Here is a 230,686-nt window from a genome sequence, read left to right as displayed (position 1 = left end):
GGATTTTCTTTTATAGTGACATTTATAGGAGAAACTTTTTTTTCTCGTGTTGAAGTAACTTTCTTCCCTTCTTGTTGTTCACTTTCATGCTGCTCGCTTTCATACTGGGAAACTGGCTCTTGATCTATAAATACAGCACCCTTTAAACGTGCGATATTAATACCATGCTGATTTATCATAGCGCTCTCTTCATCGTCGACTATGCACGCTTCCATGTCATTTGGCTCATTATCAAGACTAGCAATTTTTTTCTCTTTTAATTTTTTGATTAGATCTTCTTTATTTATAGCTCGATCTTGTGACTTTTTTTTCTTGAGCAATTCCCTACGCTTCTCATACAGTTTATATGACTCAGCAAAATCCTCATCTGTATGAAAGTTTGCACCACCAGGGTTACCAGGAGGTATGTATCTCTTACTGAGCTTAGATTTAGCTTCAGCACTATGCACAGTAAAAAAGCTAGAAACCAAAAACATTAATATAAACAAAACTTTAGAAAAAACCCTAAGCATATGGTGCTATAGTAAATATCGTGTTTTAAAAGATAGCAATTAACAAACTTTAAGTAAACCAGAATCTTTACTAACTTTACAATACAAATATTTTTCTAAAAAGTGATATACTTACTATCAAAAACCTACATATGCTAAGAGAAGAGTAAGGTGCTACAAGTTGCGTAACACCTTCTCAAGAAGAGTGTTATGCAACTTAGTCTGGCATTTGCATATGCTTCTTTTCATTGCCATCGATAGCATCTACATTATTAAGTTTTGCGTCTGGTGTATCTTTAGACAAGTTCTTTTCTTTCTCCCTTTCACACTTAACTCCCTGATAGATACAGAATGCAACAAAAGAAGTTATCGCTATTGCGGCAACAGCACTGACTATGGCACAAATTAGTAGTGTTTTTTCTTGATCTGCTACTGCTTCTGTGAGTGTTTCCACTTTTTCTTCTAAACCTGTGAAGTTTTCTTGCAAGCCTGTAAACTTTTCTTGCAAACCATTGAATTTATCTGATAGATCTGTTGACAAACCGTCAAATTTACCTGACAACTCTGTAAATCTTTCTGATAAACCACCGAATTTATCTGACAGTTCTGTTACTTGTTCTGGCAAACCTTTGAAGTTTCCTAATAGCTTCTCTAGTTCTTCTACTTGTTCCTGCAATTTTGTTATGTCTGTTATGTCATTGCCAGACAAACTATACCAAGCATTACTCAAAATATTTGACATTTTTACCCCCTAATTAATTAATATATTACTATTGTACGTTCTCAGTACTTAAATTAGTATTAAATCAATTGTCATTATGTATTGATCTTTTAATAATTTTGTTTTACTTGCTTTTTGAAAGTGCAAAAACTTAAGTTAATGTATTACAAGGTTGCTATTCAACCAATATCTCTCTCTTTCCTGAGTAATTTGGAGAGCTGACAATTCCTTCTTTTTCCATTCTTTCAACAATATTTGCAGCTCTGTTATAGCCTATTCTAAGTTGTCGCTGAATGTAACTGGTTGAAACTTTTTGATCTCTTTGAATGATGGCCACTGCTTGATTGTAGAGGTCGTTTTCTTCATCCTCTGTTTCACCTTCTGATTCCACAGAAGAATTTTCATCTTCTTTGGTGATTTCCTCCATATAATTTGGCTCACCTTGCATTTTTAGATGATCAACTATATCTTGCACCTCATTATCACTTACAAATGGGCCGTGAACTCGAATGATCTTACCACCAGAGGCCATATAGAGCATATCACCCATACCGAGCAATTGTTCAGCTCCTTGTTCGCCAAGTATTGTACGGCTATCTATCTTAGAAGTAACAGCAAAACTGATTCTCGTTGGAAAGTTCGCCTTTATCACACCTGTGATCACATCCACAGATGGGCGTTGTGTTGCCATTATGATGTGTATTCCTGCAGCACGAGCCATCTGAGCTAAACGTTGAATAGAGCACTCTATCTCTTTGCCAGCAACAAGCATCAAATCTGCCATTTCATCCACGATCACTACAATATACGGAAATGTCTCCATCTTGATTGGTATTTTTTCAAACAAAGGTTTGCCTGTTGTTGAGTTAAAGCCAATCTGCACAACGCGCTCCAATTCTATTCCACTATTCATCGCTTCTGTGATTTTTTGGTTATAGTTTATTACATTGCGTACATTTAAATACGACATCATGCGATAGCGATTTTCCATTTCTTTCACTATCCACTTAAGAGCGATAACAGCCTTTTTTGGCTCTGTTACTACTGGCGCCATTAGGTGCGGTATTGCATCATATATTGAAAGCTCAAGCATTTTTGGGTCGATCATTATCATCTTACATTCATCAGGACTTAATCGATAAACGAGCGAAAGAATCATAGTGTTAATCGCAACTGATTTACCCGACCCTGTGGTTCCAGCAACGAGCAAGTGGGGCATTTTAGTCAGATCTGCAATAACTGGTTTTCCACTTATTTCTTTGCCAAGGGCAATTGGGAGATTTAAGTTTGCATTCTGGTATTCTTGTGATTCAAGCAAATCACGCAGCATTACAATTTCTCGTTCCTTGTTCGGCAACTCTATTCCCATAGCATTTTGCCCACGAATTATTGAAATACGTGCAGAGAGTGCACTCATCGAACGTGCAATGTCATCTGCAAGGCCAATTACTCTTGCAGATTTCGTACCAGCTTGTGGTTCAAGTTTGTATAAAGTCACAACCGGCCCATAGCATACACTGATAATTTTTCCTTGCACGCCAAAATCACTCAGGACTTGTTCCAGCAGAGATAAATTTTTATTGCTCTCCATTTCATTCAGCTGCTTTCTCTGCAAAGACTCCTCTGCTTTAGAAAGTAAATGAATGCTTGGAAACTCGAACTCACTGGAAGGTTTAAAAATTTCTTCGGTAGCTTTTTTCTGTCTTTCTTTTGGTTGTTGTTTAGTAGTGATTTTAGTTCTATGTTTTTCTTCTACTACTAATGGTGCAACTGAATATTCAGCAGTTTTATGTGATCTGAAGAATGGAACATTTACAAATAAGCAAGCTATTTTTTTACATAAGAAGAATAGAGAGTAAATTGCTCTCTTCCAACCAACCGATCCTACAAGACCTATTGATGTTACTATCACAAATACATAAAATGGGCAGTTATTAACGAGTGCATTCCCTATTATTCCACTGTGTCTGTACCTTGCAGTGATGCCTAGCGAAAGTTGTGGTAATATAGCACATACCCCTAAATTGATTAATATTAAATAGAGAATTTTCAGCAGTATTTTTGCTGGCCTGAAGATCAACAAGTAAACTATGGTTGTAGCTATTGTAACACTAGTTAATCCAAGAAATTGAACCAATATATCAGCTAAATATGAACCTACTATTCCACCTAAATTTGTCACTTCCTTATTTGTAGCCGTGTTTAAGGAAGGATCTTTATAGTTGTAGCTAAAAACTGATATATATACATATATTAAAAGTGATAGATATATTGCTGATTTTAGATATTTTTTTAACATCTACCTAAAGTAGTAAGCTACTGTATATTTTACAAAGTGAATTGTTATTAGCAATATCATTATAGATAAATCTAATCCATTGAACGGTGGTATATATCTTCTAATAATCTTTAGTGGTGGATATGTCAATTGGTTCAAGATGTGCATTATGCTACTGACAGTTTCATTATATATGTTCACCATATTAAGTTTAACCAGCCAGTTTAAGACAACCCAACATATTAGAATGAAGCTATAAAGATCAAGTAACGTGTTGAGTAGATATATAATTGGATGCATGCATATCTATTACACGAAAGTTATAATAAAGACAAGTATTTAGCCTTTTCAAACTCAAAATGTTGTTTTTGCTGAACCAAAAAAAACTTCATTTTTTGAGCTGCACCTAAGGTAGGAGGAAGGAGGGCTGTATAAAATATATTTAATGTTTCAGTAGGTCCAATATTGCCTGCTTGTAAATATTGTCCCTGTGTCCTATTGAAACAATAATTACTATACGTTTTGCAGTATTTACACGATAGACAATACGGTAATCATCAGCAACTTTTATTCTTCTATGTCCCTTTAATCTCTTGCGTAGCAACACACCGTTACCAATAGGATCAATCTCAAGATACTTTTTTATTGCGTCTTTAATACTTGGCTTTACATCTTTCGGCAAGAAAGGCAAATTTCTTTTAAGAACATGCTTTAGATATTTAATGGTGTATCGCTTATTTCCAGATGTCTTCACTATCCTCTACTTCTTCTGCATCATCAACATTTAACTCCCTAATAATTTTGGAAAATGCAATATCTTCCGCTTCAAGTTCGATTGCTTCCTTGACTAGCTTTTCTGTTAATTTTTGAACAGACTGCTTAGTGGCTCTAGCTAGTTCAACAAGATGCTGCGAAGTTTTTGGGTCAAAAGTTATACTAATTCCTGAATCTGCCATAAGTTTTACCGAAGCCTACTACCACAACTATTTTACAACATTTTTCTGAATTTTTCAATAAAGAAAGTTGATGATATGTAAGAAAAATTTTGCCACCTGCGTTAATAAACAATTAAAGATTTAGCATATTTGTCTACGATAGTATTCCTCTATTCTATTACTTAAGTTAGACCACTTTTTTCTATTAATATTTTTTGTTTACAAAGATGAGCAATTACTCACCACGCAGTTGATCTATGGATATAATACTACCGTTTGATAATTTTTCAGTACATTTTTCACTTTTGTATTCTTTATCAGAATCGATACTGATTTTGTCAAATATTAAAACATCTCCTGAAATTTTATCACGAAACTCACTAATAGCAAAAAACGGTATAGTAATTCGCTCTTGTTTTCCTTGAAAACTCAAACTGACGCTAAATTTATCCTCAGAAACTTTTAAATCATAGAATTGATGCTGTAATATAATAAGCATTTGAGTGGGGTATGACTTTTTCAAATGATCTGGCATGGTTACACCATTAAAATATGTGAAAAATAATATTTCTAAATGAGGGATAAAACCATTACCTGATATAACATCTAAAGTCTTTTTGATAACTTGAAACTTAGCAGAATTAAGCAATTTTTTGTAATCTGTTTGCTCCATATAACTTTCACATACATAAATTTTTGGGGAACTTCTGTTACCCGGCGTTCCCTGAACCGTGCTTATAGCAATGAAGTTATAGTGCTTAAATTAAGCAGCTATTGCAACATTGTCTTCAGCAGCAAAATTATCGTTTGCATTTAAATTATGAACTCTTAGCGGTGGTGTCTAACCGAGCAAAACTACCATCTTTACTATGCATGTCGATCCTTATTCGCCCCCATATAAATTAAAAATATGGTGGAGGCGCCGAGTACTGCCCTCGGGTCCAATACACCTATTACAGGGTGATTTTATTGCTATAGTACACAAAATGTACATAGCTATTATATAGCAACATTAAATAAATGTCAAGATATTATGACCTTAAGTTGATTTATTGCTAAGACAAAATTAAGATTTCCAGTAAAAAATTCTGTGACCTTACCCAGAAAAAGTGGAGAGAAAGTTAAGAAAATTTTTTACAAAAAGAATAATGAATCACAATGTTCAGGAATGCAATAATTAATAGCAGAATGCCTACGCTGTTTTTTGTAAAAATTTCTATGTATTCAAATATAGCAGTTCTAGCTTGTTGAACAGAGTGCTTAGGTCCAAAGTGTGATGGTATGATACATAAGAAATTGCCATCGAAGGAGGAATTATGGTTACACCTTTACAACTTTGTTATATTACGCAAAAAGACTCAAAACTCTCAAAACCTTATGAATTTATATGTAACCAGTGGACACAAGCATCCTGAATTATTTATACTAAATCCATACCATCACACTTTGGACCTAGTTCCTTATTCATTCTCACAATCCGTGAACGGTTACAAATACTGGAGTTTACCCTTTTTCTTGTTATTTTTTTAATCTATAGTTAGCATTCAAAACCATATTCGAAAAGTATCTCATATATTTCCAGATTTTTTCAATGCTGTTTATTTCATCCTCAACATTGTCTCTACCTTTATGAACTAAGTTACAATTTAGCAGCATTAAAAATTATAACGTATTCCTACCTCCAGAGTTGCATCTGGTATTTGTAATGCTTTTATACCACTTAGTTGCCCGCCTGCAGCAATACCAACTGCACCAACTATCTGTGGAGCAATTTCATAATCAACACCGACCTTCAGTTTATAGGAAATAGAACCCAGTATTTTATCTACTACAGATGCCTCCTCTGCAGCAGCTCCAGTAACCTCACCTGCACTCGAAGTAGTGGTAGCTCCTGGATCTTGAGGTTTTGAATCTTTGCTTTTACCACCTTCACCAAAGCCAAAAGGTATTACTTGTAAGTATCCTCCTAAACCTCCACTGACATATAGTTTAACGGGATCAATATCAAGGTCAGGGTAATAACGATAATTTGCCAATAAGCTAGCCCCTATTTTCCTTGTATCCTTATTAGCAATATCACTCATGTTAGCAAGAACCTCAAGTTCAAACTTAGAGTTTTTGTCATGATGATAACCAAAAACAACGCTAGGTTTCATTACAAAGCCACCACCCCATCCAGCACCAAAGTTTAAACCTGCATAGTACTGATCTTCTGACTTACTTGCACTATTATTAGCTGCACCTGCTAGAGATGAAGTAAGCAACACAGCCAAAACGCATAATCTCTTCATTTTCATATAACTCCTCATACAAAAAAATATATAATGCATAAGTATATATCCTTTATATTAAAAAAGATATAACCGCATGTCAAAAAAAGTATACCTACAAAGTAAAGGATGTGCTACTCGGATGTATCCGTTCAGCAGAATGGCAAAATAGGTAGACAAGCTAACGTATTTGTTAAGTTATGTGTAAACAGGAGGTTATGAGAAACTTGTAATAAAGTTGTATAACATAGCTGTTCATAGAGCTCACCCAAATCGGGCATATGCATTTGCAAAAGCCTGCAATCACTTTGCAAAAACCGATAAATTAGATGCAAAACTGTTGGAAAAATATGCTGAATTCATCGCAAAAAACGATGGGGTAAAAGACTTACTATTACCCACAAATAAAAACATAGTATTGTATTTACTCAAATAATTTAATTTTATTAACCTGAAAGCTTATTGGATTAAAATTATTAAACTAAGAGTTATAATTTTAGCAACTAAAAGCTGTAAATTGCACCATATAAACAGTTATTTCAAGCAAAAGTTATGCCATTAAGAGCTATGCAACAAACATTTATATTTGTGGGTAATAGTAAGATCTAAATCCGATAGAGCATTGTTGGCACACCATCAAAAGTCGCCTCAGACCTCTAATGCATCAATGTACAGACTTACACCTTTTAGTTGGTAATACCATTTTAGACGTTTATCATTCGTTTTAGAAAATACTATAGAATCCAGAAAAAAAACATGCCTAGACGAGCTATTTGAATGACATTAGTTGTTAGTTATGCAGCTAACAGCTTCACTATTACAACATTTGTTTACTGTTATGTCTGTAAGATACCCTACTATACCACCTAATGCTGCACCTGCAATTCCTAATAATACAGCAGTTGCAACTACTCCAATAGCAACAATCTCAGGTATAATTCCTATTGCAGCTAGTGTGGCTCCTACAGCACCAAATAATAATGCTAAGCCTATAACTCTTGGGGAAATTCCTGAAGCTTGTTTTTGTGGAGAATGATGATTCTTATTATCTGTTATAGGTGGCTGAGCACTTTGCTTTTCCACTGTATGTAAGTTATTGTTAGTTGCTTTTTCTTTGTGTTCATTAAATAATTTTACAAGCTTACTTTTCTTTTTAAAGTCGGCCCAACATGATGCACTGGCGTTTGACTCCCCCTTTTCTTTTTGACCACAAAATTTAGGGTCAGCGTCTGCCTTCAATAGTAATTTTGCAATTTCAATATCATGATCAGTTTCCACACTATCACTGTAAGCAATACATTGTAACATCTTACTTTTTTGCCTATTAGATGCATACGGTAAAAGCATTTCTACTGTACTCTGACTATATTTTGTAATATTGCCGATAATTAACTTTTCTTCTACAGAACCTACACCAATTTCAGCACCGTGTTCAAACAGTACCTTAACAACATCATTTTTGCTTTTTTCTAGAGCATAATACAGCGGTGTAAATTCAGATACACTACATGTATTAGGATCTGCTCCATGCTTTAGAAGCATACTTATGACATCAAGATTACCTAGATCACATGCAATATATAAAGGGGTGCCAATACCTTCCATCAAAATATTAACATCTATTGCGTTAAGTTGTGAGCATAGCTCGACACTGCTATTATGAGCTGATATTGAATTGTTAGCGCTATACTTTGATAAAACTTCTTCAAGTAGCTCTATCCAACCTGATTCAAAATTGCTGCAGGAATTTTTTACAATGTAGTGCAATATTGACTCCCCAGTCCATGAATCAAAAGGTCTGGTTTGTGAATTGATATTTTTGACTTTTTCTAACAAAATTTTTGTCTTGGCTAGATCTTTATCATCAAGAGCCTTAAATAAATCAACCTCTTCTTCACTTAGATGTGAGCCGTAGCGCTCTCTAAGAAATTCTTTTGCCCAGTTTTCAAAATATTCAGCCAAGTTGTCAATCCAATCATCATTAGGCTGTTTGCTAATGAATTCTTCAGTCATCTCGCCTATTGATATTTTATATGCTACTGATATTTCTTTAAACTTTTCTGTTGCTGTCTTTTGCTCTTCTTGGCTTTTATCTGACCATTTGTCGGGATGCCATTTCAATGCAAGCTTGCAATATGCCTTCCTAATCTCTTTTGTGCTTGCACTCTCTGACAATCCTAATACTTTGAATGCCTCTTTACGTATTTTTGGAATCATACTCACTCCCCCAATCAAATTAATTTAGTATAATACTATACCAGTTTAATCCACAAAAATCAAACGAATATTTTCAAAACAGTGCTAAACTTAGGCTGCTATGACAAGAACAGTTGATGTATTACTACCACTTCCAATTGATCAGTTATTTTCGTATGCAATTGAGGAAAATACTGAGATTTTACTTGGAGATTACGTAGTGGTGCCATTTGGCAAAAAACGCTTGATCGGAATAGTTTGGAAATATAGTGACAAGAGTGGTCGAGCATTAAAATTTATTGAGCAAAAAATCGATTTACCAAATATTAGACCAAAATTGATTACATTTGCAGAGTGGGTTGCGCAATACAACTTAATACCTATTGGTATGCTTGCCAAAGTGATAATGGGAGGAGTGTTAAAAGTAAACCAAATAGATAAATTGGTTTGTGCTAAGCAGAAGCAGGAAATAAGTGAAATAAGTTGCCAATTAAACCCTGAACAGCAGATAGCTAGCGATAAAATAATAAGCAGTTTGAATGAGTATTCAGTGACTTTGCTTGACGGTGAGACAGGATCTGGAAAAACGGAAGTTTACTTATCCGCAATTGCAAAATTGGTAGAAACTGTAAACAGTGCACAAATTTTAATCCTCTTGCCTGAAATTGTTTTAACTTCACAATTGGTAAATCGTGTTCGCGGTCAGATATCAAAAAACTTAGCTGAATGGCACTCAGGTCTCACTCCAAAAACTCGCCGGAATAATTGGCTCAATATAGCAAGTGGAAATGCGCAGATAATTATTGGTGCACGGTCAGCGCTTTTTTTGCCTTATAAAAACCTAAAATTGATTATCATTGATGAAGAGCACGACTCATCTTTTAAACAAGAACAGGGAATTATATATAATGCTCGAGATATGGCGATAATCTTAGCCAAATTTGAAAATATTCCGATTATTTTATCATCAGCAACTCCACTGCTTGAAACGATTCATCATGTTAAAAGCGGGAATTATAATCATGTAAAGCTAACCAAGCGATTCGGTGGTGCAGAATTGCCACTCATTAAAGTAGTAGATATGAGGAACAACAAGCAATGGATCTCCTCTGAGCTTTTTGAAAGCATCAAACAAACCATAGAGAAAAAACAGCAGGTTATGCTCTTTTTAAACCGCCGAGGGTATGCACAACTGGCAGTTTGTAAAAAGTGTGGATATAAAATTTCCTGCTTAAATTGTGCTGTTTGGCTTACATATCACAAGAAAAAAAATGCTCTTTTGTGCCATCATTGCTCTTATCAATTAAAACTCCCAGAAAAATGCTCTGATTGCCAGAGTGAACAGTCATTTTCCCTTTATGGCGTAGGAATTGAAAGGTTACTTGAAGAAATGGTGAAATTAATACCAAACGCAAAAACTGCGATGATAAGCAGCGATCAGAAGTCGGTTAGTAACGTAATTGACTTGGTACTGAAAGAAGAGGTGAACATTATAATCGGCACACAAATAATTGCTAAGGGGCACAATTTTCCTAAATTAACTTTGGTTGGAGTAATGAATGCAGATTTGAGTCTCGAAAATTCTGATTTAAGAGCAGCAGAAAAGACGTATCAATTGTTGCACCAAGTTGCAGGCAGGTCAGGAAGGTTCAATGAAAAAGGAATGGTAATAGTGCAAACCAATAATCCTGAAAGTTCAATAATAAAAGCATTGCTACATCAAAAAAGGGACTCATTTTATGAAATTGAACTTAAGTCAAGACGCGAAGCCAAAATGCCACCATTTAGCAGATTAATAGCGCTTATAATTTGTGGTAAGAATCAGATTGCGACACAAAAAGCAGCGAATGAAATAGTAAAATCTCTTCTCTGTCATACAAGTAGCTCAACTACTTGTATTCAGGAAAAAAATGTAAGTGCAGACAAAAAGGAATTTGAAATTCTTGGTACATCACCAGCAGCAATAAATTTCTTAAATAATAAGTATCGGTATAGGGTGTTGCTAAAAATACACAATAAGCACAGTCTATCTATACAAAAGAAGCTGAAATGTTGGATTAAAAATTGTAACTTGAATTCGAGTATTGCAGTGATAATAGATGTTGATCCTGTGAGTTTTTTTTAACGAGTTCCGTTAAGCCTTCTTGCCAATTACCACAACATTCTCACTGGGAAAAAAATAATCAGGTACAACCATATTTTTTGGTGCAGGTCCCCCAATTACTCGGCCTGATGTGTCATAATATGAACCGTGGCAAGGGCAGAACCAACCGTTACCATCTTTTGTAGCGTGATCAATCGGCACACACCCAAGATGTGTACATATTCCGATCATGATTAACCATTCATCTTTTTCTTCGTATACTCTCTGCTCATCTAATTGAGGATCCCTCAAGCTCTTCACATTCACAGCTCTTGCAGCCTCAATTTCTTGCTTTGTGCGTCTACGAATGAATACTGGTTTACCTTGCCACTTTACTTTTACTCCGTGTCCTTCCTGAATTCCAGACAAATTCACCTCCACTGTGGAAGTTGCTAAAACTTCAGCAGAAGGATTCATAGACTTAACCAGTGGCCAAAGTCCACTTGCAGCTCCTATACCTGCCATAGCGCATGTAGTTAATGTTATAAAATCTCTCCTACTCTTATTTTTAGTAAGATCTTTAACAGGAGGTGTTTTTTTATCCTCTTTATTTGCCAGTGGTTTTTTATTTTTAGTTAAATTTTTGTCCATTGATCTCTACTTAGCCATAAGTATATATTTTAAATTAAATACTGCGTATTAATCAACAAAAACTTGCGCTTTTTGTTTAACCTGTACTACAGTTGAGAAGAGATAGAGTTTTCAACTTCAGAAATACTATCTTCAGTGGAATCAGGATCTTCAATTTTCGCTACTGACACCACCTTTTCTCTACTCTCTGTTTTAAACAGAGTGACTCCTTGAGTGCTACGTCCTGCAATTCTGATATCATTTACTGAAATACGAATTAACTTTCCTTTATCTGTAATAAGCATGATATTATCACCCTGCTCAACTGGAAAACTAGCAACAACATTACCGTTTCTGTTGGTAGTAAGAATATTGGTGATACCAACACCACCCCTGTTAGTTATTCTATACTCATACGCAGAAGTTCTTTTACCAAAGCCATTTTCGGTAATAGTTAATATAAACTCCTCATTCACTGCAAGTTTTAAGAACAATTCGTTATCTATTCCTAAATCATTCAAAGTCTTTTCCAATTTAGAATCAATGGAGTTATTAATTGCAGTCCCCAGTCTTTTTGCAAGTGGAACTTTTAAGTAAAGTTCTTTTGTTTCTGTTGCTACACCTATCCCATTTAATATGGTCATGGATATCACGCTGTCATTCTTTGCAAGTTTGATACCTCTTACGCCATCTGAATTGCGACTTTTAAATTGACGCACATCACTTACAACAAATCTGATACTTTTGCCGAATCTTGTTGAAAGAAAAACATGATCAATTTCATTGCATACTTTAACTGATATTAACTTATCTCCTTCATCGAGCTTGATTGCTATTTTTCCATTGCTTGGAATATAGTGAAAATCCGCTAAAGAGTTGCGCCTTATGTTCCCATGAGCAGTAGCAAAAACTATGTTTTGATTTTCGTCATTTTCACTTGGTAATGGCATTATATTAGTTATAGTTTCACCATCGCTAAGCGGGAATATATTAACAAGTGCTCTTCCACGTGCAGTTGGCTCTGCAAGAGGTAACTTATAAACTTTTAATCTATAAACTCGGCCAATATTAGAAAAGAATAAAAGGCTAGTGTGGGTATTCCCAACAAATAATTTTGTGGTTACATCCTCTTCTTTTAATCCTTGTCCTAGCTTTCCTTTTCCACCACGACGCTGAGTTCTATAATGAGAAAGCTTCACACGCTTGATATAACCATTCATAGTTACGGTTATCACCATATCCTCTTGTGGAATTAGATCTTCAGCTTCAATGTCCGTATCTGATTCCTCTATTGAAGTTTTTCGCGGCACAGCAAATCTGTTCTTTATTTCTTGTAGATTGTTTTTTATTTCTTTCATCAACTTCTCTCCTGAGCCAAGAAAAGCGATATATTCTTTTATCAGGTTGATCATTGAACTTAGCTCAGCTTCTAATTTGTCTTTTTCAAGGCCTGTTAAACGTTGCAATTTCATGTCAAGAATAGCTTTCGTTTGCAGCTCAGTTAATCTATACACTCCGTCTTTCAAAAAGCTTGTGCTGTCTGAGATTAATCCAATAATTGTGTTTATCTCAGCTGAAGTTTTCCATTCTTTATTTAAAAGTTCTCTACTTGCTTCCGCAGGATCTTTTGCACCACGGATGATTTTTATCACTTCATCTATGCTCAAGACCGCAATGTAGAGCCCTATATATATATGAGCTTTTTCCCTCGTTTTTCTTAGACGAAATTCTGTTCTCCTGATTAATACTTCTTTTCTAAAATCAACAAAAGCAGCTATGATTTCTTTTAATGACATCAAAGCAGGCCTGTTGTTGAGGACTAAAGTGTTAACACTAAAACTACTTCTTAGTGGAGTTAGTCCCAATATTTGATTAAGTATAAAACTTGCTTCAGCATTTCTTCTGAGGTCAATTACTACTCTAATACCAGACTTATCAGACTCATCCCTAATTTCTGTTATGCCATCAATTCTTTTTTCTTTTACAAGCTCACCTATCTTCTCAATTAATTTTACTTTATTTACCTGGTAAGGTATTTCATCAATCACTATTGCTTGCCTATCTTGTGGCAGGTCTTCCATGTGAGTCTTGCCTTGCACAACAATTGATCCACGACCCGTTGCAAATGCTGATCTTATTCCAGACCTTCCAAGAATCGTTCCCCCAGTTGGGAAATCCGGCCCTGGCATCACTTCAAGTAACTCATCCAAAGTAACTTCAGGATTATCTATATATAACATACAAGCATCTATTATTTCTCCAAGGTTATGAGAAGGAATATTGGTTGCCATACCAACTGCAACACCGCTTGCACCATTTACCAATAGATTCGGAAATTCTGCAGGCAGTACAACAGGCTCTGTTTCATTTCCATCATAGTTTGGCCTAAAATCAACTGTATCTTCGTCAATATCATTTAGTAAGAAGTGCGACACTTTGTGAAGCCTTGCTTCTGTATATCGCATCGAAGCGGGTGGATCTCCGTCTATCGAACCAAAGTTACCTTGTCCATCAACAAGTGGTAAAAGAAGAGAGAAATCTTGGGCCATTCTAACCAAGGAATCGTAAATAGCTGCATCACCATGTGGGTGATATTTCCCCATTACATCCCCTACTATACGAGCCGCCTTTTTATATGGCTTACCAGCATCGTATCCAGCCCTTGACATTGCATATAATATGCGCCTATGAACAGGTTTAAATCCATCTCGCACGTCAGGTATAGCCCGGCTTATGATAACGCTCATTGCGTAGGAGAGATAAGAATCTTCCAGCTCTTTTACTATTGAGATTGGTACTATATTATCCTGCATTTTCTATATTTTGATTGAAGTAATTAATAATATTAACATTCAGTTAAGCAAATGGGCAATGACAGACTTGAACTGCCGACCTCCTCGGTGTAAACGAGATGCTCTACCAGCTGAGCTAATTGCCCCTTTAGATGTAATTCTATAGCTCAATATTATTATTGTAAACAAAAATAGCGATAAATTAGATTTAGGTAAGCTATAAGCTTTTATGAAATCTTTGGGTGCGTGCTGTGGAGTTTTATAAATTTTAGTCTTGCTGTCACTTTGTATAAAGATATTTTTTCACTCACATCTTTCGAAGTTGTAGCCATGTTCAACAACTTTAAGTAGAATATTGTAGCATTTTTAAAATCTGAAAGTTTATCTAGAATAACAGCTAAATTATAGGTATAAAAAATATTGTTTTCATCAAGGGAAATAGCAGTTGTCATATACTCTTTACCTTTTACATAATCCTCCTTTTTCATATAAATCAGACCTAAATTTGCTAATAAAGGAGCATAATTTTTATGTATATCATACAATTTCAACATTTCACTCAACGCCAGATCAGGATCATATTGTGAGATTATCGTCAGAAAATTTTTTAATATGTAAGGGTTACTAGGGTATTCTTTTAACAGTCTTGTGTAAATCTCTACAGCTTTTTTGTATTCTTTATTAGCGTAATAAATATTTCCCAATCCAATTAAAGCATTTTTATGATAAGGAAACTTTGTGATGATCTGATTAAGGAGAGAAATAGCTGTTTCATTATCTCCTGACTCAAAGGAATCTTTTGCTTTTTTTAAAGTAGAGTATATGTCAAAACTCTTGCCAGAATTCTGCGCAATTTTGATATTAAATTTGTCACTTTTTCTCTCAATAATATCAAGATCTTTATACTTTTTATCAGCTTTTATATGCTTGACAACACTATCAAAGGCCTTCTGTATCTCCAAATTTTCACTAGCATAGGTAACAGAAGACCTCCATAAAATCACAACGCAAATTAACATGCAGACAAACATAGATCCTAGTGTTGTGGCATTGGCTGCAGCGTGTAACCAGTAAACCTTATTTCTTTGAGCTATGCGTAACACATTACAAATTCATAAATGCTAAATTACCTATCTCATACAATAATAAAGATATTATTAATTAGCGATGCTGCGTAGAATGCACTTATCTTTTGTCTTCCATATTTCGCTCTATTAGACTTCTTGCATAACCCAAACTTAAGTAGAAAAAAGGCAAATAGTTATTATGGCTCTAAGTTTACCGACGATAAGAACCGTCATTCAAGTAGCTCCTCCCTGCCATCTAAGTAGCCTTCTACTTGTATCTTGTCAAAAGCATCTAATGTTTTAAGCTTAAGCATTAGGTGGAGAAGGGAGGAACTCTGTGCTTCTTCTTAGATATAAAATCTGTAGAGGAGATAAGAATTCCCTTCTCAAAAGTATAGGCTGGACGGTATCGTAGAAAGACCTGAATGGTTCTAATTCTGTATTCACAAGACTAGCCTTACTTTTCATTTTTAATGGTAACGTATGGGGTTATATATGATCAACAACTTTTTGGGCATAGATATATCAAAAGATCGCTTTGATGTTTTTCTCTCATTTATAAGCAAAAAAGGAAAGCGTGAAACTAGAAAAAGAAGCTTTAAGAACGATGGTTTCAAAGTCTACTGAATTTTCTACACAAACATAATGTAGAAAAAGTAAAAACCTGCATGGAATCTAATGGTTGTTATAGCGAAGCACTGGCTGAATTTCTACACAATGCTGGACATTTTGTAAGTGTTGTAAATCCTTATTGCATAAAATCTTATGCAAGGAGTAAGCTGATACGACAAAAGAATGATCAGACCGATGCAGAAGTTATTGCTGATTATTGCCAAAGACAGGAACCTTCTAGTTGGACACCACCTTCTCCTGAAATGAAAAAATTAAAACATCTTTATCGTTGCTCAGTTGCGTTAAAAGATGAGTTAACATTAGTAAATAACCACTTAGAAAAAAAAGAGAGACTGCCTAAAGAAGTTGCAAATGCTTGGGAAGACCTTGCAATGAATATAGCTCAAAAAATAGAAACAATAAAAAACTCCGTACGTGAACTATTAAATCAACACAAAGAATTGTTGGAAAATTTTCAACTTCTATTGACTATTCCAGGCATAGGAGAAGAATCAGCAATAGCTATTTTAGCTGAAGTTTCTGATATAGAGGTTTTTAGAGATGCCAGGCAATTGGCAGCATATACAGGAGTTATACCACGAAATATGACGTCAGGTTCCTCTGTATATGCCAAACCCAGATTAAGTAAATCCGGTTCACAAACATTACGTAAGGCACTTTTCTTTCCTGCCATAGTAGCTAAGAATCACAATCCTATCATTATGAGCTTTTGCCAAAGATTAAAGGAAAAGGGTAAGCATAATATGGCCATCGTTGGTGCTGCAATGCGTAAGCTACTCCATATCATTTTCGGTATTCTGACATCCAAAAGTGCTTTTGATCCTAACCATATCAAAAACTACAGGGCTAGGAGGTTGACTGAAGGTTTAGTACTTTAAAATCAAAAATGCTTCCTATCTATCTTATGTAAAGTGGTATCTTACACAAATTTATTGAATGTTGTTGGTTAGTGGATATGTTGATAAGTAAACTTCATCTGTTTTGTGCGTATAAAACTAATTTACTTATCAACATATCCACTAACTATAATCTGTGTACTGTTACACAATTGGAAGTATTTTTTGATTTTATGATGCAACTTGGGAAATTTTATAATTTTTTTGTTGACTAACAAGACGGTATCTCCTGTCATTCCAGCACCTTCTTCCTGTTATCTGAGTAGCTGACACTGTACGAACATTGTCTATCAGGAAGGTGTCATGCAAGTAGCTGACACTGGTTCTTTTATGACGGTGTCATTCTAGTCTGGAATCCAGGAAACTTAATTGCAAGTAATGCATTGGGTTTGGTGAGTATAAAAGTGTTGTGTTATGGCTAACGCTGGCTAGGTTTTCCTGCATCATACCGCCGCGGTATCTCTAGATCCCTCTAACAAGTAGCGGGATGACGATTGTCAGGGTGTCATTCCAGCGCCCCTATAATGTCATCCCAGTACTCCTATAATGTCATCCCAGTGCTCCTATAATGTCATCCCAGTGCGTGACACTGGGATCTCATTTCACTCTATAATAGCAGTGCTCCTTTCTTGTCATCCCAGTACTGATTAGCTATAAAATTTAAGAAGATATTTAAGAAATTTACCAAGCGGAAAAAAAGGCAAAAGAAGCCCCGTGGTGCGAGTTTTGACTCTATATTACTGTAAGTGGCGCTGTAATAATGTGCTAACGCTTAAAATAAGCGCGATTTGGCTGAATGTAGAAAAAATAAAAAAGACATGCAGCCGCTATAATTTTATGTAATCCGCCAATAAATACCCTGAGTTTTTACTGAATTTTGTCATTGAGCCTGCAGGTCAAAAACAAGTTTTGAGTCATGAATACCCTTATTATTATAATAAGGGGGCTGGCGGAGTTTGTCAAGCAAGTTTTTTTTCTACTGAATGACAGTTGTGGCTTGGGAGGTAGTGCAAGAAGTCTATTTCCACAAAAATGCTTCAATTTATCTTAACATTTTGTCAACTACCTTTATAGGAACGACAATTTAAAAGGGCATTTTTACATATTCCATATGGCTGCCAGTTGCACCCCTCACATGCGTAATCAAATTTCTTTAAAGACATTTTCTCTCTAATCTTTTTTACCGCCTCATTCCAAGTTAAAGTCTCGCCAATTTTTATTCCTAAAATTCCCATATGCCCTCTATCTAGCTCTAAAACTTTAGCTTGTTCGGTGCATTTACCTTGTTTAGTCTGGTTTGGGCAAGCACTACAAATACTATCAAGATTGCCAACTACTTTGATTTGAGTGTTAGGATCACTCATTACTTTGCTTGCTATCTTTTTATAATTTTCTACAAAACCCTGAGAATACCCATATCCCCGAAACGCGAGGGTGCACATGAAATGATGAGGACGAAACCTTATCACTTTTTCAAATACTGCAAAACCGCTACGAGTAGAAAAATTTTTACCAAACCAGGAAGGATAAATGGTAAAACACCCACCATTATTGCTTGTCCCAGACCCAAGTAAACAGCAAGCCAACTAACACCACAAATAAAGATTACAACTGTACCAGCCAGACAACTTAAAGAATTGCGCGCGAGTAATTCACATTTAAGGCTTAAGAGTTCATTTACTTCACCCATCACTATGACAGCAGCTAAAAAGCCAATTAAATATCCACCTGTTGGTCCGAGAAAAATGTGATAACCACCAGAAAAATTCGCAAAAACAGGAAATCCTGCTGCACCAAGTGATAGATATGTAAGCACAGAATAGAATGCTGTTCTGCGGTTAAATTTAAGCCCAATAAGCATTACTCCTAAAGTTTGCAATGTGATAGGCACAGGCTGCAATGGTACGCTTATTTGAGCCATCAAGAATAAAAGTAAAACGCAAGACAATATTTCAGCCAGTGTTGATCTACTGCTAGATTGTGTTATAAACATACCTTCCCAATAAAAATAACTTATAAAATATAATATATATAAGAGGTTTTGCAATTTAAATTTTGCTTATATTGTGCTACAATGAATTATTTATGCACTATTAAATTAAAAATGATAAGTAAACAAGATCTATTATCGTTGATGAAAGCAAGACACAGCGGACGTTCATACGATACTACAAGAGCAATATCTCAGGAAGACATGGATATTTTAATGGAAGCTGTAAGGCTGACTCCCTCATGTTTTGGTGATGAACCTTGGAGATATGTGATATGCAACAAACAGAACAATCAAAGCGCATGGGAAAAGCTGCTAAATTGTCTTGATGAATCTAATCAAAAATGGGCAAAAGATGCACAAGTGTTAATCATATCTTTCAGTGCTAAAAACTTCCGTAAACGAGGTAAAGGAGAAAATCTTTGGGCTAGTCATGATACTGGTGCAGCAAATTATGCACTTATGCTACAGGCTGCATCTGTGAACTTAATGGCTCATCAAATGGGTGGATTTGATAGAGATAAAATAGTAGAAAGATTCAACATATCCGATGATTTTAATGTAATGTCAGTGATAGCGGTTGGTTACGAAGAAGAGGGTGCTGAAACAAGTAAGAAAAAAAGAAGACCAATAGAAGAAATATTTTTTTATGATGAGTGGCCAAGGTCCTAAAAATTTTATCAAGATGCACGGTACTGGCAATAATTTTGTTATCATAGACTCACGTTCAACAAACAATTTAGACTGGAACTATAGACAAATTGCTGATCAAAGCAGTTGTGATCAAGTGATAATTATAACAATGTCTAATGCTGCAGACTGCTTTATACATATCTATAATGCTGATGGTAGTCGAGCTGAAATGTGCGGAAACGCAGCACGCTGTGTTGGATATTTGATAATGTCAGAAAAAGGTACTGAGTATATCACTATTGAGCTGGTAAACAAACGCATTTTAGAGTGTTTTAAAGTTGGTGATAAATCCATAAAGGTTAACATGGGTAAACCTTTGCTAAAATGGCATGAAATTCCCTTGTCTACTGAGTGTGACACTCTTCACTTACCTATAGAGCTTGAAATGCTAAAAGATCCTGTTGCAGTAAATATTGGTAACCCTCATATAGTTTTTTTTGTTGATAACATAAGTGAAATACCATTGCGAAATTTAGGACCAAAGCTAGAAAATCACGTACTATTTCCTCAGAAAATTAATATTAGTATTGCACAAGTTGAAAAGTCTGGAGAAATAGCTTTAAGAGTTTGGGAAAGAGGTACAGGCATTACTGCATCATGCGGTAGTGCAGCCTGTGCAGCACTTGTTGCATCCACACTACGTGGATATCTGACTGCCCAACAGACTTCAGTAGATTTACCAGGAGGTAAGTTATTAATCGAATGGGCAAATAACGTATTCATGACCGGTGATATAGGATTTTTGTGATCGTTGTTTTCACAATGCAAAACTACTTGATAAACTCCGCCAGCCCCCTTATTATGATAGTGAAGGTATTCAGTTATCTTCATCTGTGCAGATTAAACAGCAAGAAAACAACGTAGTTGGCGTCTTATTTTTAATTTTTTGCACTATGTGCACCTTATGTCTTCACAACATTTCTGGGTTTTTACCTATATAAGCTGAAACGCGCTTATAAGTCGTTTAAGACAGTATAGTACGCCAATTTGCAGGATTAGAGAGTGACAACTAGCTAACACGGGATTTCTTTTGCCTTTTTTTCTGCTTAGTAAATTTCTTAAACATTTGAACTAAGGTGAGCTGCACTTAAAAGCAGCTAAATTGCAGTGTTTAAGACTTAAAAAAACGCCAATACAGAAAATAGACAATGACCAGGGCTTCTTTTGCCTTTTTTTTCGTTTGGTAAATTTCTTAACGTTTGTAGCTAAAAGAGCCCAAGAGAGGTGTCATCCCGCTGCTTGTTAGCGGGATCTATGTTAAGAGATACCGCGAATGAATCGCGGTATGACGTAGGAATGAATCGCGGTATGACGTAGGAATGAATCGCGGTATGACGTAGGACTGCTGTCATCCCAGTGCCCAGACACTGGGATCCAGCTAAGTTAGTGAGTGTAAACAGTAGCCAACCTTACGTTAAAACACAACGTTCTTGATGAGATTGCATAAAAACTGGATTCCTTACATCATAGAGGCACTGCCATTATAGAGTGAACCAGTTTCTGGGCACTGGGATGACAAAAAAAGGGGCTACTTGGATGACAAAAAAGAGGCACTGGGATGACACCCTGACAATCGTCATCCCGCTGCTTGTTAGCGGGATCTGCTGAGATACCGTGGCGGCATGACGCAGAGCTCACGTTAGCTATACTTTTATACTCACCAACTCAGTATCCAATCTGGATCCCAGTGGGCTTTGTTGCATAGCAGCAGAAAAGCTAGTGATTACTGACTAAATTCATTATAAAATGACGATTTAAGGATAAATATGCCACAAAAAATGAGAGTCAGTAACCATAGAGAATATAACAAATTTCTAGAAAGAAGAGGAAATATTTTTCATTATATCAACGAAGCCATAGAAAATTGGTATGAAATTGGGCCAAAAATGTAGGGTGGCAACAATATTTACAGCAACAAAGTGGTAATTTTGATACATATAATAACCCATCTATTCAGAATAGGTTTGAGTGGGATTTTTAGAGGGATACATTGAACAAATAGGAAAAAATTTGCAGCTATTCACAAGCATCAAAAGAAACTTGATATTAAGATCAATGATTGCAGAGTTGATAAAAATAACATGGAAGATATCGAAATTGCTATAGACAGTACAGGAATTAGTATATACAACAACACACAGCAAAGAGAATAGCAAAGATAGAGAGTACCGCGGCTATAAACAAGTAAGAAAATTGCACATAATGTTGAGCAAACAAGTCATAGCTACAAAATACAGTAATGGCGTTTACTCTGATCACTATGGAGCATTGGGGAAATTTGATGTTAAATATGCTATAAAAGCTCTATAAGCTGTGTAATCAATATGGCATAAAAACGAAAATTCCTCCGAAAAACAACGCAGCAGAGCATCCAAAATTGGATTATATGCTTGATAGAAATGCCGCTATTCAGTTAATGAAATTACATGGTGAGAATGGTATAAAAAGATGGAAAGAAGAAGTAAATTACGGAAAAAGATCGTATATTGAAGGATTTTTCTCAAGGTTGAAGCGAATATTTGGGTTTAGTTTTAAGAATAAATCTGAGACAAATAGAGAGAAGAAACTGCTTATTAAATGCTACTTAATGAACAAATTTACTGCAATTGGTATGCCTAAATTTGAAATAGTCGCATAAAATTATTTACTCTGGAAAAAACTTACGTTGCTATGCAACAAAGCCCACTGGGATCTAGAAAAAAGAAATGTGGATTCCAGTGTCAAGGCACTGGAATAACACCACTTACTAAGTATTTAAACTATAATGTTCATCATTACACGCTGGCAGGATGTCATATATAGTGTTACCCAGGTAGCTGTGCTGGGGCTTATCGTCTTTAAGATCCCAATTAGATAGAAGGTTTATACTTTTTTCAAATCAAAGCTTGAATTTTTGCTTGAAAATCAATATATTATATATATGAAGTTTTAATTTAAGTTGTTATGTTGACCCCAATGGCAAGCTTATGTGTTGATAGCAGAACCAATCTCATGCAATATATTGCTAGAGTGCAAAAATTTCCTATGCTGTCTCAAGAGGAAGAGGTACGATTAGCAAAAAATTGGAACCAATATAAGGATATTTCTTCTGCTCATAAATTGATTACCAGCCATTTGAATTTGGTAGTGAAAATTGCAATGAAATTCAAAAATTATGGACTATTGTTGATGGACCTGGTCATGGAAGGGAATATGGGTTTAATGCATGCAGTAAAAAAGTTTAATCCTGATTTAGGGTTTCGTTTTTCAACTTATGCAGTGTGGTGGATTGAAGCTTCAATAAAAGACTTTATATTGAAATCTTGGTCGTTCGTGAAAATAGGCACAACGCAAGCACAAAGAAGATTATTTTTTAGTTTACGTAAAATAAAAAAAAGAATTTTACAGTATACAAACAGAGAGACTTTAAGCAATGAAGAAATAAAAGCAATATCTAATGAGCTTTCTGTATCCGAAGGAGATGTTCTGCAGATGAATTACCGTTTGGCTTGTAAGGATCAGTCGCTAAACGATTGCATAAAAATAGGTGATGACTCTAAAAGGGAGTTGCAAGATATGATCCCATGTAACTTGGTCAGTCAAGAAGTAACCTATCAGAATCATGAAGAAAAAGAATTAAAAGAAACAATTTTAAACAATGCACTAGCAAGCCTTAACGAAAGGGCAAGAGACATTTTTATCAGTAGATATTTGTCTGAAAACACTCAAACTCTAGATGAACTTAGTAAAAAATATTGTGTTTCAAGAGAAAGAATAAGACAGTTGGCTGAGCAGGCGATGGCTAAGGTAAAACAATATATACAATCAGAAAGTTTGAAATTTGGTTTGCATGCGTAGTTTTTTTATATTTCTAATATTTTTTTCAATAGGCGCTTTTGCATCGGTTAGTGATGTGCAATTGAAGGAAAAATACAAAGACTGGCTTGTATATACTGCATCAGAAGATGGAGAGAAAGTGTGTTACATTGTATCTTACCCTAAGACAAAAAGCGAGCATTATACAACCAATCGCAAGCCGTATGTAATGGTCAGTTATGTTGATAAAAAAGCAGATGAGGTAAGCGTTACCTCTGGTTTTCAGTATGATAAGGAGCCTGTAGCTCTCAATATCGACAAAAAAATTAAATATACACTGCCTATAATACAGGGAAGTTTTGCGTGGGCAGAGCATACAAAAATAGATCAAGATCTCATTCTAAAAATGAAGCAGGGATTATCAATGGTAGTTAATGGAAAAACAAAAACAGTGACCATTGATGATACTTATTCCCTACTTGGTTTTCAAAAAGCGTATCAAAAAATGCATGATTTATGTCATACAAAGTAAATCATTGTAACAAAATACCCAGCTATAGTATAAACTGGACTACTCTTTCAATGGAAATATAAATAGCACTTTACTTTATATAGGATGTGGATATCATTTAAAATATATTTTTGAGAGTTAGCAATGTCAGAGGTTGCAGGTGTAGATACAGAAATCAAAAAGCAAAATTCTGTGTGCGAGCAGATGCGTTTTAGCGTGAGCCGTACAAGTCTTTTAAATACATTATCCAGAGTAAGTGGAGTGGTTGAAAGGCGCAATGCAATAGATGTTTTGGCATGTATAAATATCAAAGCACAACACGGCAGCATAAAATTAATGGCAACTGATCTTGACATTTCAATGTTTGCCTCACTTGCTGCAACCGTATTAACAGAAGGAGAAGTAAAAATTTCAGCGCATACTTTACATGACATAGTGAAGAAGTTACCCGCTGATTTGGATGTCAATTTTGAAGTAAACAACCAAAGAAAATTATTGATGTCTTGCGGAAATGCAAACTTTTCTTTACCGAATGTAGTTTCAAGCAGCTTTCCTGCTCTTGAAGAAGACAATTATAAACATGATTTTATCCTACTAAATACGGACCTGATAGACTTATTAACTAAAACAAAATTTGCTGTATCACTAGATGATACAAGGTATAATTTAAATGGAATATATCTACATACAGACGAGCAGTTTCTGTACTGCGTTGCAACTGATGGTCACCGTTTATCATGTATAAAGAGACCAAAGCCTGGGAACATCAATGGCGAATTTAGTGTGATCATTCCACGTAAAACTGTTATGGAGCTGTTAAAAATATTGGACGACTGTAATGAAATTAATGTAAAACTCTCAGACAGAAAAATCAAGTTTACATGCGGTGAATATATTCTAATATCAAAATTAATAGATGGGACTTTTCCAAATTATAAAGCAGTTATTCCAGCATCTCAAGATAAGCATATGATTATTGAAAGTAAAAAACTTTCAGATGTTATAGATCGAGTTTCCGTTGTTGTATCTGATAAAGTAAAATCCATTAAATTCTCACTACAAGAAAAGCTGCTGACTCTGCATTCAAACTCTCAAGAGTGCAATGATGCAACTGAATCCATAGAAGTGGACTACAATGAAGCCCCTATAGAAATAGGGTTTAACTCGCGTTATTTACTTGATGTTCTATCCTGCATAAAAAATAAATGTAAGTTTAGCTTAGCCGATGGTAATAGTGCTACAATTATCACTGATGAAGACGATTCAAGTGTATTATATGTAGTGATGCCAATGAGAACTTAAACTTGTCATCCCGCTTCTTGTTAGCAGGATCTGGAGATACCGTGGCGGTATGACACTTATTTCACTAAGAACGTTACTTTTTATTAAATTAGTAATCTATCTTTACCAAATATAAGCCAAAAGGTGGTGCAGTAACTCCAGCTGCATTTCTTTTGCATTGGTTTAATATATTTAGCATTTCTTGTGGATTAGTTCTATTTTTTCCAAATTCAACTAAAGTACCCACAATGATCCTCACTTGGTTATGTAAAAAGGAAATAGCAGATATTTTGATGTGTATATGATTCCCATTTTGTATTATATCGATATCATCAATTGTTCTCATCGGATTTGCGGCTTGACAATCTTTTGAACGAAAACTTGAAAAGTCATGTTTTCCAAGTAGATGTTTAGCAGCTTCACGCATAATATTTACATCAAGTGGGTTAAACACTTGCCATACATAACCTGTCTCCAGAGCGGCAGGAGCATAGCGATTAACTATTCTGTATTCGTAATATCTTTTTTTTGCTGAAAACCGTGCGTGAAACGCATCATCTACAACTTCTGCATTCAGTACAACTATGGGAATTGATTTTAAATGATAATTTATTGCGTTTCTTATTCTATAAAGCTCAAATTCCTTTTCCATATCAAAATGAGCAATTTGTCCTAAAGCATGAACCCCTGCATCAGTCCTGCCACCGCAGTACAAAGTAACTTTCTCACCACTAAAATTAAATATAGCATTTTCTATGGCTTCCTGGATTGAATTAGCAGAATGTTGCTGCTTCTGCCAGCCAGAGAAACTACTACCATTGTATTCTATCGTTATTTTGTATCGCACTGCAGAGTCTATCTAACTTTCTATCTTAATATAATTTAGGTAGCTAATTTTTCTACGATAACGTTCTTCGTTATTAAAAAACCCTTGGCAGGTTGTTCACGTTTGATTATCATGGAAGTTATACAAGTTAATAAATGATCCATGGCAAACAACTCAGAAGAAAGAAATAATGATAAGCAAAAAGCATTAGATAACGCAATAAGCCAGATTGAAAAAGCATTTGGTAAAGGTGCAATAATGAAGTTGAAGCAAAACCCTGTAGAGAAAATAGACACAATATCCACAGGATCAATTGCGCTTGATTCGGCTCTAGGTGTTGGAGGTCTGCCAAAAGGACGTATAATTGAAATATTTGGTCCCGAGAGTTCTGGTAAAACCACTCTTGCCTTGCACGTGATTGCTGAAGCACAAAAAAAAGGAGGATCATGCGCATTTATCGATGCAGAACATGCATTGGATGTCTTATATGCTCGTAAACTTGGGGTAAGCACTGATGATTTAGTAATTTCGCAACCAGACACTGGGGAACAAGCATTACACATTGTTGAGTACTTAGTGTGTTCTGGTGCGGTTGATGTGATAGTTATTGACTCTGTTGCAGCGTTAACTCCAAGAGCTGAAATTGAAGGTGATATGGGTGATCAACATATGGGGCTGCAAGCAAGGCTTCTAAGTCACGGGCTACGAAAGCTAACCTCTGCCGTTTCAAAAGCGAACTGTATATTGATATTTATTAATCAAATTCGTATGAAAATAGGAGTAGTGTATGGAAATCCTGAAACTACCACGGGTGGAAATGCATTAAAATTCTATACTTCTGTAAGGCTTGACATAAGAAAAGTTGGTGTAATAAAAGACAAAGAAAATATTACAGGCAATGAAACAAGAGTTAAAGTTGTAAAAAATAAAGTTGCTCCTCCATTTAGAGAAGCGAAATTTGATATAATGTACAATGAAGGTATATCAAAACTCGGAGAAATAATAGATATGGGAGCAAAGCTTGGTGTGCTTGAAAAAGCAGGTGCTTACTATTCATATAACAATACACGTCTTGGACAAGGAAGAGAGAATGTAAAAACTTACCTAAAAACAAACAAAGAAGTCGCAAATGAAATAGAAATGAAAATCAGAGATTTACTCAGAAATCATGATAATTCTATTATAATAGACGAGGATAGTGAGCAACTTTTAGAAGAATCAGTGTTCTGATCTAAACTTAGTTTGTGTTGGATGGGTTGTTACAGTATGACGGTGTGTGCTAATCTGTAATGTTACCTTGTATCAAGAGGACTTTGCTGAAGCAGTTAAAAAAAGCTTTTCATGAGAAATTATAAATGATAAATTGTTAACAATAGGTTATTGTGAATAAGATTATGTGTTTTAGTTTACCTAATATAAACAGGGAAGGTTATTTATTTATAGTCGTTGCATTTATAGTAACGTGTATAGCATTCTCTATATCTTGGGGGTTTGGTGTTACGTGCTTGTTTCCGACATTATTGTGTACTTATTTCTTTCGCGATCCAACAAGAGCTGTGCCAAACAACAAGGATCTTATATTAAGTCCTGCTGATGGTGTGATTTCAAAAATTGAAGAAGTTAATTATCCTTTATCGGCAGAAAATGGAGAAGAGAAGAAGTTCACGCTTGTTAGCATATTTTTAAGTGTTTTGAACGTCCATGTGAACCGTATACCAATATCTGGTACGATAAAGGAAATGAATTATAAAAAAGGCAAGTTTGTATCCGCAATGAGCAATAGGTCTAGTAATGAAAATGAAAAGCAGGTTATTGTGATTGAATACGAAAAGGGAAAAGAAATTATTGTGGAGCAAATAGCTGGATTAATTGCACGTCGTATCGTTTGTAATTTAGGAGTATCCCAGAATGTGAAAGCAGGTGAAAGGTTTGGAATTATAAGATTTGGTAGTAGAGTGAATATTTATGTTCCTGCTGATATAGAAGTCAGAGTTTCAGAAGGGCAAACTGTTATTGGTGGTGAAACAATTATAGCAAACTTAAATAAGGAAAACGTTCAAGAGAAGCTTACTTTTGACGTTATATGAATAACGATGGAAGTAACAGTAGATTCTTACCTATTACTAAATTATTCCCAAACTTTATAACTTTATTGGGTTTATGTTCTGGTCTCACTTCACTTAAATTTACATTTAATGAACAATGGGAATTCTCAGTAATTTTTATCATCATTGCAGCAATAATAGATGGAATGGATGGCAGAATAGCTAGAATTCTAAAATCAACTAGCGATTTTGGAGCCCAGCTTGATTCTTTTGCAGATTTTCTAAATTTTGGTGCAGCGCCTGCATTTCTTTTGTATTTTTGGAAGCTAAACGAAATCAAAGTCATAGGTTGGATTTTAGTAATGATATACGTAATCTGCATATCAATAAGACTTGCAAGATTTAATGTTTCGCTACACTCAGAACAATCACACTGGGAAAAATTTTTCTTTTCTGGTGTTCCAGCTCCAGTGTGTGCTTTACTTTCTTTGTTACCAATAATTATTACCTTTCAATCTCATGAGAGTGAATACTTACTTCTCATAGAGCGATTTTTTAACACAAGAAACGTAGCTTGTTACTTTCTGGCCATTTCATTTTTTTCGATAAGTCACATTCCAACCTTCTCTGCAAAATATATTTATGTTCCCAAAAGCCTATCCTATATATTTGTGTCATTTTTTGGAGTACTTATTATATTTTTCATCAGTAAGCCCTGGATGACGCTACCAATTTTAGGTGTAGTGTATGTACTTACTATTCCAGTAAGCACTGGGCTTTATATATATTACTCGTATAAAGCTCGTTAGCTATAAGTTGTAATAAAAAGTAGTGAGCAGCATGATTGTAAAAATAAGTGAACTGTTAAATTCATTTCTGTACATAAAGATATTCAACATTCCATTTATAATTATTTGGGTAATTGCAACTGGGGTTTTTTGTACCATCCAATTCAAATTCACTAACTTTAGATTGTTCAAGCATGGAATACAGACGCTATTCAATCTAAAGTGTAATAACAATAACAATGGCATAATCACTCATATTCAAGCGTTTGCAACAGTAATTTCAGGAACAGTTGGTCTTGGAACAATATCAGGAGTTGCAATAGCTATCACAATAGGGGGCCCAAGTGCAGTTTTTTGGATGGTAATTACCGGAATACTTGGTATGTCGATAAAGTTTGCCGAGGTGGTGCTTGCATTCACCTATCGCTCTGAAAATGCAACTGGCGGGGCTTTTTATTACATGAAGTACGGGCTTGCAAAAATTGGATTTGCAAAAACTGGTAGATTTCTTGCCTTTACTTATGCGATTATGCTACTTATTGCAATGATTTTGGGCGGTATACCATTTCAAGCGAATCAGATAGCAGCATTGTCAAATAACCTCTTCGAATACAACGCATCTATTATTATATCCCTGCTTGTCTTTATTGTAATATTGGGAGGAATAAAGCGCATTGCTTTCGTTTCAACGAGCTTAGCACCAATTATGATAGTGCTATATATGGGTATGTGTATATATTTAATTTATGTAAACAGAAGTAATTTGCTGAATGCTCTATCCATAATATTCCAAGACATCTTCAATAAATCAGCTATAGGAGGCGGAGTATTGAGCGGATTAATAGCAGGAGTGAGAAGATCAGTGTTTGCTAACGAAGCAGGTACCGGAACAGCAGCTATAGCACATTCAGCTGTAAAAGAAGAAGATCCAATTAAAGTTGGATGCGTTGCAATGATTGCACCACTTATAGACACAATACTAATCTCATTTTTGACTGGTATCGTGATAATTATTACTGGTATGCATAGCACTGATAACGTGGGTGATATTACACTAATTAGTTCGGTATTTTCAACAGTTTTGCCCTTGTTCAGCAAGTTAGTTTTTCCGCTAATGATGTTTTCCTTTGCATTTTCTACAATAATAGCTTATTGTTACTACTGTGAAGTTGCTCTGCTGTATTTATTTGGTAATAAAAAAATACTGATACCGTTCCAAATTCTTATAGTGGTTTCAGTATATATCAGTTGTATGTCAAAAAATATAGAATTTATATTTTACCTAGGCGACAGTTTGTTCATGTGCCTTATGATTCCAAATGCTGTTGCAATATATCTACTAAGAAGGGAAGTTTTGAATACAATAGATTCTTATTACAATTCTAAAGGGTATTAACATGATTTATAGATTACTTTGTATGGTGTTATTTTGCCTATTGTTTAATGATGTGTACGCTGCTTCAGGTTTTTATGAAAGTTATGATGCTGTGTTGAATGGAATAAATAACTTCATGAATGAAGTGCTGTTTTTCAAAATCCTTTACGTGCCATTTATAATCTTTCTACTAGCTTTTGGTTATGTGTTTCTAACATTACGTTTTGGATTTCTCAACATAAGAATGTTTAAGCATGCGTTTGCTATTTTATGTGGAAAATATGACACGAATCACCATGATGGTCATATTACGCATTTTCAGGCATTTATGACTGCACTTTCAAGCACAGTAGGCCTTGGAACTGTTGCTGGAGTCGCAATTGCAGTTTCAATGGGAGGGCCAGGAGCGGTGCCTTGGATGATGATTACAGGTTTTTTTGGTATGTCAGCAAAATTTGCCGAAGTGACTTTAGCATTTAGACATAGAACAGAAGATCAGGAGCAATTGTTTAGTGGTCCCTTTCAGTATATAAGGAATGGTCTGGAGGAATTTGGATTTAAAAAACTTGGTATTGTTTTAGCTGCAATATATGCAGTATTCTTTGTATTATCAGGTCTTGGTGGAAGTGTAGCGTTTCAAACCAACCAAATGGTTTCAATATTATCTGGCTATTCAAGTTGGGTAGATGGTCACTCTTGGTTTCTTTCTTCCATAATCTCTGCGCTGCTTGCTCTAGTGATTATTGGCGGAATTAAAAGGATAGCTAGAGTATCTTCTGCACTAGTGCCTATTATGTCACTCATATATATATGTAGCTGCCTTATTATTATTGGATTTAATATCCACAATCTTGGTCACACATTTAAGATATTATTTTCCAGCATGATAGATTTTAATGCTGTTGGCGGAGGGATGGTAGGAGCATTTGTTGCTGGAATTCAAAGAGCAATTTTTGCCAGCGAAGCTGGTGTCGGCTCTGCTGCAATTACTCATGCAACAACTAAAGATGAAGAACCAGTAAGAACTGGGCTTGTTGCTATGATAGAACCGTGTTTTGATACAATGCTCACTTGCTGTTTAACTGGAATAACGATAGTAATAACAGGTGCATACCAGACTAGTGTTGGTGAAGGGATATTAATCACTCAAAAGGCATTTGAAACTGTTTCTTCATGGTTTCCTATACTTTTAACCATAGCTGCACCTTTGTTTGCATTTTCTTCAGTAATTTCGTTTGTATATTGTTGTGAAATGGGGTGGCTATATTTATTCGGTGCAAAAAGTATAGTGATATATCGCATAGCAGTAATAATTGTAGCGTTTTTTTCTGCTCTTTCTAAAGATATAATGGCTATTGCCAATATCGGTGGAACTTTGTTCTCTTGTTTAGCTCTCATCAATATGACAGCGCTTATACTGTTTAGTAATCAGATTAACGATGAAGTTCAGTGCTACCTAAAAAGGCTGAGGAATAATAAAATTAATTAGGTTCTTGGTATAATGGAAAAGCATGTAGTCCTTATACTATCCTACATATTAGGTTCAATACCGTTTAGCTTAATCATTACAAAAATAAAAGGGATAAACTTAAGAGAAGTAGGTTCAGGAAACATTGGCGCTACAAACGTTGCAAGAACAGGAAATAAATGTCTTGCTGCTCTGGCATTACTTCTGGATTCCTTAAAAGGATTCATCGCAGTTTATATAGCACAACAATTTTGTGATAATAACGATTTTTATATATATGTATCTGCAATTTTAGCAGTTTTAGGGCACATGTTTCCTATTTGGCTAAAATTTAAAGGAGGTAAAGGAGTTGCAACAACTCTGGGAGTGTTGATAGCGTTTAACATACCTGTGGCATTAGTGTTTATATTTGCCTGGATAGTGGTATTTTTTATCTTTAGATACTCTTCTCTTGCTTCTTTGACTGCTACTTCAACGGTTGTAGCATGGTCCTTTTTTTTTCAGAGGAATTTGTTCTTAACATTACTAGTTATAGGAACACTAGTTTTTCTCAAGCACTACAAGAATATTATGAATCTTCTGCAAGGCAAGGAACATAAATTTTTATAATTCATGTGCTGACCCTGTTGCTTCTTATATTATCGATGTTTGGGTCGGTTAATTTTCCTGGATTAATATATTCAAGATTTTCTATTGTATCTACTACATTCTGTTCACTACAATCCAAGCTAAACAAATTTCTCATTAAAGGTATCTTGATTTCTTGAATAAAATTAGAAGTTATTTGGTTACTGCTATCATCTGACTTATCCCAGGCATTGAGGATTTCTTTATGATTCTTCTTTTTTTGCAGCTCTTTCTTAATAAACTCACATGCCTCATCTTCTGCACATATTCCAATTCTATCTTCTACAAGGTATTCTACTCTAATACCAGGGTGTATTCCTTCTAATGACTTTAACATTGCACCAATAATACCAGTAAAGCAGGTTTCAGGAACAATTGTTCCTTTAGCATAGTTCATGGCATACATTAAAGACTTTACTAACTCTTGCCTTTTTACTGCTACTGATTCACTATCTCCACTATTACAAGCCTTTAGAACCAAATATAAAATTTGCCCCCCCATGAGTCCAGAAACATGAACTTGTTCATCATTATTGCACCATTCATTAAGAAAGTTAATAAATTCTTTTTTATTATTGTTTCCAAGCTCTTTTTCCCCTTCTACGAACTTAATAAACTTAACAAATTCATCATTATGTATAACACCATTAGGTTCTGGTATCTTCTCACCATATTTATCTTTTAGTGTATTAATACTGTCAATAATGCTATCATTTGCCATATGAGGCATCATATGTTCTTTCATAGCATTTATTACATTTTTTGTACCAACTAAATTCTCATACAAACCATCGGAAAGTAGCTTTAATGAAGCTTTAAGTAAGGCTATAGGGTTAAGTGTTGCTGGCCTTGTTTCGGGCTGCAATAGGATTATTCCAATTGCCAATGGTATCGGCGCCAGCAGCCAAGCTAATATTAAAGACTTAGAGAAAAAATAATAAATTGTTAGCCCAGCAATACATGAAACTGCGATTGACTTGATTATGTTACCTTGACCAAATATTTTCCAATATTCTTTATTACTTATTTTTTCCCCCCCTTTTATTTTTTTATATCCAAGAAATGTTTTAATTTCTGTATCATATAGAGTAGATACTAAGCTAGCTATTATCGAAGTAGGAATGGTTACTATAGTTAACGCATAATAAAAAGATAAATAGAGAGCAATTCTAACTTTACTGGAACCACTGCGAGGAAATTGTATTTGAGAGATACCTATCATAGCTTACCTTCAACATCATTACGCTCTAGTAATAGCATAGTAATTTAAAACGTCAATGTTTAAGTATCTTATTATCCGCACACTCATCGTATTCGATCTCGACTGTAGAGTGTGCTATCTCGAACCTATTTAGTAGTATTTTTTTTATCTCATACAAAATATCAGTGTGTTGTGCATCTTGCTTTACTTTGGCATGCATGGTAATTATAAAATAATTATCAGACAGTGACCATGCATGTATGTGGTGCACATCTATCACTTCAGATAATTCTGATGTGATCTTACTTTTTATTTCCTCAGTAGATATCCCTTCAGGTGTGCCTTCAAGAAGTATGTGGCAAGAATTCTTTAGAATTTTGTAGCCACTATTCAAAATGATTATACTGACAAATACCGATAAAATCGGATCCACCATTTGCCATCCAGTAAACATGATAATTATGGATGCAAGTATAGCAGCTACAGAACCTAAAATATCTCCTATAACGTGTAGTACAGCACTTTTTATGTTTATATTGCTCTCGCATTTACTATGTAATATAAAAAAGACTATAATATTAGAGATCAGGCCAAGTGTAGCAATTACTAACATTACTTTCCACTCAACATTTACCGGAAAAATAAATCTTTTTATTGACTCAATTATAATGATTACTGCAATGAAGAATAAAGTTAAACCATTAACAAATGCTGCAATTATCTGCAACCGATGATACCCGTATGATCTTTGCAAATCAGATTTCTTAGCTGAAAATTTGTGTGCTAACCAGCTTAAAACTAAGGCAAAGAGGTCAGTGAGCATATGCCCTGCATCTGATAGTAGAGCAAGCGAATGTGAAATTATTCCACCTACTATTTCCATAAACATTGTTATCGCAACTATTATTATGGAATAGATTAAGCGCTTGGACTGTGCTGCTGAGTGTTTGCCGTTATGCACTGCTGTCATATAAAATCTTTTCATGAACAAAAACGTGGGTAACACTGGGTTCGAACCAGCGACCGCTTGCACGTCAAGCAAGTGCTCTACCAACTGAGCTAATTACCCATCGTGGTTTTAGTATAGTGCTTTGGTGGAATGAAAGTCAATTTGCTTTTAAATTCTTACCCTATCCTAATGTAACGTTAGAATTTAGATTTTTTTTGTGGTCAAGCTATAGAGCCTATAGCTAGTGCAGGTCAGGTTTTCCTACGTCATACCGCGATTCATTCGCGGTATCTCAGCATAGATTCCGCTAACACGTAGCGGAATGACGAGTTCATAGCTTACCAAATTATCGGTAAATCTAAATTGCTTTAGTTATAGCTATATCTTATATTGTTCATATTAAATTAATTACTTATATTTCTTCACTAAGATATAGATTATACCAATATGAAAATTCACACTTTTTTAGTAGAGATCACCTTATATTTGAAGAGTTAATAAATTAGAGGTTAGAATTATGACAATCAATCAACAAATAAATAAAAATATAACTAAAGAAGAATACTTTAACAATAACGGCAAAGGGTTTAATTCGCCACATGTTGTAGAAGTTAAAGATTTAAATATTAAAGTAGAAGTTTATTCTCATAATTTAAGAGCAAGTAAAATTGCAACAATTGAAAGTGAGATAAAAGAAACAGCTACTAGTTTTAAAGATACATTCAAGTTAGAACACAGCAACTCAGAACAAACATTTAAAATTTATATGTTTGATGACAAGGATGATTACACTCACCTTGGCGGAAGCGAGCGTTTCGGTTCTTACCTTGGAGATGAGGGTGGTAAATGTTACTACAAAGGGGAAGCTGATGTTTTTGCTGAAATGTATGTCTATCAGCAAGGTGGCGTTCATAACCTTCAGCATGAATTTGCACATGGTTTAACTTACTTGGCTACAGGAGGTAAGCACCTACCTACAGTATTAATGGAAGGAATTGCAGATTACTTTGAGCATCATTCAGATCATAAATTCAATTCTCAAGGATCAAGTATCGATAAAACTGAAGCTGCAAATTTGGATTTAGATAAAATTTTAAGTTTAGAATATTCAAAGGACAGCGAAGCAAATAGCCTGGTTTATAAAACAGGTCATGCGTTGATAATGTACTTACAGGAAAAAGATCCTAGTTTATTAAGAGACTACCTAGATGCTTTACGTCAAGGTAACTCAGATGAGTCAAAAAGTTTCTTGAAAGACATAAAAGGACATGATGCTGACTTCAAAAGTTGGCTTGCTGAGAATGATACAGAAACTGCTATGGAAGAAATTAATGCCCTACAAGTTACAAAAGGAGATTTTATAGCAACTGGTCAAGAAATAGTTGGTGGAGAAATTAAAAACATATCCTACTATAAAGCAAATATAGAAAAAATAGATGGAGAAAACGTTGGAAGTTTTTCTCCTGTAGAACATGTGTCGTTTTATGATTATGCTCGTGCTGTTAATAGGGCAACAAATGATAACCTCGATATATCAAAGGAATATCATTTCTTAAAGGCAGTAAAAACTGCTGATGGGCAGGTTAAGCTGACTTACTCTGACCAACAAGGTAATGAATATCAAAACAGTCAAGAGTATAAAATGCAAGCTTTAAGGATGCTATCAAAATATGGTGAAGATCTAAGAAAATCTTACTCTAATGGGAAAGAAGACTTAGAAAAAATACGTGCGAGCGAGCTAGAAGACTTAGATAAGCAGAAGGATATAGAATATGATGATGTGTTGAAAGGCCTGCGTGAACAGGAAGAAACACAGCATCATGATGCATACGAGCAACACAAAAGAGGAGAGATCTCTTATGAGAAATTTGTAGAAAAATGCAATTCAGCCAGCACTAATTATTGTAATGAAGATAAGAGATTATATAGTGCTACACAAGACAAATATACACAACTGAAAGATGCAATACTAGATAAGTATGAAAATTTAAAAAGTACCTTGCTTGATAAAACCATAAACACTGGCTTAGAACAAGTAAAAGCGACTAAGAACATCGATGTAGAAAAGATGTTAGAAGAGATGATCAATATCGATCCAAACTTAATCAGAGGTACTCACATTAATCTACAAGAAGGTAAGATTTTTTCTATGCAAGCTCATGGTCAAGGAGATATGGGTGCACTGTCTATATATGACGGAAATACAAAGCTTGGAGAATTATTGAGCGAATCAGGATTTTTTAAGCAAGTTGAAGGCCAAACTAAAGAAACTTTTGTTTTTGAGGACATATTGCACAACTTAAATGTTCAATATGATGGTGGTGCTTATATGGCGGTTACAAAAGAAAATGGTCATTATAAAGCTTCTCTGATAGATGGCAGAACAGTTGAACGCGATGAATACTTTGATGAAGCACATTTACATGAAAATGAATTGTTGCATCCTAGCACTGGACACATCCAAAAAGATTTAGATTCTCTGCTCCTTAGAGGTACCAAAATTTTGAATCATCAGGATTCAAAGCATGCACAATATTCTGATGAGCAAAAGGCAAATGGAGTAATCGTGGAAAAAGGAAAATTACTGGATAATAAGGGAACAGATAGGACAGACGACGATGTATACGAAGCGGTTGTAAAGCAAGGAGACGAGCGCTTACATGAATTCAAAAATATGGGCTTTTATATTACCGAAGAGGTGAAAAATGAAAGAGGTGAAATTACAAATGGAAGTAACTTGTTCATTCATGATCACGGAAAAAATGTGCGCTATGAGTTACCTGAAAAAGTTACTCATCTAAAGTTAGTGCAAAAGGATGGACAATATAAGTTAGCACCATCTGATTCTGAAGGGAGAGAGTATAATGGCATACCAGATGAATATAGATATATAGATCCAATATTTGCACATGAATATGAGAAGAGAGATTATTCCCATAAACATGTAAATGTGGGCCTTATAAACTTAGAGAAATATGGCTCTGGCAAACTTTTTGCTATAAAGTACGATCCAAATGATTACCAAATACAAAGAAACTCTAGCGGTGAAATAGTTAGAATAAAAGATCAAGCATATTTCACTAAAGTAAAACTATTTGATGGTGATACTGATGAAGAAATTGGAATGTTATCTAATAATTTCCATAACTTCAAAGGGAAAATATTCTTTTCTGCTGATTATAACTACAGTTATAACGACTTCCTCGCATCTGTTTCTCCTCAAGTTGAAATTGAGGACATGGGGAATGGAAGTAAAAAAATAACTTTCGATCAAGGTGATGGTGATATCGGTGACACTAATAGAGGCTACACGGACTATCAGAGAATATTCACAAAAGAGAAACAAACCGAAAGTCCAAAAGGGCAAGTAAGTGAAACTAAGACAGAAGTTGATACATCACACATAAGTCACAATACTACTAATGTTGTTGCACAAGCTGCTGAAGAGAGAACTTTATCAAACGACAATAGTGAAATGCAGTCTGATCAGCCAATTCCATCACAAAGTTTAACAAGAACGAAAAGAACAGCTTCAGTGGAGGAGAAAGAGCAAGAACAGGTAGTATTAAAAGACACAATTCTCAAAATAGAAAAGAGTCGCGAGCAGGACTCAGAAGGGAAGCACAAGGCAAATGTAACCATAGATTATAATGATGTGAAAGCCTTGTATGATAGAGCGGAAGGAGCAGAAAAGCAATCTGTGTTAAAGTTTTGGCACAAATTGGCTGAATCAGGATATAAGGTTGGTGCTTTGCCGGAAGACAAATACTATTTTGAAAAAGGCAAATTCGTAATCCACGATAGTGGCACAAAGAAGCTTATAGTGTTACCTGAAGATAAGGTGTCCATCAAAATAATGAAGGATGGTGATAGTTATAGTTTAGCTATATCAAGTGGTAATGGCAAAGTAATAAGCAGCATTAGTAAAATAGATAATCCAAATTACGAATTGCTGTCAGATTCAAGTCATTTCAATTTAGGGGAGCAAGATAATATTGTATTATCAGATCAACATCACGAATATAATCTTTATCTAGAGAATGGCTTTGTGAAAATGTTTGATTACACAAGCGACCACATTTATCACGACCACAACTCAGCCTACATCTAATACATACAAGGAGGCAAGTATAGCTGACCCAAGCAACACGTCATACCGCGATTCATTCGCGGTATCTCTTAGCCGCTAACAAGTAGCGGGATGACAGCAGTCCTAAGTCATACCACCGCGAACCGTCATACCGCAGCAGTATCTCTAGATCCCGCTAACAAGTAGCGGGATGACGGTTGTCAGGCTAGCTGTCATCCAAGTAGCCCCTTCGGTGTCATCCCAGTGCCCAGACACTGGGATCTAGTTAAGTTGATGAGCATAAAAGTAGCCGTTTTATATTAAAGTACAACGTTTCTGATGATGGAAAAATGGATCCCAGTGTCATGCACTGGGATGACAGGAGAGGGGAGTGGGATGACAAGAGAAGAATTCTAAAATGAAAAGTTTCAAGGAAATCTTATGTAAAATCTAGCATTAACGAAAATTATACTATTTTCATGCATGCTATGGTTTTTGTAATTAATGGAGGGTGATATGTCGGCTAGTTTAAAATTTGAAAGGGCTGTAGGAACAGCAGCAACAGATCTCAGTCATGTTAAAATTATAACTTTAGCAGATAAGAAGGGTAATAAATATACTTTAGACTTAACAGGAGGTGATCTTAAATTGGAATATACACCAGATAAAAAACCTGCAGTAGAGTACAAGGTAGATGGTTTAGCAACAGCTCTTGGAAGTTTACTTAGTACAAAAGATAATAATAAATCAGTTCTAGTGGGTACATTAGGAGAATTTCTTGATAGCTTAGACAAAGCAAATTATGATGGTACAAATAACCAAACAGCAAAGGCGTTCTTAGGAGGTAAAGGGCTACAAGGAGCAGATGGAGCTCAAGGCCCAAAAGGAGAGAAAGGAGAGAAAGGAGAGAAAGGAGAGAAAGGAGAGAAAGGGGATCCAGGAAAAGATGGTAAAGATGGAACAAGTCCATCAGCTGCTGAAATAGCTGCTGATCAAGCCTTACAAAAGCATATAGCAGCGATAAATATAAAAAGTCCAGAATTTAAAGAAGCTGTGCAAGAGGAAATGTCACAACTGTCCTTTGACATTCCACCAAGTGATGATGCTGCACTTAATTGGACTTGGTAATACAGCAAGTAGTCACGCTACTTGGATAACACCTAACACCCCACAATGTCATTCCAGCGCGTGACGCTGGAATCTAGGAAAGTTTGCTTGTAAGCAAGCAAACTTATTTGGTGAGTATAAAAGCATAGCTAACGCGAGCTCTACGCCATACCGCCACGGTATCTCTAGATCCCGCTAACAAGCAGCGGGATGACGATTGTCAGGGTGTCATCCCAGCGCCTCTCTATAATGTCATCCCAGTGCCCATACACTGGGATCCAGATTGGACACTAAGTTGGTGAGTATAAAAGCATAGCTAATGCGAGCTCTACGTCATACCGCCGCGGTATCTCTAGATCCCGCTAACAAGCAGCGGGATGACGATTGTCAGGGTGTCATCCCAGCGCCTCTATGATGTCATCCCAGTGCCCAGACACTGGGATCCAGATTGGACACTAAGTTGGTGAGTATAAAAGCATAGCTAACGCGAGCTCTACGTCATACCGCCGCGGTATCTCTAGATCCCGCTAACAAGCAGCGGGATGACGATTGTCAGGGTGTCATCCCAGTGCGTGACACTGGGATCTCATTTTACTTTATGATGATGTCATGAAAGTAACTGACACTGGGATCCAGAAGACTTAATTTCAACCAAATAATAAAGGCTAGATCCCAGACTGGAATGACATCATAGGGGCACTGGGATGACAGCAGTCCTACGTCATACCGCGATTCATTCGCGGTATCTCTTAACATAGATCCCGCTAACAAGCAGCGGGATGACACCTCTCTTGGGCTCTTTTAGCTACAAACATTAAGAAATTTACCAAACGAAAAAAAGGCAAAAGAAGCCCCGTGGTGCGAGTTTTGACTCTATATTACTGTAAGTGGCGCTGTAATAATGTGCTAACGCTTAAAATAAGCGCGATTTGGCTGAATGTAGAAAAAATTTAAAAGACATGCAGCCGCTATAATTTTATGTAATCCGCCAAAAAATACCCTAAGTTTTTTACTGAATTTTGTCATTGAGCCTGCAGGTCAAAAACAAGTTTTGAGTCAGAAATACCCTTAATACTACAATAAGGGGGTTGGCGGAGTTTGTCAAGGAAGTTTTGCATTTAATCCGTTTATGGCTTAGGTGCCGGCCAGCTACTTGACTCCCGGCTGGGTCGAATTTGTATAGCTACATTGTCGGTAAATCTAAATTGCTTTAATAATTTTGATTGAAAAATAGTTTTTCTATTATATAAATGCTACTTTAGGGTAATCAAAATGGAAGACGATAAATATAGCCTAGGTTTAAGAGTTATCCATTGGTTGATGGCTGTTTTTATTATTGGTATGCTTTGCTCTGGACTTTATATGAAAAGCTTACCACTTAGCAATGAGATTAAGTTCAACATATACGCTATTCATAAGGCTTGCGGTATCACTATTCTTGGACTAATCATAGTACGCATATTTTTTCGCGTCTTTACTTATGTTCCACGACTTCCAGCAAATTTTTCTCGATTTGTAATCAATGCAAGTAAAACAGTACACTTTGGTTTATATTCTTTAATGGTGCTAATGCCACTATCTGGCTATGTTATGTCTTCTGCTTCTGGCAAAAAGATCAAGTATTTTTTTCATATCCCTTTGTTGATTAATCAAAACAAAGATCTAGCTAACACGGCTAATCAGCTACATTCGATGCTTGCATGTTTTATGGTACTCTTTATAATCTTGCATATACTTGGCGCTTTGAAACACACATTTATAGATAAGCAAAACATTTTTAAACGTATGATATAGGTTATATGTTAAGTAGCCTCTGGAAAAAAGGAACAGATTTTCTTGGTAGTGAGTTTGCGATAATGGGTGGTGCTATGAGCTGGGTTTCAGAGAGAAACTTGGTTTCGGCAATCTCAAACGCTGGTGGTTTTGGTGTAATTGCATGTGGTGCAATGTTTCCAGACCTATTGAAAAAAGAAATCATAGAGACACAGAAATTAACTAACAAATCATTTGGTGTAAACCTAATTACTATGCACCCAAAGTTGAGTGAGTTGATAGATGTGTGCATTGAAACGAAAGTGAGCCATATAGTGCTTGCTGGCGGATTACCAACGAAGCCTAATATAGAAAAAATCAAGAGTGCAGGCATTAAAGTTATGTGCTTTGCACCAGCATTAAGCCTTGCGAAAAGGTTAGTAAAAATGGGAGTAGATGCGTTAATAATAGAGGGAATGGAAGCAGGCGGGCACATAGGGCCAGTTAGCACTTCTGTTCTCGCACAAGAGATATTGCCTCATTTTAAAAATGAACAAATACCAGTGTTTGTTGCAGGTGGAATAGGAAGAGGTGAAATGATAGTTAATTACTTAGAAATGGGGGCAAGTGGCTGTCAAATAGGTACATTATTTGTCTGCACTAATGAGTCAATTGCCCACAAAAATTTTAAGAAAGTGTTTATTAAATCAGCCGCACGTAATGCAATACCTTCTGTACAGATAAGTGCTGATTTTCCTGTAATTCCAGTAAGAGCTATAGCCAACAAAGCAAGTGATGATTTTATGAAGCATCAAAAAAAAGTTATTGATGAATACCAAAAGGGACAGATCTCAAAAGAAGATGGGCAGCTTGAAATAGAAAAGTTCTGGGCTGGAGCTTTAAGAAGAGCAGTAATTGATGGAGATGTTGAAACGGGATCTTTAATGGCCGGTCAAAGTGTTGGCATGGTTGATAGGGAAAAGCCTGTAAAAGAAGTGATAGACATATTAATTCAACAGGCAAACAATTATATTGAAATGTAGAAGTAGAAGAGCAAATAATTATCCATAATACGGCATAATTGCCCAGTTTTAATGTAAAATTAACGCTAAAAAGGTATCTATACATTTTATTATGTATGGAGAAGTCTATGCCAAGTTCTAAAAAAGATATTAACCAACAATTGCGCGACACTATATACAAAAAGGTAACAAAAAAAACACATAGTAATCAAAGTCCAAAAAAAAATGGAGATGGAACTATCGCAAAATGCATAGAGTTGTTCAACAAAGGAGCTGACCCTAACGTATTAATTCAATTAGAAAAATCACTGAGAGAGCAAGAAAAATATCAAAAATACTATAATTATTACACCGAGAAATTTCTTCCAGCATTGGAAGTAGAAATAACAAACTCAAAAAAACTAACTACAGCAAAAAGAACGGAAATAGAAAAAATAATTATGGAACTAATAACTTTAGATGTTGTTAGCAAGAGCAGCAGTGTAAGCTCAATACCAAGTGCTGTTAAAGAAAATATTGAAGATCAAATGCAGCTAGGACATATTGAAGAGCAAAACAACACACAAGAAACACCCTTGAATATAGCTGAGAAAAAAAGTGGTGATAATAAAATACTTAGTAATTTAGGTATTACAGAAGAAATACTTGAAAAAGATAGCAAGGTTGTGGAAGAAATAAAGGAGCATAAGCAGACTTCTGAACTCAGTAATGATAATGATTCAGATAGTAGAATAGATTCACCTAGAAAGAGTGAAGAAAGTTTGGAATTACCAGTAAGGAGCAGTATAAGCTCTACTGAAGAAGATAGTAATCCACAAAAAGCAGAAACTGAAAATAAAGTGCTGCTAGAACAGACCACAGAAAAAAAGCCAGCTCAGGTGTCATACCAGTGCGTGACACTGGGATCCAAAAAAAAAGAAAATATGGACCCAAGTGGTCAGGCTACTCAGAGGACAGGTAGTCAGCCAGTGAAATCTGAAGAACAAAAGGACAAAAAAAATACCATTACAACCATGCAGAAACCTCCTGTGAATGAGAAAAAGGGTGAAGATACTCCACTTAAACAACCCAATAACAGAAATCTTCACGTTGCACTTGTAGCAGGTTGTGCTCTCTCTACAATAGGGTGCATTGTTGCAGGAGCAATGACATCAGGACTGGTAGGAGCAGGACTACTTGCTATGGCTGCAGTGTTTGCTATAGCAGCAGTAGCTGAATTGCATTCAAACTTCCTATCAAGTAAATTAACATCCATTAATGTGGAACCTCTTGTTGATGATAAAAAGCTTACAGCATGTTCACATCTGTAAAAATTAAATATGTGTTACTTGTAGTGGATAAGTGAATTCAGTTCTTGCCTATTGATATAAAAGTTGTTATATTTGAGGAATATTTAAAGGGTATTTAGTTGATGCGCATTCAATTGAATAAAGTTTTGGTTTTTATAGCCTTATTAAGTTTCATTTTTGCATCATATTCTAGCGAAGCTTCGGTGAGTGATGAATTAAAGGATGTACAAGAAACAGTAAAAGATTTTATTTCTTCATTTTCAATTAAAGATACTGTAGAAAATATGAGTCCTTCAACAATCATAGGGTTGTGTATAGCTGCGGTGATACTTGCAGTAGTGTTCAGAGGTCTAATCTTTTTTATGATAATGTTTGGTGTACTGATCATGATGTTTGGTAGTACAGAAAAGGCAAAAGACTACTTAAAAGAAAAATTTAATTTTGCAAAAGATATAAAATTACAATCCGATAGCGAAAAAAAAGATAAAAATTAAGATAGTATTTTTATCTTTTTTAATTATCTTTATTGAATACGCATATGCAGCTAAAAGTACAAGCAATTAACTCTAAGTTTGAAAAAAAGAACAACTTAGCATTACTAGAGAGCATTGATTTAGATTTCATTCCTTATGCTTGTCATTACAATGAAGAAACTATACTAACAAAACAGGGAGAGTTGTTAAAAATAATCAAGTTAGAAGATTATTCTTCTGTTGATAATTACAGCGACCTTAGAACTGAAATTAGAAAAAGCATATCAAAAAATATTAATAGCCTATATTTTACCGTTTGGATTCATACTGTCCGAAAGCGCAATAAATTGAGCTTAAAATGGAATAAAACTGAAGACTTCTCTGATAAGCTACATTCAGCGCGGTTTGATAAACTCACTGATAGTAAATTACAGTATATAAATGAATTATATATTGTAATATTGTTTAGCGATTTTGGTAAGCATACTAATAATTCATTTTTTTTTAATAGAATAAAGAATAAGCATAAGCTGTCTTTACAAGAAAGCCACCAGGAGTTGCAAAAGATAACTGACTTAATTCACGATGATTTAGGACCTTTTGGAGCTAAAAAACTGGGTCTAAGATTTAGTGAAGGTAAAATATATTCTGAAATGATAGAATTTCTCCACTATATTGTTACATTAACGCACAAAGATTATCCAATACATGAAAGGGACCTGTCGCAATATATTAGAAATTTTAAAATAGCTTTTGGTTTCAATACGTTTCAGACAATCTTTGAAAATCAACAGAAATTTGGCTCTGTTTTCAGCATAAAGGAATACCGAGAAATCTCCTTAGGCAATATAGATAGGTGCTTGCAGCTTGAATCTGAATTTATCATTACAGAAATAATGATATTTACTAGTAATAGTAAGGCAATAAAAGAATTTAATAAACAAATTAACATGCTGCAAATTAGTGAGGATAATACCTTACTTAAAAGCTCAGGAATTGAAGAAATAATAGAGCTTGAAAAGACCTCTAGTCTAGACTTCTGCCAACAGAAAATTATTTTTACAATATTTGCAGACGATAGGAATAAGTTAGCCGAAAATATTAGTGATTTATCTTCTATAATGTCATTAATTGGCTTCATGATATTTAGAACTGATCTACATATGGAAAGTCATTTTTGGGCACAACTTCCGGGCAATTTTACCTTTATTACACAACCGAAAAATATATTAGCAAAATATGCTTGCAGTTTTGCTATGCTGCATGATTTTACGTCAGGTACATTAAAAGGAGGAAGGTGGAAAGAAGCGGTAACAGTTTTTTTCTCAAAAGAAGGAAATCCTTACTTCTTTAATTTCTATGGAAAAAGAAATAATGGCCATACTACGATACTTGGAGCTCCAAATTCAGGCAGAACTTCACTCATTAATTTCCTATTATCAGAATCAAGAAAGTTTAACCCAAGAATTGTCATATTGGATAACACTGGAAAGTCGATAATTTTTACTAAAGCAGTGAGTGGTAAATATTATATAATCGATCCGAAGTATAAGGACAAAAGCCTAAAATTTAATCCACTAAACATTGAAGATAGTGCTTCCAATCGCAATATGTTGGTTGAACTGATCAAAAGAATGGTAGCCGATACGAGCTTGGTGGACGTAGAAGAAAAGATAAGAAAAATTGTGGATTCTATATTTGCTATACCCAAGGAGTCACGTTCTATTGCGCAAATTTCTGAGGTGCTTTTGCTCCTCGGGGGTAAAATAAGTAGATGGTGTGACGGTGGTGAGTTTGCTTACTTATTTCAAGATGGTAATGAATCAGATATTGACTGGGAAACAAAAATTATATCTCTCAACACCGCAAACCTCACAAAACGAAAAGAATGTATGTCCGTGATACTTTACTATTTTTTATATTCTTTTGAGGCAAAATGTGATGGCTCGCCTGCAATACTTGTTTTGGATGAAGCATGGGAGATAAGTAATATCTTTCCTACAGAGAAAGAGTTTGATAACTGGATGCAAAGAATGACGGAACTAAATGTTGTAGTAATCCTAAGTACTGAAAACTTAAACCTCGCATTTGCTAGCAAATTTACTCAATATTTAGATAAACATGTTGATACAAGGATCTTGATGCCAAACGTCAATGCAAATAGGTTATACATGAAAGCATTTTCTTTATCGAAAGAGGAGCTGAATATAATTCTGCAGACGCCAACACAGGAAGGTTTATTTTTGATAAAGCAGTATAAAGGGTTAGTAACTTTAAATTTAGATTTAAAGAATATGCAAGAAATACATGTACTTTCAGCTAACAAAGAGACGATAAAGTATATGTACGAGGCAATAAAGGAAAAAGGAGAAGAAGTTAATGAGTGGTTACCGGTGTTTTATGAGAAGTGTAAAGCTTAATTTCTTATTGATGTTCTTTTTGATACTTGGTCTTTCGTATCAAGGATATGCTGATTGTCCGAATTTTGTAACGAGTAATACTTGGTTCGAAGCAATAGTTAGCGGAGATTGGGTAAAAGAAATTAAAGTACAAGCAATAAAAGATCAAGGAGTTGATGGCTATTTTAATCCTAAAATTAGAGTATGTGCTTATGATGGAAAAAGTTATTGTTATAACTTACAAAGCGGGGAATCCTGCCGCCAAATATATGGAACACAAAGTACAGGTGGGGGTGTTTCTGCTGCAGCTTTTATTGACTGGGGAGGGGATAAAATGCTGAATGGTGGAAAAATTCATGGACAGGTGACACGGGGTCTTGAGTGGGAATGGGCAGATGGTGTTACTGATGAGGAAAAAAGAAGATTCGCTAACTCTCCTAAAATATGCGCTTGCAGTCAAAAGGGTGCTTGTATATCAGGTATTTCTCCATGGGGTTCTAGAGTTTTTTCAGGGGAAAATATCTTTCGCCCTGGAGAAATGGAAAATGTTTGTGATACTTGCTATCAGGAAAAAGTAAAATGTGCCCCTGTGCCACTTGCACCTGGCCCCCCTCCGTTCTGTGAGCAACTTGCGATGTCACCTCCACAAGTTAGAATTGTTCCTATAACAGATGAAGACAATGATTACTTTAACCCTAAAGTTAAGGTAATCATTGGTGATCTGAAAGGAGGAGACGGAGAGATTGGAGAAAAATTAGATTTCCCTAAAGGGTATGGAGAAGATAAAGCTGAGTGGCGCTCTATTTTAGACAAAGATGGCATCACGTACTACTTCAAAACTTATAGAGAAAAAGATAAGCTCTGCGCTGAATACCTTGGAACTCAAAGTATAGATGAAAAAAATCCACAGTTCGTCCGCTGTTTCCCGGCACCACCTACTCCAGAGCCTGAAGTAGTAGAGATAGTAAAAAGTAACACGCCTGGAAAACAGAGTAACACGTTAAAGATAAGAATGAAGATGAGTGAGAACACTTGTACTTATGAAGCACGTGGAACCTACAGCAATGGTTTATGTACTTTTAATGTTAATGCTGGTTCTTCTACAAACATTGGCCCTCTATCTTTAAAGGTAGTAAGACCGAGAATAGTTAAAAAAACAACTGATAGTAATAACGAAAAAAGTTATATTGATAATATTATAAAAGGTATATTAGAAAGTAATCCGCAACAATTTAAAGTTCTGAAAGAATATGACTATGTTCCTGATATTGAAACAGAATGTAAAGAGTTTCAAGGAAATAAATGCAAATTGAACAGCTTAGGACAACCAGAAGTAGAAATAAAATATAAAGAAAATTCTAACAGTAGAATGCTTTGTCTTTCTGGATGGCAGCCAGAACCAGAAGAGTTTGTTCTTGAAAGAGAAAATAAAATAATACCACTAAAATTAATGGGAACAAAATATATTAAATACAATGCTGTTTATTCAAAGGAATCAAATCGGTTCTATTATCTTCCAAGCAAGGAAAGGGAAACAGTCGACCTCTTAAAAATAAAAAGACTTCAAGATCAGTTGGATAAAATAATATTTAATAAGCAAGGGTATGTTTTCTTCCCTGACGACAATAAACAGGAAAAGGGGAAATGCAGTTACTGTGTAAAAAGAAATGATGAGATAGACAAGGCATTTAAATCTGGTAAAGGACTGAAAGTAGTATACAAATTGACGGATGTAGAGCATAGAGAAAAATGTAATCAAGGTGATGATGGTTGCATCTGCTCTGATGGAAAATGCAGCCGTTCAAAACAATATTTGAATAAAAATGAAAATGATAAGCCATTCTACTTAAGGTATGAGGAAGTGGATTGTAAAGATAAGGATGGTAAAGTATTAAGAGATGAAAAAAATGAAGTACAAAAGTGTACACAATTAAAAGATCAACTGATTAAAGCAGATAGAACAGAGGTCTTTTACGCTGATAAATTGTGTAGGTTCGATTTAGAAGGTCTCAAAAAGAAATTAAAAGAAAAATTAAAAGAGATAATCAAGGAACAGCTGAAAAATAAGAAACCAGATCTTGAAAAAAATAATGAAAAATCCTATGATCATGAAAATAAAGATGTTTATACAGATGACTTATCAATAAAATTTGATCGTGTTGAAATAGAAGCGTGGGGAAGTGGTGAAGCAGGTCATATAAAAGATACACCTATTAACTGCGAATCTTCTGTATGTTCCACTGAAAGTAGAGCAGGAATGCCAGGCGATTATATTAAAGCTAAACTGAAAATTGACCCTAATTATCCTGTAATTAAGGTGAAAGTTACAGAGGGAGGGGGTAACCAGGAAAATAACTCCTCAGATAAGGACGGAGGACCTATTTTTATAAAAATGTGTCGTTCAGACAAACAAGATTGCAAGCCATTAATCACTGTTGCAGGTGGAGGTATGTATAGAACATATGGTCCTGAACGTACAAGTTATCGGGACACAATAATTCATGAACCGAGTTTAGAGTTAGAAAAAACAGTTATACCAGCAAGTGCATTGAAGTCTACTGAAGATAATAAAATAACATATATAGAAGATGGTCAAGTCAAGTATGAAATAATAGAGTGTGGAAGTGGTTTGAGAAGCAGTAAACCTGGTGCAGGTGGTTGCATTTATAAAAGCAAAGAAATTTATGGTAAAGGCTCTCCAGGGTATGTGAAGATTAGACCTATTATAAAGGAATTTGACAAAGAAGAAATAAATGATGCTATTGAAAAAGTGACAAGAGATCTATATGATCTTGAAGCTATGACTGATTTTTCGACGAAGGACCTTAATGTGAATATAAGAGAGAAAGTTGAAGAGGAAATCAAAAAAGAATTGTTAAGGTAAAAAGATATAACTCTGAAAATTATGCTCTAGTTTTAATAATTAATTAAAGTAAAGCATGTAGTAAATGGTGTATCTTAACAAAAAGGTATAACGAATGTAGGAGGGTGCTTTATGTCTCTAAAGAATAAAATTTCTGAGCTAATAGAACAATAATTTAGCATTAAATACCATGACAATTATTTGGCTACCACTATACATAAGTGGGCTGCAAATGAAATATCTAATTCTATTGCTTTTTGCATAATTGGTTGTGGAAATTGCAAGATTGGATATTAAGATGTTGCAAATTCATTCAACATAACAAAAGAAGAAATTGATCAAGGTAATATTGCAAGCATAGAAAGCAAAATAAAAAGTGAAGCTGAAAAATCAGGTAGTGAGTTTCTTAAGTTGATTTCTAGAATGGATCAATCGCTAAGAGAACAAAGTGAAAAGTCTATTGTACAAATTTTAAACTCATCTGCTGAGGAGATGTTACAGAGTTTTTGTGACAGCACTATATGGCAAAATAATTCTCCAGAACCTCAAGAAGTTAGTGCAACTCCTGCTTCATCTGAAGAGTCTGCTACAGAAGGTCCGGAAACTAGTGTTAATCCAGATCCTTTATCAACCTAATCAACCCCATATATATGTTTTTTTTGTACCCATGCTTTACGTTTTGGGGTGGAAAGAAAGCACCATTCTTCGTTGCATTTTTCTATTTTCATTACAACGAACTTGTCTATTTTCATAGTAATCTTGCTGTCTACACTCTGTTTTTGATATCCATAAGTATCTTCTTTTATCATTGCGTGGTGCTTATCACTAAGCAGATTGCCTTTTATCCATCCGCAGTCTTCATCTATATCGCAGACCTTTTTCCAACTCTCAAACTCTTCTATCACTTTCAGGGGCAGATTTTTGCAAGTGTATATCCATTTTACAGGATAGTGAAACCCTGGCCCTGTTCTCATGTTGATTTTGTTTGACTTTGTTGAAACAAAGTTATTAGCAAACAAGCTATGACTAAATAATAAAAACAATAGGATAATAGTACTGAACCAAGATCCCAGTGTCACGCACTGGGATGACGTGAGGGATAGTGTAACAGACTTATTCATCATAATTCACGATTAGATTGACATAAGATAAAGAGTAAATTAAAAATTGAATAGATCTTTAAATGCAAAATCAATGCCTATAGAAATATTAATGCCTGCTCTTTCACCGACAATGAGCAAAACTGGAGGAAAAATTGTCAAGTGGCATAAAAAAGAACAAGACAAAGTTGAAGTAGGCGACGTAATTGCTGAGATAGAGACTGATAAAGCCATAATGGAGTTTGAATCTATAGATGAAGGAGTTTTAGCAAAAATTTTAGTAACAGAAGGAACAAGTGGCGTGCCTGTAAATCAACCAATAGCTTTAATGCTGGAAGAAGGAGAAGATGAAAGTGCACTTAACAACTATACTTCAACTTCCATCAATAGTGCAGTTAAAAAGGAAGTGACAAAAAGTGCTGTTGATAATCAAAAATCAGAACACCAAGATTTAAACGGAAAGCCAACAAGTCATTCTTCGGTGTCATTCCAGCGCGTGACGCTGGAATCCAGAAGAAAAGAACCAGTGTCAGCTACTCAGATGACAGAGGGTTATGTAGAAGGTAGAATAAAAATAAGCCCATTAGCTAAGAAAATAGCTCAAAATGAAGGGGTTAATGTGCAGCAATTAAAAGGTACAGGACCATATGGTCGCATAATTAAGGCTGATGTGTTGGAGTCTTTAGGTAGTGGTACACGCATTGAAAGTCGTGAAAGGCCCGAGGAAGATACCATGGTTGAAGTAAGCAATATGCGCCAAGTGATAGCACAGCGCTTAACTGAATCCAAACAGAATGTTCCACATTTTTATTTAACTGTAGACTGCCAGGTTGATAAGTTAATATCGTTAAAAAACGAGATTAGCTCAGCAGATGAAAATAACAAAGTAACAATTAATGACCTAATCATAAAAGCTGCAGCTTTCAGCATGAAAAAATTTCCTGATATAAATTCTTCGTGGATAGATAATAAAATACTTAAATACTCGAATGTAGACATTTCAATCGCTGTGGCACTTGAAGATGGGCTAATTACTCCTATAGTAAAAAATGCTGATAAAAAGGGTATTTTATCTATATCAAAAGAAGTGAAAGATTTAGTAAGCAGAGCAAGATCTGGAAAATTAAGGCCAGAAGAATTTCAAGGAGGTGGGTTTACTATTTCCAATTTAGGAATGTTTGGTATAAAAGCCTTCAGTGCTATAATCAATCCGCCGCAATCTTGCATTATGGCAGTTGGTGCATCCAAAAAACAACCAATTGTTATGAATGAGAAAATAGAGATAGCAGAAATAATGACAGTAACACTTTCTGTTGACCATAGAGCAGTTGATGGAGCATTAGGAGCAAAATTTTTAAATGCCTTTAAGCATTATATAGAGAGTCCTCTGGCGATGCTTATTTGAAACCTATTAGCATCGTTATTACAAAATTAATACCTCTAAGTTTATAATTCTACTAGTTAATAGGCTTAGAGGTAAAAAAATGAATACTACAGTAGAAAAAAATAATCCAAAAATTTTTCCTAAAAATGAAGGAAAGATTAACTCAAAAGGCATGGTTGCCCCACCGCTACCACCAAGAGCACCAGAGACCAAGTTATCGTCGCAGAATGAGTTAGAAAAAATAGTAAAGCTTAAGAAAGTTGCTCCACCTGTTCCTCCGAAATCTTCCCAAGCTAAATTTGCTGGAATAAAAGCGATTTTTGAGCGAAATGCATCTCATTCCCAAGCAAATGATAGTAATAAAACAGTAAGTAGCAATCTTGGAAGAACATTTGGCCCAACAATGCAAAAACTCATGAAAGACAATATTCATAGCACTTCTAACAAACAACGCCGTGATTCAGGGGATAGTGGTATCAGTGATGTTAGTAGCAGTACTCTTGATAAAAAAGCTAAAGCTTACAATCCACTTGATTGGAATCCAATCTATCAAGGTAAAAAGCGCTTTAGCTTAGACAATATTTCGAGTAATTCGTCTTCATGTAGTGAAAAAAGCAATATTTCAGATATAAGCGATAAGTCTAATAATTCAAACATTGTCAGATGTAATATTACTAGGAGTAACAGTAAGGAAGACCTTCGTAAACCTGATGCTTCACATAATGACAAATCTGCAGGTAAAAAATTATCTAATGTCAACGTAAGCGAATTAATCAGAAAGTTTGAACAAGGTAATAACATAGTAAAGGGGCGTTAATCAAATATTACCCTATCTTTGTATATGCAAAGGTAGGGTATCTTTTCAAAATATTATATCCTTTATAGCTTTGTTAATTTTTGATTCCTTCTCTGCAAAAGCAGCTTCTAGAGAGGTTTTAAGTTTTTCCCATTCCTCTTGACCATTTAGAATTAAAGATTTATATTCATTTTCAATTTTTTCCAATGCTCTTTGACATGAGGAATCTAACTCCTCATACAAATCAGTATTTACTGATTGCAGTATTACCAAAAACGAAAACAAATTTGGAGCAGGTAATTCTTCTCTTGTGTAATTCAGAAGACACAGCTTTATTTTTTTTACGCAGTATTCTATTGTTTTTAACGATAGTAAAAGGCTTTCTGCATAAAATATAAAACTATCTACAATCAAATTTTTTGACTTTTTCGGTAATTTAATATTTTCAAATAGTTCTTTTGTAAATTTTTCTATCGGTTGCTTCGGTAAATGTAAAGAGAGATCAGTAAAAGATTTTAGGTCAAAATTTGGTCCAAGTATCGTGCTAATGGCTTTATGCACATTGCTCTTATCTTTACTTACAGAAATAATGAAAACCAGCCCCTCCACATCAAGCATATACTTTATAGATTCCAAAAAATCGACAACGAATTTAGGGCGGCACACATCAAGATTATCCACCATTATATAAATGTTTTTGTCTTTTCTAATTCTATTAACTACTTTTGCCAATTGTGTTTTAAAATCCTTAATGTTTTCTTCTCTTCTTTGAAGAGTATTCAACTCTCTCAGTACAGAACCAATATCTTTCCTATCAGCCTCTTTTGTAGCGTCAAGCAATACGGAAAGCATAGCAAGTGGAGATTTACTGATCAGCTTTCCTAGTGTGTTTAGAGAAAATAGTTCTTGGTTTATGTTCTTGAACTGTTGTATAACGCTTCTTTTTACTTCATACGATGCAAATAAATCTTCAAATAGAAAATTTAAAAAAGAAGGAAGTGGTTGATCCAGTGCATTGATATCCCATGCGTTATAGTAAGCTGCAATTTCATTTTGCTGTTTTAACTCTTTTACCCACTCTTTCAGAAAAAACGTCTTACCCCATCCGTCATATCCTTCTAAAGATATTATTGTAAAAAACTGATCAATCGTTTTAATTATAGTGTTGAATTTGCCTGAAAATTGCTTATAGTTTAGACGGTCATTTTCCCAAGCCGCCACTTGAAGTGGTGGCGCTGTTTCTTTCTTCTTGAACGTTATTAACGATGCAAGTTTTTTTAAGCACATACCTTATTTTATATTTAACTCATATTCTTGTCTTGAAGTGAGGGCTGCTTTTAACGTTCCTTCATCTAGATAGTCAATTTCTCCGCCCATTGGTATGCCGCAAGCAAGACGTGATATTTTCACATCCAAATTTTTTAGCAATTCAATTATATATTGTGCAGTAACTTGACCCTCTAATGTCGGATTAATTGCAATAATTATCTCTTCAACTTTAGATTTTGTCACTCTTTCCAGAATAGTATCAAGGTTAAGTTCTTTTGGACCTATGCCGTTTATTGCAGACAATCTGCCCCCCAAAACATGGTATAAACCTGAATATATATTTCCTTTTTCAAACGCCCATAGATCACCCAATTCTTCTACTACACACAGTAACTTAGTGTCACGTTTTGGGTTAGTACAAATAGAACAAGGTGATTTAGTATCTAGATTTCCGCAAATCTCACATTCTACTATAAGATCTGCTAGCTCTTTAATCAAAGATACAAGTGGTAGCATAACTTTCTCTTTGTTTTGGAGTAAATGTATAACCAACCTGCGTGATGATGATGGTCCTAAACTTGGCAATTTAGAAAAAGCATGAACTAGATTCTTTATGTTAATGTTCATTCAATAAATTCAGAATAGTTCATCAAATGGTAACATCAAACCCTTTGTAAAGAAAGTGGTAAGTTTCTCTTGATCCCACTTTGATTAGCTATAGAAAAAATTTTTTACTCTAATGCAAAAAATTACTTCCGCACACTTAAAGCCTGATTATAATAGACTTCTTGCATAACCCAAACTAAGTAGAAAAAAGGTATAGCTGACCCAAGCGAGACGTCATACCGCCGCAGTATCTCTAGATCCCGCTAACAAGTAGCGGGATGACTACCCCTACAACAACATTGCAAGTATTGATTTTTCTCCCCATGAGAAGAGTCTGGAAGCTCTTTCACTCTAAACACGATGTTCACATCCTCAAAATTAATCTCAATTCGCTTAACTAACGTTCTAATAATATCACGTTTAGTTAGCCAGTCTGCATTATCAAGACTTGAGTTAATACTAGAGGAAAATCCCTCTAAATTTGTTACTACTAGAGTGAACTCTTGTGTGAGTTTTTTCTGATCAAATGTTTTTTTCTTTTGTTCTTCAACCATTTTTAAGTTTTGTTTCATTGCTTTAATTCTTGGCTCAAATTCTTCTTGATCAATATATTCTTGAGCATCACTATCAATTAACCTTGCAATACCACGTTTTAATTTATCTTCTTGTGCTTCAAGCAAAGCGCTTTTTTGATCTAGTGGTAAGTTCTGAAAGTCTTCGTTTATACTCCTCTAATATTCTATTCGGATTTTTTAATAGATGCTTTACTTCTTCCCACACAGCTATGTCTAATGTATCTGTACGAATTAATTTGTTGTTACACATTTTATTACCACCAAAACGGCGTGCCAATACAACGATAATACACCTGATTATTAGTTTTTTTCCCTCCTTATTCCTTGCAGTGCTAGTACCATAATATGCATAATTACAAAGCTTACATACTACTAAACCTTGCAATAAATATCTTGCTCCTCTTTGTCTTGTTCTTGCTATTTTTCTATTCTCTGCTAATTGTTCTTGAACTATATCAAATAAATCTTCGTTTACTATACTAGGTACTTTAATATAAATCCAATCCTCTTTTGGAACAGGATAAGTAGAATAATTATCTTTTGGTTGCTCGCAGGAGTTTTTTTTGGTCTTATATGTTTTAATTTTACGCCTAACCTTGTTTTACCAAAAGCTGCTTGTCCTCTATAAGCAGAGTTTTTTAACATACTCAAAACTACAGCCCTATCCCAATATTCTTTTCCTGTTCGCGTCATAACGGACATAGCACTTAGCCCACGACATACTTCTCCTATACTCGCTCTTTCTCTTCCTACCCAAAAAAATACTTTACGCACAACTTCAGCTTCTTCTTCATAAATTTCAAATAAGGCTTGTCCTGTCTCTGTATTTTTATTTATATAATGATAGCCATAAGGAGCAGCTCTCATTACACTTATATAACCCTTATTGGCTGCATAAATCTTTCCTCGGCAGCTTCCTTCCATGATTTTTGCACGTTCATATTCTGCTATCATACCTTGCATTTGTAATAGTAATTGAGATTCTGGATTATCGCTAATTAAAAAAAATGACTTCTACTCCTAGTTTCTTGAACTCTTCAAGTAATACCATCTGATATGCATACTTGCGAGATAAACGATCAGGAGAATGAATATAAACCTTATCAATGCTACCTTCTGCTATTTTATCACGTAATTTTTCTAAACCAGGACGGATTATATTAGAACCATTATCAATAAATTTATATTCATTTAATAATTTATGTCCGTCCATACTAATTTGATTCTCTATAGCAGCAATTTGACTTGCTATTGTACCTTCTTGTGCTTGTCTCCCTGAAGAAACTCTTGCATATAATCTAACTGTTACCATTTAACCCTCCTCAAATCTACTTTCTTACATTCAGAGTTTTCTTCCTTTTTGCTCACTTTTATTGGTTTACTTAACACTAATTTTTCATATGCATCTAATAGATACAACTCTGCTAATCTATTCACTTCATAACTACAACGAATACAAACTATTAATTTCTTGTTGCCCATTAGCTCTCCCATTTATTATTCATCGAGACATATGGTTATTTGATCACTAGCTCTATAAATAAATTCAACTCTCTGTTCTTTTTGTAGAAGCTTTCGGGAAATAGTTTTCTCAAGTTTCAGATTTCTTCCAATATTGTTGGCGGAGTCCCTACGTCATACCGCCGCGGTATCTCTTAGCCGCTAACAAGTAGCGGGATGACGATTCTTCAAATCGTCAAGGTGTCATCCCAGTGCCCTGACTACTTGGATCCAGAAAACTTAACTTTAAATAAGTGGCTGCATAATAAAGACTAGATTCCATCGTCACGCGCTGGAATGACACCATTTTCGGTCTCTTAAGTTGCTTTAGCTACAAACATTAAGAAATTTACCAAATAAAAAAAAGGCAAAGAACTCCCGTGGTGCGAGTTTTGACTCTATATTACTGTAAGTGGCGCTGTAATAATGTGCTAACGCTTAAAATAAGCGCGATTTGGCTGAATGTAGAAAAAACAAAAAAGACATGCAGCCGCTATAATTTTATGTAATCCGCCAATAAATACCCTGAGTTTTTTACTGAATTTTGTCATTGAGCCTGCAGGTCAAAAACAAGTTTTGAGTCATAAATACCCTTATTATCATAATAAGGGGACTGGCGAAACTTGTAAAGTAATTTTTTGCAATATCAGGGGATAATTTCGACCATAAACCCCTACCAATAAATTTTAACAAAAATACTTTAGTGCATTTTCAAATATAAGCATTCCATCACCATATTTTGGCACAGCAATACCTAAACGCTTGCTCTTTTCTTTTTCAAGAGGCCAATTATCTTGCTGAGTAAAAAATATTCCCCTCTCTGGATGGGGCATTAAAGCTAGCACTCTTCCACTTTTATCTGATAAAGCTGCTAGGTCGTATGTAGATCCGTTCGGATTGTAAGGAAATTGTAGGTTAGCATAGTTGCCATTTTCATCAATGTAACGTAATGCGGTGGAATTGCTCTCAATCAATTGGTTCAAAATATCTTGATCCATAAAAAATTTGCCTTCCCCATGAGCAATAGGGAGATATAGTTCACTCAGGCCCCGTAGCCAAACAGAATTACTCTGCGGATTAACTCCCACTCTAATCCAACGGCATTGATAATTGCCTATATCATTATGGATTAAAGCTAGACTAGAGAACTCTGGAATTAATTTTACTAATATCTGACAACCATTACATATTCCTATAATCAGCTTGTCCTGAGATAAAAACTCTTGAAACTCATCCAACAAGTTGTTTTTAATACGTAAAGCAAACGCATTACCAGCACCAGTGTTATCACCATAGGAAAAACCTCCTGGAATTGCAAGTATATTGCTTAATTTCAGTTCACTTGGATTATCTATGATATCATTAATGTGAACGATTTTTACTTCAATATTACTAATACCAAGTTTTCTGCTGCATTCCATAAATGCAAATGCGGTTTCTTTTTCGCAATTTAAGCCATAACCAGATAGGACTGTGATTTTCATGAATTGCTAAAAATTAAAAAATTCGAATTTCTTTTTTACAAAATTTGCTACTAAATTTAACGCAAATAACACCAATAATAAAGCTATAATTGCAATAGCAGCAAGTTCAATAAATGCAATTTCAGGACTACTTGACCATATGTATATTTGCACAGGCAGAACAGTCGCCGGATCGAAAAAGGACGTAGGTGTATCAGCAATAAATGCCACCATACCTATCATAAGTAAAGGGGAAGATTCACCTAAAATCCTTGCAATTGCAAGCACAGTACCATGTATTATTCTTGGTAACGCAATCGGTAAAGAGTGATCTAATATCACCTTGATGTGAGGCGCACCGAGCGCAAACGCTGCATCTTTTATCGTAATAGGAACATTCGCAAAGGCATTTTTTGTTGCAATTATAATATTAGGTAACATCATAAATGAAAGAGTCATTCCACCAACAAGTGGTGAAGAGCGCGGTAGCCCAAATATGCCAAGATAGAGAGTTAAGCCCACTACACCAAATATTATTGAAGGCACTGCAGCAAGATTATTCATGCTAATTTCTACAATATTAGTCATTAGCCTATTTTTAGGCATAAATTCGTAAAGACAGATGCCCGACATAATTCCTATTGGTAATGCTAATGCTAGGCACACTATAATTGTCATTAATGAACCGATAAATGCCCCTAAAATCCCTGCATTCTCAGGTTCACGAGAGTCAGATTTAAGGAATAAAGACTTATTAAAAAATTTTTTCACTCTCCTCTTTTCTTTTAGCCAATCAAGTAATTTAGCATAACGATCATTCAAATGTTTATCTTTATTTATTGAATTAATTATACTTGACGCGGTAAACCAGATCTCATATTCACCACTATCTTTTACTTTCTTACGAAAAAATTTCTCTAGTTCTTTGTAAGAATTACGACTTAAAATTTCGTCACTGTCTTTAAAATCAGTTCCTTTAAACACCTTACGTAAAGAATCGTTGAGTAAGCCAATGGACTTATACCGCAAATCACTAGGATTATTTGTTAAAGTAAGATCAGCACTTATTTCAATTGGCAATAAAATTTTCGTTACTGTTAAGGCACTGTAAGAGTTAACTAATATACTCAACAATATACACACAGGACAGCCAAGTGAGATAACTAGTGCCGTGAAAGAGCAAAAGCGTAACGCTCTGTTCTTTTTATTTTTCCTTTTTATACGAGCATGTACACGCCTTGACTGAAGTAATTTAAGGAATTTTTTCTTTATACTCATTTATTTTCCCTGGATCCTATCGTCAAGCCCACAGCTGTACAAACGTCCAGTTTAATAAACGTTGATGTCATTCCAGTGCTTGACACTGGAATCCAGTTATAAAAATATTTACAAATCAGGCAATTGGTAACAGACTCCATGCTAAAAATAACATCCATAATATAGAATAAGGTAGATCCCAGTATCAGCTACTTGGATGACACTGGGGAAGTGCTGGGATGACACAATTGACATCACTCCCTATTGTATCTACTTAGATTTCTTTTTAACATAAGTAGTACGCTCTTTGATCCTTGCAGCTTTTCCAAATAGTTTGCATAGATAATACAGTTTTGCTCTACGAACCTTTCCTTTTCTTGTCACTTGCACTGAAACCAGTGCAGGAGAATAAACAAAAAATTGAGACACTATACTTTCTCCATGGCTCACTTTTCTGACTGCAAAAGAAGAATGCAACCCGCGGTTCCTTTTTGATATACATACACCTCCAAATATCTGTATACGTTCACTTGCACCGTCAACTACTTTAAAAGTGACCTTCAAATCATCACCAGGACGAAATTCTGGTATTTCTTTAGCTAACACTTGCATTTGCTGTTCGTTAAATTTTTTAAGTAAATTTGTCATTTATCTCTCCATTCAATAATTCAGGCCTACGCTTTTTTGTTATAACATGAGACTGCTTCTGCCTCCAATCACTTATTTTTTTGTGATTGCCAGATAACAAAACCTCAGGTACTTTATATCCCTTCCACTGCTCAGGTCTAGTATATTGAGGATATTCAAGCATACCACCATCATAACTAAAACTTTCTTCAATAATACTATCGGAATTATTTACTACACCTGGAAGAAGTCTAATGCATGCATCGAGAACCACCATCGCAGATGGCTCACCTCCTGAAAGTATATAATCTCCGATACTTAATTCATAAGGAGTATACGCATCAATTATCCTTTGGTCAATACCTTCAAATCGACCACACAATATTGTTATATGAGGAAACTCTAATAATTCTCTGGCAATATTCTGATTAAACTTAGTTCCAGATGGAGTCATGTAAATAAACTTAGTGTTTTTATGAACAGAGAGCATACTATCTACTGCATCACCAACTACATCAGAACGCATAACCATTCCTGCTCCACCTCCATATGGAACATCATCCACAGTTGAATGTTTATCTTTCGCAAAAGAACGAATATTTATTACTTCAAGGTTCCATATTTTTTTTTCTAACGCTTTTCCGGCAAGAGAATAGTTCAAAAACCCGGGGAACATTTCTGGAAATATGGTTAATATTGTAACATTGAATGCCATTAAGGTTTATTTTAAGTTATTTGGAGCTATACTCTAAGAACAGTAAATTGATATAATATATAGTTAAATTAAGCATGTCACTGAATAAAACAATATACGAAGGTAAAGCGAAAGCCATTATTGAAACTGAAGACTCATCAACTGTTATACAGCACTTTAAAGATGATGTTACAGCATTCAATAAGAAAAAATATGAAATTATTGAGGGCAAAGGAATAATTAATAATCATGTTAGTGCTTTTATCATGGAAAAGCTTGAAGAAGCAGGAACTAGCACGCACTTTATAAAAACTCTAAACGAAAGAGAACAGCTAGTCAAAAAGCTCAAGATAATACCTCTTGAGGTGGTAGTTAGAAATGTTGCAGCTGGCAGCTTTTGCAAACGTTTTAATATCAAAGAAGGTGAGGCACTTACATCTCCTATAATCGAGTTTTTTTACAAAAATGATGACCTAGCCGACCCAATGGTGAATGAAAATCACATACTGTATTTTGATTGGCTGTCTAGCAAAGAAATGGATGAAGTTAAAACTACAACTTTAAAAATCAACGAAATCTTAGTCCACCTATTTTCAAATGCAAGTATATATTTAGTTGATCTCAAGTTAGAATTTGGCAGATTAATAAATGACAGTACTAAAATCATTTTAGCCGATGAAATCAGCCCTGATAACTGCAGGTTATGGGATAAAAATACTTATAAAAAGCTAGATAAAGACGTCTTTCGTTTGAATTTAGGAGATTTAAAGGAAGCGTACCTAGAAGTTGCAAAAAGACTGTCAGTAAAGTTAGACTAACTAAATACTACTCTATCAAGTGGAGGGTTACATGCCTCATCAAGTTTTCCAATAATTTCAATTTTTTCTCCACGTTTTTGGAAATGATTTTTCACGTTTTGCATATTCTCAGGACTTACGATCAATACCATGCCAATACCACAATTAAATGTTTTTAGCATTTCTTTCTTCTCTATTTTACCCTCCTTTGTTAGCCATAAAAATATATCTGGCCATTTCCAGGAATTAATGTCTATGTTTGCAAATAAGTTTTTTGGAAGAATCCGCGGAATATTATCTATCAAGCCACCACCTGTTATATGTGCAATGCCTTTTACCTTTGGCATAATAGGCAACAAAGAATCAACATATATTTTTGTTGGTTCGAGCAACACTTCTTTCCAAAGCTGATTATTCCATGGAGATGAGTCGTTATAATTTATACCTAAGCCTTTGAAAATATGGCGCACCAAAGAAAACCCATTTGAGTGAATTCCACTTGACTCTAAGCCAACTATATAATCACCTACTTTCATCATGCTACAGTTTGGAAGAATTTGCTTTCGATCAACTACACCAACCACAAACCCTGCAAGGTCATAGTGATTATTATCATACATTCCAGGCATTTCTGCAGTTTCCCCACCAACCAATGCTATTTTAGCTTGCTTGCACCCCTTTGCAATGCCTTGGACCACAGATAATAAAACGTCCTTGCTCAAAACACCTGTTGCAAAGTAATCAAGGAAAAATAAAGGCGTTGCTCCTTGTGCAAGTAAGTCATTTACACACATTGCAACTAAATCTATACCTATAGTATCATGCCTATTCACTTCTTGAGCTATCAATAGTTTCGTACCTACTCCATCAGTTGAGGAAACAAGTACTGGATGGTCATATTTCTTACTTAGTGCAGCAAAATCAAACAACGCAGAAAATGAACCTATTTCGCTGATTACTTCTTCTCTAGTAGTTTCTTGAGCAATAGGCTTGACTTCTTTTATTAACTTATTATATAGTTCAAGATCTATTCCTGATCTGATATAAGTATTCATAATCCTTCTATAAATTTTAAAATTGTTAATACTATATTAATGCCTTGATATAAAAAGTGCAACGAAACTTTCTCTTAATTGACTATTATATGTTTACCAATATAGGGTAACTTAAATCATTTATAATTATCCAATGAACAAAAACATCAAAAACATACTGTTAATAACGGAGCTGCTATCAGGACGGCTGCTTCATGACTTTGCTAACTCTATGAATGGAATAATGTTTGGCTTAGAAGAGCTTGAAGTAATAGATAAGAACGATGCTGATGCGCAGAAGGAAGCGTTGTCGTTTCTTAAAGAAAGCTCCGATGATTTAATATATAAACATAAAGTTATGAAGCAGGCATATTCTTCTTCAGCAGATAATTACAGCTTTGATCAGACCAAATCTAATATCGAAAATTATTTATTAAAAAAAAAAGTAAAGCTTACGTGGAAAATAGACGCATACTCTGCAAAAAATAAGGAAGATTTAATTGAAAAGATAAATAAGATAATTTCTAATATGGTGCTAACTATAGCCAGCGCAGTGGCGGAAGTTGAACTAGTGTCTGTTTTACTGAGTCAAACAGAAGATAAAATGCTATTAACTATAAAAATTCTAAATGAACACAAACCAATAAGCAAATCATTAGTAGACAAATTAATCAAAAAAAATGACACTAATTTAAATACAAAAGATATTAATATCTATATGACCTCTTTATTATTAGAGTACTATAAAACTGAAATGCATTGTACTTGCGAAAATAATTTGCTGGAGATAGGTTTAACTATACCTTGAGTTGCATATTTGGTTATTACAACTTTTTCTTCGTTTCAAGGCAAGACATTCCCCGACAAGGGGTACCAAATCTAATTTTTGTAATCACTTAAGTCTAGTACTATTTTATTAATGTAGCGCTCATTTGCATCTTTGATGATAAACTTCATACCATTTTTATATTTAATGACTTCATCTACAGAAGGCACTTTACCAGCAATCGAAAGAATCAAACCACCAAGTGTAACATAGTCTTCTTCAGGGTCACGTAATTCTATTTTTAGATCCTCTTCTATATCCTTTATAAGAACCCTTGCTGACACTTCAAACTTATTTTGAGACAATTCAGTAATGGTATATTCTGAATTTATTTCGTTCTCACTATCAATGTTTGGTATTAGCTCCTCTATAAGATCGGTCATTGAAATTAAACCATCAGTTCCACCATATTCATCCAATACAATAGCTAAGTATGACTTAGAAGATTTCATCCTAACAAAAAGATTAGTTGTCTTCATCGAGGGCGGAACAAATATTACGCTTTGTATAATATTTCTCAGATTAAAATTTTTATCCCTATTAAAAATAACATCTTTTACATAAAAAAAGCCTATTACGTTATCAAAGTTATTTCTATAAATTGGTATTTTAGTGTGGCAAGTGTTTTTTATCTTCTTTATTATTTCACGCTCGCTTGACTCAATGTCTACTGCGCATATCTCTGTACGTGGAGTCATTATATCCATTATACCACAATCGCGGAATTTTAATAGATCATTAAATATATTAAGGTCTGGCAGATCTTTCATTAATGCTTCAGTCGCACACTTTTTCAACACAGAAGCTTTTTTGAAAAGGAAGAGAAAAATTCTATATGCTATTTTTTCTACTAAGGTTCCTTTTTTACTCAATTTATTCCCTGTAATGGCAAAAACGTTTTCAGATCAGATTTATCAAGAAAACTGTTATTAAATGTTTAATAAGCATGTGAATAATGTCAAATTAATTTGTGAATTATTTGTTGATATAAAATACCAACAATTGATCAACAGTTTTTTCAACGACATATACATAGTTATGTAACAATGCATGATGGTAAAATGTTTTCCATAAAAGAAAATTACTAACACTCTGAACATCTTACTTATACACATAAATCATAACAGAAAATCAATAGCATATAGAAGTTGTTAACATATTTATCCACAAATTAAACAACACCAATTTTTACTGAATTTTAAGTTAGTAACAAGTTGTTGATAGAACTATTATTACTACTATACTTTAGTATACAGAAAAATAGATAAAATAGATTGGAAAGCAGCAAAACAACAATAGTAGAAGTTATCAAACAAAATGAGCCAGGTGAAAGAGTGCCTATTTGGCTAATGCGTCAGGCTGGCAGGTCTCTTCCTGAGTACCGCAAAGCAGTGGAAAATATGAATAATTTTATGGAGATATGCTACAACACAGATTTAGTGACAGAATTGACGTTACAGCCAGTGACAAGATTTGACGTGGATGCGGCGATAATTTTTTCAGACATTTTAATAATAGCTGATGTTTTGGGTTGTGACGTGAATTTCCTGCGCAATGTGGGCCCGAGAATAAAACCTATAAAGAATCCTAAAGAATTGAAAAGTCCACAAGACATTGAAGCTAAAATTTTACCAATTCTAAACGCTATAAAGAAAGTCAGAAGTCAGCTATCAAAAAAAAAGTCTCTTATAGGATTTGCTGGTGGCCCATGGACAGTAGCTTCATATATCATAGAAGGTGGAAGCAGCAAAACTTTTTCCAAAGTATTAAATTTTTACCCTTCGTATTTGAAGGAAATAATTGAACGAATAACGGAAGCAACGATTATTTATCTAATTAAACAGATAGAATTTGGAGCAGATGTTATTCAGCTATTTGACAGTAATGCTGGTGCATTATCGGAACCATTGTTTAAAGAATATGTTATCGAACCAACAAAGAGAATTACCTTGGCAATAAAGGATAGATTTTCTGATTTTCCAATAATAGGATTTCCAAGGTCTGCTGGAAATCTTTATAAGGATTACTGCGAACAAACAGGTGTATCTGCAGTAAGTATAGATTATAATGTCCCAATAGAATGGGCGAAAGCGAATCTAAAAATCCCTCTACAAGGAAATCTTGATCCTAATCTTTTAGCCTATAATAAAACGGAAGCAATAAAAGAAGCAAAACGTATAATAGATTGCTTTAGAGATTCACCCTTCATATTTAATCTCGGACATGGAGTACTCCCTGATACTCCAGTTGAAAATATCACTGCGTTGGTGAATTTGGTAAAAAGCTACTAATACAATACACAAAATTCCTAGCTTTTTTGCTGTACAGGGTTTATCATTTGAATTTAGCTTCAGTAAGATATGTCAGACCTTGCAAAAAGAATGTCCCTAATAAAACCATCACCTACGATTGCTGTAACTGATAAGGCAAATAAGTTGAAAAATAAAGGAAAAAAGATCTGTGTTTTAGCTGCAGGAGAACCGGATTTTGATACTCCAGATCATATAAAAAAAGCAGCTATTCAAGCAATAAGTGAAGGTAAAACTAAGTATACTGCTGTTGATGGAACGCGTGAGCTGAAAGAAGCAATAATTAATAAGTTAAGAAGGGATAATAACCTCGAGTACACGTTTAACCAAATCTGTGTTGGTACTGGCGCTAAGCAGGTGTTATTCAATTTGTTTATGGCAACAATTAACTCTGGAGATGAAGTTATTATTCCAGCTCCTTATTGGGTTTCATATGTTGATATGGTAAATCTTTTTGGGGGCTTACCAGTTGTAGTGGAATGCAAACAAAATTTTAAACTGACAGCGGAATTATTGAAAAGCAGGATAACTAAAAAAACTAAATGGTTAATTCTTAACTCACCGAACAATCCTGCAGGAGTTGTGTACACATATGATGAATTGAAAGACATAGCACAAATATTGCTTGAATATCCACATGTGAATGTCGTTACAGATGATATTTATGAGCATATAATATACGACGAAAAGTTTTTTACTATCACTCAGGTTGAGCCAAAGCTTTACAACAGAGTTTTTGTAGTCAATGGAGTGTCAAAAGCCTATGCAATGACAGGCTGGAGAATAGGGTATATTGCAGGTAGAAGTGATGTAGTAAAAGCTATCTCTACGCTGCAGTCTCAGAGCACTTCTAACCCAAATTCGATAGCACAAGCAGCAGCAGCAGCAGCATTAAACGGTGACCATAGTTTTTTGAAAGAAAGAACAAGGATTTTTAAGAGTCGTAGAGATTTTATGGTGAAAAAGCTAAATTCTGCTCCGGGATTATCAGCATCCATTCCGCAAGGCGCATTTTATTTATTTGTCTCGTGTGAAGGATTGCTCAGTAAGAGTACAAAAAGTGGTAAAGTAATAAATAATGATCTTGATTTCACTGAATACCTGCTAGAGGATCATTTAGTTGCTGTGGTTCCAGGAATTGCGTTTGGTCTAGAAAATTTTATCAGAATTTCTTATGCAACCTCTCAGGAACAATTAGAAATTGGATGTGATAGTATTACTAAAGCGTGCCAGGAGTTAAAATGAAATAGACTATCCATAAATTACCCATTTCACCGCGTCAAAAATATTCACTAAGGGAGTGTTAAATAAACTGTGTCAAACCGCATTTTTAGTTCAACTCAATTTTCAATCTGCCAGGAAAGAAAACATCAAGTTGAGAGATAGTTAATGCCCAATCATGTACAGGCATCGTCCACTTTTCCTCTGCCTTCTTTATAGCACAATATACCTGCTTATACAAGGCATTTATGCTGGTAAATGAGCCTTTGGTCTTAGTGAATTTCCTAATTTGCCTATGTAGCCCCTCTATGGGATTGGTGGTGTAGATTATCCTCCTAACTGGACCAGAATACTTAAAATAACCAGACAAGTTTTCCCAATTATTCTGCCAAGATTTTATAACCATAGGGTACTTTGTGCCCCATTTTTCATCCAATTCCAACAGATAATTCTCGGCAATTTCCTTGCTTGAAGCTTGATATACCTTCTTTAAATCGCTCAAAAAACTCTTCGCATCTTTACTGGCCACATACTTCAGTGAGTTGCGTATCTGATGCACTATACACATCTGCACTTCCGCATTAGGAAAGACACTGTTTATAGCTGCAGGAAAGCTTTTCAGCCCATCAACGCAGGCAATAAGGATATCTTCTACTTGTATCTTGTCAAAAGCATCTAATGTTTTAAGCTTAAGCATTAGGTGGAGAAGGGAGGAACTCTGTGCTTCTTCTTAGATATAAAATCTGTAGAGGAGATAAGAATTCCCTTCTCAAAAGTATAGGCTGGACGGTATCGTAGAAAGACCTGAATGGTTCTAATTCTGTATTCACAAGACTAGCCTTACTTTTCATTTTTAATGGTAACGTATGGGGTTATATATGATCAACAACTTTTTGGGCATAGATATATCAAAAGATCGCTTTGATGTTTTTCTCTCATTTATAAGCAAAAAAGGAAAGCGTGAAACTAGAAAAAGAAGCTTTAAGAACGATGGTTTCAAAGTCTACTGAATTTTCTACACAAACATAATGTAGAAAAAGTAAAAACCTGCATGGAATCTAATGGTTGTTATAGCGAAGCACTGGCTGAATTTCTACACAATGCTGGACATTTTGTAAGTGTTGTAAATCCTTATTGCATAAAATCTTATGCAAGGAGTAAGCTGATACGACAAAAGAATGATCAGACCGATGCAGAAGTTATTGCTGATTATTGCCAAAGACAGGAACCTTCTAGTTGGACACCACCTTCTCCTGAAATGAAAAAATTAAAACATCTTTATCGTTGCTCAGTTGCGTTAAAAGATGAGTTAACATTAGTAAATAACCACTTAGAAAAAAAAGAGAGACTGCCTAAAGAAGTTGCAAATGCTTGGGAAGACCTTGCAATGAATATAGCTCAAAAAATAGAAACAATAAAAAACTCCGTACGTGAACTATTAAATCAACACAAAGAATTGTTGGAAAATTTTCAACTTCTATTGACTATTCCAGGCATAGGAGATACCGTCTTGTTAGTCAACAAAAAAATTATAAAATTTCCCAAGTTGCATCATAAAATCAAAAAATACTTCCAATTGTGTAACAGTACACAGATTATAGTTAGTGGATATGTTGATAAGTAAATTAGTTTTATACGCACAAAACAGATGAAGTTTACTTATCAACATATCCACTAACCAACAACATTCAATAAATTTGTGTAAGATACCACTTTACATAAGATAGATAGGAAGCATTTTTGATTTTAAAGTACTAAACCTTCAGTCAACCTCCTAGCCCTGTAGTTTTTGATATGGTTAGGATCAAAAGCACTTTTGGATGTCAGAATACCGAAAATGATATGGAGTAGCTTACGCATTGCAGCACCAACGATGGCCATATTATGCTTACCCTTTTCCTTTAATCTTTGGCAAAAGCTCATAATGATAGGATTGTGATTCTTAGCTACTATGGCAGGAAAGAAAAGTGCCTTACGTAATGTTTGTGAACCGGATTTACTTAATCTGGGTTTGGCATATACAGAGGAACCTGACGTCATATTTCGTGGTATAACTCCTGTATATGCTGCCAATTGCCTGGCATCTCTAAAAACCTCTATATCAGAAACTTCAGCTAAAATAGCTATTGCTGATTCTTCTCCTATGCCTGGAATAGTCAATAGAAGTTGAAAATTTTCCAACAATTCTTTGTGTTGATTTAATAGTTCACGTACGGAGTTTTTTATTGTTTCTATTTTTTGAGCTATATTCATTGCAAGGTCTTCCCAAGCATTTGCAACTTCTTTAGGCAGTCTCTCTTTTTTTTCTAAGTGGTTATTTACTAATGTTAACTCATCTTTTAACGCAACTGAGCAACGATAAAGATGTTTTAATTTTTTCATTTCAGGAGAAGGTGGTGTCCAACTAGAAGGTTCCTGTCTTTGGCAATAATCAGCAATAACTTCTGCATCGGTCTGATCATTCTTTTGTCGTATCAGCTTACTCCTTGCATAAGATTTTATGCAATAAGGATTTACAACACTTACAAAATGTCCAGCATTGTGTAGAAATTCAGCCAGTGCTTCGCTATAACAACCATTAGATTCCATGCAGGTTTTTACTTTTTCTACATTATGTTTGTGTAGAAAATTCAGTAGACTTTGAAACCATCGTTCTTAAAGCTTCTTTTTCTAGTTTCACGCTTTCCTTTTTTGCTTATAAATGAGAGAAAAACATCAAAGCGATCTTTTGATATATCTATGCCCAAAAAGTTGTTGATCATATATAACCCCATACGTTACCATTAAAAATGAAAAGTAAGGCTAGTCTTGTGAATACAGAATTAGAACCATTCAGGTCTTTCTACGATACCGTCCAGCCTATACTTTTGAGAAGGGAATTCTTATCTCCTCTACAGATTTTATATCTAAGAAGAAGCACAGAGTTCCTCCCTTCTCCACCTAATGCTTAAGCTTAAAACATTAGATGCTTTTGACAAGATACAAGAAGGGGCTACTCGGATAACAAGAAAGAGGCTACTCGGATGACACCCTGACAACCGTCATCCCGCTGCTTGTTAGCGGGATCTATGTTAAGAGATACCGCGAATGAATCGCGGTATGACGTAGGACTGCTGTCATCCCAGTGCCCAGACACTGGGATCCAGTTTTCCATATAACCTCATCGAAAACGTTGTATTTTAACGTAAAACATCTATTTTTATGCTTACCAACTTAATAAAATTCCTGGATCCCAGTGTCGGGGCACTGGGATGACAAAAAAAGAGCACTGGGATGACAGGAGAAGGGGCTACTCGGATAACAAGAAAGAGGCTACTCGGATGACACCCTGACAACCGTCATCCCGCTGCTTGTTAGCGGGATCTATGTTAAGAGATACCGCGAATGAATCGCGGTATGACGTAGGACTGCTGTCATCCCAGTGCCCAGACACTGGGATCCAGTTTTCCATATAATCTCATCGAAAATGTTGTAACCACTTTCTATGCTAGTTTGCTTGCTTACAAGCAAACTTTTCTGGATCCCAGTGTCGGGGCACTGGGATGACATCATAGGGGCACTGGGATGACAGGAGAAGGAGGCTACTTGCATGACACCATTCTTTTTCCTGAATCCAAGTAGTCAAGCTACTCGGATGACACCATTTACAACCACTCCCCTACCCTTTCTAGCTGTTTATAGCTATTAAATCTCAGGAATTTATCAAAATATGGAGAGGCAATAAAGGGTGTGGAATTACTTAAATAATTAGATAAAAAACCAGGCAGATCATTTTTTAATTCTTGCATTTTGTATCTATAATTTTGTATAGAAATAACTTTTATTTTATCATAATCAAGTTTCCAATAAGCAAGTTCTGAAACTTCTCTTTTTGTTATATGTTCTACCGCTAAGGCTTGCAAAATTAACTGTGGAAAAAACCCCGACATCACTTCTTCGTTGGAAGGTGGTGAACCAAGTTTATAGTCTATAATTGCTACTTGCCCACTTGGTAGATACTCAACTCTATCACATCTTGCTGTCAGTAAAATTTCTTGTGGGATCAGATCTCTATTTGTCATCCAAGCAGTTTCATACTGGGATACATCATCACAAGAAATATAGATTCCAGCGTCACGCGCTGGAATATGAAATATCGGACAGGTAAAACTCTTTTCCAACTCAACATAATTGCTTCGAGTTTCATCAAATTCGACAAAAGATTGAATTATCCTTTGCAGTCTTACCCACCACATATTTGAAAAATTAAACTGACTAGTCGAGAATGCTTTTCGTGCAATGCTCATTGGCGACTTTTTGTTGCGTAAATATCTTGCAAGAATGTTGTGCACCATAGTGCCAAATTCCAATATCGATGGCTTAAAATTCAAGTCTCTTAATTGTTTAAGGCCCAGTATATATTCAACGTAAAATGAATAAGGATTACGAATTAGCTTTTCTATTGCACTGCAAGACATCACCTGCATTTTTTCTTTTCTAACTTCGGTTTGAGGTTTTGGCATAGGCTGAGTACATGGAACAGTACATTCAGGCGTATTTAATATCCTCAGCCAATCGCGATACGGCTGTTTCCCCTCCTTGAGCAGAATTTCCAAACGCTGCAATAGAATTGGTTTTCTATGGCTTAGCGATCTTGTAATATAAACCTTACTTGCACAAAACAAATTGTGTAAAGTATAAAAAAAATACCCCTGCTCTTCTTGCGCAGAAGGAAGGTTAAATTTTTCTCTCGTAAGTGCATTCAAAAGCGGACTTTGAAAGCTTGGCGCTTCATTAAATCCAGCGAGTATTACAACTTTGTTGTGATATAAGCTGAATTTATTCAAGTCATTTGCTACAGAGAAAAACTCTTTCTCTAAAAATAAGGTCAGAATTTGGCTATATAACTCTAAGGAGCACTTAATTTCTATACCCTCACATGCATTCAAGAAATTACAGGTGAAATTACCTATTTCACTATTTAGCTCTGAAAAATTTATACCAGATAGCACATTAATACACTGCAAATGAGTTGCCACCACATCAGAAATAGGGCAATTTATAGAGTTAAGTAAAAGATTAAGTATAGCCTCTAACCTATTGATAATAAGCAATATATCCTCTTTATGTTTTAGCTTTTTATAGGTATTAATAGCATCTATAATATCTTTAAGGCCATTTGTACTAAAGTTGCGTAATATCTCTATTTCAAATTCAGATAAAATCCGAGTGTACTCTTCTTGAGTGTAACCAAAAGTCACTAGCCTATGTTTAAGGAGCGAAAGTAATGACACACTGCTCCAATTTGAGGTCAAAACTTCGATACTATAAAGTAGGAGTGTTATATAAGGATAATTTTCCGGTATGGCACTGTGTTGCCTTGATAAACAGGCTATACGAGCTGCAAGTAATTTATCAAAGACAACCAAAGAAACGTTTTCATAACCTTCATTCTCTATAATTAATGATGTCACTTGTGCTTCTTCCTCTCTGGAATCACAAGTGATGACTTCAATATTGCCAATATGTCCATTACTAACTTTGCTTAGATCGGCAGTTGTATCAAAAATGTAATCTAGATATTCCTCAGGACTTCCTGTTATCCCAGCCCTTTCTTCTGTCATCCCAGTGCTTGACACTGGGATCCAGTTTTCATTATACAGCCACCTGGTGCGCTCATTTAAAGTTAAGTTTTCTGGATCCCAGTGTCTGGGCACTGGAGAACACGCTTCTGGCAGAAAACTCACATCTCTTCTATCTACATTTAAATAATCGAGTAGATCTTTCAGGCAATATTGATAATGTTTTTTATCAAGTGATTGCCAATCTTTCTCTTTAATTTTCAAATTCAGATTAGGAAAAATTATTTTTCCAAACGGCAGGTCATATATAGCCTTAATTAACGACTTATCCTTTCCAATTCCAACAAAGATTATATGTTGGTCTTTTTGTAAAGAGATTATCATATTGTTTATGTAATCACTCTTATGTTCTAATATATCTACTACTCCTAAATCTTTTAAAATTTTATTCCAACTCTCAATGAGTAAGCTTATGAAATTCTCTATTTTTTTTGAATGTTCATCGAATTGATAACAATCCGTTGTTTGGGTAGATTGAATTTTATCAAGCAATGATGGCAGGCTATAAGCTAAATCAATGGGGAAATTATCATTATTTTTTCTATTCCACTCCAATATGAATTGAATGAGTAGCAGCGTCCTCTTTGTTGGATTGATAACTTTAACTCTATCAAGATTTAATATTAAATCCTCTTCATCAATGTTTTCCAGTGAAACTATCTCTGGCAAAATTATGCATTTTTTAGCGTTATAATTCTTGAACGCACTCAGCAGCGCTATTACATCCCTTTTGCAGGGAAGTATGATCTTTATCTCGGGAATTTTTTCTCTTTCATATTCAGAAAATATGTGCTGAACCAATACATTGAAAAAGGACTCATCCACATTAACGGTAAAAACTCTTCCCACTAACAGTAACAATTAATACAATATTTTATTATATAGAAATCACTCAAAATATAAATGTGCTCGCAGTTTCTTATGCTATGATATATTAAAGTCTTTCACAATATTACATGGCAAACATCAGAATAGAAGTTTTAAATAAATGTGAACAAGTTGGCCGCAGAAGGGTAGTTAATGTTTACTTGATTTGCATAAGAAAAGAATTACCATCAAAATTACATGAAGAAATTTGTGGGCTATTTTATAATAAAGTCATACAAGACTGCCGTTATTATTCCTACAATGAAAACCTTCAATATGACTTCATAGAACCACAAGCAAAGTGGGGCTTGGAAATAAGCTTTTTACCTGGCATGACTGACAATGTGGGCAACACAGCGAAACAAATTGTTAGAGAGTATTTAATTAGCAAGGGCCACATTGATGAAGGCGTTCATATCAAAGCAAGAAGTTCAAAGCTGATTTTGGGTAAAGGAAGCATGCCAACCGAAGATGATATAAAGCAAGAATTCAACCCTATCACTGAATATTGCACACTTATCTGTAAGAACTATAGCTGGAAATATTATGGTAAATCGAATACAACACCTGGTGTCATCCCAGTGCCCCGACACTGGGATCCAGAAAATTTCAAGCAATTGTATAATGCAAACTGGATTCCAGTGTCAAGCACTGGAATGACAGAAGGTAGGGTTGGGATGACAGAGGATAGTACTAAGTCTGTTGACCTCAATGTGAGTGACCAAGAGCTTGAAAAAATCAGCAGAGATGGAATCGATGGTAATGGCACTTTAGGGCTCTCGCTGGCAGCAATGAAAGCTATAAAGGATTACTTTAAAAAACTCGGTAGAAATCCATATGATATTGAACTTGAGTCTCTGGCACAGACTTGGTCTGAACATTGTAAACACAATATTTTTTGCTCCCCTATTGATGAAATAAAAGACGGTCTATATGCTCATTATATTAAGCGTGCAACGCGTGAGATAAATTCTGACATATGCGTGTCAGTTTTCTCCGACAACGCAGGAGGAATAATTTTTGATGACGATTACTTGATTGTCGATAAAGTTGAAACTCACAATAGCCCTTCAGCTCTTGATCCATTTGGTGGAGCAATGACCGGAGTGCTTGGAGTTAATCGTGATATAGTGGGTTTCGGGAAAGGCGCGGAGCCTATAATGAATACCTATTACTTTTGCTTTGCCAAAGAAGCAAAAGGCAAATTTTATAGGGACAAGGAGCGCACTGATGAGATCTTACCGCCAAAATATATAATGAAAGAAGTGATTCATGGCGTTAATGTTGCTGGTAACTGTTCTGGCATTCCAACGCAACTTGGATCGGTATATTTTGACGATAGATTTTGTGGCAAGCCATTAGTCTTTGTTGGAAGTGTCGGAATTATTCCACGCAATATAAATAATGCACCTTCACACATTAAAGGACCAAAAAATGGCGATAAAATCGTAATTATTGGTGGAAGAGTTGGAAGAGATGGAATTCACGGTGCAACGTTTTCTTCAGAGGCTTTGTCGGGAAACAGCCCTTCAACGATTGTGCAAATTGGTGACCCCATAACACAAAAAAAACTATCCAATGCCGTCATAAAAGCAAGAGATCTTGGTCTTTATAATGCAATAACGGATAATGGAGCAGGCGGTCTATCATCGTCTATTGGTGAAATGGGAAAAGACGGATTTGAAGTTGATTTGAGCAAGGTTCTCCTTAAAAACGATGGTATGGCTCCGTGGGAAATATGGATATCAGAATCACAAGAGAGAATGACTTTAGCAGTGCCAGAAGAAAATTTTCCTGCGTTTAAGCAAATCATGAAAAAACATGATGTGGAGGTTTGTGTGATTGGAGAGTTTAATGAGAGTGGTAAAGCTGTTGTTAAATGTCCTGAAGGGACAGTAATAATGGATATGGAAACTGAATTTTTGCATGACGGTAATCCCAAAGTGCATTTACAAACAAAGCCATGGTCTAAGGAGCCTGCTGTCATTCCGGAACCCTCTCCTGTCATCCCAACACTCTTCCCTGTCATCCCAGTGCTTGACACTGGGATCCAGCAGGCTGAGCCTGCAAACATTTTATGCAAAAACCCATCCAACGGTGGAATTGAATGTGAAATGGATTCCAGTGTCAAGCACTGGAATGACACCTTTGCATTAAAAAAAATGCTAAGCAGACCAAACATATGCAGCAAAGAGTTCATAGTGGTGCAATATGACCATGAGGTTCAGGGGTCGTCAATACTGAAACCACTGCAAGGCAAGGGAAGAGTATGCAGTGAAGCTGTTGTCTCGAGGCCAGTCCTTTCTTCAAACAAAGGTGTTGTAAAATCGCAGGGATTTGGCTCAAGTTATGGAGAAATTGACACTTATCACATGGCAGCATGTGCGATTGACACTGCAATACGCAACTACGTAGCTGCAGGAGGAAATATAAATCATCTAGCGTTGCTCGACAATTTTTGCTGGTGCGATGCTTATAATCCAGAAAGGCTATGGCAGCTAAAGAGAGCTGCAGAGGCTTGTTACGACTTTGCAACTGCATTTAAAACGCCATTCATATCCGGAAAAGACAGTATGTTCAATGACTTCAAGGGATATGACGAAAATGGCGAGAAAGTGATGATATCTGCACCACCTTCATTACTCATTTCAGCAATTGGAGTTATAGAAAATATTGAAAATGCGGTATCGCTTGATGTGAAAATGCCAGGGGACTTGATATATGTGCTTGGTACAACCCACGATGAGCTTGGTAGATCTGAATATCAGTTATATAGTGGAATAGATAATAACAACGTGCCAAAAGTTGATGCAAAGAGCGCTAGGAAGTTGTATGAGCGTTACAACCAGGCAATAAAAGATGGCATAATTGCCTCTGCAATTGCACCAAACTTAGGCGGCTTAATTATTGCTCTGGCAAAATCGCTAATTGCAGGAGACCTTGGTGCTGAAATCGATCTTTCACTAGTACCAATAGGAAAAACACAAAATACAGACATAATAAACAAGATAATAATGTTTTCTGAATCGCAAAGTAGAATTTTGGTTACTATTGCACCACAAAATCAGCAGAGGTTTGAAGCGTTGTTTGAAGATGCGGCTTATTCATGTATTGGCAAAGTAACAGAGAAAAAGTTGCTAAACATAAAGGATGTTTTAAAAGTAAATCTGAAAGATTTGGGAAATAGTTATTATATAGCTAAAGTAACTTAGGTTTACAGACGATTTGATAAACGACAAACTCGTCATCCCGCTGCTTGTTAGCGGCCGCGGCGGTATGACGTAGGAAAACCTTTCTTGGGTAGCTATAGCATGTCAGTTTAAAATGTTTTTTTTCCATTAGGTTAAATAACTCTTTCACTATGTGCAATATTTACTTAAAATAAATGTATGTCATTAAATTTGGGTAGGTAGTTATGTCTATTTTACTGACACTCTTATTTATCAGTCTTTCTTTACTCAACGCTTCAAATAAATTGATGATATGTCCTGCTTTATTTATAGGAGCTGCTTTAGTTGTAAATTCAATGGTTGAATTTTATGGCAAAGAAAAAGCTACGTATAGCTTAATAGTGTGTACAGCGCTATGCTGTATTTTAAAATGGCAAAGTTTTAGTTTGATGATATTGACTTCATATGCTGCAATTTTAGTATCTCTTCTCTCGAGCATAATTGTTTTTGAAAAATTGAAGTCCAAGTTGAATTTTCATATGGCAAATTTCATTACTTTAATTATGGCATCAGTAATTGATAGTGCCGTTGTATGTGTTGGATTACTATACAAATTTTCTGCAGGTAAATGCTTAGCAATATATATTAGAGATTTAATTTTTAAGTTTTCTTATGCGTCAGTATTAAGCATCTGCTTGTTTGTAGGAATGTATTTATTTTGCTTGGCAAACAAGAAGTATTTTAAGATTTCCACATAACCTGTTTTCTGATATAGCTAAACTGACTTTGGGTCCTGGGGATGTATTTGGTGCGTAACAACAGTTTAGAATTTATAGGTAGTAGATTTGCCCTAAGACTCTAACACAAGTTGTACAGCCCTACGTCATACCGCCCTACGTCATACCGCCCGGTATCTCAGCATAGATTCCGCTAACAAGTAGCGGAATGACGATTTACCAAACGCTGCCTAATTTTCCGTAACAGTTGAAAAAATCAATAGAAAATCAACATATCACTGTAAATTCATGTATTTTAAGGCTATAATGGTTAAAATACGTTATATAGTATAATATGGACGATTTTATAAGAGTTAAGGGTGCAAGGGAACATAATCTGCAAGGTATAGATGTCAATATACCGAAAAATAAGCTAGTTGTTATAACTGGGCTAAGTGGTTCTGGTAAATCTAGTCTCGCATTTGATACGATTTATGCAGAAGGCCAACGCCGATACGTTGAAAGCCTATCAGCTTACGCGCGTCAATTTCTCAACATTCAGGATAAACCAGATGTTGAGTCGATTACAGGTCTTTCCCCTGCAATATCTATCAACCAGAAATCGATCTCAAAAAATCCAAGGTCAACAGTTGGAACTGTTACCGAAATTTACGATTACTTGCGCTTAGTATATGCACGAATAGGGGTTCCTTATTCACCTGCAACTGGATTACCGATAACAAAGCAAACTGTATCTCAAATTGTAGATACTATAATTGCGTTACCTTTAGAAACTAAAATATATATACTTGCCCCTGTTGTGCGTGGTAGAAAGGGAGAACATCTCAAAGAGATATTGGAAATTAAAAGACAAGGTTACGTAAGGTTCAAAATAGATGGTGAAGTGTACAATGTAGATGACTTGCCTAAACTTGATAAGAACAAGAAACACGACATTTTTGTGGTTGCAGATAGAATATCAATATTGGGCGATATAGGAAATCGACTGCCAAGTAGTATAGAATCCGCACTAAAACTTGGTAATGGTCTAATGTATGTAGAAGTAGTAAACCTACCTGACAACCATAATTCCGAGTATAAAAATGGTCAAATTCTGACTTTTTCAGAGAATTTTGCATGCCCCGAGTCTGGTTTCACTCTTGAGGAAATAGAACCAAGATTATTTTCTTTTAACAGCCCTTACGGTGCATGTGGTTCGTGTAATGGGCTTGGTAAAAAGCTGGCTGTTGATGTAAAGCTGATAGTGCCAGATGAAACTCTTTCAATATCTGAGGGTGCTTTAAAGCCAGTAGGACCAATGTTCCGTCAAGTGCACACAAGTTATGGATTTCTAAAAAGTGCAATTCTATCACTGGCTGAAAATTGTAAATTTAGCCTTGATGTTCCGTGGAAGAACATAGATCAAGAAGTAAAAGATATGATACTCTTTGGCTCTAATAAATTTCAAGGTTTGATCAGTATCTTGGAGAACCAGATGGATTATGATGAAACGCTTGTTGAGCGATACTGCTCTGTTATTCATTGTAAGGAATGTACTGGCCATAGATTGAGAAAAGAAGCACTCACAGTGAAAATTGATAGCAGACATATAGGTGAAATATCAGGGCTCAGCATCGATAAATCCCTTAAGTGGTTTGAAAATTTGCCAGACAAGCTCACAGAACAACAGAAGCAAATCTCAAGTAAAATATTAAATGAAATAATCAAGAGGCTAGCATTTCTAAAGAATGTAGGGTTGAATTACCTAACGCTCGATCGAGAATCTAGCACTCTCTCTGGCGGTGAGAGTCAGAGGATCAGACTTGCTTCGCAAATTGGCTCTGGTTTAACAGGAGTGCTGTATGTGCTTGATGAACCCTCGATAGGCCTTCATCAATGCGATAATGATCGGTTAATTGCTACACTGAAAGACTTGAGAGACATGGGTAACACTGTAATCGTTGTTGAGCATGATGAAGATACAATAATGGCTGCTGATTATGCGATTGATATTGGTCCTGGAGCTGGCGTAAATGGTGGAAAAGTTATTGCAGAAGGAACACCAGACCAGGTGCAAAGAAATTCAGGGAGCATAACAGGGCAATATTTGAGTGGAGAGAAAGAAATTTTAATTCCAAGGAGAAGAAAGCAAGCAACTCAGTTCATAAAAGTAATAAATGCATGTGAAAATAACTTAAAAAATGTGAACGTTAAATTTCCTATAGGGAATCTTATTTGTGTTACTGGAATATCAGGAGGGGGAAAATCAAGTTTAGTCATAGAAACATTATATAAATATTCAGCACATAAGATATATCATTCGTCTGCACGGTATGGTCGGTGTGATAGAATAGAAGGCCTTGAATATATAGATAAAGTTATAGAAGTTGATCAGTCGCCAATTGGTAGAACTCCTGCGTCAAATCCAGCAACATATGTCGGTATGTTTACTCATATAAGAAATTGGTTTGCAGGTCTTTCGGAGTCAAAAGCAAGGGGATATAATATAGGCCGGTTTTCATTTAATACCAGAGGGGGAAGGTGTGAGGCTTGTAAAGGTGATGGGCACTTAAAGATAGAGATGCATTTTCTACCGGACGTTTATGTGAAGTGTGAGCAGTGTAAAGGGCGAAGGTATAATCGTGAAACATTGGAAGTTACTTATAAAGGAAAATCAATCTCTGATGTGCTTGATATGACGATAGATCAGGCTTGTGATTTTTTTGAAAACCTTCCAATGGTAAAAGAAAAGTTGGTTTCTTTGCAGGAAGTGGGGCTTGGCTATATAAAACTCGGACAGTCGTCAACAACGTTGTCTGGGGGTGAAGCACAACGAATAAAGCTGTCCAAAGAGCTATCAAAACGATTTACCGGAAGAACATTGTATATTCTTGATGAGCCAACAACTGGATTACACTTTGAAGATATAAATAACTTACTAAAAATACTCCATAGATTAGTCGATCTGGGAAACACTGTTATAGTTATCGAGCACAATTTGCACGTTATAAAAACTGCAGATTATATAATAGACATCGGACCAGAGGGCGGAATAAAAGGCGGAGAAGTGATTGCCACTGGAACTCCAGAAGAAGTGGTAAAAATTCCAGAAAGTGTTACAGGCAGGTATCTTAAAACGTATTTATTATAAACTATTTCTTAATTATATTAGGCTAGGTTGCATATTTATGATTTGGAGAGGGTAATGTCAATATATCAATATTTTAAAAGGTATGCTAAACATGGAATTGTACCTGCTAAGAGAGCAGAAGATTGCACACTAGTTCCAGAAAATAGTTTCTATAAGTCCGTACATTACGTTGATAATGTGCTAGGACCTGTGAAAGATGTAATTTGTGGAGTTGAGAGTAAAGACAATTATAACAAGTATTATAAAAACAATGATAAATGTGAATACGTGGGTTACAGGGCAGAGGAAGTGTTTCCACTTTGTGAACGGGGTGCTTTTCTAGTAGCTAGCATAATATTGCAACCTTTATGTTTGATACTAGCATATTTGTCATACTTCCCAATTAAGTTATTATCAAAAATAACAGGGGACTATTGTTTAAAAGCAAGTACAAAGTCATTAGTTGATCATTCAAATGCATTTTTAAGTGCTGGGCAAGATTGTGCTAGTGCAGTAGCTGAAGTATTTAACAAGATTGTAAGTTATGCTTGCGCTGCTATCATTTGGGCTGCCGCGTCAATGATAACGCCACTTGTGTGGGCTTGCAACAAAGTGCAAAGTAAGTTAAGTGAAATACAGGAGCCAGAAAAACATCAGCTTTTATCTAATAAGTTATAAGTTCTGCTTTTTCAGCAGTGGCTCAGTTTGAATTACATTGAAATGAAATAAAAAGTGAAAGAGTGTAAGCACAAGTTACTTTAGCTATACTATATAAATTTTATAATATATTTAATGAATTGTGAACCTTCTCTTACTAAAAAAAGCTACAAATCTTATATTTCCGAACGTATGCGTAAGTTGCGAATATATCATTGATGAAAATCTTAATCTATGTAGTGAATGCAACAAAAAAATCAATTTTCTAACTAAGCATTACTGCAATGTTTGTGGCGTAGTAATCTCAGACAATATTCATACGTGTGGTAAGTGCATCATCAATCCTCCAACGTTTAAAGTATTAAGATCAGTTTTTGCTTATGATCAACATAGTAAAAACATGATTATAAATTTCAAATTTTTTGATAATTTGAATTACGTAAAAATCTATGCAAAGTGGATACACCAAGCTAATCAGGATACGTTTCAGAACGCAGAGGTCATAATTCCTATACCGTTACATAAAATGCGCTTGTTTAAACGTAAATATAATCAAGCAGCATTGCTTGCAAAAGAGTTGAGTAAGTTGTCCAATTTATCCTATACGCCATTTGCAATAAAACGTCTTCGCCATACTGCGCCTCAAGCTGGTCTTTCACTTAAACAGCGTGAAAAAAATTTGAAAAAGGCTTTTAGCATAACCAACAAGAAAATTATCGAAAATAAAATCGTGATATTAGTTGATGATGTGGTAACAACCGGAGCAACTGTAAGATCTTGCTCTCAAGAAATTTTAAACTCCGGTGCAAGAGAAGTGAGAGTGCTATCACTTGCAAGAACGGTGAATGATTGGACCTCTTGCATAAAAAATTAGCAGTCAGTGTCATCCAAGTAGCTTGACTACTTGGATCTATTTTTTTCTAGATTCCAGTGCCAGCGTTACGCACATAGCTGTACGAACATTGTCTACCAGGAGGATGTCATCCCAGTGTCAAGCACTGGGATGACATCACTTTTGCTTCAATATTCGCACATTAGCCACGTCCCTGAACAGATACGGAGGTAAGCCCATTGTGAAAATCAGTATGTTAAGGCATGATTTTTAATAACCTCAACATCACTGAACTCAAAAGTTTGGCTTCCTACAATTTGGAATTTCTCATGTCCTTTTCCTGCAACTAGCAGAATCATACCCTCGTTATAGGCAATATCTACTCCTTTCTCTATAGCTTCTCTTCTATCTTCTATCTCTAGCGCATTAGGGCAATGTAGTAAAATACCACGACGAATTTCTGCAGGATTCCCATCACGCGGATTGTCATCCGTGATTATCACTTTGTCTGCATATATTTGTGCTACTTTACCCATTTCTGCGCGTTTTGTTTGATCACGATTGCCACCACAACCAAAAACTAGAATTATTTTTTTATTGAAGTGCCATTTTAAAGACAATAGGGCTTGTTTAAGCGCACTTGGAGTATGAGCGTAATCCACAAATGCAAAAGGTTTCACTTTTTCCATTCTTCCTGGTGGAGAAACGAGTTTTTCTACGCATATTTCTCTGTAATTCAGTCCAGACGAGGTAACTATACCCATTGCACACAACAGATTATATGCTTGAAATTGCCCCAGAACCGGAAAAAACGTATCATAAATTTCACCACCAATTTTTATTGTAAGGTGTTGACCATTAGGGGTTGGTGTTTGCTCCAATAAAGTAATATCAGAGCCTGTTTTTCCATAGGTGATAATTTTGTTGCTGCGTTTTTCAGCTATCTTAAGCAACGCGTAGTATTCATCTATATCCGCATTTAAAATCGCTGTTTTTCCTTCTGGTAATACCTCGTAAAATAACCTTTTTTTAGTTTCTAAATATTCACCAAGATTTTTATGGTAATCTAAATGATCTTGCGAGAAATTAGTAAAAGCTGCAGCACTCAACTTTAATCCATGGATTCTATATTGATCAATCCCATGACTTGATGCTTCTAACACTAAGTGTTCTACATTTATACCACGCAATGTTGCGTAAAGGTCATCTGCATCTGGAGTGGTAAGACTGTTGCTATTACCTTTTCTACCATTATTGATGCATGTTCCAAGTGTTCCAATAGACGCAGCATTATAGCCAGAGTTTTGCCAGATCTGGCGGCAAAATTCTACTACTGAAGTTTTACCATTCGTACCCGTTACAGCAGCAACATATTTGGGCTGTTTGAATTGATAAAACCTGCTGACTATTTCGCTGTATATTTCTTGAGGATTTGGGTGTTCAAGCACTGCAAAGCTCGAAGTATCTGTCATTCCAGTGCGTGACACTGGAATCCAGTTTTTATTATACAATTGCCTAGTGTGCTCATTTGCAATTAAATTTTCTGGATCCAAGTAGTCAAGCACTGGGATGACATCTTTTTTGGTTCCTTGTATGACAACGTCTACACAGTCGTGTGCGTGATACTGGGATTCAGTAGGAAAAATCTGGATACATGCTGGTTTTCTAGATTCCAGCGTCACGCGCTGGAATGACACCGCAGACACACAAACGAAAAGATAACCTTCCTTGACTCTCTTGGGATTATATGTAACGCCCTTGATTTCAACGTCAAAGTTAACATCAACAATATCATGCAGTAATTCTCTCAGTTTCATGTCCTACTTCATCGTTTTGAAAGTCTAAACATGGTAACCTTTTTAGTGCGTCATTAAGGTCAAAGATTAAATCTTCAGGATCTTCCAGTCCACAAAATATTCGCACGAAACTTCCACCACAATCTGAATTCATTACAGATCTTGACATAGATCTACGATCTACTGGTAATATCAAACTGTCGCACCCTCCCCAAGAAGCACCAATACTAAAAATTTTCATATGATCAACCATGCAGCTTAGTTCTTCACATGAATATTCTCTATCCAGTGCTATACTGAATGTGCCGCTTGCTCCTTTGAAGTAACTTTTCCATAATTCGTGTTGAGGATGGGAGGGAAGTGCTGGATATAAAACCTTTCTAACTTTTTGCTGTGCTTCTAGCCACTTTGCCACTTCCATTGCTGTATTTTGGTGCCTTTTCATACGTGTGTGCAGTGTTCTTAGTCCCCTGTGTGCAAGGTAGCAGTCGTGCGATTGAATGGTTACTCCATAATTTTTATAGCTCTCATAAAGCAATTTAAAAATTTCACCTTCAGCAATAATAGCTCCCATAACTAAATCTGAGTGACCGGCTAGATACTTTGTCACTGAATATAGTGCAACATCAATTCCATAATCAAGCGGCTTAAATAACAAAGGAGTGGCCCATGAATTGTCGCAAACGGTTACGATTCCATGTTCTTTAGCAACTTTTACTATATGCTCTATATTCGAAATCTCAAACATTATAGAACCAGGAGTCTCGATCATTATCAATGAAGTATTACTCTGAATTAAATCAGTTATATCCTGCGTTGGATCATAAAAAGTTACTTCTGTTCCTCTTTTTGGTAGCTCATTTTCTGCAAACCTCCTAAGCCTATAATAACTATTATCTTGAATTAAAACGTGCGAGCCTGCTTTAGTGAAAGTCAAAATAGCAAAAGTAAGTGCAAATAGTCCGGAAGGATAAATAAGCGCTTGTCCACTCCCTTCAATTTCAGCCAGTGCATTTGAAAGATAATGGACAGTAGGAGTACCAACATTACTGTAGCTATAATCCCTTGCAACACCATCGTTGATTACATCGTATATACTTTCTCCATTTGCTGCATTTAAGTAGTCCTTGTAAGTAGGAAATAATATGGTAGAAGAATGATAAACTGGCGGGTTCATAGAACCTTTATAGTCATTAAATTTTCTTCCTGCTTTAACTAATATAGACTCTTCCTTCACATTTTTATTATTTATTTTTTAAATTGTACTCGTTTTGCGTATACAAGTGAAGAGAAATTGCATGTATTAGCTCTATCTCACCCTTCAATAACTCATAAATCAACTTATGTCTTTTTAGAATACTCATTCCAATAAAGCCGTCAGATATTAATATTAATTTAATGTGCGAAGGTAATGTTGAAGATGAAGCAAAATAATGATCAGCATGCTTTGCTGATTCATCGAAAATGTTGATATCAATTACATCTATCGAATCGCGTATCTTTTCTTCTATTGTTTTAATAATATCCATAATGGTTTCTTTAAGCAACAACATGCTCCTCTTGTCATCCAAGTAGCTGACACTGGGATGACAGGAAAAGTGATATAACAATACACCCTTATTTATTCTCTTCCTTATTATCTATGTCTTGATAATCAGAATCTACTACTTTTTCTTCTTTATCATTTGGATTCCCTTCTGATGAAAAGCCATTTCCAGCACTATTTTGTTGTGAGGCATTATACATAGCTTCTCCAAGTTTCATAGATAATTGAGAAAGATTAGTAACTTTCTGCTGGATTGAATCAGCGTCATCAATGTTATCAGATTTACTAACTTCTTTTAATTCGTTAACTGCATTTTCAATAGCAGATTTATCTTCTGGTGAAACTTTATCACCATACTCTGTCAGAGACTTTTCTGTAGAATGAACTAAACTATCCGCTTGATTCTTCACTTCAATAAACTTTTTGCGCTTTTCATCTTCTTGCGCTTTTTCTTCAGCTTCTTTTACCATGCGATTTATTTCATCATCAGATAGACCACCTGAAGATTGAATGCGTATTTTTTGCTCTTTTCCAGTAGCTTTATCTTTTGCAGAAACGTGTGCTATTCCATTTGCATCTATGTCAAATGTTACTTCGATCTGAGGAACTCCACGAGGAGCAGTAGGTATCCCTTCCAAACTAAACTGACCAAGTAGCTTGTTATCAACCGCCAATTTTCTTTCACCTTGATGTACCTTAATTGTAACGGCTGTTTGGTTATCTTCTGCAGTTGAAAACACCTGAGATTTTTTAGTAGGAATAGTAGTATTACGTTCAATAAGTGGAGTGAATACTCCTCCTAGAGTCTCAATACCAAGAGAAAGTGGAGTCACGTCAAGTAGTAACACATCTCTTACATCACCTTGAATGATTCCCGCCTGTATTGCAGCTCCAATTGCTACAACTTCATCAGGATTTACTCCTCTATGTGGATCTTTGCCAAAGAATTCTTTAACTTTCTCTATGACTTTTGGCATACGAGTCATGCCACCAACGAGAACCACTTCGCCAATTTGACTAGCAGACAAACCAGCATCCTCAAGAGCTTTTTTACAAGGAGCCATAGTTCTTTCGATTAAACCATTCACTAAGCTTTCAAGTTTTGCTCTCGTTAATTTCATATTTAAGTGTTTTGGACCACTTGCATCAGCTGTAATAAACGGTAGATTTATTTCCGTTTCCATTGCACTTGATAATTCAATTTTCGCTTTTTCAGCAGCTTCTTTGATTCTTTGCATAGCCATTGGATCATTTTTCAAATCAATGCCATTACTTTTCTTGAATTCATCTAGTAAATAACTCACTATTGCGTTATCAAAGTCTTCACCTCCAAGATGAGTGTCACCATTTGTAGCCTTTACTTCAAAAACCCCTTCACCTATTTCAAGTATTGAGACATCAAATGTACCACCACCAAGGTCATATACCACTATTGTGTGCCCATGTTTCTTATCAAGACCATAAGCAAGCGCTGCAGCAGTCGGTTCATTTACTATTCTGAGCACATTTAATCCGGCGATTTTTCCTGCATCTTTTGTTGCTTGACGTTGAGAGTCGTTGAAGTATGCTGGCACTGTTATCACAGCATCTTTTACTTCCTCTCCAAGATAAGCTTCTGCTGCTTCTTTCATGTTTTGTAGTATGAATGCACCAATTTGACTAGGAGAGTATTCTTTATTATCAGTGGTTTTAACCCATGCGTCACCATTTTTTGCTGCAAACACTTTATACGGCACGTTTAGATTTTTCATTTCAGAATCACCGTATTGACGGCCTATTAATCTCTTAGTAGCAAAAAAAGTATTACTTGCATTGGTGGTTGCTTGTCTTTTTGCAGGAGCGCCAATCAACCTTTCTCCTGACGAAGTAAATGCAACTATAGATGGAGTAGTTCTTGCCCCTTCTTTATTTTCTATTACCTTTGTATCCTTGCCCTGCATTATTGCAACACAAGAATTTGTTGTTCCGAGATCTATGCCTATTGCTCTTCCCATAATGAGTACCCCATTGTAAATATTATCTGATATAAGAATATATAAGTATAGGACTTATTAATTACAAGCCCAATTTAGGGTTTCTAATTAGTTATTAGAACTTAAAAAGCGCGAAAGCCATTTAGTCAGCCAAAAATTGCCTCGTAGTTTATTTGAATTATCAACTTCTTCATTGCTGCTATCCTCAATTTGGTATCCAGAGTTCTGTAATGGCTTATAACCGTTTGAATTAACATCATCTCCTTGTTTTAAAACAAATGTATTTACATCTAAACTGTTATCAATACTAATGTTCAATGTAATATTAAACTCTTTTTCGATTGTAGAAACTGTATTCCTTTTATTATTAAAAATATGCGCTATAACCGCACTATGCGCTACTAAATCAAAAGACTTATTTTGGTTACTATGAGCAATGTGTTGTAAATCCCTTAGTATCGATGCAACAATTACTTCGTTCGATTTTACTCTTCCAATACCCTTGCAGTGTAAACACTCTGTAGTATTAATTTCTTGTATGTTTGGTTTAATTCTTTGTCTTGAAAATACCATTAAACCAAAGTCATTTATGTAGCTAAATTGAACTTTAGCTTTATCGTCTTTAAACGCTTGCTTTATAGCAGACTCAACAGCTCTGCAATACTGATATTTCAACATGTCAATAAAATCGACTACTATTAATCCTGATAGGCCCCTAAGATTCACCTGTCTTGATATTTCAGGTACTGCTTCCATATTGGTTCTATAAGCTGTTTCTTCTATGCTATCTTCTCCTGTCATCTTTCCTGAATTTACGTCTATTGAAACAAACGCCTCAGTTAAAGTTATTACCAAAGACCCACCAGATGGCAACTCTACCCTATTGCTATATAACTCAGAAATTTGATCTTCGATTCCATAGTAAGTAAAGATTGGGATAGAACCTCTATACAATCTGTAACGCAACTTACTACCTTTTAATGCATTTTTAGTATATTGTCTCACTGCTTCAAAAGCTTCCTTCCCAGATACTATGACTTCTATACCATCGCTACAAAAATCACGAACAGATCTCATAATTACATCTGCTTCGTTGTAAATTAATGATGGAGCATTTACAGAGAAGGCATTTTTTTGAATGCTCTGCCATAATGAGGATAAGTAATTGTAATCCTGCTCAATTTCTTTCTTATCTTTTCCTGAACCAACAGTTCTTACTATTAAACCTGATCTTTTTGGCAAGTTTATTGAACTCAGTATATCCTTTAACTGCTTTCTGACATTAGCATCTTCAATTCTGCGAGACACTCCACCTTTACTCATGGAATTTGGCATGAAAACACAGTATCTACCCACTAAAGTTATGTATGTTGTAAATGAAGCTCCTTTATTGCCTCGTTCCTCTTTAGTTAGCTGGACCAATACTTTTTGATTTACTGAAATAACATCTTGTAATTTGTATTTTTTATATAAAGGTACCTCTCTTACAAAACCACTACCTAACTCGTTGACATTCTTACTAGCTGCAGAATCTGAAGAAACATTTGCTGAAGCTTCTTCTGTACAATCGTCATTTGAGTAGCCCTCAAAGATAATTTCCTTTTCTTTTTCTGGAATATTGAAGTAATCTAGAGATATCTCGGAAAAAGATAAAAAACCTTGCTTGTTTTTTCCATATTCAATAAATACGGCTTGCAAAGAAGGCTCTATACGCTTTACATAAGCAACGTATATATTACCTCTTAATTGTTTTTTTTCCTTGAATTCTTGTTCAAATTCTACAACCTTATTATTAACTGATAAGGCAACTCTTACCTCATTAGAACAGGCAGAATTTTCTATCAATAATAACCTTTTGCCACTATTTGCCACTTATTTACCGTTTGCTTTTCATTCTGAAGTTAACTTCATGCTACTTAATGCACTGTTGATTGTCAAGAATTTTACGATCTGCACTATTCGGTTGACTTTTAGTGTTTTGCGTAATAAACTCGCATAGAATTTATTATATCATTATAAGTATGGCGAAAAAAAATGCTTCTTTGCTCGTTAAGTTAGTCAGCACTGCAATCAAGATAACAAAAACTGGTGAAGAAAAATCAACTGGCTATTTTTATGTAAAAAAGCGTAATCCAAAAAAGCTCACCAGAAAACTGGAGTTTAGGAAGTATGACCCAGTAGTCAGAAGGCACGTATTATTTAAAGAAGAAAAATTAAAGTAGTTTTTTTATAAGGAATTTTATTATTATGCAAAATTTACAATTAAGTTATCCTATAATAGTAGAGTTGGGGGATGTAAAAGATACAAAACTGAAATTAATAAAGGTCATTGCACAATTAATAAGTAAGAGGTACAAAACACAGAAAAAAGCAGCAAGCGCTCTAAAGATTGATCAACCTAAAGTATCTCAAATCAATAGGTCAAAAATCGAAGGGTTTTCCTTAGAATACTTGCTTAACTTATTGATTGCATTGGACCAAGACATAAACGTAAGAATAAAGCATAATTCTAAACCTGTATAATATGTAAAGGACAAATGGTGATTTAAATGCAGAACAATAAAACAGTAAGTCAGAGGCATTTTAAAAAGAACTTGTTACTCAACAAAACAAGATTTGAAATTTTGTGCAATGCTATTGATTATAGCTAGATATGCATCTTTTCCAGGCTCTATGTCTGATCCAATAGGATCAAGAACTACCATTTTTGCGTCATTAGAAAGAGCATTAGGCTTTATGCTATCTTCTTGTGAATGAGCAAATATACATTTAACGTTTTCTTCCTTCATTATCTTTTTTAGCTTCATTAAACTCTTCATACCTATGTACGAATCCTCTTCTATAGAAAGAATGGCGCTTGGGTGATTTAAACCAAAATATTTTTCAAAATATTGATAAGCATCGTGAGTGACGATGTATTTTTGATTTTTAAAATCATTCAGTTCTTTCACGATTTCTTTTACTTCTTGGTCTATTTTTTTTATGGCTTTTGTTGCATTAGAGTTGTATCGATGGAAATTTTCTTTATCTATGTTAGACAATGTTGCACTTATAAAAAGTACCATGCTCTTTGCATTTTCGGGACTCAGCCAAATGTGTAGGTCTTTTTCATCTTGAGTATTGGTAATTTTTCTAGAAAATGAATGTGGCCGAGCAGGAAGTAGGTTGATTACCTTTGACAATTGCACTAGTTCTTTATTATTTTTGGCGAAAGTTTGAACAAACGTCTCTAAGTTATCGTCAGTGTAAAATATGACATCACTTGATTCCAAATTACTCGCATCAGACGGCTTTAATATATAATTATGCGCAGATGTTGCATAGCCAAGCAATTCCGGTTCTAAAATTCCTTCTGTCACAGAAGCTACAAGTGAGTGGATAGGTTTGATTGTAGCTACAACTTTTAAATTGGATGAAAAGGCAATATTATAGTATAGTGTAAATGAAAGTAATAGAAAAAAAGGCAGTAAATGTCTCATATAAACGTTGAGAAGAAGTTAAATTTTGCCAAAAAGTTAAATAATGTCAATAATCGTGTTCTAAAAATAGAAAATCTTGCTCTCACATATGATGGTAAAAGAATCCTTGACAATATCAATATGTTCATGGAAAGAGGAGACGTAATTACAATACTTGGTCCAAATGGTGGAGGTAAAACCTCTTTAGTGAAAGCAATTGCTGGCATAAATAAAAGCTGTACCGGTAGTATCGTATTTGCTGACAACATAAAAATTGGCTATATGCCGCAAAATTTTAATATTAGTAATTTGATGCCAATAACAGTTGAATATTTCCTTTTAAATAGCTCCTTGAAAAGACTAAAGAAAAATCAATCCATTATTACAGAAGCGATAGAGTTGGTTGGTATCGGTAACATTTTGAAGAATCAAGTGTTAGAAATTTCTGCAGGGCAAACACAATTATTGCTGCTTGCACGTTGTTTAATTGCAGAACCTGACTTGATCATTCTAGATGAACCAGTCAGTGCAATGGATATTAACGCGCGGGCTAAATTTTATGATATTATAAATAAAATAGCAAAAAAACGATTGGTATCGATTCTTATAACTTCTCATGATCTTAACTCTGCTCTACCATCCTCAGATTACGTAATTTGTATAAATAATACTATCTATTGCCAAGGCAAGCCTGATGAGATTATGAAAAATAGAACCCTAAATGAAATATTTAGCAGTTACGCAGCAAAATGATTCAAAATATTTTGCGTCTTCTGCACATAACTACAGTGCTGACACGTTACAATATATTACCTTATTTACTTCCACCATCAAAGAAATCAATAAATAAAATACAAGGCCATAAGCTAAAGTGTGCTCTTGAAAAATTAGGTCCGGTGTTCATTAAGTTTGGGCAGTCTATCTCATCACGTACTGATGTTTTAAATGAGGATATAACAAATAACTTGTTATTGATATGTGATAGATTGCCATCATTTTCACATAAAATAGCAGTTAAAACTATAGAAAGTGAGTTTAATTGTAAATTGAGCGACATTTTTTCAAGCTTTTCTGAAAAGCCAATTGCAGCAGCATCGATTTCTCAGGTGCATAGAGCGGTTACAACTGAGGGTAAGGAAGTTGCTGTGAAGGTTTTAAGGCCAAATATTGAGAAAACATTCTCAAGGGATATAAAAATGCTTTCTTGGCTTGCAGAAATTGCAGAAAAATTTAGCGAACAATCAAAAAGGCTGAGGCCAATTGAATTAGTCAAAACTTTTGCTGAAATTTGCCGATTAGAGTTAGATCTACGTTTTGAAGCTGCTCACTCTTCAGAACTAAAGGAAAACACAAAAAATGACAGAGGTTTTTATGTACCTGAAATAGATTGGAATAGAACTGCAAAAAAGGTTTTAACATTAGAATGGATAGAAGCAACACCAATATACGAAGTTGAAAAACTGAATAATCGTAAGCAAATAGCTATCAATCTTATAGAATCGTTTTGTAGTCAGGTATACAGGGATTGTTTTTTTCATGCTGATATGCATCCTGGAAATCTAATGGTTGATAGTAATAACAATATTATTGCCCTGGATTGTGGAATCATGGGTAGAATAGATCGTGAGACATGCTATTACGTTATAGAGATACTCAAAGGCTTTTTAAATCGGGATTATGACCACGTTGCAAAAATGCACTTTAAAGCTGGTTACGTTTCATCACAGCATAGAAATTTTGTCACAGCTTGCAGGGCAATAGGTGAACCCATTATTGGGCAGCCTATACAGAAGATTTCATTTGCTAGTTTACTTGCTCAGCTATTAAAAATAACTGGTGATTTTGATATGAAAGTTCAAACACAATTGTTATTGCTGCAGAAAACTATGATTTTACTGGAAGGGACATGTAGAAAGATCTACCCAGAAATCAATATGTGGAAAGTAGTTGAAGCGTGGATAAGCAGTCAACATGAAAGTAAAATAGGGTATAGGGAAAAAATTAGAAATTCTTATCCTGTAAAAACAATCCAAGGGATATTTAGCCTTATAGAAAAATTAAACCTAATAGCTGATAAAAAATTAGAAAACATCCAAGTTAAAAATAAATCAAATGGAAAAGTCTATTTTTTACTGTGGTTTGTAATTATAATTCTAATCGTTAAATTTTTAGGGAGTGTTAAATAAACTGTGTCAAACCCAATTTTTAATTCAACTTAATTTTTAATCTGCAGGAGTCGAGTTGAGAATGTCCAATTTTCCACTTTCTTTATAGCATAACATACTTCAGTACTGATCCGCCTCTTGCTCCTCTTGAAGCCCAATGGCTCACCACTTATGTGTAAATTAATCGTTAATGTTGTACACGTTCTTTTCTTTTTCTACTCTCTCTTGCTCTTCAATACAATATATAGCAAGCGGATTAGCTTTAAGTCTTTCGACTCCTATTTCTTCTCCTGTTCCATCGCAGTAACCATAAGTGCCTAATTTTATTTTTTCTAACGCCTCCTTAATCTTTTCTTTTCTATCTTTTCGGCGCTTGATTAATTCCTCATTTCCACTATCTCCATCAGAATAGTATGTATCAATACTATTATCTTCTAGTTCTTGTTTCTCCAACTCAGCGAGTATTGATTGTAACTTTAAGCTGAAGTATTCCAGTTGTTTTACGCTCATATATTCTTCATCTTCTGAAGGAGTATAATCCTCTGGTGACTTTATTTTCGGTAACTTTTCCATAATTGCATTATCAAAAAAATAATAAAACCTATATAACTTATGAACAAAAAATTATACTACCCTCAAAGTAAACACTATAATTTATAATAAACATTTAAAAGCCTAGTATGATCGACTTAGTAAAAAAATTAGTAATAGATGGTAAGAACCTTACCTATACAGTATGTATTTTTATTATAATGTTAAGTTTATCTTCATTTACACTTGAAAACAACAATAAACAAGAAGTTATGTTAACATTAACATGGATATGTGCTACATTTGTTTTGCAGATCTCTACAAATAATTTGTTTACATCTGATTATCATGATGGAATATTAGAGCAAATCTTTGTACAGCCACTCTCTTCTAGGCTTATAGTTGCTTATAAAATTTTCGCTCACTGGTTATTATTTGGGCTACCGATTTCAGTGGTTTCTTCCATATTCAGCTTTGCAGTTCTAGGCAATAGTATTGAACACTCAATAGCAGTTGGAGTGTCTTTATTATTTAATACGCTGATAATCATTAATATTTCAGCTACTGGAAATGCATTGATGATTGGTCGAAACAACTTAGCATCAGGAGTATCGCAAATTCTTGTTTTGCCAATGATAATGCCAACCTTTGTGTATTTTAAAATGCTAACTCAATTTGAAAATTTGTCCTTGAATATTTATACACTACTAATCACCATGTTAATTTTTGTCGTTTTGATTGTTAACAGCACTATAACTACTCACATGGCACTAAAATTTGCTGTGGAACAGGATTGAAAAATCTTACTGTTATTCAGTAGGTATCCGTTTAGCAGAGTGGCAAAATAGGTAGACAAGATAAACCAAAAAATCAAGAAAAAGTGAGTTTACAACAAATGGTGTCATGCAAGTAGCTGACAACATAGAAACGAAAAAACTTACTTGACAAACTCCGCCAGCCCCTTATTATGAAACTGAAGCTATTTATTTATCTTCTCTGTACAGATTAAATGACAAAAAAACTCAACGTATTTGGCGTCTCATGTTTAATTTTTTGCACTATGTGCACTCTATGTCTTTATCAAATTTCTAGGTTTTTACCTATACAAGCTGAAATACGCTTATAAAGCATTTAAAACATCAAAAAACGCCAACTTAAAAAATGGATAGTGAATAACTAGCTACCCTAGGGTTTCTTTTGCCTTTTTTTCTGTTTAGTAAATTTCTTAAACATTTATGACTAAAGGTTAGTTGCATTAAAAAGCAGCTAAATCGCGGTTATTAAGCGTTTAGAATAAAAAAACGCCATACTTGAAAGTATAATGTAAGTAATTAGCCAACCACGGGGCTTCTTTTGCCTTTTTTTTTATTTGGTAAATTTCTTAAATTTTATAGCTAATCAGTACTGGGATGACAAGAAAGGAGCACTGCTATTATAGAGTGAAATGAGATCCCAGTGTCAGCTACTCGGATGACATTATAGGGGCTACTGGGATGACATTATAGGGGCTACTGGGATGACATTATAGAGAGGCACTGGGATGACACCCTGACAATCGTCATCCCGCTACTTGTTAGCGGGATCTGCTGTGGCGACATAAACTCAAATCATTTCAAATTTCAATCCAAAGAGGTATCATTATGTCAAACAACTTCAATTTTAAAGAATTTTTTAACCACTATGAAACAAATAGTACGTCAGATGATATACAAAGGTATTATTTGCTGTGGAAATCAGTAATAGCGCAGGCAATGACTGATGCAGCAAGTCACTGTAAAAAAACAGAAAGCTTGGTAGAGAAACGTAAGGCGATTTCTTGGTTATCGGACTTTAGTCAAGATTTTGCACACACATGTATATTGGCTGATTGTGATCCGGTATACGTAAAAAACAAAATACAGCCAATCTTAAAAAGCCTTACTAGATAAAGCCTTTTTAATGAGGTTTACTCCTTTTACCGAAAAAAATATCATTCAATCTCCTATCTATAGTTGCCTCTATATCTTTGATTAATAGCTGCTTTATTATGTTTACTTTCCACTTTGCATCTTGAGCGTGATGCTCACTGTTATTGCTGTAATTATTCTTATCACTATAACTACTGCCACTTGGTTTACTACTGTTACTGAACTCACTACCCTTTTTTCTTCTTGTGCTGAGTATCTGCACTATCTTTTCTTTAAAAAAGACTTCCAGCCTGTGCTAAGGAACAACTTATAGAGAAAATGCGGAGTAAGGAATGCTACTAATATTCGAATAGAAATTCCGTAACCGAGGTCTTCCCTATTTTCATAATACCACTTGCAATATTGAAATAAATGGTAAAACGCATTTTTGAAAGAGCCAAATTCTACAGCATACCAAAAACCATTGCTGAGAAACATGAACACAATGCTGGATGTGTAAAGATACATTGTGAAGAGAAACAGTTTCACAATTATATCTTTTAGACTACCTAATATATAATTCAATAATCTTAATTTATAGAAAAGTGATATCATTTCACACCCACTTCAATATGGCTGGGGTGGAAGGATTCGAACCTTCGCGTGACGGTATCAAAAACCGCTACCTTACCACTTGGCTACACCCCAATACTACTTACATCAATAACACTATTAGCCCAATTAGTAAAAGATTTATTTGCTTTTTCTATGGACATCACAGCAATAGCTGGCTGATCATAAGAATGCATTGCTTCGATTTTTTCTACAATTTTATCAACTTGATCATTTTTGCTCTTCATAATTGCTACTACTTCACAACTATTACTAATTTTACCTTCCCATAAATACAGAGAATTCACTTCAGGAAATATATTTACACATACAATTAATTTCTCGTTTAACAATTCCTCAGAAACAGTTTTAGCCTCCTTCAAACTTGAAAAAGTTGTATAAATCAAAACTAAATTATTCATTAGAATCTACGTAAATGCATTTCTACTATACTCCACTTAGGTTTATTCATCAAGAGAAAATAGATTAGATTTTTCTGTCATTCCAGCACTCTCTTCTGTCATTCCAGTGCCTCCTTCCCCTGTCATCCGAGTGCTCTCTTCTGTCATTCCAGTGCTTCCTTCCCCTGTCATCCCAGTGCGTGACACTGGGATCTAGGAATTTTGATTGAGCACTAAGTTGGTAAACATGAAAGTGGCTAACATTTTTTAAAACACAGCGTTTTCGATGGGATTGCGTGAAATGGCTAGATCCCAGTGTCACGCACTGGGATGACAAGAGAGGGCGCTGGGATGACAAAAAAAGGAGGCTACTGGGATGGCAAGAAAGGAGCCTACTGGGATGGCAAGAAAGGAGCAGCAGGATGACGCCTCACCATGTCATTCCAGCGCTTGACGCTGGAATCCAGCCTTTTCATAATCATCAAAATGTTGTATTTTAACATAAAACGGCTACTTTTATGCTTCCCAACTTAACAAAATTCCTGGATCCAAGTAGTCAAGGCACTGGGATGACACCTTCCCTAGTGGAGAAATCACAATGTTCATACGTTTGTGCTCATAACGCTGGGATTTTTCTATAGTTTAAAAACAAAAAAAGGATGTTACTCAATGAGTAACATCCTTTGGAGAAAGTGAGTGGTTTTGTTTATGCTACTTACCAGATGTAACTCCTGGCTGCTGTGGTTCAATGTAAACTTCAGACTTACACGTAGAAGGCTGTTCCACCATTTTGCCCAGATAACCTGTTTTTTTCAGTTCTGCACGAGCTTTACTTAAGTCTTCTAGAGAAGGACTTTTTGGCGTAGAAGAACCAGAACCCATTCTACTATCAGTAGAAGAGCTTCTTGATACCTTTGGTGGAGTAACTGGAATAGGCTGCTTACCAGAAAGTCTTCCTCCTGCTGTTGCAGTTTTACCAGTATTTTCAATGGGAATAGGAGTATCAACGTAAAAAGTGCTCTTTCCTACTTGTCTAGACAACGTGTCTGATTCAGAAAGAACTTGATATTTAACATTAGTAGTTTCTTCTGGTGCTTTTTTACCCCCCAACCATAATGGCACTTTAAATGGAGCAGTTGTTTTCACTTCTTTATGCTTCGCAGGATTGAACAATTCCGCTTCGCTGCTAATAGTACTGTCAGTCCTTACAGAATCTAGTGAACTCATTGAACTGCTTTCTGATAAACTGCTAGTTGATTGTGTAGAGTCTTTTCTTCCTAGTGAAGACAATGATGACGATATAGACCTAGTTAAACTTTTGAAAGAAGTCCTGTTAGCTCTTTTCTCAGCTTTGTTGAACATATTGCTTACGCTTGAATACAAATGACTTTCTTTACATTCTTTAATAACCTCCTTAATTTCATCATAATGGTCAGAGAAAACACTGTCGATGAAATACCTATACTTAGGCAATGACCTTTTTGTTAACAAGCTATACAAACTTTTTTCATTTAAATTATGAATGAATTCTTTCTGTACTTGCCACTTAGGAGTATACTCTTTCCATCCTAATTTTGCTTCCTCTGCCATTTTTAAATCAATTTTTGACGATATTCCAGAAAGTATATTTTTTACTAACCCAGAATTATTTCCTTTGTCAGCAAAAATTGCCTTGAGATCCCCTTTTATTTCTTGAATTTTCTTCTTTTGTGATGAATCAGGAACAAGCTCATCATTTATTCTGTCTGAATAATTCTCGCTACCAGCCGCATTATATAACTTATTTGCCGCTGCCTCAGTCACACGACTTGCTCCTTTCTTTACTTTTTCACCTACGAAGCTAACACCTCTTTCTAGTGAAGCTGCCGAATATTCATAACCCTCTTTTACCTTGTTTTTGGAATATACAGCACCATCTCTAATTTTTCCGCCAATATACTTCGCCCCATCAACTGTCTTTTCTGCAGCATATTTGAAGCCTTCTTTTATTTGTGCTCTATATTTCCACATTGCATAAGAAGCACCAACCAAAACAATAGCTCCTACTACTGCTCCAATTACAATTCCAGCTATTGGTACAGCAGCTGTTCCTGCAGCGACTGTAGCTGTTCCTGTAGTTGAAAAAGCAGAAGCAATTGCTGACCAGTTGGTTGCAACAAGATAAGATATGAAGCCAATTGCTCCCAACCTAAAAATACCACGGTCCAATCGACCCTGCTTTTGTAATGATTTTATTTCTTTCCCCAATGATTCTATTTTTTGTTTTAATAAATCCTCTGAAGAAGGCGTAGAATTATTTTGTTGTTGAAGTTGTTGTATTTCAACAACATTTGAATTTGTTTCATTATTAGGTAACATTTTAAACCTCACTATTAATTAAATATATTCATATTGTACACCCTCGATTCTTAAGTTAGTGTTAATTTGGCTGTTAATGTTCATTTGTCTTTGAATAATTCTGCTTGACGTGTTTTTTGGAAGCGTAGAAAATTAGGTCAAGAAGCCGGAGTATTTATGAGGTGCATAAAAAGGGCACTCATCTTTTTGGCTGTTATAACTTTAATAATAATAGCTTTACTATTTAGGTATAATTCCCATTTTCACGAAGACGTAGTGCACTTAAAGAGTGACAACAAAGAATTCAAAAAAAAGCCAGAAAATTCTATAGAGTCGACCATACTACATAGAGAAAAGGAAGTGTACGATCATGTTTTCCATCCTGATGATTAATTTGTAAATAAAATAGCAATTTATGTTTGCATTTTCTTATTAAAGAAGTAATATTAGCGTATTAATTATAGAATCAATCATTATGTTTGATGAGAATAATCCTTGGAATCTGGGAAAGAAACCGGTAGGGAACAAAACTCCTAATAATGAAGATATTTTAAGTAAAGCTGTATCTGATGTAAGGTTCTTTCTTAATGGATTAACCAGAAACAGGGGCAAAAAACCTTATTTCATCATTTTCATTATTTTACTGTTCTATGCTTGCACTGGCTTTTATATTGTCCATCCTAGTGAGGAAAGTATAGAACTTACCTTTGGTAAATATTCTAATACAGAAACACCTGGTTTGCGTTATCACTTCCCCTACCCTATTGGCAAGGTTTTTAAAGTGAATGTTAAGGAAGTAAATCGTGAAGAAATTGGGGTAAGTAATTCTTATGGGCGAGACACAGATCGCGGTGAAGGTGTGATGCTAACTGGAGATGAAAATATAGTCAACGTTAACTTCGAGGTTCAGTGGCGCGTTAGAGATGCTAAGGACTATTTATTCAAAGTGCGGGATTACAAACCCGGTTTCAGTGTTAAAAATGCTGCTGAAAGTGCCATGAGAGAAATAATAGGTAAAAACACGATCTCTTTTGCACTTGGTCAAGGCAGACCAGAAATTTCTAGAGATACTAGAATTCTATTGCAGCAGATTCTTGATGGATACCAAATGGGCATAGAGATTTTATCTGTTCAAATGAAAAAAATTGATCCACCAGAAAAAGTAATCAGTTCGTTTAGAGATGTACAAAGTGCTCGTGCAGACAAAGAGCGTACTATAAACGAAGCATACGCTTATAATAATGATATTATACCTCGAGCAAAGGGTGAAGCGATAAAGATAAAATTAGATGCAGAGGCATATGAGAATGAAGTAATAAATGAAGCAAAAGGTAATGCAAATCGCTTTTTATCTCTTTATGAGGAATATAGACAGAATCCTTCTCTCGTTAAGAATCGTATTTATCTTGAAACTATGGAAAATATTTTCAGTAAGGTAGACAAAGTTGTTGTAACTGATGATCTGAAAGGTATGTTTTCTTATTTACCTCTTACAAATTTAGGGAAATAACCATGAGTAGTAATATTAAAATTGTTTTTGTTTCTGTATTTGTTGTTTTATTGATTGTTTTATTTAATTCAATATTTGTTGTGCAAGAAACAAAGCAAGCGATAGTTATACAACTCGGTAAAGTTGTAAGAGATGTTAGGGAAAGTGGCTTATATTTTAAGTTACCATTCATAAACAGTGTAGAGTTTCTTGATAAAAGAGTTTTAGATTTAAGTCCTGATAAGATCCCAAGGGAAGTGATAACAGCGGATCAAAAACGTATTATAGTAGATGCGTATGCAAAATATAAAATAACAAATCCTGTTACTTTTTACCAGGCTGTGAGGAATGAATCAGGGCTGGTTAGAAGATTGTATCCGGTTATAGAAGCACACATAAGAGAAAATATAGGCAGATTTTCGTTGATTAGTTTGTTGAACGAAAAAAGATCAGAGGTTATGCAATTGATTCAGCGTGGAGTTTATTCTGAAGCTGAAAAATTTGGCATAGAAATAATAGACGTAAGAATTAAGAGAGCAGATTTACCAGAAGAAAATAGTTCTGCAATATTTCGCCGTATGCAAACTGAAAGGGAAAAAGAAGCAAAAGAAATTAGAGCAGAAGGAGAGCAAGCTGGGCAGGAAGTTAGATCAAAAGCTGATAAATTAAAAAGGGAAATTATCTCCAGTGCAGTAAAAGAATCATATGAAATAAGGGGCCGTGGTTATGCTGAAGCAACTAGAATTTATAATGAGGCATTTAAGGTTGATGAAGAGTTTTTTAACTTTTATCGCTCTATGAGCGCTTACAGTAAATCATTTGCCGAAAATAATACTAAATTTGTACTTTCACCAAACAATAACTTTTTAGATATTTTAAACAAAGGGTGGAAATAATTTATGAAAAGTAAGGCATTTATTTTATCTATATTTGCATATTTTCTAATTGCGTTTTCTTCATACGCTAATATGTTTGATTGGAATGCAAAAAAGGTCGTTGATGCTAGCACTACTGCATGTAACTGTAATCAAGGACTTGCCGATTTAGTGGAAGAACTCATTCCTGCGGTTGTAAATATTTCAAGCGAACAAATAATCAAACAAGAAAGTAACAATAGAACTAAAATCCCTTTTATGCCAAGAAATAATTTCTTTGATGATTTTAGAGAATTTTTTGAGCATTTTGATCAGTTTTTTATGGATAGGGGCCCTAGTGTTAACAGAGAGGTGGTGCTGCTTGGTTCTGGGTTTATTATAGATAAAGGTGGAACTATAGTAACCAATTATCACGTTATTAAAAACGCCCAAGATATCACAGTTACTATGAACGATAATACTTATTTCAAAGCAGAAGTTTTAGGCTATGATGCAAGAACTGATCTTGCTGTGCTTAAGGTTCATTCTAATAAAGATCTTCCTTTTGTTGCATTTAGTAATTCTGATACAGCAAGGGTTGGCGATACAGTTATTGCAATAGGTAACCCATTTGGTTTGGGTAGCTCTGTAAGCACAGGAATTATATCTGCAAGGTCCAGAGACATTAGTATCGGCACTATGAATGAATTTATTCAAACTGATGCTGCAATTAATAGAGGCAACTCTGGAGGGCCATTATTTGATTTAAATGGAAAAGTTATAGGCATTAACACCGCTATCTATTCCCCATCTGAGTCTGGCGGTAACGTGGGTATAGGCTTTGCTATACCATCTAATTTAGCTATGTCAATTATTGACACATTAAAAAGTGGCAAAAAAATAAAACATGGTTGGCTTGGTGTGCAAGTTCAGCCTATAACGAAAGAATTTGCTGAGTCTTTGGGTTTAAAAGATACAAAAGGTGCACTGGTTGCAAGTATAGTAAAGGATAGCCCTGCAGAAAAAGGTGGAATTAAGGTGGGTGACATATTATTAGAATTTGATGATAAAAAAATTGATAGAATGACACAACTGCCTCAAATGGTTTCAAGAACTGAACCTGGAAAAAAAGTACAAATTAAGTTACTTAGAAAGGGCAAAGAGGTCAATATTAAGGTTGTGATTGAAGAATCTGCAAATGATGGTCAAGGTAATAATCAAGAAGAAAATAAATCAACATCCGATTACATAACTGGTTTAACTGTTTCAAACCTGCCAAAAGAATCAAAAGAAAGTAATCCTACAAAAGGTGTGATAGTTATTAATGTAGATAGTAACAGTAATGCCACGCTGCGTGGTATTAAAAAAGGAGACATTATTATCCAATTAGATGGAACCGATATAGAAAATACTAATGATTTTCAAAAACAAGTTGATTCAGCAGTAAAGAAAAACGGTAAAGATTCAATAATGTTGCTCATTTACCGCAATGGAAATCAGTTTTTTACTTCAATAAAGTTAAAGAAATAGCACTTTTCGTAGGTTATTTACTAAATTCACAAAGCAGTAGCGTTTGCCATTATAGCTACTTCAATCTTATCAAATAAATCAAATCTACATTAGATTTATTGCATAACCATATATAAAAACCAAAGGATGTCATTCCAGTGTCAGCTACTTGTAAGAACATTTACTAAAATATACACATGAACAAAATCAACTTCCTAAAATTCATTGAACTGTGCTTTCAAACGGTGGTGCCGGGATGTGAGTATAATGATTATCAGTACATAAAAGTCATAGAAGACAGGCTGAAAGCAGCGAATGCTGGCGAAGTAAGGCGCATAATATTCAATATGCCTCCGCGTTCAATGAAGTCCATGTGCATAAGCGTTGCGTGGCCCGCATGGATACTGGGAAATCAGCCAACCGCAAGAATAATAGTTGCAAGTTGTTATTCTCGGCTGCTCAGCGAAAAGCACTCGCTTGACACCAGGTGCGTAATGCAATCGGATTGGTATAAAGAGCTGTTTCCAGAGGTAAAATTATCCAAAGACCAGAACACTAAATATAAATTCCAAACAGTGCAGAGAGGATACAGAATCGCAACATCAGTTGGAGGGACGTTAACAGGTGAAGGTGGTGATCTTATTATTGTGGATGATCCGCTTAACCCTGCTCAAGCTTTGAGTGAAACGTTTAGAAAGCGTGTTACAAACTGGTTCGATCAGACTTTAGTAACGAGACTCAACGATAGAAAAAAAGGAGTAATTGTGCTTGTGATGCATAGGCTCCACCTGGAAGACTTAACTGGGCACCTCTTATCCAAGCCAAAAAACATATGGCATCACATTTGTTTGCCAATGATTTCTGAAAATAAGGAGGTTATTTATTCAATTAATAACCATACTGGTGTCATTCCAACCCCCCCTGTCATCCCAGTGCCCAGACACTGGGATCCAGAAAATTCAACCGCAAAAGACTGGATTCCAGCATCAAGTGCTGGAATGACACTACCTGCAAGAGTATTATACTCAAGAGAAGAGAATGAGTTATTATATCCCCTGGAGGGAGGAAGAGAAGAAGTTGAGATGATAAAAGTTGAACTCGGGAGTTACGCTTTTGCTGCTCAATATCAACAAAACCCCCTGCCGCTTTCAAGCGGTATAATTAAACAAGAGTGGCTAAAGCGCTATAAAAATTTCCCTGATAATCTCTCACATGTAACACAAAGCTGGGACACTGCAGTTTCAACAAACGATTCCAGCGACTTTAGCGTCTGCACCACCTGGGCAAAAATAGATAATAAATTCTATTTACTTGATGTATATCGAGCAAAGCTTGAGTATCCAAAGCTTAAAGAGCAAGTTCTGTCACTAGCTGCAAGATGGGCACCACATGCAATTTTGATCGAAGCAAAAACAAGTGGTCAGCAATTAACACAAGAGCTAAAGGCAAATAGCGATCTACCGATTATTGAAATAGTGCCACACAATGACAAACTCACTCGATTTTATCAAATTGTTCCGACTATAGAGTCTGGCAGGATTTTTCTGCCGCATCAAGCAGTATGGCTCAGCGATTTCGAGTACGAAATTTTAATGTTCCCAGAAGCCCGTTATGATGATCAGGTGGACAGTACGGTACAATATTTACAATGGATGAGAAAAATTAACACCAGTGCTTTCAGGGTCAGGCCCAACCCTAATAAAACGCTTAGATGGTTAAGGTATATCTAAAAACCTAAATTTATTTCCCCAAAGCTTCTGACATATGCTTTACCTGTTGCGGATGTTTAAGCTCTGAAGAGACACTTCCCTTATGTGGCACAGCAGGAGAAGCCGATCCAATAGAACAAAAGCCACTATCTCTATTAACTTTTTCAGAACTAAGATTATCAGATGACGGTAATTGTGCGTTTACACATCGCATTAAGTTCTCTTCTGGACTCTCGAAAGATTTTGTTATCTCGCATTTCCCCGAAGGAGTATGCGTCAAATATAAATGCTGCTCCTCCCCAGGGGAGAAAGAGTTGGAGTCTAGCTTCTTCTGCAGCTCAGGAGAAAGAAATGGGCGTAGTTCCTTCCTCTCGTCACTAGTAAGAGGTTTTAGTCCACCTGACGCACCTTCATGCGTAGGAGAAGTCACCCCTGAGGGTGGATTACTTTTTGCTTTTATTCTAGTTGGGAATGAAAAAAATGGCTTAGACACAGATGATTTTTCAGTTACATGATACACAAGATCACTTTTACTTGAACACATCGTATCACGCTCTACGCTACGTCGCTTAAAAGGTGATAACTTTGCTAGTATCGGCATTCCTTTTTTACAGAACAAACCACCCCCATGTTTCTTCGGAGATTCACTCTCTTGTGACTGTGCTTCAGAACACTCATCACTACTTTCTCGATCACTTTTATCAGTAACTTGCTGTTTTTCAGGTTCCACACTAAAAATGCTCTCCTTACCTTTAACACTTGGAGAATCTGCAAAAACCCCAAGACTTGAGGACATTGAATCATTCCTTGTCGTAAGAAAAGAAGTCGATGATGGCAACCACCAAGTACTATTCCCTATTGACGTGCTTTCATTAGCACCTTTCCATGATAAACCACTAAATCCTGGTTCAATAAATTGCATTGACGATATCCATTTATTTTCGGACGTGCCTTGTGATAAACAAGGGTTCGTTTGCTGAGTCCAAGCACTAGTCCCTGCTGATCCACTTTCAGCAGCACCTACCTCAGCAGCGCCTACGTTAAGCGGCAGCACCCCTCGCCTGGGAAAACACGACTGTGGCTCCTGTATCTCTTCAAAGGATGATCTTGGATCGCTACTTGAAGAATGTGCAACAGAATCCTTAGGTTTCGGAGGTGAATTACTATCATAACCACTGTCTGTATCTTTTTTCCTTTGGTTGGGAGGTGTTCTTAGTCCACTCGGTCCTGCATGTATAGGAGAATTTACTGTTGAGGAGAATCGACTCGAGCCACGTCTCTTAAAATTTTCAGGATCCACTGCAAATTCAAAACGTCCGTTTCTTTCACTATATGCAATTGGAGACTGCATAATTTCAGGAAGTAACTGAGCAATTCTTTCATTAGAGATAGCATAAATTGGGTTTTCAGAATTAGTAATATCTGGATCTGCAGTCTTGCCTCTGATGTCACTTATAAGATTTTGATATTTTATATTAATTTTGTACACATCCTTATGCTTTAAAAATTCAAGCTGACCACTATATCTTTCTGTTAAAGGTACAAGGACAAAATCATTACCATTCTCTATTTTCTTTTTGTCTGTAAAAATATCATAATCATAAGCGTTAATTGATTTCCCTGTCAATTTAAAAATAAAATCGCCAAGAACATCTTTAAAATTTTCGACTTTAGAATCTTCTGTGCCTGGAGTTCTAAAATCAAATGCTACTTCCTTTTTAACATATTCTGTTACACTCTTGATTACCTTATCGCTAACGTTTTTGACGTATAACATATCATCTTTATATTCGTAAAAGTCCGAGCTCTTCAGGCCACAGTTTTCTAACCTTGAGTTAAATTCTTTAATATATGCCTGCTTAAAAAATTCAAAAGTCTCTAAATCATATTCCCTCTCAAGGTATTCATCGCTAAAAGCTATACAGTACAGATAAGGCTTACCTATTGCTCCTGTTTTAACAGTTCCTTCCATCCATTCATATGCTTCTTCCTTAGTTATCCCTACTTCTTTTTGTAGACATGCAACCACTTTCGCTCCCACAGCCCTCTCAAACTCATTAGCAAAATGAACCTTCAAGTTACGAATCACTTCATTATTTGTAGAGCCTGCAAGCTTCACTTTCACTATGCCATTACCTAAATCCTCTTTATCAGGATTAGCACCTAGAACAAATGGGAAACAGTTTAAGTTGTAATATCTACTTGCTACCTCAGTTCCACCAAGATAGTGCCGCTTTATTATCTCCTCTCCTATTCCTCGCAGATATTCTTTTGTATCAGTATTACTAGCAAATAAACCAACAATCTTTTTACCTTCTACAGTAAAATTAGTATTGATCTTATTACAAGTATAATTATTTAAATTAAACGCTTTAACCAGCTCTTTTATATCCATAACTACCTCTATTAAAAATTGTTAAGAAACAACACTAATTGCTTTTGCCTTTATCTTTACTACTACCGGCACTAGTAGCACTGCTACTACCCAGTTGTGTGTTAGGCTTACTGCTTTCACGTTGCCGCTCGTAGTTTTTATACTTATCAGGACCAATCCATTCTAACCTTTCACTTGGAATCCACGAACCATCAGGTTGAGGTCCTGATTTGCTTTTTTTATCATTTGGCATATTACCCTCCAGTAAAAATATTATGTAACTAATATACTAAAAATAAATTGTAGTGCAAGTACTTTTTTTATATTTTTTAGTATAAATTTTATTCACTCTTTTTTCATAAAACTTAAGTTTTCGAGATTCCGCTAACACGTAGCGGAATGACGAGCTGTCGACATCTATCTATATACCCCTGGATTCCAGTGTCACGCACTGGAATGACAAGTCATTGGCAACCCTAAGTTCCCTACGTCATACCGCGATTCATTCGCGGTATCTCAAGCATAGATTCCGCTAACACGTAGCGGAATGACGAACTGTCGACATCTATCTATATGCCCCTGGATTCCAGTGTCACGCGCTGGAATGACAAAAAGGAAGCACTGGCTCCTGGATTCCAGTGTCACGCACTGGAATGACATGGTGAGGCGTCATCCAAGTAGCTGATGCTGGTTCCATCCAAGAGGGTGTCATCCCAGTGCCCAGACACTGGGATCCAGTTTTTTTTCCATCAAAAACACTCCCTTCTAACATAAAACCATACACTTATCAAACCTAATGTACATCCTGGATTCCAGCGTCACGGGCTACCCTCCTTTGTCATCACAAATAACCCATAGGTGTCATCCAGTACTGGGATCCGGTGTTCTTTATCACATAAGTAGCTAGCACTAGCTATCTCGATAGTGTATTACCATTTCCTCTTGCTGCACGTTCATTCAATACATCAGTAACTTTTGACTTAGGATTTTCTTTAGCATCACTTGCAGAACTACGCTGAGCAGCACTAGATTTTCCATTATCAGTAGTTCCTGATGGAGCTTGCCAAGTATCAATTGGATAATCGTGTTTAATAGTGGCAGATTCTTTTCTTTGAGTGTTCCTTTCAGCAACTTTTTTTGCAAGCTTAGCGTAAGGGTCATACGTTTCCTGCTTATTAGTAGATTTGATTCCTTCCTTGTTAACACTATTAACATTACCATTTAGACGGCTTTCTGCGCAACTAGCAGACCCGCTTTTCTTCTCTTTATTATTGTTTCCTTGTTCATCAGCGGGCCGTCTAGCAGACTTGTTTTCCTTTCCATTATCAAGCTTGTTTCCTTGTCCATTAGTGGGCGGCGTGGTTCCTCTTCCATTAACACTAGTATTTGGACGCCTTTCTTCAAAATTAACATACTCGCTTGGCTTAGAATCAAGTTTTATCCCACTTGCCACAGGCTTCTTCTCTGGAACTTTCGGTGGACACACCTCTTTCTTCGGTTCCGCTTTTTCCTTTTCTTTGTCCACTTTTTCTGGTTTTTGTGAATTTTCATGAGATTTTCTTTCAAGCTCAGTAATACGCAATAGATGTTTCAAAGGATCTGACACAATTTCAAGTTCTGGCTTGCTCAGAACAACCGGCCTTACAAATCCGGGTGAAACTTCAAAAAGGGAAACTGGCACTTTAGGTTTTTCTCTTTCATTCACTTTTATTTCTTCACGAACTTCTTTATTTTCTTCCTTTAATGATGTTTTTTCTGCTTTTTTATCTTCTGCTTTAGTTGTTTCTTCTGTAGATGCCTCTACTATAGCTGCTAGCTCAACTCCAAAAATCTCTGCGAACATTGTAATAATCCATCCGGTAACGGCGAGCTGTAACTTGAGTTTCAGATCCTGCAAAAATTGTAGACGTTCGAGCACCCTTGCAAGCTCCTCTTCTGATAACTCACCACTGCCCAATTTCTCCTGCAATTCTTTTATCTCTTTGTCCAACCTCTGATCGAAACTTAAATCGCGTGCAAAAATCTTCTTGATTAACTCCTTAAGCTTCTCACGCAAAAACTTCATTATCGCAGCAATCAGGTTTTTTTCTTTCTTCTCCTTGAGCATTTGGTAGATTTTCGGATCATCTACATCTACTTCAAAGAGGTTGAAGAGAGGTTCAAAGAAACTCCAGAAATCTACGAGTGGTTTTTCACAATCGAAGTAGCCCCCGTCATCATCTTCGATATGTAGCTCTGCTTGAGATGATATTTCATCGATACAACTAGAAGCCTGACGCTCACACTCGAGCCTTCTGAGCAAATCTTGTCTGTCAAGCTTCTCTATGGCTGCTTTCAGTTCATTTAACTTCTGCTCCGCAGAGAAATCTTGCTCCCTGATTTTTCCTTGGAAGATTGAGCTACCGTTTTCGTTATTATCTGAAAAATTTTCCATTATTTTTGTCCCCTCAATAAAATTACTGTCTTTATTGTTACCTGAAAAGCTTTCCATCATTTTTACTCCCTTCATAAAACTTAATAATTTAATTCTACAGTACTAAACATTTAAGAAGTGTTAACGTAAAGATGTCAATAAAATTATTTATATTTTTACACTATGTATATTATATCATACGCCATTTAACCTTTCAATAATATTTTTTATTCTTGCTGCTTTTTCAAGCTCTAGCATGCGCTTTCCTTCTTATTAATGTTCACTTTTGCCTCTACCACCACTTTTTCTTGTAAAGTATTTGATATAAGTTTTATTATACTCTCTAGCATAACTTGTGCAACATATTGTATTCAGAGTGTATTGAACGAGCCTGAAAGGCTGATAAACGAGTATCAACAAAGACTGTCAGAAAGCAAAGATAAAGCTACGTTAGATATATCTTAGCCACTTAAGTAGGGTTGGGCCTGACCCTGAAAGCACTGGTGTTAGTTTTTCTCATCCATTGTAAATATTGTACCGTACTGTCCACCTGATCATCATAACGGGCTTCTGGGAACATTAAAATTTCGTACTCAAAGCCATACCGCTTGGTGCGGCAAAATAACCCTGCCAAATCGGAACAATTTTGAGTGAGCTTATTATTGTGTGGCACAATTTCAATAATGGGTAGATCGCTATTTGCCTTTAGCTCTTGTGTTAATTTGCTGCGAACAAGCTTGCGTAACATCAGTACGTGGAACATCCTTAATAGTCTCGATTGACTCTGTAGGTACATTACCATTTTTCTTAAAACCTTTCTCTTCTATAGCTTCCAGAACACTTTTTCCTCCCAAAAGACAGTTTTCTCCTAAACTTTTCTTCTCAGCTTTTAACTTGTTAAGCCTTTCTTCACTCTCATCATCAATTTCTACTTCTATTTTATTACTATCTTTCTCACTAGGACTTAGATAAATATTAATCTCTCCTGCCTCAGTGGTAAAAGACATTTTAATGCTACTTTCTAAGACATCTGTGTAATTTCTTTTTCCATCTTTTGTACCTTCAACTCTTACTATACTCTCCCCAACTTGAAGTATGCCGACTTTTAAATTTAAATCTTCAGCTTTGTTAAAGATTTTCACAGGTTCAATAATACTATCTTGTGAATATTTCACATAAAAACATACATTATCTATGTCTACCTCTTCTGGCTCCCCCTTTTGAGCTTGTCTATCTCTGCCTACAATACTTTCATATGCTATACTCTTTAGCTTGTCTTTAGTTTCTTTATATTTCTTAGAGAGATCATTTATATAATTAGATCCATAATTTTGTGCTAGCTCAGTATTACCGGAGAAAAATTTTTGTCTTGCTTTCCCACCTTTTAACAATAACTTGTTAGTGATGCTTTCTATGATGCCTGAAACTTTATCTTCGTTGCCGTCGTCTTGGTCGGCGATACCATCAGACTGCCTTTCACGCGCTCTGGTTTCATCGCGTGGTTTCACACGATTATTAAGAACACCTTCTATTTCTTCAAGTATTAAACTTGTTACAGTTTCTTTATCACCATTTTCATTTTCATTACCATTATTACAACTTGAATTCAACCTTATTCCTTTCTTCAAGTACTCATTTACTATTTTCTCAATACTTTCTAGAATACTTTCTTCAGATTCTTGTTTATTTTGTGCTGTTATACCTCTTATCTTCTCACAAAAATCTTTAATTAGCCCCTCTTCGCTTGTAGTTAATGGTATTTCTAGCTTCATCGAAAGTAAGTCTTCTAGAAAAAGATGATCACTTGAACTACAGCTCGAATCCTCGTCTTTCCGGTCACAATCACTCGGTTCAGTAGAAATTGTTTTATTATCGTCACCTGAGCTATACCCTGGATCATCACGAAGTGTCTGATCATCATTGTGCTTGTTAGGGTAATTACTAGAGTTATTTGTCAAATTCCCTTTATCTTTAGTAGGAACTGTTTTATTATCATCACCGGAGCCATTCCCTTCATTTTTACGAGAATCATCTGAATAATAGCCCTGATCCTTGTCTGGATCCGGATCACTTAATTTAGTACAAGTTGTTTCATCATTAGAACTACAACCTAAATCCTTCAAAGCTTGAAGGCAGTTATGTTCAGTAACATATTCAAATGGAGTCTTTCCACTTTGATCTTGCACATTTCGATCAGCTCCTGCTTTTAAAAGAAATCCTATACCGTCAGTATCGTTACGTTCAGCAACGTAATGTAACAGAGTTTTTCCATCTTGGTTTTGTACATTTGGATTAGCTCCTGCTTGTAGAAGAAACATTATACGTTGAATATAATCATTTAATATACCTCTATCGATTGCTAACCAACCTAAAATATCAGATAATCTTTTATCTAAGTAATGTGACAGAGTTTTTCCATATCGGTTTTGTGTATCTCGATTAGCTCCTGCTCCTAGAAGAAATATTATATGTTGAGCATAATTATCTAATAGACTTCTATCGATTGCTAACTCATTTAAAATGTCACGTAATTTTTCACTTGAGTAATCTGACAGAGTTTTTTCACCTTGGGTTCCTGTTGTATTTGGATCAGCTCCTGCTCCTAGAAGAAACATTATATGTTGAATATAACCGGGATTATCTAATAGATTGATATCCTGTTCTAACTTATCTAAAATGTCACGTAATTGTTCATTTAATCCCTTGCTTGGTACCCCACCATTCATATTCTATAACCATTACTCACTAATTCTTTAGTGATTACCGTAATACATAGGTAAGTCAATAAAAAAATACACCTTTCCTTCTTCAGTTCTAAGAAATTGTCAAAAGTCTCAAAAAGATGAGTTAAAATAAAAAGAAGAATAGTGGAAGTTTAGTTGTTTACACTTTCATGCTATGCCCATAGCATCATATATTACTTAACCTTGCAATAATTTTTTTATTCTTGCTGCTTCTTCAAACTCTAAATTTTCAGCATGCTCTATCATTTGCTTTCTCAAGTCATCCTTATTAGTATTTACTTTTGGTTCTGCTATTGCCCTCTCCTGTAAGGTGTTTGATATAGGTTTTATTATAGTCTTCGGGACAATATTGTGCAATATATTATGTTCTTCTTGTTTTTTTCTTCTTCTTTCAGTCTCTCTTAATGCACGATCTAAAGAACCAGTGATTTTATCTGCATACAAAATTACTCTACCTTCAGCATTACGTGCAGCACGACCGATCGTTTGAATGAGCGATGTTTCTGATCGCAAAAATCCTTCTTTATCAGCATCTAAAATTGCAACCAAACCACACTCTGGAATATCAAGACCTTCCCTAAGCAAGTTAACACCTACTAAAACGTCAATTTCTTTAGATCTTAATTTACATATAATTTCTATTCTCTCCAGCGCACCAATATCAGAATGCAAATAACTCACTCTCATATTTAATTCACTCATATATTCAGCTAAATTTTCAGCCATTTTTTTTGTCAGTGTAGTGATTAAAACACAAAATCCCTTTCCTATTGTCACTTGTGCCTCATGAATTACATCATCAATTTGACTCTCTATTGGTTTCACAATGCAGATTGGGTCTGTAAGCCCTGTTGGACGGATAACTTGCTCTATAAATACATTATTGGTCTTTGCCAACTCATACTTTCCAGGAGTAGCTGAAATGTAAATAGTCTGCGGCCTAACTTTCTCCCATTCTTCAAATTTTAATGGACGATTATCAAAAGCGGAAGGGAGCCTGAAGCCATAGTCAATCAATTTCTTTTTACGCGCCTCATTACCACTGTACATTGCACCAATCTGAGGAACGGTGACATGACTCTCATCAACAAATAAAATTACGTCTTTGGGTAAATATTCAAACAAAGTAGGCGGTGGATCCCCAGCTTCCATTCCATAGAGATAACGCGAATAATTTTCAATACCTTTACATATTCCTGTTGTCCTCATCATTTCAATATCAAAATTAGTGCGTTGCTCGAGGCGCTTTGCTTCAACAATCTTGTTTTGCAAGTAGTAATAATCCAAGCATTCATGCAGCTCTTTTTTGATTAGCTCAACTGTCTGCAACAGAGTCTCACGTGATGTAATGTGATAGCTGTTTGGAAAAATGGTGATTGTATTTAGGCTTTTGGTAATATTACTCGTTATAGCATCAATTTCAGAAATTTCTTCTATTTCATCACCAAGCAGCGATAAACGCCAAGCTTTATTTTCATAATAGGCAGGAAATATATCGATAATATCGCCACGCACTCTGAAATATCCTCTCTCAAACCTGGTATCAGAGCGCTTGTATTGGAGATCAGCTAAGTTACTCAAGAAATCATTAACATGAATTTTATCTCCAACACTTAAAGATATAGTCATGCTGCGGTAGCTTTCAGGCGAACCAAGACCGTATATGCAAGAAACACTGGCAACTACGATCGTGTCCCTGCGCTCCAAGAGGGAGCAGACGGCAGAATAACGCAGCATGTCAATTCTGTCGTTGATTGCAGAGTCTTTTTCGATATAAGTATCAGTTTGCGGCAAATAAGCTTCGGGCTGATAGTAATCATAATAAGAAATGAAATATCCAACAGCATTATTGGGAAATAATCCTTTCATTTCCTCATAAAGTTGTGCTGCTAAGGTTTTATTGTGTGCCATGATCAGCGCAGGTCTGTTTGTCCTTGCTATAACATTTGCCATAGTGAAAGTTTTCCCAGAACCAGTAACCCCAAGTAAAATTTGGTCTCTTTTATTGCTATTTAGCCCCGCAATTAAACTATCGATTGCCTGCGGTTGATCTCCAGCGGGTTGAAAATGTGTAGTGATTTGAAATTTCATAGACTTTACTTACTATCTTTGATTCATTGCATATTGAACACTATATTGCTTTTAAGATAAGTTGTATAGCTATAAACTTTCCGTAAAGCCATAAAACATTAACCAACAATAGACTTCTCCTAAGAAACTCACTCAACTAACTCTTCTTGTTGAACTAATATGTAGCCAAATTCGCTCGCTTTTTTGATCAAATTTTTTACAGTTCTATCTTTATAGCGTGTTTCATAGTATTCCATTCCTTTTTCTACATATTCCTGTCCGTATTTGAGCATACTATAAAATATGCATGCCATTTTTCTTGCAGTAGCTGTTATTGCTTTTGGTGCTCCTAGTCGTTTTTTCAATCTTCTGTAGTATGCACCCAACGCACTTTTACTATTTCCTACAGAATGAGCAGCTATTCGCAAAGCATTCGCAGCACGGTTAATGACTTTACGTGTTCTTGTGTTAAACACTTTTTCCCCTGTAACTTTATTAGCAGGACTGAGTCCCAACCACGACGAAAAGTGCTTTTCTGTTGGCCATTTACTATGGTTTATACCAACTTCTGAAATTATGGTTTGTATACTTAATACATCAAATCCAGGAATTTTAGTGAAATCCATACCAGTTATTCGGTGCAGTTCCTCATACAAAGCAAAGCTTGGCTTACTTTTGCTATTTTTATTCTTTTGCTTACTTAGCTGTTTGCTTTCACAAGACTTTGTTTCAAACGTTTTATAATAGGCTTCAATATTTCTATCACATTCTGCTATTTTTTCTTGATAAATATTATATAATTCAAATTCTTGCTTTAGCGTGAATAAGTGTTCCTCTCTATAGTCACCAGCTAACGCTTTTGCAATAGTAGACTGATCATTTTTCATTCGCACGTCCCTGAATTCTGCTAATTTTTCAGAATCTCTTTCGCCTTCAATTATAGCTTCAATGATTTTCATACCAGTTATCCCAGTAATATGACTAATAACCTTGTGTAATTGTATATTCATTTGAATTAATGCCTTCTGCATACGCAGAATATGTGTAGATGCACTTTCAGTGAGATTTTTGCGTTGCCGCACGTAACTGCGCAATACACACATCTGATTATCTGGCCTAAACGATCCATGAAGCAGTCCGTAGCTATGCAGTTGTTGGAGCCATTGGCAATCTTGAACGTCAGACTTCCTACCAGGTACATTCTTTACATGCCGTGCATTTTACCTCGAATTTGTATGACTCAAGTATTTGAAATAAAGGAATCCAGTATACTCCTGTTGATTCCATAGCTACTGTTGTAACTTTACACTTTTTCAACCACTGTGCTAAGTTATGAAGGTCTTCAGTAAAGCAGCCAAATTTCTGAACGCGTTGTTCATCTCTTCCTTCAGGTACACACACATAGTGTACAGCTGAACCAATGTCTATTCCTGCTGCATTAGGATTCACTATTTCTAATTTACTTTTTGCTTTTTTCATGGTAACTCCTACATATAATTTGTAATAGGGAAACGCTTCAGCTTGGAACGGTTGATAGTACAATCTCCTAACCGAGGTAGTCTAAATGACTCCATCAATGATTTGACCGTTCCTTCCAAAACCATGCTTGCATACGGGCACTTAGGCACCATTGAAAATGTCGGTCATAACTGCAGAGGCGCTCCCTGTACAACTATACTTGAAAACTACTAAAAACTTAAATTTGTGTGTTTCTTTCTGATTTGACAGATTTCGTCTGTTCGATGCTTGCATCTTTTGCTTTTATGTACTAGCCTTTACTTGGAGCAGGGTAGACCACTTCCTTACCTCACTTCTTTTTTATAGCTGATCTACCTGCTCAAACATGGAAACCATTTTACCTTTATATAGTAACTTAAGAAGCACGCTAAGAAAGTGGCTATATTGGTAGGAGGAAATCTCCTTTTTGGCTCCTCTATGCTGCAACGATTTTTACTAATATCCCCGGACGGTGGCACATCGGCAAAGGGTTGGATTGGGTATGAAGGTCAGTTCCCTCTATCAAATCTTCTTGGCTCTTGTTTTGCATACAATGGCTGACCAAACCGTTTCATTAAAGTCCGCTGGCGCAAAGTAAGTAGTAAATGTGCTTGCTGTTCCTAGTGGAAAACAATGTCCTGTATCTTTTTCTATAAACCTTCTCACAATTCCTTCAGGATCGGTTGCTTGTCCTCTGTACTCCTCAAATGTTATTCCACAGAACGTAAATCCTGATCGTTCGGTAGAAGTCATAGTCCTATCCCCCTTGATTGAGTTTTACTTCTATAACTCCCCCGCAAGAACCTTACTATTACCCATAAATCTAAAAATGGAGAAAAAGCTGCTATTTTACTAATTCAACTTTCTATTATAAATAGATCTATGGTCTAAAAATGGAATATATGATAAAAAGAACTATAAATACCTCAACTGGCGAATGGGCAGAAAGTGAATTTGGAATTGTTAATTTTGGTGATATAAGATTAAGTAAAAGGTTTCTAAAAATAGTTAATAGTTTTGCTGAATCGCCTGAGCGTTCAATAAATCAAGCTTGTGAAGATTGGCATCAAAGTAAAGCAGCTTATAGATTTTTCCAAAACGATGCCATTTCTGAAAGAAAGATATTAGACAGTCATATAATTAAAACTGTTGAAAGAGCTAAAGAATACTCAACTATCTTAGCTATCCAGGACACGAGTTATATTTCATATAAAAATCATAAAAAGACCGAAGGATTAGGGATTATAGCAGCAAGATTAACATCTAAAACAACTAATTTTAAAACCCATGATGCATACAACGTTTGCAGTTACAACAGAAGATAGGATTATTGGATCAAAAAATTAGTACTAGACCTTCCTTAGCTGAAGACCTAAAGGAGTTGAAAAGAAGAAGCCATAATACTGCTCTTCCCATAGAAGAGAAAGAAAGCATACGGTGCACTTAAAGACTCTACTAAACATCCTGGATTAAAGGATGTTAAGGTAGTTACCGTTTGTGATAGAGAAGCAGATATTTATGATTTATTTGAAGTTGCTTCCACTAATCAATCTCTTTTTGTAGTAAGAGGAAATCAAAACAGAACAGTAAACAAGAAGTCGACTTATTCTGAAAAAGGTGGTGAAAGATTGTGGGATTTGATGAATCGCATGTCTTGTCAAGGAGAAATTCAAGTCTGCTCGCGATAACAAACCTCAAAGAACAACAGTTTTAGAAGTAAAGTTTAGTAACTTTGTGATGAATGCATCAAAAAACAACGCTAGACGTAAAACCCAAAAACTTCCTAATTTAAATTTAAATGCTGTCTATGTTATAGAAAAATATCCCCCATTTGGCGAAGAGCCCATGAACTGGATTTTGTTAACAAATATAAATATTAATAATTTTGAAGAAGCAGTAGAAAAAATACAATGGTATTGCTTAAGATGGAGAATAGAGGTTTTTCATAAAATTTTGAAATCCGGTCTTAAAGTTGAAGAATGTAGGCTCCAAACAGCAGATAGATTGATCCGCTTTCTTACAATTATGAGTATAATTGCATGGAGAATATTTTTTATCACATTGGTAGCTAGCGAATCTTTCTTGCACTGTCATACTGACTGATGACGAATGGAAGGTTTTATATACCAAAATGCTTAAGACAAAAAACTATCCTGCACCTATAAGAGAAATTGTGAGGTGGGTGGCCAAGTTAGGAGGGTTTTTAGCTCGCAAAAATGACTTAGCTATAGCTTTGTGGAAGGGATGGAAACGTCTCTTTGATTTAGCAGAAGGATGGAGACTTGCTCATGAATTCTATACTTGTGGGTAATAGTAAGCGCAAGAACCGTGCATGCAGCTTTCCCGCACACGGCTCCACAATATTAGCGTTCACGACATACCTCCTGTGTATACAAGGAAAAACATATTTTTGGTTTTGGTGGTGGATTGACTTGTGTATAATGAATAAATTGCTCCCAATTCATGCTCTTTTTCTGGCTACGTCGGTTTATCCACTTAAACGTTAGTTTCTTTACTGCCCAATTAAACTTATTGAGCCATCGATAATTTCCGCTAATCCCGAAGTAGTTATAGTGTCCTCTTAGTTTGGCTTTGAGTATTTGCCACCAGTCTTTGAGACGAATAAGATGTATGGTTCCAGAGTGTGATGGTGTGGGTCTATTATAAATAATTCAGGAGACTTTGTCAACTGAGAACATATAAATTCAAAAGGCGTAAGACCCCTAAGAGCTTTGAGTCTCTTTGCATAATTGTAGGCCATAACAAAGTCATAAAGATGCTCCTTAAGTTGCTGATGCGAACGATAGTAATATTTCCTAACTGTAGCATTCTTTAAAGTTTTATTCATACGTTCAACTTGTCCATTTGTCCAAGAATGGCTAACTTTTGTCAGACGATGTTCAATGTTATTTTCTTCACAAACTCTATCAAATATGTGTTGGAAGGCGTATTTATGGCGCTTCTGATTTGTAAATTGTATGCCATTATCTGTCAAAATAGTGTGGATTTTATACGGTAAAATTCTAATCAGATTACCTAAAAACTCAGCAGCTATGGGTTTTGTAGCACTTTTGTGCAACTCAACGTAGGTGAATTTGATCTATTGCAACAAACAAATACAGCTTTCCTTCTTCTGTTCTAACTTCCGCGATATCAATATGGAAATAGCCTATAGGATATTGTTTGAATTTCTTTCTTGATTTAACTTCACCATCGACATCTGGTAGTCTGCTAATGTTGTGCCTTTGTAAACAACGATGTAAGCTGGAGCGACTCAAATGTGGGATTGAGGTTTGCAAAGCGTAGAGACAGTCATCTAATGGCAATAGAGTATGCTTACGAAATGCAACAATTATAGCCTCCTCTTCTAAAGTTAAAACAGTTGATCTTGGATGCTTTGGACCCATACCAGCATCTTTGGTAAATGAGCGTTTTCTCCACTTAATAATAGTTTTTGGTTTAAGGTTATAACACTTGGAGAGTTTTGCTATGCTCTCTTTACTATTTTGTATTGCTCTACGAATTGTCTCTGTTGTTCTGGCGCACCCATGTAATACTTGTCCCATAATTCCTCCCTTTGATGATATTTTTTTCTCACATTTTATCATACCATCACACTCTGGAACTGTACAACTACTCTCGTAATGTCATTGTCTCTACGTGATATAGCATCTGTAAGTATTGTATGATTTTCTTCCCGACCATCTGAATGTTTTGTGGTCATTTCTTCATTCAGAACTTCCTTTAATAGCTTTTGTTTTTTGGCTTCTTCCAAAAGATCTTTTACAGCTTGATTATTCTTATGACTTATAGCATAATGTAGTAGTGACAACGTCTTGTATCTTGTCAAAAGCATCTAATGTTTTAAGCTTAAGCATTAGGTGGAGAAGGGAGGAACTCTGTGCTTCTTCTTAGATATAAAATCTGTAGAGGAGATAAGAATTCCCTTCTCAAAAGTATAGGCTGGACGGTATCGTAGAAAGACCTGAATGGTTCTAATTCTGTATTCACAAGACTAGCCTTACTTTTCATTTTTAATGGTAACGTATGGGGTTATATATGATCAACAACTTTTTGGGCATAGATATATCAAAAGATCGCTTTGATGTTTTTCTCTCATTTATAAGCAAAAAAGGAAAGCGTGAAACTAGAAAAAGAAGCTTTAAGAACGATGGTTTCAAAGTCTACTGAATTTTCTACACAAACATAATGTAGAAAAAGTAAAAACCTGCATGGAATCTAATGGTTGTTATAGCGAAGCACTGGCTGAATTTCTACACAATGCTGGACATTTTGTAAGTGTTGTAAATCCTTATTGCATAAAATCTTATGCAAGGAGTAAGCTGATACGACAAAAGAATGATCAGACCGATGCAGAAGTTATTGCTGATTATTGCCAAAGACAGGAACCTTCTAGTTGGACACCACCTTCTCCTGAAATGAAAAAATTAAAACATCTTTATCGTTGCTCAGTTGCGTTAAAAGATGAGTTAACATTAGTAAATAACCACTTAGAAAAAAAAGAGAGACTGCCTAAAGAAGTTGCAAATGCTTGGGAAGACCTTGCAATGAATATAGCTCAAAAAATAGAAACAATAAAAAACTCCGTACGTGAACTATTAAATCAACACAAAGAATTGTTGGAAAATTTTCAACTTCTATTGACTATTCCAGGCATAGGAGAAGAATCAGCAATAGCTATTTTAGCTGAAGTTTCTGATATAGAGGTTTTTAGAGATGCCAGGCAATTGGCAGCATATACAGGAGTTATACCACGAAATATGACGTCAGGTTCCTCTGTATATGCCAAACCCAGATTAAGTAAATCCGGTTCACAAACATTACGTAAGGCACTTTTCTTTCCTGCCATAGTAGCTAAGAATCACAATCCTATCATTATGAGCTTTTGCCAAAGATTAAAGGAAAAGGGTAAGCATAATATGGCCATCGTTGGTGCTGCAATGCGTAAGCTACTCCATATCATTTTCGGTATTCTGACATCCAAAAGTGCTTTTGATCCTAACCATATCAAAAACTACAGGGCTAGGAGGTTGACTGAAGGTTTAGTACTTTAAAATCAAAAATGCTTCCTATCTATCTTATGTAAAGTGGTATCTTACACAAATTTATTGAATGTTGTTGGTTAGTGGATATGTTGATAAGTAAACTTCATCTGTTTTGTGCGTATAAAACTAATTTACTTATCAACATATCCACTAACTATAATCTGTGTACTGTTACACAATTGGAAGTATTTTTTGATTTTATGATGCAACTTGGGAAATTTTATAATTTTTTTGTTGACTAACAAGACGGTATCTCCTCTCACATTCCACTTACAGTCACGAGAAGTAATTAAAACATAAGGTTTTTTATGCCTAGGATGTAAAGATGAAGGTAAAAACCTTTTAATACCTTTATATCCCTCAGCATTATCAAAAATGAACAGGCTTCTCCTTCCCCTTCTTGCAAAAAAAGCATATGTTTCTTTAACAATAGTTTCTATCATCTTGTCATTTCCGTACTTATCCTGGGGAGAAATGCCTAGTTTATCATCTTTAGCTAAGTCCAGAAAAGAACTTTCCATAGTCTTAGAGTTTTCAGCACTTATCCATATAACATTGCCACCATAATACTTTCCATACTTGTAAGCATATTTCCTAGCTAACTCACTTTTTCCCACTCCTCCAAGACCACTAATAGTAGCAACCTGCGATATCACCGCTTGCCTGCCCGTGCTCCTTTGTAGTGCGTCATGTAAGGCTTTTAATTCAATACTTCTACCAGTAAAAGATGCCACTGGCTCTATTATGCCAAACCAAATCGCTCCTAAAATTTCCTCTCTTATTTTTTCAAAAAACTCATTTATTTCTTCATGTGATAGAAACTTTCCCTCTCTTGCTTTCATCCAATCCAGAACTTCTACCAGAAAGCGACCATAAACGTTCTTTTTATCGATATTATTAAATTCTTTGCCTAACTCATTCTCAATGATTTCCGCTAGTTTTATCTCGTTAGGTTGATTTACTGCAAATACTAATTTATCAAAAAATTCCCTTATATTCTCTTCTAACCTGCCTTCATTTGTCATTCGCTCAAACTCACGTTGCCATACCTGATTTCTTTCCAATTTTCTTTTTGAGTTTTGATCTGATTTACCTTGAAGTTCTTTTATCTCCTTTTCCAATTCTTCTATTGCTTCTTTTACAGCACTCTTAAATGCCGGTTGCACTATTGAAATCATGTTATCGTGAGTATAAGAGAACTTGTATCTCGTACCGCCGTATTTAAAAAAAATATCACTAGTGCTTATTACTTCAACTGCAATTTCTATTCCCTTGTTTGGTCCCGAAGTTTTTACTTTCAACTTTTTTATTGTATTTTGTGTTGTACTTTGAGCTAGATCGAAACCGATATTAGTACAGATAATAAAGTCCTCTAGGTCACCATCTGCAAAATCTTGATTATTTTTAGTCTTTAGGTAGGGAACAAAATATTTTGCCAAGCTAAATTCACCACTTTTATCTTTTGAAAGCAATTTGCCTACACCGATTTTTTCGCATTCATTTTGCTTGTGTTTGATTTGTACAAACCTATGTACTGTTGTTCCATTTTGCCTATATCGAAAAACAATATCATCAAAACCTGCAGCTGATTCCATTTCTGTGGCTAAGCGGAAAGAATATTCTCTATCTACTGCACGTTTGAGAAACAGCATTAGCCACTTCAATTGGTAAATATCACCATGAAAAGAGCGTTTTCTCCCTCCAGCAGGATAAGTTTCAGGCATCCTCAACCTCACATAATTTTATAAATAGTACCCATAAATGGTAAAAAAGTTATATGTCATGATATACAGATATCGTAACAAAGACCTTGGAATATCTACGAGATGTGCTGTTATGTAAATAAAAAAATGTGACTAATTACTTAATCTTTCACTCAAAATTGAATTCACAACATCAGGGCTGGCTTTTCCCTTGGTGAATTTCATGACTTCACCAACAAAGAAACCATATAATTTTGTTTTACCGCTTTTGTATTCTTGAACTTTATCTTGGTTGTCATTGATGATTTTATCTATTACCTCTGAAATTTGACATTTGTCAGTTATTTGCTTGAGATCCTGCTCTTCTATAATAAGGGATGCAGGCTTTCCAGTTTCAAACATAATATCAAAAACTTGTTTACCAAGTTTAGCAGAGATCGTTCCATCAACGATAAAATCTAAGAGTTCTGACAAAGCATTTGCTTTGATTGGGGAGCTCACAATATCAATATTTGCTTTATTTAAACGACCGAAAAGCTCTACAGTTAACCAGGTGACCGCGAGCTTTGAATCATGTTTTTTTATCAATTCCTCAAAGTAATCAGCAATCGCCTTATCGGAAGTAATGACATTTGCATCGTATTCGTTGATACCTAATTTTTCAATGTATCGCTGCTTTTTCTGCTCTGGCAACTCAGGCAAAGATGATTGAATTAAATCAATTTTCTCCTGGCTTACCTCAACAGGTAATAAATCAGGCTCAGGGAAGTATCTATAGTCGCTTGCATCTTCTTTGTTTCGCATCACTTTTGTTTTTCCCGAAGCAACGTCAAACAATAAGGTATCTTGACTTATTTCTTCCCCACCTTCTAAAATTTCAATTTGTCTTTGTATTTCATAGTCTATAGCTTGCACAATATAACGTATCGAGTTCAGATTTTTTATCTCACAACGAGTGCCAAATGTGCTACTGCCTTTTAGGCGGACAGAAACATTTGCATCACAACGAAGTGATCCCTTTTCCATATCACCATCACATGAACCAATGTAACGCAAAATCTGCCTCAATTTTTTCATGCATTCTGCAGCTTCCGCAGATGAACGGAGATCTGGTTCTGAAACAATTTCCATTAAAGCAACCCCTGCACGATTTAAATCCACATAAGTTTTGCTTTCCTCATGAACGCTCTTTCCTGCGTCTTGCTCTAAATGAATTCTCGCAATTCTTATTTCCTTTTCATTGTCGTTGATAAATACTCTACCATTTTTAACTATTGGCTCAAAAAACTGGGTTATCTGGTAACCTTGGGGTAAATCAGGATAAAAATAATTTTTCCGATCAAAGTAAGAACACTTATTAATTTCTGCAGAAATTGCAAGACCGGTGCGTATTGCTTGCTCTATGCAGTAATAATTTAGTATTGGCAGCGTACCTGGCATTGCTGCATCAACTAGAGAAACTTGAGTGTTATGCTCAGCACCAAACTCCGTTGATGAGCTAGAAAATAGCTTCGTATTAGAAGAAACTTGAGCGTGCACCTCAAGCCCAATTACCGCTTCCCAATCCTCTTTCGTCATGTATTTTATTTAAATGATAATCTTAATATTCTGCAAAATTAACACAAAAAGTCAAAACAAAACCCACATTTTTATTTTTTGTCTTAACTTTTTAACCTATAGTAATTAAAATATGACCTTACCCAGAAAGAGTGAAGAGAAAGAAAAGGCGTTTTTTTATAATAAAAATGTTTTTTCAAAAGGAGTAGTAATGACAAAAAGAAGAGAATATACAGTTGAGTTTTAATTAGAAGCTGTGTATTAAACAGCGTAGACATTCTGCTATTAATTATTGCATTCCTGAGCAATTTGATTCATTATTCTTTTTGTAAAAAATTTTCTTGACTTTCTCTCTACTTTTTCTGGGTAAGGTCACTTTAAAGGAAGTCTAATAGATGCTACATAGAAATCCAGATGAGTTTCTAAAGTCTATTCCAAAAGATAAGCGCATAATGTGCCTTGACATGGGAGAAAAGCAAATAGGTATAGCATTTAGCGATAAAACACAGCTTATAGCCACAGCTCATAGTGTATATTATAGGAAAAATATGAGCAAAGATTTAGGTTATCTGCATAGAATATTCAAAGAAAATGAAGCTGGATCAATGGTAATAGGACTACCATTAAAAATGGACGAGCAAGAAACTAAATGGTGTAAAACCATAATCCAATTCGCAAATAAAATAATAAAAAAATATAAAGTACATATATACTTACAAGACGAAAGCTTCTCAACATCTATCGCAACTCATACACTAAAAATCACTGGAATATCAATCACAAAATCAAAAAAAATAGATGATAAAATCTCCGCATGTATTATTTTGCAACGAACGTTAGACAAAATAAATACAATCAAATAGTTTTTTCAGATCTGGAAATCTTCAAACTGAATCTCATATAAAAGTTACTCAACAAAACAAGAACCTTTCGTATAAGCATGACAAATTGCTACAGCAAGAGCATCAGCAGCATGGTGACATTTTATACTCAAATTTTTAACTATTTGCTTCACCATAAATATAATCTGATCCTTATCAGCATGGCCATTTCCGGTAATGCTTTTTTTTACATAGTTTGCATCATATTCATTCATAGTTAGCTTTGTTATTTTTAACGCTAAAATTACAACCCCTCTTGCATATCCTAAAGTTAGTGAAGATTTAGGATTTTTATTAACAAAAATTTTTTCTACTGCAGCTTCATTCGGAGAATATTGAAATATTACTTTCTTTAATTGTTCAAAAATTATATGTAAGCGTTCACCTGTACCCAATTTTCCATCAGTTGATATGGTACCGCCGCCCAAAAATTCAATATTATTTTTCTCGTTCAGGCTGATAATGGCCCAACCAGTCTTGCTTATCCCTGGATCTAGACCTATTATTTTAACCACTTAATAAACGCTTAACCAATAGACAAACAAAAATAAAAACATCCAGACTACATCTACAAAGTGCCAATACCAGGAGGCAAACTCAAAGCACAAATGGTCCTGAGGTGTAAACTGGCCTTTCCGCGCTCTAAATAAACACACTGATAAAAATATTATTCCTATTATAACGTGTGCGCAGTGAAAACCGGTAATCATATAAAAATTGGATGTATAAATAAGCTTTTCTCCTGTTTCTTGTAGAGAAAAACTCGCTTCATGATACTCTATTGCTTGCACTATTATAAAAAAAACCCCAAGCAATATAGTTATGGACAGCATTTTAATCGTGCTCTTTTTATCATTTTCAAGTAAAGAGTGATTTGCCCAAGTAATTGTTGTACCAGAAAGCAATAATATTAATGTATTCATGAATGGTAGTGACCACGGATCAGGTGGCAAAATTCCCTCAGGGGGCCATTCAACTTTTTTTGCAGGAGAAAACGCCTCAAATAAAAAAACCGGATCAAGCCAGGCTTTAAAGAATGAACAAAAGAACACTATAAAAAATACGACCTCCGAGAGAATAAATAAGTACATTGCAAATTTGAGTCCATGTTTTACAATGTTAGTATGACATTTATCATAAATGGCCTCCTTTATTACATCTCTCCACCAATAGAACAGCACCCCTGATACTGCGGAGATTCCCAGAACTAAACAAAACATTCCGAAAATTTGTTTATGAAGCGCGCCAACTAATCCAAGTGCAAGAATAAGAATTGCTGCTGATATAGCAATTGGCCAAGGACTTGGGTCCACTAAATGAAAATCATGTTCTTTACTTTTCATAGCATTTTAAAAAATACTTACTAAGGATACAAATTAGCTTAAAATTGTCAATGTTCCTTAGGAAATTGATTGAATCTTGAAAAATTATATGCACCATTCAAAAAATCTAACATGAATTGGGCGCTTATTCTAAATAACTTAAGCATCCTGCTCTTTTCATTTTCTCTTGCCCTGCTGCAATATTCATCAACAATATTTTCCAAAATAATGCATCCAGATTCTATAAAACTACCGCTATAATAATCAAACCAATCCTTATATCTATTATTTTTCTTGAATCTATTTTTCATACTATCAACGATAGTCTTGTATATAAACATATAAGAATACAAAACTGTTATGGCTTCATAAGTGTTGCTATATGAGGTAGACAAAAGAAAATTAGTAAAATTTAAGCACTCAAGAGATTTCTCTCCACGACTTATAGCATATATAGCAAAGTAGTGGTTATGCAAAATTCTCTCAATAGCAATTGCCCCTCGAGCCACCCTAATAAGTGAAACAACATTGTTACAGCCTTCTACCCTGGATGCAGTAATTAAGACGGTACGAATATAATCACTCAAGAGTAATGTACCTTGTTGAATATAGAATCTGAAACTTTCTATACTTAGAGTGTTATTCTCCAATTCAACATTAAAAGGATGCTTAATTATATCCTTTAAAAGATTTGATCCATAACAACTCTTAATTATACCACTGAACACTACAATACTGCCAACGTAAACAACTTGTGCTAATGCGTTTTTATTGAGGTATATTAGAGCAATATGCCTCATCCAAAAACATTATCTCTAGCTCCAGTCCTTTCCTACAAAGCTCATATATCTTTTCCTTTTCACAGTCACTAGCTCTTTTGTATAGCCTACTTGTAATATCACTAACCTCCTCAACCACCGCGTCCATTCCTTTGCTATTACAGATATCAATCCACTTTTTGTATTTGTTATTTTTAATCCCCTTAGTTGTTATCTCATTTGCCATATGGCATATAACAATTTGGTATACATTAAAGGAAGAATAAGACAATACTAAGGTCTCAGTAACAGAATTGTGATACGCAGTACTCATGAAAAGGTCAACACAGGCAGAACAAGCTCTTGACTTTTTATGATTATCAGATAGATCACAATCCTCGAAATATTTTTTATATTGTTCTCGAAAATCAAATGCTCCTTTTGCTATATCAATTAACCTACTTATTGTTTCAACATCATTAACTTTAGCTGCAACAACTAAATGAGCACGAGCACAATCTACAGAACCTAGAAAATCCTGCTGAAGGTAAAATTTAAATCTTTTATAATCTAAAGTACCATTCATCAATTCAACATAAAAAGGATGTTCTTTCATCCTATCAATAAGATCGGAAAGCTCTTTTACAATTACGTTGTACAGTTCTCCTTCTATTTCGTTATACACTTTATGAGCCTCATAATAAAAACTGAATATAATAATTATCACTAATATAGTATAATTATTATGAAAAAGCAATTATACTTCAACAATAAGCTAGTATATAAATATGAGGCTGTAAATCAAAAATTTTAGCAATCTAAAGAAATTTTACTATTACCTTCTATATTGAATTCTCTACAAAGATCAGCAGACAAGTTCATGCTTTCCCAAGAAAATCCACCGTCATTTTCTGACTCTTTACCAAAATGTCCATAACAGGCTGTACGTTTATATATAGGGCGATTAAGCGATAAATGCTTGATTATGCCTTTTGTTGATAAATCTATACTATTCTCGATAAACTCTTTAATTACTCTTTCCTCCACCGCATTCGTACCAAATGTATCAATATAGAATGAAGTAGGTTTTGATACACCAATTGCATAAGAAAGCTGCACAAGACAACGTTCAGCTAAACCTGCAAAGACAATATTTTTAGCAAGGTATCTTGCCATATAAGCTGCAGATCTATCAACTTTGGTTGCACCTTTTCCGGAAAATGCCCCTCCACCGTGTGGAATATAACCTCCATAGGTATCAACCATAATTTTTCGTCCGGTTAATCCACAATCACTAACCGGTCCACCAATAACAAATCTACCAGTTGGATTGACTAAGAGATTTTCCTCAGGACATATCCACCCTTTAGGTAAAGATGAAACTATGTAAGGATAAATTATTTCTTTTACTTTTGATTGATCCAAATCCTCAGGGTGCTGTATTGAGACAATGATACTTTCAGCACGTACCGGGAGGTTATTCTCATATACCAAAGTGATTTGTGATTTTGCATCCGGACCAAGCTTTGCTTCTTTAACTGCGCTCATGATATTTTTCAGAATCGAGTGTGCATAAAAAATGGGTGCTGGCATAAGGTTTTCTGTCTCTGTTGTTGCATAGCCATACATTATGCCCTGATCGCCAGCACCTTGATCCAACCCTATTGCAATGTCATTTGATTGCTCATGCAGCAGTATATTTACCTTCACTTTTCTCCAGTGGAAACCATCATGCTCATAACCAATATCTTTTATTGTATTCCGTACAATACTTTCAATCCTGCTATTTTTGATGTTAGGTCCGAATACTTCCCCAGCTATAATAACGTTATCTTTGGTGACTAAAGTCTCTATTGCAGCTCGCGCAAAAGGATCAGTGAAAAGGTATTCATCAAGTATTGCATCTGAAATTTGATCTGCTACTTTATCTGGATGACCAGCCGCCACTGACTCACTGGTTACTAAATTTTTATATAAACTCATGCTTTAGGTTTCTGCTTATACAATACCAAAACCGCTATAAAAACACAGTTAGTAATTACTAAATGGTGGGCCTGGGAAGAGTTGAACCTCCGACCTCACGCTTATCAGGCGTGCGCTCTAACCACCTGAGCTACAGACCCCTGATTTATTCAAGCTGAAGCTTTCATATTATCTGTAGGCAAGATATCAATAAAAGTCTTTTTATTTGCTGACCTTCTAAAGCTGACCCAGCCTTCTACTTTGGCAAAAATCGTATGATCTTTACCTATACCAACATTCTTCCCAGGATGGAATTTTGTGCCTCTTTGGCGCACAATTATGTTACCAGGAATAACCTTCCCATTCTTCTTTATTCCTAACCTACGACCTGCTGAATCTCTACCATTACAGGAACTACCACCTGATTTTTTAGTTGCCATATCTTACCTCTTACTTTTGAAGATTAATTTCATTGATACGAAGAACAGTTATATACTGCCTATGACCAGTCTTTCTACGGTAATTTTTTCTTCTTTTCTTCTTAAAGATTATAATTTTTTCTCCTCTACACTGCTCCAATACTTCAGCTTTAACAGTAGCATTAGATGAATAAGATAAGCCATTATTTGAAATACAAATCACCTTATTGATTTCTACCTCTTTTTTTTCTTCAACTTCTAACTTCTCTACTTTTATTATACTGCCTTCTTTTACTAAATATTGTTTTCCACCAGTCTCAATTACTGCAAACATGATAAATATAAATTATTGTTATTAACTTTAATCGTAAACGATGTCATATATGCTGTCAATATAAATAAAAAACATGACTTAATGCTCCTTCTGAGCTACTTAAATACTTCTATCTTTTTTCACCTTGTTATCTGCTTTTTCTCAGACAATAATTAATTCTCAAAAAATCTTGTTTTGAACAGAAGCAAAACTTGATCATTTTTAATCTCCCTCACTTTGCTTTTGCGTTAGGTCTCTAATTAAAACTCCATAATATGGCTTATTAATTATCTAGCAAAAATTCAGCTTCAATTTGAAAAAAGTACAACCTGTTGCTATTCAGCTGGGGTTTTATAAGTTATAATTTATTCCAAGCTCAAATCCATGATTATAATCTTCAAATGCTTTCAATAGACTATAACCAGCAAAAGCACTTGTCCTTGAAGAAAGCGGAAAATCAAGACCAGAGCTTATTTTATATGAGAAACCAAACTTTGACTGTCCAATAAAATCGATAGCAGCACCTATACCAACATTGACATACGGAGTGATATCCGTGTTTGTAAACTCGTAATGATAACGTAAATTTGCTAAAATTCCTCCTTGCAGTCTGTATTTAAAAATATTTGCAACTGAAATCATAGGCTCAACTGAAATTTTTACGCTGTTTGTGTAGTGATAACCGATACTATGACTAAAATTGCCAGAACTGTATGACGAAGAAGTATAGATCCTATCTCTAACCCAATCAACTCCAAAACATGGTACTGACAAAGAAACAGCAGGCAATATAGCTACTAAGGTAAGTAATTTTTTCATTTTTACCCTCCAAATATTGATATACGCATGTATACAAATATAAGCATTAAAAATAATATAATTACAGCGAATTACTTTATTCTCTTAATCACCTGCTTTTCTCTTGCTATTGCAAGGCTTTTTTCTGGTACATCTTCCACTATAACACTACCTGCCGCAATTACAGAGTCATCATGAACATTAAGCGGTGCAATGAGTGAGCTATTGGCACCAATAAAGCAATTGCTTCCTATGTTCGTTTTATGTTTCTTTTTCCCATCATAATTACAAACAATAGTACCTGCTCCTATATTACTCCTCTGCCCTACTTTAGCATTTCCTATATAACTTAAGTGTTTTATTCTAGTGTTTTGACCAACTTCACTTGTTTTCACTTCCACAAAATTTCCTATTTTTGCCTTATTACCAATTGTTGTGTTTCCGCGTATTCTGGTAAATGGACCGACCTCAGCATTACTTTTAATTAAGCAGTTTTTTAAATGCGAAAATGGCAGTATTTTCGCACCAGACTCTATTTTCACTCCAGTACCGAAAAAAACATATGGGTAAATAACTGAATCTCTGGCAATTTGCGTATCAAGAGAAAAGAAAACAGTCTCTGGAGCAACAAGCGTTACTCCAGAGTTGGTAAAAAATTTTCTTTTGTTTTCTTGAAAGTAAAATTCAGCTTTTATAAGGTCATTTCTGTTATTTATTCCCGTTGCCTCTTCTCCACCGGTAATAACGTAACCGACATTTAAATTACTCTTCACTGCAATGGAAACTATATCGGTCAAATAATATTCATGAGTTGAGCTATTGCACTCTATTTTCTCCACCAATTCACGTAAATTCTTTGCACATGCAACCATTATTCCAGCATTTGCAAGAAACTCTTCATGATTATTTTTATCACTCTTTGCTTCTACGATTTCTCTTAAGGAACCATTCTCAATAATTAACCTACCGTATTCTTTATTGCTTGTCCTAAAACCTAGGCAAACTAGAGCCTTGCCTTCTAAGCAACTAACCATTTTAGTTATTGTGCTGCTTTTTATGAGTGGGGTATCTCCATACTGCACAATAATTATGCTCGAATCTGGCAATTCTTTCAGGTTTCTCATCGCAGTTTTGACTGCATCTCCCGTGCCAAGTGTTAATTCTTGTGTAATTAACTGTATATCCTTAAAGCACTTTAGTCTTTCAATTAAAGGCAGATCAACTACAACAGCAATATTTTCAGGATTTAACTGTTTTGCATTGTAAATGACATGCTGGAGCATGGAAAAACTGCCTATTTTGTGTAGGACCTTAGGCAAATCTGAATTCATCCGCCTGCCATGCCCTGCAGCAAGTATAACGAACGTATGAGTTTTACTTATCACTTATCTTAAAGATGAAAAATGAAAACCGTAATGATCAAGCCATCTGATTTTGTTGTCATAAAAGCTCCTTAAGTCGCTAATTTGATATTTTAGCATTGCAAGCCTTTCTATACCAATGCCAAACGCAAAACCGCTGTATTTAGTGTGATCTATTCCAACATTTTGAAATACATTTGGATGCGTCATACCGCATCCCAGTACTTCTATCCATTTACTACCTTTATAACTTATGTCCACTTCTGCAGAAGGCTCGGTAAAAGGGAAAAAACTATTACGAAAACGTATCTTCAGCCCTTTATCTCCAAAAAACTTATTAAGGAAGTGATGAATAGTAAATTTTAACTGGCCCATATTGACATTCTCATTGACATATAACCCCTCTATTTGATGGAACATAGGGGTGTGAGTTGCATCAAAGTCGTTTCTGTATACTCTACCAGGAGATACGATTTTAATCGGAAAAGTTTTCGCTTTTTCCATAGTTCTGATCTCCACAGATGAGGTATGAGTGCGCAGCACCATTCTTTTGTCGTTTATTTTATTCTTTAAGTAGAAGGTATCTTGCTCCTCCCGCGCAGGGTGGTGACTTGGAGTATTCAGTGCATCAAATACATGAAATTCATCTTCAATGTCAGGGCCATCAACTGCTTTAAAACCCATATGTGCAAAAATAAGCTTTACTTCATTTAGAACCTTACTGAGTGGATGGACCTTGCCCATTTTTTCTGGTCTAACGGGCAACGTGATATCAACCTCCTCGTTCTGCAATTTAAAGTTAACTTCTTCGGTTTTTAGTTCATTTTCCTTATTCATTATAAGCTGATCTAGCTTATTACGTAAAACGTTGATAACTTCGCCTAAATTGCGCTTTTTTCCTGCGTCTTCTATCTCTTTTAAGTTGTCAAAATAAGCTTTAATTACACCCTTTTTTCCCAAATATGATAGCCTGACTTTTTCTAAATCTTGTAAAGAAGAAGCATTCTCAATTTCAGAGACCGCTTTATCTTCAAGTGAAGGTATTTCATTCAGTAGCTCTTTATTCATCTTAGAAACGCTGGCTTAAACTTTAATTATAGTAAAATCTTGAATAGCATCAACAATCTAAAAACTGTCCCATTTTGATTATTAATTTATTGACCAATTAGTTTTTTTTATTTACCTTTGCGTTGATGAATTTGCTGTATCAACCATGCACAACAGTGACACTGAAACTGATAATAAGTACAAAATAGAAGATTTACCTAAGTTCTTTAAGGAAAGATCCAAAAACATAAGTAAAGCATTTTCTAGCAAAATAATTAAGATCAGTACCATTCGCTCGAGAAGTATTGAAAGTAATATACAAGAATTTTCATTTGAGCTAACAGCAACAGGTAAAGACACCTTTAATACAAGACCATTTCAAATAAAATCTTTAATTGATTTTTTTAAAATCTGCCTTTCTCGGGAAAAAAATTTTACAGTCAACATAAAAGTACCAAAAGAAAGCAGTGAATTATATAATAACTACTGTAAAACTAGTAGTGATAAAACTGTAGAAGAATTCGTAAATAATGCTCCGCCTCAAATCCTTCTGCAAGGAATAACAATCATACTACAAACAAATGTTAAAGACATTAACTTAGATAATTTGCACCAAATAGGGTCATTTTTAAATGAAAGGCTAAAACATGCAGAAAAAACTGAAAATGAGGAACAGAGTCAAGTTACACTACAAGTAAAAGAAGCAGAAAATAAAGACAGACAAGAACAGAGTGAAACTAAGCAAAAAAACGCACAAAATAGACAAATTGTACCATTTACAGGCTCGTTTGGCTTTAACGTAGCAAGCAAAGTAAATTGTAAAGCTCCAGTGGTTACTGCTGCAATAAAAGCTAATATACCAAAATATAGAATCTTCCTTCCCTTATCCAATTTTTTTAATGATGTAATAAGGTTATCCCTTTTAAGAACACCAAAACCTTCTATACAGAGCAACAATATACCATTTGGTGTCATTCCAGCGCTTGACGCTGGAATCCAGAAAAAAAAAGAAAAATGGACCCCAGTGTCAGCTACTTGGATGACAAGTAGTATAGGAAATCCAATACCTCAAGGAGCAGAACAGAATGTAGGTCAAACTACTTCGCACACAGAGTATTTTAAGGCTAACAGAAAAAAGAAGTCAAAAAAGCAGACCAAAGAACTATCAGAGAAAGAAAAACAATTAGCCATAAAACAAGCACAAAATGATGCTAGAGTAGCTATGTTAGATAACCAGATTGAGCGCAGGGGAAAAAAACTCGATGAAATATTTATTGAAGTGATGAATGGATACAAAAATCAAGATCCAGAAACATTTCGCAATGTTTTTAACTCAATATTCAATATTGTTTATTTTCAAGATAAACAATTACATGAAATATTGGAGTCAGGTGAGATATCAGAAGTATTAGAAATACTAGAAATACCACAACCAGCTGGCAAGTCTTCTTTTCCAAAAGAGTATTTACATAAGCAAGTATATAAAAAAAAAGAGCAATTGCTCAAATTAGTTTCAGGTGTTTATATACAACAACCTCCTACGCAACATGAAAATACTCCTCATAAATCTACAAACCCTTTACCAATAAATAAATCTAAAGATCCTTCACCAGCAACAAATGAAGCTAAAACTCTACCACCTACTAACATTACACTCAAATCACCGTTAAAAACTGTATTTTCCTCAAAAAAGGCTTATTTTTGTCTATTTATAATAGTAGCATCTGCATCAACACTTTGCTTATGGCATTTTCCATTAGGAAAAGTGTCAATGTTAAAAGAATTAGTGCCACCAGAAAAAAGAGAAAATATTGGGTTGGCATTGAACATAGGGTTACCGACATTGATTACATTATGTGTTTTGAGTTTAGCTTACTTTATATATTCTGAATATTCTATAGAATCTGTTAAGCAAGTAAGTGAAAACGATCCCCTTTCTCGCGCCTATAGCTAGTGCAGGCTCAGTTTTCCTACGTCATACCGCCGCGGATAGATCCCGCTAACAAGCAGCGGGATGACAGCAGTCCTACGTCATACCGTCACGGTATCTCACATAGATCCCACTAGCAAGCAGCGGAATGACGAATTTGTCATTTTTTAAATCGTTGGTAAACCAGAATTACTTTAGCTATAACAAAATAGAAGTAAGTTGTTGTAAAAAAATTTTCATGGTAAAATTATTTATTTTCACCATATGTTTAAAGGAATTATCACGGATATCGGGACTATAACTGATACTACCACTCACTCCAACTCTGATCAAATTTTCCATATCAAAACACAAAATTTACCCTCTATAAACAAAGGAGATTCAATAGCTTGCTCTGGTGTATGTTTAACTGTTGTGAACATACTGAACGATGTATTCACAGTTCAAGTGTCTCAAGAAACTATGAAGGTTGCTAACTTAAATACGTGGAGAATAGGAAAAAAAATAAACCTAGAACAAGCAATGCGGCTAAGCGACAGAATCGATGGCCACTTAGTTCAGGGTCATGTTGATGGGATAGTAAAAATTTTAACAATTGAGCGAAATTTAGATTCTCATGAAATCAAACTATCGTGCCCACAAGAATTAATTAAATTTGTTGCAAAAAAAGGCTCCGTTACACTGGACGGGGTTTCCCTTACAGTGAATTCAGTTATTAATCAGGAATTTATAGTAAATATAATTCCCTATACATGGGAAAATACAACTTTTCAGTACAACAAAATAAATGATTATCTGAATTTAGAAATTGACATGATCGCTAGGTATTTAGATCAATTGATGCAGCATAAATACAATTAATTTTACAACCTTGTTATTTACAACTATTATATCTTGAAAACCATATAGATATAAAATATGCTTTTCGATAGCCTAATTATCTTCATTGTTGTTCTATGCGTAATAATCTCGGTAACTAGAGGTTTTATAAAAGAGCTATGCGCATTGATGTTTCTATTTTTATCAATTTTTCTGACAGCTAATCACTATGATTTTTTCACTCCAAATTATAGTAAATATTTTGATTCTAAAGTTATACTAAACATACTTTCTACAATCTCTGTATTTATTATACTTAATCTTATATTCATGATAATAAACAACTGGCTAATGTACATATTATCACCCATAAGGTTGGGGTTTATCGATAGAGTTACTGGAATCTTTCTCGGAGTGCTTAAAGGAATATTGCTCTCTTATGTATTATTTTTTGCTGTGCACTTATATTGCTACACAGTATATGACAAAAAAGAATATGGCAAAAAAGAGGAACATTCTGAAATAAAAGCAGAAGACATATTGCCTAATTGGATAATAAATTCACACTCTTATCAGGCTTTATTTGTGACAGCAGAAGAAGTAATTGACATGTATGTACCAGAGTCGTTGATACTAAAAATAAAAGAGATCGGTGGAGAAATGGTTGATCAAGAAAAACCCAAAAACAATAAAAAAGAAGAGTAAATATTTATTTATAAATATGTTCATTAGGAGTATTCAAAAAGCCATATGTGTCAGGTTAAGAGCACTCCTCTCTTATAATTCACGTATTTAAGAATGACTTCTGCTAAACCTTTACTAATTCCATGTACGTTTTGAATTTCAGCCAGAGAAGCTTTGCTTATATTTTTCACTGAACCAAAATAAGACATCAACGCCTTTTTCCTTTTGTTGCCAATACCGGGTATTTTGCTTAATTGTGAAACTATAAACTGTTTATCGCGTTTTTTTCTATGTGAAGTTATCGCAAAACGGTGGGCTTCATTACGCAGCAATTGTAAGTAAAGCATGACTTTGCTGTCATTTGCCAGACTGAATTCTTCCCTGCCCAGCATATAAAATGTTTCATTTCCTGCGTTACGATCAGGACCTTTTGCCATACAAGCAAAAGGAACGTTTATATTCAATACTTCCAGTACATTCTGTACTATGGAAACATGTCCTGGTCCACCATCAATCAGTAAAAAATCAGGTATTATGCCTTTTATATTGCCGGAGAAACGTCTGGTTAGCACTTCCCTCATCATTTTATAGTCATCGCCTGAAAATTTTTCCTTTATAGTAAATTTTCTGTACTCACTTTTTAAAAAACCCTCCTGCCCTGCAACAACCATTACACCAATTTGTTGATTTCCAAATATATGGGTATTGTCATAAACCTCAATACGCTTTGGAATGTTTGGTAACAAGAAGATTTTGCTAAGCTCCTCAAGCTTTTCTAGGTTATTTCTATAATCGATAAGCTTCTGCTCTAAGCTATGCTGAGAGTTATCATAAACAAATTTCAATAAATCACGCTCTTTTTTATTCTTTGCATGCAGAACTTTTACTGGCTTTTGAGCAACCTTATATAGTGCTTGTTCTATAATTTCCTTATCCACAATAGAATCTGGAACGTAAATTTGTATTGGAGGTATGTTAGCTGAATTATAAAAATTGACCAAAAAGGTGGATAAAATTTCATCATTTGAGTGATCACCACAGTTCTCGGCAAAGTAAGGAGTGCTGCCGTAGTTGTCTTTATTTCTGAACGATAACACACTAATACATGCTAGATCCTCTTCACGTACAATACTGAAGAAATCTGCATCTTTTTCAAAAGAAAAATCCGTGTGCTGTATTTGAATTTGCTCAAGAAACTTTACCCGATCTCTATATATAGCAGCAAGCTCATAGTTTTCTTCACTGCTGCACTTTCTCATTGTGAAAAGTAACTGTTCTTTCACTTCCTTATTTCTTCCAAGCAATGTATTTCGTGCCTGTTTTACTGATTGGCAGTAGTCGTCTTTTGTGATTTTGTTTATGCATGGTGCTGAGCAGCGCTTAATTTGATATTCAATACATGGTCTTTTTGTTGAGGAAAAGTATTGATCTGAACATACTCTTAGGAGAAAAGCTTTTTGCAATGACAATATAGTTTGCTTAACAGCAGCGGCAGATGTAAAGGGACCATAATAATGAAACTCATTCTTCTTAAATTTGCCTCTATATTTTGCTATTCTTGGATAATCGTGCTTGGAAATTGTTATATAAGGATAAAATTTTCCATCCTTGAGCACAATATTATAAAGTGGTTTCAATGATTTTATTAACTGTGCTTCAAGAAGCAGTGCTTCGATTTCATTCTCAGTGATGAATATTTCAACCTTAACAACCTGTGAGAGCATAACTCTAATTCGTTCAGAAAGGTTTTCGAATTGAAGGTAGTCAGATAATCTCGATTTCAAGTTTTTTGCTTTACCAATGTATAAAACTTTATCCTTATCTCCAATCATCTTATACACACCACAAGACTGCGGAGATAATTTTATCTGTTCTTTATATTGCTTGAACATTTATCCATTACTTGACTTGTATGAGGTTAAAATCTGCTACTAAATGAAAGACGGAAACTACATTTTCAAGCAAAGATAATCTGTTTCTTCTCAGCTTATCAGAATCACAGTTAATCTTTACACTGTCCATAAACTGATTGATAAACGGAGCAAAACCAGCAAGTTCATCAAGCGCTGCATTAAAGTGGTTATTTTTTATCGCTTGTTTTATGTTTTTACAAGCAGTTATAGCACAATTTGATAGCGCAATTTCTTCATTTTCAATCAAAAATCTCTTACCGTAAGATGCACTATAAGTAGTGCCATCACTTTTCCTTACTTTGCTCATCATGTTACTGACTCTTTTGTAAGTGCTTAGAATCTGTTCACCTTCTGGCGTACTAAGATAACGATCCAATATAACAGTTTGCTTTTCTGCTGTCAGCAGATCATTAATATCGATTTTATATAGTATTGAATCTACGACATCTTGCCTTATATCTCTATTTTTTAAAATAACCTTGAATCTTTCTAAGCAGAATCTAAATACTAGTTCTGAAATTTGTTTTCTATTTGGCTTATCAACTGACGTTGTATTTTCATTAAATAGAAGCCTTGAATATAAAGATACTGACTTATCTATCAATAGCCTAATTGGAATATGCAAATTATTTTCAAGTATTGTTCTAATTATACTAATTGTCATTCTCCGCAAACCAAACTGATCATACGAACCAGAGATTTTCTCACCTGCTGCAATTAAACCAACTAAGCTATCCACTTTGTCTGCAATTGACACAGCAATTGCTGAAGGGGATTTAGGACACTCCTGCTCTGGCCCGATTGGCTTATAGTGTTCAGTTATAGCTTCCACTATTTCTCTATCTTCTTGAAAATAAGAAGCATAATATCCACCCATTACTCCTTGTAATTCTGGAAACTCTCTTACTATCGATGTTGCCAAATCAGCTTTTGCCAAATATGCAGCACGTTCAACTTTTATCAGCGAAGCATGTGGAATAAATATAGCTATATACTTTGACAGAGACGTAATACGCTTCACCTTTTCCCCCACGCTGCCAAGAAAAGCATGAAATAATATCGAACCCAATTTTTTGACATAATGATCCAGATCTTCCTTTTTGTCCTGAGATATCAAAAATTGTGCATCAGCAAGACGTGCTTCTAATATTCTTTCGTGTCCTTTAACAACTTCACCATTGTTGACGTTGACAACAGTGACAAAGTGTGAAATTCTCTTTCCATTACTTAAAGCAAGATATTTTTGCTGCGTATTAATTATACTAAGAATTACTTCCTTCGGTAATCCAAATGACTTTTCTTGATTCACTTCACCAAACAGTACGATTGGCCACTCTATAAGCCCTGTCAATTCATTTAGTAAATAATCATTTTTCTCAAGTTGTAAATTCTGCTCTTTTGTGAATTTATTAATCTGATCTAGTATAAATTGCTTTCTTTTGTCCATCTGGAGAATTACGCTGTTTTTTTCTAGCAATTCAAAATAGTCTTTAGGTGCTTTAATAGTTAACGTCGCATCACTTGAGAGAAATCGATGGCCATATGTTGTGTTAGATGCTGTGATCCCTGCAAAAGACACAGGTATTATTTCGTCATTTAAAATGCATAAAATGTTTTTAATTGGCCTAACCCACCTTTCTTTTCCTTCGCCCCATCTCATGCTCTTCAACCAAGAAAAGTTTTTGAGCATTTCCTCCAGTTGATTTTTGAGGAATTCTCTGATGTTAAATGAGCAGCTTTCTCTTTTAATGAAGTAAAAATCCTCATTATTTACTTTTCGAACGAGCAAATCTTCTTCATTTTTCTGATATTTTCTTAAAAAACCTTCGATAGCACTTTTTGGTGCGTTAATGTTTGGTCCCTTAACTTCGTTATTGGAATCCTTTAGCTCCAAAGCATTTATGTTGTCAACAAATAGGGTAATGCGACGTGCCGTTACAAAAACCTCCATTGATGTAAATTTTACATTATTTTTGTTAAAAACATTGGCAATACAGCTCTTAACTTGAGTTGCAGCTACATTCTGCATTCTCGATGGTATTTCTTCTGAAAGGCACTCAAATAACAACTGCAACGACATACGCTATTTACTCATGTACAATTCGCAACATTTTTTTGTCAGCTCTCTAACTCTACCAATATGCGCTGTACGTTCATTGACACCAAGCACACCTCTTGCATCAAGCAGATTAAGTAGGTGACTAGTTTTAATACATTGGTCATAAGCTGCAATTGGTAGCTCCTTTTCAATAAGGAACTTACATAATTTTTCCGTATCTTCAAATTGCTGCTGTACCACTTTAGTATCATAATAATCTAACGCTAAATAAGAAAATTCATATTCTCTTTGTTTAAAAATATCTCCGTAAGTTACACCGTTATCGTTCCAAGTTATATCGTAAACATTATCTACACCTTGTATGCACATTGCTAAACGTTCCAACCCATATGCCACCTCACCAGGAATCATCTTGCAGTCAATCCCTCCAACTTGCTGTATATAAGTAAGCTGTGTTACTTCCATTCCATTGCATGTAACTTCCCATCCAAGTCCTGATGCACCAACACTTGGGTTTTCCCAATCATCTTCAACAAACTTAATATCATATTTTTCTGTAGATATGCCAAGAGCTTTTAAGCTATCTAAATAGACGTTTTGTAAATTATTACCAGATGGCTTTATTATAACTTGATATTGGTGATGTTGATACAAGCGATTAGGATTATCACTATAGCGTCCATCTGCTGGCCTAATTACTGGTTGTAGATATGCAATTTTTGTCGGTTTTGTATCAATTGCAGACATAATTGTTGCAGGATGTAATGTACCAGCACCAACTTCAGATGTGTATGGGTGAAGTATAACGCACCCTTCACCAGCCCAAAAATCTTGCAACTCTTTTATTATACTTTGTAAATTCACACAAATTGCACACTTTTTATACTAAATATATAAATAAATAAGTACTATTCAATATTTATTTTTTTTGCAGCACTATGTAAATAATCACCTAAAACTGCTGAACTTTCCCTCACATACTGAATTATGCTTTTATTTAGGACAATTGCATCATGCATAGTTAAATCGCAGAATATAAATGCTGTTAAATACAGTAAAATCACCGCATAAAATGTGTGAAAAATCCCCTCAAATGTAATTGAAATTGCATTATTATAGCTGAGTTGTATTGAACTTATTGGCCATGGTTTTATCACTTCTACGACATTAAAAAATACGTAAGGTATCATAAGAAAAAAGAAAAAGTGCATAAAATCATTAAACCAAAATGGGCATTGAAACATCTGCTTACATATACTCCCATAGAGTTTACTTACAGTATAATAAATTGACATTATTGCTGGCATTGAAAGTGCTACAGTCAATACTTGCCCTGACGCTATTTGTATTACTATTTCTTCACCACTGTTTGCTGAAGGGTCCTGAGCATGAAAAATAAATATTCCAATTAATTGTATTACTAACATAACTATTGCCAATTTTGTAAAAACAGCAGCTACAACTATTCCTGAATTTGGCATTTTATATAGTAAATATTCGCCTCCATATGTAAAAATCAATATAACATCTACAATAAATAATATTAAAAAAGAAGACCAATAGTTCTGCCAACCTGGTAAATATCCTATTCCCAAAAAAGAGCTTACTGTTTTGGCAGGAAAAACCTTACCTAGCGTCTTTCCCAAAAATTCAAAAAAAATCCCCATGCTCTAAGTAACACTTGGTTTATATTATTTATAATACTGTATTGTAACGGACTTATCAATAGACTTCTTGCATAGAAAAAAGGCAAATAGTTATTATAGCTCTAAGTTTACCGACAACCGTTCCCTCCCTGTCATCCGAGTAGCCTTCTCTTGTATGGTCCCAGAGTGTGATGGTGTGGGTCTATTATAAATATCAAGCAAATAAAAAAAAGGCAAAAGAAACCCCGGTCACTGTTTATTTTCAGTATTGGCGTTTTTTTAAGTCTTAAACACTGCGATTCAGCTGCTTTTAAGTGCAACTAACCTTAGCTTTAATATTTAAGAAATTTACTAAGCAAAAAAAAGGCAAAAGATATCCCGTGTTAGCTAGTTGTCACTCTCTAATCCTGCAAATCGGCGTTCTATACTGTCTTAAACGCTTTGTAAGCGCGTTTCAGCTTATATGGGTAAAAACCCAGAAAGGTTGTGAAGACATAAGGTGCACATAGTGCAAAAAATTAAAAATAAGACGCCAATCACGTAATACTGTTGTCGTTTAATCTGCACAGATTGAAGATAATAAAATACCTTCATTTTCATGATAAGGGGGCTGGCGAAGCTTGTAAAGTAGGTTTTGCATTTTCATGCTACTTGGATTTTTCTAAATCATAATGTTTGCACAGACGTGCCTTTTAGCCACACTGCTAAACGGATACCAAATTTTTTGCAACATCAAGTGCAGCGTAAGTGAATATTGCACTTGCACCCGCACGTTTGAAACCAATCAAAGATTCATAAATCACCTTGTCATAATCTAGCCAGCCATTATTTGCAGCAGCTTTTATCATTGCGTACTCACCGCTTACTTGGTAAGCAAAAATCGGAAAATTAAACTTATCACTTGCTGTTTTGATAATATCCAAATATGGCATACCTGGTTTAATCATAATAAAATCTGCACCTTCATTTATATCCATTTCAATTTCGCACATTGCTTCGTGCGCATTTTTATAATCCATTTGATAACCACTTTTGTCTATAGAATGTGATAGCCCACATGAACCAACGACTTGCCTGAATGGAGCATAGAAGCTAGAGCAATATTTCACCGCATAAGATAATATTAATACGTCTTGAAAGTTATTATCATCTAATGATTTTCTGATTCTTCCTATTCTACCATCCATCATATCAGAAGGAGCAACTATATCACATCCTGCCTTCGCTAAAGCAAGTGCTTGCTTACACAGTACTGATATAGTTTCATCGTTTTCTACATCCATCTGATTATCTTTTAAAATGCCGTCATGGCCATGAATAGTGTATGGATCCAGTGCAACGTCTGCAATCATACCAATTTCAGGTACCTTTAATTTTACAGCACGGATTGCTTTGCAGATTAAGTTGTCAGAATTATATGCTCCCTCAGCGTTTTCAGATTTTAGTTTACTATCAACTACAGGAAAAATTGCAACAGCATTAATTCCTAAATCTTTAGCTTCCTTAACTATAGACACTAATCCATCTATTGAATAACACTTTACGCCTGGTAAGCCAGAAATTGGTTCAGTTGTTTCTTTTCTGTCGTGAACAAACAGAGGAAGAACCAGATCATTTACTGATAGACTATTTTCACTTGTTAAATTGCGAACCCATTTGCTCGAGCGCCTGCGCCTTAATCTTGTATTTGGAAAATTAAACATTGGACCCAGGTAAATTCCCAGTAAAGAGCAACACTCCTGAAATGAGTACCACCCAAAGCACCGATATTGGCAGAAACACTTTCCAACCAAGACGCATTAGCTGATCATATCGATAACGAGGTATTGTTGCTCTAATCCAAATAAATACGAACAAAAGTATAACTATCTTCAAAACGAACCAAATCAAACCTGGAATTTTGTAAAGTAAACTGAACTCCAGCGGCGGATACCATCCTCCTAGAAAGAATATCGTCATCATAGCACTTGCTAGAATCATATTTGCATATTCTCCAAGAAAAAAGAGGGCAAAAGGCATGGATGAATATTCAACGTTATATCCAGAGACAAGCTCTGCTTCAGCTTCTGGTAAATCAAATGGGTGACGATTAGTTTCTGCAAGCAAAGAAATAAAAAATATTATTCCTATAGGCATTAGTAGCAAATCAACCCAAAATGGCATGTTGTGTTTCGCTACCACCATCTCTCCAAGGTTCAACGTACCAGTTGTAACAACAACTGTAGCAACTATTAAGCCTATTGAAACTTCATATGAAATCATCTGAGCAGCCGACCGTATAGCGCCAAGAAATGCATAATTAGAATTGCTTGACCAGCCTGCAATAATTACGCCGTATACTCCCAGCGACGATATAGCTAGCACATAAAGCACTCCAACATTAATATTTGCTATAACCTTAGGAATCACTACTTGCTGGCCATTTTCTACAATTACTTCAGCACCAAACGGTATAACTGCCCAGGCAATTAATGCCAAGATAAAGGTAAGCATTGGAGCCATAATGAACAGTATGGTACTCGCTCTAAATGGTATTATCGGCTCTTTAATCAGTAGCTTAATAGCATCTGCAAATGGCTGCAATAGCCCAAAAGGTCCAACTACACTTGGGCCGTGTCTCAGTTGAATTGCACCAATAACCTTACGCTCAAAGTATACCAAGTACGCAACTGAAAGTAGTAGCGGTACTAAAATAAATAAAATATTAACTAGCGTGTTCATAAAAAGCTTTAGTACAATCTGCCATTATTTTTGAAGCGCGACTTATTGAATCCGTCATATAAAAATTACACTCCTTTAAAGTGAAAGGTGTATTACTTAAGCTTATCCCATCATTGCTAATTGGCACCCATGTGTTTTTTACCACTTGATCGGCATTTCTAAACTGTGGACCGATAGTATCTAATTTTTTTCTCACATCAAATAAACTATCATACAGTAAAGAAAGGTCTAAATATTGTGAAAGATTTTTAATAATTAACCAATCCTCCTTTGCTTCACCAGGTGGGAATACAGCTAAATTTGTTCTTTGCACTCGACCTTCAGTGTTTACATAAGTTGCATATTTTTCTGTATATGCAGCACCAGGCAAGATAACATCTGCCACATGTGCACCCTTATCACCGTGATGACCTTGATAAATTACAAATGTATTTTCTAATTTTGATGTATCAATTTCATCTGCACCAAGAAGATAAACCACTTCTATGTCACCACTTTCTGCATTTTCCAGTATCTGATTAGTGTCTTTTCCACCTTTTTCAGGAACAAACTCAACGTCCAGACCACCGACTCTTGCTGCAGCTTTATGCAGAACATTAAAGCCATTCCAATCATCTCTGATCATGTTAAATTTTTCTGCAATTTTGCCAGCTAGAATTAGAATTGATTCAGAATCATCTCTTATTAATGCATCTTGACCAATGATCAGCATAGGGTTTTGGGCGGCTACCAGCAGCTCACAGAATTTATGATTTCCATTTGCTATTTCACTCAAAATATCAGGATTATCGCCCAATTTCTCAACATGATACAAATATTCAATGTTAGGACCAACACTTGCAATAGGAAAGTTGCCCTGTAAATATCTCTTTCTCAATCTTACATTAATGATCGGTGCTTCTATCCTTGGATTTGTATTTATAAGCAGACACAAATCTGCATTCTCTATACCCTGGGTAGTGGTATTGAACACATAAGATCCGCGATTACTTGGTATAAGCTTTGCACCATCTTGCCTGCAGTCTATATTCCCCGAGCCGAGCTTCTGCATCACTTCTTTGAGTAGAAGCATAGACTCACAATCTGCTAAATCACCTGCAATTGCAGCTATTTTATTTGATTTTGTATTCTTTAATTTCTTTGCAGCAATAGTTAATGCTTCATTCCAATCAACTGGGGCTAATTTACCATCTTTTTTTACATAAGGTTGATCAAGACGCTGAACTTTTAGTCCATCATAGGCAAAGCGGGTTTTATCTGATATCCATTCTTCATTTACCTCTTCGCTCAGTCTTGGTAATATTCGCATAACTTCCAGGCCACGATAATCAACTCTAATGCTACTTCCCACAGCATCTAGCACATCTATAGTCTCACAATGTGATAGCTCCCATGGACGCGCTGTAAAGGAGTAAGGCTTTGAAGTTAAAGCCCCTACCGGGCAGAGATCTATGATATTTCCAGATAATTCAGAACTAATATGCCTTTTTATGTAAGTGCTAATCTCTACATTTTCTCCCCTTCCGATTCCTCCAAGTTCATTTGTACCTGCAACATCAGACAAAAATCTAACACACCGAGTGCAATGAATGCATCGATTCATCGCAGTCTCAATCAGTGGTCCGAAGTGTTTTTTTGGCACAGCCCTCTTATGCTCATCAAGTCTGCTGGTTCCTTTCCCATAAGCCATCGTGATATCTTGCAAATCGCATTCACCACCTTGATCGCAAATTGGGCAATCAAGCGGGTGGTTAATTAGCAAAAACTCAAGCACACCTTCACGTGCTTTTTTAACCTTAGGGGTATCAGTGTGAATAACCATCCCTTCTGCAACTGGCATTGCACAAGAGGCTACTGGTTTTGGAGGCCCACCCTCAACTTCAACCAAACACATTCTGCAGTTACCAGCAATTGCTAAACGCTCATGATAGCAAAAACGTGGAATTTCAACGCCCACGACTTCACAAGCTTGAATTATAGTGAGCCCATGCTCTACTTCACATTCCTTAGAATTAATAGTAACTTTAACCACAACTATTATACAGCTTCCCACTTTATAGGATTGCTGCTTACCTCATCTTCAACCAGATTGCCGTTATCATATTGAGCAGACATATAATTCATGCGCGAGTCACGATCTATATATCTAACAGGTTTTACCGGTTTATCTTTATACATTTTTTGCTCGGCCTTCTTACGCTGAGTAGGGTTATTTTTACTAGCTGTCTTTGCTTTCCCACCTACTGCCATATAAACTCCTAAAAACTTTTCATTCTATTTTAACACTTAAGTATATAGCGTCAATATTTAATAACTTTAAAATTTCAATAGATCTCTTATTATAATCATTGTTTAAATAAAAAGTTACTCCTTGATATCATTCCAGTGCTTGACCAGAAAAAAAGAAATATGCATCAGCTACTTTCATTTGCTGCGCCTCGAAAATAAACGTTCATGTAGCTGTGAGTCAAGCCATAAATCCAGTATAAAGACCTTTAATCATTGGCTTCGTAGTACTTTTTAACCAACTTATTAAGTAACCTTACACCAAAACCTACTGCTCCTCTTGGACAAATGTCAGTACCTTTTTCGTACCAAGCAGTGCCTGCGATATCTAAATGTGCCCAGCAAGTTTCATTCACAAAACGCTGTAAAAACTGTGCAGCCATTATGCTATCTCCACCAGAGCCTGCAGGAGCGATGTTTTGAACATCAGCAATCGGTGAATCAATAATTTTGTCATAAGTTTCATTCATAGGAAAACGCCATAACTTCTCACTTACTTCATTTCCTGCATCAATCAGACGGTTTGCTAATTCATCATTATTTGAAAAAAGACCAGCATATTCGTTATTTCCAAGTGCAACCACTATAGCACCAGTTAAAGTTGCAAGATCAATCATAAATTTTGGTGAGAATCTGTCTTGCGTATACCATAAAGCATCTGCAAGTATGAGCCTTCCTTCTGCATCGGTGTTCAACACTTCTATCGTCTGTCCAGACATTGAAGTTACTACATCACTCGGCCTTTGAGCATTACCACCCACTGCATTCTCTGCAAGTGCAACCACGCCGATTGCATTTACTTTTGCTTTTCGTCCTGCTAAAGCATGCATCACACCAACTACAGCAGCAGAGCCTGCCATGTCATATTTCATCGACTCCATACCACGTGAAGGTTTGAGTGATACTCCACCAGTGTCAAACGTTATACCTTTACCAACAAAAGCTATTGGCTTTTGTTCTTTAGAAGCCCCATTCCATTTTATCACTACTAATTTTGGTTCTTTACTACTTCCTTGTGCGACTCCAAGCAAGGCTCCCATTTTTTTCTCTTCCATCTGCTTTTTATCAAGCACTTCGATTTCAAGACCAAGCTTAGTAAGCTCTTTTTTTATATGATCAGCATAGGATTCTGGATATAGAATGTTAGGAGGCTCTGTTATAAAAGAGCGCGCAAGGAATATACTCTCACCTTCTTGCCTTAAGTGCTCAAATGATCTTTCAGCATTACTTAATTGCTCATCTTTTACTAATACGGTAATTTCCTCTACCTCTGTAATTTTCTCATCCTTTTTAGTTTTATACTTATCAAACTTAAAACTACGCAGAAACGCACCATATGCAACATTTGCTGCACTACCTTCGATTAAAATCGCTGCTTTCTTAATTTTTAATCTGCTTAGCTCACAATATATTTTACCACCAATATTTAATTCTTTATTTTCATTCCATTCATCCTTATTACCAAGTCCAACAACTACAACGTTTTTTCCTTCTGGTAAAATGGTAGAAGAAAATTCACCAAAGCTTCCATTAAAATCGCTAAATTGCTTTATATTATCTATGATCTGTTTTCCTTGCAAAACTCCGCCATCATTTACGGTTTCGTTGTCCTCAAATAAACCCATTACTATTGTTTTAAAATCGGGCGAAATTTTAGAAATTGTTATTTTCATTGCTGGCATCTCCGTTGCAAATAATTGTAAACTGTACATAAAACATAGCAAAAACATCAGTAAGATATTTTTCATATACATCCTAAGTACAATAACATTCAAGTTTACTATGGACTACCTTACATGCAAGGGTTTTTATCTTTTATTAGAGAACTTATTATATCCACCCAAGGTAATGTTAAACGTATAGGTTTTTATGACCTGATCACTGTAAGTAAATGGTGTTATGAGAAGGCTTGCAAGCCCATTACTAACAAAATCTCCAAGAACAGGATCAGCACAATTATCGCAATTATGGTCAGCAAAAAACATTTGCGTTGTGAATTCTGGAAAATCTGGATGTTGAACTAGAAAGTTAATATGTGGAGCTCTCTCACCAATTTTACCAGGTGCTATCGTAATAAAATTATAATAGCCAAGATTATTCACTACAAACCTTCCTGATCCAGCAAAATTCGGATCGAGTTGATTATCCTCTATATTCTCATCGTAATGGTTCACGCCGCGTGAATTCGCGTGCCATATAGAAACTACAGCATTTTGTATTGGTAAACAGTTTATATCAGTAATTCTACCCACTATGTGTATTAATTCTCCTATTGCACTATTTGGAGAACCAGCTTTCCTTCTTAAATTGTTTGAAGAGCTAAAATTTTTTGGCCTTGCATCAAGGTCATATATTTCTGGAGTTTCAATGCAGTTGAGCAAAACAGGATCAGCTGCAAATAGCGGCAAACTGAATACCGTTTGTACTAAAAACGCTAATAAGATATTTTTCACATTCATTTCATTCACAATAGACTTCTTGCATAACCATATAACAAACTTTTATTGGGAATAGAAACGAAAAAATTACTTTACAAGCTTCGCCAGCCCCCTTATCATGACGTCCAGTACAATGTTGCAAATTAAAAATCTCTCCATCCTGTGCTGGTTCTTCGATTCTAAACGCCACTTCTACCTGGTCATAACCAATCTGAATTCGTTCTACTAATGCTTTAATGATGCCACGCTTAGTTTGCCAATCTAGCTGTTCCAAATTAGATTTTACACTGGAACAAAGACTCTTTATACTGTTGATGATAAGGTTCATTCCCTTTTCTATTGCTTTTTGATCAACTACCTTTTTCTTCTCTTCTTCTATCCCTCTTAAGCGTTCCCTCATTCTTTTCATCGTCTGTTTAAATTCTTCCTCACTTATATATCCTTTATCTCCTACATTTTCTTGACTATAATAGTCTTCCATTAACTTTTCGATGCCTTGTTTTATTTGATTTTCCCTTCTTGCAAGCTTCTTATCTGATGATTCATCATTTTTATTTTCTGCAATTCTACGGTGATACTCATTTTTTATTATCTCTGGGTTTTTTAGTAAATTTTTCACCTTTTCCCATATAGCTGTTTCTAACATATCTGTACGGACCAATTTATTAGTACACTTCTCCCTACCATCAGTAATACGTATAGTACTACTACAGCGATAATAGCTAAACTTTTTTCCCTCAACTCCACATTGTGCACCACTATACGCATATCCACAGTTTTGACACACAACTAGACCTTGTAATAGATATTTCTTTTTTCCTCCCTCTCTCTGCATCCTTGCTCTTTTTCTATTTTCATCCAGTTGCTTTTGTACTTTATTAAATAACCCTTCATCAACTATTTTTGGTACTGGTATATAAATCCAGCTGTCCTCATCTGTGCGACAGATAGAAACCTTTTGTTTATTTCTTTCTCTTTTTTCAACCCTCTTTAATTTACCAAACGCTGCTTGTCCTTTATATGCTGGATTTCTTAACACCTTCCAAATTATTATTGGACACCACACCTTCTTTCCAGTTCTTGTTCTAATTGACTTATCTCTTAGTCTACGTATCACTTCCCTTATACTTATTCTCTCTTGCCCTACCCACATGAATATCTGCTTTACTATTTTTGCTTCCTCTTCATTTATTTCAAACTTTGTCTTTTCTCTATCTACATGCTTTATACGATTATAACCAAAAGGTGCAATGCCAATTACACTTACACAGCCTTTTTTTGCTCTATGGAGTTTTCCCCTACGACTACGTTCCATAATCTTTGTACACTCATATTCTGCCACTAATCCTTGCATTCCCAATAACAATTTAGACTCTGGATTATTTTCAGTCTTATGATTTAAGAATATTACTTCTACTCCTGCTTTTTCAAATTCATCAAGTAATATCATTTGATGTGCAGATTTTCTTGATAGTCGGTCAGGTGAATGAATATAAATTTTATCAATTTGATCTTCTCCTACTTTATCACGTAATGCATCTAAACCTTCACGTTCTAAACTCCACCCACTAAGCCCATCATCCTTAAATTCATACTCATTCAATAACTCATGCTTATCTGCAGCAATTCTATGCTTGAGCTCGGCAATTTGACTCTCTATTGTATTGTTCTGCGCTTGACTCTTCGATGAAACTCTTGCATATAAGGCCACTGTTATCATTTTTCTTTATCTCCTTTTCATTGTTTCTTTTTACCGCATACCTTAGTAACAGCTCATAGGCGTCTGCTAGATGTTGTTCCGCTAATTCATCTGGCTCGTATCGGCAAGTTAATGTTCTTTTTCTCATAGTTTCTCCTGCAAATGTTTTTGTAGTGCAAGGAGCCTTACCACTCCTTTTTTCCATCAATCCATTTACTCTTATGAAAAAGACCAACTTTTATCAGCTACAGCCTTCAAATTTGGTCTAGCCCTTCCTTTACCAACTGCTGTTGCGCTTTCTGATACGACTCTTATTTTTTTAACAAACTTTCCATTTTCTCTGTTTCTTTCTTTAATACCTCGGCTATTTCTTTGCTATTTTTCGCATAATCCATCGCTGTTATTCCAAATTTATCTGCTTGCTCTATTTCAGCCCCTGCTTTTACTAGCTCCTCCACTATTTCTTTTTCTCCTACCATACATGCAAGATGCAGCGGAGTGCATTTATTGCCATACTCTTCAGCATTTACATTCCCTCCTGATTTTATCAATTCTCTAACTGTTTCTAGACGTTTCTCCGTTATCGCTAGATGCAGTGCTGTATGTCCTCTTACATCTGCTGCATTCACATCTACTCCTTTTTCGATTAATAACCTCACTGTTTTTACCTCTACTGCATAATGTAGAGCTGTTCTTCCTTTTTCGTCTCTTTCATAAATATTTTTAAACGAGTTCTCTAATAGTGACTCCTCTTTTTTACCCAGCTTTACCATAACTTACCCCACCTTTTCTTTAAACCTAAGCCTTCCTTTTTACCACCTCATCTATCATTGCATTCACTTGGCTGATTATCTTGCTTGCTAAATTTTGACATTCTTTCTTTATTAGCGATTTGTCTCTCCTCCTTATTTCTCCTATCTCTATTATTTTTAGCTCCGGCATGTAGCTTCCATTCAACATGTCTGCTATTTCTCCCACTAGCCCCTCTATTCCATAGCACGTCAGTTCTCTACTTTTTGTTATTCCTCCTTTTTCTCTCAAAAATTTACTCGCCTTTTCACTCTCTTTGCTATCACATAGACGATACTTTTCACTTTCCCAGATATAGTACATTGGTGTTGCACCGTACTTATTCAGTTGATTAACTTCAGCTCCGGCCTTTACCAGCTCTTTTATTATTTCAACTCCTGCTCCTCCTATTTTGCACGCAGAGTGCAGTGGCGTACATCCAGTGACATATTGAGTGGCATTTACTTCTGCTCCTTCTCTTAGCAGCACTTTTACATTTTCTAAACTTTTTGCAAATACTGCACAGTGCAGAGGTGTATAACCATTTTTATCTCTTGCATTAACATCTGCTCCTTTTTTTATTAATAACCTCACTGTTTTATAATCAGAGATTTCTACTGCTTGATGCAAGATCGTCTCTCCTTCTTCATTTCTTTTATTAATGTTTTTAAACCCGTTACTTGATACTTCTTTAAAAAACTTACTCTTGCTAAAACTCATTTCATACCTCACAAAATTAGCTTTTCTAGCGCCAGACAAATTTCTTATATTTACCTGCCGCTATTCAAGTCATGTCCGTTTTAGCATAAGAAAGCAAGTCTTTTTCTTTTTATTTCATACACTTTTACCTATTATTAATATAATATATGAGGATCTAAATATAAGTACTTAGCTTATTATACATATTACTTGACTATTTTTCCAACTTCTGTGCAAATGTCGATGTTCGTGCCACTTCAGTACTCCTGGATAAAATACTAAAATGTGCTTTTCTAATTCGTGTATTGAGTCTTTTTGCTCTGAATCTGAGTCATTTTTATAGTAAACGTTGTGTTCTGCTAAAACATATTTTCTGACCTTCTGATCTGTATAATTTTCTAATTTGTAACGATGGATAATGCTGAATCTTTCTAAAATTGGCTTGTGTTTTAAACTCCAATGTTGCCCTGAAAGTTTATCGCTTCCCAATACAAATTTATTCCCTCTTTCCTCTACACTACTTACTGGAAAACATGCGTTTATTTCTCCTAAGCTCCAACTGTCCGATAATATAACTTGCGCTTTCGCAAACTTTATTTCTGGTAATAAACTTTGTGGTAATGGATATAGTGCTTTTAAATTGTACCACTGATGACTCCTTTCATAGATGCCTTTGTAATCCTTTGTGTGAGGCTCTGTTTCTCCAAGTACTGCTACATCTAATCGATATATGTCATTACTAAATGTTTGTTCATAATGCTCTCTTAAATAGTTGTCTACAATCTCTACTAACGGACCTCTAGAACTGAAAAAATTTATTCTTCCAAACGATAACACTGGTCCATCTTTTTCAACTTTTCTACCTGAATAGTCTGATAATAAGCTGCCGAATATACTTTCATCTAATATAAACCTATCAACGTTATAGTAGTCATTAAAAATCCTCATTAGCCTTGATCTTGCTGGTAATGATAGTTTTGCAAGCTCTACAACCGCATCTACAAAAAAGTCATTTGGAACATCTTTTATCCCTATCTGCAGTTCAAAAAAATGTTTACCAGGTGGTTCTTCGATAATTGTAATATCTTCTATATTTGCCCATTTGAGAGCTATTTTGAGTGAAGCAGGTGTTCCTCGCAGTCTTTGAAATTTTACTCCTTCTACTATAGCTCTTCTTTTATTTTTTACCCAACGCAGTATCTCTTCTAAACCATATTCTTCTATTATCCACGGCAGTATTTCATCTTTAAGACTAAATTTAAATCCCCTGATGCAACTTGGATCAACTTTGTAATCGATTGCATCAACCAGTGCTCGCTCTTGCTTTGTTGCGTTTGGTGGTAATAAATTTTTCATTTGTCTTTTCTTTCAAGTTGCTTTAATTTCCTTTATTTAGGTAGCTTATGAGTAAGCAAGAGATCATTGCAGAACTGATCAAAAATAAAGATGTTCTTAATATCGAAAACACTTTCCATAATATTTAACCATATTATCCATACTTTAAAAAACAAGTTACAACTTCTGGAAGAAAATCAATACTTTCGTCTCCCTAACATTGGTCATTTTTATCCAGTAAACCTTAAACCACTTATTGCACGCAATCCCCTCACTGGTGAAACTTTTTCGATTCCACAAAACAAAAAAATACGTTTTAAATCCTATCTAACTTGACGTAGCCAAGCACTGCACACTCATTCCCCAGAACCACAACATCCTCTCTTGGCTCGATTAATTCTACGTTTTCTACACCCTCTACAAACAAATTTGCTATTATCCAAGATCTTGTAACATTCCATCCCAGCCTTCTATTTGCTTCAAACTTCTTAATGAACTGCTTCTTGATTTCCTCCTTCGATATTACAGGACTTATGCTCATTCTGCTGTGAATATCTATTTCCATAATATTGCAACCAATCACTGTTACTGCATCTGTTAATACCCTTATATCATCTCTAGTAATCTGCTTTTTTACAATTTCAAGTAGTTCTTCTGATGCTGTGGATAACTTTGTTGATAAAATTGAAATTTGTACTTTCCCTGGTATGGGTGATTCTACTAATGCATCTTGTACTCTACTATCTGCTGACAGTGCATGATATTTATAATATTCCTTACTTCCTCCTGTTGACCAACTTGCTATTTTTGCTTTTACCCTCTTTCTAAGTCTTTCATCATCTTCTTCTTTTTGTCTCTCCACTCCATAAAACTCAGCTAAATTATCAAGATCTTCTCCCGTTGCAAATTTTAATAAATTACTTTTTACAGCTTCGTTTATCCTTTGTCTGAGTAACAACTCTCTCCATGCTGCTACTTCTAATACCTTCATTGCTGGATCCGATTCTACTAATCCTGAAAAGGTTTCATCTCTACGGACTAACTCTTCTTTCATTCTCGAAAAGATTTCTTCATAACTCAGCTTTTCTACAATATTTAGCTGTTGCATCTTTAAACTACAATTTCATCAAAATGAATGTTTTTCCCGCTTGGTAAGTATAATCCTTCTAGTTCAAGCGTTACTTTTCCTTCTTTCACCTCTGTCATTTTTACTTTTTCTAGCTTAAATCTTTCCTCCCACCTTTGTAGAGCTTCTGCTACTGCTGAATAGATTTCCAAAGTTAAATCTCTATTTATTGGCTTATCTACTAATTCAAATAGTCTTGACCCATAATCTCTCCTCATTATTCTACTGTTAATAGGAGTGGTCAGTATATCAATTATTGATTGTTTCAGATGTTCTATTCCTTCTAATTCTTTTCCTGTTTTGGAGTCCATCCCTTTCATTTTTAGCCTGCAAACACGTTTTCACTGCCTTTTATTACTTTAAACCCACATGAAACTATATCTCCTACTCTTCCTATACCAAGACCATTTGAAAAAACTGTTTTTGATCCTTCAGTTAATGCTCTTCCTTCACTAAAACTGTCTCCTTGTCTGCACATTGGCTTACCATTTACAAAAACATTGTTACTCCCACTAATGCAAAAATGCGGTGTTACTTCTACACAATAATCTCCTACTCGTACAACCGATTTATTCATTTAATTAAGGTTTATTCTATCTGCTTTCAGTTTTATTTCGCTCTTCGTCATCTCTATGCTCGATTCCCCAGCTTTCAGTGTTATTTTGTCTACTACTTCAATCTCTAAATGATGCTTCTCTTTATCATATAATAATCTTGTTCCATCCTGAAACTTCACACTATTTATTTCTTTTTTATTCTCTGGTGCAGAGTATTTTTCCTGATATATTCCTCCTAATACCACTCCTAATGATAGTTCACCAAGAGGAGAAAATACCATTACTTGTTCATCGATATCTGGAGAAGACCAATCTCTATCTTTTCCTGCTTTGCTTGTTATCCATGGCAGATAATCTGTTACAATATCTCCTATTTTCACTCTTACTTTTGCTTTTTTATAATCTACTTCTTTCACCAATCCAATACGGATAATATTCGCTAATTTTCTATTTAGCTCTGAAATTGCAAAACTATGGTCTAACATGCACTTCACCTATCTCAATAACATGTGGCATTATGCCAGTTGACCATACTGATTTACCCACGCGTACCTCATGAAACCATTCAACTAGCCACACAAGATAAGCATCCAATTCTGGCCTAAATCCGTCAATTTCTGCAGATATAAATTCACCTGGTGAAATATTTTTCATATTCCAAGTATTCTTATTTACTACTCTCGCAACCTCAGCAGCTAATGTTCTAACAACTACCGAGGAATCCTCTACTGTTCCATCAACTACAATCCTCGCTTCAAATCTTGCTTTCAGCGCTAATTCTTCTGTTCCTGGATCATGTCCTTTTTCAAAGCCACTAAGTTCCACAAATACCGCTGGCGCTAATAATTCTTTTCTTATTGCTGGATAAATCTCACATGTCTGTATAGCCGGTATTTCTTCCTTCAGTGTGCTGCAAATTGCTTGATGTAAATCTTTCCAGAACTTTGTCATGCATATAATTTAACTCATGTAATGTATAAAATATTTTTCAAATACCTTTTCAACTTCATAATTAACAAGATTCCCTATTATCCTTGAAGCCTCAGGTTTCAGTGGCAACTTAACTTCCTTTATTGGCAATGCTGACCTTCCTTCACGTTTAAAAATACCGCTATTTCCTTTTGGCATAACTGCTGCAAATCCTCCTATAAACTCATGCTTTCCTACTTTCGATCCTCTTCTTGTTTTTTGTATTTTGCCAATTGTCGATGCTCTAATGTCATAGAGATTTGCTCTAATTAACACTTCTAATCTGCTAGTTTTCGCCTTAAAAATTCTTAATCTCTTTCTTATCAAACTTAATTTTACCTTCTTTTCCTCACTGATTTCCTTAGCTGCTTGCGCTTTTAACCATAGTGCCGTTCTGTTTAATGCTCTCACTATTGCTAATTCTATTTTTCTTCTTTTAGCATTTACACTTTCTATTACCTCATTAATATTAACTTCTATATGAATAGACATTTTACACCCCAGATGCTTCGATTCGCCAGATCATTCCAGATTTATCTCTAAGTGGTGGTGAGTGCATCTTATACTTACAGTTACCAATAACAAAAATATCTCCTACCATTGGCTTTAATACATCAAACACACTTACTTCCAGCAATAAAGTTTCTCCTACAAATTGTCCTTCACCTATCTCGTATAATTTATCTGGCTGTTGCTTTAATACCTTTACCATATATGACTTATCCTTTGATTTATATAAAGCCACTTCTCCTAAATGGATAAGACAATCTTTTAATAATCTCTTTATATTTTCCTGCATACCATTTTCTCTAAAAGTCTTTACATATTATTTTAAACATATTGCATATCTTATATTTTTATGGTATATTTTTATGGTATATTTTTAAGGTCATAAATAGAGTTTTCTATGTGGGGACCCTACTATGTTGTTACTATTTTCGCTAAAACGGCCGGACGATGGCACATTGGCAGAGGATTTGACTGCGTATGCAAATCAGTTCCTCTATCAAATCTTCTTGGCTCTTGTTTTGCATAGAGTGGCTGTCCAAGAGTATTTACTGTCTCATTAAAGTCTGCTGGTGCAAAATATGTTGTAAATGTACTTGCTGTTCCTACTGGAAAACAGTGTCCTGTATCTCTTTCTATAAATCTTCTCACCGTTCCTTCAGGGTCAGTTGCTTGTCCTCTATATTCCTCAAACATTATACCACAGAACGCAAATCCTGACCTCATATCATTTCTTAGCGCCGCACCTTCTTGCCATCTTTCATATGCTTCTTTTACTTTTGCATGAGAAGTTAGTGCATCAAAAAACTCAGGGCTTACCAAGGCATGAATTCCGGTCATATATTCACCACTTAGATTATCTTCTATATGCCGGAGTACTTCCAGACACTTACGCTTGACATCTGTTGTTGCTGTTCCCAGTGCAAAATTTACTACTTTTGGTGTTATTTCAAATTCGTTGTACAAATTTAATAATTCTGACCCATCAGCATCTAAAATTATTCCTTTCAGCGCTCCCATTCTCAAATGCTCCAACGTTATTGCATGTTTGTTTCTCATTAGCTGCAAATGATCCGTTACTACATCTGCCAGCGCTTTAAGTTCACTCTCTGATCCAAATGCCCTTATTCCCTGTACTTCCTCTGGTAACACTACATCATCATGTGGAATATGTGGAATCGTAAACGTTCTTACCTTTCTTTTTCCTCTTTTTCCTACTGTTGCTGGTGCTCCGGGTACTTGTGTTGGCAATAGGCTTAAAACTCCATTATGTTCTTCTATGGTAATATGTCTAAACCTTACTGATCTACTTGGAAATAAATTTAAATTTTCAACACGTCCATAATTTACCGGCAATATATTCATCGCATTTGTTAGTGCCGTCATGCTAAATGCTGTATTTGTAAATGGATTTTGCATTTTTTCTTTTCCCGCTTTTGTGTTTTTAATAGCTTTTTTAAGCTCCCTTGCGGATAATGATCCCTCGTCCTTCAAGTTGCTTTATTGCTGCAGTTTTCTGCTCTTCAGTGATATTTGCTGGCCACACAACTGCATGATCTGCTAGCATTGCACTGCGAGTAATAATTACTCCTTTCATATCAGAATCTTTGCTATGTATATCGGTTGTAATTACTCCTACTGCTGTTTGTGTGCCGTCTGTTCCAGTGGGGTTCAGCACTCTAATAAAACCATCATCTGTCTTCTTGGCAACTACTGTACCAATTTTAATATTTTGACCTTTCGCTACAGTTATTTGGTCTCTTGAATATAGACTTGATGCCTCATACTTTAATAAGTCACCTAGATTATTTTGTTCGCTTATACAACTCATAAATTTCTCTCCTTAACTTCTTACCGCCGCTTTTATCAATGCTATATACGGCGGTTATAAAAATACTTTAACTCCTACGACTTCTTGCTACCTGTATCATTAAATCTTCTCCTGAATTCTGTGGTATTGCACTCAGTATTTCTGTCTTCTTCGTTCGCTCTGCTAGCAGTTCCATTAAAACTTCCCTGGCTTGTTCAACACTTACGCTTTGCTCAATAAATTCTCCTATCTTTTCTGGCATCTTTGACATATTACATAATCTTATTATCTCTAAAATTTCTCTACGACAGTTTTCGTAGCCTTCATCAGTTAACTCATTAGTTGTCATACTAACACTCCTATGATTATTGATAAATTCAAAAAATGTTGTAACTCCATCTGCAACACCTATTTCTACTGCTTTCTCGCCAAAATATAGACCTGCTTCTGTTGATCGAATCTTTTCAATTGAAAGACCTCTGTTCCTTGCTATTAGCTGCAAAAACATTTCATATAGTCGGTCTACTTCTTTTTGTAAGCTTCCCAGACTTTCAGACGTCATTGGCTCATGTGGGTTTAAATCATTCTTTCGACTACCAGCAAAGATTGTGGTATACTTAATACCTTGCCTTTCATCAAACCTACTTTGATCTATGTGACTTGCTATTACTCCAATACTTCCTACTCCTGAAGTTCTACTCACAAATACCTTTTCAGCGCTAGAGGCTAAGGTTTTTAGTAGCATTTATAAAATTCCTTTACTTGTTGAAAAAATAATCTTTCTTTTGGCTACGGTTTTCAGTTCAGCTTTAATACGTTGTCTTAAGCTCAGTAGATCCTTTATCTGAACTTCAGCATATCTCACAACATGGTCACCATATGCAATTGATACTACTCGCTCTCCGTTTTGCAGCTTCTTTATCGCTTCTTCGACTTGACTTAAATATTCTTGATTGTACATTTTACTTCTCATTCAACCATTTACTTTGCCTCACTTTTTTAGGCTTTTTACTTTCCATTTTTCCACTCAAACTATTCCATTTACTCTCTGGCCATCTGTCTATTCCCAGTGCTATCGATGCTGCTCTCGCATAAATTCGGCAATCTAGTACTTCATTTCTGTCTCTTACCTTTTGCCACTCCTGTTTGGTGTATCCTTTTACTACCTTGCTGACTAATTGCTCTGCCGTTAGCTGCTTAAAATATTCAGGTGCATACTCAGGAAAATGACAGTATCCTGCTGGCACTTTCTCTTCTTCTTTTAAAACATTAAGTAATTGAAAAAGTTCTGACTTTAATATTGATACTCCTACTGGCCAGAGCTTTATTCCTCTCTTTAGCTTTTGACCACCAACTGTTATATCAACTCTACTTGGGCTACTCAGCGGCACTAGTGCTTTATTTACACCTTTCACTGCCATTACTCTTCCAGACCCTTGATGACTTCTCACCCAGTTGTAAACTTCCTGCGTTGCATACCCTGCATCAACCGCCATCATACTTATCATATATTCAAGCCCATTTTCACCGATAAAATGATGATTGAGTAACTCTGAAAGCTTTCCCCATACTTCTCCACCTCCTGTATCTCCTTCAAATACTCGATAGTCTATTGACCAACTTTCACGGCTTTTTCCCCAGGCTACAACTTCTACTTCTAACCGATCTTTTTGGACATCTACTCCTGCAGTAAGTACCACTTCTCTCCTAGGTACTGTGCCTACGGGAAAAATTCTCTCCTGTTAAATAATTGCTTCCAGTCTGGTACTTCTCCTTTATCTACCCAAGTTTCTCCAAGCGTAGTATTTATCCAAACTTTCAGTAATTGCTCACTCTCTTTTGCATGGAGAAAATCTTCTACTGCTCGAGTCCAGCTATACCAGCCAACTGGGCTATAAAGACTTGAAAGGTGAAATCCTATTACTTTGCTATTTTGTACTTGATTTGTAGCTCTCCATTCTCCACGTTCAAGCATCTCTGTCTTTTGATGATTTTCTATCTTTTTACCACATTCTATACATATATAGTGTGCTGTATTTGGATTTTTATCTTCCCATTTTATTTGTGACCACTTTAGAACTTGATAGTAATTACAATGCGGACATGGTACAAAAAAATATCTCTTATCTGTTGCTTCAAATTCTTTCTCAATTCTGCTTATTCCATGAATCGTTGGTGTTGATACTAAAAAAATCTTTCGCCGTGCAAATGTATTAGTTCGTGCAATACTGAGCAGTACTGGATCTCCTTCACCTCCTGAGTCTCCTGGATAGGCATCAATCTCATCAAGAAAGAGATATTTCACTGGCATAGATCTAAGTCCTACACTGCTGTTTGCTCCGGTTATTACTACTATTCCACCTGGAAATTCCTTACTTTGTACAGTGTTACCTGAATCTCTTGACCTTGGATCTTTTACTTTGCCCTTTAAACATGGTGTACTTTCGATAAGCGGCGCAAATCTTCCTTTAGACCAACGTTTTCCCATTTCAACTGTAGGCTGCACTACTAGCATTGGACCTGGTGTTTGATCGATGATATAGCCAATCCAATTATTTCCTGCTTCTGTTCCTCCAATCTGCGCTCCTTTCATGAATACTACTTTTTCTGCTGGTGAGGACGGAGAAAGTGAATCCATGATTTCTTCAAGGTATGGCGTTCTCTCTGTTCTCCATTTTCCTGGCTCTGATGCTGAAGTTGCTGCTAAAACTCGATACTCATTCGCCCACTCTGATACTTTAAGCTCTGGATCTGGTCTTAAACCTTCAGAAAAAGATGTTGCGTATATCATTGTCTGCATCTACTCATAATTGGTTCTATTTCAACATCATTAACAGTAGAACTACACTCTTCCAGTTCCATAAACATCTTTTTCTGAAACTCTTTTTCTATATATCTTTTGCTCATCTCACTTATCATTATTGCTATAACAAGCGCAAATACCCCTGTTATTGTTGCAAAAATGATTGCACTGCTTATTGCTGTTACCGTTAAACCTATATATGCTGCCATTGCTACTGCGCTAACTGTAATACAGATGCAGATAATATTATTATGTTTTTTCATCCTTTTATCTGCTATTTCTCTCTGTGCTATATATTTATTATGAAGGGTTGGAAAATTAACAACGATATCTCTGCAGAGTAACGCTCCATTTTTTTCATTGAATAAAACTTTAAGTAATTCTAAATTATTTGACTTGATTGCTAAGTGCAAAACAGGTGTATAACTTGCTCCTTTTTTCAGCAATAACTTTACTACATGTAAATGCCCTTTTTCCGCAGCAAGGTAAATCGGTGATAGACTTCTATTGTTTGAAATATCAATATCGATTTCTTCTTTTAAAATTGCATCTACAAGTTCAATTTCTCCTTTTTGTGCAGCTAAATGCAATAGACTATTCTTTTCAGAACCATATTTATTGCTCATCAAAGTCTTCTTTATCTCAGGTCTAGCGTAATCAAATGGTGTCTTGCCGCTATCGTCTTTTACCAGAGGGTCTATATCTTCTCGCGTTAGTAAGACCTCTATTGTTTTAAGTCTTTCAGCGTAATGTAGTGGCGTTTTATTTTCGTAGTCTTGTAAATTAACTTGAGCATTAGGCTCCTTTATTAAGCATTTGAGGATATCAAGACATAAGTCTCTTTCATCGTAATTAGTATTACTTACAGCTATATGAACAGGTGACAATTTCATTGAGTTTTGTCCCATACGTGCACTATTTACATCTGCTCCTAGCTTCAGCAGTAACTTTACTATCTCCAACTTTTTATTATTAACTGCATAGTGCATTGGTGTCTGATTTCGTGCATCAAAGACATCTATTTCGGCTTTTCCTTCTTCCACTAAAATTTTTACAACATTTTCATGTCCTATGCCCGCTGCTAGATGTAATGGCGTATGATGCAAAGCATTTCGTGCATTAACGTCAATACCTTTTCTGATCAAATATCTAACTGCATTAACTTCACCTATCATTGCGGCCAAATGAAGTAAGCTATCTTGTTCTGACCCGTATTTGTTATTAATTAGCGCTTGTAATATTTCTGCTTTTTTCCCTTCTTTGGCGTAATCAAGAGATGTTTTACCGTCATTATCTTCTACAAAAGGATTAATGTTCTTCTTTGTGAGTAACAAATCTACCATACTTAATTCGTCAAACTCTATAGCGCAATGTAGTGGGGTCTTTCCGTTTAACCCTCTGACATTAACATCTAATCCAGGTTGATTGATTAAACACTTTATTAACTCTAAACTTAAGTTATCAGCCATTTTGTATTCAAAATCTTTTTATGTTTAAAATTTAGCGTTAGATAATTCTTCAAGTGAGCTTGTAATCTCTTCAGTTAGCGCCATATGAATCTTTTCAGTGTCGCTCAGTGATGCAAGCAGTGCTGAAACTCTATTTGGAATATTAAGTAAATTATTACGGACAACTCTTGCTATGTTAAATGCTTCAGTTTTTACCTCTTCAATTGACACAAATTTACCTACTTCAGCTTTCACTTTAGCTTCCAATAGTTTACCACGCTCCATTTCATTTTTTATTCGCGTTTTTAGCAATATCGTTGAAAGTTTTTCTTCGTGCTCTAGGTTGTTCTTTCTCCTGAGTGGTTGACTTGGATCTCTTATTGCTGCTACCGCTTCATTTGCTTGTTCTCGGTCAATGAGCCCATCTTTGAGTTCAACAATTCCTTTCTTTACCAAAGAACAGACATATTGCTTTGAAAATCCTAGTTCTTTTGCCCATTCTGTTTGCGTGATTTTCACTTTTTTTTGCCTATTTTTTACGAGTTTTCTTCTTGAGTCTCTGAAAAGGTTTTGCCAATATCAGCAATTCCTTACTTGTTTATACTTTCCAATGTTTTAGAGATACTTTACTAACATCAAGCGAAGTACTCCGGTTTATAGCTGCTTTCTTTTTATATGGTGAAATTTGGCTATTTTCAACTAATACTATAAATTACATCTTTGTAGTTATGAGATTCAACCACTACTTGCTCTAGCGTTAAACTGCTGCATTTAGCATCTTTACTATGGTTTTCTTCAAGCACTTTTATTCTTGCTTCCTTTATTTCCTCAATGAACTTTTCATTAACTTTTTCTGGTTCAACTCTTTCCTCACAATATACAAGATTTGTGCAATTTGTTTTTCTGTAGTAATGTACTCCAAGGCATATCATTGATAGTGCAAGTATACTCGAGCCTACAAGTACTGATAGCCCTACGTTATTAATCAAAGCATTATGGTAAAACTTCTGTACACTACTAATACCACCTTCCACATACAGTAATAAAGGCCATACTATATTTGCAGCAACCAAACTGCTTAATAATGCTGTAAATAATGGCCTATCTTTGATTACTGATTCTACTTTATTTCTTCTACTAATGACTTTGTCGTCAATATTAATGAAATTGTTCTTACCCTTCCAAGCGTTAAGTGTAAAATGTGAATGAGTACCATTGCTGTATTCCAGTTTGACTGATTTTATTACTTTATCTTTTGGTTGATACTTTAGCACCTGATTCAAAGTTTCATTCGCATTCTTTCTCCCTACTTGACACTCTTCAATATCTCTAAATTGCTTTATTCCACAAAATATCGGACTAATTGCAACCAATAGTGCAACAGCTAGAATTGGTATAGTCACATAGATGGTACTGTTTGCAAAAAATGCAATTAATTGTGCTTTATTCTGTAAATATACCAAAGCTGCAGAAACGCTAAGTGCAACAGCAGCTATACCGAAAATTATAAATTCCTTCTGCTGCACTGTATATTTTACTCTTGGCAAAATTCTATTTGTTTTCTTTTCTTTTTTAATTAATGGAGTTTCTGAATTCACTCCTCCACTATTTGTTTGATCACTTTCATGTAGCAAAATATTTGAAGATATATCACTAAGTGTGTCAATAGATGACCTTTCTGATGCTCCCTCTCTATCAGATATTGAGTTATCTTTCAGTTTCTGTAGATCTGATCTTTGTACTCCAAAGCTATTACCACTTATTCCACTATCACTCCCTTCTAAAACCTTTTTTGGAGATTTTGTATCTTGGTTTATTTTTGAATAAATAGGCTCGCCATTAGCTAGTTCTTCGTTTATTTCTGAATAAATAGGATCAGCATTAACTAGTTCCTCTATATTTTCCTCGTTATATGATTTTACTTCTAATGATGATTTTGATGGTGCAATAGACTGTATAACATTTGACACATGATTTTTTGCTGTTCTAGGTGAAGGTGGAGCCACACTCCTACTATTGTCCTGCTGTACGATTTTAGGTGATGACTTTGGCTTATCCCCTGATTTTCTATCCTCTTCATGCACATCTATTTTGTCATATGTTTGGCAGTTGGAAGATGTGCTGAATGCCACATTAAACTGATCAGGATAATATCCACCGTTATATCCTATTCCATTTGCCTCACAAACTGCATTAAATTCGTCCTCTATGTCTTCACCCTCATCTAATGATGAAAGTGCATCAAATTGATCAGCACCTGCCTCGTCCATTTCTAGTGTAATACTGCTATCACTACCATTTCTAATCACATTCGAAAAAGCTGCCTTGTATTCAGTGTTGCACTGCTTCAGATCGTGACTACCACAAGTTTGCTTCATATGTTTCTCCTTAATAATAGGTGTTTGCTTCGTACCTTTTTCAAACAATTCAATTCTCTTCTTAACAGATAGTGTAGAATCTGAAACATTATTTTCTACTTCTTCAGAAAACAACGATGTTTCATTACTTGTTTGCGACGTTACTACTCCAGCTGACGTCTTTGCTTGATTCATTGAGTGCATCACATTTAATCCAAAGTTATTTGTTACGCTAAACTCATTAAAATACGGTATATACCAGTAAATTAATATTACAACTACTCAGGCTTACTAAATTTCTGTTTGCATTATCCCTTCCACTTTTTTCTTACTGTTTTTCTTCTTGAATTTCTGCAAAAGTTTTACCAGTACCAGAAAGAATTGCCTCCCTACCTGTGTATATTTGCCAACGTTTTATGGTTACATCTACAAACTTTGAATCTAGCTCTATTGTTCTACAAATTCTTCCTGTTCTCTCACATGCAATCAGTGTGCTGCCAGAACCGCTTATATGTTAAAAACAAGTTCATAAATATTACAAAGTGGTAATATTAAGAACATGCAGAGAAGAGGAACCGTAGATCGCCTTGGTCATAAAGGACCGTAATTTAGCAAGGTTCTCTTCCCTGATTATTTACTGAAAAGTTCCGAACAACTGATTGAGCTTTTAGGCTCGTATATAAGGGTGGAAAATGCAGTATTACATGTTATTCTATGGAGGAATTATGAATTTATCAAATATCATTGCTGGCATTGATTTTAGCAAAAATAAACTAGATATCCACATTCATCCACTTGGACATTATAAAGTATTTGAAAATAACGTTCAAGCTATTGATCAAATACTCGACTTTTTGCATTTACATAATGTAATCAAAGTTGGACTTGAAGCAACTGGTGGGTACGAAAAATTATGTGCTTATACTTTACTAAGCCATGGTTTCGAAGTATATGTAATTCAACCTAGATGGGTGAGAGACTATGCAAAAAGCCTTGGTATTGCTACTAAAACTGATAAAATAGACTGCAGCATTATCTCACGTTATATTAATAATACAGATATGCGCGTTACTCCTTTAAAAGTTAGTAATGTTGACTTCTTGAGGCAAAAGCTATCTCGTAGAAATCAACTAGTAGAAATGGCAAAAATACAAAAAACTCAAGCTCATCAAGTAACTGATATATCCATAATCAAACAAATGGAAGAGCTACTTGTCATATTACAGAATCAAATTCAAGTTTTAGAAGATGAGATGATTGAGTTGATTGAACAAAGTCAAGAGCTTAAAAAAAAATACATATCAATAACTAGTATACCAGGTGTAAGTAAAATCACAGCTATTACTATTATTTGTTATCTGCCAGAATTAGGAACTCTTCAAAGAAAGCAAATATCTAGCATTGCCGGAGTTGCACCTTTTAATCGAGACAGTGGTTTTAATAAAGGAAAAAGGTGCATTCAAGGCGGTAGGTCACAAATTAGAACAGTCTTGTATATGTGTATTCTTAGTGCGCGGAAATGGAATTCTTTCATAAAAACTTTTTTTGATAGGTTACATAATCAATATAAAAAACCATATAAAGTTGCTTCCACTGCTGCTATGAGAAAGTTACTTTTACTTGCTAACTCTTTAGTAAGAGATGACAGGGTTTTTACTGAGGAATACAGCCCTAAGTCTGCTTAGATCCAACACTAGCAGATTAGTGTGGATGTGGATAAGTGCGCTTACACAGACTGAAAGCACTTATCTACATCCACACTTTTTAAAAGAATTTAAATCAAATATTACAACTTATTTTTCCAACAGTTGCTGGTGCTCCTGGAACTTGAGTTGGAAGTAGTGCTAAAAAACCGTTTTGTTCTTCAATGGCAATATGGCGAAACCTTACTGATTTACTCGGAAAAAGTTTTAAACTTTCAGTTCGACCAAAACTAATTGGTAAAATATTAATAGCTCCAGTTAATGCTGTCATATTGAATGCTGGATTTGAAAGTGAATTTTGCATAATGTTTAGCTCCTATTAAAAATTAATATAAAATTCAGATTCCTTTACGGACAATAATACCCCTCTCTTCAAGTTGTTTTATTGCTGCTGTTTTTTGCTCTTCAGTTATATTTGCTGGCCAGACAATTGCATGATCAGCAAGTAAAGCTACGCGAGTAATGATTACTGCTTTAATATCTGCATCTTTACTATTTACATCGTTTATAATCACACCTATTGCTGTTTGAGTACCATCTGTGCCTAGCGGATTTAGAGCTCTTATAAAGCCCCCATCATCTGTCTTTTTGCTAACCACTGCTCCAAGCTTTAGGTTTTGTCCCTTAGCAACAGTAATTTGGTCACGTGAGTATAGATTTGATGCCTCATATTTTAAGAGGTCACCAAGATTATTTGGTTCAGTTATACAAGACATGTTTTTCTCCTGGAAATTTTGGCTGATAAAGTTATTAATTTTGTTTTTTCCGCTGAATTTGTAGTTGCTATAGTCCGCGGAATAGCTTTAGCTTTGTAGGTTTATATATTTTGTCGTGCCTTGGCTGCCTGCATCAATAAATCCTCCGAAATTACGTAAAATATGTTAAAAGCATCTTTGGCTTTATAGCCCACCAAGTAAAAATTATTTTTCAGTATTTTTCATTTCTCTATTGACTTTTAACACAACTGCTAAATGGTAGTGATTTAAGTAAAGAAGTCACTCTGACAGCGAACTTAACATCAGTGGCAAAAGAATCAATTGAGGAGTTAGATATTGCTGATTATGTTAAAGTACAAGAGGTGCTCAAGGATTTTTTTTCACCAGTTATTCAAAGAACTTGAGGTCAGAAGTATTAATGTTCAGCTCTGTTGTAGGAGGCGGAGTTGAACAAATACTTGATATGGAGATTAGTGAATTTATTTTATGGAGCAAATTAGCTAGGGAGTTCAAATGTCAGTATTATCGATAAAAATAGGTGCAGTACTTGATGGCAGTTTTAATACTGTAATAAAGGGCAGTAGTAGTCAACTTACTCATCTTGGTGAGAACATAAGAAAGCTTGACTCATCTTTAAAATCAGTATCAAAATTTAAGCAGTTGGGTAGTGATGTTTTGACTAGCAGGAGGTCGTGGAAGGGCTTTGAAGATCAAGTAAAATCTTTAGCTAAACAAATGAAAGCAATATAGAAACCGAGCAAAACTTTAAAAGCTGAATTTGATAAAGCTAAGTTTTCTGCAACAAAAGCAAAAGAAGCATATTTGAAAAAGAGAGATGCTTTGCATTCATTTAATGAAGAAGTAAGGAAAAGTGGAAGAAATATTAAGTCATTAGTAAGTGATCAATATAAACTTGGTTCTTCTATTGAAGTGCTAAAAGGTAAGTATGGTAAGCTTGGGTCTGCAATACGTAGTCACCAAAGTTTTTTAGCAAGCAAAGCACATTTTAAGTCACAAATTATAGAGACTATTGGGCTAGGGCTAACGCTTGCAGCTCCAGTTAAAGTTGCGATTGACTTTGAAAGTGCTATGGCTGATGTTACAAAAGTGGTAGATTTTAAAAAAGGAACGGATGAAGCAACTAAATTTGCAAAGAAGTTAAAAGAGATGTCACGCACTATACCATTATCAGCCGCAGAACTGGCACAAATAGCTGCAAGTGGTGGTCAACTTGGTATCAAGAAAGAAGATCTTTTTATGTTTACAGAAACAGTGGCAAAAATGTCTACAGCATTTGATATGTCTGCAGAGCAAGCAGGTGATTCTATAGCTAAACTCTCTAACGTTTATGGCATTGATGTTAGTAAAATGGAACATGTTGGTAATGTGATCAACCACTTATCAGATAACACTGCTGCTAAAGCAAGAGATATGGTTGAAACTCTAGCAATAGTTGGTGGTACTGCAAAGCAGTTTGGTTTGGATATCGAGAAAACAAGTAGTTTAGCAAATGCTTTCATTAGCTTAGGTAAAACACCTGAAAAAGCTGCAACTGCTATAAATGCTCTACTTAGTAAACTTCAGACTGCTGAAGAACAAGGAGGGGATTTTAAAGCAGCATTAGAGCAAATGGGAATAACTGCAGAAGAAATAGTACAAAGAATAAGCGAAAACGGCGAAGAAGCATTACTCTATTTTTTTCAAACTCTAAAGAAAATGGATAACCAGGAACGTTCTACAATCCTTATGAAACTTTTTGGTCAGGAATATCAAGATGATATTGCATTATTAGCTGGAAGTTTTAATAAGTATGAGGATGCAATAAAGTTATTGGCTAATACAGAAAAGTACAAGAGCTCTCTACAAGAAGAATTCAAAAATCGTGCAGACACTACAGCTAATAAATTACGACTTCTTCGAAATGCAATAGCTGAAGTTGGTATGAACCTGGGCTCAGTGATGTTGCCTACTTTAAAATCTATAGCTGAATTTTTACAAGAAAAAACTAGATATATAGCAGAGTTTGCAGAAAAATATCCAACTTTAACCACGGCGATCATGGGTACTGTAGCATCCTTGATAAGTTTAAAAATTGTAGCAGTAGGACTAGGATACGGATTTACATTGCTAGGAAGTACGATTTTTAGTCTGAAAGCAAACCTACTTGGAGTATTTTCATTTTTATCAGCTACAGTTTTTCCTGCAGTAGTAACAGGACTAAGAGCAATAACACTCGCTAACCCTATAGGACTTTTAGTTGCTGGACTTGTTACTGGTGCAGCTCTTGTTATAGCTAACTGGCAAAAGGTGAAAGACTTTTTCTCTAGCTTGTGGAAATCACTCATTGAACCTATAGGAAAAGCTTTTTCATGGATAGGGGAAAGTGTATTTGGAAAAGTATTGGAAAATAGCCCACTGAAAGAATTTGAAAAAAGAAAAACTGAAATAAAAGCAGTCCATACTCCCATAAAGAGTAATATTCTCAACAGTGGAAATCCTGTGCTAGGTAACAGTATAATTAAAGAATTTTCAAAGAGAAATAAAAATAGCTTCAGAGTCAAAAGCCTTATTGAGGAGAAAAAGTTTACAGAGAGCGATAAGATATTTGCAAGGAGTAAGTTTGAAAATAAAGAACAAAATAAAACTCAGAACATCACTAATAATTACACTATCAGCATTAAAGCAGAACCTAACCAAGATGTTCGTAGTCTTGCAGATGAAGTAATAAAAAGGATAAGAGAAAAGTCACGTGATGTTTTATTTGATACGGTAGAGACATTTTATTGATGCTATCTCTTGGTCCGTATAAGTTTGCTCCCACAAGTTTAAAGTATAGCAAAGAAAATCGTTGGAGCACGATTGAGTGTATTGAAAATATGCCACTATTACAAAATATCGGTCAAGGTGTAGAAAATATAGATTTAGAAGGAATGATTTATCTGCATAATCTCAACGGGCTAAATCAATTAAAGAGTGTGAAAGAAGCTGAAAAACCACATATTTTAGTAGATAGTTTAGGTAATATTTTAGGACAATTCGTAATTACTAGGTTAGAAGAAAAGCAGATGTATTTTTTACCTAATGGACTACCAAGAAAAGTTGAATTTAGTTTGAGTTTAAAAAGCTATAGATGACTGTATACTATGTGAGTAAAGAAAATGAGATGTTAGATCTGATTTGCTGGAAACATTACGGATTTACTGATGGAGTAGTGGAATTAGTACTAGCAGAGAACTTAGGTTTGGCAGAATACGGAAGCTTTTTGCCTGCAGGATTAAAGATAAAGCTTCCTACTATTAAGAAAATAGTACAAAAGTCAAAATTAAAGGTCTGGGAATAAATGCAGCCAGATTTTATAATAGATAAATGTGAATCAATTAAAGATAGAGTTATATCATTGCACCTTACAGATGAATCAGGAATAATAGATGATGTAGTTGAAGTGTGTGTTAATTACAGGGATGAAGACATAGATATTCCGAATGAATTGAACATAGCACTAGGTTATAAGGAATTTGGAATCTTTCCAATGGGTATATATACAGTCAACGAAGTGACTATACAGGGTCCACCTAAGACTCTACTAATCAAAGCTCATGCAACAAATTTAAGAATATCTTTGAAGGCAAAAGTATCAAAAGAATGGCGCCAAATTACCATAGAAAACTTAGTAAAAGAAATAGCCCAAAAACATGGATATGGATACAAAGTCGCTAAGGAATTTAAGAATGTATTGATACCCCATATTAATCAGGCAGATGAAAGTGATATAAGTCTGTTAACAAAGATCGCAACAGAGCGTGAAGCAATGGCAAAATTAGCTGGTGGGTATATATTGTTTATTTCAAAGAATATGGCAAAATCAGCCACAGGAAAAGCTTTAGGAACAACGACTATTAGACCTCAAGATACAATTAACTGGAAAGTACATTTTACCGTACGTGATAAGTATAATTCAGTAGTGGCAAAGTGGCATAGCTATGAAAAGGGCGAAACTATTAAAGAAACAGTTGGTAGTAGCGAGCCAAGTTATATTATGCTGGAACTTTACTCTAATGCAGAGTCAGCGCTGAGTGCAGCAAATGCCAAGTTGAAACAATTGAAGCGTAACAATGAAGCTTTAGATATAACTATGCCTGGTAATCCTCAAATTTTTGCAGAAGCTAAACTTAATCTTATAGACTTTAACCAAGCGGTAGATGGTGAATGGATAGTTAATAGAGCGGAGCATACTTTAAATAGCTCAGGTTACCTTACTATGTTGTCAGCATCTTTGAGTAAGTAATGTTAATAAAAAATGAGTAAATGATCTATTTAATATTAAAAAGATGTTGAATATGGATAAATTGGGTCAAGATACAAAAAACAAGCTGCATTTTTGGTGGCTTATAACAGTAATAGTATGTATTATTGCTACCTATTCCTACATGAAGGCAAAGGCTGCAGATAATTATAAAACGATATTACGCATTGCTTCTCAAAATTGTAACTTAGAGACTGTAAAATTCTTAGTAGAAAATCTATTAGATATTAATGTGCAGATCCCTAAATTAACAGCACTACATTATGCTGCAGAAGAGGGATGTGCAGAGGTTGTAAAATTCCTAGTAGAAAAAGGAGTTGATATAAATGCTACGAAATATGAAAGATGGACACCTTTACATGCAGCTACATATGAAGGCAAATTGGAGATAATTAGATTTTTATTAGACAAAGGTTCAGACCCTACCATTAGAGATACAGATGGAAAAACACCAAGGAAAATTGCTGTATTAAGATCACGGCATAATAAGGACAAACCTTATGATGAAATCATTAAGCTACTTGCAGAAGCAGAGGACCGATACGAATCAACAAAAAGTAATCACTAAAGCTGTAAGTTTTCTATAATCTGCATATAAATTTCCAAAACTATCCATAACAAGTTAATATTTTCACATGAAAAAGCAAAAAATCCCAATAGCGGTAATAATAACAATAGTTGTACAGACTGTAGGGTTAATCTGGTGGTTGGCAAAACTCGACCTACGTGTACATATCCATGATAAATTTGTAGAAAAAAACCAAGAACTAATCGAAATAGTCTATCGACTTGAAGAGAGAGTGAAAAACCTCACTGAAGAAGTCAACGAACTTGAAGCTATTCACAAACACAAATAAATTTTACAGTGACAAAGTACATTTTATCTGTAGATGGAGGTGGCATTAGAGGGATAATACCTGCCATTATTCTAGCAGAAATTGAATCTAGGACAAAAAAGCCAATTTCCCAGATTTTTGGTTTAATGGCAGGAACCTCAACCGGTGGGATTATTGTTGCTGGACTTTGTAAAAGCAATAAACTTCAATACTCTGCCAATGATTTGGTTGAACTTTACCAAGAGTATGGAGCATATATCTTTCAATCATCATTTTGGAGAAAATCAATTGCTTCTTGGCTGAGTGGTTCTCAGTACTCATATAGAAATATGGAATTTATTCTCAACAAATACTTTGGTGAAAGTACTATGGCCGATGTTGCGAGTAATCTACTACTCACCAGTTATGACATTCACAATAGTTGTGAATTTTTCTTCAAAAGTTGGAAAGAAAAAAACATTAAGTTGAAAGATGCACTCAGAGCTACAACAGCTGCTCCAACGTACTTCACACCAAAACGTCTGAAAATTAGCCAAACAGAGAGAGTATTGATAGATGGTGGAGTGTTTGCAAATAATCCAGCGGCTTGTGCATATGCAAGTGGTAAGAGGTTATTTCCAAATGATGAGATTATACTGCTATCAATAGGCACTGGTGGAACAGATAGAAGTATAAAGTATGCTAACTCAAGGAAATTTGGCAAAATAGGGTGGATCAAGCCACTACTGAATGTGATGTTTGCCTCTGGATTGGATTGCGTTGATTATCAACTAGAACAAGTAATAGACGATAAATATATAAGAATACAATCGCAATTGAAAGTAGCATCGACTGAGATGGACAATATTACACTCAAAAATATCAAATCTCTTCAGCAAGAGGCAAATGCAATGATAGAGGACAACCAGAAATTAATAGATAAACTTTGCGATTTCATATCTTAATTTATACCAAGCAAAATTCAACTGAGCCAAAAAAGTTGGTTAGCAAATTCTGCTGGTTAAATCATTAACTAACTTTACTTATATCTTAAACACATTCAATTTTCACACTCACCCAACTCATCAGCAGTTAGGCCACTTGCTCGCACAATAATATCAATAGCAACACCTTCCTTAACTAGATCTTTTGCAATCTTGATTTTCTCTGCTTTTTTAACCTTTTCTTTACCAGTTTGCATTCCTTCAGATAAAGATCTGGCTACCGTATCCAGTAATTCTTGATCCTCAATTTTTTCGCATTTACCTATAAACCCAAAAACTGGCTCATTTTCATATTCTGTTAGTCCAAGAGCTTTAATGTTAACTGATAATGTCTTTGCTATCTTATATAATATTTCAATTGGAATGTCTGTATATCCTCGTTCATAGTCGTGTATTTCTTTAGGTGTTGAACCGATTTTATTTGCCAAGTCCTCCTGAGTGTATTCCCGTATTAATCTCTGCTCTTTTATCCTTTTCCCCACTTTGTAGAGTATAGAATCAGTACAAATTTCTTTCTCTATATCATCATATTCATAAGTAGATAAGCGAGTCACTTGGGAAATAATATCAACTGAAACTCCTTCTTTCACTAGATTCTTTGCTACTTCTATTTTCGCTTCTTCTTGGCTAATTTTCTCGCTAATATATACAAACCTTACTAATGGATACAGCTTCTTGCGTAATTCCTGATCCTTAATTTCTCTATGTATTTTTGTTAGATAGACTATTTCTTTATCCTCATCTTCATACCAACTGTTTTCTCTTAGTACTGTTGGTCCTGGAAGTAGATCTATAACATTAACTGACAATGCTCCTGCTATTATATACGATTCTTTGATTGTAATAGCCTTGCACCCTAGTTCAAAGTTATGTATTTCCTTATATGTTAAACCAATTTTGCTTGCTAATTTTGCCTGAGTATACCCTTGTACTATACTACAACCTTCTATTTTTTCCCCAGCTCATAGCTTACTGAGCCAATATGCTCTGAATTATCATAGATAAATCCTCTAAAAGCTGTTTTTCCTACAGAAGCAAACATATATTCTATCACAAAAAAATCCACTATTGGCTAAGTTTTTATGAAATCACAAAAATTTCTCAATCATATAATTTGATAAGCCTGTCGTTTGCAAGATAATATCAACAGAAATTCCTTCTTTCACTAAATTCCTTGCAACTTCAATCTTCTTTTCCTCTCTGACCTTTTCTCTATAAACATGTATACCTTCAAATAAAGACTTGATTAGCATATCGCGTAATTCCCGACTCTCAATCTTTTTGTATTCTTCTATCAACTTTGATAGCTTTTCTTCCGCTTCACTATCCTCATCTGATTCGGGAAGTAGATCTATGATACTGATTGATAATACCTTTGCTATTTCATCTAACATTTCAAGTGAGACAGCAGCTCTCCCTTGTTCATATTCGTATATTCCTTGATTTGTTATGCCAACTTTATTCGCTAAATCTTTTTGTGTATATCCTCGTATCAATCTCCACTCTTTTATCCTTTGCCCTACTTTGTATGGAACCGGAATTTTGTTCTCCTCATACTCACCAATAGATAAGTTAGTTGTTCGAGAGATAACATGAGCAGAAACTCCTACTTTCATCAAACCCCTTGCTACTTCTATTTTTACCGCTTTTCTGCTTCTTTCCTCACTCAAACGAATAAATTTGGTTAATAAATAAAATACCTCGCTTAATTCTTTATCTTTATAACCCTTTACTAAATTTAATATTTCTTCATCTTCAAAATATCTTTTTTCATTTGGTAGCGTCTCTCCACAAACTAGACCTTTAACATTTACTGATAATGCTTCTGCTATAGCATATAATTTCTTAATTGGAATTTTACGACTCCCTTTTTCATATTGCAGTATTGCCCAGTACTTTACACCAACCTTCTCCGCTAAATCCTTCTGAGTATACCCTCTCTCTAACCTCCAATTTTTTACTTTTTGCCCTACCTCACAGTCTAGACTTTTTTCCATACAAAGAACCATACATATAATATTTTCTACTATAGCTCAAAGGCTCCAGATATAATGGTAGACTCTGGAACCTTAAAATAAATGAATTAAAGCCCCCTAAAAGTTTCTTTACTATTTTCACGTACTTTATCTACCCATGAAGACAATTTTTCACTTGGGCTATCAACCTCCTTCATAAGCTGCTTGCTATTCCATATGCCACATCTCATAAAACTTCCCTTTTCTACTGCTTCTTTAAGTTTTACTCCAGCAAAAAGACAATTTTTTCCTATTTCTTCGCCTCTTTCTTGTAATTTAGACCACATTTCCTTATTTTCTACTCTGACTTGTACTTGATCATATTTTTTTACATCGTGGTACAATATAATATCTAGCTTACCAATGCTTGTAGGAAATTCTAATATAATAGAGCTTCCATCTGACATATCGATATAGTTTCTTATACCTCCCTTCTCACTTTTAACCTCAACTGCATCATTGCCAATTTTTAAAATATTACTTCCTAGCTCTCTTTTTGCTTCCAGTATTTTGGCTACCTCTACCTTGCTATCCCCAGAAAATTCTATATACGATGTTGTATTATCTATTTCAACATCTATTAATTCTCCTTCTTGCACAGCACTTTCGCCAGCTTTCTCTAGTTCTTCTAGTCTCTCATCTATATGTGGCTGAACTTCTGGTTGTAGCTCATTATAGATTTCACCTATCAATTTATTCTCCAATAAAGTATCATGAAACTCTGCACCGTTTAGCATTAATTTACGTATTAGCTTTTTACGATCAGCCTTATCAAATTTATGAAAATGTGTGCCCAGTATCACATATTCCGCGAGGCTCCACTCTCCATCATTACATGCATTTAGCCTTGCTCCAGCAGCTAGTGCTTCGTCTACAACCTTGTGCAGTTCATTTGGACTTTTTGCTCTTACCACAGCACTCTTAAACCAGCTCAACTTTTCTGCACTTGGCTTTATTTTTTTCAAAGCTGAAGCAAATGGATTTTTATCTTCTTGATCACTTACAGGTTTTGTGCCATAAACATAGTCAAATCCTTTCCCATAGTTGATTTTGTTTTCGCGAACTTCTCTACCAGGGAAAGGTGCTATTTCTTCAGGCTTTTTAGCCTTATTAATTTTGCTTACAAAGGTGGATTGCTCCTTAGTACGACCAATTCCTACAATAGCATTTAACACCTCACCTTTTGATAATCTATCAAGATCAATGTTTAACTCGTAAGTACCTCCTTCTTGATCATCAAAAGGTACAATTATTTTATTAACCATATTAGCCTCCGCTATTAAATATACTTTACTAAGTCTATAACCTACTTTATTACTTTATTATTAATTCAATATATACTTTCTCATTAATTATAAGCAATGATTAATGTGATTGCAAATACTTTCTTCATTCAAGTAGTTAAACAACTCATGAAAATCTTCAAACATCTGCTTTATAACAGTCCTTGCTCTTTAAAGCTAAAATACCCAACACTTGTGATGATAATGTGATCCAGCAACCTAATCCCTATAGTATGAGAAGCTTTAGCCAAGTCTTTAGTTACAGCTTCATCCTCATCAGATGGCTTTAACCTTCCTTCTGGGTGGTTATGCGATATTATTATTGACGTCGCTTTTCTTATTAATGCCTTTCTTGTTACTTCTCTTATGTAAAAAGGTACCTTATCCACTGTACCAGTGAACACTTCTTCCCCCTTTAAACGGCACTTTTGATCAAAATATATTATTTTCATCTTTTCCTCCTCTGAATAACCAATACTCACCCTCAAATATTTTACTATGGTTTCCAAGTTATCCATTACAGGTCCTTTCTTTAACTCTTCTCTTGGTACTCTCTTTGCAGCTTCCTTTAGGCATAAAATTACTGCTACTGTAGAGTCAGTTATCCCTTCTATAGTTTTCAAGTCATCTATTTCCTGGCCTAAAACTCCTCCTATTCCAAAACTATCTATTAGCTTTCTAGCAATAATTCGAGCTTCTTCCCTGTCATGCACTGCACTTAGAAACGTTTCTATTACTTCACGATCAAGTAGTGCTTTACCGTTGCTTTCTAATGCTCTGAATTCTATTTCTTCTCTACGATCTTTACTATTTTCCTTATTATTCATAAAAATTACCCTTCACTAATAACAAAATGTTTTTATATATTTACTGCTGTTTTTTGTCAGCATTGGCATAAGGCCATAGCTTTTGAGTGAAGTCAAATCAATTTTTCAATCTTTTTTACTTATTTTTTCATCAAAAAGTAAAGATATTAATAGATACTGATTTTTTATTTTAAATTTGTTGAATTTCGTCTAAAGAGATGCCCACTGTTTTTAAAATAATATTGATAGAAATTCCTTCCTTAACTAAATTCTTTGCAATTTTCATCTTTTCTACTCTCTTCACTTTCTCTTTGCAAACTTGTATGCTTTCAAACAGAGATTTTATTAGTACATGACGTAATTCTTGGCTTTTAATCTTTTTGTATTCTTCTATTAACCTTGATAGTTCCACTTCACTATTCTCATTTTCTCTTGTTTCTGGAAGCAGATCTGTAATATTAATTAATAGCATCTTTGCTATTTCATCTAACATTTCAAGTGAAACAGCAGCTCGTCCTTGTTCATATTCATATATTCTTTGATTTATTACGCCCACTTTGCTTGCTAAATCTTCTTGAGTGTATCCTCGTATCAATCTCCATTCTTTTATTCTTTGACCTACTTTATACGGAATAGAAATTTTTTTCTCATCATTATCATATTCATCAATAGATAAACTGGTCGTTTGAGAGATAACATGAGCAGAAACTCCTTCCTTAACTAAACCCTTTGCCACCTCTACTTTTACTGCCTTTCCACTTTCTTCCTCACTAATACGGATGAATTTAGTTAATAAATAAAACGTTTCACGTAATTCTTGGTCCTTAATCTCTTTATGTCTTCTTACTAGATTTAATATCTCTTCTTCCTCATACCTTTCCTCATTTGATACTTCTTGTCCGCAAGCTAGATCTCTAGCAGTTGTTGATAATGCTTCTGCTAATTCATATAACTTCTTAATTGAAATTCTGCGTGTTCCTTTTTCATATTGCAGTATTACCTGATATGTTGTATCGATTTTTTTTGCTAAATCTTTTTGAGTATATCCCTTTGCTAACCTACGATTTCTTACTTCCTGTCCTATTACTTTGTAATCTAAAAAATTAGAGCATTTATTCTCTTTTTTTCACATTTTATACTCCATAACCAGAAGAGCTGTTACGTATACTTAATTGGGAACCTTTTTGACAAACTGAACTCATCTCCTTTCAAACAATTTTTCTATATCAATTAGTTTCATTTCTATATAAGTTGGTCTTTCATGACCAGAATATGGAGTTTTCTCAATTTGTCTTAGTATCTCATTCATCTCTTCCAATTTCATTTTTCTTCCTGCTCCATGGCAAGCGATTGTGGCTGATATTTTATTCACCTTATCCTCTATTGGCAACGTATCTTCCATTTCCATTAACTTATCTACTATATCAACTAGCATCTCTTTTATATCTATTGTTCCCAAGATTGCAGGTATTTCTTTTATCGTTACTTTATCTTCTGATTGTATTTCAATATCAAAACCCATTTCAAAAAGCTCATCTTTATAAGTTTTAACCATCCCCATTCCAGCTTGGTTTTTAATTTCAACTGTTTCAGGAAGAAGTTTTTGTCTTTTTATGCTTGATTTTTGCTTTAAGCACTCGTATATCAACCTCTCATAGGCTGCATGTTGATCTACTATAATCAGCCTATCTCCAGCCTCAGCAATAATGTAAGTATTGTGGACCTGACAACGTGCATATCCTAGGGGATGATCCTCTACCAAATCAATTTGCTTCCTTTCTAAAACCATCGTTCCCTTTTGGGGTGGGGATTCTCCATACTTAAAAGTTTCTGGTAAGCTTTGCCTTCTTTCATCTGGTGCATTGAATTCTTTCATTAGACGATTTTCTAAAAGACTTGGTCTCTTTTCATAAAACTCTTTTTGATCTTTTTTCTCTTGACTATCAACCTGCTCTTGGCTTTTACTATCATTAAAAATTAGCTCCTCTTCAATACCTTGATCACCCGCTGCAAATCTCGTTGATAGTGTTTTTATTATCCCTCTTCTCACTATTTCATATATTAGCCTTTTATTCTGAAATCTTACTTCCGATTTATTTGGATGCACATTTACATCTACTTGGTCATATGGTACTTCTAAATGCAACACTGCAAAAGGATACCTATTGTTTGGAATAAAATCGTGATACGAATATCTAATTGCACCAACAAGTAGATTGTCTTTTATTGGCCTTCCATTAACAAACGTATAAATCTGAGTTGAGTTGCCACGATTGACATTAGGTTTACAGATGTGTCCCTTAAGTTTGATGCCTTCTTCTTCCTCTTTAACTTCCAGTGAATTGCTTTGAAATTCTTCTTCTATTTCACATAATCTGTTGAACAGCGAAGTTTGCTTAACATATTTTAAGAGCTTTTTATTACCAGAAGTGAGAGTAAACCCAATACTATAATTAATCATCGCTAAGTTATTCACAATATCAACAATACTTTGTGTTTCTGCCCTTTCGGTTTTTAGAAACTTTAGTCTATTTGGTGTAGCAAAAAATAAGTCACGAACTTCAATATATATACCTTGCAACAAAGAACAAGGGGTAATCTCTCTTATTTTTTCTCCTCCCTCATACCTTATAGACCATGCTTCCTTTGCTCCACTTGCCTTAGACGATAATTTCATTCTGCTTACTGCTGCAATTGAAGGTAAAGCTTCTCCCCTAAACCCAAGGTGCTTGATTTCTATTAACTCACTATCGCTTAATTTTGAAGTGGCATGCCTCATAAATGCTAGTTCTAAGTCGTCCTTTTCTATTCCATTTCCATCATCTGTCACAGTTATAAGGTTACGTCCACCACTTTCTATTTTGATCTCTATCTCTGAACTTCCAGCATCTATTGCATTTTCTACTAATTCCTTTACTACACTCGCTGGCCTTTCTATTACCTCTCCCGCTGCTATACGATTTATAGTTTTTGTGTCTAAAAGAATTATTGCCATATTTTCAACTCTCAGTCTGATCAGTTTAATATCAATTAAAATCAGATTGTCTATTAAATTCTATTCTAAGCCCTTTCATGAAGATCATTAGAATTATGTATAATTATTAATGCTTTTTAAGTGGATTTCCTATTGTTCTTTCTAAGTTCCTTGGTGCACGTAACGGTTATTCTTTAAAAAGAATATTGGCTACTGAGAAGAATGAAGACATCTTCATCAGAAAAAAAGGGGCAAAAACAGAGAAATTTGATGTAGCTACTTAAGGCAGGTGTCTCTATTGCAGATGAGACACCTAATCTATCCATGATCAAATAAAAAAGTTATAAGCATACAGGTTGGATTACAGTATCTTTTTTAAGAAGAAGATTTATCTTGCTTAAAGACTTGTAGATGCTATATTTTACGTAAATTCTTCAATGCGAGGCCTTTATGTTTACTAATAGAATATCTAATAGTCTGGATCAGCTGCAATTTTTTGTAGAGTTTTTAAATGAAAACTATGAAACTCAGAAACATCTTAGTCTTACACCGCTACATTTAGCAGCAGGAAATGGTCAGTTGGATTTAGTCAACACTTTATTAGGAGAGGGTTTAGATATTAACTCAGAGATTAAGTACGATGGCTTTACGCCACTGTATTTTGCAATTGCAAAAAATCGCTTAGAGATGGTTAACTTTCTTATTGCTCATGGAGCAGATGTAAACCATAAGACCATTCTAGGCTTTACACCTTTAAGTTTTGCATCCCAGCAAGGATATTTAGATATAGTCAACACCTTGATTGCAAATGGAGCAGATCTTAGTACTAAAACAGATAAACTTCATACACCTTTACACCTAGCAGCAGAGAATGGTCATCTAGATATAGTAAATGTTTTTATTGAAAAGGGATTAGATGTTAATGCTGTAAATAATGATCGAGCAAGACCTTTGCATTCTGCAGTACAAAATGGTAACCTCGAAGTAGTTAAAGCTCTTATTTCACAAGGGTCTAATATTAACGCTGGATCTTCAGGCATAGGTAATCGTAAAGTTGATGCAAACATTACACCCTTACATCTGGGAACACAAACTGGTAGGTTAGATATAGTTAAAGTTCTGCTTGAAGCGGGAGCAAACGTTAATGCAAAAACAGATGATAAGATTACACCTCTACATTTAGCGTCTCAAAATGGCTTTTTAGAGTTAGTAGACATTTTACTAAAAGCAAAATCTAATGTTAATGCTAAGGATTATGAGAATCTTACACCTCTACATTTAGCAGCAGAACGTAATCACTTTGGAGTAGTTAAGTCTCTTCTTCTCGTAAGGGGAATTGATGTTAATGCTAAAGGCCACGATCATTCCACAGCTTTACATATAGGATCTCAGAATGGTCACTTAGAAGTAGTGAAGCTACTAATAGAGAAAAAAGCCAATGTTAATGCTAAAAAAAACGAAGGTTTTACACCTTTGCATCTAGCAATTCAGCAAAGTCATTTCGAGGTGAGTGATTTTTTAATTAAAAATGGAGCAAACATTAACACCGTGGATGATCAGAATTGGACTCCTTTACATAATGCAGCATATAATGGTTTTTCTTTAAAAATAGTAGAGAGCTTAATTGCAAAAGGAGCAAATATAAATGCAAAGATGGATGATGGTAGAAGAGCTCTACATTTGGCAGCAGAACATAATCGCTTGGAAATAATGAATTTCTTGATTGAAAATGGAGCAGATATTAATGCTCTAGATAACAGAAGTTGGACTCCTCTACATTGTGCAGCATATGATGGTAATTTAGAAGTTGCTAAATCTTTGCTTGATAAAGGAGCAGACATTAATGCTAAAACAGTTAAAAGTACTACACCTCTACACTTTGCAGTAGACCATGATCATTTAGAGGTGGTTGAATTGCTCTTAGAAAAGGAAGCAGATATTAATGCTTTAGATCACACAAATTGGACTCCTTTACATTTTGCAGCAGAAAAAGGTTATGATCAGATAGCAACCGTTCTATTGAAACATGGTGCTGATGTAAATGTAAAAGAAAATCAAAATAAATGCACAGCCCTACATCTTGCAGCTCAATATGGTCATCCTAAGGTAGTTAAAACTCTTATTATAAATGGAGCGGATGTTAATGCAAAAATGGATAAAAATGCTACGCCTTTACACTTAGGGGCACAAATTGGTAATTTAGATATAGTTAGGTCTCTACTTATGAGCGGAGCATACTTTAATGCTAGAGCTGAAGAAGGTAGATATGTTTTACCATTACACTTTGCGGAAAGAAGAGGAAACCCAGAAGTTATAAAATTACTAAAATTGACTGAGAAGTTATTTAAGGCTATAGAAGATAATAATTATTTAGGAATTGAGAGTTCCATTAGAGATGGAGCAATAATTGATTCGAAAAACGTGGATGGAAGAACGCCATTACATTATGCTGTTAATAATGGGCACATAAAAGTTGTAAATATCTTGCTAGCAAATGGAGCTGATGCTACTAAAGTTACTAACAAGGGTAATACACCATTACACACTGCTGCTTCCAAAGGTCATAAAGAAATTATTGAAGCTTTGTTACAACGTGTAAGCCACAATAAATTGAGTGATTTTATTAATGCTAAAACAATAGTTAAAGGCACTACATCGTTGCATGTTGCTACTGAAAATAGCTTTTTCGAAGCTGTAAAATCTTTGTTGAAACATGGTGCAATTTATAACATCAAGAATAAAGAAGGTAAAACACCACTTGATCTTTCTCGAGACCAGAATATTACTAACCTATTGAAATTAGTAGAAGAGCTATTTGAAAATGCAAAAAATGGTAATGTTGAAATTATCAGTAAGCTGAGAGCAATAAAACCCGATGAGCGCGTAGCTGTAACAAATGCTCGTGATGATCAAGGCAAGTCATTAGTCCAGGTTGCAGTAATCAATAAACACTTAAACCTTGCAAGTAGATTATTAGAAATATTAAAAAGTCCAGATCAGAGTTTACAAGATGTCAGCGTAGAAAATAGAGTAAAGAGTTTGAAGTTATAGCTCTCTTAAATGAAACTCTAATGAGGGTGCCAAGATCTAGAAAATATACAAAAATTTTGTTACAAAATAGTGAAATTTAGGAGGATTTTAAAAATATGCTAAATAATAATATTAACAAAGAATTAGAAAAAGCAGTCTATGAACGAAACTTAGAAAAAGTTAAAGCTCTTTTGTCTGCAGGTGCTAATGCTAACCTTAGAGTAGAAATGAATAGAGATACGTTACTTCATACTACTAGTAGTGTAGAAATTACTAAAGAGCTTTTGTTAGGTGGTGCCGAAGTCAATTCAAGAAACATGTATAGTGAAACTCCACTACATTCTTCTATAACACTGGGGAAGGAATTAGAATTAGTTAGAGAACTTCTGAAACATGGTGCTGATGTAAATGCAACAAACCGTAAAGGCAATACTGCACTGAACCATGCTGTAAAAAAAAGTCGTAAAAATCTGGAAGTAGTTAAAGAACTATTAGAATATGGAGCTGATATTAATATAAGAAATCGTGAACGACGGCTTTATGATAATTGTTCCACATCTTTAGATAACGCTGTAAGTGATCTAGCATGCGCTAAATTGTTGATTAAATTTACTTTAGTAAGGAACTTCAATAAGGATTACGGAAAAATTATTGACTTATCTCCTTATAAAGGATGCAGTAATTACAGTAAATTATCAAGTTATCTAGATGACTGTGTTTGTGAAATTCTTCAAATGAAAACAGATGAAATAAAAGATAGCCTTCCACTATATGAATTTGTTACAAAGAACTTCAACATACATGTACTATGTAATAATCAATTATCTGTAAGACTAGCAAAAATTGATTATTCCATACGCTATCCTATATATAATGATATCATATTAGATAAGGTAAACCCTTTTTTAGAAAGAGCAGATTTGTTAAATAAGTTAAGTAAGATACAATTTTATACTAAATTAGATGTGGCAGATCAAGATGCCAAAGAAAAGAAAATTATTCTGGACCATGATTCTACATATAATATAACTGAATATCTATCTAATGATAACTTGTTAAACTTTATAGTAGCGTTTGATGATTCCAATAAACGTACTTTTCAATCTTTAAGTTCCTTAAATAATCGCGTCGAACCTGGTACAAGACTTTATGAAACTTCTATAAGTAATGATACCAAACGTGCAAGATTAGAATAAATACATTTTTTGTCAGTACTAGAGTTTTTTATGAACAACAATTAGTCGCATGGTTCCAGAGAGGTGATACATAAGAGATTGCTATAATGCCAAAACACTAAACTTAGTGCTTTTTTATGTAAGTTGATCATCATTTCTCTTTGTTGTTTTCAAACGGGTTATTATTAGTAGGTGTTACTAAAAATTTAAACAACCAACACATTTCCCACACCCAAAACCAAATGTTGTGAAGGCTTTTCGTCCTGAAATTGCAGGATTAGTAGATATTCTCTCAAAAATATTTTATTAACAAAAGATGCTATTTTAAATTTTGCCATATTAAGTAAACTTTGCTATTCTAATACTGGTGTAAATATATCTCAGAGAGGGTTTATGCATGTACCTAAACAACAAACCAGTTTTTATCAAGAAGATAAACAGTTTTTATCACGTTCTTACACATCAAAAGAGGAGTTTATTAGAGAATATAAAAAGCTCTACCGCAGAAAAGCAAAAGCTGAAGAACTTTATCTCCTGGTTTTAACTGAACTCGAAGAGGCAATATCAGATGGTAATGTCGACAGCTTAAAAAAATTAAGCAATTTTATTGATTACATAAGTGATGCAGAAGATCAAGTAACTTTGAGAGACTATTATGATAATGCTAACAATCCTGTTAAGAGTACTAACTTAGTTATCTTAGCTTGTAAACACAATAAGGTAAAGATTTTAGAATACCTACTTGGCAATAATAGTAAAATTCTCAGTAATTTATCTGTTGGCATCAGAGAAACTACTATATTACCAGATGATGAGGATGAAACATGCCATAATGCGTTTTATTATGCTATACGTTCAGGTAATGTTGAACTTCTTGATACACTCATTAATAAATGGCCAGGTAATTATTTTGCTGTTCATTTCAGGGAATTAGATGAAATTCTTTCACGAGCTTATGAGGAATTAAAACTAAAGAACGTATTCTTGTCAGAAGAGATAGAAATTTTTGTTGAAAATAAGTTGATAAACCTCCGTTTTTTCTCTAGTGCTTCTGGACAAGATCAGAATGTGAAGAGTTATCTTAATAACATAAGAGAGCGGATTGAGTTAGTACTTCAAAATATTAGCCTGTTAAAGGCAGAGTATTCAAACACAGAAAAAGTAGATGAAAAGTTTTTATTCATAGCAAAATTTATTGCACAAAATATTCATATATTAAAGCGGCAGTTGAAATCAACCTACGATAGACTACCTTGGGAAGAAATGGAATTTTGTTTGATCAGTTTTGTTTCTTCTCACATAAAACGACAGGAAATGAATCTATTCTATAATGCCACATTGAATAAAAGTAAAATACTAGACCACTTGGAAAATTTTGCAAAGAAACTTAAAGAAGAAAAAGATATTATAGAAGGTGTGGACATTGGTAAATTTGCTGATCTCCCGAAGTTAAAACGTGAGAGGGTTGTTGCAGAGATCTTTAGCAATTATCCTCAATTTGGAGAGTTGTATAGCGATTATCAACAAATTAGGGATATTCATTCTTTAGAGAAAATAAGTGATTATATAAAGTTGGCATTATCAGCTAATCCTAAAGAAAGGGAAGGACAGTTAATTATTACAAGGGTTTTACAGGTTATTGGTGAATATTTAAAAAACACTCTAGAATCTCCCAAGTTATCTAGCACTACAAGCGAGCTTCTTCTACTATCATTACCAAAGAACACAAGAGAAGTCATTATAGATTTACGTAATTCACTATCACATGCTTACTCGCTCTCTAAAAGAACAGAGATTGAGGAAAATACAGATGTTAACTTTTTTATTGGTGTTCAAAATGATACTAAAAGAATCGATAATGTAATTACTGATATTCTTTACAATAACAAGATTAAAATAGTCATAATATTGCTAAAGAAAATTACCAGTAGTGAAAACTTAGACGAGATAAAAGAAGTTGCTGGAATATTTAGTAACGTTGAATTAGATGAAATGATTACAGAGAGTTTTAAAGTGATGGAACATGATAAGCTTGAAAAACTCATAAAAGAATTAAGCAATAATATAACTGAAAAGACGAATTATGAAAAGGAGCTGTTTAATAAAATTGATAACATAATCAATTTTGCAAAAACTAAATCAAAAAATATCAGAACTGATTATGTTACGGCGTTTATATCATTAAAGAGCTTAGATGTTGGTTTGAATGACAATAAGATTGACCATAATGTTATTAGAGGAATAAAATTCTTTGCTAATAAAACACTAGAGAATATTCCTTCCCAAATAGAGTCTCACAATCTTAAAGAAATAGCCGAACTATCAATGAAAATTTCTCATAGTGTTAGGTCAAGAATACAGGATGACAACCTTGATAAAGTAAATAGATTAACTTGTGAGATTTTTTACATTGCTGAACTTGGAACAGGTGACCTTAAATGGATTGAGGAATTAAGAAACAAGTTGAATGAGAAAGGTTCGTTCATTCCTATACATAAACAAAGGAAGGCTTACAACATAACAGAAGAAAAATACAATAACCAGCTTGAACTGAAGTTATCTGAACTGAAAAGTATTTTGAGGAATAACGCATTAAGTGGCAAGTTAACTGAAAAGCTTCCTTCCTACAAGAGGAATAAAAAGTTGCAAGCAGTAGTAGAAATGCTTGTTCTGGATATAATGTCAATTTTAGGTAGATCAGAGAAGCATCTAGAAAACAATCTACTTTTTTTAGATGATAACACTCCTTTATTAACTGGAAAATGTTTGCGTAATCATTTAGCACACGATAATACCTTAGTTGATGTATTGTTATCTGATCCCTCAATAGCAGTTATCTTGAACGCTAAAAAACTTATTTCAGAAAATGTAATAAAAAGTAAGAAGAAAATTGGCAAGTCGGTAAGAGATGATCCTTCCAAGCTGAAAGATAAATACGATCAAAACCTTATCACTATTACTAATCAGGAAAAAATGTTTGCTGCGTTGGAAGAAGGAAATCTTGAAGAATTAAAGAGTTATCTCAAAAAAGGAGCAGACATCAATGCTAGAAGTATTAACTCATGGACTACATTACATTTTGCTGCTAAGGGACCTAGTCTTGAAATTATAAAATTTGTTCTTAATCAAAATTTAGACGTTAATGTTAAAGATATTAATGGTCAAAGCCCACTACATATTGCTGCTGCATATGGAAGGAAAAATATTGTGGAATTTTTTATAGGAAAAACAGGTGTATATGTTGATGATCTAGATAATAGTGGCAAAACATCACTACATATTGCAGCTAAAAATGGTCACAAAGATGCTGTTGAAATTCTACTAAAAAATAATGCTAATACTAATACCAAAGATATAGCTGGTTTTTCACCTTTACACTATGCAATAAAAAACAATCATATTGATGTTGCTAAGATTATGCTGGAAAAAGAAGCGAATGTTGACATCAACGAAACTATGGGTGGCTTTACTTCACTACATATAGCTGCAGAAAGTGGTTATCTAGGGCTAGTTAATTTTTTACTGAAAAATGAGGCAAATGTTAATGCAAGAAACGATAAGGAGGGAATACCATTACATACAGCAGCACTAAATGGCCACCTAGAAGTAGTGAATGCTTTAATTCTCAAAGGAGCCGATGTTAACTCCAGAGTTATAGATGGTTGTACACCATTACACTATGCAATAGAAAACGGTCATGAAAAGATAGCTAATATTTTATTGAAGCATGGAGCTAATGTTAATGTTGTTGACAAAACCTATAATAACACACCTTTGCACTACGCAGCAAAAGATGGACATGAGAAAATTGTTAAGGCTTTACTGACAAATAAGGCAAATGCTAGTATTGCCACTGTGGAAGGTATAACCCCACTACATTTTGCAGTGCAGAGTGGCCACTTGAAGATAGTTGTTGCTCTTCTCGAGCATGGGGTTAACATTCGCGCTAAAGATAAAAATAATGCTACGCCATTACACTATGCAGCAGAGAGTGGTCATAAGGCAGTTGCTGAGCTTTTAATAAAAAATGGAGTAGAAATCAATGATAAAGCCAATAATAATCTAACACCATTACATGTAGCTGCTCTGAAAGGTCACAAAGATATTATTGAACTCCTAATAAGAAATAAAGCTGAAGTTAGAGCTCAAGACATTAAGGGTAGTACACCATTACATGCAGCTGCGATGAATGGTAGCAAAGATATTATTGATCTTCTAATAAAAAATAAAGCTGAAGTTGATGCTAGAACTAATGATGGCATGACGCCATTGCATGTAGCTGCTCTAAGTGGACATAAAGACGCTATTGCTTTTCTAATCAAAAGTAAAGCTGAAGTCAATACTAGTGCTAATTATGGTCTTACACCTTTACATGCAGCTATTGTAGGGGGTCACAAAGATATTGTGAACCTTTTAATAAAAAATGAAGCCAAAGTTAATATGGAAGGTATTGCAGGTAGTACACCATTACATGTAGCTGTGGAGGAAGGTTATAAAGAAATCGTTGGAATTTTGGTAGCAAATAGAGCCAATGTTAATGTTAAGAGTAACAACCTAACACCATTGCTTTCTGCTATTAAGCATAATCATAAGGAAATCGTTGAAGTTCTTGTAGAAAATGGAGCTAGTGTTAATGCAGAAGGTGGTGAACCTTTATCATTAGCAGTGCTCGCTGGTTATAGGGATATTGTAGAGATTTTGCTAAAAAACAAGGCCCGTACTAATATGAAAGGTCCTGAAGATGCTACACTATTACATTTGGCTGCTAAAAGAGGTCATAAGGAGATAGTAAATGCTCTGATAACAAAAGGAGCTAATGTTGATGCTATGACTATTAATAGTACAACACCATTATATCTTGCGGCACAAGAAGGCCATGAAGAAGTTGCTGAAATTTTGATAGCAAACAAGGCTAACGTTAACTTTGTAAATGTTGAAGGTGCTCCACTACATATAGCTGCAGGACACGGCCATGTTAATGTTATTGAAGTCCTATTAAGTAATGGAGCAAAAGTTAATGTTAAGGACAATAAGAGCAGAACACCTTTAGAATTAGCAGTGTCACATGGTCATTTGCAAGTGGTTAAAATGTTACTGCAGTATAAAAAAGTAGATATGAATGCTAAAGGCAATGATGATTGGACTATACTGCACATTGCTTCACAGGAAAGTAACTTGGAAATGGTAAAATGTCTAGTAGATGAAGGGTCTAATATTAATGCTAAAAATGCCTCTGGATCAAAGCCTATACACATTGCAGCTAGAGAAGGTTATAAAGATACCGTAGAGTTTTTCCTTAGCAAGGGGTTGAGTATTAATGAGCTTGGTACAGCTAACCAGACATTACTACACTATGCTGCAATGAAAGGTCGGTTAGAAGTTGTAAAGTATTTGATAGCACAAGGTGCTGACGTTAATGCTAAAGATACTAATGGCTTAACCCCTATGCATATTGCTGCTAATTTTGGTTATAAAGACGTTATTGAAGTTTTATTAAAAAATGGTGCAGTTTATAACGCTGTTGACAAGCTTTGTAGAAGACCATTAGAAATGACTAACGATAAAGACGTTATCAATCTATTAGCATCAACTGAGAAATTATTTGAGGCTGTAAAACGTAATAGCTCTTCAGAGGTTGAGAATTACATTAAAGCAGGAGCGTTTGTTAATGCCAAAAATGCTGATAGTGTAACACCATTATATTATGCTGCATGGAAGGGCTATGATGGAGTTGTCAATATTCTATTACAAAATAAAGCTAATCCTAATGTGGTTGGTAACAAGGGGTTTACTCCTCTGCATTATGCTGCTAAGTTCTCTCACTTAAAAGTTGTAAAGGCCCTATTATCTAATGGTGCAGTATACAATGCTGTCTCTGACAGTGGGAAAACACCATCAGATTTTACTGTGGATAAAAGTATAACTAGCTTATTTAAACTAGTCAGTGAATCATTTAAAAAGGTTAAAGATGGTAATGCTCAAGTTATTAATGACCTAAATAAGATAAAGGATATTGATACAGTAAAAGCAGTGATGAGTGCTCGTAATAGAGAGAACAAAACGTTAGTAGTTGCTGCAGTACATAGTAACTTTTCAAAAGTCGAGCAGTTGAAGCAGATATCGCAAAGTGACGTATCCGCTCAGATTGATACAGCTTTAGTGCTCTTGAATCAAGGCAATTACCAAAAAGCCTTAAGTATTTTCAGAAGCGCATTTGAAAGAAGAAAAGAAATACTAGGACCAGACAATCCTGGTACTTTAGATATTCAGACATATATAGCCAAAGTGCTATATAAGCAAGGAATTTACCAAGAAGCTTTAAATATGCTTAAAGAGATTTTTCAGAAACAAAAAGAAATGCTGGATTTAAACGATAAGGATACTTTAAGTACAAGAAGTACAATCGCTTTAGTGCTGCATAGACAGGGGAAAGATGAAGAAGCTTTTAATATTTATCAAGAAGTCTATCAGAGACAAAAGGAAATACTAGGGTCAAATCATTCAGATACCTTAAATACTCAGTTTCACATGGCATTAGTATTAGATAAACAGGGAAAATATGAAGAAGCGTTAAATATCAATAGGGCAGTTTTTGAAAAGAGGAAAGAAACACTAGGTACACATGATCTAGCCACTGTGAGTGCCAAAAATAATATAGCAATGGTACTAGCTAACCAAGGTAAATACGAAGAGTCCTTAAAAATCTATAAAGAGGTTTTTGAAAAGAAGAAAATAATTTTAGGTATTAATCATGCTGATACCTTGAGAACGTTACATAACATTGCTGGGGTACTCTTCAATCAAAATAAATATCATGAAGCCTTGAAAGCTTTTCAAGAGGTTTTAAATATCCAGAAAAAAGCTTTACAACAAAATCACCCAGAAACCTTGAATACTCAATACAACATAGCAAATGTACTTTTTGCTCAAGGGAAATGGATCAGCGCACTTAAAGTCTACAGAGAAAGTTTTGATCAAAGAAAAGCTGTTTTTGGACCAAGTCATCCGAGTGTTTTAGATATTTTAAAAAAGATAGAGATGATTAATTTTAGATTTAAGCTTGAGGGTAGCGAAGCATCAGAGGTTCTCCAGCATCTGCAGAAAGATATCAACATTGCTGCTAGTAAAGGTGATATACGAACTGTTCAGCGTCTGTTAAAAGATGGAGCTGATGCCAACGATAAAGATATTGATGGAAGAACACCGTTGCATTACGCTGTTAGCAATGGACACATAGATATTGTAAACATCTTACTAACAAATGGAGCTAATGTTAGTCAAGTTACTAATAAAGGTAATACACCATTACACACTGCTACTTCCAAATGTTACAAAGAAATTGTTGAGGTTCTGTTACAAAATATCAGTCGTGATAAATTAAATGACTTTGTTAATGCTAAAACTACTTCTAGTGGTACTACATCACTTCATGTTGCAGCTAAAGGTGGCTCCTTGGAAGTTGTAAAATCTTTATTAAAACATGGTGCAATTTATAAAATTGAGAACAAAGAAGGTAAAATACCTATTGATCTTTCTAAGGACCAAAGAGTTACTAACTTACTGAAATTGATCGAAGAATTGTTTAGAGATATAAAAAATGGTAATGTTGAATCTATCAGCAAGCTAAGAGCAGTAAAACCTGATGAGTTCTTAGCTATAACAAATGCTCGTAATAATCAAGGGAATACATTATTGCAAGTTGCTATAGCCAATAAACATAAGAATATTGCAACTAAATTGTTAAAAATGCTGAAGGAGCCAGATCAAGTTCAATCACAGTTTAGCCCTGAATGTGAGTTGGATCAACTTGAGAAGCTTAAAAGTGCTACAGAGGTGCATATCCGTTTTTCTGAGCTTTACCTTCCTATGTTGCGTAGCATGTCGCAACCATATAGTTCAGAAAAGAATACTTCTCCTTGGAAAACTCTTAAGGAAGGTTCTTATTACCTAGGAAATGCATATCGCTTAGTTGAGGTATACAAAGATTGTGTACCTGGTTCGATAAATAATAAAAGCATACAGTCAGTAAATGATATGCTAGTAGCACTAGAATTTGATCCAAAACACATAACGTCAGGGCATACAGATGAAGCTTACGGTGGGAAGGCTGAATGCTTCGTTTCCAAAGGGCAAGGTACAAAATATTATAAGTTATTGCATAGTGAGTTAAAGAAAGATGTAAGATCGTTCATAGAAATAGTTGAACTTAATATTGACATTCCTGTAAAAAGGTTTTTAGAGTCAATCAATCAGAGGTTACAGTCTGCTTTTTCTGAAAAGTTACTTGAGGCCATAGAAAATGACAATCCTTTAGCGGTTGAGAATTGCATCAAAAGAGGGGTAATTGTTAACTTCAAAGATACCGATGGAAGAACACCATTACACCATGCTGTTAACAACGGCAACATAGATGTTGTAAGTACCTTATTAAAAAATGGAGCTGAAGTTGCTCAAATTACTAACAAGGGCAATACGCCATTACATATAGCTTCTTCCAAAGGTTACAGAGAAGTTGTTGAAGTTTTATTACAATATGTAAGTCGTGATAAATTAAATGACTTTATTAATGCTAGAACAACTTCTGGTGGTACTACATCACTTCATGTTGCGGCTAAAAATGGCTTCTTAGAAGTTGTAAAATCTTTATTAAAACATGGTGCAACTTACAACATTGAGAATAAAGAAGGCAAAACACCTATTAATCTTTCCAAAGATCAGAAAGTTGCTAACTTCCTGAAATTAGTTGAAGAATTGTTTGAAGGTACAAAAAAAGGTAATGTTGAAATTATCAACAAGCTAAGGGTAGTAAAGCAAGATGAATTTTTAGCTGTAACGAGCGCTCGTAATAATCAAGGAAATACATTATTGCAAGTTGCTATAGCTAATGGACATAAGAATGTTGCGGGTAAATTGTTAGAAATGCTAAAAAAGCCAGATCAAAATTTACAAGACGTCAATATAGGAAGTGGGGTTAAAAGTTTGAAACTTTGAATAATACTATTGAAATATTTATATATAACCTAAGTTAATATTATACTTAAATCAGTTACAATATCTGAGTTTCAGCAAGCCATAGAGTCAAATTAAGGAATATAGAAAAAAGTACAAATTTTTGGTACATGGGCTACTTTATACTCCACATCACAGCTACAAGTTTACCATTTTATTCTATTAGACATATTTATTGCGTTAAAGGAGAGTATATGTAAACACCTGGATTTATTACAGAAACTAAAACACTGCAAGATAGTAAAAATATTATGTTTAAACTAATTTGACTTATATTATATACTGTGGATAATATATCATATATTTATGATTATATTAATATAAGGAAAATGTTATAATCTGGAGGGTAAGTAGTTATGCTAGGCAATGATAATACAAGCTACAGTTTAATTTCTGCAGTTCGTGAAGGAAGACTAGAAAGAGCAAGGGAGTTAATTAATTCTTTTGGACTATCTTATTCACAAGCATGGTCAGAAGGATATGTTTTACTTCGTGATGCTATTGAGAATAAACATACAGCGGTTACTAAACTACTTTTAACAAACGGTTCTAAAGTTAACAGCAAAAACAAAAAACCTTCTAATACTCCACTTCATTTTGCTGCTATAAATGGTGACATAGAAATTGTTAAGATGCTTCTAGACAGAGGTGCTAAAATTGATGCTAAAAATCAGTATGGCAGAACTCCGCTTCACAATGCGATTGAAAATAAGAAAATGGAAATTACTGAACTACTTTTAAATCGTGGAGCTAACATTAACGTCAGAAGCAATGATGGTATAACTCCTCTTCATATTGCAGCTGAGAGAGAGTATTTACAGATTGTTGAGCATCTTTTAAAATATGGAGCTTATGTTAATTGTGTGTGTACTTCAACATGGAAAAAAGGTTATGCACCACTGCACTTTGCTGTTGAAAAAGGTAGTAAAGAAGTTATCACGTTGCTTTTAAGTAGAGGTGCTAATGTTGATGTTAAAGGGGAAGATAGTATAACCCCTCTTCATATTGCTGCTAAGAAAGGATATATGCATATTGCCGAAGATCTTCTAAACCATGGTGCTTGTACTCATTCTTTCACATTGAAGGAAGGATATACGCCACTACATTTTGCTTCTGAACTAGGCAATGAAGAAGCTGTGAAATTATTCTTGAATAAAGGTGCTGATATTAATGCTAGCACAAATAGTAATTTAACGCCACTTCATATTGCTACCAAAACAGGACGTAAAACAGTTGTAAAGCTGCTCTTACAACATGGAGCTAAAGTTGATAATCAGGACAAAGATGGCAAAACCACACTACACCTCGCTGTTGAAAAAAGATATTTAATGATTGTTGAGGATGTTTTAAAGTATTGTCCTGATATTAATCATCAAAGTAACAGAAGCTCTCTTAAAATCGCAGTGTACGGCTATGGAGAAGAGTGTAAAAAGATTGTTGAGGCTCTTCTAGAATATGGCCTTATTGTTAACCCAGAAGATGCAAATAATCCTAAGTTATTACATGCTGCTGTTGAAAAAGGATATTTGAAAATTATTGAAGACCTATTAAAGTATGGTGCTGACGTTAATACGTTATACAATTCAACATTTAAAGAAGGTTTTACACCTTTACATAGTGCAGCCAAAAACAAACAGGAAGAAGTAGCTAAATTGTTGATAAGCTATGAAGCTGACATAAATGCTCAAGATAAAACCGGAAAAACTCCAATATTTTATGCTATTGAGAATGCCGATTTAAAAATTACCAAGCTACTTTTAACTAATAGAGCTAATATAAAAGATAGTCCTGATCTATTGAATATTGCTGTTAAGAAGGAATGCATAGAAATCGTTGAAGCTCTTTTGCAACACGATACTGATATTAACGCTAGTGATAAATATGGAAGAACAGCATTGCATTTTACTGCTTTAAGTGAGAGTGAAGGTTTTTTTGGATTTCTTACTAATGAAGATCCTGATATTAATATTAAGGGAGAAATTGCTAAACTGCTTCTAAGTAAGGGAGCTAATATAAATGCTCAAACCAAAAATGGTATTACGACGCTTCATGCTGCTGCTCAGAAAGGATATACGAAAGTTGTTGAAGCTCTTTTAGAATATAATGCAGATGTTAATTCTACAGTTAAAAGTGATATAACACCTCTCCATCTTTCTGCTCAACAAGGAAATGAAGTAATTAGCAAAATGCTCTTGAACAAAGGAGCTAACGCAAACGCTAAGCAAAAAGATGGAATAACTGCACTTCATATTGCAACTCAAAAAGGCCATAAAGAGGTTGTAAAAGTATTGCTAGAATGCGGTGCTAAAGTTGGTTCTAAAATTAAAAGTGACATAACACCACTGCACCTGGCTGCTCAAAAAGGTTACCAGGAAATTATTGAGACTGTCTTGAAATTTGGTGCTGATATTAACTCTAGAGATGAGTATGGCAGAACAGCACTTCACATTGCTTCTAAAGAAGGACATGAAGAAGTTGTTACAACTCTTTTGGAATATGGCTCTGATATTAATATTACGAGTAGAAATAATCATACACCACTTGATTCTGCTATGGCTGGTATAAGGTCATTCTATAGTCAACTCAACAACTATGACTCTGATGATGATGGTTATTACGATCCTGATCGTGGTGTCTGTTCGTGTGAAGTAACTGCTGAAGCTCTTAAACGCCACATAGTTAAAATGAAAACCGCAAATTTATATGTAAGTGAAAAAAATTTACTATCAATGAGTATCAGTGGTGAAATAAGTGGCTTTCAGGATGAATGTGAGGAAGAAATAGCAAGGATGAAGAGTGAGAAGATTAATAATCCTAACATTTCATTTTATGATATCTTGGCAAAAGGTACAAGCTCATTAGCAATATATATGAGGAATGAAAATATAGTGCAGGTTTTAAAATCAGACGACTATAAAACAAAATTTCCAATATATTCTAGTATGATCGAAAGTCATTTCAGAAAGGGTATGGAAAGAAAAGAGTTACTTGAACAAGGCAATAAAATTTTCCATTTTCTCTTTAACAATTTTCCTGAGTTACTATATGACTGTACTGAAAAAATATTTAGCTACCTGAGTAACGAAGACTTAAGAATTTTGATAGATGCTTGTAACCCTCTTAGCATCAGTAATCCTAATACTAATATTAACAATGTAGTGATTACCTCAAGTACATCTCAAGTACAGTACGTTTAAGTTAAGGAAAAATAGCAGAACAAGCTACTTTCAACATTAAGTAATGGCTTTAGTAATTTAAAGATTATTTTAAAGGTTTTATGGGAATATTCAAAAAAGTATACGTGTCAAGTTAAGGAAAAATGAGCAAATTTAGTGCACTAAAAGTTGGGGAATATTAAATAAATCATTGGAGGTAAGTTTGGAAAGTAAAATACTTATCAAATGAAGATGAAGAAAATAATCGCAGAAATGGGAGGAATGCAATAACTCTACGTACTACAATTAATCTAGTTTATAGCATTACCCATGGTAATCCAAATAAGATTTTTTTCTCATAATCAAGTCATAGTAAATTGGAACAACTTTTCACATCTAACAAAAGCTCTGACTTTAGATTTAGGATTGAAATTAGTAAGTAGAATGATTATGTAATGCATATATTAGTGAAAGGAGGTACAACATGAGTAATATAGTTCATTCAAATAAAAACAATAACTGTGATAACTTTAGTGTAAGAGGACTACAAAGAGCCGTTGATAACATATTTGATAGCTTCTTTACAGGATGGGACTCAGAGCTTTCCAGAAGAGGTAGTAGTCTATTACCAGCTTGCGATTTTTATGAAACAAAAGAAAGCTATTGTCTCTCACTAGAGCTACCAGGTATTTCCAAAGAAAGCATAGACATTAGTATATCTAGCGATAGCTTAATAGTGAAGGGTGAAAAGACGTGTAATAACGAGTCAAAAGATAAGCAGTTTTACCATCGAGAAAGATACTATGGATCTTTCTATAGGTCTATTCAGCTTCCAGTAAATGTAGAGCAAGATAAAGTGTCTGCTAATTTTTCAGATGGAGTATTGCACGTAACCATACCTAAGTCGGAGAAACATATCAAGAGAATTGATGTAAAGTAACCAGTAAGTAATAGCAGGCTTCTAGTTTGAGGCTTGCTACTTTAAATTATTATAGATGGAATGTAATAAAGTTCAATTATCTTTTCTAGATCTAAATTTTTGTCTTAGCGTTTATTATACAGATAGTGTAAAGCCTTTGTTACGCTTACATATTGTCAATAATCTATTAATAACTCTTATGGTATAATTGACTTTGAAGAAAGAGGGAGTATGAGTGAGGCAAATCCAATAGTTACATTGAAGGCTAAAATTAAAGAATTTGGTTTTAGTGAATTAAAGGCTGGTGAGAGCAATAAATCAGCAAACTCTGGTGAAACAATTCGATTTTCCAAGAATGAACTTTGTTATTAATGGAAAAATTATAGATACAGTTTTAACCTCTGCGTTAATGGAAGGAGCTCAATATCGCAAAAGCAACCTTTTTAATAGTTATGATATATACAGTAATGAAACTGCAAGAAAAAAAAACAAAGAGAAATAGATACAGATTATGGTAGAGCTTTTGTTGATTCAGTCCTCAAGGATCTTGAAAAAGAACTTGCATATAATGCATTATGTGAATTATGGGAAAGTCACTGCAAAGATTCTGAAATTCCTGATAATCAGAAAACCAACTCATATTGGAAAGATTTCGAGAGATTTTACAATGCTGGAAGAGAGCATCTGCATCTATTACTAAAAGTAGGAGATGAGAATAAGAACTATCGCCCATTTGTAAAAGAAGTTTTTAAGGAAATGTTCCAATACGCAGAAGCAAGTGTTCCAAATGACTCTATTTTAGAAGAAATAATCACTAATTGTAACCAAGCGGGGTATGAATTTGCTGTAAGCATCCCTATTCTTGAAAGTTCACTCTTGGAATATGGATTAAAAGGGGAATATAGCAAGAATAAAACAATGTCTATTGATTGTGCTGATCCAATCCTACTTTCCCCTTTATAATTTTTTAGTTCCTTAGGAATAGTAAGTAATAATTTGCCATCTTTATAGGTTACACCATCTTTACCATATTGAGACTCAAGTACAAATTCAAGTGAAGTCTATAGATCGCATATTTTTTCTCCTGGGTTATCAAACTTCGTTACGGACACTAACATATCAGATTTTACTTTTGTACTGATTTTGTTTGATATTATTAAAGAATATTTTCAAAAATTCTGCGAAAAATTAGGATTTAAATTCGAGATAAAAACACAAAAAATAGAGCATGATTTGGACGATTCGCTGAAAGTAAATAGTCATCTTGAAAGCCTAAGACCACCTATTTGTAGTAATAATTATGCTCTTAGTCATTAAGTACTTTAAACCATAAGCTCAAGTTAGAGAGAATGGCACAAATGTTATTAAACAATAAAAGTTATAGTTGTATCAACTATGTTTTTTAAAAAATTTTTTATTGTGTAATTTTGCAACTTGATCCAATCATGTAGGTAATAAAAATCCATTCGTCATAGGAATAGAATTTTATGTTAAACAGCTATTGCCTGCTTAAGCCAATGAATATGTGAATAAGTACTTTAAGTTTGTGTGGACGTACTTATTCACAATATTCATTGTCAGTTGCTACTGTGTGAAGCAATTGCTGCTTTAAGTCTTGCATTAGCAATTACTATAATTTTACGCATAAGAGCTGTTATAGCCACCATCTTCTTCTTACCACTTTCAACAAGCTTAGAATAAAAGGCACCAAGTACAGATTTTGACTTTGTAACAGCTATGGCTGATGTGAAGAGCTTTGAACGAACATTACTTCTACCGCCCATAATCCTTCGGTAACCAACAGCTTTACCACTTTCCTTAGGATGAGGTGCTACTCCGGCAAGACTTGCTACTTCTTTTCTACTTAAGTAGCCAAGCTCTGGCATTAAACACAAAAAGTCTTGTGATAACTTTTTGCCTATTCCAGGAACTGTTTTAAGGATTTTTTGACGTTGTTGTAGCTCATGGCTTTCATCAATAATTTTTTGTATAGTGTCATTGAGTTCGTTTATTTGATTATTGAAAAATTCAATGGTCTTCTGGCAACTTTCCTTTATATGGTCATTTTCAGGAGCTTCCAGTCTACACTTTTCCTGAGTTCTCATTTGCGTAATGTCATCACGACGTTGACACAGTGCAGCTAGAGTTGATTGTTCTTTTGAAGTAGGTACAAATAGAGAGAGAGTTTTATGGCGTTCACATCCGTATTGAGCAAGAGCCATCGCATCTGATTTATCAGACTTTGCTAAAGTTCCGTGAGACAAGATAAAACTTTTTACTTTTCGAGTATTTGCTTGATGTACTGCAATATTCTTGCCAACAAGAAAATGTGATAAACCAAGCTCATATTTGCCTGTATTTTCTAAAGTTACCAAAGAATTAGGTAAGATATCTGAAAACTTTTTAAACAACAGTTGCCAACCATCAGCATTATTGTCGAACTTGATAATGTTATTTTGGTTGTAAACTGCAGCAACATTTTTAAATTTTCCGATGTCAATGCCAATAAAATTTTGATAAGATGTAACCATAATAAACCTCGATAGTTTTAGTTAATTTAAGATTGTAAACGGGCGTATATATATTTCCCAAACAACTATTCAAACGTATCGAGAAATAGGGCTAGTGTACCTTGATACAAACGGTTGTAATACCAATTGGTTTTCGGTCGCACACGCCCGTGATAACTCTATTCCTATAGTGAGTAGAGTTATCTTCCCTCTTACTTCATTTATATCATGTTTTTAACTTACAATCTGGTTAGGGAATGTGAGAGCGTTCAAAGAAGCATACGCGTCAAGTTAAGGAAATAAAGGTATGAAGAAGATAGGATAACAAGGTATAAGTTCTCTCGGATATATTTTAGTGAGAGAACTAATGATGAATAAAATAACTTGCTTATCAAATTACCTCAACAAATTTTTCAATGAAATGGCAAATGAGGTATCAATTGAAACAGGATTTGTAAAAAGGAAGAGAAAATTGAGTGGTTCATCATTCATAAAAGCTATAATTTTGGGTAATATAGGAGTTGCAAACTGCAGCATAGATACAATGTGCCAATTATTAAATGAAGAATCTGTGATAATAACGAAACAGGGTTTAGATTTCAGGTTTACTAGTAGAATTTATGAAAAGGATGTACAATGAATCTATGGCTTTATTTAAAAATACCCTGCAAATTGATTTTAGAATCTTGCAGCAATTTAAAAGCGTCGAGTTATTGGATAGTAGCTCTGCCTAACAGTATGGAAAATCTATATAAAGGGTATGGTACTAGTTACAAAGGTTATGAGAGTAACACTAAGTCTGGAATAAAGTTACAATTAGTTTTTGATTACTTAAATCAGACATTGGATCAACTTAACATAAAGGAGGGAGTAAGGTCAGATCAAGGTTATAGGGAGCATTTGATCGATATATCAAGTAACGATTTGCTAATATCTGACCTTGGTTATTTTGTCCCAAGTTCTTTTAAACAGATCTATGAAACGGGAGCTTATTTTATAAGTCGTTATAAATCTGATACGAATATATATGATATAGAGACAGGTCAAAAAATAGATTTACTAGAACATTCTACAGAGTAAGGTGGCAAATTGAATTATTGTTCAAATTATATAAGAGTAATATAAGGCTTGATAAGCTGAGAGGAAAGCCATACAGAGTATTATGTGAATTATATGCTAAATTATGTGCAATTCTTATATTTCATGGAATAGTGGGTTGTACAGAACTGAAAAAATATACGGAGCTTAGCTTAACAAAGGCATTTATTGAGCTTAAAAGGCGAATTAGAGAGTTATTTTTAGCACTAAAGAATAGAGTTAATAGTTTGAAAATTTTTCTTAAAAAGCTTACCATAACTTGGTCACGATTTTCATTAAAAGACGAGTACAGAAAAACTGGGAATGTTCAAAAAAGTGTGTCAAACCGAAAAAAAGTAATAAATTGATATAAAAAAATGGAGGTTTGACAATGAGTCAAAAAGTAGTAAACAGAACTAACGGATTGGTAGATTATAAAGAGTTGGAAACAAATATCCTGTCGTCTATACGAGAAGGAAAACCGTTGACAGGAAAGGAGGGAGCATTAACACCATTTATAAAAAAGCTGCTGGAGGCGAGTCTAGAAGGTGAAATAGAAAACCATTTATTAGCTGAAAGTGAAGAAAATAATCGCAGAAATGGGAGGAATGGAAAGACTTTACGTACAAGTGCAGGTTCATTTGAGCTGTTAATGCCAAGAGATAGAGAAGGAAGTTTTGAGCCGCAAATAATCAAAAAAAGGCAAACAAGCTTACATCCAGAGCTTGAAACGAAGATTTTGAGCACATTTGCCAGTGGTATGAGCTATAGAGATATAGCGTCACACGTTGAGGAAATTTATGATCACAAAATATCGGCAGCAGAGATATCAAGTATTACCTACAAATTACTGCCAGTAATCAATGAATGGCGTAGTCGTCCACTGCAATCAGTATACCCGATAGTATTTATGGATGGGATGTTCTTTAAGTTCAAGGAGGATGGACATTGCGTAAGTAAATGTATGTACAATATATTGGGCATAGATCAAAATGGCAGAAAAGAAGTACTAGGTTTTTATTTGGCTGAAAGTGAAGTTCTGGTTAGGAGTGCTAAATGACCTCAAAGAAAGAGGAGTAGAAGATATTCTGATTGCCTGTGTTAAAAAGCTTTCCTGCAGCCATCAACAGTGTATTTCCCAGTGCAGAAGTGCAGCTATGTATAGTACACCAAATAAGAAATTCTCTGAAATATGTATCCAGTAAAGATGTGAAAGTTTTCATGAATGATCTGAAAAAAATATATCGTGCTTCAAGTAAAGAAATTGCTGAGAATTATCTGCTTGAGCTGGAAGAAAAATGGGGAGAAAAGTATCCTTTAGTTATAAAATCCTGGCAGAACAATTGGGAAAACTTATTCAGTTATTTTAAGTATTCTGGGCCAGTTAGGAAGCTGATTTACACCACTAATCCAATTGAGGGGTTGCATAGACAAATCAGGAAATTTACTAAAACTAAGGGTTCATTTACTAGTACAAATGCCTTGTACAAACAGGTATATTGTGCTATAAAAAAGGTAGAGCAAAAGTGGATTATGGCTCTCCCTAATTGGGCTTTAACTATGTCTCAACTTGATATTTTCTTTCCAGATAGATTGAAAATTGAGTTGAACTAAAAATGCGGCTTGACACACTTTTTTGAACATTCCCGAAAAACTAGAGTATCTACCTTAACTTCCCTAAATTTGCTCATTTTCCCTTAACTTGACGCGTATGGTTAAATAAACTGTGTCAAACCTCCATTTTTTGTTTCTATTTTATTTTTACTTCTCGGTTTGACACACTTTTTTGAACATTCCCCCGAATCCTATGATATTATTTTTTGCAACATTGTTATATACTTCATAAGAAAGCTTCTAACAAACTCCCTCTATTAGTTCATGTTTTTTTATTAAAGTATAACCAAGTTCACTGGCCTTTTTGTTTAAATTCTTCAATACTCTCTCCTTATAACCTCAGTTATGGATTAGAAAAAAGATAAAAGTAGAATTAATAAAGAGGGAAATAGGGTAAACTCGAATATTTTAGCAATAAATTAAGAGGTTACCCATGAAGAAAGATATTACAGAACTTTACTGCTGCGTCGAGGATTTTTGTCGTGCAGTAGATGAAAATTTTGCAAATAAGTTCTTATCAAATGGCAAGAAACCAACAAGAGTACCAGAAATAGCGCACTCAGAAATTCTAACCATAATCTTGTTATATCACCAATCGCCATGTAAAAACTTCAAGGCTTTTTATCTTTGTTATCTTCAACTACTCTATAGATCAGAGTTTTTAAAGATGCCTTCATATCACAGATTTATTGCCTTAAAGCCGAGAGTTTTACGGTATTTAGTATTACTTCTTCAATGGTTCTGCGAACAAGCGAAAATGACAGGTACTTTTTATATCGACACTTCTACAATTGCCGTTTGTCACAAGAAAAGGATCTCTAGGAACAAAGTTTTGATGGTTTAGCAGAAATTGGTAAGAGCACGTATGGTTGGTTTTTTGGCTTTAAATTGCACTTGGTGATTAATGAAATTGGAGAAAACTTACTCTAACCAAAGGCAACGTTGATGACAGAAAGCCTGTGCCAACTATAACTAAAAGACTGACTGGACTTTTGTTTGGAGATAAAGGCTATATAAAGAAAGAGCTCTTTGAGAAACTCTTCGATAGAGGCCTGAAGCTAGTCACTAAAGTAAAAAAAGGTATGAAAAACGCACTAATTTCACTTAAAGAGAAGATTTTACTAAGGAAAAGATCGATTATTGAGACAGTCTTTGGTTGTTTGAAAAATAAATTTGAGCTTGAACATACACGCCACAGATCGCCAATAAATTTTTTGGTACATATTTTTTCAACATTCATTTCATATTCCATGCAGTCGAAAAAGCCTTCTATTTCTAAGCCTTACTGTGTTGGTTAATCCATAACTGGGGTTTATACAGTTTCTCATAGTAGTCAATCCCTCTCTCAACATACTCTTGTCCATACTTTAACATACTGTAGAAGATACACGCTAATTTCCTTGCCGTAGCAGTAATCGCTTTTGGTGCTCCTAGCCGTTTCTTTAATCTTCTACAATATGCACCTATTACGCTGTTGCTTCTTGATACACAGTGGGCTACCATGTGATACATACGAACTTTTATTTATAATAATTTTACTATACGGTAAAACTAGCCATATTAGCCCATTTGATCCATATCTACATACGAACTGTTTTACCTAAGCTTATTAAAATAATTTAAATCTTCTATTTTTATAACCTTATTTTTACGCTGCTTGTTCTCACAAATATACGATCTTTTTTCTTTTTAAACAAAGTAAACATTTAAAATTTTTATGACGCTGAGAAATTAAGGTATTGTCTGTAAATTCCAATAGAATTTTTGTATCCGTTCAATATAGAAAATGTTTTTCATGAAGTTTTTTATCCCTAGTAATTTTAGGTTGCTATTTAATTCTAACTTTTACATAATGCCATAAGTATTTTTTTAGGAGATCAAATGCCAAGAAAAACAGAACGTCATGCTACAGTACTTAATAAGTTACAAAGTGTTATTGAACATACAGATTCTAAAATTGCTGCTGAAAGGCATTTAGCGATTGAAAGATGGGTGAAAACCTACATTGAACAAATAGAGTATTTAGAAGATAGTGAGTGGCAATTCTTATACAACATATTTCGCGATGAAAGTTGCTGGTCGGATACAAAATTAAATAATCACATCCTAGGACAGAAGCTAACTGAGAAAAAAATAGATGAAATAGAGAATCCATTTTGTAGGTATAACATGGCTTGTAGGTATTGTGTGGTAGATAAAATTTATCCGCTCTTTCAAGAGCAATTTGATTCTTACAAAGGTAGAGTCTCTCCCGGTGCAGTAGACATGGATGGTAATCCTGTAGATGACAAATATATAAGAAGTGATTTGCTTGAGTCTATGGGAAGTTATGATCCTGTATTTAGCTTTTGGATTAATAGAGAATCTGGAACATTAAAGGAATATAATAACGTAGATGGCTTCCGAGAAGCTGTAGATCTTAAATGGAGCGAGGGGGTAGAATATTTCTATAACCTTTTAAGCCGGCAAGAAAGAGAGGAGGAAGCTATTAGTGCAGTTACTACCTTGTCCACTATTCAATGTAACTACAATCGTGCTACCGTTTTAGATTTTTGCCTGTATAAAATGGATGATCCAGCAAAACATGAGCTATTGCTTAAGTTGTTAGAAAAAAATCAAGGAGTATATTCACTTCTTAATGGTTTGATACGTTGGAGTTTTCTTGGTACAGTTCGAGATATGGTGAAGCGCTGGTGCTATGAAGAAGTTTCAGTACCTGCAGACAAAATACTTTCACATCATGATTATGCACTCCTTCTTTCCTCACTTTCAAATGTAATGCTAGAAAGTCCTGAGTCAGGTGTTCAAGCTAGATCAATTACTATGGATATTTGGAGGTGCAATCGCTTTAATGAGAATAAAAAGGCTGCTGTTTTTTCAAATGGTAGAGTCCCTATCAAACGCATGCTTGCTGGATTAATTGTAGATTGGGAGCGCGGTTGTGCTTTAGGTGAAGGTGATACTGGAAAAAAAGACGAGCTGTTAGAGATTTTACAGTTTGCAAAAGAGTATTGTACACAGGAGGATTTTGTGAATTTTAAAAATTATTTAATTAGCAACCTAAAAATGGTTGGTAGACCTGGTATGAAGAGTGGTGTTGATTATGGCAAGCTGGCAGAGGAGTTGTTTTCTGAGCTAGATAAGTTACCTATTCCTCATAGAGGTGGCGGTGACTTTGGTGGCTCTGGTGACTCTGGTGACCCGCAGTCTATGTTAGGATCTCCTGGCGTTAGCGGTTTATCTGGTTGTAGTAAATAGAGGTGTTTTATGCATAACAATGGTGAAAATATTGGACTGATTAGAAGTTTGTTAAACGGAAATTGCCAAGAGTTTGTAGAAAGGTTTGAATCTTTCTTGGATCAGTGTCCATCTTTTTTGCACTCGGTGGGTAAGGATCGCTTTTTTCCTGCATTCTTTTTTGGTATGTTTGCTACTGCGTTTGATTCTGATGTTGCAGATAATGAAAAAATTTATTTTCGTTTTGACAACAATCCGAATGAACCTAGAAAAGGAAACTTAAAGGTTGCTGTATTAACTAATGACAGAGATAGAAGAGGCTACGGAATTGTAAGATGTTTTACTATTGCCGATAGACAAAATAGTTTTGGTTCAAGATTTAGTCAGCAAGAGAAATTGTGGATAGAGAATAATTTACAACAGCAGAATGTTGCATCACGGGCTGGGCGGTTTGCATGGGAAGAGTATAAAACATTTGCATGGGCAGAAAATCTGGGAGAAGACTAAGAAGAGGAAGCAATAAAATGTGTAAAAATTCGTGAGAGAAACACATTTACTGGAAATTCAGCATCTCTATGTAATGGCTTTGAAGAGATCACCAGGAACTTTGGTATACAACAAGGTTTTCTGTCAGGTTTATTAGGAGACTTGGCAAGTAATAATGCAGATGATGTTGTTGATACTATTGATGATGTTTTGCAGTACATAATTAATCTCTACAATAGGTATAATCAGCAACTGAACTTCAATAGCAAGGAGTCGGACTATCATGGTTTTTTGTCAGGGTTTTTGATGAATTTTAGGTATCGTCATACAGCTGGTATTTACCTTGAGTTATTTGTGGGGGGTGGATATACAGATATTACTTTTCTTGTACGTGGTGTACAACGATTGATGGATTCTGTTCCTATTATAATTGAACTCAAGGCAGGACAAGCAAGGGATAGATATGCTGATCGAGCATTGGCGCAAGCTGAAAATTACGTTACAAGATGTCCCGTTTCTTCCATATCCATACACACCTCGTCGGAGGATGCTGTTTGTGTAGGATTAAATTTTGATTTAGATAACAATGAACGTTTACAGCTTAGTACTCAAAGCTTTTTGGAAAGAGAATCTTCTTTATTGAAAAGGCTATTTAATGGACCAATAGCCGAAATTGAAGAGAGCGTTAGAGATTATTTACTATACCCAGCGTTTGGTGTACCTGCTGTACCAGGCATTAGAAATAGGGATGGTGTTAGTGCTAGGGATAGGAGAATATTTCTCTATACAACCGGCTTTACCTTTGGGAATGCTACATTTGCAAAGAAAAGAATTATGTTAACAAGAGGAATTTGGGTAGATGTAACCAAACACTTATTCCATTATCACAATGACGATAAAATGCTAGACCTGCAAGGAGGGGTTACACAAATAAATGTTGGAAATCGTGCCTTGACCATGATTTTACATGCATTATTAGGAAGAGAGGAAAGGGTTATTATACTTAATATACGTCATGTACTAGCAACTCACCAATTTCCAGAACGAGGCCTAGATCTATCACGTTGGCCAAACGCTAGAGTGTATGAGGTAGTATGTGGATTGGACCCAACAAGAAGAGCCGAGGATGATCTTGGTTTAACTGTTGGTGTAACACCATTTGACTCACCTGCCCTCTATTTACAAAGTAAAGTAGGTGGATCTTTTCTAGGTGAATTTTCACAGATAGGTGGTGTCAGTAACGTGCACAGCACTGCAGATATAATGATGAATACTGGTTGGCAAGTACAAAATCGTCATGCACAAATATTTCAAGCAATTTCTAATGTGCTATTTCCGTTAAGGTGGATAGTAAATAGGGATAACGCTAGAGAGGCTGGATTTCATTCCATACTGCATGGGTTATTTTACGCCTGTGATAATCCAGCTAGGGTAATTATTGAATTTCAACTGGGAGGAGGAGAGAGATTAGATCTGGTATTATTACGGTCTCCAGATAGTAGAGATGGTGTTCACCCGATAGGAATAGAGTTAAAGTTTTCTGGTACTGGTGAATTACAGAGTAAAAAGCGGGAAGCAAATAACCAACTAGATGATTATATGCATTGTAGAGGTTATAAGCGTATTACCGATGGAGACACAGTAGTTTTATCGTACGCTATATGGAATGATCGTGCGCAGAGGCCAGATACTCTTATATCAGTTAAGGATGTTCTTCGTATAAAGGACAACTTAGGACATAGTTCTGCAGATGATCTTCCTGGCAGATGAGGGTTATTGAGAATTTACATATCAAATTAGGTGTACAATAGATTATACTGGCCAAATTTATATGGCAGTTTCCACTAAATTCCCGAGTTTGTCTGGAAACGATCTTGTTGAATAGCAAAGATAACAGGCTCAGGGTTACATGAAGTTACAGTAAGAGAATACAACTCTCTAAAAAATATGAAAGTTAGAAAAATTATACTTGCATTGGCTTTTATTCATGCTAATTATTGTACATAATGTATTCGTAGATTGAGGAGGGAGTATGGTGTTAGAGTATATTTTAAAGAATGAGCAGGTTTGTGCAAATGGTAGGTTAGCTACTGAAGAACAGCATAAGGAGCGTTTTGGTCAGCACACTCTTGAAGAAAGCACATCATCGTTAAGTCAAGAACAAACTGATGACTGGAATGAGTCCATTGTTGAAGATAAAAATACTGTTGTTGAAAGTTATTTTATTCCAGAAAATTCAATTTTAATGAATTTAGCAAATCTGTTAACTGAGAGCGAAAAAGTTTCAATTGATGAATTTCATGACAAGATGGAAAGTATAATGAAAGGGTTTCATGAAAATAGATACGAAAATTCTGCAAAGGTAACTCTAGAAAAGATGGAACGTTTAATAGATGAATATTTGAAAAGAAAAATAAAGCTAAATTTACGCTGTGATCAATATGAATGCACTGTGTCAAATTTTGTATTCAAAAAAATAATTGATATTGCTAATGCCAGTAGTGTTATGCGTATAACGCCTACTACTAGATCACGGTATAAAAATGATAGAGAAGAGGCAATAGATGAGTGGGAAGAAGCTTTAGAACCTTTATTCAATATTGTCAATAAGCTACTATCAGCAGGTGCAAAAATAGAGTCTGATTTTTACAATGATAGAATGATAGATGAAATTATGTGGGGAAGTGATGAGCCTATTTTTACAGAGTGTAAAAAAATTAAGGACAAACTGAAAAGTATCGCATATGAAGGTTTAATAAATAAGAATGAACAAGTTCAAGATGATGATCTGCAAGTAGAAGTAGATAATAATCTTGTTCTTTTTAGGTTGCCACAAAACAGTATTGTTGAAGTTGGAAAGGTTATGAATAGTAAGGTGAATGAAAACTTTAGTATAGAAAGTAGCATCCTGCAGATTGGAGAGAGTATAGTAAGAGTTGAAAATGTAGGAGGAAAAAGAAATTATACAGATGTCTTAGGAGGTGGTATTGAAATGTCCTTTACCACTGAAGTAGGCGAGGTTAGTATTCATCTATCTCCTAGTGATAAAGATAGTAATATAATAAAAGTAAAGCTTGATGGAGAGAACCAGGAGAAGTTTAACAAATTAAAAGATAAATCAAGTCTAGGAGAAAGCTGCTTTTTTTTTTTAGGAGGAAAAAGTGTTCTACAAGCTGTAAATGATAAAGGTTTTGAAAGAAATGGTGGAATACTTATAGAGTCAGCTGAAACTATTAAACAATCAAATTTTGTAGTGAAAGAATCAGGTGTCCCATCTACTCTTATGAGGCCAATCGATAGTTTAGACCAGCTGCAAAAGATGGGAGCTTCGAAAGAAATAGTAGTGTGTTAATGAAGTCAACTAAAATTAGTAAACAAAAGAAAGGTCTTAGAGGGGTAAAAAAATTGATATATCTTCAAAGTAAGATTTTTTGAGGTATAAACCATACTCTCAAGGTGAGAAGAAATAGTAGGGGGATAAGTGTTGACTTAATAATTTAGAGATTCTTCTAAAGAAATTATTTTTCTCTCTTGATGCTTATTCTTTTATAGGTATAGCCTTTTGTGTTTGATTGAATTGACTTTTGTGATATCTACAGAATTTCTTTTATCAGACCCAACACATGATTCAGCGGGAGAAGAGCGGTCAGGGACATTTAGCTCTTACGCAATAACTTTGGGAGTTCTGGAATCGTTTCATACATATGTTTAAGATTATCACTATTTTTATTACATAATTAAGTGTCAGTTCCTGTAACATTAGTTTACCTCCTATTCTTTGTTTTAAAGTATTGGTTTTCTGGCACATAGTCTTTTCCATTGCCTATTGCTTTTGTAAATTAAGATTCTAAGCCGTAAAACTTCTCTAATTGCTCACTCCACAGCATCGGTATTTCTCTCAAATCAACTAATTTCAAATTTCTTGGCTGCCTCCCATTTACTATATCTTCTTTAATCTTTGGTGCTAAATAATTTCACCTTTTCTTTCCCTATTAAGAACTTCACAAACTCAAGATTTTCATGGTTATAACTGACAGCATGGTGCACAGCCATCTTCTCGACGTACATAATTAACATTAGCCCCTTTATCAAGTTGAGCTTCTACTCCACTGCGGTCTTTTCTCTTGACAGCATCAAGAAGTAATTCATTTCTTAGTAAATTTTCAACTTCTTCATGTCCTCCATCATTTGCAAGTTCCAATGGTGATCTATTATTGGAATTTTTAATATCAATTCTTGCTCCTTTTTCTATGAGAAATTCTACAGATGGTAAATGTCCTTCCTTGGCAGCATAGTAGACTGATCTGTAGTTTTAGAATTAATAAATGATTCTTGTTGTTGCTTTTCTATTAGAAGCTTTACAATCCCTAGATATCCTTTATTGGTAGCATAATGCAAAGGAGTCCAATTGTTTTTACCTTTTGTACCAACTTCTACTCCCTTATTAAGAGAAAATCTTTACAATATCGATATTTCAAAAATCAGCTGCAATATGAATAGGCTTGTTTTCGTCATTAGTTTTAGCGTTAAAACTTACACCTTTATTATTTACTAAAAATTTTGTTACTTCTAAGCTATCAAACTTAGCTGGATGGTGCACAGCCATCTTGACCAAAAAATCATCCCCTTATCGCGTTCTTATCATTATGCCTTATACCCTGTATTACACCTTCAGATATAGTCATTTCTAACCTCCAACATCCTTGCTAATAAACCCTCACTAAAACTGCCGAAAAGACTTTATAAGTTAATATTCTAAATCTCAATATTTTATGGTGCAGGTTTTTATTTTTAAAACATTATACTTTGTGTAGGGTATAACTACACGCATCAAAGTGAAAGAAAAGCAAAATGATGAAGAAAATGAAAGTTTAAGTTTTCTTCAACGACTCAAGGAGAGAATTTATGCTTTAAAGCCTGTATTAGCAAGAGCCTTAATCACTAAATGAACAATGTCACGCAGAGTTTCGTCCTCAATTTTTCTATATTCCCTCACTAGCCTTGATATTTCTTCGCTGCCTACATCGCTATGGAAGGCCTTATCATGTAAGTCTTCAGAGGCTTTGGTAAAAAAATACGACATATCAACCGATAGTACTTCTGCTAATTTATATAACCTATCAACTACAAGCCTAATCTCTCCGCTTTCATATCCTTGTACATGCTGAAATGAAATTTCAAGCTTTTTTCCTAAGTCTCTTTGACTAAAACCACACATTAGCCTTCTTTTCCTTATTCTTTCCCCTATTTGTTTATCGATAGGATGTTGTATAGTCATTTTACGTATCAGGTAATATTAACTATGTATTATCACTTTGAGAAAAAGATTTTACCAATATATAAACTGCACTACGTAACCTTTTGCTCTTAATTTCGTTATATCCTTTGACTAACTTTAGTATTTTTTCATCATAAGCTTCATGTGAGTCAGTGTGCATATCAGTAAAAAAGTTAGCAACATCTATCGATAGTGCTTTTGCTAAATCATATAATCTACTGGCCAAAACACAATTTGAACCATTTTCGTACTTTTGTATCTGTCTATACGAAACACCTATTCTCTTTCCCAATTCGGTCTGTGTCAAAGCACGATCTAACCTAAGTTGTTTTATTTTTTTACCTAATTGCACTTTTCACCTCTTATTCAAATTTACAACAAATTTTATGAAGTGGAAAAAAAGCTAGCAAAGTAATTGCTTTAATAATTTCTGCCTCTCGCTAATTAAATCGTTTGGTCTTATGTATTTTTTCTCAATCTCCCTCATCTCTTTTTCTCGTTCTACAATGCTATTTCGTATTACTTCAGCCGAGTATCTGCTTTTGCCACATGCAAACTTTGATCTTAATCTTCTAACCTTATATTCGAGCTCAGCAAATCTTTCATGCTGCTCAAGAAGCTCTATCATGTGTTTGATTTCAGAATTTAGCTTTTTTTCCTCAACATCTCTCACAATAAAAGAAAGCAGAAGCTTATCTATTTGGTAATCAATATTTGGTTGAGTAGCAAATAGATTGATCATAGCTTTTACATCAGTAGGATTTGCAACTAATAAGCTAAAATTACTACATAAAAAACTATAGAATTTTATTGTCTTCTCAAGATAATTTTTCATATCTTGTGATAATTGCAATTCTTTGTGAATTCCTGACAGCAATATTTTCAATTCTTCCAAGTATTCTACATCAAAATCACCTACTTCTGTAGGTAAAAGGATCATTAGCAGCTTTTTTACAAGCTCAACATCATTTGATTTTACTGCATTATAAAGAGCTTTATCCTTATCTTCTTTTAAATCATAAAGCTCTGACGAGTTATCTATGCTGAATAGATATTCAGTATTTCCTTGAGGAGAGTAGATTAAAATGTCCACTTCTCTTAGCGGGTGGTCATCATTAAACTTTTCTAGTAACTGCTTATCGGTGGTTTCCTCTATTGCTACAGCAGCTTTACTGATCTTTTTCAGTTCAGAAACATTATCTCTTGAATTTTCAAGTATGTCTTTAGCCTTGTCTAGCAGCTGCTCATATAGAATTATTTTTTCTTCATTATCAAGTAGCTGACAATGCTTCTTCAACTTTTCAGTGGAGTAAGACAAGAGATCCATTTCTTTCAGTTTTACAATCACAATACCCAACTTTGATTGAAATTGAAATAATTTTTACAAGATGTGTTTTTCTAGTGTAAATGCCCGTAAAACTTGTTATTATAACATACAGTAAATCAATAAGTCGTATAATATTAACAATTAAATAATATTTATCACGTTATGATCGAATAGTAATGAAATTAAGTGAGGGTTACAATGAAAAAAATAAATGGTAAAAGACTGTCTAGCAAAACGTTAAAAGCGATAAAGCTGATAGCAAAAGAAGGATTATTACCTAGTTTTATAAAAGCTGCTCCAATAGCAAATAAAAAGATTAGTAAATTACCTGTCTTAACATATCCTGAGGAGCTCAATCCATTTCGATCAGCTTTATGCAGGACAAGACTAAGTGAATATGAAAATATGAAACTAAATGAATTCCTGGAAAAAGCTATTGCAGCTAAAAATATAAACGAGTTAAGTAAAGTTATCGATGAAGCTTTGGACTTAGGAATAAGAATAAATGCTGCCAATGAAGATGGCTTTGGCTTCGCTAACGTTACAATGTTTAAGATGTATCGTGATGAATTCAAAGGGAATAAACAAGAGGATATAATCAGGAAGTTAGCATTAAATGGAGCAGATTTTAATGTACAAGTTGATAAGAAAATAACTGAAATTCATCAAAAGGTGCAAAAAGAAATTGAGCCACAAATATATAGTAGGCTCACAAAACTCAGGGAAGTTGGAGAGAACGCTACTATAGAAGGAATTGTTGAAAATGTAGAAATCGATAATAAGACCTTCTATATGGAATTTTCACATAGCTGCATAGTTGATGTTGCCAAAGTTGTAGAAGGTGCAAAAAATTTGGGCTTAAGTACAGGAGACTTAAACCTTGGTGGCAATATTATAAAAATAGGTGATGGTGAAGTTGAAGTCAAAACTGGGAAAGGCGGTGAAAGAGACTACGTGGATATATCGGATAACAGTGCTTTTGCAGTCACATTTTATACTAGCCTAGGAGAGCTAAATTTAATGGTATATCATGACACAGCAGACTATCATCAAGTACAAATTGAGGTAGAAGATGAAGAAATGTGGAATGAGTTGCAAGAAATAGGAGAAATCGTAGGAAAGGGTTGTTTATTTGGTGGAATGTCTGTTAAAGAAGCAGTAGAAAAAGGCAGTTTTACTAGATGTGGAAGGTGGGGCGACCAAAATTCTAAAAGTAGTGAGACCTTTTCTTGGGTGAATAAATTAAAAGACAACAAAACGACATCCGTAGGACGTTCTTGATTGGAGACAAGTGGCTATGTTTCACATAGCTACTTGTATATCAGAAATAAATGGTTAACTATTACAAAGTAAAGTGGTTTTTAAAACTTAATCCAATTTACCATAAATAATTTACTTTAATTAGTATTGCTTGTAGAAGTGTTTTATATTATAAAAAATACCTGAACTTTAAAATTTGTACTATTTGTTAGCAAGAGCCTTTATCACTGAATGCACAATATCACGCAATGTTTCATCTTTAATTTTTCTATATTCTCTTACTAATCTTGATATTTCTTCGCTGCCCACATCGCTACGGAAGGCCTTATCATGCAAGTCTTCAGAGGCTTTGGTAAAAAAATATGACATATCAACAGACAAAGCTTCTGCCAAATTATACAATCTATCAACTACAAGCCTTACCTCTCCAGTTTCATATCCTTGTATATGCTGAAATGAAATTCCAAGCTTTTTTCCTAAGTCCCTTTGGCTAAAACCACATACTAGCCTTCTTTTCCTTATTCTTTCACCTATTTGCTTATCGATAGGATGTTGTATGGTCATTTTACGTATCAGATAATATACTTTGAGAAAAAGATTTTACCAATATATAAACTACACTACGTAACCTTTTGCTCTTAATTTCATTGTATCCTTTGACTAATTTTAATATCTCCTCATCATAAGCTTCATGTGAGTCGTCATGCACATCAGTAAAAAAATCATCCACATTAATCGATAGAGCTTTTGCTAAGTCGTATAGTCTACTAGCCAAAATGTGGTTTGAACCATTTTCGTACCTTTGTATCTGCCTATATGAAACACCTATTCTTTTTCCTAACTCAGTTTGTGTTAAACCACAGTATAACCTAAGTTCCTTTATTTTTTTGCCTAATTCCACTTTTTATTACTAATTTTAGCTGTTCAAGCTTATATTGAATTTTTTAATTTATGAAGTGGAAAAAAAGAAGGAAAGCTAGAGAACTTTCCTTCCAGTCTACAGATTACAATAAACCACTGTCATAAAAACTAAAATGGCTCTTCTGTGTTACGATTATATGATCTATTAATTTCATTCCTACATTTTCACAGGTTGCAGCTAATGTAAGTGTGTTATCTTCATCCTCTTTAGATGGCTCTATATCTCCACTTGGATGATTATGTGAAATTGCAACAGATGATGCGTCAATCAGTAATCCCTGTTTTATTATTTCCCTGACATACAGAGGTACTCTGTCTATAGTTCCACAGTCTTGAATATACTCATATATTAAATGACCACTTCGATCTAAGTATACCACTCGTAAGCTTTCCTTTCTTGACTGTCCTATTGCTGCTTTAAAGTATTTTAGTAGCTCTTCTCTATTATCAAGAATCGACAGCTTTTTTAACTTACCTTTCAATATCCTATCGAAAATCTCTTTCAGGCAAAAGATATTTGCTATTGCTCCATCGTTCATTCCTGTAACATTTTTTAGCTCGTGAAGATCAGCATTAATTACCCTTCCTAAACTACTAAAGAGCTCCATTAGCTTTTTGGCAACTTCTCTTCCTTCTGTGTATGCAGATAGATTACGTTCCAGTAGCTCATGGTCAAGCAAAGACCTACCTCTGCTTGATAGAATACGAGTTTCTAATTTCTCTTTTCTCTCACTATTATTCATAAAAACCTCCAAGATCAACATTATATACAAATTCAACGCCAGCTTTCTGACGCAGGAGTTCTCGAGGAATAACCCTCTTGAACTCTAAATTTGCAATGTTGTCCTTGTTGCTTTAAAAGCTGGAATACCATTTGCCATATGAATTTGTGCATTGACATTTACTGTGCTAATTCCCTGAAGCGCAACGGTATTTATATTTGCAATCATAATATATTATATAAAATTGTTAATATAATATATTAAAGAAGTGATGAAGTAAAGGCTACAGCAATTAAAGATGGCTTAACTTAGCAAAAAAGTGCATAGTATCCTATCACTTTGCTGATTAGAAAATGTTTATAAGGATAATAACTTTTCTTTTGCTATACTCAAGCGCGGTTTTCTGTGGTGATTGTAATTTTAATTTACCATACTGTGGGCTCAGTTGTAATCTGGATCTATCATATAGAAATTTAAGTAATATAAAAAAATTGTTGAATAACGACGATAAGTTTGTTGCGCTTACGTTTGATGATGGGCCTTCCAACAATAGAGTAAACGATATTATTAATGTTCTGGAAAGCTATGAAGCAAAAGCAACGTTTTTTGTGCTTGGTGAACGTATAAATAAAAAAACATATGAGATAGTAAAGAAAATCCATGAAGCAGGTCATGAGTTAGGCAATCACTCTTGGTCGCATAGGAAGTTGACATCACTTTCAAGTGAGGAACAATTGCAAGAATTGGAAAAGACAAATACAGCAATTAAAAATGCAATAAAACAAGATGTAAAATGGTTTCGCCCGCCATATGGATGTCATGACGATAATCTGATTGAAAATACTGATCAATTAAATATGTATTCAATATTATGGACAGTTGATTCGCTAGATTGGCAAGGTGATAAACCAGAAGCTTTAGTTGAAAGAGTTTTAAGTAATGTACATAATGGAGCAGTTATACTGTTTCATGATCACAATAACAGATCAAACACAATTGAAGCTTTACCTCATATTATTAAAATACTAAAAAAATCGGGTTACAAGTTTGTTACCTTAAGTGAGTGGGAGGAAAGGGTTTGTAATACGGTAAAAGCCAGAAGTGTAACAATAAAAGAGGGGGAAAAAGTGCGTTTTGAAGGAATGTTATGTGGACAAAAAACAAAGTCTTTAACCGCAGAGCATTCATATTAGGTGGTATTCAGCTTACCATTTCCGCTATTTTTAGCTATAGGTTATATAATTTACAAATACGAAACAGACAAAAGTACGAAGCACTATCTAATAGTAATAGAATAAGAGTCGCTACTATTATGCCTCAGCGGGGCAAAATTTTAGATAGGAATAGCACTGAACTTGCGGTAAACAAAATTTCGTATGTTGTTCTGTTTGATGGGCAAAAAACTTCTGGTGAGGAGGTCGATTTGCAAACATTATCAGAAGTCGAGTCTAAAATAGCAAGATCGTCAGAAACAAAAGTAACTGCTCTTTATAAACGTTATTACCCGTTTGGTTCAATATGTTCTCATGTAATTGGATATACAAAAAGACAGCAAGGCATAAACGAAGTAGGAATCAGCGGTATTGAATATACATATGATCATATATTGAAAGGCAAGTCAGGAAAATCTGAGCAGGAAATAAATTCTAAAAAACGCGTCATAAAAGAATTATCAAGCATACCACAACAAGACGGACAAGATATACAGCTAACAATTGATATTAATCTGCAAGAGAAAATCGCAAAGGTATTTAAAGATCACCAAGGCTCCGCAGTGGTAATTGATGTAAGTAACGGAGAAATTTTAGCACTATATAATTCACCTTCTTACGATAATAATCTTTTTGCTAGCAGACTATCAAATGAGACTTGGGAAAGCTTGAATACTCCTTCATTACCACTTGTGAATCGTGCATTGTCGTATCAAATTCCACCTGGTTCAATATTTAAAGTAATAGTTGCGCTTGCGGGTTTAAAAGACGGGATAATAATACCAGAAGAGAAATTCTCGTGTAAGGGCTATATGAAAATAGGTGAGCGGAAATTTCGTTGCCTGAAAAGCAAAGTCCATGGGTATGTATCTTTAAATGAGGCAATGGCATTATCATGCAACACTTACTTTTATAACATAGGAAAAAAAATAAGTGTAGACTCTCTGGTGGAAATGGCCAGAAAATTTGGTATTGGCGGTGGGTCGCTGATTGGAACGTTTAAGGAAGAAGCTCCGGGATTGTTGCCCGATAGAGATTGGCGCGCACGAAAACTATATTCGCAGTGGTATTTAGGTGACACTATCAACTTAGTTATAGGACAAGGGTATTTGCTTACAACACCACTGCAGCTTGCAGTTCTTGCAGCGAGGATTGCAACAGGAAAAGAGGTAATTCCCCACATTGAAATGAGTAATACAGTGCAAAATTTCCCTGACATTGATGTAGATTATGAGCATTTTAGCATAATTCGAAAAGCTATGTTTGACGTGGTGAATTCTAACTATAGAAAAGGGCTAAGCAGCATACAAATTGCCGGCAAAACCGGTACACCAGAGATAAACTCTAAGGGTGAAAGTCATAAGTTATTTATCGCTTATGGTCCTTACCATAACCCGCGCTACGCAATCTCTGTGTTTATAGAACACGGCAAAGCCCCGCGCCAAGATGTTGCTATGGCTAATGAGATATTTCAATACATGCTTGAAAAGTAACTATAAATATTATGGCTATTACTTGTCGTGTATTATCTTAATATAAACATTAATTTAGTCATAAACTATTGACGAATGATGATAATCTAGCTATTATTAAATTATCATTAACAAGTGAAGTAAAAAATGCGTACATCAAATCTTGGTCCTTTAATTGCTGTTTTATCATTATCTGCATTTAGTTTCACAGCTGGTCAATATCTTCCTTATGTTATTACAGCAATTTCTGGTTCTGGTGCCATTGCAGCAGTTCCTTTAGCAATTTTTGCTGTTTCTACGGTTGTTGCATTAGCTTCAGTGATATATCTTATTAAACGGGCCATTTCTATAGCTGGTAATGAGAAAAAAATAGATCTGAGTGGAAAAGAATTTGATCAGTCTGACCAACAACATAGTGAATTTCCAGAACCAACAAAAAAATCTGTGTGTGAAAATGGTACTGATCTGAAGAATAAGTCAAGTACGCCTACTCTTTCACAACATCAGCTAACACTTGGTGTAGCAATTCCTCCATTAACTGGTACTCCACCACCACCACCACCTCCTCCTATGCAAACTCCTGAGCAATTGAATCAAGCAAGTGGTGCACCAGCTCCCAAGCTTACGATGCAAACCAAGGATGATGATATGTTCGCAGGGATAAAGAATGTAAAACTAAAGGAAACTGGTGGTCCTAGTATGCCTAAAGCTAATAATGATTTGCTTAAGGCAATAAAAAAAGGAACAAAACTCACGAACAAGAAAGAGTCTGACAAGAGGGAGAAAGAGAGGTTAAATAAACTGGAAGATGTGCAACCAAAAAATCTTATAGATGTTTTGTCCAAAAAGCTTCAGTCTCGATTTAAAGCAAATTATTCGAGTGATAGTGATGACGAAGATGACGATCAAAATCGTACACTTAATAGTGAATGGGAAGATGAACATCAAACACATCCAAACCACCAATCAGACGATGAAAAAGGAACAAGCACTCCCGAGAGTGGTTATAGATCTGATGATGTGGATCAACAATATCCTAAAATTGCAGCTTTGCCAAGCCACCAACCAAATACAGAAAAGCCACCAATACCTCCTAAGCCTGCTAATTTACAAACAGGACCTCAAGCTCCTCCTGCAACAACAGTGACTGAGGTGAATAGTGAGGTGAAAGATCCATCTACTCTTCCTTTTAAGGATCGCAAGGCACAGTTTGAGGGCAAATGAATTTCTTCCATTTGCCCTCTTCATAAGTAGCTATACAACAAAGCCCACTGGGATCCAGAAAAAAGGATGGTGTCATCCAAGTAGCTGACACTGGTTCCTTTATGACGGCAGTGCCCAGACACTGGTTCACTCTATAATAGTATCATTCCAGTGCCCCTTTCTCCTGTCATCCGAGTAGCTCCTTTCTTGTCATTCCAGTGCTCCTTTTTTTGTCATTCCAGTGCGTGACACTGGAATCCAGCCTTTTCATAATCATCAAAACGTTGTATTTTAACATAAAACGGCTACTTTTATACTCACCAACTTAGCTAGATCCCAGTGCCCTCTTCTTGTCATTCCAGTGCGTGACACTGGAATCCAGCCTTTTCATAATCATCAAAACGTTGTATTTTAACATAAAACGGCTACTTTTCACTCACTAACTTAGCTAGATCCCAGTGCCCTCTTCTTGTCATTCCAGTGCGTGACACTGGAATCCAGCCTTTTCATAATCATCAAAACGTTGTATTTTAACATAAAACGGCTACTTTTATACTCACCAACTTAGCTAGATCCCAATTTCTGGGCACTGGGATGACAAAAAAAGGAGCACTGGAATGACACCTCTCTTGGGCTCTTTTAGCTACAAATATTTAAGAAATTTACCAAATGAAAAAAAAGGCAAAAGAAGCCCCGAGTAGCGAGTTTTGACTCTATATTACTGTAAGTGGCGCTGTAATAATGTGCTGACGCTTAGTTTAAGCGCGGTTTGGCTGAATGTAGAAAAAATTTAAAAGACATGCAGCCGCTATAATTTTATGTAATCCGCCAAAAAATACCCTAAGTTTTTTACTGAATTTTGTCATTGAGCCTGCAGGTCAAAAACAAGTTTTGATTCATAAATACCCTTATTGTCATAATAAGGGGGCTGGAGGAGTTTGTCAAGTGGTTTTTTTGTTTCATCCAACGCGCTGCCAAAAGTTTGTTATGCAAGAATGCATAGTATCCTAGCCATTTCTCACAGATTCATTTAAACTTAATCAAGTAGGAGTATTATTAACGCGAAAAGGGTTCAATTAGAGACTTAAGTGATATGGCGCGTGAGGAAGATATAAACCAATTAGTAGAAAATGGATTTGATATTAACTCAAAAGATGCAAGTGGAATCACTCTCTTGCATAAGTTCACAAAAGAAGGCGATTTAGTTGGAGTAAAATCATTGCTAGAGCACGAAGCTGATTTTAATGTCGTAGACAACGAAAATAGAAACCCACTGCATTACGCCATTATGCATGGACACAAGAAAATTGCTAAACTTTTTGTTAATCAACTGACAATCAATTCCAAGGATAAAAATGGATTCACTCCACTGCACCTTGCTGCACTACAAGATGACACGGAATTAATAGATTTTTTGATAACAAAAGGCGCAAAAATTAATGAAAAAGACGCCAAAGAGGGCTATACTCCTCTTCATATAGCTTCACTATACGGTTCTAAAAAAAGCGTCCAAATTTTAATTGATAGCGGAGCAAATCTCGAATGTGAAGATAACAATTTTCGCACTCCTTTGTTTTTAACTATCTATCAATGCACTGCACATTATGACAGCAGAGCAGAAATTATAGAATATCTGATAAAGAAAGGTGCAAATATAGAAGCCAAAGATGCAGAAAATAACACTACGCTTTTCCTAGCAGCGTATAACAACAAAATGCAAATAGTTAAACTTATTGCAAAAAGACAGCAAGCAAGTAACGATGAAATTAAACTTAAAGAGCTTTTTTGCACAAAAAACAACCATGGTTTTGATGCATTAGATTGCGCTATTGAGCATAATAATAGAAAAATGGTAACATTTCTTGTATCAAAAGGAATAGATGCAAATGATCAAGATTTTAATGGCAACGCCAGGCTGCATAAAGCTAGCCATAATGGTAACACTAAAACAGTTAAGCTCTTATTGAAGCTTAAGGTAAACATTAATGCTGTTACTAAATGTAACAGAACTCCCTTGCTACTGGCAGTTAAAAAAGGCCATACAAAAATTGTGAAAATGTTATTGGAAGTTAGAGCCAATATGAACATTTGTGAGCAACAAGGTTTTGCACCTCTACATCTTGCTGTTCAAAAGGATTATTTTGATATAGCTCAGCTGTTAACAGAAAAAGGTGCAGACCTTAACATTAAGTGTAATAACGGTCATACCGCAATAGATATATTCATTAGCAAGGCTCATAGCAAAAAAAACATCGAAGAAAATTACAAAAAATTTTGTAGATTTTTGATGCTTTACCTGAAAGAGCTACATAGTAAACACAAAGCCTGTTGTATACTTTCAACCCTAGCTCTAAGCTTAACAATTATAGGCTTACCATTTATTTTTAAGCCTATTATTAAATATAGAGAAAGAAGTAAAATATATAAAAAAACTAAGGCTATGCTGGAAAACTTACTCTACATTTAAGTACAAGAGGGGCGTACAAAAAAACATATATAGCTATACCGCCACGGCGCTAACGAGTAGCGGAATGACGAGTTACTATACCGCCGCGAACCGTCATACCGTCACGGTATCTCTAGATCCCGCTAACACGTAGCGGGATGACGGTTTTTCAAATCGTCGGTAAATCTAAGTCAGTTTAGCTATAGCCAGTGTAGGTCAAGCTAATATATGACAATTATCTGCTCGATGAAAACGAAATTAAATACATTTTTAATATTTTTATAGAAATCTATTAGTATAGATCTATATGCTGTTCTAATGGCTATTTTTAAATGCTTAATACTCCTCTTCATTATTTCTTGCACACACCTGCCTACTAAGCAACATCTCACTAATATAGGCAACGAAGATCATCATGATATAGGTGAGCACGATTATTCGTTGCAGCAATACAACACCTCTTTGGAGATTAATGAACCGGCAATACCAGAAATTATGCCTTTACCAATAGAGTTTCCCGATCTCACAATCAGTAATCAGCTTATTTCTATTAATGTTAGTGAAGAAGTATCAGTAAAAGATTTGCTGATTGAGATAGGAAAACTTTCTGACGTTAACTTGGATATAGACCCAAAAATATCAGGTAATATTATTTTAAAGCTAAAAGATAAGAATATAAATGAAGTAATTCAGAGTATAGCAAATAGCGCCAAATTGCGTTACTCAACAAGCAATGGTGTAATTAGAATTGAGCAGGACTTGCCATACGCGCAAAATTATTACGCAGACTTCATTAATATTCAACATTCTGCTCAAAGCAGTTTCGTCATTAGTAACAATATTACTAACAGTGATGGAAGTCACACTGATAGGGACTATAACAATGTTATGAAGTCTCAATACAGTAGTGACTTATGGAATTCATTAGAAAAAGGCTTGAATGCAATAATGGATGTTAACGGGGTGGATGATGGCGAATTCCTTTCATCCAACAGAGAAGCTGGTGTTATTATTTTGAATGCTAGAAAAGATATCCATAAAGCTGTTGAAGAATATATTAATAAGGTTAAGAAATTAGCGTCTTCTCAAGTAATGATAGAGGCAAAAATAGTTGAAGTTGTGTTAGATGACAAATATCTTTCTGGTATAAACTTAAATGACTTACGCGATGGAACTAAGTCTATAATAAATCAAGATAACTCCATTATTAACCTAGCAATGAACTTTGGTGCGAGTGATCTAGGAGATTTAGTAAGAAATTTAGACAAATTTGGCACTTCAACTGTAATTTCAAGCCCCAGAGTACATGCTATAAATAATCAGCAAGCGATGATTTCATTTACTAAAAACCATATTTATTTTACTTCCGACATACAAAAAGATACTAGAAATTCTAATCAGACCTTAATTACCAAGATGAATAGTGTTCCAATAGGTGTTGTGCTAATAATCCACCCAAGCATTAACATTGATACTAGTGAAATATTCATGGATATACATCCAACTTTATCAAGAATTAACGGCTACATTAAAGATCCAGATATAGAGTACATCGCACAGCAGAGTAAAATGAAATTAAATAGCGACATTCCAATTGTTGAAATCAGAGAAATGAACTCTATGTTAAAAATTAAGAGCGGTGAAATTATGGTAATCGGCGGGCTTATAGAACATAGGGAAGATAAGCAAAGCTTTAAAGCTACATTACATCAGAAGTCAAAAAGGCTAGCGAATAACATTAGAACAGTAGAAACTGTCATTTTTTTAAAAGCAACAATCGTACCAACATTTGGTTTGTTAGATAGAAAAGATAAGAATTTATATATATATTAAATCACTACTAAAAATTAAATATCAAACCAACTTCAATATTATGAGTGGATATGTCATCTGCAACAGGTATCGGAACGCTAAAGTAACGATAGCCGAGAAAGGTTTTGACTTCTGGGATTATTGAATAGTTAATACCAAGCTTTATTTGATAAGCAAACCAAGGAACATTAAGTGGCATTGAACTTTGGGGTGATCCATTAATTCTTTTTAATCTAAAAACTGTTGGTCCTATACCAAGGCCGATGTATGGAGCAAATTGCGTATCCTGAAAGCTGGGATTATAATATAAGTTTAACAAAAACGCAAATATACTTGCTGATTTATCAAATACCAGAGGAGAATTACTATTTTCAATATTGGCTCTAGAATACATGGCTTCAAAATCAACTCGGCCATTTTCTCCAGCATAGTAACCTAAAGATATGCTGTTAACCCATTGGAAATCAATTTTACCATTAAATTCTTTTATGCTTTTAATTTCATTTGCCACTATATTTTTTATCATAAAACCATAATGACTTTCAACTAAAGTTAGGACTCTCTCCCCTATTGCCTTTATACCCTTTACAAATGTTTCTGAATTATCATGGTATACCTTACCACCGTTAGCACTAACATAAAAATCAAGTTTTTTTGATTTTTCTTTTGTAGGCTGCTCATTATCAGCTTGATCTGCAATACGTGACCACATATTTTTCTGATCAGCTACTTGGAGAATAGAAGGTTGTTCAGTAGGACTACTTTCAAGTTCTTGATATTTTAAATCATTTATTAGTATTTTTTTCTCAGTAACCTCTTCAGAATGCATTACATCTTCATTATTGTCCGTTTCTAGTTTTAAGAGTTGTACTTGCTCAATGTGTGTATTACTAATATAAGTAATAAAAAAATAGACACATGGAATGAAAATCAAAAATAAAGTAATAGATATTTTAGTTATCACAAATGAACCCATAATTATCATTTATAGTATAACTACTATATCATATATTTCTTTAATGTACAAAAATTAAGAAAGAATATTTCCAATTAGATAATTATTTTCCACTCCTTTAACATTAACTTTCACAATACTCTTGGCTTGAGCTTTTGATTCAAGCTTTACTAATGCAAAATTTTCTGTTCTACCGACATTATTTTGCTCAACCAGAACACTTTGTTCAGTGCCTATCAAAGATTGATAAAAGCTACTCATCATTTCTCTATTCATTTCTCTTAAATTTTTTACTCGTTCTTTACGCACATTCTCTGGTACTTGTGGCATTCGTGCAGCAGGTGTATTCTTCCGCTCTGAATATGGAAAAGCATGTAGGTAAACTATATTTGTTTTTTTCAGTAAATCAACTGTATCCTGAAACATTTCATCAGTTTCTGTTGGAAATCCAGCAATAATATCAGCGCCAAATGCTATATTAGGCCTCAAGCTCTTCATTTTATGACAAAATTCTATTACTTGTTCTCTGTTGTGACGACGCTTCATTCTCTTTAGTATTAAATTATTACCAGATTGTAGACTCAAATGTAAATGAGGCATAAGTCTTGACTCATTAGCTATTAAATCCATTAATTCGTCGTCAACTTCAGCAACATCGATAGAGGAAAGTCTTAGCCTCTTCAACTCTGGTATATCTTTTAAAACTCTCCTAATCATTGAACCAAGTGATGGCTTGGCAAACAAATCTGTACCAAAGTCAGTAATATCAACACCTGTAAACACTACTTCTTGATATCCATTTTCTACAAAGATCCTAATTTGCTCTATAATACTGTTTATTGGCACAGATTGATTATTCCCTCTTGCCTCAGTAATTGAGCAAAATGTGCAGCTATGATTACAACCATTTTGAATTTCAATAAATGCCCTTGATTTATCTTCAAATCCATTAATTAGAACAGGTTCTGATTTGTTTACTTGGTTATCACTGACTAAGATTTTATCGTCATTTAGTAAGTAATTTTCAGCTTTTAGCTTATCTTGATTACCGAGCACTTTACTTACACCAGGAATGCTACTGTAAACTTCTGGATCCAACTGAACAGCACAACCAACTACGATAATTTCTTTACTTGGGTCGTTTTTATAGATCTTACGTATTTTTTGCTTTACTTGGCGTTCTGCTTCGTTTGTCACTGCACAGCTATGTACCACAACAACATTTTTTCTTTCTGCTTTTTTTAATGCTTCTTTGATTAACTCACTCTCGTAAAAATTTAGACGACAACCAAATGTTATCACTTCATTCATGCTAGTATTTTTTAGACCTTACAATTTAAATTATATCACACATCCAAGCAAAGTCTCTTGCATGACCATTGTTTTAGTAGATAAATGCTATGCAAGCAGCAGACACTGGGATGGCTTTGTTGCATAGCAACGTAAGTTTTTTCCAGAGTAAATAATTTTATGCGACTATTTCAAATTTAGGCATACCAATTACGTTGCAAATATCATTTTATAAACCCGACTGTTTGTCTCAAACCTATTCTGAACAGATGGGTTATTATATGTATCAAAATTACCACTTTGTTGCTGTAAATATTGTTGCCACCCTGCATTTTGGCCCAATTTCATACCAATTTTCTATGGCTTCGTTGATATCATGAAAAATATTTCCTCTTTTTTCTAGAAACTTGTTATATTCGTTTTGGTTACTGACTCTCATTTTTTGTGGCATATTTATCCTTAAATCGTCATTTTATAATGAATTTAGTCAGTAATCACTAGTTTTTCTGAACGCTATGCAACAAAGCCACCCCAGTGTCATGCTACTTGAATGACAAGAAAAAACCCACTGGGATAACAAGATTGAGATAGACTAGAAATTAAACGCTACTCCAGCTTCTGCACCAACAGTGCTGTAAAGAACTTTGAGTTCCCCTTTGCCGTCTTTGTCAGCTTTATCAAAGTTAGCACCATAAGAACCGAAATAGCGAGCTCCAGCGTAAAGTTTGACTTCTGGAGTTACATCGTAACTAACACCAGCTCTTGCTTGACCAGCAAAAGCAAATTTACCATTTTGACTACTCACAGCAGTTGCCAAAGGTGTGCTAATATACGCTGCACCAACACCAACACCAACATATGGAGTGATAGGCATGTCTTCAATCGCTACATCGTAATAAACGTTAACTAATCCTGAAATTGCTGTTAAGCTTTCTGCAACTGTATTACCTACTACATCTGCATCTTTATTCAACCATGAGTAAAGTCCTTCAACGTCAACCCTGATGTCGTCCATTTTATAACCAAACGCACCACTGCCAGCTATAAAAGATGCTTTTAAGGGACTATTATTGTCTTTGCCTGATTTATGTGCAATACCATCAACTTTTGTGAAAAGAGGTAAAATTTCACCGTTGTATTGCAAACGAACGTAGTAGCTAGTTTCTTCATCACTTATTGGACCAACAGGATCTGAGAAAGCAGAGTTTGATAAACTTAGCAACGTTGCTAAAGCGGCTGCTGAAAAAAACTTTTTATAATGCATAATTGTCCTCGTAAAAAAAAATTAAAATTCCACTTTAGCAGTCTAAGTAACAACTAAAGTTAAGTCAAGTGCTAACTTAATAACACAAAATATTCTACATTTTAACTAATTTTTAGGAGAAGACAAAGATTTTATTAATGAATAAATAGAGTTACACGACTTTTGATTTTTTGGTATAGCTAACATAGGTAAGATTTACTATCGAAAGACCTCGTCATTCCGCTGCTTGTTAGCGGATGAGATACCGTGACGGTATGACGTAGGACTGCTGTCATTCCGCCACGTGTTAGCGGGATCTAGAGATACCGTGACGGTATGACGTAGGACTTGCTGTCATTCCGCTACGTGTTAGCGGCTGAGATACCGCGAATGAATCGCGGTATGACGGTTAATTATTCCGCGCGGGATGACAAGAAAGGAGCAGCAGGATGACGCCTCACCATGTCATTCCAGTGCTTGACACTGGAATCTAGTCCTTATTATGCAGCCTACTTGACACGTTCATTAAAGTTAAGTTTCCTGGATCCAAGTAGTCAGGGCACTGGAATGACAGGGGAAGGTACTAGCCTGACAACCGTCATCCCGCTACGTGTTAGCGGGATCTAGAGATACCGTGACGGTATGACGTAGGACTGCTGTCATTCCGCCACGTGTTAGCGGCTGAGATACCGCGAATGAATCGCGGTATGACGGTTCGTGGCAGCAGACGATAACCTCATCATCCCGCTACATGTTAGCGGATGAGATACCGCGAATGAACCGCGGTATGACGTAGGGCTGTGATAGCTATAGGTGCATTATATGAAGAAGTACTGGCGTTAGAAATATTAAAAAAGAAATACTTACACTAAAAGAAACTTCAGTAGTAAATTCAAAAAGGAAGTTTAAACCCAGGTGGTAAACCCATCATACCTGCAAGATCAGAAGTTGCATTTGCCATATCTTCTTCTGCTTTTTTAACGGCATCATTAAACGCTGCTGTTACTAAATCCTCTACTATACCTTTTTCCTCATTTCTCATAAGTTCTAAGTCTATGTCCACCTTTTTAGCTTTATAGCTAACTATTTTTATGACTTCCACTAATACAGAAACTTTGCCACCACCAGAAATACCTTGAAACTCTTTCCCAACATATTTTTCTTGAGCTTCTGCAAGCTTTTTTTGCATCTCTTGCGCTTGTTTCATTATTTGACTAAAATCCACAACTTACTCCTTATTTTCTATATTAACTACTTTTGCACCTTTAAATGTATCAAGTATATCCTTAACTGCAGGTGCATAATTTAAATTACTCACTTCCCTATTTATATAACCCGTATCAACTGTAATAACCCACTCCTGCTGAGTCACCTGGTTTAAGTAATTTTTTAAATCATTGCAAAAATTACTATCCAACTTAGATACAGCTTTTAATTTTAAATATCCAGGTTTACAATCTATTAATTGTAGATTATTACACAGTTGTTTGTAAAGATAAATTTGGTTACTCCGCCTTAATAGTTGCAAAACTTTGTCAAAATCATAATTTTGTTGCTGTTCATTTCCTATACTATGCGTATTTCCCTGCTGTGCATTCTGCGAAAGAATTTTTTTGACCACTTGTTCCGGAGAAGGCAGATCAGAAAGATAACAGAGGCTAATTAACATCATTTCAGCAGCAACATCGTTGCATGTTGAAGTTTTTATATCTTGAATACCTTTAAGCAACACCTTCCACAATCTCGAAAAAAATATTAAAGACTTCTTTATACTTAAATCTTTTATCCTGTTCTTTTCATACTCTGTAACTGCATTATCAATTTCTTTTGTAATCAAAAAACGGCATACTAACTGAATTGTTTGCAATAGACCTTCAAAAATACTAAGTGGGTTTGCTGTTTTTATCGCCTTGTCAAACACTGATAGAGCTTTCTGTAAATCACCTTCTAATATTGCTTCTAATAGATCGAATATAATATCTTTATCCACTAGGCCAAGTATGTCTATCACATTTTTAGTGGATATTGCACCATCTTTGCTATATAGCACTGCTTGATTCATCAAAAACAAGGCGTTACGCATTGAATTTCCAGAATGTCGTGCAATTAACTCTAATGCCCCCTTTTCAATGGAATAACTCTCTTTTTGTGCAACATCATTTAAACGTTCTACTATTTTAGCTACAGGAATGTTGTGTAAATCAAATCTTTGACAACGTGCAATAATAGTTATTGGTATCTTTTTTATTTCTGTAGTTGCTAAAATGAATTTTACACTAGAGGGTGGCTCTTCTAGGGTTTTAAGTAATGCGTTAAATGCACTGCTGGATAACATGTGTACTTCATCTATAATGTAGACTTTGAATTTAGAGCTTATAGGTGAATAGCAAATATCTCCCAGGATTACTTTAACATCGTCAATGCTAGTGTGACTTGCTGCATCAATTTCAATCACATCTGGATGGCTTGAATTTTTTATTGCTAGACAATTTTCACATGATCCGCAAGGTTCAAAAATTGGCCCCAGGGAACAATTCAAACATAAAGCTATTATCCTTGCAGTGGTGGTTTTACCAACTCCACTACTACCAGAGAGCAGTATA

187 protein-coding genes, 4 tRNA genes, 1 other RNA gene and 29 pseudogenes (2 of these 221 only partly in view) are annotated in these 230,686 nt (G+C 34.9%); 86 read left to right on the top strand and 135 right to left on the bottom strand.

Going from position 1 to position 230,686, the window contains the following annotated elements; all coding sequences use genetic code 11:
- The 9 genes and pseudogenes from OOK87_RS01700 to OOK87_RS07500 form a co-directional block, all read right to left on the bottom strand.
- On the bottom strand, positions 1-512 hold the 5' portion of the coding sequence (locus tag OOK87_RS01700; RefSeq protein WP_253309909.1) for a TRP75-related protein. The gene continues 109 nt to the left of window position 1, outside the view; 512 of the gene's 621 nt are visible here — the first part of the coding sequence; its start codon is at positions 510-512; its stop codon lies beyond the left edge, outside the window.
- Between the two features lie 196 nt (positions 513-708).
- Positions 709-1,233, bottom strand: coding sequence for a GAS domain-containing protein (locus OOK87_RS01695; RefSeq protein ID WP_253309908.1), 525 nt, complete (start codon positions 1,231-1,233; stop codon positions 709-711).
- A 154-nt stretch (positions 1,234-1,387) separates the two neighbouring features.
- Entirely contained in the window at positions 1,388-3,511 is a 2,124-nt protein-coding gene (locus tag OOK87_RS01690; protein ID WP_264687878.1) for an FtsK/SpoIIIE family DNA translocase, read from the bottom strand.
- A complete protein-coding gene (locus tag OOK87_RS01685) occupies positions 3,512-3,790 on the bottom strand; it encodes a YggT family protein (RefSeq protein WP_006279515.1) in 279 nt (92 codons plus the stop codon).
- A gap of 142 nt (positions 3,791-3,932) precedes the next feature.
- Positions 3,933-4,244 carry a type II toxin-antitoxin system RelE family toxin gene (locus tag OOK87_RS01680; protein ID WP_264687877.1) on the bottom strand — a complete coding sequence of 104 codons (312 nt, stop codon included), beginning with the start codon at positions 4,242-4,244 and terminating at the stop codon, positions 3,933-3,935.
- Positions 4,225-4,446 (bottom strand): hypothetical protein, encoded by a 222-nt coding sequence (locus OOK87_RS01675; RefSeq protein WP_264687876.1) that lies wholly within the window; start codon positions 4,444-4,446, stop codon positions 4,225-4,227. The genes OOK87_RS01680 and OOK87_RS01675 overlap by 20 nt, the downstream gene beginning before the upstream one ends.
- A 214-nt stretch (positions 4,447-4,660) precedes the next feature.
- Entirely contained in the window at positions 4,661-5,098 is a 438-nt protein-coding gene (locus tag OOK87_RS01670) for a ClpXP protease specificity-enhancing factor SspB (RefSeq protein ID WP_264687875.1), read from the bottom strand.
- Positions 5,099-5,120: 22 nt separating this feature from the next.
- Positions 5,121-5,456: a transfer-messenger RNA gene (ssrA, locus tag OOK87_RS01665) on the bottom strand.
- A gap of 103 nt (positions 5,457-5,559) precedes the next feature.
- Positions 5,560-5,687, bottom strand: a pseudogene (locus OOK87_RS07500) (IS3 family transposase); the annotation flags it as partial.
- An 80-nt stretch (positions 5,688-5,767) separates the two neighbouring features.
- Here OOK87_RS07500 and OOK87_RS07400 point away from each other — a divergent pair.
- Positions 5,768-5,955: pseudogene (locus OOK87_RS07400) on the top strand (hypothetical protein); the annotation flags it as partial.
- Between the two features lie 125 nt (positions 5,956-6,080).
- Here OOK87_RS07400 and OOK87_RS01660 read toward each other — a convergent pair.
- Entirely contained in the window at positions 6,081-6,722 is a 642-nt protein-coding gene (locus tag OOK87_RS01660) for a hypothetical protein (protein ID WP_264687874.1), read from the bottom strand.
- Positions 6,723-6,878: 156 nt separating this feature from the next.
- On the opposite strand from OOK87_RS01660, the pseudogene OOK87_RS01655 reads away from it, so the two are divergent.
- Positions 6,879-7,092, top strand: a pseudogene (locus OOK87_RS01655) (IS110 family transposase); the annotation flags it as partial.
- A 386-nt stretch (positions 7,093-7,478) separates the two neighbouring features.
- On the opposite strand, the gene OOK87_RS01650 reads toward OOK87_RS01655, so the two are convergent.
- Entirely contained in the window at positions 7,479-8,912 is a 1,434-nt protein-coding gene (locus tag OOK87_RS01650) for an ankyrin repeat domain-containing protein (RefSeq protein WP_264687873.1), read from the bottom strand.
- A 100-nt stretch (positions 8,913-9,012) separates the two neighbouring features.
- Here OOK87_RS01650 and priA point away from each other — a divergent pair, with 100 nt between their 5' ends.
- Entirely contained in the window at positions 9,013-11,016 is a 2,004-nt protein-coding gene (gene priA, locus OOK87_RS01645) for a replication restart helicase PriA (RefSeq protein ID WP_264687872.1), read from the top strand.
- Positions 11,017-11,025: 9 nt separating this feature from the next.
- Here the strand turns inward: priA and petA are convergent, their stop codons facing one another.
- From petA to OOK87_RS01625, 4 genes are all read right to left on the bottom strand, one after another.
- Positions 11,026-11,625 carry a ubiquinol-cytochrome c reductase iron-sulfur subunit gene (gene petA / locus OOK87_RS01640; RefSeq protein WP_264687871.1) on the bottom strand — a complete coding sequence of 200 codons (600 nt, stop codon included), beginning with the start codon at positions 11,623-11,625 and terminating at the stop codon, positions 11,026-11,028.
- Positions 11,626-11,711: 86 nt separating this feature from the next.
- Positions 11,712-14,417: a DNA gyrase subunit A gene (gene gyrA / locus OOK87_RS01635; RefSeq protein WP_264687870.1), complete on the bottom strand. Its 2,706-nt coding sequence runs from the start codon at positions 14,415-14,417 to the stop codon at positions 11,712-11,714.
- 52 nt (positions 14,418-14,469) lie between these two features.
- A tRNA-Val gene (locus OOK87_RS01630) sits at positions 14,470-14,542 on the bottom strand.
- An 81-nt stretch (positions 14,543-14,623) separates the two neighbouring features.
- A complete protein-coding gene (locus tag OOK87_RS01625; protein ID WP_264687869.1) occupies positions 14,624-15,499 on the bottom strand; it encodes a tetratricopeptide repeat protein in 876 nt (291 codons plus the stop codon).
- A 459-nt stretch (positions 15,500-15,958) separates the two neighbouring features.
- Here OOK87_RS01625 and OOK87_RS01620 point away from each other — a divergent pair.
- A pseudogene (locus tag OOK87_RS01620) lies at positions 15,959-16,974 on the top strand (IS110 family RNA-guided transposase).
- 122 nt (positions 16,975-17,096) lie between these two features.
- Here OOK87_RS01620 and OOK87_RS01615 read toward each other — a convergent pair.
- The 3 genes from OOK87_RS01615 to OOK87_RS01605 all read right to left on the bottom strand — a co-directional run bounded on the left by OOK87_RS01615 (position 17,097) and on the right by OOK87_RS01605 (position 18,985).
- A complete protein-coding gene (locus OOK87_RS01615; RefSeq protein ID WP_264687719.1) occupies positions 17,097-17,228 on the bottom strand; it encodes a hypothetical protein in 132 nt (43 codons plus the stop codon).
- Positions 17,229-18,050: 822 nt separating this feature from the next.
- Positions 18,051-18,461 carry a DUF1284 domain-containing protein gene (locus tag OOK87_RS01610; protein WP_319803099.1) on the bottom strand — a complete coding sequence of 137 codons (411 nt, stop codon included), beginning with the start codon at positions 18,459-18,461 and terminating at the stop codon, positions 18,051-18,053.
- Positions 18,458-18,985 (bottom strand): biotin transporter BioY, encoded by a 528-nt coding sequence (locus OOK87_RS01605; RefSeq protein WP_264687867.1) that lies wholly within the window; start codon positions 18,983-18,985, stop codon positions 18,458-18,460. Before OOK87_RS01605 ends, OOK87_RS01610 begins: the two co-directional genes overlap by 4 nt.
- Positions 18,986-19,066: 81 nt before the next feature.
- Here OOK87_RS01605 and OOK87_RS01600 point away from each other — a divergent pair, with 81 nt between their 5' ends.
- The 6 genes and pseudogenes from OOK87_RS01600 to dnaN all read left to right on the top strand — a co-directional run bounded on the left by OOK87_RS01600 (position 19,067) and on the right by dnaN (position 25,283).
- On the top strand, positions 19,067-19,654 hold the full coding sequence (locus tag OOK87_RS01600) for a nitroreductase family protein (protein ID WP_253309416.1): 588 nt from the start codon (positions 19,067-19,069) through the stop codon (positions 19,652-19,654).
- Positions 19,635-20,423, top strand: a complete 789-nt coding sequence (gene dapF / locus OOK87_RS01595; RefSeq protein ID WP_253309959.1) for a diaminopimelate epimerase — start codon at positions 19,635-19,637, stop codon at positions 20,421-20,423. Before OOK87_RS01600 ends, dapF begins: the two co-directional genes overlap by 20 nt.
- Positions 20,424-21,441: 1,018 nt before the next feature.
- Positions 21,442-22,313, top strand: a pseudogene (locus OOK87_RS07495) (transposase).
- A 305-nt stretch (positions 22,314-22,618) separates the two neighbouring features.
- Positions 22,619-23,512, top strand: coding sequence for an RNA polymerase factor sigma-32 (locus OOK87_RS01580; RefSeq protein WP_253309418.1), 894 nt, complete (start codon positions 22,619-22,621; stop codon positions 23,510-23,512).
- A complete protein-coding gene (locus OOK87_RS01575) occupies positions 23,505-24,002 on the top strand; it encodes an invasion associated locus B family protein (protein WP_164225010.1) in 498 nt (165 codons plus the stop codon). Before OOK87_RS01580 ends, OOK87_RS01575 begins: the two co-directional genes overlap by 8 nt.
- A 123-nt stretch (positions 24,003-24,125) precedes the next feature.
- Positions 24,126-25,283 (top strand): DNA polymerase III subunit beta, encoded by a 1,158-nt coding sequence (dnaN, locus tag OOK87_RS01570; protein WP_264687865.1) that lies wholly within the window; start codon positions 24,126-24,128, stop codon positions 25,281-25,283.
- Positions 25,284-25,371: 88 nt separating this feature from the next.
- On the opposite strand, the gene truA is transcribed toward dnaN, so the two are convergent.
- Positions 25,372-26,109 carry a tRNA pseudouridine(38-40) synthase TruA gene (gene truA, locus OOK87_RS01565; protein WP_096617503.1) on the bottom strand — a complete coding sequence of 246 codons (738 nt, stop codon included), beginning with the start codon at positions 26,107-26,109 and terminating at the stop codon, positions 25,372-25,374.
- A gap of 141 nt (positions 26,110-26,250) precedes the next feature.
- Between truA and recA the strand changes: the two genes are divergently transcribed.
- The 6 genes from recA (at position 26,251) to plsY (ending at position 32,373) form a co-directional block, all read left to right on the top strand.
- Positions 26,251-27,318 carry a recombinase RecA gene (recA, locus tag OOK87_RS01560; protein WP_264687864.1) on the top strand — a complete coding sequence of 356 codons (1,068 nt, stop codon included), beginning with the start codon at positions 26,251-26,253 and terminating at the stop codon, positions 27,316-27,318.
- A gap of 164 nt (positions 27,319-27,482) precedes the next feature.
- Complete coding sequence (locus OOK87_RS01555) at positions 27,483-28,175, top strand: phosphatidylserine decarboxylase (protein WP_253309960.1); 693 nt, start codon at positions 27,483-27,485, stop codon at positions 28,173-28,175.
- Positions 28,172-28,942: a CDP-alcohol phosphatidyltransferase family protein gene (locus tag OOK87_RS01550; protein ID WP_182183504.1), complete on the top strand. Its 771-nt coding sequence runs from the start codon at positions 28,172-28,174 to the stop codon at positions 28,940-28,942. The genes OOK87_RS01555 and OOK87_RS01550 overlap by 4 nt, the downstream gene beginning before the upstream one ends.
- Positions 28,943-28,973: 31 nt before the next feature.
- Positions 28,974-30,317, top strand: coding sequence for an alanine/glycine:cation symporter family protein (locus OOK87_RS01545; RefSeq protein ID WP_264687863.1), 1,344 nt, complete (start codon positions 28,974-28,976; stop codon positions 30,315-30,317).
- A gap of 1 nt (position 30,318) precedes the next feature.
- Entirely contained in the window at positions 30,319-31,785 is a 1,467-nt protein-coding gene (locus tag OOK87_RS01540; protein ID WP_253309422.1) for an alanine/glycine:cation symporter family protein, read from the top strand.
- A 12-nt stretch (positions 31,786-31,797) separates the two neighbouring features.
- Complete coding sequence (gene plsY / locus OOK87_RS01535; protein WP_253309423.1) at positions 31,798-32,373, top strand: glycerol-3-phosphate 1-O-acyltransferase PlsY; 576 nt, start codon at positions 31,798-31,800, stop codon at positions 32,371-32,373.
- A gap of 1 nt (position 32,374) precedes the next feature.
- Here plsY and OOK87_RS01530 read toward each other — a convergent pair whose 3' ends face one another.
- The 3 genes from OOK87_RS01530 to OOK87_RS01520 form a co-directional block, all read right to left on the bottom strand.
- A complete protein-coding gene (locus OOK87_RS01530; protein ID WP_264687862.1) occupies positions 32,375-33,613 on the bottom strand; it encodes a hypothetical protein in 1,239 nt (412 codons plus the stop codon).
- A gap of 52 nt (positions 33,614-33,665) precedes the next feature.
- A complete protein-coding gene (locus OOK87_RS01525; protein WP_264687861.1) occupies positions 33,666-34,562 on the bottom strand; it encodes a cation diffusion facilitator family transporter in 897 nt (298 codons plus the stop codon).
- A gap of 26 nt (positions 34,563-34,588) precedes the next feature.
- A tRNA-Val gene (locus tag OOK87_RS01520) sits at positions 34,589-34,661 on the bottom strand.
- 397 nt (positions 34,662-35,058) lie between these two features.
- Between OOK87_RS01520 and OOK87_RS01515 the strand changes: the two genes are divergently transcribed.
- The gene (locus OOK87_RS01515) at positions 35,059-38,652 is read left to right on the top strand and encodes a peptidase M2 (RefSeq protein WP_264687860.1); all 3,594 of its coding nucleotides are present in this window, start codon (positions 35,059-35,061) and stop codon (positions 38,650-38,652) included.
- Between the two features lie 474 nt (positions 38,653-39,126).
- The gene (locus tag OOK87_RS01510; RefSeq protein ID WP_264687859.1) at positions 39,127-39,738 is read left to right on the top strand and encodes a hypothetical protein; all 612 of its coding nucleotides are present in this window, start codon (positions 39,127-39,129) and stop codon (positions 39,736-39,738) included.
- Between the two features lie 570 nt (positions 39,739-40,308).
- Here OOK87_RS01510 and OOK87_RS01505 read toward each other — a convergent pair.
- A complete protein-coding gene (locus OOK87_RS01505; protein ID WP_264687858.1) occupies positions 40,309-40,473 on the bottom strand; it encodes a hypothetical protein in 165 nt (54 codons plus the stop codon).
- 516 nt (positions 40,474-40,989) lie between these two features.
- Between OOK87_RS01505 and OOK87_RS01500 the strand changes: the two genes are divergently transcribed.
- The 7 genes from OOK87_RS01500 (at position 40,990) to OOK87_RS01470 (ending at position 50,151) form a co-directional block, all read left to right on the top strand.
- Complete coding sequence (locus tag OOK87_RS01500) at positions 40,990-41,511, top strand: cytochrome b (protein WP_253307207.1); 522 nt, start codon at positions 40,990-40,992, stop codon at positions 41,509-41,511.
- 5 nt (positions 41,512-41,516) lie between these two features.
- Positions 41,517-42,512, top strand: coding sequence for an NAD(P)H-dependent flavin oxidoreductase (locus OOK87_RS01495; RefSeq protein ID WP_253307206.1), 996 nt, complete (start codon positions 41,517-41,519; stop codon positions 42,510-42,512).
- 107 nt (positions 42,513-42,619) lie between these two features.
- Positions 42,620-43,801, top strand: a complete 1,182-nt coding sequence (locus tag OOK87_RS01490; protein WP_253307205.1) for a hypothetical protein — start codon at positions 42,620-42,622, stop codon at positions 43,799-43,801.
- Positions 43,802-43,902: 101 nt separating this feature from the next.
- Positions 43,903-44,274, top strand: coding sequence for a hypothetical protein (locus OOK87_RS01485; RefSeq protein WP_264687857.1), 372 nt, complete (start codon positions 43,903-43,905; stop codon positions 44,272-44,274).
- Positions 44,275-44,318: 44 nt separating this feature from the next.
- Positions 44,319-46,673, top strand: coding sequence for a VirB4 family type IV secretion/conjugal transfer ATPase (locus OOK87_RS01480; protein WP_264687856.1), 2,355 nt, complete (start codon positions 44,319-44,321; stop codon positions 46,671-46,673).
- The gene (locus OOK87_RS01475; RefSeq protein ID WP_264687855.1) at positions 46,633-49,536 is read left to right on the top strand and encodes a hypothetical protein; all 2,904 of its coding nucleotides are present in this window, start codon (positions 46,633-46,635) and stop codon (positions 49,534-49,536) included. The genes OOK87_RS01480 and OOK87_RS01475 overlap by 41 nt, the downstream gene beginning before the upstream one ends.
- A gap of 402 nt (positions 49,537-49,938) precedes the next feature.
- Positions 49,939-50,151: a hypothetical protein gene (locus OOK87_RS01470; protein ID WP_253307210.1), complete on the top strand. Its 213-nt coding sequence runs from the start codon at positions 49,939-49,941 to the stop codon at positions 50,149-50,151.
- Here the strand turns inward: OOK87_RS01470 and OOK87_RS01465 are convergent.
- Positions 50,148-50,639 (bottom strand): SH3 domain-containing protein, encoded by a 492-nt coding sequence (locus OOK87_RS01465; protein ID WP_264687854.1) that lies wholly within the window; start codon positions 50,637-50,639, stop codon positions 50,148-50,150. The two genes, OOK87_RS01470 and OOK87_RS01465, sit on opposite strands and share 4 nt — an antisense overlap.
- Positions 50,640-50,709: 70 nt before the next feature.
- Here OOK87_RS01465 and OOK87_RS01460 point away from each other — a divergent pair, with 70 nt between their 5' ends.
- Positions 50,710-52,020, top strand: a complete 1,311-nt coding sequence (locus tag OOK87_RS01460; RefSeq protein WP_253310000.1) for a pyruvate dehydrogenase complex dihydrolipoamide acetyltransferase — start codon at positions 50,710-50,712, stop codon at positions 52,018-52,020.
- 79 nt (positions 52,021-52,099) lie between these two features.
- Positions 52,100-52,816: a hypothetical protein gene (locus OOK87_RS01455; protein ID WP_264687853.1), complete on the top strand. Its 717-nt coding sequence runs from the start codon at positions 52,100-52,102 to the stop codon at positions 52,814-52,816.
- A 45-nt stretch (positions 52,817-52,861) separates the two neighbouring features.
- On the opposite strand, the gene OOK87_RS01450 is transcribed toward OOK87_RS01455, so the two are convergent.
- The 11 genes from OOK87_RS01450 to trmD form a co-directional block, all read right to left on the bottom strand.
- Entirely contained in the window at positions 52,862-54,082 is a 1,221-nt protein-coding gene (locus OOK87_RS01450) for a KAP family P-loop NTPase fold protein (protein ID WP_253307213.1), read from the bottom strand.
- Between the two features lie 3 nt (positions 54,083-54,085).
- A complete protein-coding gene (gene recR, locus OOK87_RS01445) occupies positions 54,086-54,685 on the bottom strand; it encodes a recombination mediator RecR (RefSeq protein WP_253310001.1) in 600 nt (199 codons plus the stop codon).
- A 248-nt stretch (positions 54,686-54,933) separates the two neighbouring features.
- Positions 54,934-55,350: a hypothetical protein gene (locus OOK87_RS01440; RefSeq protein ID WP_253307214.1), complete on the bottom strand. Its 417-nt coding sequence runs from the start codon at positions 55,348-55,350 to the stop codon at positions 54,934-54,936.
- Positions 55,343-55,630 carry a recombinase zinc ribbon domain-containing protein gene (locus OOK87_RS01435; protein ID WP_253307215.1) on the bottom strand — a complete coding sequence of 96 codons (288 nt, stop codon included), beginning with the start codon at positions 55,628-55,630 and terminating at the stop codon, positions 55,343-55,345. Before OOK87_RS01435 ends, OOK87_RS01440 begins: the two co-directional genes overlap by 8 nt.
- 89 nt (positions 55,631-55,719) lie before the next feature.
- Positions 55,720-56,208, bottom strand: a complete 489-nt coding sequence (locus OOK87_RS01430; RefSeq protein WP_264328685.1) for a recombinase family protein — start codon at positions 56,206-56,208, stop codon at positions 55,720-55,722.
- 31 nt (positions 56,209-56,239) lie between these two features.
- Positions 56,240-56,557, bottom strand: coding sequence for a recombinase family protein (locus OOK87_RS01425; RefSeq protein WP_264687852.1), 318 nt, complete (start codon positions 56,555-56,557; stop codon positions 56,240-56,242).
- Entirely contained in the window at positions 56,551-56,727 is a 177-nt protein-coding gene (locus OOK87_RS01420) for a hypothetical protein (protein WP_264687851.1), read from the bottom strand. The genes OOK87_RS01425 and OOK87_RS01420 overlap by 7 nt, the downstream gene beginning before the upstream one ends.
- Positions 56,728-57,431: 704 nt before the next feature.
- Positions 57,432-58,229: a phosphoribosylformylglycinamidine synthase subunit PurQ gene (locus OOK87_RS01415; protein WP_264687850.1), complete on the bottom strand. Its 798-nt coding sequence runs from the start codon at positions 58,227-58,229 to the stop codon at positions 57,432-57,434.
- A 6-nt stretch (positions 58,230-58,235) separates the two neighbouring features.
- Complete coding sequence (locus tag OOK87_RS01410; RefSeq protein ID WP_253307221.1) at positions 58,236-59,486, bottom strand: PstA family ABC transporter permease; 1,251 nt, start codon at positions 59,484-59,486, stop codon at positions 58,236-58,238.
- Between the two features lie 249 nt (positions 59,487-59,735).
- The gene (rplS, locus tag OOK87_RS01405) at positions 59,736-60,113 is read right to left on the bottom strand and encodes a 50S ribosomal protein L19 (protein WP_253307222.1); all 378 of its coding nucleotides are present in this window, start codon (positions 60,111-60,113) and stop codon (positions 59,736-59,738) included.
- Complete coding sequence (gene trmD, locus OOK87_RS01400; protein WP_264687849.1) at positions 60,097-60,807, bottom strand: tRNA (guanosine(37)-N1)-methyltransferase TrmD; 711 nt, start codon at positions 60,805-60,807, stop codon at positions 60,097-60,099. Before trmD ends, rplS begins: the two co-directional genes overlap by 17 nt.
- Before the next feature lie 74 nt (positions 60,808-60,881).
- On the opposite strand from trmD, the gene purC reads away from it, so the two are divergent.
- A complete protein-coding gene (gene purC, locus OOK87_RS01395) occupies positions 60,882-61,604 on the top strand; it encodes a phosphoribosylaminoimidazolesuccinocarboxamide synthase (protein WP_253307224.1) in 723 nt (240 codons plus the stop codon).
- Here purC and purM read toward each other — a convergent pair.
- Positions 61,601-62,638: a phosphoribosylformylglycinamidine cyclo-ligase gene (purM, locus tag OOK87_RS01390; protein ID WP_253307225.1), complete on the bottom strand. Its 1,038-nt coding sequence runs from the start codon at positions 62,636-62,638 to the stop codon at positions 61,601-61,603. The genes purC and purM overlap by 4 nt on opposite strands.
- Positions 62,639-62,771: 133 nt before the next feature.
- Between purM and OOK87_RS07395 the strand changes: the two are divergent.
- Positions 62,772-63,062, top strand: a pseudogene (locus OOK87_RS07395) (hypothetical protein); the annotation flags it as partial.
- 434 nt (positions 63,063-63,496) lie between these two features.
- Here the strand turns inward: OOK87_RS07395 and OOK87_RS01380 are convergent.
- Positions 63,497-64,315, bottom strand: coding sequence for a transporter associated domain-containing protein (locus tag OOK87_RS01380; protein ID WP_264687847.1), 819 nt, complete (start codon positions 64,313-64,315; stop codon positions 63,497-63,499).
- Positions 64,316-64,717: 402 nt separating this feature from the next.
- On the opposite strand from OOK87_RS01380, the gene hemE reads away from it, so the two are divergent.
- Both hemE and OOK87_RS01370 read left to right on the top strand, forming a co-directional pair.
- Positions 64,718-65,734, top strand: a complete 1,017-nt coding sequence (gene hemE / locus OOK87_RS01375; RefSeq protein ID WP_264687846.1) for a uroporphyrinogen decarboxylase — start codon at positions 64,718-64,720, stop codon at positions 65,732-65,734.
- 69 nt (positions 65,735-65,803) lie between these two features.
- Positions 65,804-66,997 (top strand): pyridoxal phosphate-dependent aminotransferase, encoded by a 1,194-nt coding sequence (locus OOK87_RS01370; protein ID WP_264687845.1) that lies wholly within the window; start codon positions 65,804-65,806, stop codon positions 66,995-66,997.
- Between the two features lie 85 nt (positions 66,998-67,082).
- Here OOK87_RS01370 and OOK87_RS01365 read toward each other — a convergent pair.
- Positions 67,083-67,628 (bottom strand): annotated as a pseudogene (locus tag OOK87_RS01365) (IS256-like element ISWpi15 family transposase); the annotation flags it as partial.
- 223 nt (positions 67,629-67,851) lie between these two features.
- On the opposite strand from OOK87_RS01365, the pseudogene OOK87_RS01360 reads away from it, so the two are divergent.
- Positions 67,852-68,477, top strand: a pseudogene (locus tag OOK87_RS01360) (IS110 family transposase); the annotation flags it as partial.
- A 242-nt stretch (positions 68,478-68,719) separates the two neighbouring features.
- Here the strand turns inward: OOK87_RS01360 and OOK87_RS01355 are convergent.
- From OOK87_RS01355 to OOK87_RS01345, 3 genes and pseudogenes are all read right to left on the bottom strand, one after another.
- Positions 68,720-69,735: pseudogene (locus OOK87_RS01355) on the bottom strand (IS110 family RNA-guided transposase).
- A gap of 601 nt (positions 69,736-70,336) precedes the next feature.
- On the bottom strand, positions 70,337-70,564 hold the full coding sequence (locus OOK87_RS01350) for a hypothetical protein (protein ID WP_264687844.1): 228 nt from the start codon (positions 70,562-70,564) through the stop codon (positions 70,337-70,339).
- Positions 70,565-70,617: 53 nt separating this feature from the next.
- Positions 70,618-73,443: a WPE palindromic element domain-containing protein gene (locus tag OOK87_RS01345; protein ID WP_264687843.1), complete on the bottom strand. Its 2,826-nt coding sequence runs from the start codon at positions 73,441-73,443 to the stop codon at positions 70,618-70,620.
- 107 nt (positions 73,444-73,550) lie between these two features.
- Here OOK87_RS01345 and OOK87_RS01340 point away from each other — a divergent pair, with 107 nt between their 5' ends.
- From OOK87_RS01340 to OOK87_RS01320, 5 genes are all read left to right on the top strand, one after another.
- Positions 73,551-76,673: an AIR synthase-related protein gene (locus OOK87_RS01340; RefSeq protein WP_264687842.1), complete on the top strand. Its 3,123-nt coding sequence runs from the start codon at positions 73,551-73,553 to the stop codon at positions 76,671-76,673.
- Positions 76,674-76,876: 203 nt separating this feature from the next.
- The gene (locus tag OOK87_RS01335) at positions 76,877-77,389 is read left to right on the top strand and encodes a hypothetical protein (protein ID WP_264687841.1); all 513 of its coding nucleotides are present in this window, start codon (positions 76,877-76,879) and stop codon (positions 77,387-77,389) included.
- Positions 77,390-77,702: 313 nt separating this feature from the next.
- Positions 77,703-80,498, top strand: a complete 2,796-nt coding sequence (uvrA, locus tag OOK87_RS01330; protein ID WP_264687840.1) for an excinuclease ABC subunit UvrA — start codon at positions 77,703-77,705, stop codon at positions 80,496-80,498.
- A gap of 54 nt (positions 80,499-80,552) precedes the next feature.
- A complete protein-coding gene (locus tag OOK87_RS01325) occupies positions 80,553-81,155 on the top strand; it encodes a hypothetical protein (RefSeq protein ID WP_253309617.1) in 603 nt (200 codons plus the stop codon).
- Between the two features lie 121 nt (positions 81,156-81,276).
- Complete coding sequence (locus OOK87_RS01320; protein WP_264687839.1) at positions 81,277-82,008, top strand: ComF family protein; 732 nt, start codon at positions 81,277-81,279, stop codon at positions 82,006-82,008.
- 206 nt (positions 82,009-82,214) lie between these two features.
- On the opposite strand, the gene OOK87_RS01315 is transcribed toward OOK87_RS01320, so the two are convergent.
- The 5 genes from OOK87_RS01315 to OOK87_RS01295 form a co-directional block, all read right to left on the bottom strand.
- Complete coding sequence (locus tag OOK87_RS01315; protein WP_264687838.1) at positions 82,215-83,783, bottom strand: Mur ligase family protein; 1,569 nt, start codon at positions 83,781-83,783, stop codon at positions 82,215-82,217.
- Positions 83,758-84,999 carry a cystathionine beta-lyase gene (metC, locus tag OOK87_RS01310; RefSeq protein ID WP_264687837.1) on the bottom strand — a complete coding sequence of 414 codons (1,242 nt, stop codon included), beginning with the start codon at positions 84,997-84,999 and terminating at the stop codon, positions 83,758-83,760. The genes OOK87_RS01315 and metC overlap by 26 nt, the downstream gene beginning before the upstream one ends.
- A 7-nt stretch (positions 85,000-85,006) precedes the next feature.
- Positions 85,007-85,291: a BolA family protein gene (locus tag OOK87_RS01305; protein WP_264687836.1), complete on the bottom strand. Its 285-nt coding sequence runs from the start codon at positions 85,289-85,291 to the stop codon at positions 85,007-85,009.
- An 88-nt stretch (positions 85,292-85,379) separates the two neighbouring features.
- The gene (gene dnaK, locus OOK87_RS01300; RefSeq protein ID WP_264687835.1) at positions 85,380-87,302 is read right to left on the bottom strand and encodes a molecular chaperone DnaK; all 1,923 of its coding nucleotides are present in this window, start codon (positions 87,300-87,302) and stop codon (positions 85,380-85,382) included.
- An 87-nt stretch (positions 87,303-87,389) separates the two neighbouring features.
- Positions 87,390-89,153 (bottom strand): Rne/Rng family ribonuclease, encoded by a 1,764-nt coding sequence (locus tag OOK87_RS01295; RefSeq protein ID WP_264687834.1) that lies wholly within the window; start codon positions 89,151-89,153, stop codon positions 87,390-87,392.
- Between the two features lie 149 nt (positions 89,154-89,302).
- Between OOK87_RS01295 and rpmG the strand changes: the two genes are divergently transcribed.
- Positions 89,303-89,503 carry a 50S ribosomal protein L33 gene (rpmG, locus tag OOK87_RS01290; protein WP_064124823.1) on the top strand — a complete coding sequence of 67 codons (201 nt, stop codon included), beginning with the start codon at positions 89,303-89,305 and terminating at the stop codon, positions 89,501-89,503.
- A gap of 25 nt (positions 89,504-89,528) precedes the next feature.
- The gene (locus tag OOK87_RS01285) at positions 89,529-89,804 is read left to right on the top strand and encodes a helix-turn-helix domain-containing protein (protein ID WP_264687833.1); all 276 of its coding nucleotides are present in this window, start codon (positions 89,529-89,531) and stop codon (positions 89,802-89,804) included.
- Positions 89,805-89,878: 74 nt separating this feature from the next.
- On the opposite strand, the gene OOK87_RS01280 is transcribed toward OOK87_RS01285, so the two are convergent.
- Positions 89,879-90,760 (bottom strand): zinc ABC transporter substrate-binding protein, encoded by an 882-nt coding sequence (locus OOK87_RS01280; RefSeq protein WP_253309609.1) that lies wholly within the window; start codon positions 90,758-90,760, stop codon positions 89,879-89,881.
- Between OOK87_RS01280 and OOK87_RS01275 the strand changes: the two genes are divergently transcribed.
- Together OOK87_RS01275 and ubiB are read left to right on the top strand one after the other, a co-directional pair.
- Positions 90,752-91,492: a metal ABC transporter ATP-binding protein gene (locus OOK87_RS01275; protein WP_264687832.1), complete on the top strand. Its 741-nt coding sequence runs from the start codon at positions 90,752-90,754 to the stop codon at positions 91,490-91,492. The two genes, OOK87_RS01280 and OOK87_RS01275, sit on opposite strands and share 9 nt — an antisense overlap.
- Complete coding sequence (gene ubiB / locus OOK87_RS01270) at positions 91,489-92,925, top strand: 2-polyprenylphenol 6-hydroxylase (RefSeq protein ID WP_253309721.1); 1,437 nt, start codon at positions 91,489-91,491, stop codon at positions 92,923-92,925. The genes OOK87_RS01275 and ubiB overlap by 4 nt, the downstream gene beginning before the upstream one ends.
- Before the next feature lie 159 nt (positions 92,926-93,084).
- Here the strand turns inward: ubiB and OOK87_RS01265 are convergent, their stop codons facing one another.
- A complete protein-coding gene (locus OOK87_RS01265; RefSeq protein ID WP_253302608.1) occupies positions 93,085-93,477 on the bottom strand; it encodes a TraR/DksA family transcriptional regulator in 393 nt (130 codons plus the stop codon).
- 107 nt (positions 93,478-93,584) lie between these two features.
- On the opposite strand from OOK87_RS01265, the gene OOK87_RS01260 reads away from it, so the two are divergent.
- Both OOK87_RS01260 and OOK87_RS01255 read left to right on the top strand, forming a co-directional pair.
- Positions 93,585-94,232, top strand: a complete 648-nt coding sequence (locus tag OOK87_RS01260) for a heme exporter protein CcmB (RefSeq protein WP_264687831.1) — start codon at positions 93,585-93,587, stop codon at positions 94,230-94,232.
- An 843-nt stretch (positions 94,233-95,075) separates the two neighbouring features.
- On the top strand, positions 95,076-95,363 hold the full coding sequence (locus OOK87_RS01255; protein ID WP_264687830.1) for a hypothetical protein: 288 nt from the start codon (positions 95,076-95,078) through the stop codon (positions 95,361-95,363).
- A 7-nt stretch (positions 95,364-95,370) separates the two neighbouring features.
- Here OOK87_RS01255 and OOK87_RS01250 read toward each other — a convergent pair whose 3' ends face one another.
- From OOK87_RS01250 to OOK87_RS01230, 5 genes are all read right to left on the bottom strand, one after another.
- The gene (locus tag OOK87_RS01250; RefSeq protein ID WP_264687829.1) at positions 95,371-95,604 is read right to left on the bottom strand and encodes a hypothetical protein; all 234 of its coding nucleotides are present in this window, start codon (positions 95,602-95,604) and stop codon (positions 95,371-95,373) included.
- A 350-nt stretch (positions 95,605-95,954) separates the two neighbouring features.
- A tRNA-Gln gene (locus OOK87_RS01245) sits at positions 95,955-96,029 on the bottom strand.
- A complete protein-coding gene (gene cutA / locus OOK87_RS01240; protein ID WP_253309717.1) occupies positions 96,020-96,355 on the bottom strand; it encodes a divalent-cation tolerance protein CutA in 336 nt (111 codons plus the stop codon). Before cutA ends, OOK87_RS01245 begins: the two co-directional genes overlap by 10 nt.
- Before the next feature lie 42 nt (positions 96,356-96,397).
- Positions 96,398-96,541 carry a hypothetical protein gene (locus OOK87_RS01235; protein WP_264687828.1) on the bottom strand — a complete coding sequence of 48 codons (144 nt, stop codon included), beginning with the start codon at positions 96,539-96,541 and terminating at the stop codon, positions 96,398-96,400.
- Between the two features lie 504 nt (positions 96,542-97,045).
- A complete protein-coding gene (locus OOK87_RS01230) occupies positions 97,046-98,692 on the bottom strand; it encodes an actin-bundling T4SS effector WalE1 family protein (protein ID WP_264687827.1) in 1,647 nt (548 codons plus the stop codon).
- 156 nt (positions 98,693-98,848) lie between these two features.
- Here OOK87_RS01230 and OOK87_RS01225 point away from each other — a divergent pair, with 156 nt between their 5' ends.
- From OOK87_RS01225 to terL, 5 genes are all read left to right on the top strand, one after another.
- On the top strand, positions 98,849-99,064 hold the full coding sequence (locus OOK87_RS01225; RefSeq protein ID WP_264687826.1) for a hypothetical protein: 216 nt from the start codon (positions 98,849-98,851) through the stop codon (positions 99,062-99,064).
- Positions 99,065-99,146: 82 nt separating this feature from the next.
- The gene (gene hflK, locus OOK87_RS01220) at positions 99,147-100,181 is read left to right on the top strand and encodes an FtsH protease activity modulator HflK (protein ID WP_264687825.1); all 1,035 of its coding nucleotides are present in this window, start codon (positions 99,147-99,149) and stop codon (positions 100,179-100,181) included.
- A 2-nt stretch (positions 100,182-100,183) separates the two neighbouring features.
- Positions 100,184-101,056 (top strand): protease modulator HflC, encoded by an 873-nt coding sequence (hflC, locus tag OOK87_RS01215; RefSeq protein ID WP_010962867.1) that lies wholly within the window; start codon positions 100,184-100,186, stop codon positions 101,054-101,056.
- A 3-nt stretch (positions 101,057-101,059) separates the two neighbouring features.
- Positions 101,060-102,544, top strand: a complete 1,485-nt coding sequence (locus OOK87_RS01210; protein WP_253309713.1) for a DegQ family serine endoprotease — start codon at positions 101,060-101,062, stop codon at positions 102,542-102,544.
- Between the two features lie 176 nt (positions 102,545-102,720).
- Complete coding sequence (terL, locus tag OOK87_RS01205) at positions 102,721-104,253, top strand: phage terminase large subunit (protein ID WP_264687824.1); 1,533 nt, start codon at positions 102,721-102,723, stop codon at positions 104,251-104,253.
- Positions 104,254-104,263: 10 nt separating this feature from the next.
- Here the strand turns inward: terL and OOK87_RS01200 are convergent, their stop codons facing one another.
- The 8 genes and pseudogenes from OOK87_RS01200 to OOK87_RS01165 all read right to left on the bottom strand — a co-directional run.
- Positions 104,264-106,627 carry a hypothetical protein gene (locus OOK87_RS01200; protein WP_264687823.1) on the bottom strand — a complete coding sequence of 788 codons (2,364 nt, stop codon included), beginning with the start codon at positions 106,625-106,627 and terminating at the stop codon, positions 104,264-104,266.
- Positions 106,628-106,661: 34 nt separating this feature from the next.
- On the bottom strand, positions 106,662-106,859 hold the full coding sequence (locus tag OOK87_RS01195) for a hypothetical protein (RefSeq protein ID WP_264687822.1): 198 nt from the start codon (positions 106,857-106,859) through the stop codon (positions 106,662-106,664).
- Positions 106,860-107,198: 339 nt separating this feature from the next.
- A complete protein-coding gene (locus OOK87_RS01190; protein ID WP_264687821.1) occupies positions 107,199-107,378 on the bottom strand; it encodes a hypothetical protein in 180 nt (59 codons plus the stop codon).
- Between the two features lie 680 nt (positions 107,379-108,058).
- Positions 108,059-109,100 (bottom strand): annotated as a pseudogene (locus OOK87_RS01185) (hypothetical protein); the annotation flags it as partial.
- 614 nt (positions 109,101-109,714) lie between these two features.
- Positions 109,715-111,745 (bottom strand): ankyrin repeat domain-containing protein, encoded by a 2,031-nt coding sequence (locus OOK87_RS01180; protein WP_264687819.1) that lies wholly within the window; start codon positions 111,743-111,745, stop codon positions 109,715-109,717.
- 195 nt (positions 111,746-111,940) lie between these two features.
- Entirely contained in the window at positions 111,941-113,854 is a 1,914-nt protein-coding gene (uvrB, locus tag OOK87_RS01175) for an excinuclease ABC subunit UvrB (protein ID WP_253309707.1), read from the bottom strand.
- A 128-nt stretch (positions 113,855-113,982) separates the two neighbouring features.
- Positions 113,983-115,312, bottom strand: a pseudogene (locus OOK87_RS01170) (IS110 family RNA-guided transposase).
- A 454-nt stretch (positions 115,313-115,766) separates the two neighbouring features.
- Positions 115,767-116,068 (bottom strand): annotated as a pseudogene (locus tag OOK87_RS01165) (major capsid protein); the annotation flags it as partial.
- A gap of 164 nt (positions 116,069-116,232) precedes the next feature.
- Between OOK87_RS01165 and OOK87_RS01160 the strand changes: the two are divergent.
- A pseudogene (locus tag OOK87_RS01160) lies at positions 116,233-117,641 on the top strand (IS4 family transposase).
- Positions 117,642-117,911: 270 nt separating this feature from the next.
- Here OOK87_RS01160 and OOK87_RS01155 read toward each other — a convergent pair.
- Together OOK87_RS01155 and OOK87_RS01150 are read right to left on the bottom strand one after the other, a co-directional pair.
- A pseudogene (locus OOK87_RS01155) lies at positions 117,912-118,896 on the bottom strand (IS481 family transposase).
- 38 nt (positions 118,897-118,934) lie between these two features.
- A complete protein-coding gene (locus tag OOK87_RS01150) occupies positions 118,935-119,180 on the bottom strand; it encodes a WD_0033/WD_0034 family tandem repeat-containing protein (RefSeq protein WP_253309706.1) in 246 nt (81 codons plus the stop codon).
- Between the two features lie 209 nt (positions 119,181-119,389).
- Between OOK87_RS01150 and OOK87_RS01145 the strand changes: the two are divergent.
- Positions 119,390-120,405: pseudogene (locus OOK87_RS01145) on the top strand (IS110 family RNA-guided transposase).
- Between the two features lie 122 nt (positions 120,406-120,527).
- Here the strand turns inward: OOK87_RS01145 and OOK87_RS01140 are convergent.
- Together OOK87_RS01140 and gatB are read right to left on the bottom strand one after the other, a co-directional pair.
- Positions 120,528-122,120, bottom strand: coding sequence for an ATP-binding protein (locus tag OOK87_RS01140; protein ID WP_264687818.1), 1,593 nt, complete (start codon positions 122,118-122,120; stop codon positions 120,528-120,530).
- Between the two features lie 132 nt (positions 122,121-122,252).
- Positions 122,253-123,677 (bottom strand): Asp-tRNA(Asn)/Glu-tRNA(Gln) amidotransferase subunit GatB, encoded by a 1,425-nt coding sequence (gene gatB, locus OOK87_RS01135; RefSeq protein WP_264687817.1) that lies wholly within the window; start codon positions 123,675-123,677, stop codon positions 122,253-122,255.
- Positions 123,678-124,051: 374 nt separating this feature from the next.
- Here gatB and ruvX point away from each other — a divergent pair, with 374 nt between their 5' ends.
- The gene (gene ruvX / locus OOK87_RS01130) at positions 124,052-124,519 is read left to right on the top strand and encodes a Holliday junction resolvase RuvX (RefSeq protein ID WP_253309368.1); all 468 of its coding nucleotides are present in this window, start codon (positions 124,052-124,054) and stop codon (positions 124,517-124,519) included.
- A gap of 44 nt (positions 124,520-124,563) precedes the next feature.
- Here the strand turns inward: ruvX and ruvC are convergent, their stop codons facing one another.
- From ruvC to pheS, 11 genes are all read right to left on the bottom strand, one after another.
- Positions 124,564-125,052 (bottom strand): crossover junction endodeoxyribonuclease RuvC, encoded by a 489-nt coding sequence (gene ruvC / locus OOK87_RS01125; protein ID WP_253309367.1) that lies wholly within the window; start codon positions 125,050-125,052, stop codon positions 124,564-124,566.
- Complete coding sequence (locus OOK87_RS01120) at positions 125,053-125,880, bottom strand: cytochrome c oxidase subunit 3 (protein ID WP_264687816.1); 828 nt, start codon at positions 125,878-125,880, stop codon at positions 125,053-125,055.
- Between the two features lie 47 nt (positions 125,881-125,927).
- Positions 125,928-126,587: a thiaminase II/PqqC family protein gene (locus tag OOK87_RS01115; protein ID WP_341816373.1), complete on the bottom strand. Its 660-nt coding sequence runs from the start codon at positions 126,585-126,587 to the stop codon at positions 125,928-125,930.
- Between the two features lie 40 nt (positions 126,588-126,627).
- Positions 126,628-127,302 carry a thiaminase II/PqqC family protein gene (locus tag OOK87_RS01110; RefSeq protein WP_264687814.1) on the bottom strand — a complete coding sequence of 225 codons (675 nt, stop codon included), beginning with the start codon at positions 127,300-127,302 and terminating at the stop codon, positions 126,628-126,630.
- A gap of 125 nt (positions 127,303-127,427) precedes the next feature.
- On the bottom strand, positions 127,428-128,600 hold the full coding sequence (metK, locus tag OOK87_RS01105) for a methionine adenosyltransferase (protein ID WP_264687813.1): 1,173 nt from the start codon (positions 128,598-128,600) through the stop codon (positions 127,428-127,430).
- Positions 128,601-128,663: 63 nt separating this feature from the next.
- A tRNA-Ile gene (locus OOK87_RS01100) sits at positions 128,664-128,740 on the bottom strand.
- 9 nt (positions 128,741-128,749) lie between these two features.
- A complete protein-coding gene (gene rpmA / locus OOK87_RS01095; RefSeq protein WP_096617064.1) occupies positions 128,750-129,019 on the bottom strand; it encodes a 50S ribosomal protein L27 in 270 nt (89 codons plus the stop codon).
- Positions 129,020-129,029: 10 nt separating this feature from the next.
- Entirely contained in the window at positions 129,030-129,332 is a 303-nt protein-coding gene (rplU, locus tag OOK87_RS01090; protein WP_096617066.1) for a 50S ribosomal protein L21, read from the bottom strand.
- 330 nt (positions 129,333-129,662) lie between these two features.
- Positions 129,663-130,130 carry a P44/Msp2 family outer membrane protein gene (locus OOK87_RS01085; protein WP_264687812.1) on the bottom strand — a complete coding sequence of 156 codons (468 nt, stop codon included), beginning with the start codon at positions 130,128-130,130 and terminating at the stop codon, positions 129,663-129,665.
- Positions 130,131-130,201: 71 nt separating this feature from the next.
- On the bottom strand, positions 130,202-131,494 hold the full coding sequence (gene glmU, locus OOK87_RS01080; RefSeq protein WP_253307320.1) for a bifunctional UDP-N-acetylglucosamine diphosphorylase/glucosamine-1-phosphate N-acetyltransferase GlmU: 1,293 nt from the start codon (positions 131,492-131,494) through the stop codon (positions 130,202-130,204).
- Complete coding sequence (pheS, locus tag OOK87_RS01075) at positions 131,495-132,538, bottom strand: phenylalanine--tRNA ligase subunit alpha (protein ID WP_264687811.1); 1,044 nt, start codon at positions 132,536-132,538, stop codon at positions 131,495-131,497. It abuts the gene before it with no gap.
- Between the two features lie 145 nt (positions 132,539-132,683).
- Between pheS and OOK87_RS01070 the strand changes: the two genes are divergently transcribed.
- The 3 genes from OOK87_RS01070 to OOK87_RS01060 all read left to right on the top strand — a co-directional run bounded on the left by OOK87_RS01070 (position 132,684) and on the right by OOK87_RS01060 (position 135,971).
- Entirely contained in the window at positions 132,684-134,471 is a 1,788-nt protein-coding gene (locus tag OOK87_RS01070) for a hypothetical protein (protein WP_264687810.1), read from the top strand.
- A 240-nt stretch (positions 134,472-134,711) separates the two neighbouring features.
- Positions 134,712-135,308 (top strand): riboflavin synthase, encoded by a 597-nt coding sequence (locus tag OOK87_RS01065; RefSeq protein ID WP_264687809.1) that lies wholly within the window; start codon positions 134,712-134,714, stop codon positions 135,306-135,308.
- A gap of 57 nt (positions 135,309-135,365) precedes the next feature.
- Positions 135,366-135,971 (top strand): CvpA family protein, encoded by a 606-nt coding sequence (locus OOK87_RS01060; RefSeq protein ID WP_253307316.1) that lies wholly within the window; start codon positions 135,366-135,368, stop codon positions 135,969-135,971.
- A 50-nt stretch (positions 135,972-136,021) separates the two neighbouring features.
- Here OOK87_RS01060 and uvrC read toward each other — a convergent pair whose 3' ends face one another.
- From uvrC to OOK87_RS00985, 15 genes are all read right to left on the bottom strand, one after another.
- Positions 136,022-137,842: an excinuclease ABC subunit UvrC gene (uvrC, locus tag OOK87_RS01055; protein ID WP_264687808.1), complete on the bottom strand. Its 1,821-nt coding sequence runs from the start codon at positions 137,840-137,842 to the stop codon at positions 136,022-136,024.
- A 7-nt stretch (positions 137,843-137,849) separates the two neighbouring features.
- Complete coding sequence (gene glyS, locus OOK87_RS01050) at positions 137,850-139,943, bottom strand: glycine--tRNA ligase subunit beta (protein WP_319803098.1); 2,094 nt, start codon at positions 139,941-139,943, stop codon at positions 137,850-137,852.
- Between the two features lie 3 nt (positions 139,944-139,946).
- Positions 139,947-140,786 (bottom strand): glycine--tRNA ligase subunit alpha, encoded by an 840-nt coding sequence (locus OOK87_RS01045; RefSeq protein ID WP_253307313.1) that lies wholly within the window; start codon positions 140,784-140,786, stop codon positions 139,947-139,949.
- 44 nt (positions 140,787-140,830) lie between these two features.
- Complete coding sequence (locus OOK87_RS01040; protein ID WP_264687806.1) at positions 140,831-141,589, bottom strand: phosphatidylglycerophosphatase; 759 nt, start codon at positions 141,587-141,589, stop codon at positions 140,831-140,833.
- A gap of 683 nt (positions 141,590-142,272) precedes the next feature.
- Positions 142,273-143,271 carry a porphobilinogen synthase gene (gene hemB / locus OOK87_RS01035; RefSeq protein WP_264687805.1) on the bottom strand — a complete coding sequence of 333 codons (999 nt, stop codon included), beginning with the start codon at positions 143,269-143,271 and terminating at the stop codon, positions 142,273-142,275.
- A complete protein-coding gene (nuoH, locus tag OOK87_RS01030; protein WP_264687804.1) occupies positions 143,264-144,289 on the bottom strand; it encodes an NADH-quinone oxidoreductase subunit NuoH in 1,026 nt (341 codons plus the stop codon). The genes hemB and nuoH overlap by 8 nt, the downstream gene beginning before the upstream one ends.
- Complete coding sequence (gene nuoG, locus OOK87_RS01025) at positions 144,273-146,321, bottom strand: NADH-quinone oxidoreductase subunit NuoG (protein ID WP_264687803.1); 2,049 nt, start codon at positions 146,319-146,321, stop codon at positions 144,273-144,275. The genes nuoH and nuoG overlap by 17 nt, the downstream gene beginning before the upstream one ends.
- A gap of 5 nt (positions 146,322-146,326) precedes the next feature.
- Complete coding sequence (locus OOK87_RS01020; protein WP_264687802.1) at positions 146,327-146,539, bottom strand: hypothetical protein; 213 nt, start codon at positions 146,537-146,539, stop codon at positions 146,327-146,329.
- Between the two features lie 245 nt (positions 146,540-146,784).
- The gene (locus OOK87_RS01015) at positions 146,785-148,287 is read right to left on the bottom strand and encodes a leucyl aminopeptidase (protein WP_264687801.1); all 1,503 of its coding nucleotides are present in this window, start codon (positions 148,285-148,287) and stop codon (positions 146,785-146,787) included.
- Positions 148,288-148,383: 96 nt separating this feature from the next.
- Positions 148,384-149,034 (bottom strand): protocatechuate 3,4-dioxygenase, encoded by a 651-nt coding sequence (locus OOK87_RS01010; RefSeq protein ID WP_253310013.1) that lies wholly within the window; start codon positions 149,032-149,034, stop codon positions 148,384-148,386.
- Position 149,035: 1 nt separating this feature from the next.
- Positions 149,036-150,733: a recombinase family protein gene (locus OOK87_RS01005; protein WP_264687800.1), complete on the bottom strand. Its 1,698-nt coding sequence runs from the start codon at positions 150,731-150,733 to the stop codon at positions 149,036-149,038.
- Positions 150,642-150,917 carry a hypothetical protein gene (locus OOK87_RS01000; protein ID WP_017532679.1) on the bottom strand — a complete coding sequence of 92 codons (276 nt, stop codon included), beginning with the start codon at positions 150,915-150,917 and terminating at the stop codon, positions 150,642-150,644. The genes OOK87_RS01005 and OOK87_RS01000 overlap by 92 nt, the downstream gene beginning before the upstream one ends.
- A gap of 106 nt (positions 150,918-151,023) precedes the next feature.
- Positions 151,024-151,485 carry an ankyrin repeat domain-containing protein gene (locus OOK87_RS00995; protein ID WP_182182953.1) on the bottom strand — a complete coding sequence of 154 codons (462 nt, stop codon included), beginning with the start codon at positions 151,483-151,485 and terminating at the stop codon, positions 151,024-151,026.
- A 25-nt stretch (positions 151,486-151,510) separates the two neighbouring features.
- Complete coding sequence (locus OOK87_RS00990; RefSeq protein ID WP_262986233.1) at positions 151,511-152,221, bottom strand: ankyrin repeat domain-containing protein; 711 nt, start codon at positions 152,219-152,221, stop codon at positions 151,511-151,513.
- Positions 152,222-152,389: 168 nt separating this feature from the next.
- Positions 152,390-153,556, bottom strand: a complete 1,167-nt coding sequence (locus OOK87_RS00985) for a phage tail protein (RefSeq protein WP_264687799.1) — start codon at positions 153,554-153,556, stop codon at positions 152,390-152,392.
- Between the two features lie 90 nt (positions 153,557-153,646).
- On the opposite strand from OOK87_RS00985, the gene OOK87_RS07390 reads away from it, so the two are divergent.
- Complete coding sequence (locus tag OOK87_RS07390) at positions 153,647-153,871, top strand: HU family DNA-binding protein (protein ID WP_353276161.1); 225 nt, start codon at positions 153,647-153,649, stop codon at positions 153,869-153,871.
- Here OOK87_RS07390 and OOK87_RS00980 read toward each other — a convergent pair.
- The 16 genes and pseudogenes from OOK87_RS00980 to OOK87_RS00905 all read right to left on the bottom strand — a co-directional run.
- Positions 153,852-154,643 carry a baseplate assembly protein gene (locus OOK87_RS00980; RefSeq protein ID WP_264687798.1) on the bottom strand — a complete coding sequence of 264 codons (792 nt, stop codon included), beginning with the start codon at positions 154,641-154,643 and terminating at the stop codon, positions 153,852-153,854. The two genes, OOK87_RS07390 and OOK87_RS00980, sit on opposite strands and share 20 nt — an antisense overlap.
- Positions 154,644-154,645: 2 nt before the next feature.
- On the bottom strand, positions 154,646-154,981 hold the full coding sequence (locus OOK87_RS00975; RefSeq protein ID WP_264687797.1) for a GPW/gp25 family protein: 336 nt from the start codon (positions 154,979-154,981) through the stop codon (positions 154,646-154,648).
- Positions 154,982-154,983: 2 nt separating this feature from the next.
- Positions 154,984-155,238 carry a PAAR domain-containing protein gene (locus OOK87_RS00970; protein ID WP_253303343.1) on the bottom strand — a complete coding sequence of 85 codons (255 nt, stop codon included), beginning with the start codon at positions 155,236-155,238 and terminating at the stop codon, positions 154,984-154,986.
- Entirely contained in the window at positions 155,239-155,703 is a 465-nt protein-coding gene (locus tag OOK87_RS00965; protein ID WP_264687796.1) for a phage baseplate assembly protein V, read from the bottom strand.
- On the bottom strand, positions 155,690-156,169 hold the full coding sequence (locus OOK87_RS00960) for a hypothetical protein (RefSeq protein ID WP_264687795.1): 480 nt from the start codon (positions 156,167-156,169) through the stop codon (positions 155,690-155,692). The genes OOK87_RS00965 and OOK87_RS00960 overlap by 14 nt, the downstream gene beginning before the upstream one ends.
- A 9-nt stretch (positions 156,170-156,178) precedes the next feature.
- Entirely contained in the window at positions 156,179-156,679 is a 501-nt protein-coding gene (locus tag OOK87_RS00955) for a phage tail protein (RefSeq protein ID WP_264687794.1), read from the bottom strand.
- Position 156,680: 1 nt separating this feature from the next.
- Positions 156,681-156,986 carry a head-tail joining protein gene (locus tag OOK87_RS00950; RefSeq protein ID WP_264687793.1) on the bottom strand — a complete coding sequence of 102 codons (306 nt, stop codon included), beginning with the start codon at positions 156,984-156,986 and terminating at the stop codon, positions 156,681-156,683.
- Positions 156,987-157,108: 122 nt separating this feature from the next.
- Complete coding sequence (locus tag OOK87_RS00945; protein WP_264688463.1) at positions 157,109-158,113, bottom strand: major capsid protein; 1,005 nt, start codon at positions 158,111-158,113, stop codon at positions 157,109-157,111.
- A 37-nt stretch (positions 158,114-158,150) separates the two neighbouring features.
- Positions 158,151-158,525, bottom strand: coding sequence for a head decoration protein (locus OOK87_RS00940; RefSeq protein WP_264687792.1), 375 nt, complete (start codon positions 158,523-158,525; stop codon positions 158,151-158,153).
- Between the two features lie 67 nt (positions 158,526-158,592).
- Positions 158,593-159,234 (bottom strand): annotated as a pseudogene (locus OOK87_RS00935) (S49 family peptidase); the annotation flags it as partial.
- Between the two features lie 15 nt (positions 159,235-159,249).
- Positions 159,250-159,465 (bottom strand): gpW family protein, encoded by a 216-nt coding sequence (locus OOK87_RS00930; RefSeq protein ID WP_264687791.1) that lies wholly within the window; start codon positions 159,463-159,465, stop codon positions 159,250-159,252.
- A 1-nt stretch (position 159,466) separates the two neighbouring features.
- Positions 159,467-161,295: pseudogene (locus OOK87_RS00925) on the bottom strand (phage terminase large subunit family protein).
- On the bottom strand, positions 161,292-162,776 hold the full coding sequence (locus tag OOK87_RS00920) for an ankyrin repeat domain-containing protein (protein ID WP_264687790.1): 1,485 nt from the start codon (positions 162,774-162,776) through the stop codon (positions 161,292-161,294). The pseudogene OOK87_RS00925 and the gene OOK87_RS00920 overlap by 4 nt, the downstream one beginning before the upstream one ends.
- Before the next feature lie 24 nt (positions 162,777-162,800).
- Positions 162,801-163,274 (bottom strand): hypothetical protein, encoded by a 474-nt coding sequence (locus OOK87_RS00915; protein WP_264687789.1) that lies wholly within the window; start codon positions 163,272-163,274, stop codon positions 162,801-162,803.
- Between the two features lie 176 nt (positions 163,275-163,450).
- Entirely contained in the window at positions 163,451-165,316 is a 1,866-nt protein-coding gene (locus tag OOK87_RS00910; protein ID WP_264687788.1) for a hypothetical protein, read from the bottom strand.
- Positions 165,317-165,440: 124 nt separating this feature from the next.
- A pseudogene (locus OOK87_RS00905) lies at positions 165,441-165,620 on the bottom strand (DNA methylase N-4); the annotation flags it as partial.
- A 217-nt stretch (positions 165,621-165,837) separates the two neighbouring features.
- Here OOK87_RS00905 and OOK87_RS00900 point away from each other — a divergent pair.
- Entirely contained in the window at positions 165,838-166,797 is a 960-nt protein-coding gene (locus OOK87_RS00900; RefSeq protein WP_264687787.1) for an IS110 family RNA-guided transposase, read from the top strand.
- Between the two features lie 112 nt (positions 166,798-166,909).
- Here OOK87_RS00900 and OOK87_RS00895 read toward each other — a convergent pair.
- Together OOK87_RS00895 and OOK87_RS00890 are read right to left on the bottom strand one after the other, a co-directional pair.
- Positions 166,910-167,119: pseudogene (locus OOK87_RS00895) on the bottom strand (major capsid protein); the annotation flags it as partial.
- A 34-nt stretch (positions 167,120-167,153) separates the two neighbouring features.
- Positions 167,154-167,531 (bottom strand): head decoration protein, encoded by a 378-nt coding sequence (locus OOK87_RS00890; protein ID WP_264687786.1) that lies wholly within the window; start codon positions 167,529-167,531, stop codon positions 167,154-167,156.
- A 248-nt stretch (positions 167,532-167,779) separates the two neighbouring features.
- On the opposite strand from OOK87_RS00890, the gene OOK87_RS00885 reads away from it, so the two are divergent.
- The 8 genes and pseudogenes from OOK87_RS00885 (at position 167,780) to OOK87_RS00850 (ending at position 173,614) form a co-directional block, all read left to right on the top strand.
- Positions 167,780-167,935 carry a phage tail assembly protein gene (locus OOK87_RS00885; RefSeq protein WP_406719583.1) on the top strand — a complete coding sequence of 52 codons (156 nt, stop codon included), beginning with the start codon at positions 167,780-167,782 and terminating at the stop codon, positions 167,933-167,935.
- A 109-nt stretch (positions 167,936-168,044) separates the two neighbouring features.
- Positions 168,045-170,318, top strand: a pseudogene (locus tag OOK87_RS00880) (phage tail tape measure protein).
- Entirely contained in the window at positions 170,318-170,665 is a 348-nt protein-coding gene (locus OOK87_RS00875; protein WP_039950887.1) for a phage tail protein, read from the top strand. Before OOK87_RS00880 ends, OOK87_RS00875 begins: the two are co-directional and overlap by 1 nt.
- A complete protein-coding gene (locus OOK87_RS00870) occupies positions 170,662-170,871 on the top strand; it encodes a tail protein X (RefSeq protein WP_006015620.1) in 210 nt (69 codons plus the stop codon). Before OOK87_RS00875 ends, OOK87_RS00870 begins: the two co-directional genes overlap by 4 nt.
- Positions 170,872-171,816: a contractile injection system protein, VgrG/Pvc8 family gene (locus OOK87_RS00865; RefSeq protein ID WP_108783958.1), complete on the top strand. Its 945-nt coding sequence runs from the start codon at positions 170,872-170,874 to the stop codon at positions 171,814-171,816.
- A 52-nt stretch (positions 171,817-171,868) separates the two neighbouring features.
- On the top strand, positions 171,869-172,402 hold the full coding sequence (locus OOK87_RS00860) for an ankyrin repeat domain-containing protein (RefSeq protein ID WP_155968672.1): 534 nt from the start codon (positions 171,869-171,871) through the stop codon (positions 172,400-172,402).
- A 67-nt stretch (positions 172,403-172,469) separates the two neighbouring features.
- Positions 172,470-172,691 carry a hypothetical protein gene (locus OOK87_RS00855; protein ID WP_108783956.1) on the top strand — a complete coding sequence of 74 codons (222 nt, stop codon included), beginning with the start codon at positions 172,470-172,472 and terminating at the stop codon, positions 172,689-172,691.
- 8 nt (positions 172,692-172,699) lie between these two features.
- Positions 172,700-173,614 (top strand): patatin-like phospholipase family protein, encoded by a 915-nt coding sequence (locus OOK87_RS00850; protein WP_264687785.1) that lies wholly within the window; start codon positions 172,700-172,702, stop codon positions 173,612-173,614.
- A gap of 95 nt (positions 173,615-173,709) precedes the next feature.
- Here the strand turns inward: OOK87_RS00850 and wmk (OOK87_RS00845) are convergent, their stop codons facing one another.
- From wmk (OOK87_RS00845) to mutL, 6 genes and pseudogenes are all read right to left on the bottom strand, one after another.
- Positions 173,710-174,588 carry a WO male-killing family protein Wmk gene (gene wmk / locus OOK87_RS00845; protein WP_458694279.1) on the bottom strand — a complete coding sequence of 293 codons (879 nt, stop codon included), beginning with the start codon at positions 174,586-174,588 and terminating at the stop codon, positions 173,710-173,712.
- 153 nt (positions 174,589-174,741) lie between these two features.
- Positions 174,742-175,650: a WO male-killing family protein Wmk gene (gene wmk, locus OOK87_RS00840; RefSeq protein ID WP_006013992.1), complete on the bottom strand. Its 909-nt coding sequence runs from the start codon at positions 175,648-175,650 to the stop codon at positions 174,742-174,744.
- 86 nt (positions 175,651-175,736) lie between these two features.
- Complete coding sequence (locus OOK87_RS00835) at positions 175,737-176,933, bottom strand: hypothetical protein (protein ID WP_213863739.1); 1,197 nt, start codon at positions 176,931-176,933, stop codon at positions 175,737-175,739.
- 170 nt (positions 176,934-177,103) lie between these two features.
- Positions 177,104-177,778 (bottom strand): JAB domain-containing protein, encoded by a 675-nt coding sequence (locus OOK87_RS00830; protein ID WP_264687783.1) that lies wholly within the window; start codon positions 177,776-177,778, stop codon positions 177,104-177,106.
- A 169-nt stretch (positions 177,779-177,947) separates the two neighbouring features.
- Positions 177,948-178,883 (bottom strand): annotated as a pseudogene (gene wmk / locus OOK87_RS00825) (WO male-killing family protein Wmk); the annotation flags it as partial.
- A gap of 72 nt (positions 178,884-178,955) precedes the next feature.
- Entirely contained in the window at positions 178,956-180,752 is a 1,797-nt protein-coding gene (mutL, locus tag OOK87_RS00820; protein WP_264687782.1) for a DNA mismatch repair endonuclease MutL, read from the bottom strand.
- A gap of 429 nt (positions 180,753-181,181) precedes the next feature.
- Between mutL and OOK87_RS00815 the strand changes: the two genes are divergently transcribed.
- The gene (locus OOK87_RS00815; protein ID WP_264687709.1) at positions 181,182-183,782 is read left to right on the top strand and encodes an ankyrin repeat domain-containing protein; all 2,601 of its coding nucleotides are present in this window, start codon (positions 181,182-181,184) and stop codon (positions 183,780-183,782) included.
- Between the two features lie 95 nt (positions 183,783-183,877).
- Positions 183,878-184,957, top strand: a complete 1,080-nt coding sequence (locus OOK87_RS00810; protein ID WP_264687781.1) for an ankyrin repeat domain-containing protein — start codon at positions 183,878-183,880, stop codon at positions 184,955-184,957.
- 185 nt (positions 184,958-185,142) lie between these two features.
- Here the strand turns inward: OOK87_RS00810 and OOK87_RS00805 are convergent, their stop codons facing one another.
- Positions 185,143-185,274: a hypothetical protein gene (locus OOK87_RS00805; RefSeq protein ID WP_256359308.1), complete on the bottom strand. Its 132-nt coding sequence runs from the start codon at positions 185,272-185,274 to the stop codon at positions 185,143-185,145.
- A 55-nt stretch (positions 185,275-185,329) separates the two neighbouring features.
- Between OOK87_RS00805 and OOK87_RS00800 the strand changes: the two genes are divergently transcribed.
- The 6 genes from OOK87_RS00800 (at position 185,330) to OOK87_RS00775 (ending at position 198,982) form a co-directional block, all read left to right on the top strand.
- Positions 185,330-193,927, top strand: coding sequence for an ankyrin repeat domain-containing protein (locus OOK87_RS00800; RefSeq protein ID WP_264687780.1), 8,598 nt, complete (start codon positions 185,330-185,332; stop codon positions 193,925-193,927).
- Positions 193,928-194,301: 374 nt separating this feature from the next.
- On the top strand, positions 194,302-197,142 hold the full coding sequence (locus OOK87_RS00795; protein WP_264687778.1) for an ankyrin repeat domain-containing protein: 2,841 nt from the start codon (positions 194,302-194,304) through the stop codon (positions 197,140-197,142).
- Between the two features lie 442 nt (positions 197,143-197,584).
- On the top strand, positions 197,585-198,040 hold the full coding sequence (locus OOK87_RS00790) for an Hsp20/alpha crystallin family protein (RefSeq protein WP_264687777.1): 456 nt from the start codon (positions 197,585-197,587) through the stop codon (positions 198,038-198,040).
- Positions 198,041-198,250: 210 nt separating this feature from the next.
- Positions 198,251-198,391, top strand: a complete 141-nt coding sequence (locus OOK87_RS00785; protein WP_264687776.1) for a hypothetical protein — start codon at positions 198,251-198,253, stop codon at positions 198,389-198,391.
- Positions 198,375-198,521, top strand: a complete 147-nt coding sequence (locus OOK87_RS00780) for a hypothetical protein (protein WP_264687775.1) — start codon at positions 198,375-198,377, stop codon at positions 198,519-198,521. The genes OOK87_RS00785 and OOK87_RS00780 overlap by 17 nt, the downstream gene beginning before the upstream one ends.
- 254 nt (positions 198,522-198,775) lie before the next feature.
- The gene (locus OOK87_RS00775) at positions 198,776-198,982 is read left to right on the top strand and encodes a hypothetical protein (RefSeq protein ID WP_264687774.1); all 207 of its coding nucleotides are present in this window, start codon (positions 198,776-198,778) and stop codon (positions 198,980-198,982) included.
- 614 nt (positions 198,983-199,596) lie between these two features.
- Here the strand turns inward: OOK87_RS00775 and OOK87_RS00770 are convergent.
- Positions 199,597-200,550 (bottom strand): IS110 family RNA-guided transposase, encoded by a 954-nt coding sequence (locus OOK87_RS00770; RefSeq protein WP_264687773.1) that lies wholly within the window; start codon positions 200,548-200,550, stop codon positions 199,597-199,599.
- Between the two features lie 349 nt (positions 200,551-200,899).
- On the opposite strand from OOK87_RS00770, the pseudogene OOK87_RS00765 reads away from it, so the two are divergent.
- From OOK87_RS00765 to OOK87_RS00755, 3 pseudogenes are all read left to right on the top strand, one after another.
- Positions 200,900-201,974, top strand: a pseudogene (locus tag OOK87_RS00765) (IS4 family transposase).
- Between the two features lie 23 nt (positions 201,975-201,997).
- Positions 201,998-203,220: pseudogene (locus tag OOK87_RS00760) on the top strand (IS256 family transposase).
- Between the two features lie 433 nt (positions 203,221-203,653).
- Positions 203,654-204,518 (top strand): annotated as a pseudogene (locus OOK87_RS00755) (IS982 family transposase).
- Here OOK87_RS00755 and OOK87_RS00750 read toward each other — a convergent pair.
- A pseudogene (locus OOK87_RS00750) lies at positions 204,496-204,729 on the bottom strand (IS110 family transposase); the annotation flags it as partial. The pseudogenes OOK87_RS00755 and OOK87_RS00750 sit on opposite strands and share 23 nt — an antisense overlap.
- 372 nt (positions 204,730-205,101) lie before the next feature.
- Here OOK87_RS00750 and OOK87_RS00745 point away from each other — a divergent pair.
- The 4 genes from OOK87_RS00745 (at position 205,102) to OOK87_RS00730 (ending at position 210,295) form a co-directional block, all read left to right on the top strand.
- Complete coding sequence (locus OOK87_RS00745) at positions 205,102-206,478, top strand: hypothetical protein (RefSeq protein ID WP_264687772.1); 1,377 nt, start codon at positions 205,102-205,104, stop codon at positions 206,476-206,478.
- A gap of 9 nt (positions 206,479-206,487) precedes the next feature.
- The gene (locus OOK87_RS00740; protein ID WP_264687771.1) at positions 206,488-206,964 is read left to right on the top strand and encodes a hypothetical protein; all 477 of its coding nucleotides are present in this window, start codon (positions 206,488-206,490) and stop codon (positions 206,962-206,964) included.
- 141 nt (positions 206,965-207,105) lie between these two features.
- Positions 207,106-208,713, top strand: coding sequence for a hypothetical protein (locus OOK87_RS00735; RefSeq protein ID WP_264687770.1), 1,608 nt, complete (start codon positions 207,106-207,108; stop codon positions 208,711-208,713).
- 262 nt (positions 208,714-208,975) lie between these two features.
- Entirely contained in the window at positions 208,976-210,295 is a 1,320-nt protein-coding gene (locus OOK87_RS00730; RefSeq protein ID WP_264687769.1) for a hypothetical protein, read from the top strand.
- Positions 210,296-210,782: 487 nt separating this feature from the next.
- Here OOK87_RS00730 and OOK87_RS00725 read toward each other — a convergent pair.
- The 7 genes and pseudogenes from OOK87_RS00725 to OOK87_RS00700 form a co-directional block, all read right to left on the bottom strand.
- Positions 210,783-210,917 (bottom strand): annotated as a pseudogene (locus OOK87_RS00725) (zinc ribbon domain-containing protein); the annotation flags it as partial.
- Positions 210,918-210,967: 50 nt separating this feature from the next.
- A pseudogene (locus OOK87_RS00720) lies at positions 210,968-211,228 on the bottom strand (hypothetical protein); the annotation flags it as partial.
- A pseudogene (locus OOK87_RS07385) lies at positions 211,204-211,389 on the bottom strand (ankyrin repeat domain-containing protein); the annotation flags it as partial. The pseudogenes OOK87_RS00720 and OOK87_RS07385, both read right to left, overlap by 25 nt.
- Positions 211,390-211,417: 28 nt before the next feature.
- Positions 211,418-211,549 (bottom strand): ankyrin repeat domain-containing protein, encoded by a 132-nt coding sequence (locus OOK87_RS00715; RefSeq protein ID WP_007551899.1) that lies wholly within the window; start codon positions 211,547-211,549, stop codon positions 211,418-211,420.
- A 297-nt stretch (positions 211,550-211,846) separates the two neighbouring features.
- Positions 211,847-212,221: a helix-turn-helix domain-containing protein gene (locus tag OOK87_RS00710; protein WP_007549999.1), complete on the bottom strand. Its 375-nt coding sequence runs from the start codon at positions 212,219-212,221 to the stop codon at positions 211,847-211,849.
- A gap of 22 nt (positions 212,222-212,243) precedes the next feature.
- The gene (locus OOK87_RS00705) at positions 212,244-212,573 is read right to left on the bottom strand and encodes a helix-turn-helix domain-containing protein (RefSeq protein WP_264687768.1); all 330 of its coding nucleotides are present in this window, start codon (positions 212,571-212,573) and stop codon (positions 212,244-212,246) included.
- Between the two features lie 51 nt (positions 212,574-212,624).
- On the bottom strand, positions 212,625-213,569 hold the full coding sequence (locus OOK87_RS00700; protein ID WP_264687767.1) for a hypothetical protein: 945 nt from the start codon (positions 213,567-213,569) through the stop codon (positions 212,625-212,627).
- 177 nt (positions 213,570-213,746) lie between these two features.
- On the opposite strand from OOK87_RS00700, the gene OOK87_RS00695 reads away from it, so the two are divergent.
- The gene (locus OOK87_RS00695) at positions 213,747-214,829 is read left to right on the top strand and encodes a hypothetical protein (RefSeq protein ID WP_264687766.1); all 1,083 of its coding nucleotides are present in this window, start codon (positions 213,747-213,749) and stop codon (positions 214,827-214,829) included.
- Positions 214,830-215,009: 180 nt separating this feature from the next.
- On the opposite strand, the gene OOK87_RS00690 is transcribed toward OOK87_RS00695, so the two are convergent.
- The 4 genes from OOK87_RS00690 to OOK87_RS00675 all read right to left on the bottom strand — a co-directional run bounded on the left by OOK87_RS00690 (position 215,010) and on the right by OOK87_RS00675 (position 216,679).
- Positions 215,010-215,372, bottom strand: coding sequence for a helix-turn-helix domain-containing protein (locus tag OOK87_RS00690; protein ID WP_264687765.1), 363 nt, complete (start codon positions 215,370-215,372; stop codon positions 215,010-215,012).
- A gap of 1 nt (position 215,373) precedes the next feature.
- Positions 215,374-215,709, bottom strand: coding sequence for a helix-turn-helix domain-containing protein (locus tag OOK87_RS00685; protein ID WP_264687764.1), 336 nt, complete (start codon positions 215,707-215,709; stop codon positions 215,374-215,376).
- 103 nt (positions 215,710-215,812) lie between these two features.
- Complete coding sequence (locus OOK87_RS00680; protein WP_264687763.1) at positions 215,813-216,472, bottom strand: JAB domain-containing protein; 660 nt, start codon at positions 216,470-216,472, stop codon at positions 215,813-215,815.
- Between the two features lie 84 nt (positions 216,473-216,556).
- A complete protein-coding gene (locus tag OOK87_RS00675) occupies positions 216,557-216,679 on the bottom strand; it encodes a hypothetical protein (protein WP_255317433.1) in 123 nt (40 codons plus the stop codon).
- A gap of 125 nt (positions 216,680-216,804) precedes the next feature.
- On the opposite strand from OOK87_RS00675, the gene OOK87_RS00670 reads away from it, so the two are divergent.
- The 5 genes from OOK87_RS00670 (at position 216,805) to OOK87_RS00650 (ending at position 224,616) form a co-directional block, all read left to right on the top strand.
- A complete protein-coding gene (locus OOK87_RS00670) occupies positions 216,805-217,644 on the top strand; it encodes a polysaccharide deacetylase family protein (RefSeq protein WP_265016630.1) in 840 nt (279 codons plus the stop codon).
- Complete coding sequence (locus OOK87_RS00665; RefSeq protein ID WP_264687761.1) at positions 217,599-219,155, top strand: penicillin-binding transpeptidase domain-containing protein; 1,557 nt, start codon at positions 217,599-217,601, stop codon at positions 219,153-219,155. Before OOK87_RS00670 ends, OOK87_RS00665 begins: the two co-directional genes overlap by 46 nt.
- Before the next feature lie 126 nt (positions 219,156-219,281).
- Entirely contained in the window at positions 219,282-220,358 is a 1,077-nt protein-coding gene (locus OOK87_RS00660; protein ID WP_264687760.1) for a hypothetical protein, read from the top strand.
- Between the two features lie 1,072 nt (positions 220,359-221,430).
- Entirely contained in the window at positions 221,431-222,804 is a 1,374-nt protein-coding gene (locus tag OOK87_RS00655) for an ankyrin repeat domain-containing protein (protein ID WP_264687758.1), read from the top strand.
- 297 nt (positions 222,805-223,101) lie between these two features.
- Complete coding sequence (locus OOK87_RS00650; protein ID WP_253309243.1) at positions 223,102-224,616, top strand: secretion system protein; 1,515 nt, start codon at positions 223,102-223,104, stop codon at positions 224,614-224,616.
- Between the two features lie 7 nt (positions 224,617-224,623).
- Here the strand turns inward: OOK87_RS00650 and OOK87_RS00645 are convergent, their stop codons facing one another.
- The 4 genes and pseudogenes from OOK87_RS00645 to OOK87_RS00630 all read right to left on the bottom strand — a co-directional run bounded on the left by OOK87_RS00645 (position 224,624) and on the right by OOK87_RS00630 (position 228,104).
- On the bottom strand, positions 224,624-225,559 hold the full coding sequence (locus OOK87_RS00645; protein ID WP_253309242.1) for an outer membrane protein: 936 nt from the start codon (positions 225,557-225,559) through the stop codon (positions 224,624-224,626).
- Between the two features lie 66 nt (positions 225,560-225,625).
- Complete coding sequence (gene mtaB, locus OOK87_RS00640) at positions 225,626-226,861, bottom strand: tRNA (N(6)-L-threonylcarbamoyladenosine(37)-C(2))-methylthiotransferase MtaB (RefSeq protein ID WP_253309241.1); 1,236 nt, start codon at positions 226,859-226,861, stop codon at positions 225,626-225,628.
- A 206-nt stretch (positions 226,862-227,067) separates the two neighbouring features.
- Positions 227,068-227,291 (bottom strand): annotated as a pseudogene (locus OOK87_RS00635) (transposase); the annotation flags it as partial.
- 141 nt (positions 227,292-227,432) lie between these two features.
- Complete coding sequence (locus OOK87_RS00630; RefSeq protein WP_264687756.1) at positions 227,433-228,104, bottom strand: P44/Msp2 family outer membrane protein; 672 nt, start codon at positions 228,102-228,104, stop codon at positions 227,433-227,435.
- Positions 228,105-228,545: 441 nt separating this feature from the next.
- Here OOK87_RS00630 and OOK87_RS00625 point away from each other — a divergent pair, with 441 nt between their 5' ends.
- Entirely contained in the window at positions 228,546-228,710 is a 165-nt protein-coding gene (locus tag OOK87_RS00625; protein ID WP_264687755.1) for a hypothetical protein, read from the top strand.
- Between the two features lie 265 nt (positions 228,711-228,975).
- Here the strand turns inward: OOK87_RS00625 and OOK87_RS00620 are convergent, their stop codons facing one another.
- Both OOK87_RS00620 and dnaX read right to left on the bottom strand, forming a co-directional pair.
- Positions 228,976-229,290: a YbaB/EbfC family nucleoid-associated protein gene (locus OOK87_RS00620; RefSeq protein WP_319803105.1), complete on the bottom strand. Its 315-nt coding sequence runs from the start codon at positions 229,288-229,290 to the stop codon at positions 228,976-228,978.
- Between the two features lie 21 nt (positions 229,291-229,311).
- Positions 229,312-230,686 carry the 3' portion of a DNA polymerase III subunit gamma/tau gene (dnaX, locus tag OOK87_RS00615; protein ID WP_264687753.1) on the bottom strand. It continues 110 nt past the right edge of the window, so 1,375 of the gene's 1,485 nt are visible here — the last part of the coding sequence; its start codon lies off the right edge, out of view; its stop codon occupies positions 229,312-229,314.

The organism is Wolbachia endosymbiont (group A) of Sympetrum striolatum (assembly GCF_947250715.1).
Taxonomy (GTDB): Bacteria; Pseudomonadota; Alphaproteobacteria; order Rickettsiales; family Anaplasmataceae; genus Wolbachia.
The sequence above is the reverse complement of the archived record's forward strand: the minus strand, read 5'-3'. Positions and strand labels throughout refer to the sequence as shown.

Bases quoted from the DNA above. Each gene is read 5' to 3' on its own strand.
- OOK87_RS00930 (WP_264687791.1), bottom strand. From the start codon at position 159,465: ATGTACAATCAAGAATATTTAAGTCAAGTCGAAGAAGCGATAAAGAAG.
- hflC (WP_010962867.1), top strand. From the start codon at position 100,184: ATGAGTAGTAATATTAAAATTGTTTTTGTTTCTGTATTTGTTGTTTTA.
- OOK87_RS01085 (WP_264687812.1), bottom strand. From the start codon at position 130,130: ATGAAAAAATTACTTACCTTAGTAGCTATATTGCCTGCTGTTTCTTTG.
- OOK87_RS00800 (WP_264687780.1), top strand. From the start codon at position 185,330: ATGCATGTACCTAAACAACAAACCAGTTTTTATCAAGAAGATAAACAG.
- OOK87_RS00950 (WP_264687793.1), bottom strand. From the start codon at position 156,986: ATGCAGGAAAATATAAAGAGATTATTAAAAGATTGTCTTATCCATTTA.
- wmk (WP_006013992.1), bottom strand. From the start codon at position 175,650: ATGGAAAAAAGTCTAGACTGTGAGGTAGGGCAAAAAGTAAAAAATTGG.
- OOK87_RS01140 (WP_264687818.1), bottom strand. From the start codon at position 122,120: ATGCCTGAAACTTATCCTGCTGGAGGGAGAAAACGCTCTTTTCATGGT.
- OOK87_RS01695 (WP_253309908.1), bottom strand. From the start codon at position 1,233: ATGTCAAATATTTTGAGTAATGCTTGGTATAGTTTGTCTGGCAATGAC.
- OOK87_RS00920 (WP_264687790.1), bottom strand. From the start codon at position 162,776: ATGGCTGATAACTTAAGTTTAGAGTTAATAAAGTGTTTAATCAATCAA.
- OOK87_RS00940 (WP_264687792.1), bottom strand. From the start codon at position 158,525: ATGAGTTGTATAAGCGAACAAAATAATCTAGGTGACTTATTAAAGTAT.
- dnaK (WP_264687835.1), bottom strand. From the start codon at position 87,302: ATGGGAAGAGCAATAGGCATAGATCTCGGAACAACAAATTCTTGTGTT.
- OOK87_RS01485 (WP_264687857.1), top strand. From the start codon at position 43,903: ATGCGCATTCAATTGAATAAAGTTTTGGTTTTTATAGCCTTATTAAGT.
- OOK87_RS00865 (WP_108783958.1), top strand. From the start codon at position 170,872: ATGCAGCCAGATTTTATAATAGATAAATGTGAATCAATTAAAGATAGA.
- terL (WP_264687824.1), top strand. From the start codon at position 102,721: ATGAACAAAATCAACTTCCTAAAATTCATTGAACTGTGCTTTCAAACG.
- OOK87_RS01490 (WP_253307205.1), top strand. From the start codon at position 42,620: ATGCCAAGTTCTAAAAAAGATATTAACCAACAATTGCGCGACACTATA.
- OOK87_RS01545 (WP_264687863.1), top strand. From the start codon at position 28,974: ATGATTGTAAAAATAAGTGAACTGTTAAATTCATTTCTGTACATAAAG.
- OOK87_RS01015 (WP_264687801.1), bottom strand. From the start codon at position 148,287: ATGTACAGTTTACAATTATTTGCAACGGAGATGCCAGCAATGAAAATA.
- OOK87_RS01430 (WP_264328685.1), bottom strand. From the start codon at position 56,208: ATGCAAGGTATGATAGCAGAATATGAACGTGCAAAAATCATGGAAGGA.
- OOK87_RS01200 (WP_264687823.1), bottom strand. From the start codon at position 106,627: ATGGATATAAAAGAGCTGGTTAAAGCGTTTAATTTAAATAATTATACT.
- uvrC (WP_264687808.1), bottom strand. From the start codon at position 137,842: ATGTTCAAGCAATATAAAGAACAGATAAAATTATCTCCGCAGTCTTGT.
- OOK87_RS01555 (WP_253309960.1), top strand. From the start codon at position 27,483: ATGTGTTTTAGTTTACCTAATATAAACAGGGAAGGTTATTTATTTATA.
- OOK87_RS00955 (WP_264687794.1), bottom strand. From the start codon at position 156,679: ATGTCTATTCATATAGAAGTTAATATTAATGAGGTAATAGAAAGTGTA.
- OOK87_RS01500 (WP_253307207.1), top strand. From the start codon at position 40,990: ATGGAAGACGATAAATATAGCCTAGGTTTAAGAGTTATCCATTGGTTG.
- OOK87_RS00740 (WP_264687771.1), top strand. From the start codon at position 206,488: ATGCATAACAATGGTGAAAATATTGGACTGATTAGAAGTTTGTTAAAC.
- mutL (WP_264687782.1), bottom strand. From the start codon at position 180,752: ATGGCAATAATTCTTTTAGACACAAAAACTATAAATCGTATAGCAGCG.
- metK (WP_264687813.1), bottom strand. From the start codon at position 128,600: ATGAGTTTATATAAAAATTTAGTAACCAGTGAGTCAGTGGCGGCTGGT.
- OOK87_RS01660 (WP_264687874.1), bottom strand. From the start codon at position 6,722: ATGAAAATGAAGAGATTATGCGTTTTGGCTGTGTTGCTTACTTCATCT.
- cutA (WP_253309717.1), bottom strand. From the start codon at position 96,355: ATGAATAATTTAGTTTTGATTTATACAACTTTTTCAAGTTTGAAGGAG.
- OOK87_RS00810 (WP_264687781.1), top strand. From the start codon at position 183,878: ATGCTAAATAATAATATTAACAAAGAATTAGAAAAAGCAGTCTATGAA.
- OOK87_RS00680 (WP_264687763.1), bottom strand. From the start codon at position 216,472: ATGAATAATAGTGAGAGAAAAGAGAAATTAGAAACTCGTATTCTATCA.
- OOK87_RS00890 (WP_264687786.1), bottom strand. From the start codon at position 167,531: ATGTCTTGTATAACTGAACCAAATAATCTTGGTGACCTCTTAAAATAT.
- OOK87_RS01580 (WP_253309418.1), top strand. From the start codon at position 22,619: ATGTTGACCCCAATGGCAAGCTTATGTGTTGATAGCAGAACCAATCTC.
- OOK87_RS01180 (WP_264687819.1), bottom strand. From the start codon at position 111,745: ATGAATGGTGGGGTACCAAGCAAGGGATTAAATGAACAATTACGTGAC.
- dapF (WP_253309959.1), top strand. From the start codon at position 19,635: ATGAGTGGCCAAGGTCCTAAAAATTTTATCAAGATGCACGGTACTGGC.
- OOK87_RS01505 (WP_264687858.1), bottom strand. From the start codon at position 40,473: ATGTTAAGAGATACCGCGAATGAATCGCGGTATGACGTAGGACTGCTG.
- OOK87_RS01210 (WP_253309713.1), top strand. From the start codon at position 101,060: ATGAAAAGTAAGGCATTTATTTTATCTATATTTGCATATTTTCTAATT.
- OOK87_RS00965 (WP_264687796.1), bottom strand. From the start codon at position 155,703: ATGTTAGACCATAGTTTTGCAATTTCAGAGCTAAATAGAAAATTAGCG.
- OOK87_RS01575 (WP_164225010.1), top strand. From the start codon at position 23,505: ATGCGTAGTTTTTTTATATTTCTAATATTTTTTTCAATAGGCGCTTTT.
- OOK87_RS01415 (WP_264687850.1), bottom strand. From the start codon at position 58,229: ATGAAAATCACAGTCCTATCTGGTTATGGCTTAAATTGCGAAAAAGAA.
- OOK87_RS01515 (WP_264687860.1), top strand. From the start codon at position 35,059: ATGACAATCAATCAACAAATAAATAAAAATATAACTAAAGAAGAATAC.
- OOK87_RS01230 (WP_264687827.1), bottom strand. From the start codon at position 98,692: ATGTTACCTAATAATGAAACAAATTCAAATGTTGTTGAAATACAACAA.
- OOK87_RS01530 (WP_264687862.1), bottom strand. From the start codon at position 33,613: ATGATAGGTATCTCTCAAATACAATTTCCTCGCAGTGGTTCCAGTAAA.
- OOK87_RS01325 (WP_253309617.1), top strand. From the start codon at position 80,553: ATGTCAATATATCAATATTTTAAAAGGTATGCTAAACATGGAATTGTA.
- OOK87_RS01000 (WP_017532679.1), bottom strand. From the start codon at position 150,917: ATGGAAAAAAGGAGTGGTAAGGCTCCTTGCACTACAAAAACATTTGCA.
- OOK87_RS00995 (WP_182182953.1), bottom strand. From the start codon at position 151,485: ATGGTAAAGCTGGGTAAAAAAGAGGAGTCACTATTAGAGAACTCGTTT.
- OOK87_RS01275 (WP_264687832.1), top strand. From the start codon at position 90,752: ATGTCTCATATAAACGTTGAGAAGAAGTTAAATTTTGCCAAAAAGTTA.
- OOK87_RS01350 (WP_264687844.1), bottom strand. From the start codon at position 70,564: ATGCAAGTAGCCTCCTTCTCCTGTCATCCCAGTGCCCCTATGATGTCA.
- OOK87_RS01475 (WP_264687855.1), top strand. From the start codon at position 46,633: ATGAGTGGTTACCGGTGTTTTATGAGAAGTGTAAAGCTTAATTTCTTA.
- OOK87_RS00710 (WP_007549999.1), bottom strand. From the start codon at position 212,221: ATGACTATACAACATCCTATCGATAAACAAATAGGGGAAAGAATAAGG.
- OOK87_RS00980 (WP_264687798.1), bottom strand. From the start codon at position 154,643: ATGCAACAGCTAAATATTGTAGAAAAGCTGAGTTATGAAGAAATCTTT.
- OOK87_RS01255 (WP_264687830.1), top strand. From the start codon at position 95,076: ATGTCAAACAACTTCAATTTTAAAGAATTTTTTAACCACTATGAAACA.
- OOK87_RS00695 (WP_264687766.1), top strand. From the start codon at position 213,747: ATGAAAAAAATAAATGGTAAAAGACTGTCTAGCAAAACGTTAAAAGCG.
- OOK87_RS01525 (WP_264687861.1), bottom strand. From the start codon at position 34,562: ATGACAGCAGTGCATAACGGCAAACACTCAGCAGCACAGTCCAAGCGC.
- OOK87_RS01305 (WP_264687836.1), bottom strand. From the start codon at position 85,291: ATGGATATTATTAAAACAATAGAAGAAAAGATACGCGATTCGATAGAT.
- OOK87_RS00670 (WP_265016630.1), top strand. From the start codon at position 216,805: ATGTTTATAAGGATAATAACTTTTCTTTTGCTATACTCAAGCGCGGTT.
- OOK87_RS01480 (WP_264687856.1), top strand. From the start codon at position 44,319: ATGCAGCTAAAAGTACAAGCAATTAACTCTAAGTTTGAAAAAAAGAAC.
- OOK87_RS01335 (WP_264687841.1), top strand. From the start codon at position 76,877: ATGTCTATTTTACTGACACTCTTATTTATCAGTCTTTCTTTACTCAAC.
- OOK87_RS00835 (WP_213863739.1), bottom strand. From the start codon at position 176,933: ATGGTTAATAAAATAATTGTACCTTTTGATGATCAAGAAGGAGGTACT.
- OOK87_RS00795 (WP_264687778.1), top strand. From the start codon at position 194,302: ATGCTAGGCAATGATAATACAAGCTACAGTTTAATTTCTGCAGTTCGT.
- uvrB (WP_253309707.1), bottom strand. From the start codon at position 113,854: ATGAAATTTCAAATCACTACACATTTTCAACCCGCTGGAGATCAACCG.
- OOK87_RS01650 (WP_264687873.1), bottom strand. From the start codon at position 8,912: ATGATTCCAAAAATACGTAAAGAGGCATTCAAAGTATTAGGATTGTCA.
- OOK87_RS01315 (WP_264687838.1), bottom strand. From the start codon at position 83,783: ATGAAACTGAGAGAATTACTGCATGATATTGTTGATGTTAACTTTGAC.
- OOK87_RS01065 (WP_264687809.1), top strand. From the start codon at position 134,712: ATGTTTAAAGGAATTATCACGGATATCGGGACTATAACTGATACTACC.
- OOK87_RS00715 (WP_007551899.1), bottom strand. From the start codon at position 211,549: ATGGCTGTGCACCATCCAGCTAAGTTTGATAGCTTAGAAGTAACAAAA.
- OOK87_RS01010 (WP_253310013.1), bottom strand. From the start codon at position 149,034: ATGAATGTGAAAAATATCTTATTAGCGTTTTTAGTACAAACGGTATTC.
- petA (WP_264687871.1), bottom strand. From the start codon at position 11,625: ATGGACAAAAATTTAACTAAAAATAAAAAACCACTGGCAAATAAAGAG.
- OOK87_RS01600 (WP_253309416.1), top strand. From the start codon at position 19,067: ATGAATTATTTATGCACTATTAAATTAAAAATGATAAGTAAACAAGAT.
- OOK87_RS00830 (WP_264687783.1), bottom strand. From the start codon at position 177,778: ATGAATAATAAGGAAAATAGTAAAGATCGTAGAGAAGAAATAGAATTC.
- OOK87_RS00870 (WP_006015620.1), top strand. From the start codon at position 170,662: ATGACTGTATACTATGTGAGTAAAGAAAATGAGATGTTAGATCTGATT.
- OOK87_RS01370 (WP_264687845.1), top strand. From the start codon at position 65,804: ATGTCAGACCTTGCAAAAAGAATGTCCCTAATAAAACCATCACCTACG.
- OOK87_RS01690 (WP_264687878.1), bottom strand. From the start codon at position 3,511: ATGTTAAAAAAATATCTAAAATCAGCAATATATCTATCACTTTTAATA.
- OOK87_RS00945 (WP_264688463.1), bottom strand. From the start codon at position 158,113: ATGCAAAATCCATTTACAAATACAGCATTTAGCATGACGGCACTAACA.
- OOK87_RS01425 (WP_264687852.1), bottom strand. From the start codon at position 56,557: ATGGTAACAGTTAGATTATATGCAAGAGTTTCTTCAGGGAGACAAGCA.
- OOK87_RS01455 (WP_264687853.1), top strand. From the start codon at position 52,100: ATGAATACTACAGTAGAAAAAAATAATCCAAAAATTTTTCCTAAAAAT.
- OOK87_RS00780 (WP_264687775.1), top strand. From the start codon at position 198,375: ATGAACTTTGTTATTAATGGAAAAATTATAGATACAGTTTTAACCTCT.
- gatB (WP_264687817.1), bottom strand. From the start codon at position 123,677: ATGACGAAAGAGGATTGGGAAGCGGTAATTGGGCTTGAGGTGCACGCT.
- OOK87_RS00975 (WP_264687797.1), bottom strand. From the start codon at position 154,981: ATGAAAGGGATGGACTCCAAAACAGGAAAAGAATTAGAAGGAATAGAA.
- OOK87_RS00770 (WP_264687773.1), bottom strand. From the start codon at position 200,550: ATGGTTACATCTTATCAAAATTTTATTGGCATTGACATCGGAAAATTT.
- OOK87_RS01120 (WP_264687816.1), bottom strand. From the start codon at position 125,880: ATGAAAAGTAAAGAACATGATTTTCATTTAGTGGACCCAAGTCCTTGG.
- OOK87_RS01675 (WP_264687876.1), bottom strand. From the start codon at position 4,446: ATGGCAGATTCAGGAATTAGTATAACTTTTGACCCAAAAACTTCGCAG.
- OOK87_RS00665 (WP_264687761.1), top strand. From the start codon at position 217,599: ATGTGGACAAAAAACAAAGTCTTTAACCGCAGAGCATTCATATTAGGT.
- OOK87_RS00650 (WP_253309243.1), top strand. From the start codon at position 223,102: ATGGCTATTTTTAAATGCTTAATACTCCTCTTCATTATTTCTTGCACA.
- OOK87_RS01450 (WP_253307213.1), bottom strand. From the start codon at position 54,082: ATGTGCTTAAAAAAACTTGCATCGTTAATAACGTTCAAGAAGAAAGAA.
- OOK87_RS00960 (WP_264687795.1), bottom strand. From the start codon at position 156,169: ATGACAAAGTTCTGGAAAGATTTACATCAAGCAATTTGCAGCACACTG.
- OOK87_RS00675 (WP_255317433.1), bottom strand. From the start codon at position 216,679: ATGATTGCAAATATAAATACCGTTGCGCTTCAGGGAATTAGCACAGTA.
- OOK87_RS01465 (WP_264687854.1), bottom strand. From the start codon at position 50,639: ATGATGAATAAGTCTGTTACACTATCCCTCACGTCATCCCAGTGCGTG.
- OOK87_RS01615 (WP_264687719.1), bottom strand. From the start codon at position 17,228: ATGACAGGAGATACCGTCTTGTTAGTCAACAAAAAAATTATAAAATTT.
- rpmA (WP_096617064.1), bottom strand. From the start codon at position 129,019: ATGGCAACTAAAAAATCAGGTGGTAGTTCCTGTAATGGTAGAGATTCA.
- OOK87_RS01285 (WP_264687833.1), top strand. From the start codon at position 89,529: ATGCAAAATTTACAATTAAGTTATCCTATAATAGTAGAGTTGGGGGAT.
- pheS (WP_264687811.1), bottom strand. From the start codon at position 132,538: ATGAATAAAGAGCTACTGAATGAAATACCTTCACTTGAAGATAAAGCG.
- gyrA (WP_264687870.1), bottom strand. From the start codon at position 14,417: ATGCAGGATAATATAGTACCAATCTCAATAGTAAAAGAGCTGGAAGAT.
- OOK87_RS00785 (WP_264687776.1), top strand. From the start codon at position 198,251: ATGAGTGAGGCAAATCCAATAGTTACATTGAAGGCTAAAATTAAAGAA.
- glyS (WP_319803098.1), bottom strand. From the start codon at position 139,943: ATGTCGTTGCAGTTGTTATTTGAGTGCCTTTCAGAAGAAATACCATCG.
- hflK (WP_264687825.1), top strand. From the start codon at position 99,147: ATGTTTGATGAGAATAATCCTTGGAATCTGGGAAAGAAACCGGTAGGG.
- OOK87_RS01195 (WP_264687822.1), bottom strand. From the start codon at position 106,859: ATGCCAAATGATAAAAAAAGCAAATCAGGACCTCAACCTGATGGTTCG.
- OOK87_RS00630 (WP_264687756.1), bottom strand. From the start codon at position 228,104: ATGCATTATAAAAAGTTTTTTTCAGCAGCCGCTTTAGCAACGTTGCTA.
- OOK87_RS01470 (WP_253307210.1), top strand. From the start codon at position 49,939: ATGGATCAATCGCTAAGAGAACAAAGTGAAAAGTCTATTGTACAAATT.
- OOK87_RS00655 (WP_264687758.1), top strand. From the start codon at position 221,431: ATGGCGCGTGAGGAAGATATAAACCAATTAGTAGAAAATGGATTTGAT.
- OOK87_RS00625 (WP_264687755.1), top strand. From the start codon at position 228,546: ATGTCATTCCAGTGCTTGACACTGGAATCTAGTCCTTATTATGCAGCC.
- nuoH (WP_264687804.1), bottom strand. From the start codon at position 144,289: ATGAACACGCTAGTTAATATTTTATTTATTTTAGTACCGCTACTACTT.
- trmD (WP_264687849.1), bottom strand. From the start codon at position 60,807: ATGGCATTCAATGTTACAATATTAACCATATTTCCAGAAATGTTCCCC.
- mtaB (WP_253309241.1), bottom strand. From the start codon at position 226,861: ATGAATGAAGTGATAACATTTGGTTGTCGTCTAAATTTTTACGAGAGT.
- OOK87_RS01495 (WP_253307206.1), top strand. From the start codon at position 41,517: ATGTTAAGTAGCCTCTGGAAAAAAGGAACAGATTTTCTTGGTAGTGAG.
- OOK87_RS00690 (WP_264687765.1), bottom strand. From the start codon at position 215,372: ATGACCATACAACATCCTATCGATAAGCAAATAGGTGAAAGAATAAGG.
- OOK87_RS00805 (WP_256359308.1), bottom strand. From the start codon at position 185,274: ATGGCAAAATTTAAAATAGCATCTTTTGTTAATAAAATATTTTTGAGA.
- OOK87_RS01260 (WP_264687831.1), top strand. From the start codon at position 93,585: ATGATCGACTTAGTAAAAAAATTAGTAATAGATGGTAAGAACCTTACC.
- OOK87_RS01605 (WP_264687867.1), bottom strand. From the start codon at position 18,985: ATGTTTATAACACAATCTAGCAGTAGATCAACACTGGCTGAAATATTG.
- OOK87_RS01020 (WP_264687802.1), bottom strand. From the start codon at position 146,539: ATGGCAGTAGGTGGGAAAGCAAAGACAGCTAGTAAAAATAACCCTACT.
- OOK87_RS01340 (WP_264687842.1), top strand. From the start codon at position 73,551: ATGGCAAACATCAGAATAGAAGTTTTAAATAAATGTGAACAAGTTGGC.
- OOK87_RS00990 (WP_262986233.1), bottom strand. From the start codon at position 152,221: ATGAGTTTTAGCAAGAGTAAGTTTTTTAAAGAAGTATCAAGTAACGGG.
- OOK87_RS01685 (WP_006279515.1), bottom strand. From the start codon at position 3,790: ATGCATCCAATTATATATCTACTCAACACGTTACTTGATCTTTATAGC.
- OOK87_RS00660 (WP_264687760.1), top strand. From the start codon at position 219,282: ATGCGTACATCAAATCTTGGTCCTTTAATTGCTGTTTTATCATTATCT.
- OOK87_RS00985 (WP_264687799.1), bottom strand. From the start codon at position 153,556: ATGAAAAATTTATTACCACCAAACGCAACAAAGCAAGAGCGAGCACTG.
- OOK87_RS00860 (WP_155968672.1), top strand. From the start codon at position 171,869: ATGGATAAATTGGGTCAAGATACAAAAAACAAGCTGCATTTTTGGTGG.
- OOK87_RS01550 (WP_182183504.1), top strand. From the start codon at position 28,172: ATGAATAACGATGGAAGTAACAGTAGATTCTTACCTATTACTAAATTA.
- plsY (WP_253309423.1), top strand. From the start codon at position 31,798: ATGGAAAAGCATGTAGTCCTTATACTATCCTACATATTAGGTTCAATA.
- OOK87_RS00815 (WP_264687709.1), top strand. From the start codon at position 181,182: ATGTTTACTAATAGAATATCTAATAGTCTGGATCAGCTGCAATTTTTT.
- OOK87_RS00875 (WP_039950887.1), top strand. From the start codon at position 170,318: ATGCTATCTCTTGGTCCGTATAAGTTTGCTCCCACAAGTTTAAAGTAT.
- OOK87_RS01410 (WP_253307221.1), bottom strand. From the start codon at position 59,486: ATGAGTATAAAGAAAAAATTCCTTAAATTACTTCAGTCAAGGCGTGTA.
- OOK87_RS01005 (WP_264687800.1), bottom strand. From the start codon at position 150,733: ATGATAACAGTGGCCTTATATGCAAGAGTTTCATCGAAGAGTCAAGCG.
- OOK87_RS01070 (WP_264687810.1), top strand. From the start codon at position 132,684: ATGCACAACAGTGACACTGAAACTGATAATAAGTACAAAATAGAAGAT.
- OOK87_RS01540 (WP_253309422.1), top strand. From the start codon at position 30,319: ATGATTTATAGATTACTTTGTATGGTGTTATTTTGCCTATTGTTTAAT.
- OOK87_RS01280 (WP_253309609.1), bottom strand. From the start codon at position 90,760: ATGAGACATTTACTGCCTTTTTTTCTATTACTTTCATTTACACTATAC.
- OOK87_RS01460 (WP_253310000.1), top strand. From the start codon at position 50,710: ATGCCTATAGAAATATTAATGCCTGCTCTTTCACCGACAATGAGCAAA.
- ubiB (WP_253309721.1), top strand. From the start codon at position 91,489: ATGATTCAAAATATTTTGCGTCTTCTGCACATAACTACAGTGCTGACA.
- OOK87_RS00745 (WP_264687772.1), top strand. From the start codon at position 205,102: ATGCCAAGAAAAACAGAACGTCATGCTACAGTACTTAATAAGTTACAA.
- OOK87_RS01265 (WP_253302608.1), bottom strand. From the start codon at position 93,477: ATGGAAAAGTTACCGAAAATAAAGTCACCAGAGGATTATACTCCTTCA.
- purC (WP_253307224.1), top strand. From the start codon at position 60,882: ATGTCACTGAATAAAACAATATACGAAGGTAAAGCGAAAGCCATTATT.
- OOK87_RS01040 (WP_264687806.1), bottom strand. From the start codon at position 141,589: ATGGGGATTTTTTTTGAATTTTTGGGAAAGACGCTAGGTAAGGTTTTT.
- OOK87_RS01420 (WP_264687851.1), bottom strand. From the start codon at position 56,727: ATGGGCAACAAGAAATTAATAGTTTGTATTCGTTGTAGTTATGAAGTG.
- OOK87_RS00910 (WP_264687788.1), bottom strand. From the start codon at position 165,316: ATGCACTCAATGAATCAAGCAAAGACGTCAGCTGGAGTAGTAACGTCG.
- rplS (WP_253307222.1), bottom strand. From the start codon at position 60,113: ATGACAAATTTACTTAAAAAATTTAACGAACAGCAAATGCAAGTGTTA.
- OOK87_RS01510 (WP_264687859.1), top strand. From the start codon at position 39,127: ATGTCGGCTAGTTTAAAATTTGAAAGGGCTGTAGGAACAGCAGCAACA.
- hemB (WP_264687805.1), bottom strand. From the start codon at position 143,271: ATGTTTAATTTTCCAAATACAAGATTAAGGCGCAGGCGCTCGAGCAAA.
- OOK87_RS00855 (WP_108783956.1), top strand. From the start codon at position 172,470: ATGAAAAAGCAAAAAATCCCAATAGCGGTAATAATAACAATAGTTGTA.
- OOK87_RS00775 (WP_264687774.1), top strand. From the start codon at position 198,776: ATGTTCCAATACGCAGAAGCAAGTGTTCCAAATGACTCTATTTTAGAA.
- OOK87_RS00970 (WP_253303343.1), bottom strand. From the start codon at position 155,238: ATGAATAAATCGGTTGTACGAGTAGGAGATTATTGTGTAGAAGTAACA.
- OOK87_RS01225 (WP_264687826.1), top strand. From the start codon at position 98,849: ATGAGGTGCATAAAAAGGGCACTCATCTTTTTGGCTGTTATAACTTTA.
- recA (WP_264687864.1), top strand. From the start codon at position 26,251: ATGGCAAACAACTCAGAAGAAAGAAATAATGATAAGCAAAAAGCATTA.
- purM (WP_253307225.1), bottom strand. From the start codon at position 62,638: ATGAATACTTATATCAGATCAGGAATAGATCTTGAACTATATAATAAG.
- OOK87_RS07390 (WP_353276161.1), top strand. From the start codon at position 153,647: ATGTTCTTAATATCGAAAACACTTTCCATAATATTTAACCATATTATC.
- OOK87_RS00790 (WP_264687777.1), top strand. From the start codon at position 197,585: ATGAGTAATATAGTTCATTCAAATAAAAACAATAACTGTGATAACTTT.
- rpmG (WP_064124823.1), top strand. From the start codon at position 89,303: ATGGCGAAAAAAAATGCTTCTTTGCTCGTTAAGTTAGTCAGCACTGCA.
- dnaN (WP_264687865.1), top strand. From the start codon at position 24,126: ATGTCAGAGGTTGCAGGTGTAGATACAGAAATCAAAAAGCAAAATTCT.
- uvrA (WP_264687840.1), top strand. From the start codon at position 77,703: ATGGACGATTTTATAAGAGTTAAGGGTGCAAGGGAACATAATCTGCAA.
- priA (WP_264687872.1), top strand. From the start codon at position 9,013: ATGACAAGAACAGTTGATGTATTACTACCACTTCCAATTGATCAGTTA.
- ruvX (WP_253309368.1), top strand. From the start codon at position 124,052: ATGCTACATAGAAATCCAGATGAGTTTCTAAAGTCTATTCCAAAAGAT.
- OOK87_RS01190 (WP_264687821.1), bottom strand. From the start codon at position 107,378: ATGTTAGAAGGGAGTGTTTTTGATGGAAAAAAAACTGGATCCCAGTGT.
- OOK87_RS00900 (WP_264687787.1), top strand. From the start codon at position 165,838: ATGAATTTATCAAATATCATTGCTGGCATTGATTTTAGCAAAAATAAA.
- OOK87_RS01670 (WP_264687875.1), bottom strand. From the start codon at position 5,098: ATGGAGCAAACAGATTACAAAAAATTGCTTAATTCTGCTAAGTTTCAA.
- OOK87_RS01060 (WP_253307316.1), top strand. From the start codon at position 135,366: ATGCTTTTCGATAGCCTAATTATCTTCATTGTTGTTCTATGCGTAATA.
- rplU (WP_096617066.1), bottom strand. From the start codon at position 129,332: ATGTTTGCAGTAATTGAGACTGGTGGAAAACAATATTTAGTAAAAGAA.
- OOK87_RS00620 (WP_319803105.1), bottom strand. From the start codon at position 229,290: ATGAAACAAGCGCAAGAGATGCAAAAAAAGCTTGCAGAAGCTCAAGAA.
- OOK87_RS00730 (WP_264687769.1), top strand. From the start codon at position 208,976: ATGGTGTTAGAGTATATTTTAAAGAATGAGCAGGTTTGTGCAAATGGT.